Genomic DNA, 230,686 nt, shown 5'->3' with positions numbered 1-230,686 from the left:
TAGCGGTGCTTTTAAGAATAACTCATTTTCAGGTATAAAACGGATAATTCTAGCATTTAGTTTTATATATTCAATTGATTCATTTTGAAATGGCAGGGAAAACCATACAACTATCTCTTGACCTTGCTTCAATTTTGTAGATTTTGGAAGAAGGATCGCTGAGCCTCCAGCACTTATATCTGTTGTAACAGCAATTATAGGTTGAAATTCATCTTGCTTAGGATGAATTGCCACATCTACTGAAGTATCAACCCTTACAAATTCTCTCCTTTGAATCCGAATTAACATGTTGTCACCAGGATATGTAATAGAAATCATTGGAATGTTTTGCTTTACACGTCCAGTAACCTCTGTTTGAAAACGAAACGCATTATGATCCTTATTAACAAAAGAAGCGATAAGCTCTGTACCGAGCATCAAATAGGCCGAACGACCTGTAATTGCATTAATTGGATAATCGATATATAGTTGATTTCCTTTTCTTTCGACTAGCTTACACTTTAGTCTTTCGCCATTACCATCTGATGTTTCTAAATTTATGACATCCCCAATTTTAAGCACAAATATCACTCTTTCTGAATACACTCTCATTCTTATTAAAGCATGGACCATTCCGATGCGCAAGAGTACAAACTTCAGAAAATAGCTAAGTGTGTTAAAACGAAAGAGGATACCCTAAAAAATAAAACAATTAGGATATCCTTTAAAATATTCGCATTCTATTTTAATAATAATTCAGTATATACAACCTAATATTCTTATCAACTCAATTGAAAAAATAAAGAATATTTATTCAGATTTCACTTTGATTTTTTTAAAGTTCTTAAACTTCTTGGAAGATTGGTTCTGGATTTTTCAATTTCTCAATTTTTTCTTCCATACCGTTTTCTGCATCAATGAAAATTCGATATGTGTCAGCATTAATTGTTCCTAGGAACTCATAGCATAGTACTTCTTGCCCTAATTCATTTATTATTATGGCTAATCTATCTTGTTGTACTTCTAAACTTGGATTTAACCTTTTAGCAGCTTCTTCTTTAGAAATATTTGGTTTTGGTATTTCCCTTTTTTTATGTGCAGCTAAATAATCACGTGCAGAAAGACCTATGACCTGACCATCATCTAAAGCAACCTTCATTCGTATTGAATCTGGGTAGATTCTCACACCATCTACAATTGATACGAAAGAAAAGACCCCGATATTATCATACTGTGCGCTTTCAAATAGATCAAGATCTTCAAAACCATGATCATTTAAGAATTCTCTGGCATTATTAGAGGCTTCATTAAGACTAATAACATTTTCTTTAATATCGCGATTTTGCACTAAATAAACGGGATGCCCACCTTTTTTCGTTAAGTCCATATCGATATCCGTATTATTCTCTTTGTCGTGCATAGAAACACTATAGAAACCAAATGATGAGCCTTCGCCATTTTCTGTTACCTTCAAATCTGTCACTTTGTTTTGGACAAAGGTTTTTGCGATTTTTATTGCTGTTTCTTTACTTATTTCTTTCCCCTCTAACTTATCAAAACCTTCTCCTGTTTTATTCATTGACGTAAAACTTGCACCAAAATCAGACTCTGAATATGCCTCTACATTTTTTTCGACTGTTTTAAAACCATCAATGATTGTGTTATCTGCTTGCTTTTGTCCAGAAGCTAAAGCTAATTCAACATCCATCCAGCGTAAATTGTTTTCAATGACTAAGTGTTGAACATTTCGAAGTTCATTTTGAATATCTTCAGATTTCGTGTACATTGTCTTTAGCTTTTTATACTCTTCATCTGTTAACGGTTCTTTCTCTAAATCACGAACAGCTGCTCGATAAGTAAAATCACTTATTCCAGCTAAAAGTTCTTCAGTTTTATTAAAAGGCAATAATGTTAAAGGAAGTTGTCCTACATCCGACTGTGCTTCAGATGTTATTCTCCACACGTCTGCAAGTGCAGGTGATAAAGATTGTTTTGAATTCATAGCTAATGTTGCTCCAATACGATCATGCAATTGGTCCACTCGATATGTTAAATCATGAAAGGCTCGCTGATAATTATTCTCTGCTTGAATCAGCACTGCGTTTTTTTCTTGGTGTTCTTTGTACCCCCAATAACCGGAACCAATAACTGCAATTGATAAAATACCAATCAAGATTCCACGTATCATGCTTCATCACCCTTTCTATTCACAGAAAATATGCTTTCCAATCCGTTTAATTTGTGGTCTGCCCCAAATCCATGAACTAGTTGCTGTATCAGGGTTAAAATAATAAATGGCTCCTTCAGTTGGATCAAACCCATTAATTGCATCTAACACAGCCTTCTTAGCTTGTTCATTAGGTGTGAGCCAAATTTGCCCATCTGCGACTGCAGTAAAAGCTCGAGGCTCAAAGATAACACCTGCTACTGTATTAGGGAATGTAGCACTGTTAACACGATTTAAAATAACAGCTGCAACTGCTACCTGTCCGATGTACGGTTCACCCCTGGACTCCCCATATACCGCATTTGACATTAATTGAATATCATTTTGTGAATAACCACCTGGTAAATTAACTGCAGTTGACTCCTTTTGTTCTTTGTTTTGAGTTGCTTTATTTTGTGCTTCCTGATTCTGTTGTGCCTGTTGCTTTTGCTGTTCTTGCTGATTCTGTTGAGCTTGCTGTTTTTGTTGTTCTTGCTGATTCTGCTGAGCTTGCTGCTTTTGTTGTGCTTGCTGATTCTGCTGAGCTTGCTGCTTTTGTTGTGCTTGCTGATTCTGTTGAGCTTGCTGTTTTTGTTGTTCTTGCTGATTCTGTTGAGCTTGCTGTTTTTGTTGTTCTTGCTGATTCTGTTGAGCTTGCTGTTTTTGTTGTGCTTGCTGATTCTGTTGAGCTTGCTGTTTTTGTTGTTCTTGCTGTTTTTGCTGGGCTTGCTGATTCTGCTGGGCTTGCTGTTCAGTTGCTTGTGCTTTGTATTTTTGCTCACGCTGTTGTTTTCTTTGTTCTGCTAATTGTCTTGCCTTTTGTATCTGTTGTTCACTAGGCGCAGTCTGTTGAGCTAATGGGACCCCACCATAGTGTGTGAATTTTTTTCCTTCATTAATTTGTTTATAAACAAAATCTTTATAGAACTTGGTAGAATTTCTTAGCATATCCTTCGTTTTTTGACCAACTAGGCCATCAACTTCATCTAAACCAAACATATGCTGAAAATTTCGTACTGCCCAATACGTACTCCATCCATAAACTCCATCAATAGTTCCATGGTAATACCCGTTATATTGAAGTCTTGACTGCAATTCAATAACATCACTACCCGTTGCACCTCTTTGAATAGTTTGTTCTGAAAAAGCATGTGCCTCTGGGACATGTATTGAAAAAAATTGAAATGTGACGGATGTAAAAGTTACTACTGCTACCATCAACATTATGCGCATGTTTTTCATGTTGCTGCCTCCTCAAGTAGATGTAAATGCTTAAACGTATTTTTTGTAGTCTTTGGTATTTTATTCATACTAAATTATGTGACAACCAATTTAAACAATTCATGGCATTATGAACAATTAATACTTGATTTAGTTTTATGGATGAAAATCGGTTGGAAAGTTAATAAAATAACGACAAAAAAAGCTGCACTAGGGCAGCTTAGAATCAATTATCTTCACTCTTGCTTTTTTAGCTTTATGTAACGCGAACCACCATAGAAATAGCATAAACGGAAGCATGATATAGCGCCAATTCATATAGCTTAATAAAATAGAATCATACATAGAATGTAGTAAGATTGGGATTATGCAAGAAAACAAAATCCACTTTTTTCGATTATCACCAATTGAGAATTTACCTTTTCCTAAATAATAACCCATTAAGACACCAAATAAGGCGTGACTTGAAACAGGTAAAATTGCCCGACCAAAGGCGTACTCAACTCCATTCGCAAATAAATAGACGATATTTTCTAATGTAGCAAATCCTAGTGAGACAGATACACCATATACGATCCCATCATAATGTTCATTGAAATGGACGTGCTGATAGATTGTAAAGAACAAGATGAACCATTTAAAAAATTCTTCAAGAAATCCAACTGCAACAAACGTATATAGGATTTTAGATGGAAAAACTGATTCAGTCTCTAAAACATATTGAATAAACATAATTGGAAAAACAAGCAGTGCCCCGAAAATAAACGAACGTAGCACCATATAAATAGGCTCAGATTCGTATTGATCTTTCAAATAAAAATAGCATAATAAAGCAAGACCTGGGGCGATGCCCGCAGAAATAATCGCAATCATTCACAGGCCTCTTTTCTAAATGAAAATCTTTCGATTAAACTAGCATTAATTAACCTTAAATCAAATATATACATATCGAAATGATTTATGTATAAGTAATAATAAATAGGAATAAAAACGAATTTTCTATAGACGATTCACTTTTTTAATCGTATCATGTTATCGTAAAATTGAAAATGTCTAAACGTCATTTAAACAGAACAATTATTCTAGCACATACATGGAGGATTCAACGATGAAAAATATACTATTAATTCATACAGGCGGGACAATTTCTATGAAAGAAGATGAAAAGACTGGTGAAGTAAAGCCTGGTGAAAAAAATCCTCTCGTCGATCATATTAAAGAAGTTCCTGATATTAATATAATATCAACAGAGCTATTCCATTTACCATCACCACATATTACGCCAATTAACATGCTGCAAATTAAAAATTATATTGAAGAAAATAGAAAGAATCATAATCTCGATGGAGTTGTTATTACGCACGGCACAGATACACTAGAAGAAACTGCATTTTTTCTTGATGTGACATTATCATTACCTATTCCAATTGTTTTAACTGGAGCGATGAGATCAAGTAATGAATTAGGATCTGATGGGTTGTACAATCTTTTATCTTCATTAAAGGTTGCAATATCCGAAAACGCTAAGAATATGGGTGTTCTTGTCGTTATGAATGATGAAATACACACAGCAAAAAATGTAACAAAAACACACACTAGCAATGTTGCAACCTTTCAAAGTCCACAATACGGCCCAATTGGAATTGTAAATAAAGGTGGTGTGTTTTTCCACCACAAACCAGTAATCAACAAACCATTACATGTTGCTAATCTTGATAAAAACGTACTTTTACTTAAAGCTTTTGCTGGAATGGATGATTCTCTTTTCCATGCAATTGACCTGTTACAACTTGATGGGCTGGTTATTGAGGCATTAGGACAAGGAAATTTACCACCAATGCTCCTTCCTAGCTTGAAAAATTTATTAAATAAAGGTGTACCAATAGTTCTTGTATCCCGCTGCTTTAATGGTATTGTTCAAGATATTTACGGTTATGAAGGCGGAGGCAGACACCTGAGGGAACTCGGAATGATTTTTAGCAATGGTTTAAATGGTCAAAAGGCTAGACTAAAGCTGATGATCGCATTAGAAACAACAACTGATCGTAAAAAACTAGAAAAGATATTTTCGATATAAATCGTCGGTTAAAATGGTGAATATTGCAAAAGTGAGAGGTGCGCAACATGCATCTCTCACTTTTTCTCTTAGTTTCTTTGTTGAATTGCACTGTAGATAAGTTGACCATGAAAACGTCCATTTTCAATAAATATTTCGTTTGCATTATTTCCTGCTGCAATAACACCCGCAATAAAAATACCTTCAATATTAGTTTCCATCGTTTCAGAATTATAGGTTGGCCTACCAGTCTCTCGATCGATCGATACACCCATTTTTGTTAAAAACTGATGGTCGGGATGATAGCCTGTCATAGCAAAAACAAAATCATTTTTTATTTCTTTTGTTTGTCCATTGACTTGAAATTTTAATGAATGTTCACTTATTTCAGTAACATTCGCTTGAAATTCCATCGTAATCGTACCATTTCGAACAAGTGCTTCGAATTCTGGTAAAATCCACGGCTTAATACTAGGCGAATATTCATTTCCTCGATATAGCACAGTAACCCTTGCACCTGCTTTTACTAGCTCTAAAGCCGCATCAACACTTGAATTTTTCCCACCAATAACAACAACATCTTTATTAAAATAGGGATGTCCTTCTTTAAAATAATGAAATACCTTCGGTAAATCCTCACCAGGGATATTCATATAATTGGGATGGTCATAATAGCCTGTCGCAATTATGATATTTTTTGCTTCATAAACCTCTTTATCGGTATAAACGATAAAGTATTTACCCTTTTTTTCAACACTTTCGACGGTTTCAAACGAATGAATGCGAATCTCTTTTCTACGTACCACTTCCCGATAATAGGCTAATGCCTGGTTTCGAAATGGCTTTCGATTTTCTGTAATAAATGGGACATCTCCTATTTCAAGTTTCTCACTTGAACTAAAAAACGTTTGATGTGTAGGATAATTGTAAATAGCATTTACAATATTTCCTTTTTCAATCACTAGAGGCTTTTTCTCTGTTTGTTCTAAAGCGATCGCAGCAGATAGACCACAAGGGCCCCCACCGACAATTATAGTATCTTCCTTAATCACAATTCCCCACTCCTGTATTATTTATAATTATTTTAATTTTTATATATAATGAAACTCCTTAAGCTAAGAAATTACCTCTAAGTAAAATTTCCGATCCAATCAACAAAGTGCAAAAATCAACAGTGAGCTTAAATAGAGCCTACAAAAAAAATCTCCTATCAAACATGATAGGAGATTTTTCAATCTGTTGCAAATAGAAAACCTTAGATCCAGCCTCTGAATCTAGAAGCCTCTGCCATTTTTCTCACACCGACCATATAGGCAGCTAAGCGCATGTCAACTCTACGATTTTGGCTTGTATCATAAATATTATTAAACGATTTCACCATTACAGTTTCTAGCTTTTCTTCCACTTCTTCTTCAGTCCAATAGTAGCCCTGGTTATTTTGAACCCACTCAAAATAAGAAACTGTTACGCCACCAGCACTTGCTAAAACGTCTGGGACTAAAAGAATACCACGTTCAGAAAGGATTCTAGTCCCTTCCAATGTTGTTGGCCCATTTGCAGCCTCTACAACAATGCTTGCTCTAATATTCCCAGCATTTTCTTCAGTTATCTGATTCTCGATTGCTGCTGGTACAAGAATATCACAATCAAGTTCAAGTAATTCTTTATTTGTAATTGTATCATTAAACAGCTTTGTTACTGTACCAAAGCTATCACGACGATCAAGTAAATAATCAATATCTAAACCATTAGGATCATGTAGTCCACCATAAGCATCAGAAATCCCAACTATTTTCGCTCCAGCATCATGCATGAATTTCGAAAGGAAACTTCCAGCGTTACCAAAGCCTTGTACAACAACTCTCGCACCCTCAAGCTTTATACCCTTCTTCTTTGCTGCTTCACGAATACAGATTGTAACTCCTTTTGCCGTTGCAGATTCACGTCCATGTGAACCACCTAAGACTAAAGGCTTTCCAGTTATAAATCCAGGAGAGTTAAATTCATCAATTCGGCTGTATTCATCCATCATCCAAGCCATAATTTGAGAATTAGTAAAAACATCAGGAGCAGGAATATCTTTAGTCGGACCTACAATCTGACTAATCGCACGAACATAGCCACGACTTAATCTCTCTAGTTCTCTAAACGACATATCTCTTGGATCACAAACAATTCCACCCTTACCGCCACCATATGGAAGATCAACAATTCCACATTTCAAACTCATCCATATGGAAAGAGCTTTCACTTCTTTTTCTGTTACATTTGGATGAAATCTAATTCCACCTTTTGTTGGACCGACTGCATCATTATGTTGTGCACGATAGCCAGTAAAGATTTTGACTGAACCATCATCCATGCGAACGGGAATTTTTACTGTCATCAATCTAATTGGTTCTTTTAATAATTCGTATACTTCTTCAGGATACCCTAGTTTTTCAAGAGCATTATGTATCACCGTTTGTGTGGATTTCAACACATCAAGTTTATCATTTTTAGCACCGGTGTTTTTCTCGGCTACCATTTAAGCTAACCTCCTAAATCTTATCAGTAAATGAAAGAATGTCCACCTTTCAGACATTAGTATACACTTTAAAAATGTTTATGCAAAGAAGAAAAATCATAATTATAAGATTTTCATTTCATTGCGTAAACGATTTCAATATTAACTAGATTTACGTATGTAGATTTTGACCATTTAGTTTATTATAACTAGAATTCAGTAACTTATTATATCTTTTCCACACTACTTTAAAAACGAAAAAAACGACATATTTTTTTTTATATGTCGTTTTTTAATAGTTTGAAATAATTCACTAAGAAGCCTTTATCGACGCAATCCTTAAAGAGGATTTTTTTATTTTTGTTCTTTGCTCTTATTCCAAAAATGATAATAGATTTGTTGGATCGCATTATCTTCCATTATGATTTTACCGTATTCTTTTAATCTATGGACGGTTAAGGTCGAAGGACTTCCATATTCAGCTAATATCGAGACTAAGTCATCAAGTTCAATTTGCTGATCGTCACTTAAGAGTAAGTAATAACGTTCTTGAAAAAATATGATCATACCTTCAAAAACATTTTGCTGATATAGACAATTTGAAAGTTGAATGATATCTTCAAATGATTCATATTCATAGATAACGTCAAAGCTTTCATCTAATTTAACTTGCATTTCTATATAATCATCAGAAAAATCATCATCAATCTCGTCGTTTTCTTGACTATTTGTGACAATAACAACCATCCCTTGAGCATGAAGTGAATACACTTCGACAGCTATAGGTCCATGCGCCTCAAAGCCCAATTCCACGCTTGCTTCATTCATCATATCCCTAAATAATTGATGAACTTTTAAAGAGTCTTTCCAGAGATCTTCTTTCGTTAGTCCTCTGTCTTTCAAATCATCTGTTGTTAAGAAAATTTTTATCTTATCATAGTTCAGTCGCTCTAGCCGCATCCCATACCCTCCTGCCGTCAGAACGCTCTATATACAATCATAATATGATTTTTATATGAGATGGTTCTAATATTTTTTAACAGTTTACACTCTGTACATAATTAAGACAAGTTTAAAATCTTGATTTTAATGCCCTAATTTTTCCTTCAACCATTTTTCCCATTGTTGTTTACTTTGACCTAACAGATGTTTATCATACTGAGCATTCATTGTTTTACTAAAAGCTTTTCCGTATAAACCAATTTGTAATTGCTTATATTTTGAAGAAAGAGTTTCAACAAGATCCAAGGTTTTTTTCGCATTTCCGTCTGAATCACATGATAAAAACAGAAACCTTGGTTTGACTTTTTCTAGGACAATTTCGAAATCATCATCTACAAGACACGCTCCTATGTATATTACTTCAAATCCCATAATCCGCAAAAACACAGTAAAGGTTAGCAATCCTAGTTCATATGATTCTTCTGGACCACAGACAGCAACTACCTTAGGCAACAATCCAATTCCTGGTAGTGTATGCAAAATCATCCCGATGCGCGACCGTAAAAACGAAAAAGCAAATTGTTTTTGAGGAGTTGTTATGTTGCCTTCTCCTATTTGATCGTCAATTTTCACGAGTAATTCCCCTAGCATTTCGATAACAACTTTATCAACAGTATATAGACTAAAAGCCTTATTTAAACGTTCATTAGCTTGGTTTTCATCGAAATTCAGAAGTGATTGAAGGAGCTTGTCCATGAGTTCCACAGATAGATCTGCTTCCTCTACTCTAGTCCCAATCTCAATATCGTGATGTAATGGTGCTAGGCTATTCTCTAACAAATTGACAGCCTGACTTATCGTAAACCCTTTATTCACTTTATCAATTAACCATTTTAACGTACTAATGTGCTCTTCAGTATATAAACGATGACCTGACTCGTTTCGTTTAGGTGCGATCATTTTATAGCGCCGTTCCCATGCTCTTAGAGTACCCGCTTGGATACCGAGTAGAGTAGTAACAGCTTTTATATTATACTTGCCTTCTTGCTTAGACATAGTAAATCCCCCAAAAAGTGAAAACCCTTATAAAATTATATCGAATCCTTTACCACCTGTAAAATTAAGTCAAGCTATTGAATAGACCATGCTGTATGTAAGCATGGTCTATTCTATCATATCAATAAATTGTCCTATTCATTATGTAAACTAGTATGCTTTAATTGAATAAAATGTGCTTCAGCAGGAGCACCTAGTCTAAGTGGAATCCCTGATGTTCCGTATCCATTACTAATTAAAAGTGAAGCCTTTTTTAGATTGTGAAGTTTCCCCTTTTCATATAATCCTAAACCAAATATACGGATTTGACCACCATGTGTATGCCCACTTAAGATTAATGATATGCTGTCTGCTTTCTTTACCTTGTGATAAATATCTGGGTTATGACTAATTAATAGTCTAAAGTCATCTTCAGGTAAATGATCCAATGTTATATCAAGTCTATCTCTGTCCTCACTCATATCCTCTACTCCTAACAAAATCAGTTTTTCACCAGTGTTTGAAGTTATGGTGGCAGACGAATTATTTAGTATCGTAACACCATGTTTTGTTAAAAGGTATTCAAGCTTGTCTTTTCCTACTTCATAATCGTTATTGCCAAATACAAAATAAATTGGCGCAATCTTTTTTAATACATTTAAATTTTTCTCAACTTTCTGAAAAGGTACACCTGCTTCAGTTAAATCTCCACCTATCACAACAAGATTAATTGAATCCGGAACCATTTCTAACAATTTTTTAGAAATGGTTCTTCTATGAATATCAGAAATAAAGAATATCCTGAATGTGTCGAAACTTTTTGGGAATTCATCAAATAAAAGCGTATGTTTTGTTAAACGATTTTCCTTCGCTTTGAACAGCATGATTATAATTAATGCAAAAAGTATGAAACAAAAGACAAAAATGATTTTTATTAGCAAGGAAAACACCTCAGCATTCTGTATACAATAAAAGAGATAAATATTAATCATTGAATGATTGTAAAGATGGATTATAACATAAAATAACAGTGAACGAAAAAACCCTTCCATTCTACTTTATGAAAAGAAGGGGTAGGCTTATGAGTTGTAAAATCTGACTGTCTATCTGTCTATGAAGGTTATTTTTCTAACTTTTTTCTAGATACTTTTGAGCCATTTCATTTACTTTCATGAAACAAATTTATATCAAATTCATTCTTCATCATTGAAAAAACTTCATGGCGTTTTTCCCATTGTATAGGTTGTGGCCATAATTCTGTGCTTTTTCTTATTACTTCACATCTTAGATTATGATATTCCGTTTCAGCTTTTTCTTCTTTCTTTTTATAAAACTGCGCTGTTGCATACCCACCCACGATTAGTAAGACAACCAATATGTGATAAGTACCATCAAACAATGTATGAAATATCACCTCCAGTTGACCACCTGTAGGTTTGATAATAAATGCATATAAGTAGACAATAAATCCCATTAATAAGATAAAGGTGATGAATTGTGCCTGAAAGCATTTATTTTTATATGTTTCAAGCTTTTTTTTGCGCTCAACTAGATGATGAAGCATTTTCTTTGTTGGTTCGTCAGTATGACCATTCAGCAGTTGAATCCTCGTTTCTATATTAACCACTTCCTCTCATACAACGGTTCTTATTGTTACTACATTGTATGAAGTCGTCCACATATATATGAATAGGTTCCTTTTAAAAAAACTAACAAAGAATAGCTATTTTATAGGTATTTTCAAAATTTGCCCCTCATAAATATTATTTGCCTCTATCCCATTATATTGACGAATAATCTCTTCTCCTGAACGACTCTTATAATACTTAATCGCAATTTTAAAAAGAGTCTCATCGGCAGCAACTTTGTGTGTTTTTATTTCAGCATAGTCGGTCTCATCAGATTGAACGGTATCTGAATCATTTGTAGGTTTTTCCGTAGCACTATCTGTATTATCTTGATTTTTCTGGTTTGCGTAATCCTTTTCAGTTGAATCGGCCTCGGTAGCGCTAGTTGTTCCACTATCATTATCATTTAATTCATTTCCATCTACAGGCTCAGCTTCTACTTCCTCCTCAGATGAATCGCTATCCAATTCTATACCCACGCTATCCTGTTCCTCTTCTGATTCTTCTTCTCTAGCAATATAAACCGTTTCGTTCCCTGAGGAATTTTTGCTAGTTACAGACTGATCTCCATTGCTACCGAAGTATAAATAAATTGGTAGTGCGATTAAAACCAAAATGAAAAACACGGTTAGAATACTTATTAATGGATATTTCATTTTTGGATTTTTCTTTTTTTGCTTATCTTTATGAACTTCACCACGTGGTGGATAATCTCCATGTATTTCTTTATAATCATCAATCATTTTTTCACGTAAATATTCCGCTTGGTCAGGGCGTTTATCATATTCACTCATTTGTTTCTTTCACCCCTTTTGATAAATTGCAACCTAATTTGAATTGCAAACACTAAATCAATTAAAAAATGAGCAATAATTGTTGTATATAAAGTTTCAGTCATTTCATATACAATACCTAACAGAAAACTAATTGTAACGACCATTGTAAATAAGAGCCATTTTGACAAATAACGAAAATGCAAAATAGCAAATATTAGACTTGCAGTCCATATTCCAAAATGTGTTTGTAACACACCACGAAATAAGATTTCCTCAGAAATCGCAATTAACGCAGTCAAAACTAATATATGTGGAATAGATCTTTTTTCGAAAATTTTTTCATTAATACCACCATCATCAGTTAAACGAGATGGCGCTACTTTCATTATTATAAAATCTACAATGATAACAATTAATGCTAAACCTATGCCATATATGACAAATAAATAATTTTTGATTACCCACAAATCAAGAAATTGCTCAATCTGATCAAATAAAAAGAACCCTAATGCAATAGCAATGAAAAGTAGTAAAAATTGTGTAAAGTATAAATTTTGAACAATTTGTTTATCTGTTAGTTGTTTAATTAGTTCATTTTGCTTTTTCAACAAAAATTAATCACTCGCCTTACGAAAAATCATCTTTAATTCTTCTTCCCATTCCACTTCTAATACTTGATCTATACTCTCATCATTACCCTCATAGATCGTATAGTCAACTCCACAGCTGTCACAACAATTCCGGATATCAGGATTAGTATATTCCTCATTGAAATAAGCTAATAGCTTTTTCCTTCTACATCCCTCAGTTGAAAGCCAATTTGTCATCTTACGTAATTTCTCCTGTTTAATCATAATCCTGTTTTCAATCTCAGACCAAATGTGAGAAATAAGACTCTCCGGCTTGAGTTTCAGATTATTTAAACCCATTAAGTGATTTTCTATATATCGCCATTGAATTTCTGTTAATCCACACTGTTCATTTATCTTTTCGAAAGAGACTGGTTCATTATTATTTGCCTGCAAAAAATAAATCGTTCGATAAAGTTTATCATAAGTCGGAAATTCGGATTCCACCAATGATTTAGGTACTTCATAATCAGCATCTGTTAACATCGTAATTGCAAGACTTGGGGACCTATCTCTACCAGCTCTTCCAATCTCCTGCATATAAGATTCTAATTGAGCGGGGAAATGAAAATGAATAACATACCGGATATTTTGCTTATTAATTCCCATTCCAAATGCATTTGTACAGCATACAACTTTTAGTTGATCATACAAAAATTGCTGCTGAATGAGAATTCGCTGCTCTTGATCCATTCCACCATGATAATAACCAATACCATTTGCACCTGATTCAATAAGAATTTGGGCGAGTCGTTCTGCCCACAATCTACTTGAACAATAAATGACCCCAGGACCTTTTAATGAACGAACTAAATGAAGGATTCGAGTTATTTTTTCATCAATTGTTTTATGTTTTTCTACTGTTAACGCAATATTTGGACGATCAATTGAATAGATGAAAGCTTTATTTCCTGAACGAAATTGAAGAATTTTTTGGATGTCCTCCAGTACCTCACTTGTTCCTGTTGCTGTTAAAGCTAAGCAAGGAGGCTGCCCCAGTTTTTTTCTAATCTCCCCTAATTTAGAATAGTCTGGCCTGAAATCATGCCCCCACTGTGAGATACAATGGGCTTCATCTACAACGAACAATGAGATTTTCGCTTTCATTAATGCATTTTGTACATATTCATATTGAAGGATTTCTGGAGAAGCATAAATATATCGATATTTGTTAATAGATTGTAAATACATCTTCCTTTTATTAAAGGGAATCGTGCTATTTAATGCAATGACGCTCTTCTCGCCTCTTAGTTTAATTTGCTCAACTTGGTCCTCCATTAAAGATAACAAAGGTGAAACAATTAAAATTGGGCCATTTAACAGGTATCCAGGAAGCTGGTAACATAGTGACTTGCCTCCTCCAGTAGGAAGCATCGCTACAACATCCTTCCCATTTAAGACCGCTTCAATTATTTCCTTTTGCCCTGTTCGAAAATGTTCAAGATGAAAGTAAGATTTCAACACAATACCTAATTGCTGGTTCATTCGTTCCTCCCATTCATTGCAAAGACTAGTCTTATTTGAAAGTAACTGAATTGATGATTTAAATATTCTTTTACTTTTTTCAACTGATGTGTTTTAAGGACCTCAATTGCAGCAGTAATTCGTTTGATATCCTCTTTCGATAAATAAGGATCTGGGGTATAAGTATTATCATGTAGCGTGATTTCTACGATATGATCCTCTATCGTGCTCTCCTTTAGCCTACGAATAACTGCAATTTCCGATAGACTGATTCCTTGTAACATATAGGAGCGTGTTATTGCAGTTGAAGCAGTAAGCGTATTTTTTTGTTGCTTATCTTTAATGATCTCCTTTAATACTAAATGTTTATGGCCATATACTTGTTGCTGCTGAATAATCGAATGAACGATATTCCAAAATTGCAAGTAAATATATATAGGGTCATCTTTATGCTTTAACGCTATTTGCTCAAATGTTAGTCCTACTCTTTGACTTGAGGTTAGTCTTTGAATAAAAATTGTTGCTTCTTTGTTCGATTGTAAAAGAAGCAGTTGTTTTAATTCTTCGTACAATAAGTTTATAAGATCCGATTTTGAATTTTCTCTTAAAAATTTTTTAACCCATTGCAGATCCTCTTGATTTTTAGTTAATGGCAAGTAATGATTTCTTTCATACACACTATTAGATAAAACCTGTACAAGTAAAGAAAGTCTTCTCCAAAAAACCCGAGCAATATCCCCATATTCCCAACCATTTAAAGCAGATGGAATTGGCTTAACTTTTTGATTTTCAACCAAAATGAAATGACCTTTTTCAGTTAATGCATAATGCTGGCTTGTTAATAATTCAATTAGTCCAGCTTTCCATATTTGTTCACATGCATCATTTAACTGTTGCCGTGAAAGCCTAGGAAAAAGACTGAACATATGTGATAGGTTAAAAAGTTTGCCATCTTGAATTGTTTGTGAAGATTTTTTCCCATTAAGCAAATGATATATAGCGGAGAGAGATCTTTCTCCATTAAAATGTTTAACACAATTTAGCAGTACAAATTGAAAATAACCTTGTTTCATTATATCACCCTACAATGTTTGACAATATTCGAGCTACACTGTTTATTTTAACAAATTTTTGGACATTCGTTTACAAAATAAGCATATTTTATTGACTACTTTAGTTGTGAAAAGGATTATCAATAGAGTTTTTTATTGAAATGTCCAAAAAACAGATTTACAATACTAATTAGGAACATGATTAGCTGTTGATATAAGTGAAAAAGAATTTCTCAACTTTTAAGTTCTACCATATGATGATATGGTATTAATTATTTCAGGAGGTTTGTTTTAAATGGCAAAATATACTATCGTAGACAAAGACACTTGCATCGCATGTGGTGCTTGTGGCGCTGCAGCACCAGACATTTATGATTATGACGATGAAGGTATCGCATTTGTTACCTTAGACGATAACCAAGGTATTGTCGAAGTTCCAGAGGTACTTGAAGAGGATATGATGGATGCTTTTGAAGGCTGCCCAACCGATTCTATCAAGATCGCTGACGAAAAATTCGATGGTGACGCGTTAAAATTTGAATAGTAAATTAAAACCCTCTGCTAAGTTGCAGAGGGTTTTAGTTATACTTGCTTATAATTTATTATTAATTGGTTTGTTAACCAAGTTCTCATTTTCGACATTATAGCGATTATCAGCAGAGTGACTATTAATCCTTTTATAAGGTTGAATGGTAAAATTGCCGCAACAACTAGCTGTCTTGTCGCTTCTGAAGTCATCGCAGGCATATTTAAAAATAAAGTATATGCAGGCATGATGACAAAATAATTTAATATGCTCATAATAACCGTCATTAACAATGTACCAATTGCAAGCCCAACGAGTAGACCTTTCAGATTTTTAAATCGTCTAAACAGATACGCTGACGGTAAAATAAATAATGAGCCAGCCATAAAGTTTGATATTTCACCTACAGGAACACCTGTCGCACTTCCCTGAATGAGATAGTGAAGAATATTTTTTATGGCTTCTACCATTAGTCCTGCTGCTGGTCCAAAAACAATCGCTGCAATTAATGCAGGTACATCACTAAAATCAATCTGTAAAAAGCTTGGAAAACCCGGAAATGGGAAATCAAGCATCATGAGCAAGTATGCTATACTGCTTAGCATTCCTACTGTTACATGTTTTCTAACTTTACTTTGTTGCATCATTTTTCTCTCCTTTTCTGATCGCACTTGAAAAAGAGAAAGTTCTTAGACTACATAAAACAAGCCCCTGTATTATCATTGTCTTATAAAGAACAACAATAACATCAGGGGCAATTTCACAAGTCTAAATAAACGTTTAAAAAACATAAATTTTAAACGTTTGAACCTCCATCTTCTCTCATCCAGACTATACTGTCGGTTCTGGATTCACACCAGATCCTGCCCAATAATAAAGGCTCGCGGACTTTGAAAAATTATTTCCATCACCGCCGGTCGGGAATCTCACCCTGCCCCGAAGATTGATCATTTTATTTAGTTTTTAACTCTTTAGTAGTATATAACTTTAACCGAATTTTGTATAGAAATAAGTATTCTCTACTCTAGAACTCGGAGATAAGATACCACTAAGGATAAAAAATACGCTTTCGTACTTTAGTGCTTTAACGGATTTTTGACAAAATTGCCTTAATATGTTAAATTATCAGATATTTAAACTGTACTTTGGGGGGATTTTAATATGATCCATGTTCTAGTTTCAGACTCAATGAGTAGCGAAGGTTTACAACCATTATTAGATGCAGCACATATTAATGTAGTGCAAAAAAAGGTTGAAGAGGTTGATCATGAGCTCCACTTGTTTGATGCATTACTAGTTAGAAGTGCCACCAAGGTTACTGAAGAATTGTTTGAAAAGATGACAAATCTTAAAATTGTAGGTCGTGCTGGTGTTGGTGTTGATAACATCGATATTGAAGCAGCAACAAAACATGGTGTTGTTGTTATTAATGCACCAAATGGAAATACAATTTCAACAGCAGAGCACACTTTTGCGATGATGGCATCATTATTACGTCATATCCCTCAAGCAAATGTTACAGTTAAATCAAATGAATGGAATCGTTCTGCTTTTGTTGGTACAGAATTATACAGTAAGTCTTTAGGTATTATCGGGTTCGGAAGAATTGGTGGAGAAATAGCGAAGCGTGCTCGTGTATTTGGAATGAATATTCTCGTTTTCGATCCATTCCTTACGAAAGATCGGGCAGAAAAAATTGGTGTTAGTAACTGTACATTAGATGAGCTTTTAACAAATGCTGATATTATCACAGTCCATACACCACTTATAAAAGAAACACGAGGTATTCTCAACAAAGAAACAATTGCAAAAACAAAAAAAGGTGTATATTTATTGAACTGTGCTCGTGGTGGAATCATCGATGAGGCAGGATTGATACATCATCTAGAAAACGGTCATGTAGCTGGAGCTGCCTTGGACGTATTCGAAGTAGAGCCTCCAGTTAATAATAAGCTTCTTAAATTTGACAATGTTATCGTAACACCACACTTAGGTGCATCAACAAAAGAAGCTCAATTAAATGTTGCAGCCCAAGTAACTCAAGAGATATTAAATTTCTTAGATGGTAAACCAGTTACATCATCTATAAATTTACCAACTCTTACAAAAGAGCTTTTCGATAAAATTCAACCTTTTTATCACCTTGCTAAAAAGATGGGTAATATTGTTTCACAATGCATGAAGGTACCAGTACAAGAAGTTGCGATTCAATATGAAGGATCTGTAGCTGAACTTGAAACTTCATTCATTACGAAAGCTTTATTATCAGGATTTTTAGGTGCTAGGGTTGATATAACTGTAAATGAAGTTAATGCAGGTATGATTGCTAAAGAAAGAGGCATTTCGTTTAGTGAGAAAATCACCTCAAATAACTCAGGTTACGAAAATTTATTAGAAGTAAAAGTATTTGGAGACAATCAAAACTTTGTTCTAAGAGGTACTCATGTTCCACACTATGGGGAACGAATTGTCGGTATAAATGACTTTAATATTGATTTCTATCCAACAGGACATTTATTGTACATTCAACACCAAGATAAACCAGGTGTAATTGGACGCGTTGGTAAAGTGTTAGGTGATCATGAGGTTAACATTGCTACTATGCAGGTTGGTCGTAAAGAAAAAGGTGGCGAAGCAATCATGATGTTAGCTTTTGACCGACCTTTAGATGATACATTAACTAGTCAATTAGCAGCCTATGATGACATAGTTTCTGTAAAATCAATTGATTTGTAATAAGGATGTTTTGATGGCTGAATACAATAAAGTGGTTCGGTTCAGCCACTTTTATAATTATTCTCTTGTAATGTGGATGTCGATGCGACGTTATCCACATTACAAGAAATTCATGCTAAACATTAAGAAAACTGGAAGGTTTACATTTAGGATTTGTAAAAGTCAGTTTTTTTTATCATTCGTTTTTACTTATTAATAAAACTTGTTGAGGATGAAGGAGTTCATTGCTTAATCGATTTGCCTTTTTTATGGCTTCAGGATCCATACTGAACTCTTTGGCAATTGACTGAAGCGTGTCACCAGCTTTCACAACATAGCTTTTTTCATTGTTCAAATAGACTTTAAGCTCTTGTCCCGGGTAAATAACATCAGATTCTAACGTATTCCATTCCAGCAGTGATTTAATCGTTACCTTATAGTTTTGTGACAATCCCCATAGGGTGTCACCCTCTCTGACTGTTATCACCTTTTTTTGCTGATTTTTTTCTTGTTGTTCATTTAAAGACTTATCAATAGAAGTTGAATGAACCTTTGTTTGAACTGACTTCTGTTTTACTTCAGTCGAATCTTGAACTTTTTGGATTGACTCTTGATCAATGGTTTTGTGATCGTGTTCTGCATGAACAGTTGAATTTGACAAATCGAATACAAACAGAGGATCTAATGCATGTGATTTATCATAAGTCCATTCTCCTTCATGCAATTCAAAATGTAAATGTGTTCCTGTCGATACACCAGTATTACCGATAATGCCTAGAGTTTGCCCTCTTTTAACCATATCTCCTTCTTCAACCATTCTCGTACTTAAATGAGCATAAACAGTTTCGTAGCCTTCTGGATGTTCAACAAATACTACATGTCCATATGTATTGGAGTAATACGATTTTGTTACTTCACCATCAGATACTGAGACAATTTTTTCACCTTCAGGAGCAGCAATGTCAATTCCTTTATGGTTACCATTTCTCGTGCCAAATGTATCCGTAATTTCCCCTTCAACAGGTTGCACCCAGTTATCATCTAACTCATCTATGTATGATTGGGCATTCACTGGCTTACTTCCCATAAAGATCATTCCAATAAAAAGTCCAATCATGGTCATCACTATAATATGTCTTACTTTTACTAGCATTTTTCTCCCCCTACATTTTTTTGGATTTTTCGTAACGCTCCGTTTTAAATCCATCGACTAAATAAAATGGTTATTAAGTGAATTTACGAAGGATTTACAATACTTCACCAGCATGTACGAAAAACGCACTTAGTATGCTCAGGCTTGATGTGAAAGTTTCAAATGATAATATCCTATCCACTTTAATGATTGATCATTCGACACAAATAGCAAGTCTCATTTTGCTACACGGACATTGTATGTATGCTCGTCTAGAAACAGAACAACTGTAGTATATTGCATTTATTTCCTTAATATACATAAGTTGAACTTTTACTGTAAATAACCCGTATAATCGCTCAGAACTAAAGATAATTGCTTGTTAAAACAAAAAGAGACCCTAAAAAATGAGTCTCTAACTAATTACCTTCAATTGGATTTGGGGAATAAGGCACTTCTATTGGCTTAGTAACATCCATGACACCGACCTTATCAATATTGATCCCATTAAACTGAACAGTTTTATAACCAAATTCTTTAGCTGTTAATAAAATAGATTCAAACATAATTATCGTTGGTTCACTGTTTTCAAATTCAACACCTTGATTAAATTCGATTTCTAACATGTCACCATATTCATTTACCTTAATCGTTGTAATGTTATTCATTATTGTAGGTTTTAAACTACGCTCTTCTAGCCCTTTCTTCATCGCTTCGAAAGCACTATCAACTGAGTCATATGGATCTGGCGATGGGACAAGAAGCTTTAGAGTATCCTCGTCAAATTGATATAGGAAATATGCCTTTTTCGTTTCTTTCTTTACAACTAAATCTTTCTTATGACCTGTTTGACCGAATTCAATTCCTTCTTTTTCATTTGTATAAAGTTTTGCATTTTTATAATCTAGCCATCTAAAAGTTTCTATAATGGCATTTTGATATAACATATCATGACTAGATGATTTTACATTTGGTTCCCCATTATATTCAATGTTAATTTCCTCGGGATTATCTGTTTCCAATATATCTGTTTTACTTAATTCATACGAAATCGGACCAAGTTCATCTATATAAGTTTCTGGATTTACCTCTTCAATTTGTTCCAACTTTTCCTTCTTCTCATTCGCCTCTAAACTTATAGGTATAATATTTTGTGCTTGTGGATCAGTAAAACCAACTGTAATGATCTCTTCTGCATCATGTTCACTGGCCACAAATGTTTCCTTTTTATCCCTTTTTAAATGAGTATTAGCTAGTGTATTTTGCTCTTGATTACTTCCTTGTTTTGAATTTGCCTCAGCCATTTTATTATCGTTAGCAGAATCATTATCAATTGTTGCTGTTTCCTCTGATATTTTCGCTGTTGACATATCCATTGAACTTTCTTTATTTGTTGTGAAATTTTGAAAAATAAATGGAGAGATTAAAGCGAATATCAAAAGCGCTGCAACAGTAGCAACAGCAGGAGTAATCCAACTTCGTGACTTTTTATTAATCTGCCGTTTATATTGAATGCTTTGAAAGATGTCTTTAGCAGTTTGTTTATCTTTAACAGAGGGCAACTGCTTCAAAAGCTGTTCGAGTTGTTCTTCACTCCACTCTTGTCTTTTCAATAGAAAACCCCTCCTTTTCAGATATGCTTATCATTTGCTTTTGCAACTGTTTTATAGCACGATGTTGCGTTGTTTTTACTTTACTTACCGTCCAACCAAGAGCTTCCGCTGTTTCTGAAATGGATAGTTCTTGTAGATAACGTAAAATAAGTACAGAACGTTGGTCAATCGAGCATACGTCAAGTGCTTTGTATAACCATTTAACCTGTTCATTTTCCAAGGCAACCTCATCAGGTAACACTTGATCATCCTTTATCTGCTGTTTATCCCAATCAAATTTTTCTAAAATCCGCATGCGAATTGTTTTTTGTTTGCGAAACCAATCGATGGCAACATGTCTAGCAATTGAAAATAGCCATGTTTTTTCACTACTTCTTCCTTGGAATGTATCGTAAGCCTTTAAAACTCGAATATACACCTCTTGCACAAGGTCTTCAGCCTGTTCACGGTTTTTCACCATATAGAATAAAAACTGAAAAAGATCATGATGATATTTTTCATATATTCTCTGAAAGGTATCCTCCATGAATGCCCCTCCATTCTTTTATTTAGTCGTAAATAAATAGGAAAAGTTGCATAGATGTAATATGAAATGTATTTGAAACATTTATGTAATATTCGACATCAACTATATTTAACTTTAGCACACAAACTTGTAATCTCTAAGGTTATTTAAAAAAATTCACAAAAGATTTGGCTTTTGTTACTTCTTATCACTATATAAACCTAAAACAGAGTATTATATGTAAAAACAATCGAGTAGGAGGGGGTGACTAACCCCCGACCTCTCACACCACCGTACGTACCGTTCGGTATACGGCGGTTCAAATTAAGTGTGACGTAAAGTTTCGTATCGTTCAGATAGACTTTTGAGACCCTCTTTTCTCCAGAAAGAGTTATTGAGGGCACGGTGAAGGATTGGACTACTGGTTATTCGCCAGTAGCCCTTTCTGCTATTTCCCCATTCATATGCTTTGTGTTTATCAATTCCTAGTCCTATAAGTTTCCTTATCCTTGTTTTAGGAAGTTTCCACTGTTTCCAGTAACACAATCTCAGTCTTCTTCGAATCCAACTTTCCAAACCTTTAAAGATACTTGGAGTATCTGCCAATGCGTAATACCCACACCAACCCACTAAATACTGATTTAATTTCTTTATTCTTACATCCATTGGTATCGGTGATTTTCTTGACGTTATTTCCCTAACCTTCTGTTTAAATCTCTTGATGCTTTGTTTGGATATACGTATTTTCGGCTCTTTTCTGTTAGTAAAACTAAAGCCTAAGAATTTTCGGTTCCATGGTCGTTCTACGGCTGATTTCTCACGATTTACCTTTAAACTAAGCTTCTTTTCAATGAAAGACGTTACACCCGCCATTGTTCGTAAGCCAGCTTTCTTAGATTTCACGTAAATATTACAATCATCCGCATACCTCACGAATTTATGCCCTCTATTCTCTAATACTTTATCTAACAAATCTAGGATGATATTTGAAAGTAGTGGACTTAGCGGACCTCCTTGTGGAGTTCCCTCTGTATTTTGTGAGACCACGCCACCCATCATAATCCCGACATTGAGATATTTTCGAACAAGATTTAGTAGAACTTTATCGTCAATACGCTTTGACAGTAGCCCCATGAGTTTGTCATGGTTCACTTTATCGAAGAATTTCTCTAAGTCTATGTCGACTACCCACCTATAACCATCTTCGATGTATCCTTTCGCTTTCCGTACAGCGTCATGCCCTCGTCTTTGTGGACGAAACCCATAACTGTTTTCAGAAAATGTTGGGTCATAAATTGGGGTTAATGTTTGAGTAATCGCTTGTTGAATGAAACGGTCTATCACGGTTGGGATTCCTAGTAATCTAACTCCGCCGTTTGGTTTCGGGATTTCGACACGACGAACGGGTTGAGGTTCATAGGTTCCCTGTTGGAGAGACTTTCTCAATTCGTCCCAGTGCTCGACAATATACGAACGCAGGTTTTGGGTCGACATCTTGTCTACACCGTGACTACCTCCGTTACGTTCCACTCGTTTAAGAGCGTTCAGTAAGTTTTCTCGTGATAGAATTCGTTCCATTAACATTAAGATATATCCTCTCTACGTGAATGAGATGTTCTATTTGTGCCATTAGTAGCTCCACCCTCTTGAAGTCCCCTGTGTATTCACCACTTCTTCCTTCAAGTAAGTCTCGTAAGAGATTGTCTGTTTCTACACTACTTATGAACGCCTAGTTCTCATCCTTCCTAACTTGTTCAGTCCTTCCCTTTCATTCTCGAGTTTGAAAGGTACTATGACCTCTGCTGACTTCTGACTGTTCAGCTATCTATCACTAGATAGGTTGCCAAGAGTGCTTGGCTTATCAGTCAGACCTCCCCAGGTAAGAGTACAGTCTTTCACTCCATCTATCTGCTTCATTTACTCTATACCACCTTCGGCAGAAAGGACTTTGTTTTGTTAAGCAAACTCATCCAATGGTATCTAGCCTTATATGAAGTTCGTATTCCTCAGACCGGAGGTTTGCCGCTCGCTTCCTTCAGATTCTGCGTCACCACAGACACCCTTGCGTTAAGCTACTGCTACTTCTGCCTTCACAGTTCGGGACTTTCACCCTATAGACTGCACCCATGCTGGGCGCACTTAAAAAGCGACTCCTATTGTATTAGAGTCGCAGTGTTATTATTAAAACGGCATTTAACCCCTGCTAAGCAGGAACTAACGAGAATCATCGAAAGGCTCCTTATACTAATTGTCTTTTTTTGAAGGCTTGCTCTTAAATACAAGTGCACTTCTTTCGTATTCAACATCACTAATTCCTAAGCGAAAATTAATCACTCTTGCAATCGCAAAAAAGTAATCTGACAAACGATTTAAGTATTTTAAGACAATATCATTTATCTCCATTTCTTTTTGAAGTGTTACTGTACATCTTTCAGCACGGCGAGTAACAGTTCTTGCAAGGTGGATTACAGCAGCTGCCGGGCTGCCTCCAGGCAAAATAAACCGCTCTAATTCAGGGGCTTCTTTAACATAATGGTCAATTCTTTCTTCCAAAAAAGAAACCATTTCAGCGGTTGTTTTATATGGATATTTTTCTTTTACAACTGCTAAATCGCCCCCACAATCGAATAACTCATGTTGAATTTTTTCTAGCTCTTTGTAAATATCATCGAACAATGAGTCTGTAAGTAATGTCATCGCCTGTCCTACAAAGGAATTGGCCTCATCAATCGTTCCATATGCTTCTACACGTAAATCGTCTTTATCCACTCTTGCACCAATAAGGCTGGTTTTTCCGTTATCACCTGTTCTAGTATATAAATTCAACTTTTTTCACACTCCAATCTTCTTTCCTAGCTCAATATATATATCGTTTTTCCATTATGTATACAATTCGACTTACTATTTCAATTCACCTTTTATAGATGAATTAAAAATACGTTTGATATAAAAAAATAGCCTATTCCTACGAATAGGCTATTTAATTAAAAAGTTTGTCACACAATTTACGCATGCAAATTGTTTCTTATGAAACAAGATTGTTCGTCAATTTCAATCAGAATCTAGCTTTTTTCGTGGTAAAAAGATACTAAATGTCGTACCTTCTCCTATTTTACTATGAACTTGGATTTTCCCTTGATGTGCTTCCACAATATTCTTCGCAATAGCTAACCCAAGACCTGTTCCAGCTCTTCCTCTAGTTCTAGCTTTATCAGCTTTATAGAATCGTTCGAAGACAAACGGGAGATCTTCTTCAGGGATTCCACTACCTGAATCTTGAACTTTTAGTGAAATTCCATTTTCATTATTTGAAACAACGATAGAAACAGTGCCATTTTCAGAGGTGTGCCTTATGGCATTATCAATTAAATTTGTTAACACCTGCTCAATCTTGTCTGCGTCTAATACATAAATTGTTTCATCTAAATCAATATCTGCTTTTAAAGATATTATTTTCTCTTTTGCAAGGCCTTGAAACTTACGATTTATTTTATCGATAAAATTCGGTACAGAAATCTCCTCAAGATTTAGGGAGATATGCCCAGCTTCCATTCTAGCTAAATCTAATAAATCATTAACTAAACGACCCATTCGCAGAGATTCATCATGAATAACTTGTGCAATCTCTTTCTTCTCATCATCAGTGCTAGCAATATCATCAACGATTGCTTCACTATATCCTTGAAGCATTGATATTGGTGTTCGTAATTCATGACTCACATTCGCAATAAAGTCCTTACGGAGCTTGTCTAATCGACGTTCCTCTGTCATGTCTCTAAGCACTGCAACTGCTCCTCGAACATAGGATTGATTATATAATGGACTCATTAATATAACCCAGCTTCTTCCTTGAAGCGATATTTCTAGAACCTGTTCCTTTTCTGTATTAACTACAAGATGAAACAAATCATTTGCCTCTGGAGGAAGTTCTTCACTAGTTTGAATATTCATTCCTTGCTCATAATACCACGCCTGCAAGAATCGCTCTGCAGGGGGATTTGTGACTAATATTGTTCCGTTTATATTTAATGTAATAACTCCATCTGCCATACTACTTAATATATTTGATAAATGCTCCTTTTCTTGATTAAGTGCATTTATATGGAATTTTAATTGCCGCCCCATTTGATTAAAGGCAATACCAAGCTCTCCTATTTCATCATTAGACATTATTGGCACCTTCATATCAAACTTTCCTCTTGCAAGGTTTTGAGCAACCTCTTTCATTTTCCTTAAAGGATAGGTAATTCTCGTAGATAAAAAGAAAGCGAAAATTGTTGTTAAGATTATAGCGATACCCGCAGCTAAAATAATATATTTTGTTGTATATTTAGTAGTTTCGTGAACAGCTAACAGCGATTGCGAGATAAAAACAGCACCGTTATCATGTTCAGAAATTTTATAAGGTACGCCAACAATTAAGATTTCATCTTCACCGTTTGCTAATGGATTATTTGGATTAACTAGATTAGTTCGTTTGCTTATATTCTGGTCCTTAGTTAATACAGCAGCGAGATCTGGATCTTTTTCAATATCAGCAAATTCTAGAGCAGGTATTTCTTTATCTAGATTAGGTGAATTCCAATAGGTATCCCCGTCTTTTATAATCAGAATATGAGTTAATTCATCAGTTAATTCCCATGTAATTGATCTTGCAAGTTGTTGATCCTCATGACTTTCCATGATTGCAGATACTTTATTTGCAAGCTGAGCTAGTTCTTCTTCAGCCTCAGCAACATGATAATTTTCAATAAACTCGAGCATTAAAATTGTTAGAACAAATAAGACAAAGCAAACGAGTAATAAAATCGTTCCCCATAGCTTTCCTACAACACTTCTCCAAAGTATCATGCATTATTAACCTCAAATTTGTAGCCAACTCCCCAAACCGTTACAATCATTTTTGCAGCTTCAGGTGACACTTTGCTTAACTTTTCACGAAGACGTTTAACATGTGTATCAACTGTACGTAAGTCTCCGAAAAATTCATACTGCCATACTTCTTTTAAAAGCTTTTCACGGTCATACACTTTATCAGGTGTTTTAGCTAGAAAATATAATAGTTCATATTCCTTAGGGGTTAAACTCACCTCAGTTCCATCAGCGGTTACACGATGTGCATCATGATCAATAGAAAGATGTGGAAAAACGATAACATTTTTCGCTTTTGTATCCGTTTTTAAGTAAGAGGTCTGTGATGATCTTCTTAGCAAAGCCTTAACACGTAAAACAACTTCTCTTGGACTAAATGGTTTCACGATATAATCATCTGTTCCAACCTCAAAGCCTTGAACTCGATTCGCTTCTTCCCCTTTTGCTGTAAGCATGATTATCGGGGTTGCTTTTTTTTCTCGAAGTTGTTTACAAACTTCTATTCCGTCAATACCAGGCATCATTATATCTAACATAATAAGGTCATATTCGTTATTTAATCCCAGCTCTAATGCCTCATCACCATTTTCAGCTTCTTCAATTACATAATTTTCTCTTTCTAAATACATGCGTATAAGTCGACGGATTCGATCTTCATCATCAACAACTAGAATTCTTGCACTTTGATTATCTTCCATTTGAAGCCCTCCCTAGTATGTAGTACGTATAATGAAAAGCCTTCACTGCATTGGAGTGAAGGCTTTGATAGCAGCGTTGCAATTATTTTTATGCTACTTAGCACATTTAATTGACGATCTTACTATTATTTTAGGATTTCCTTTTCTTTATGCATAAGAATGCAAGCCTGCGATAACTAAATTAACAAAAATCAAATTAAACATAATGATTGCGAATCCTATAACTGCAAGCCATGCTGACTTCTCTCCATGCCAGCCTTTTGAGAGACGGAGATGTAAGTATGCAGCATAAAATAACCAAGTAATTAGTGCCCATACCTCTTTCGGGTCCCAACCCCAAAATCGGGTCCATGCGATTTGTGCCCAAATCATTGCAAAGATCAATGCACCTAGTGTAAATACAGGAAAACCAATTGTAACCGAACGATAGCCAATTTCATCGACGAGATCAAGATTAATATTTTTCGTAAATGGTTGAAGCAAAGCTGAGATTCGTTTACGAAATAATAGCCTAAATAAACCATATAAAAGGGTACCTACAATTGTTGACCATATAACAGTATTTACCTTGTTTGCAGAAAAAAGTGCTGGAAGCTCAACTAAAGGTGCAAATTTTCCTTCTGTCACCAATTCTCCTTCATGTGGACCTACTAAAGCCGGTAAATTAAATGTCATTACAGCTTCTTGATCATTTTTATCAATCCAATTAAATTCTGCTTCATATCCCAGTCCCTTAAATGTTGACGTAACAACGATAAACCCTATAGTTATAACTAGAATATACATGACAAATTCTAACCATCGCGTTTTACTCGTTGATTTTGTTTGATCAACAACAGTGACAAGGTGTATAATCCCTGCGATCGCACTGATTGCTAGAATTGCTTGACCTAATGCAGCTGTTGTTACGTGAATGTATAACCAGTGACTTTGTAATGATGGAATAAGTGGACTAATATCTGATGGAAACATGCTTCCATATGCAATAATTAAAATAACAATAGGTAAAGTAAACAGACCTAATACTGCAACTTTGTATATGAAAAATAGGATTATGAAAGCGAGGACAAGCATCATACCAAACGCTGTTGTAAACTCAAAGAGATTACTAACCGGCGCATGCCCAGATGCTATCCATCTTGTAATAAAATAGACTAATTGTGAAGCAAAACCTAAAATGGTTGTCCCTACTGCCAGTATAGTCCACTTACTCATTTTATCTAACTTGCTTCGTTTATCTCGGATTGAGCCACCAAATAGAAAGATGGCCACTAAATACAAAATAAACGCAATTTCTAAAAATGTACTACTTAATGATGCCACGTTTTCCCCTCCTTTTAGAAATGTGTATGTGCCATGACAGCCTCATAGGACAAGCATTGGAGCTAGTACAGAAAGCTAAGTCCAGAAGTTCTATTCATTAGTAATTATTTTTTTTCCATTTGATCTTTAGGGATTGTCAAAGAAGTACCATCTAAAATCAGTTTCAATTCCTGTGACAAACCGTACCAATTTTTATTTGTGTGACCAGCAATTAATAATTCATCATCACTACGTCTGATCCAAATTCGACGATGATTCCAATACATACCTTGAATAACACCAATCATAAAAATTGCCCCACCTAATGCTAAAAACCAAAGTGTTAAATCTTTTCTGACAGTTAATGCTGTTAAATTCTTTGTTTCAACACCTTGAAATTTCATCTTGTATTGATTATCTCCTGATGGCTCTATCGTCTGTTGAATTGCAACAAAACTTGTCTCGCCTTTAGGAGTTTCAGGTGTAATCATTTTGAAAACAAAAGCAGGATTATTTGGTATCCTTGTTTTTGTTGATGGAACACCTTCCTCATTAAAGAAAAAGTCTGGAAGATAAGTTGAAATTTCAACTTTATATCCATTTCCTAAATCGTAATTTGATTGAGGATCTAGAAGATCTACTGTAATTTCTCCAAAACTCTTTTCTGTTTCTTTATCTATTAAACTAAATGTCATTTTATTTAATTCATCTAGCTTATAATCTACTTGATAAAGTGAAAAAGAATTAAATTTAAGTGGTTCATTGACACGAATTTCTTCTTGCTTCACCTCTTCAAGATTAGGCTCTGCACCATGGACAATTTCACCTTTTCTTTCATATAAAACAACATTCGATTGGAAATTTTTAACAACACTTCCGTCTCCAACACGGGTAATTGCATCCGCGAAGACCTCATTTTCTTTGTCTTTCTCGTAAACTTCCATTATAAATTCTTTATTTTCTAGGTAGTATTTCCCTTCGGTTCCTGGTATGACTGCTGTCTCTCCTTCTCTAACCCAAAGCACTTCATCAACATACATTCCAGGTATAAAGCGAAGCATTGCCCCAAATAAGAATAATATTAATCCACAATGATTGACATAAGGACCCCATCTTGAAAAACGACCTTTTTCTGCTAATAAGTTTCCATTTTCTTCTCTAACATTGTAACGGCGAGATGTTAATCGTTCTTTAATGGTTTCAAGGTTTGTTTCATCAGTTTTAGTAGCACTAAACAACCTCTGGCGCTTCATAAACGATGCATGTCTAGTAACACCTTGCTTTTTCAATGCTCGATATAATGGTACAAAACGATCTAAGCTTGCAATAACGAGTGAAATTCCTAATGATGCAACTAAGATCATATACCACCATGAACCATATAAATTATGGAAACCTAAGTCATAATACAACTGACCTAGAACTCCATATTCATCTTTATAGAACTCACTTGCGGTCATTGTCGGAGGTATATACATTTCCTGTGGAAAAACTGTTCCTAGTGCAGAAGCAATTAAGAGCAATACAATGATCCATATTCCAACTTTAACAGATGAAAAGAAATTCCATATTTTATCTATAAATGTCTTTTTATAAGTTTGAGAACGTCTTGCAGATCCTTCATATTTCATATCCAATAGATGTTTAGGTTCTTTTTGCTCTTTATCACCTATCGTATTCCCACATGATTCACATATATGTGTTCCCTGCGGATTTGCATGACTACATTCACATTGTACCTTATTCATGCTGAAAACTCCCCATTTATGGTTTAATCTGTTCCATAAAATCCCTTACCATTCTCTCTGTCAATGAACCTGAAGTAATATGTACGACTTCACCCTCTGGGTTAATTAGAAACGTTGTTGGCAGAGGACCTACACCATAAGCATTTAACACTTGACGATCTTTATCCAAAATGACAGGGAATGACAAATCATGTTTGTCCACAAAGCTTTGAACCGCAACATTGGATTCAGCAATATTAACTGCTAAGACTTCAACACCTTGAGTTTTATAGTACTCATATTGATTATCCATATAAGGCATTTCTCGTTCACAAGGCTCACACCATGTTCCCCAAAAGTTTAAAAATACACCTTTACCCTTGTAATCTGAAAGCTGATGCTGTTTTCCCTCTAAATCAGTTAATACAAAATCGGGTGCTTCACTCCCAACCTTTACCTTCTCTTTGCTCACAATAAAATTTGAATATAATGTATATCCTAACGCACCAATTAATAAAATTAATATAATAGAGCGCATAAGTAAACGTTTCTTCTTCATTTACAAACTCCCCTACCCTTAAACATTCAGTGTCATTATAACATTATCCATATAGATGGTTTGCTGCAGTTTTTGAAGTTTATGTGAAAATTGTCTTACTTGTTGCCATGGAGAGCAAGAGCTCGAAGCTGTTTGACTTCATGTGGTGATAACTCTCTTGAATCACCTGTAGCAAGACCTTTTAAATCTAGAAATGCATATTGTTCTCTTTTTAACTTTTGGACAGGGTGACCAATCGCTTCTAGCATTCGTCTTACTTGACGATTACGACCTTCATGTATTTTCAGCTCAATAATACACGTCTGCTTTTTTTTGTCTACGGATAATACCTTTACTTTTGCAGGAGCCGTTTTTCCATCCTCAAGATGAACACCCTTTTCAAGTTGTCTTACCTTCTCACGAAGTGGGATGCCTTTAATTTTCGCAACATATGTTTTTTCAACCTCATAGCGTGGATGCATAAGAATATTGGCAAATTCACCATCGTTTGTTAGAAGTATCAGTCCGGATGTATCATAATCAAGTCTTCCAATTGGATAAATCCGCTGCTTTATATAAGGGAAAAAGTCCGTAACAACCTTTCTACTTTTATCATCTTTTGCAGCCGATATTACACCTGTAGGTTTATACAATAATAAATAAACAGGTTCCTCCCGTTCTAATGGTACTCCTTCAACCTCGACTCGATCTTGATCAGTCACTTTTATTCCGAGTTCCTTTACTACTTTTCCATTCACTTTTACTTTACCTTCTAATATTAACTGCTCTGCTTTTCTTCTAGATGCTACACCGGCATGAGCAATTACTTTTTGTAAGCGTTCCATCTTGTTCACCTCGTTAACATATTACTGCTTTCCAGTTTTTTTCACAAGTTTCGACAAGTTTAGTTAAAAAAAACAACATCAATTTACTATCATTTCACCTATTATCATTTTTTCGATATTAAACGTCAAATTGTGCTTTACCATCATACCACAATTCCTATTCTATGTTTAAATTACGTTTAACCGCTAGTTTTGTTATATGCATCATAAAGAGACTGACCTAAACGGGCCAGCCTCTTTCAATTTAGTATGAATTTCATCCTATGAAAACATCAATGTGACAATAACAATTGAAGCAATAATCCCCACAAGATCAGCTAATAAGCCTACCTTCAAAGCATCACCCATTTTTTTAATACCAACTGCACCGAAATACACGGTCAGTACATACAATGTTGTATCTGTACTACCTTGCATTGTTGCTGCTAGCATTCCGATAAATGAATCAGGTCCATATGTAGCAATTATATCGGAGGTTAGTCCTAAGGCAGCTGTCCCTGAGATTGGGCGAATAAAAGCTAAAGGTACTATTTCTGCCGGAATATTTAGAATATCTAATGCAGGCTTCATTATATTCATCAAAAATTCTAATGCACCTGAAGCACGGAAGATTGAGATAGCAACAAGCATCCCAACTAAATATGGAATGATTGAAAATGAAATAGTAATGCCCTCTTTTCCACCTTCCACAAAGGTTTCATACGTTGGTACCTTTTTTAAGGTACCGTATATAAGGATAAAGCCGATGATAACTGGTATAAACCATAATGATATTACCCCAATGATTCCCATGTTCTATTCACCCTTTTCTCTTTCTCCGATAGTAAAAGAATCGATCTATTAAAATAGCACCAATAGTTGAAAGGAATGTAGCTATTAATGTGGGTCCGACTATACTTGTTGGTGAGGAAGAACCATAGGTCATCATAATCGCAATCACTGTCGTTGGAATTAATGTTAAACTTGAAGTGTTTATTGCTAGGAACGTAATCATTGATCTACTAGCTTTATCTGAATTTCCATTTAAGACTTTTAATTGTTCCATTGCTTTAATTCCTAATGGTGTTGCGGCATTTCCTAAACCAAAAAGGTTGGCCATCATATTGGAGATCATATACCCCATTGCCGGATGTTCAGGTGGCACCTCTGGAAAAAGCCTAGATACAATTGGCTTAAATAAGTTACCTAGCTTTTCTAATAATCCTGCTTTTTCAGCAATCTTCATTAAACCTAGCCAAAATACTAATACACTAATTAACCCAAATGAAATCGTTATTGCTTCTTTTCCACCTTTAAAAACAGCTTCATTTACTTGCTCCATTGTTCCATTAAACATCGCAAAGACAATACCGATCACAGTTAAAAGAACCCATATGAGATTAACCATATTTATTTACTCCTGCTGCAGCAAAAAAAAGACTTTTAAACAGCTCCCAGAATGAACCTTTTGGCTTTTCAACTTGACCATTGTCAAAGTAAATTGGAACCTCTGCAATTTCATTTTTATCGAGCATAACAGACATTTCCCCTACAACATCAGGGACATCCTCAGGGTCTTTCCATTTCTTATTAGGTGTTATCAAGGAAAGATTAATTTTCACTTTTTGTAGTTCTTCAGCAGTTAAGGGATAAATGACATTTCTACTAATAAACACTCTTTCTTTATAAAAATCGTTGTCTAGTTTACCAAGTGTTCCCTGCCGTTTTATATTTACAAGTTCAAAATTGTTATAGGCATAGTTGTGAAGATTCATATGATCCTTCCAATCATTTGGATCATTTAAGGTAACAACAATGGTATTAAATCCATCCTTTGATGCTGTTGAGACAAGGGTTCGTTTCGCTCTTACTGTATAACCCGTCTTTCCTCCTGTGCTATATTCGTAAAGGCTAGTTAACAATTTATTTTTGTTATGCCATACTCTGTCCCATTTTTCATTAGGATTGGGGGCTCTATGGGTTTCAGTACTAGAAATCTTTTGATATGTTTCATTTTGCATAGCATATTGAGTTAATATAGCCATATCGTAAGCTGTGGAATAATGATTTTCATGATCGTCTAGTCCATGCGGATTTGCAAATTCCGTGTTTGTCATCCCAATTTCTTCAGCTTTTTGATTCATCATTACCACGAAGCCTTCAAGACTTCCTCCAACATGTTCGGCGATTGCTACTGCTGCATCATTTCCGGAACGTAGCATTAGTCCATATACTAAATCCTCTAATTTTATTTTTTCTCCCTTTTGCAAATAAATAGCGGATCCTTCAGCCTTAAGTGCATTTTCACTAACTTTTACCATTGTATCGAGCTTACCGGATTCAATTGCAAGAATTGCCGTCATAATCTTCGTAATACTTGCAATTCTCATCTTAGTGTGAGCATCTTTTTCATAGAGAACTCTACCAGATTCCTGATCAATTAATATCGCAGCTCTCGCACTCACACCTATTGCTTGTGACTGGTGCGGAAATAATGTTAGCAGCAAAAAAATGATGATAAAACCAGTTGTCACTTTCTTTATATGCAGCAAAGCTATCACGTCCTCTTACTTGTTTTGTACAAGTTTATGCACGTGGACAAAGCTTATGAATGGAAATTTCAAAATTGTGGCTGGACTCCTTTATCTAATACCTCTCTAACTACTTGAAAATCGTCTTCAAAGGCGGTGATTAAATCGGCTAATGAAGGAGGTGGTGTTTTTCTAAAAACAATCGCTTTTGTGCTTGAATAGGCACTACGACTATCTTCGTACCAAACATCATTCTTGGGGTGAAAATATCTTTCAATACATTGCTGATACACTTTAAAAAGTAGTTGGTTTGCCACATCTTCTTTAAAAGGCTGATTCCTTAAAATAGTAATACAGGCATCAAGTGCCTCCTCACAAAATACTACAAGCTTTCGAATGGATTTTAACAATTTTAAGAAGTAGTCCTTGTCGCCAGCTATTTCATTTTCTAAAGATGTGATTGTAGTAACATTCAAATAATTCGTTATTTTATCGACTACATTCTCCAAAAATACTACTACTCTCTTAAGTTCTGATTTTACACGTGTATTTTCCATCATACACACCCTTTTCGTCATATGTATAATCAATAAAAGCTAGGAGCAACTTCTCGAATAGTATATGCTTATTATTTTAAAAACTGAACATACGAAATAAGACTGACTCAGGTAATTTCACGCTTTTGCCTTTTTAGCAAGCATTGAACATTACCCCTAAGTCAGTCTTAGTTCATTATTTTAGTTCCTCTAATGTTTCATTAAATTTTTCAAAGAATAAGTCTGCTTCTTCCTGTTCATATTCTTCATTTTCTTTATCCGGAAGAGGTGGAAGCTCTTTTATTGATTTCAATCCGAAATATTCAAGGAATTCCTTTGTTGTACCATATAGTATGGCGCGACCTGTACCTTCTGCCCTACCAACCTCTTTTATTAGAATTTTTGCTACAAGGGTCTGGATTGGACGCTCTGTTTTCACTCCACGGATTTCTTCAATTTCAGTTCTTGTAATTGGTTGTCTATAGGCAACAATAGCTAAAGTTTCAAGCGCTGCTTGTGATAGTGAAGCATTTACAGGTGCTTCAACTAATCTTTTCAAATAAATTGCATGATCCTTTTTCGTAGTTAATTGGTATTGTCCTGCAACTACGACTAATTCTATTCCACGTTCATTTCCTTTATAACTTTGTGACAGCTCTTCTAATATATCAATGACTTCCTGTTCTTCTAGTTCTAAAACAACCGTAAACTGTTTTAAAGAAAGACCCTCATCACCTGAAGCAAATAAAAGAGCTTCTACAATAGCTTTCCACTCAATTAAACCTAAGGACATGAGCTACTCACTCCCCATAATATAAATATCTGCAAAATTATTTTCTTGTTCAATTAATATCGAATGTGATTTCATCAATTCTAATATTGCTAAAAACGTAACGACTAAATGATCTTTACTGTTGGATGGAAATAAATCCACAAATCGACGTCTCCCAGGACTTGATCGTAAATCATCTAAGATCTCTTCCATTCTTTTTTCAATTGGAATTTCTTGCCTAGCTATTTTTGTTTGGATTGGTTTTTGTATTTTCTTTCTTCTTAACATTTTTTGAAATGCACCAAGCATGTCATATAAAGAAACATTCAAAGAATCCATTTGATTTACTGGCAATGTGCCGTATTCACTTAAATCACTAGGTGGCTTAGTAAAGACCTGTGACCGGTCTTCTTCAAGAGTACGTAAGTCCTCAGCTGCTTCTTTATAAACACGATACTCAATTAACCTTCTCATTAACTCTTCCCGAGGATCTTCTTCTGGCTCTTCTCCATATTCATCCTCAAATAGCTCTTCATCTTGTTTTGGTAAAAGCATTCTACTTTTAATTGAAAGCAATGTAGCTGCCATAACTAAATATTCGGATGCAATATCAAGCTGCAACTCTTGCATTGTGTGAATGTAAAGCATGTATTGCTCTGTAATTTCTGAAACAGGAATATCATATATATCAATTTCTAAACGATTAATTAAATGTAGTAAAAGGTCTAATGGACCTTCAAAAGCATCAATCTTCACATGATATTGCAATTTTATATCCCACCATTCTTACAACTAGCCAACATATAGTATAGAGTAAAATTTAAGCATGTCCAATAATATTTAAGGTATTTTAACAAAAATATTCATAACTAGTTGTAAGAAAAATACCTAATAATTGGTCATTCGCCCATACATTTCAGCTCTTTCCTCATATATTACAAATGTAATAGCTAAACATTAAGGAGGAATTAAACATGGGTGAACATGGTTTTAACTATGGTGGAGGATTTGCGTTAATCGTTGTATTGTTTATTTTATTAATTATCGTTGGTGCTGCTTGGTTATACTAAAGAATGCAAGAGGCTGCTGAGTGTATCAGCAGTCTTTGTTTACTTTTATGATACAATTATATATATAGAATCACTGAAGGGATGAAACGAGTATGTATGACCGTGCCTTTATAGAATATCTCCTACACTTTCATTGTGAACGGGATTATTTTGAGTGCCATGAAGTGTTAGAAGAGCATTGGAAAGCTGATCCACCTAAGAACCGGAAAAAATACTGGGTTGGTCTTATTCAAATTGCTGTTGGCTTATATCATCAAAGGCGAGGGAATTTTTCCGGAGCATTGCGAATGATTTCAAATTCAATTCAGTTATTGGAGAATGATAGACAGGCAATTGAAAAGCTTGGATTACATAGTGAAGAGCTAATTAACGAATTAAAAAAGCGAAAAAACGAAATTCTAGATAAAAGAGGCTACTATAGCTTCAATTTACCAATCATCGATAAGGAATTGTTACACATGTGCAAAATGCAATGTAAAGACTCACATAAGGTATGGGGAAAAGATAGTGACTTATTGGATGAGTATTTAATTCATAAGCATAAAAAACGAAATCGATCTGCTGTTATTGAACAACGATTACAGCAGCTTGAAATACGAAAAAGGTCCAGAAACTCTAAATAATAGTTAAAGCCAGAGATCACAATAAATTGATCTCTGGCCTTTCACTAACAATCTAGGTCTTTATCAGCATTACACTTTTTAAAGAATGCCTCTGTTTCGTCATTAGGAACAACAGATTTGTTTTTGTATAGGTCTCTTACTGCATTTACCATACGTTTACCGATACCTTGTTGCCTATGGGAAGGATTCACTGAGATATGTTGAACTTCTACCAGGTCCTCACCTTTAAAAACAACTCCAATGGCACCAATAATATCCTCTTCTTGTTTCCATAGAAACAACTGCCAATCATCTGTCGTTTCATATTGCTTAATAGTTTGTTGTAATTGCTTAAGATCCTTTTCACCTGGCATAAATGACAAGAGACCCATTGCAATTTTTTCAAAACTTTTTTTATAACGTATTAACATAAATACCCCTCATTAACGAAATAGCTTCCTAAAAAGCGAAAGCATTAGTCAAGCGTCGATAAAAAATATAAGATACAAAAACGAAACATGATACCCTTTTATATTGCTGATGTTTGAATTTCAAGAAAACTACTTCTCAAAACATTATAAACAGTTTTTTATCGATTTTAAACACTTTTTGTAAAATTAATGTAGGGCTTTAAGTAAATTTGACATTTCAATAGCTGTAACGGCTGCTTCATATCCTTTGTTACCAGCCTTTGTGCCAGCTCTCTCTACTGCTTGCTCAATTGTTTCAGTTGTTAAAACACCAAATACTACTGGAACACCTGTTGATAAAGATGCTTTAGAGACACCTTTAGCTGCCTCATTACAAACATAATCATAATGAGTTGTTGCTCCACGAATAACTGTACCTAATGTAATAACAGCATCATAATTCCCTGTTTCAGCAAGTTTTTTTGCTATTAGAGGTAATTCAAAAGCACCGGGAACCCAAGCTACAGTTACATTTTCTTCTTCTACACCGTGCCTTCTTAACCCATCCTCTGCTCCACCTAACAGCTTAGACGTAATAAATTCATTGAAACGAGCAACTACGATCGCTACCTTTAATCCACTACCAATTAAATGACCTTCAAATGTTTTCATCTATAATTCCTCCTGATTTGTTTGTATTAAAAATGTAAATAATGTCCAAGTTTTTCATACTTTGTTCTTAAGTATTGTTCATTCTCTTCTCTTGCCGGCATTTCAATAGGTACTCGATCAACAACAGTTAAGTCGTATCCTTCAAGTCCTGCAATTTTCCTAGGATTATTCGTTAATAGGTTCATTTTTTCAATTCCTAAATCTTTTAGGATTTGAGCACCAATTCCATAATCTCGGAGATCAGGAGCAAAGCCTAGCTTTTCATTTGCTGCTACTGTATCATACCCTTGCTCTTGAAGCTTATACGCTCTCATTTTATTTAGTAAACCAATGCCCCTGCCTTCTTGGCGCATATACAATAATACACCTTTGCCCTCTTTCTCAATTTGTGCAAGTGCTGCGTGCAATTGTGGACCACAATCACATCGATATGAACTAAAAACATCACCTGTTAAGCACTCAGAATGCACTCTTACTAATGTGGGTACAGTTGTATCAATTTCACCTTTTACAAGTGCAACATGTTCTTTATCATCTAATGAGTTAGAATAACCTATGGCTTTAAATGATCCATATTCTGTTGGTAAATCAATTTCTATTTCTCTCTTAACTAATTTTTCGCTTCGATTACGGTATTGGATTAAATCCTTAATCGTAATGATTTTCAAATCTAGCTGTTCAGCAATTATTAGTAAATCAGGTACTCTCGCCATCGTACCATCTTCTTTAATGATTTCACAAATAACACCACCAGGCTTTGCACCGCAAAGAATGGATAAATCCACAGCTGCTTCAGTATGGCCTGCTCTCCGAAGTACTCCACCTTCCTTAGCCACTAATGGAAATGTATGACCTGGACGTTTAAAATCGGATGGATTTGTATCATCTGCTAGTAATGCTTTAACGGTGTCCGCACGTTCAAATGCACTGATTCCCGTTTTATTCGATTTATAATCAACACTAACAGTGAAGGCAGTACCATGTGGATCTGTGTTTTGATTAACCATCGGCGTTAGTTCTAATCTTTTAGCTTGTTGTTCAGTAATCGGAACGCAAACTAATCCTCTTCCGTGCTTAATCATAAAATTAATCGTTTCTGGTGTCACTCGATCTGCTAAGGAGACAAAATCCCCTTCATTTTCCCTATCTTCGTCATCAACAACTATAATAACCTTACCTTCTTTTAGATCATGAATGGCATCTTCTATTTTATGAAACATTGTCAAGCCTCCTTCATCTTTATCATTTCCAATCAATAATAAAGGTGTTTTCGTCCCTTAATAAAATCCATTATCTGCTAAAAATGATTTACTCAATGAAGAGTTCTTTGGATTTACCTGTTGGTTAATAAATTTTTTTATATACTTACCAATCATATCGCATTCAATATTAACAATGTCTCCAACAACTTTCGTACCGAGGATTGACTCTGTTAGCGTATGAGGAATAATTGAAATAACAACTTTATCTTTTTCCAGACCAAATATTGTTAAACTAATTCCATCAATTGTGATCGAACCTTTATGAATTAGAGTATCTGTTAACTCTTCTGCTACCTGTAATTCGTAATAAACAGCATTTGAAACACGTTGTTTTTTACTAATTTTAGCTATTCCATCAACATGCCCTGAAACAAAATGTCCTCCGAAACGACCGTTAGCAGCCATCGCTCTTTCCAAATTAACTTTGGAACCTTGCTTTAATTGGTTTAACGACGTGTCTTTTACAGTTTCAGGCATCACATCAACAGAAAAAGAAGCTGGACTGAAATCTGTAACTGTTAAACAAACTCCGTTAACGGAAATACTATCCCCCAAGGACATATCACCCATTATTTTTTTGGCTGCTATTGTAAAAACAATTGCGTCCTTAGAACCTTGAACGCTTGATATCGTACCAATTTCTTCAACAATTCCTGTAAACATTAAGTTCCCTCACTTTGCTGCATACTAATAGCTATTAATAAACATATAGACCTCCCCTTTGATAAAGATGTCCATATTTACGTTTACTCGAGAAAAGTACACGGCGCCAGTTATCGGTCAATAAGCATACGAAGGCATATGACTTAAGCTGACAGCGCCTGGAGCTAGACACGAAAACTAAGTACTAAAAACATATACTTTTTTATCGTTTTAAAAAAGCCCATAGTCAATAGACTAGGGCTTTTAATTTAAGAAATTGATATTTGAGTAAGTCAAATAAGAGTATTAAAAATTGATTTTTAAACAAATTTTAATACGCCGCAAAATCGCGCAATTCTTCTCCCATCCAGACTTTAACTGTCGGCTCTAGAGTTTCACTAGATCCACCGTTAATATATATTAACGGGTCACGGACTAAGAAGCTATTTTAGCTTCATCACCGCCGGTAGGGAATTCCACCCTGCCCCGAAGAATGTAAAACGAAATATGAAGTTATAATTTTATTTTATCCGTATAATGTGATATATGCAATCTTTTAGATATTTAAATAAAACAAAAAGCTGAAACTATTCTCAAATGAACAGTCGCAGCTTTTAAATTGTTCTTACTCTTCGTACACTTTTACTTCCTTCATAACATCGTTTGGCTTAATTTTATATACTGCTTCAAGATTTTCATTAACCTTACCAAAAACAGTATGAACTCCATTTAAATGGGGTTGTGGCTCATGAACGATGAAGAATTGGCTTCCACCAGTATCTTTACCTGCATGTGCCATTGATAAAGAACCTGCTTCATGCTTATGCGGGTTTCCTTGTGTTTCACACTTAATTGAATAACCAGGACCACCAGTACCTGTACCTTGTGGACAGCCGCCTTGTGCAACAAATCCAGGGATTACACGGTGAAATGTTAAACCATTGTAAAAACCTTCATTTGCTAATTTTTCAAAGTTAGCTACCGTACCAGGTGCTTCATTTGGAAATAATTCGATACCAAGTGTATCTCCATTTTCCATTGTAATTTGTGCTTTTTTCATATGTATGTAACCTCCAATAAGTTTAATACGTCTAATAGACATGAATACCTTTCTATTCTACTATAATCAAGGAGTGAACAGCAAATAAGAAACGCAAAAGGTGTCGTAACCTTCGACAGCATTTACCATTCTGGTGGTACTTGGAGCGAGAAACAAATATTTTACCAAATACGATATTGTTGATTAACTAGAAAAATGATACCCTTCATCTAAACGAAATAAAACCTAAAATAAAGGAATAAACTTCAAAATACTATTGACTTTTGAAAAAAAACACTATAATAGATTGTATTAAAGACACTTGCTTTACAAATAAAGGAGGATTCACCTTTGAAAAAGTATGTTTTAAGCTTAATTGCTGTATTACTATTTGCATTTCCATCACTAAGCCATGCGGATGCAGTGGTTGGTGACCTAATAATTACACTTGGGGAAAATTTAACTGAACAACAAAAACAAAATCTGCTAAAAGAAATGAACGCAACCGAACAGAATCAAATCATCACCGTTTCTAATAAAGAAGAACATAAATATTTAGGTGATTATATTCCTAAAGCAACAATAGGGACGAAAGCTATTTCTTCAACAAGTATAACAATTGAAAAAGAAGGTTCCGGACTTGAGGTAAGTACGAAAAATATTAACTGGGTAACTGATGAAATGTATTTAAATGCACTCATGACAGCTGGTGTTAAGGATGCAACAATCTATGTTACAGCTCCATTTGAAGTTTCAGGAACTGCTGCATTAACTGGATTAATAAAGGCCTACGAAATTTCTTCAGATGAAGCGATACCTGAGGATGTTAAGCAAGTAGCTAATGAGGAACTTGTCACAACAGCAAAGCTTGGTGATGAAGTTGGTGCTGAAAATGCCTCAGCCCTTATGGCAAAAATCAAAGACGAAATCGCAAAAAATGGCGTTCCTGAAACAGAAGCTGATCTTAGAACACTTATCGAAAATGCAGCCAAAGACCTCGGAATTACCTTATCAGAAGCAGATATTAACAGTCTAATTGAACTATTTAATAAAATGAAGGACATTAATATCGATTGGAATCAAGTTGGTCAGCAGCTTGATAAGGCTCAAGATAAAATATCAAACTTCCTGAACTCTGAGGAAGGTCAAACCTTCTTACAACAAGTGAAGGATTTCTTTATTGCCTTATGGAATGCGATTATTTCCATCTTTACTAATAATGAGCAATCCGCAATGAATTAATAGATATCTGAATATAACAGTAAGAGGAGCAACGTTTTTCCGTTGCTCCTCTTACTGTTATAAATTATATAAAAGCATTAATTCTATTTTCTTAATTTTGCGATACTTTTGATTTTAAAGGTAGATCATTCGCAATTAGATCTTCAAAGCTTTCCCTTTTTATTACAAGCTGTGATTCTCCATTTTCCACGAAAACAACTGCTGGTCGAGGAATTCTGTTATAATTATTCGCCATCGAATATCCATAAGCTCCTGTACAGAAAACAGCTAAGATATCCTCTGGTTTAACCTCTGGTAGTGGTAAATCCCAAATTAACATATCTCCGCTTTCACAGCATTTACCTGCAATTGATACTGGTCTATCATGTTTTTCAGCAACTCTATTCGCTAAAACTGCTTCATATTTTGCTTGATAAAGTGCAGGACGGATATTATCACTCATACCACCATCAATTGCAACGTATTCTCTAATATTAGGTACTGTTTTTTGTGAGCCTACTGTATAAAGCGTCGTACCTGCGTCTCCAACAAGTGAACGGCCTGGTTCGATCCAGATTTCAGGCATGTTTATTCCCATCTCATTCACCTGTTTTTTTACTGCTTCAACAATTTGTTCCACATAATAAGTTGCTGGTAGAGGCTCATCTTCCTCTGTATAACGAATCCCAAATCCTCCGCCTAAATTAACAACCTCTGGTGTAAAGGAGAATTTTTCTCTCCAGGTGTTAATTTTTTCAAAGACTCTCTCAGCCGCAAGAACAAATCCAGCCGTATCAAAAATTTGTGACCCGATATGGCAATGAATTCCTAATAAATGAATGCCTTCTGATTTCAAAACAGCTTCAATTGCTTGTTCGATTTGACCATTTAATAGTCCAAAACCGAATTTTGAATCTTCTTGACCTGTTGTTATATAATCATGTGTATGTGCTTCAACACCTGGAGTTACACGTAAAAGAACTGGTACTTGTTTACTATTACCCTTAGATAATTCTTCAAGCAGGGAAATTTCATAAAAATTATCTACAACGATACAACCTACTCCATGTTCTAAAGCCATTTTTAATTCTGCGCGACTCTTATTATTTCCATGTAAATGGATTCTCGATGCAGGAAAACCAGAAGTAATTGCCGTAAAAAGCTCCCCTCCAGACACAACATCCAATGATAAACCCAGTTCATCAATTAATTGGAACATTGCAATCGATGAAAAGGCTTTACTAGCATAAGCCACTTGTGCACTAACACCCATATTTTCAAAGGCCTTCTTAAAGCTATTAGCACGGTCTTTTATTAAAGCCACATCATAAATATAAAGAGGTGTACCATATTCTTTAGCTAATGTTATCGTATCGACTCCGCCTATTTCTAAATGTCCTTCTTCATTTATCTTGCTCGTACCATGTAAGAACAACTATTATCCCCTCTTTCTACTATATCTAGGCTAGTTAAGAAGCAATGTTCTTTATGACGCTTTAAACAAACTAAAAACACTAGTAGTCCCCCAACAGATCTTTAACAATCCCTATTGTGCGAAAAAAACAACATCCATTATTAATAAGCCGTCTATTGATCTTAAAAGGAAAAAGACAGTTAACACCAGCTGGTCATTAACTGTCTGTTACAAAAGATTCCTTAATAAATTAAACATACAATATCATAAAAGAGGGGTTCTTTCAATGTCGCTTTACCCTAATTTGATTGTTTTTTTACATTTTGAGGATGAACAATGCTTGGTCTAAGTTTTGCACCCGGTACAGATGTTCGAATAATGATTTGCCATAAGGCTTTTGCATTAAAAGGTAAAAAGGGCCATAAGTATGGAGTGTTAAGTGAACGAATGCTTGCTAGCAGTAAAACAAATAGTGTACAGCCTATTACAAAGCCTTCTAGCTTAAATAATGCAACAGCAACCAATAAAATCAAACGTGACATTTTATTTGCAACACTTAACTCATAACTAGGAGTTGCAAACGTTCCGATACCCGCAACTGCAACATATAAAATAACCTCTGGTACAAACAAACCAACATCAATAGCTATTTGTCCGATTAACGCTGCAGCGATTAAACCCATTGCAGTAGATAATGATGTTGGTGTGTGTATGGCAGCCATTCTTAGGAATTCCAGACCGAAGTCTGCGAGGAAAATTTGGACAACAATTGGAATATTCTTTTGATCAGTTGGACCAATAAATGCTATTTCATTTGGCAATAAGGAAGGCTCTAAAACAAATAGAAACCATAGTGGCAAAAGAAAGACAGACGAGATAATGCCTAAAAATCGAACCCATCTTAAAAATGTCCCTACTGCAGGGGCCTGGCGATATTCTTCCGCATGTTGAACATGATGAAACAATGTTGTTGGAGTAATGATAACACTTGGTGATGTATCAACAATAAGTATGACATGTCCTTCCAATAAATGATTTGCTGCAACATCTGGTCTCTCTGTATAACGTACTAATGGATAAGGGTTAAATCCCTGTCTCACTAAAAATTCCTCGATCGTTTTGTCTGCCATTGTAATTCCGTCTATTTTGATTGTTTCTAATTCCTTTTTAATTGTTTTTACTAGCCCAGGATCTGCAACATCTTCTATATAAGCAATACATAGATCGGTTTTAGATCGTTCTCCAATTCTCATCATTTCATATCTTAAACGCTCATCTCTAATTCTTCGTCTAATTAGCCCCGTATTTACAATGATATTTTCAACAAAGCCATCTCTTGCTCCTCGAACAATTTTTTCTGTATCAGGCTCTGCAGGCTGCCGTCCAGGATAACTCCTTACATCTACAACATAGCCGAAATCACTGCCTTCCATTAAAAATACAATTAAACCTGAAAGAACTTGATCAACAACTTCATCTAATGTTTTTATTTTTTGTACTGATTGGTTAACGATTCGATTCTCAAGGATTTCCTTAAATTTTGTATGATCTACCTCATTGTCACTAATGGATGTGACATTCTTTAAGATCTCAGTAATATAGCCTGTATCACATAGCCCGTTTAAAAAATACATATTGACTTGGTAATCTAAAATATATAGCTTTCTTATGCCTAAATCAAAACTAATATTTAATCCTACATTTTCTTTAAAGTACCGTTCATTTTCCGCAAGATTTCCTGATATTGGTTTCTTATCAGTTTTTGTTGTCATGATAGCCGCTCCTTTCTAAAATAAGTTTTACAGCTTTCATTGTGACTGGACAACCGTTTTTCACACTGTCCTTTCGCGCCATTTTGCCGATGTCACCTATTCCTACAATAATTGGAACATCAATCTCGTCTAGGCAATAAACAGTGTCACCACTTATCCTCCCAACCTCAAGATCCTTTAACCCACCTTTATCTACACCGTATTCTGTTAACTCACCGAAACGATCAATACTTACATCTACTTTTGCCCACTCGGTTTGATGTGTCTTTGATGCGACAGCAATCACACCAAGTACTTCAATATTTTGATGTCCGGCCACATATTTCAAGGCCGTTTCACCTGCTCCTTCACCTAATAATCCACAATCATCAAACATAACAAAAACAGGATCATTTTTAGCCTCGAGAATAAGCTGAACAATGTGTGGTCCACTCAAAGTTGTCGGATTTCCTTGAGTTCTAGATATTACTCTTCCACCTATTTCAGCTGCAACATATTCGATTGTTCTTGCTGCATACTCATCCCCATCTGTAACTAATATTACCTGTCTTTGTTTTGTCAATGTTTAATCCTATCCTTTCGGTTTAAAAATAAGGGCCATGATAAAAGCGAACAGTATCGCAGCTGATATCCCGGCTGAAGTTAATTCAAAGATCCCAATGCCAATTCCTATAAAACCATGTTCATGAGCTTGCTCCATTGCCCCATGAAGTAATGAATGTCCAAAGCTTGTGATTGGAACAGTTGCCCCTGCTCCTGCGAACTCAATTAACTTATCATAAAGACCAAATCCATCTAAAATCGCACCTGATACGACGAAAGTACTCATCACATGTGCAGGCGTGAACTTTACAATATCTAAAAGTAACTGCCCAACTACACAAATAGCACCTCCTACTATAAAAGCCAATAAGTACTCCATTAGCTATTCACACTCCCATCAGCTCTTTCAAAAACAACACCGTGTGCGATAGTAGGGATAGATTCTTTTTGTTGAATCATTGTCGGGCTTAATAATGCTCCTGTTGCCACTACAAAAACACGGTTTAGGTTTCCTTTTTCTAATTCATTAAATATATGACTATATGTTACAACAGCTGAACACCCACACCCACTGCCACCTGCAAATACCTTTTGATCGGGACGATAGACGATTAAACCACAATCATTGTGTTTGTCGTGAACATCATAGCCTTCATCTTTAAGCATTTCTTTAACAATTGGACTACCCACTCCAGACAAATCACCAGTTAAAAACATGTCATAATCATCCGGAGTCCTATTTAAATCTTTTAAATGCTGTGCAATTGTATCAGCTGCCGCAGGTGCCATCGCAGAACCCATATCAAACGGATTTTTGATACCAAGATCAGCTACTTTCCCAATTGTAGCTGATGTAATACGTATGTTGCTGACCTCTTTACTTATTAATACAGCACCAGAACCTGTTACAGTAAACGTTGCAGTATCTGGCTTTTGACCACCATATTCGGTTGGATTGCGAAATTGTCTTTCCGCAGTAGCATTATGACTACTTGTTGCTGCTAGCACATTACTAGCAAAGCCACCATCTATTAGGGCAGATCCAACTGCTACGGTTTCCATAGATGTTGAACATGCACCAAACATGCAAAGAAATGGGATATTTACATGTCTAGCAACATAATTTGCTGTTACATTTTGATTTAACAAATCTCCCGCTAAAAAAAGATCAATATCATCAGTGGTTTTATTCCCTTTCTTTAAACATTGTTCTATTGCTTGCTCCATTAATCGTCTTTCGGCAAGCTCCCAATTGTCTTCACCACAATGAAGTTCTTTATGCTTCACATCAAATAATTGGCCTAAGGGACCATCTGCTTCCTTAGGACCAACAGCGGTTCCACTTGATTGTACAAATAATGGATTTTCAAATTGCCAAGTTTGTTTACCAGTTAATTTCATAAGTGTCACCTCACCTTAAAATACAATCCCATAGAAATAACGAATAATACCTACAATGTACGCTGCTACAACCCCAAATACGATGACACTACCGGCTAGCTTAAACATATTGGTTGCAATACCTAAAACAATCCCTTCACTTCGATGCTCAATTGCAGCACTTGTCATGGAATTTGCAAAACCAGTAATAGGAACTGCAGATCCTGCACCCGCAAACTGTCCAAGTTTATCATAAACACCTATTCCAGTTAAAATGGCTGAGATTAGAATCAACGTTCCTGCAGTAGGATTGCCTGCATCCTTCTCAGAAAAATTTAATACATTAATGTAAAAATTTTGGATACCTTGACCAATCATACAAATAAACCCACCTATTAGAAATGCTTTTAAGCAGTTTAAAACGTAAGGTGTTTTTGGTTGATAGCTTTTAATCTGATTTTTATAGTCATCCTTCATTTTAGAGTTTGCCATGCTTCTACCTCCTTTAATGATTCACGAAATAGATCCAGTGGAAAAGGGAACCAATAATTTTCCCAAACACAATCGCCATTAACAGAATAACAATTTTATCTCCTAATCCAATCCGCTTTGCTAAGATCGGAAAAACATTTAATACCTCTGTTAAGGCGGCTGCTAACATTCCAATGAACATCCCACTAAAAAGTCCAATTGGAATAAGCCATAACTCTGACTGGAATAGTACTGTATCTCGTAAGCTCATCCAGCCTGTAATAACAGTTCCGAGAATAATCGCCCACTCATATACTTGGATAAAATGGTTTGTTTTTGTTAGCTGAGTTAGCCTTGGAATAATCCCGAGTACAGCTAAAAAAGCTACAAACCCAGTACCTACAACTAGCCCCCCTGACAAGCCAATAATAATTAAGATCACACTATTTACGATCATTATCAACGTTGTTCAAATTCTCCTTATTTTCATTCATTGCAACATATTTATCTAAATCTAGCTGATAATTAAAGATTTCAACTTCCAGGGGGCTTGGTTCCTCATTAATTTTTTTCTTAAATAAATGATTGAAAAACAAAACCATTCCTAATCCTAATCCAATTGAATATGGAATTTGCAGTAAGAGTGGTTGATCATTTGAATTCCCCGTTACAATTTTATGGATACGTTGATGAACTTGCTGCATACTTACATCCTCATGAAAGTTCATAATTGCAAGCCCCGAACCTATAAATAGTAGGATCCATACAGCAAGAAATAAGATTGGTGAAAGCTTCTTTTTTTCGTACACGATTTCAACGATTGTTTGTGAAGATCCAATTGTCTGGACATCAATAAGGTGGTCAAATTTATGTATTTCTTTTAAAACGTGCATGACGTCTATTACCACCATATTTTTATCACTCGGTTTAATTTTGTGAATAAATAGTTGTCTTAGTTTTTCCGTCAACCCCTTATCGCCGACGACGAGTGCGATTTTATCAATCGTAATGACATCGTTAGGATGGACTTGAATGCGATGACGAAGTCGAATATATACCGTCTTTTCCATCAAGATTCACTTCCTAATGATTTGGTTTATAAGCAAGGTTGGATACAGAACATTCTAACTAATAATAATTCCAATCAATTTTTAAAAACGGACGAATTTAGTATAGTAAATTATATTTTGTTACCTCATACAGAGCCCCACATTGCTTTAGATGTTCGTTTTTTACTGTCATAAATTCGTCTTATTAATTTTGTTCGTATATGTAGTATGCATTTGCTGATTTTTAATCATGCAAGCCTTAGCTGAAGTCCAATAATTACCATGGAAGGACAGCATTATTTTACTTTGATTTATATACGTTATAGTCGAATATTTGGTGTATTCCCATAAGGATTAAAACGACAAAAAAGCTGACCCAATAAGGCCAGCTTTTTTCTATTGATTCATTTTATCCTTCATTTGCTGTAAGATCTTCTTTTCAAGTCGTGATACTTGTACTTGAGATATTCCTAACCGCTCTGCAACTTCAGATTGTGTTTGGTCTTTATAATACCTTAAGTATACGATAAGTCTTTCTCGTTCATCGAGATCACGAATTGCATCTTTTAACACGATTTTATCGAACCATTTTGTTTCCGTATTATCAGCTATTTGATCGAGCAATGTAATCGGATCACCATCATTCTCGTAAACCGTCTCATGAATGGATGAAGGTGCTCTTACAGCTTCTTGAGCGAGAACCACATCTTCGGGAGAAATGTCTAAGTAGTTTGCGATTTCTGCTACAGTGGGAACCTTCCCCATTGTTTTCGAGAGTTCATCACGAGCACGTCGAATTTTATTGCCTAGTTCTTTTAATGATCGACTAACCTTTACTGTCCCATCATCTCGGATAAATCGCTGAATTTCTCCAATAATCATAGGTACTGCATAGGTTGAAAATCGCACATCATAAGATAAATCAAATTTATCGACAGATTTCAGTAAACCAATACTTCCAATTTGAAATAAATCATCAGGCTCATAACCGCGGTTCAAAAAGCGTTGAACAACTGACCAAACGAGACGCATATTTTTTTGAATAATTAAATCACGAGCCTCTTGGTCCCCTTCTTGACTGCGACGAATTAACTCCTTGACTTCATGGTCCTTTAACTGTGTCTTTGAATTATCGTTCTTGACCTCCACATCCATAGCAAGTCTCCCTTTAATTGCATAAAGCTTTACTTTTCGATAAGTGTTTTGTCAGCCTAACTGTTGTACCTCTTGTTTCTAACGACTCTACCTTAATTTCATCCATAAAATTCTCCATGATTGTAAAACCCATACCTGATCGTTCAAGTTCAGGCTTTGTTGTATAGAGAGGTTGTCTCGCTTCTTCAATGTCAGCAATCCCTATACCTTCATCACGAATTGTCATATGGATGACATCATCCTCTAATGTAACTGAAATGAACACAATACCATTTGGATCATTTTCATATCCATGAATGATCGCATTTGTCACTGCCTCAGAAACGACTGTTTTTATTTCCGTCAATTCATCCATTGTCGGATCAAGTTGTGCAATAAATGCTGCTACCGTGACCCTTGCAAAGGATTCATTTTGACTAAGTGCTGAAAATTGGAGGTTCATTTCATTTTTCATGATGCCACCCCCAATGTTTGCAGTGCTTTTTGCTCATCATCTTCTAAACGGATAATTTTAAATAACCCTGACATATCAAATAATCGTTTTACAGCAGGAGAAATTGCACACACAACCATCTCTCCACCTGAAGCTTTAATTTGTTTGTATCTTCCTAAAATCACACCCAAACCGGAGCTATCCATAAACGATAAATTTTCAAGATTTAACATAATATGCTTAATAGGATTCGTGGCTAACGTCTCTGTAACTTTTGCACGTAATTCTTCAGCTGCATGATGATCAAGCTCACCTGAAAGTCTTACACATAATACAGCTTCCTTCACATCAAGTTCAATCGCTAGACTCAAGGTTTTACCCCTCCTTAATTTCTGGATAAAGAGTCATTCTTGATTGAAACTTCATTTTCCTGCATGGTGACAAAACTAGTGGTTATTCGTCAACATTAGCTAGACTTTGTAAAATCCCCCATTACCCGTTTAAATAACTGCCACCAGCTCGCTTCTGAAATATCTTTTTCGGCTACTAATTTGCTTTCAGCCAGAATTTTGTCATCTTTCTTTAATTGAAGAGAACCTAGCTCATCACCTTTTTCAATAGGTGCTTTCACATCTTTTTTCATCACAATCTCTTGAGTCACATCATCCACATTTTCACCCTTTTTAGTAAGGACTGAAATTGGCTCAGATGTCATTAAGTTTGCTTCTTTTTCACTACCCTTGCTTACTTTCACCTTTGTTAAAACATGATCTTTTTCAAATAGAGGATGTGTTTGATACTGACTAAATGCATAATCTAGCATTTTTGTTACTTGTGCATTACGGTCTTTCGGTGTATCTGCTCCAAAAACAACTGCAATTACACGCATATTATCTTTTTTTGCAGTTGCCGTTAAGCAATACTTCGCTTCATTTGTAAACCCAGTTTTCACTCCATCAACACCTGGATAAAACTTAACAAGGCGATTCGTATTAACTAGCCAGAATTTCTTGTCAGTTCCTTCTCGTAAATAATCCTCATATTTACCGGTAAATTTCGTAATTTCTTCATACTTTAATAACTCTTTTGCCATTAAAGCCATGTCATGAGCCGAGCTATAATGGTCAGGCTCAGGCAAACCTGTCGGATTTTTAAAATGAGTGTTTTTCAATCCTAGCTCTTCTACTCTCTTGTTCATCATATTTACAAACTGTTCAGTAGAGCCTGCTATTTTTTCAGCCATTGCAACTGACGCATCATTTCCAGATCCAATCGCAATACCTTTTAACATTTGCTCGACAGTCATTTCTTCTCCGGCCTCTAAGAAAATCTGCGAACCGCCCATTGAAGCAGCATATTCACTTGTACGAACTTTTTCATCCCATTTAATTTGATTATTTTCGAGCGATTCCATAATTAATAGCATCGTCATTATTTTTGTCATACTTGCTGGAGGCAGCTTTTCATCACTATTTTTATCGTACAAAATCGTTCCCGTATCTCGTTCGATTAAAACAGCTGACTTCGCTTTATCTGCAAGTTCGACAGTTGTAGATTCTTTGGCAAATGCCACTGGTGTGACAGAAATAAGCATTGCTATAAGCGTAAAACAAGAAAGTATCCGTTTCATTTCATAAGCCCTCCATTCTTTATACATCCATTTTTTCCATTTGGAGGGAAATTATACTAGGGTGGAGGAAAGATTTTTTATAGGTAGTTATTCTATTGAAATGTGATAACGCTTATCACATGTGCTACCAGTAACCTTGAAATTTAAAGATGAAAGAATCTTATAGGAGGTTGTACGAGATGAGAATTGGTCTCTTCTTTTTGCCACTTTGGTGCATCTTCCCCTCTTAATTTTGCGCCACTTTTGCACTAGTTGCGTCTATTCTGGCTTTGATCACTTCTTTACTATTTGAGACTTTTTTTTGAAATTTGAACATTTCTTTTCTCTCTTTATTAACTTGTATTAAGTCCACACTTAAAAACCACAGCCCATTAGGCTGTGGTCAATTCAATAAATCCCTCTATTCCACCGTGGCATAAATCAATTTCGGTGCTTTTACCTCACTACTGGATATCGATATGCTACTATACAACTTGTTCATCACGTCATCTACATTTTCTTGGTTGCTGTGAATCGTAACAAGAGATTCACCTTTTTTAACAAAGTCACCAATTTTTTTATTTAATATTAAGCCAACTGCTAAATCAATTTGTGATTCTTTTGTTGCACGTCCTGCTCCGAGTAGCATGGCTGCAGTTCCAACTGAGTCAGCAATAATCTCAGAAACGTAGCCTTCTTGTTCTGCCTCTAGTTCAACGATAAACTTCGCTTGTGGTAGAGTATCTGGATGATCAACAACAGATCCATCTCCACCTTGCGCTTCTAAAAATATTTTCAGTGTTTTCAGTGCATCTCCGTTGCTCATGACTTCCACAAGCATTGATCGAGCTTCATCTAGTGTCTTTGCTTTTTCAGCTAAGAGGACCATGTAGCTTCCTAGTGTTAAACAAAGCTCTTCCAAGTCTGTTGGTCCTTTTCCACTTAAGGTATCAATTGCTTCTTTTACTTCTAGTGCATTGCCAATTGCGTATCCTAATGGCTGGCTCATATCAGAAATAACGGCCATTGTTCTCCGACCAACTAAATTTCCAATGTCAACCATTGCTTTGGCAAGTTCTTTTGAATCCTCTAGATCTTTCATGAACGCACCGGCGCCCGTTTTTACATCTAATACGATGGCATCTGCACCTGCTGCAATTTTTTTACTCATGATGGAGCTTGCAATGAGTGGAATGCTATTTACCGTTGCTGTAACATCACGTAATCCATATAGCTTTTTATCAGCTGGGGTAAGGTTCCCACTTTGACCGATTACAGCGATTTTGTTTTTATTCACTAGCTCAATAAATTGTTTATTTTCTATTTCTACGTGAAAGCCAGGTACGGATTCTAGTTTATCGATTGTACCGCCTGTATGACCTAAACCACGTCCTGACATTTTTGCAACGGGCACCCCGACTGCAGCTACTAATGGGCCTAATACAAGTGTTGTAGTATCACCAACTCCACCTGTACTGTGCTTATCCACTTTAATTCCTTGAATTTCACTTAAATCGATTGTGTCACCGGAATGGACCATGGCCATTGTTAGCTCTGCACGCTCATTGTCTGTCATACCTTGGAAATAAACAGCCATTGTAAAAGCACTCATTTGATAATCTGGAATATCACCAGAAGTATAAGCTTTAATGATATGATGGATTTCTTCTTTTGTTAATTCTTGGCCATCTCTTTTTTTCTCAATTAAATCAACCATTCTCATAGATAATCTCACCTTTATTTTTAGTTTGATGACTGGATCTTCTCTACGATACTTTTTACTAATTTTAAAAAGTTGACACGCACTTTATCCGTGGTTTCGATCACTTCGTCATGCGATAGAGGTTGATCTAAAATACCTGCAGCCATATTGGAAATACAGGATATACCTAATACATTTAGTCCTGCATGTCTAGCGATGATGACCTCTGGTACCGTTGACATACCGACTGCATCTCCTCCTAATGTACGAAGGGCGCGTACTTCTGCAGGAGTTTCATAGGATGGTCCAGTATTACCAACATATACTCCTTCTTGAAGCTTAATATTAAGCTCACTAGCAATATTTTTTGCCATATCTCGAAGCTTTCTATTGTAACTCTCTGACATATCTGGGAAACGAACTCCTATATTAGCGTCATTTGGCCCAATCAAAGGATTTGTCCCCATATTATTAATATGATCGGTGATTAACATTAAATCACCAGCTTCGAAGGACTCATTAATTCCCCCTGCTGCATTTGTGACGATTAATGTTTCAACTCCAAGCTCTTTCATCACTCGAACTGGTGCTGTTACTTTGTCTAAACTATATCCCTCATAAAAATGGAAGCGGCCTTGCATTGCAATTACTTTTGCTTCCTTAAGTGTTCCTATTACAAGTTGACCTGCGTGTCCTTCAACTGTTGATACTGGAAAATTCGGGATTTCATTGTATGGAATCTTTACAGGGTTTTCGATTTCATCTGCTAATACTCCTAAACCTGAGCCTAAAATCAGACCGATTTTTGGTGTATCCTCGTATTTCGATTTCACATAACTCGCAGCTTCTTTAATTGCATCGTAATTCATATGTATCCTCCTATTCTAAATCTGCTAAAAAACTTTTTCCGAATGCAGGCATTTTTACTGCAAAATTATCAGCAATGGTTGCCCCAATATCAGCAAACGTCTCTCTTATTTGCAGCTCTTTACCTATTTTTAAACGCGGACTATAAACCAGTAATGGAACATATTCTCTTGTATGATCTGTTCCGTGGTGAATAGGATCATTGCCATGGTCTGCTGTGATAATTAAAAGATCTTGTTCCGTTAATTTGTCAAGGACTTCTGTTAATCTTGCATCAAATTCTTCTAGCGCTTTACCGTATCCAGCGGGATCACGACGGTGACCATATAATGCATCAAAATCTACTAAGTTTACAAAACTAATACCAGTAAAATCTATGCCAACAGTATCATTTAGCTTATCCATGCCATCCATATTGGATTTTGTTCGTAATGATTTTGTGATTCCTTCACCATCATAAATATCAGAAATCTTCCCGATAGACAAAACATCATATCCACTATCTTTTAGCTCATTCATGACTGTCCGATCAAAAGGTTTTAAAGCATAGTCATGACGATTTGCAGTTCGTGTGAATTCCCCATGATTACCTAGGAATGGACGAGCAATGATACGTCCTACCATATATTTTTCATCTAATGTCATTTCACGTGCTAGTTCACATATTTTATATAGTTCATCTAGTGGAACAATTTCCTCATGTGCAGCAATTTGCAAGACTGAGTCTGCAGATGTATACACAATTAATGCCCCTGTATTTATATGCTCTTCGCCTAATTCATCTAATATTTCCGTTCCTGATGCAGGCTTATTACCAATAATTTTACGACCCGTTTTTTCTTCTAATTCGTTGATAAGATCTGGTGGGAAACCATCTGGAAAGACTCTGAAGGGTTGCTTTATATTAAGCCCCATAATCTCCCAATGCCCGGTCATTGTATCTTTGCCATTCGATGCTTCCTGCATTTTTGTATAAAAAGCTAGTGGCTGTTCTTGTTTTGGTATTCCGTTAATTTCACGAATATTACTTAGACCTAGCTTAGCCATATTAGGCATATTTAGCCCACCCATATGTTCTGCTATGTGTCCAAGCGTGTCTGAGCCAAGGTCGTTAAACTTGTCTGCATCTGGAGCTTCTCCAATGCCAACTGAATCCATCACAATTAAAAAAATTCGTTTATATGTATAATTTGCCATGCAAATCCTCCTTCTTTCATATTCTCTTAACTTACTGTTCCCTAATAACACTATATTCAATTCGAAAATGAGAACTTGTCGGAAGTCTGACAACTAAACCATGTCTCTATTATAAACCCCTTACATGAACATTGACAACTTTTAAGGAGTAAATTCAATTTTCTATTCTTTATTTTTTCAAAGCATTGATCTATTTCCTGCTTAACGATAAAAAAGCATCTCCACAAATGTGTGATGCCTCGTTAAGCCCTAGGATGAAATTGATTATAAACATCCTTTAATCTAGTTTTTGTTACATGTGTATAAATTTGAGTTGTTGAAATATCTGCATGCCCGAGCATTTCTTGAACAGCTCTTAAATCTGCACCGTTCTCAAGTAAATGTGTTGCAAAGGAATGTCTTAAAGTATGTGGTGTGAGCTCTTTATTCACATTTGCTTCTAGTGCTATTTTCTTTAGATTTTTCCAAAAGCCTTGCCTAGTAATTCGTTTTCCGTGATGATTGACGAAGAGAGCTTCAGTTGGCTGCTTTGCATTTAATAATTTTGGTCTTCCCTTTTCAATATAATTGGTAATGACCTCAGTTGCTGTTCGACCAATTGGAACAATTCGTTCTTTATTCCCTTTTCCATAACATCGAATAAATCCCATTGTTAAATGAACATCTGTTAGGTTAAGATTAATCATCTCGCTTACTCGAATTCCAGTGGCATATAAAAGCTCAAGCATTGCTTTATCTCGATAGCCAAACGGAGTTGTAAGCTTTGGTGTATCAAGCAGCATTTCCACCTCTTGTAAAGAGAGGATTTTAGGTAAATTCCGTTCTAATTGTGGAGACTCAATTAATACAGATGGATCCTGGTCTGCTTGCTTTTCTCTTAGCAAAAATTGATGAAGCGAGCGTATGGATGCTGTATGTCTCGCAATCGTTTTACTTGATTTCCCAGCTTCTTTTAAGGATTTTAAGAATTGAATAATATGAAGACGTGTGACATCATTAAATGTTTTAATTTGTTGATTTTCCGTTAAATGCTTTTGATAACTTTTTAAATCTCTTTCATAAGATACGATAGTGTTATTGGATAAACCTCGTTCTACTATTAAATAGTGGATAAAATCTTTTATTTGATCCTTCAAAATCGTCTACTCCCCATTGTCAATAAAGAACATTAATCTGTTAAACCAGCTTTCTTCCTCATTGTTAACCATGTTTGTTACTTTTAAGGCAGCTCCTTCTGGCTGATCATATCGATGTAATTCCTGATACTCTAAGTTCACCCAAATGATAGCATAATAGAATAAAATCGTAAATCCAGTGAATAAAATAAATACCTTTAACATATCTCTAACCGTCTTTAACCAGCGAATCATAAGGAACCTCCAACTCTATTCGGTGATTTACTCCGCCCAAAACGAAGATTGTCAATAAATTTCTTTTAGTCTATTTGATTTTGAAGGATCATACGTTAACGAGGAGTTTTTATTATCGTTTTGGAAATTATAAAATTTTTGTACTGTGGATAAGCGCTTTTACATCCAGCTCCAGCGCCTAGCCCCTCTAGGGTCTAGCCAATTTAGTATTGAAGGCAAAGAGCGCCTTCTATTCTAAATCGTCTTATTTGCCCTAGGCTGAACGAGGCGCTTGCGCTTTTGTACTGATTATTAGAAGATATGCCAAAAAGGACAAACTTTATACATCATTTTTATTTTTTTGTTAATCTTTAAACATGATTTTTCATGTACTAAATAAAGAGCTATTGCTGGATATAGAAGCAATTTTCCAAATTTCAATGTATTTAAAGTTTTGTAAACGACAAAAAAAGCCTAACTATGTATGTTAGACTCTGTTACTCATCATTATTAGGCTCTTGTTGTTCGTTTTCCGCCTTTTCCTGACATTTCACACATATTCCGTGAAATGTTAGGCGGTGATCTTTTATTTTAAAATTCCATTTACTTTCAACGATTTCTTCAACATCTTCTAGTAAATCTTCTTCAATTTCAGCTACAGAACCACATTCAATACATACTAAATGGTGGTGAAAATGTGCTGCTCCTTCTTTACGAAGATCGTATCTAGATACACCATCACCAAAGTTTATTTTATCGACAACTTTTAATTCAGTTAATAATTCCAAAGTACGATATACTGTTGCTAGTCCAATTTCGGGTGCTTTTTCTTTTACGAGAAGGTACACATCTTCAGCACTTAAGTGATCTTCTTCATTTTCTAGTAATACCCGAACAGTTGCTTCACGCTGCGGTGTTAGCTTATAGCTAGCAGAGTGCAGCTGCTTCTTGATCCGATCAATGCGGTTTTCCATAACTACTTTTCCTCCCTCGCCGCGTTCCCAAAACTATTATATATCATTTGGAAGGAAAGTGTCCAACTAAAATCATTACAATCTAATAAACATAATCTATATTAATTAATAATAATTATTATTTACTTACAAACTCTACTACATTTTTCATTAAAAATGGTGATGCGTAAGCTTCAAACCCAGATGCTACTATAGCAAGAACTCCAATAAATAAAAACACGGTTACATACCGCATAAATAAAGAGAATGGGGCCTCTAAATTACTTGTTTTCTTTACGAATAGCTGTCTGATGATCTTTAACGTAAAGGCAATTGCAACGGAACACATAATGATAAAGGCTGGGATAAGCAGCACATTTTGCGGTAGTACTGTAACAAATGAGAGTAAAAAGCCCTTTAATCCTAATTGATTCACTAAAAATCCGACTGTGAAACCAACGACCATACCTTTTATAAAAAGCATAACTAATATGACTGGTAGTCCAATGATTGAAATACCTAAGATCCACATTAAGCCTAAGTATTTTAAGTTATGAAAAAAACTTTGTTGGAACATATCTGTAGAACTTGCTACTTTCCCTTCAGCAACTTGTCCGAAAAATCGGTTTAAATAGTAGTATAAGTCTTCTTTTTGACTTAAGTTCATACTGTTTACAATAATCGCGCCAAAAATAACCCCCATTAGAAACAAAACAAACACAAACAGATATATTGAAGAATGCTCTTTAAGATGCTGCTTTATCATTGCACTGATTGGCAGTTGTCTACGCATATTATTTCCTCCCGTCATTCACTTACTAGAGTATATGAGAGGATCACTATTCTATGACTCAAAAAGTTGGTTTTCTTTTCTAGTTTTCTATTATATACTTTTATAAAAATGAAGAGGATGTGTAGAAATGAATCCTATTTTACTAGATTTCCCTTCTGAATTCACAACAAAACACCTACTCCTTCGCGCCCCTAAGTTTGGTGATGGCAAAGCAGTTAATTCGGCAATTCTTGCTTCGATTAACGAGTTAAAACAATGGCTACCTTTTGCACAGCAAGCTCCAACGCTTGAGGATACCGAAATAAACACTAGAGAAGCAATCGCAAAATTTATTTCACGCGAAGATTTGCGCTTTCTTATATTTGATCGATTTACTGATCAGTTTATCGGGAGTACTGGCCTACATAGAATAAATTGGGAGATACGTAGCTTTGAAATTGGTTACTGGATCGATTCAAGATTCAGTGGTAAAGGGTTCATGACAGAAGCTGTCCAAGGATTAATATATTTTGCTGAAACAGAACTTGCTGCTAAACGAATTGAAATTAGATGTGATTCAAATAATGTTAAAAGTCGAAATATACCTGAAAAATTAGGATTTACATTAGAGGGTACGTTTCATCATGACGCTCTGTCAGCAGATGGTACGTCACTGAGAGATACATCTGTGTTCGCTAAAATTATCTAAAGGAAATGAACTGATAGGGGGAAATACAAATAAGTACTTTTCCCCCATCTTCACTAAATTCCTGTAACCTTTCCATACGTTCCGCCACCGCCAGATGTCACTTGGAGGCGACCTTCTCTTCCAGCCACTATATACTCTACAATTTTTTCTGGTACTACCTTCTGAAGTTCATGCTTAGGTACTTCATGTAGTATGTTCATCTCGGTTCCGAACATGTCCTTCAATTTTTCTAATGTTTTCGGACCAATACCAGGAATAAATTGAAGTGGAACTTGATGAATATATGGAGGACGAATATTGGTATTTTCTATTGAACTTGCTAGTTCTTTGAGCCGTTTTGATACTCCTTTTACAAAACGAGTACTACCGCAGTTTTCACATTTTACTTGATCTGCTTCCGGCTTTATACCACATTTTTCACATGTTGTTTCATAATATTTTCCCAAATATGGATTTAAACCATAATTAGCTTCTACACCTCTACCATCTTCCCCAGCTAGTGCTTTTTTCAATTCTAAAAAGCTTGGTTCTTGCAAAACTAGTTTTTGGTATTCTCTCCCAATTTTCGGCAATGAATGAGCATCTGAATTGGTTAAGTACGTAAAGTTATGTAACTCAGCTATTTGGTCCGCCATCGTGGTATCAGAGCTTAATCCAAGTTCAACCGCATCAATTAGGCTTCCATCAAAAACCTCTTTCAATGAATACGTTACTCCACTTCCAAATAAGCTTTTGTGAGGTGTAAAAATATGAGCAGGTATAAATATCCCACCTAGGTTTTTAACAACCTTCTGTAATGTTTTTCCTTCTTCATAAATTCTTTGTGAACTTAACGTAATATTTGTTAATCGCGAAGAAAGCCATGTAGAAAACTCCTGCATTTTTTCAAGTGATGGCATAAAGGCCAATACATGGATCGGACCTTTGCAAGCATCATCATAAATTTCCAGCTCACTACCGAGAATTAAGGTTGTATTGTTAAAGCGAATGCCACCGTTTTCTAGCTCGACACAATCACCATTTTTAACAAGCTTAGTAAGCGTCAGTAATACTTCAGGTACATGAAAGTCAATGATTCCTACAATATCAATTCCTTTATGCTCACTAGCTTCGACTAATATATTTTCTAAGGTGAGCGTTCGTGAGGCTGTAATTTTCACTGGCTTTCCAGAAGTTGTTTGACCGATATGAATATGTAAATCAGCAAAATAACGATTCATGATGTTAACAAACCTCCTGTCGAGTGTTTACGCCAATTTAATACGAAGGTTAGACTAAGTTTTACTACTAGATTAACTATTAATTAAGTTCCTTGATATAAATTATCTATGTTACATCAGGCTATGCTGTAATTTAGCTTTCCTGTCCTTTTAGCGCTTGTTTAAGTTGTAAGTATTGAACGGCATAGGCTGTTTTTGCATCGTATATTCTTTTATTTTGAATCATTTCCGCTGCTTCCTCTAATGTCACTTCCATCACATCTAAAAATTCATCTTCATCTAGTTCTGCAGCTACTGTTAGCTTTTCCAAATTCTCTGCAATAAATAAATGAACAAGTTCATCAGCAAACCCAGGTGAGGTATAAAACGAGATTAATGGTTGTAGATTACCACATGTATAACCGGTTTCTTCCTCTAATTCTCTTTTAGCTGTAGATTCTGGTTGTTCTCCTTTTTCTAGCTTACCAGCTGGAATCTCAACTAATGTCCGTCCAAGCGGCTTACGAAATTGCTCAACCATTAAAATTTTATTTTCTGGTGTTATTGCTATAACAGCTACTGCCCCTGGATGCTTTACAATTTCGCGAGTACTTGTTTTACCATTTGGTAGTTCAACTTCTTCTACATATAAATCAATAATTCTCCCCTTGAATATTTCCTTTGAAGAGAGTGTCGTTTCTTTTAAATGATCCATTCGATCAGCTCCTGTTCTATAAGCATTTCTTCCTTCATACATTCTATCATATCTTATTGGAAGGCTCTGTTAAACTTGGTTGTTGATTTCCGCTGCAATCAACAAGGTGCCAAAATCAACAGTGAGCTTTAACAGGCCTATTGGAAAGGAATGGTTCTAAAAAACGTGAAAATCTATCTGCTGGACAAGGGTATTGTTCTTGTTGGGAAAGCGTGGGAGATTCGTACAAAATTGAAGGAGTATGGTCGTACGTATACAACTGTAAATGAATGGATTAGTGATGATAAAACAAGGAAACATTCAGGTTCAATTCAAAAAAAAATAGACTAAGTGTTTTGAGTTGCTTTTTCATATTCTTTATACTAACCTCGAATTAAAGATGGTTATTGAAAAGGAGTGATAAAGTGCGAAAAAGACAACTTGGCAAATCAGAATTATATATAAGTCAAGTAGGACTTGGCTGTATGTCACTTGGAACGGAAGAAAAGCATGCTCTCTCACTTATTGATGCAGCAATAGAACAAGGTATTAATTACTTTGATACAGCGGATTTATATGATTTTGGACGAAATGAAGAACTTGTCGGCAAAGCTATTAAACATCGCCGAAAGGACATTATTTTAGCAACAAAAGTAGGAAATCGTTGGAAGGATGACAAAACTGGCTGGAGCTGGGATCCTTCTAAGGCATATATAAAAGAAGCTGTAAAACAGAGCTTACTTCGTTTGCAAACTGATTATATTGACCTTTATCAGCTGCATGGGGGAACAATTGAAGATAATATTGATGAAACGATAGAAGCTTTTGAAGAATTAAAACTAGAAGGTGTTATTCGTTATTATGGTATTTCTTCCATTCGACCTAATGTGATTAAGGAGTATCTTAAAAAATCAAGTATCATCTCAATTATGATGCAATACAGCCTACTAGATCGACGTCCTGAGGAATGGTTTTCGCTCATGAAAGAAAATGGGGTGAGTGTAATTGCTCGTGGACCTCTTGCAAAAGGTCTTTTAACCGAAAAACCTCTATCATTAAAGCTCCTAGATAAAGGGTATCTTTCTTATTCAAAGGGAGAGCTGGAAAAACAACTAGTAGAACTTGAGAATGTAGACACCCACCATAGTATGACAGAGCTTGCTTTGCAATATTGCCTTTATCAGGATGCCATCGGCACAGTAATTCCTGGGGCAAGTAAGATACAGCAATTAATTGAAAATGCTACAGCGGGATCAGGTGTGCCACTAGATCCCCAAACATATGAAAAGCTACAACAACTAACGAAACTAGATAAATACGAACAACACCGTTAAAAAACGGGGCCGATTTGGCCCCGTTTTCTTGTCTCTCTATAATTATTTAAAATTCTTCCATGATAAGGAACTCTCGTCTAACAGTTCTTCAAAGCTTTTATTTTTTTCTCTTTGTTTTCGTTCTTCTAGTTTTTGGCGTTCAAGCGCTGCTTGTCTTTCCTCTTGTTCCTGTGTTAATCCTTTTTTCACTGCTTTCAACTGCTCTAATAAATTACTATTTAAATGATCTGAAACTGATACTGACTGATCATCCTTTTTCTTGCTTGGCTTTTTCATCCACTCGCCTCCTACATCCTTTTTCAATGTCACTTATAAACGCCCATTTAATTGAACGAAGTAAACAGAGCTTGGATTATCTCTACTTCAAAGTATAAAAAAGATTTTTAAAATTGAAAAGAGATTTACTAAAGGAAATTCATTACATTGCAATTGTATAAATACCAAGCAAGAGATTAGGTAATCCCAGTAAAAAGAACATCGCAGCTCTGTTCACTCTTTTTATTCGTTCTTCCTTTGTTTCATTTTGATATTGTATTCTTATGCGATCACTACTTACAAAAACTCCTACATACAATCCTGATGCTAAAAAGGAAACTAAACCAACACTTCCAGATAGCATGGTAATAATCGTTTTATCATTCGTCATATAACCAATTAGTCCTATTAAGCAAGCAAGCAATAATCCTAAGAGAAAGGCTTTCATTTAAACACCTCATTATTATATGGATACGCAAATACTGCTTGGCTGTTTCGATAATTGTATAATTTGTTCAATAAACACATATTTTATTTGATAGAAAGGAGCGATTTAACATGGCTAAGCAACGAGGACAAAAAGGCAAACCAAATGCTGATACTTCTAAAAAGATGATGGCTGCTGAAGAAGTAGCAAAAGCGATCCATCCTACAAAAAGACAGAATTCAGAGCAATGATTAATTAGACAGGCTTAATGCTTGTCTTTTTTATTTGCATGACTTTGTAAACATTGGAAGTGTGGTAGCTGTTCATGTAAAATAAGAATGAAGTAAAAGGTAAAGGAGTCAGCGTTATGAAAAAAATATTTATTGGATTGCTTATTATCCTTTCGTATATTTTTATCATTGGATTTTTCTTTACAAATAAAATGATGTATATCAAAAAGAAAACAGATGAAGAAATTATCAATCGTGATACTAAATACGGACTTTATAATCAAAAGGATTTTGATGCTCTTGAAAAGAAAGATGTCTCAATTCCCTCTCAGTTTGGTTACTCAATTAAAGGCACTCTTATTGAACCCCACAAGACGAATCGTTACATCATTATTTGTCACGGAGTTACAGTAAATCGCCTTAATTCAGTTAAGTATATGAATTTATTTTTGCAAAAGGGCTGGAATGTTTTGATTTATGACCATCGTAGGCATGGTGAAAGTGGTGGGAAAACAACAAGTTATGGTCATTATGAGAAATTTGATCTTCAATCTGTTGTTCAATGGTTAAAGACAGAACTTGGGGATTCAATTATTTTAGGGATACATGGTGAATCAATGGGTGCAGTTACGACGTTGCTTTATGCTGGAATGGTTGAAGACAGCGCAGATTTTTATATTGCCGACTGCCCTTTCTCAGAGCTTGAAGCACAGCTACTCTACAGACTTAAAGTAGAGTTCAAGGTACCAAGCCTTTTGATTATGCCAATTGCAAAGCCTTTTGTTCAGCTGCGTGATCGTTACTCTATTAAAGGTGTTTCACCACTTAATGCAATAGCAAATATAAAACGTCCTGTTTTATTGATTCATAGTAAGGAAGATGATTACATACCAGCTGAAATGACTAAACAACTTTACGAAAAAAAGACAGGGCTTAAAAAGCTTTATATTGCTGAAAAAGGCTCACATGCGATGTCGTATGCAGAAAACCGCGAGGAATATTCTAAAGTTATTGATGAGTTTTTTGCTGAGATTGGTTTATAAGTACAAAAGCGTAGGCGCCCGCTTAGCGACATATGAACTGGAGCACTCCGTATGAGATAAAGCGAGACTTCCATCAGTGGGCTATCTGATGGATAGCGAGACTTATCGGACTTTTACGGGCAGTTTAATCATATACTGCCCGTTAATGTGCGGCAAAGGAAACACGAATAGCGTAAGCGATTCGATGTTGACTTAGCGTATAAGGAGTGTGAAGTTCACTTCTGCTTTAGCGCTGGAGCTGGATGTCAAAGCGCCTATCCATAGTACAAGAATTTTTACCACTTCCTATACGAATACAAAAGCGTAAGCGCCCGCTTATTGAGAACTTATTAAGGCTACCACATTAATCAGGTGGTAGCCTTTTTTCATCCTAGCACATCAGAAATATGCTCCATATTTTTCTCCATCCATTGAATTGCTTCATCTATAGTCGGGAATTCTTGTGCTTCAAACGTCATTTCATCTTGAAGCAACCATACGTCCTTCGTATCGTCATGAGAGCCTCCGATTGACCAGTGAAGCAGACTATATGGGTGGTTATCATTTAAAAAAGATACCCACGTTTTATTTAACGCAACATTTTTTATTGATTTTAACCGATTCTTCACCTATTTCCCCTCACTTTACAAGTAAACTCATGCGTGGATTTAATATTTGTGAAGGGCTTTTTAGCATATAGCAATTAGCTGTTTTGTTATAGGATATTGTGAGCTCTTCATCTAAAAATACCATTTTTGTCTTTTCAACAAATAACGGTACTTCATTTGTTTCTAACTTTATGTCATCTGCATCCTGCTCTTTTACTAGCCATAATGCAGTGACACCACTCATCACACATCCGCAGCCTTCTGTATCATATTTTAATTTCAACACTCTATTTTTATTTTCTCGAAGTTTAGGTGTTAATTGCTCAATTGCTTCTTTTGTAAATGTTAGCTGCATGATATTCTCCTTCTCAATTTCTTTAATCCCATTTTAACATAGGTATCAAGTGTTCTCATCTTTTAGTGATGTTAATGCATTTTCTACTTTTTAAGTCTCTGTTCTACAGGTTTGTTGCTTCAAAGATAGATTAGATTCGCCAAGTAGAGGTTCGATCTTTGCGAAACTATCTTCGCATATTTTTAGCTACAGCGGATATAATTGAGAAGAAGATTACATATAGGATGGTGTTAGAAGTGTCTAACGTACAGATCAAAGTTATGGATAATGGTCCTTTGCGGATATCAGGCGAAGTAGAACTGATTGATGTTGATGGGAACAAATTTACGACAAAAGAGATTTTTTCTTTATGCCGCTGTGGACGTTCTTCGAAAATGCCATTTTGTGATGCGTCTCATAAAGGGAATTTTGATTCTTGTGTTCGTGCCGAAAAAGTCTTAGGTGAATAATTAAGAAAGTTAGGAGGATGAGATTGTATGTTTCATCCTTCTACTCGTTTTTCTGCTTATTTTTGCTTCACATCAACAATCGCTTTAAGTGATAGCTTTTGGCGGTGGCCACTTTGTTCATCGACAATTTGAAGCGTATGTTGAATTGGATCGATATAATGAACATAGCCCGTGCATGTGTGATGAAAATGATCTTGATAATATGTGAAAACTAGCTCAGCGTGCTCTTCCATTGCTAGGCAAATTGTTTCATTAAATTGTTCAAGCTGTTGCTCATCAAGCTCAGGCTTTTCTTGATAGGAATCAGCCTCTGACCAATCTCTTAGTAGCTTTACATGCTCAGGTAGCATCATTGATGTCCATTTTATATTTCCTCTGTCTCGTATCATGTCATTCACCATCCTCAACAATTATCCACTTTGGAATTCATTCGGATAGCCTAAGTGAAATAATGTATATGCAATCTCTTGATATCCAAGGTCATTTGGATGTATATCATCTCGTCTTGACAATAACTCACCTTGTCTCCCTTTAAAAACAGTGTAAATATCAGCAACGAAAATTGTTGAGCCATTACCAAGGCTATTTAAATGGCGATTAAATAACCGCACCCATTTATCTGCAAGTGGAATTTGTGGTAGCGGGTTATAAAGATTGAGAAGGTAAATCCTATAAGGCACACCACATTCTTTTTTCAGTTCATGTATTGTGCGCATGATTTTTACCATATTGCTATGGCATTCTTTTACTGATTGATTAAGCTCCGTTACATCACCTGTTTCAGCAAGATCCTTACTTGCATTGATTAAATCGTTTCCTCCGGCGGAAATAGTGATGATGTTGGCACGCTTAATTTTCTCGTGTAGATCTGGGCGTTCTACAATCGTAAGTACTGCACCTGTCTCAATGCCAGATTCTGCATATATATCAGCAACTACATGCTTGTTTAGCTCTTTTTCTGTCAGCCTGACATAACGTGCTACAAAACCAGGTGCTAAAAATGATGCACCTACTCCAACCGTTAGAGAATCTCCTAAAGCAACATATGTTAAACATTGCTGTTGTTTAACTGCCATGCTACGTCCTCCTAAGAAAAGCTCAGGGCGCCTTGTTCAGCCTTGGACAATAAGACGCAAGTGAATAGAAGACATTCTTTGTCTGCTATTCACCTGTGGCTTAGACCCAAGAGGGGCTAGGCGCTGGAGCTAGACACCAAAATAAAATCCTTATACACTATTCTTCATTGGAGTGAATCGTAGCTTTTCCATTTGAAATGGGCTTGTTATGCTTTATGTCCACCTACAAGTTTGGCACGATGCTTCGCTGTTCCGGCTGGAGTGTACGACACAGCACGTAAAATTGCATCTGAACCATATTTATGGCGAATTGAATCCATTACATAGCCAAGTGTTCGCTGCTTCGAACGATTTTGGCGAAACAAGTCAAGCTGCATCACGCAATCGTCTTCTATATTTGATAAAGTAATCGATATTTGCCGCACCGTTTTATTTGTGTAAAACTTGTCAAACAGCTGCAAACATATTTCATAAATATCCATTGTAATATTTGTCGGCTGATCAATTGTTTTAGATCGATGAAAACCACCGCCAAATTCATCACGGCTATAGCCAATTCCAAGACTAATCGTTCTTCCGACCTTATTGTGCTGCCGTGCTCTGCGGGCAACTTCCTCACTTATTTCTAAAATGACATGCTTAACTTCCTCGGGATCTGGGTAATCACGAAGCAAAATCTGACTTTTCCCAAAACTAATTTGTCCCTGCATGATCGGTGCCCCGACTGCTGATAAATCCACTCCCCATGCGTGATAGTATAGTTGGTTACCCATAACTCCAAATTTTTTCTCGAGAAGCTCAAGAGGGTAATTGGCTAGCTGTCCGACATTGAAAATCCCCATCCGATTTAATGTTTTTTGCACCTTTGAACCGATCCCCCACATTTTGCTTAACGGCTCAATCTTCCACAGCTTTTCCTTTACATCATCATACGTCCACTCTGCTATACCTGTTTTTTTCGCATCGATGTCTAAGCATACTTTTGAAAGAAGCATGTTAGGTCCAATGCCAATTGCACTAGGGAGACCAAACTCACACTTCATGTCATCACGAATTTTATCGGCAATCGTTTGGGCATCACCCCAAATATGCTCTACCCCATCCACTTCAATAAAGCTTTCGTCCACACTATAGGTATGAATTGCCTCCTTTGGCACATAGCGATGAAGTAATTTTGTTATTTCTGTTGACATCCGAATATAGGTACCCATCTTCGGATTAACAATTTTAATCCGCGGGTCCTTTGGAACTTCAAATAATCTCGCCCCCGTTTTAATGCCAAATTCCTTTTTCATTTGCGGAGAAGCTGCCAGTACAATACTCCCTTGGCGCTCAGTATCACCAACAACGACCAAATAACATGTTAGGGGATCTAAACCAAGTAAAACCGCAGCACAGCTTGCATAAAAGCTTTTCATATCAATACAAAGGATTTTTCGTTTTGGTAACTGACCGTAGTCTTCAATCATGACCGCTTCCTCCAAACGGAATATATGTTCGTATTTATTATATTCTTTATCTTAAGCGAATATACGTTCTATTTCAATGGAAGTTTTCACCATCAGGGGTGAAAATTTCGTCGAAAAAAGACAACGAAAAAAGTATACTAGCAATAGCGAGGTGGAAAATGGAGAACGAATTTTTATTAAAAATGCTCAAGAATAGCTTTTTACAATATGGCCGAGATCTTGATATAGATCCGCTTTCGAAAGATGATTCCTTACAACTAATTGAAAAGATTACAAACGAAAAAGATAAGGACACAGAGTGGTACGAGGTTGTGGAAGATGTTGTATACTCGTATTTAACAAACCAGGAATAAAGACAAAAGCGCTGGAGTTGGATGTGTTGGATGTCGAATGATTATCCAAGTACAGGAAATGTATGTACAGTAGGATTTATAAAGAAAAAGGTAAGCACCAAAAATATCAGTGCTTACCTTTTTCTATTTTACACACTCATTGGAAAGTAACCTGTCCTTTTTAAAGGAAGCATTTCCTTGTCAGCTTCCGCTAATTCAATAAAGTACCCATCGTCATCTAATGCAAAAACATGCTCTAATTGCTGTGCAGCCTCTCTCATCCTACCGAGAGCAACGAGAAAACAAGCGCGATTATAGAGACAGAACAGGTCATCTGGATTTAATTCAATTGCCTTATTAATTGCGGCTAAGGCTTGATCTGTCTGTCCTTGACGATGAAAAATTAGGCCAAGCTGATTGTAGTTGTCTTCATTATTTGGTTCTAATTCAATTGCTGCCTTACTCGCTTTCTCAGCGTCTAGAAACTTCTCCATTTGGAGGTATAATCTAGCAAGATTATAATAGCCCTTATCAATTGTAGGCTCAATCAATAAACAACGATGATACATCACTTCCGCTTCTAGTAGATCCTCTCGTTCAAATAAAACGTAAGCTAGTAAATTCATATATTCTGGATCCTCGTGTTCAGTTAAACAGAATTCAAGCAATTCTTTCGCCTTAGTCAAATAACGGTATTGCTTAGAGAGTTTCACATTTGCCATTTCTTCAACATATAAAGCCGCAAGACGATAGGCTATGTCGACATTTGCGTTATGAGAATATGCCTTCTCTAGCACCTTTACCGCATCACTTGAAAGATCAGCTTGAACGTAAAAATCGGCAAGCCACATCACAGCCCTAACATTTTTACGATCTAATTTAATTGCTGTCTCATAAAAACCAATGATAACCCCGGCATGAGCAGTTATCTTCGTAAAATTTGTTAACCTTTTAAAGAATCCCTTCAGTTCACTTAACTGTTCAGGGGAATTCCCTTCTTGAGAAGCCACTTTTTCATAAGCAGCAGCGGTAAACATAAAAGCAAGACTTCTTTCAGCCTTTTCAAGCTTTAACTTATTATAATAACTTTCTAGCTTTAAAACAGAGCGAGTATTGCCTGCAACCTCAACCAATAACTTGTAAAGATCACGGTCATCTACATGCTCTTCAATGAGTAATAATAAAGCAGCCTTAGCTTGCTTATTATTTCCTTGTTTCATCCAAAGTTTTGCTTGATGATACAAGAGCTGTGGCTGATGTGGGCTAGTTAATAACGCTTCATTTAAGTATTCTTCCTCTTTTTCAAGATCACCAAGCTTCCCATACACATACGCAATTGAATCAAGAATAAACACTTTATCGTGTTTCCTCATTAATCCATTTAGAAAGTCAAGAAGCTTTTCAAGATCTACTTTATGATCAATAACACCAACTAAATCTTCTACCTTTACCCCAAAAGGATTTGAATAAAAGGCTTTCAGTAAATAGTTCCTTTCACTAGCTCTATCCTCCAGGATAGAGGCAATGGAGGCAAGGTCTAATAACGCCTGTTCATGTGATGGATCAAGCGTAAGGACCTTTTGATAGTAGGTTTCTGCCTCTTTGTAGTCTTCAAACTTTAACGCAATTTCTCCTAATCGATAATATGGAACAGGATCTTTTTTAATCGTTAAGGCTTGTTCAAAAAATTGCTTAGCCTTCTGAAAAAGACCATTCCCCTTATACAAGCAGCCAATATAGTATATATAATAAAATGAATTTTCAGTCGTACTACTCGTAAATCGCTCTTCAAGAAACGCTATTCCTCGCCGGTAAAAAGCTGTATCCTCGATTGCTTCTACATACATCTCAATACAATCATCAAGATGATAGGAAGCATGCAAAATACCCTTTTCCATAAAATCTAGGGCAAGCTCAAAATAAGCAGTCTTATCCTCAACAAAAATTGCAGTGTCCCAAAGAAGCTGACCTCCATTAACTAAAAATTCACTATTCGTCTCAAAATCTCGTTCTCGCTCCTTCATAAACTCAAAAAGCTCAACATATTTTCCTTCAGATTTTAATACGCTACCTAACGAGAGCCAGGGAAATACATCACTTGAATTACTATCAATTGCACGCAAAAGATAGGTGCGAGCTTCTTCATAACGCTGGGCTCGTTCATATAAATCGCCTAGTTCATTAAGCAAAACGTTTGCATTTTTTGTATAGATGAGGCCATCAAGTAGCACCTTTTCAGCACGTTTTTCATCCTCATCAATGTGCTCATATATATTGGCCAATTCTCGATAGGGAAACGGTACGTCTCGTTCTAAAAAGATGGCAACCTGAAAACCTTTCATCGCAAAATGACTTCGCCCCAGCTCATGATCACAACGTGCTCGTTCATACCAAAAATACGCATCCTGCTTATTTGTTTTTAACAGTTTATGAAAAATGGCACGAGCGTCTTCAAATGCATTAGAGTCATGCAAAATGACAGCATAGTTAACGAGGGCAAACGTATCCTCTTCATTTATATCCAATGAAACCTTTGAGTGATAGAGAGCCGTCTCGTTATCACCTAAATAAGAAAAGGAGAGCGCTAAATACGACCAAATCATATGATCCTCAGGCTCATATTGTAACGCTTCCTTAAATGCTTCGATTGCTAACACATATTCATTTTGCTCATAATAAATCCTACCTTTTAAAAACCAATGGGTCGATTTATTACGTTTACTAAACTCTTTCTCAATATACAGTAGAGCCTGGGCAAGCTGTTTTGATTGACAATAGGCGTGGGCAATAATTAGCCTGCTATATTCATTGTTTGCTAGTTGCCGACTAACAGTAGCTATAGCCTTCTCTAGTATTTCTTGACTAACAAGCTTCGGTATATATCTTAACGTATAAGCAGCCACAAGTAATTGATCAAGATTTTTATTAACAAACTGTTCATCTACAGATGTAAGAGAATCATCTTCTAGTTCAGCAAGACTTAACATTTTACTTACAACCTCGTGCTGCTGTCTATCTAATGAATTGAATTTTGTGCGATCGGCACTTGGAACAATCGCTAAAGCTAGTACTTGATTATTTCCATATTCCTTCTTGAGGTCAGCATAGTGTATTTGATGATATTCTCTAAAATTAGGATCTTGTACGTGTAAAACACGTAAGTTGTCATCATAGCCAACAAGCACCTGAACATGTGATGACATTGGATAATCCACATTAAGTATAACGCCAACCTGCATGTCTATTAAGGAACTAAAGCAATCAACATCTCCGTAGAAAAATTGACAAGCATAGCCTTGTTCCTCAAGGTACTCAATTGCTTTAGAAAGTTTCGTTCCAGACACAGAAAAAATGGAATCGGCAATGACATCTTGATGAATAAAGTGGTTAAATTGACTCAATAGCATCTCTAAACTAGCAGGTACACAAAAATTGTATTTTTGAACCACTGGTTTATACGTTAGCATTTTCACAGTGAGATTCATCGTTCCACTAAATTCTTTAAATGAAGATTGTTTCGAAAGATGAGGATGCTCGGCTAAAAAACGAGTCAGCTTAGACAAGTCTTGCTCATAATAATAACTTTCAGCCATATAGTCCTCAAATAAACCTTTATAATCATTGTAAGGAGTCAGCTGATTAATCGCTGCAATCGCTATTCTCATTTGCGGCCATTGCTTCAATTGGTAAAAAAGGCGTACTTTTTCAACTAAAAGCTTCGGGTAATTTGGATGCAATGTTAATCCTTCTTCAAGTAAGGAATGTGCCTTTTTATACTGACCATAAATGCCATAATGTTGAATTAATAATGAATAGGCAAACACACCATCTCTTTTATCCAGCTTCCCCTGTTCGAGAAATTCGATCGCACGATCCCAATCACCTTTCTGCAAATAATAGTATCCCCACCGAGTATTCATAGGTGCTTTCGTTTTTTCCGCACACTTATCCATATACGTTTTTGCTTCTGCAAACCGCTGCATATTCATCAAGGTATCCGCTAACACAAAGAACAGCTTTTCTTCTTCTTCATCTGTCAGCTCAAGCTTTAAAAGCTCTTTTAAACTTTGTTCAGCTTCTATTAATTTATGTTCACTAACTAGCTCTTCACAATACCAAATCGTCATCATGGGTGTTTTTAAATGCTTGAAATTGGTCTTAACGAGAACAGTCGCTAATTTCCCCATAATTGCAGTATCAATAACTTTAAGATACTCCTTTAAGACACCCTCGTCAGCAAATGTATTCAACCACCTGCGAAATGAAGATAATGTTGCTGCTTTTTTTATTTGATTATATTCTTCTAAAAAAGTTGAAATAGCTTCTTCATACTGTGTTGATTGTATTAATTGATTGAAGGTTGTTGTTTTCATCATGTTCCCTCGCAAATAAAAATAAAAATCAGTGTTCAATTACTTTAAATATACTTTTTTTCACGAGGTTTGTAATCTTTTTTTTTGAGTTTTCTTAACGCTCTTATTTGACGTATAAAAGGCCCAGTGCCCACCGCACCGAGCCTAATATATAACTATTTCTTAAATAAAACCTTTCCGGCAATACGCTCAAACAACCTTGGCATCACTTGATAGAGAGTACTTCCTGCATTCATCCAACCAGGTAAATTGATTTCTCGTCTTGGCGTAAGCATAGAGTTTACGATAATTCGAGCTACCTTATTGGGATCAAGCATCCACCGCTCCACATTTTTCACATAATCACCTTGCTTATCGGCAATTGTGAAAAAGTTTGTTTTTATTGGACCAGGGTTTACCGATGTAACGTAAATATCGCTATCCTTAACCTCCATACGCAGGCTGTTTGTAAAACCTAACACAGCATACTTAGTTGCTGAATAGAGACTAGATTTAGGGGTTGCAAGCTTACCAGCTTGTGAAGCGATATTGATGATATGCCCTTTTTTCCTTGAGATCATTGCTGGCAGCACCATTTTTGTGCTAGCAACTAAACCGAAAACGTTCACTTCAAACATATTTTTCATTTCATCAAGTGAAGCATCAATCACATCATTAAAGACCCCAAACCCTGCATTATTGACAAGTATATCAATATGACCTATCTCCTGTTCAATCTTAGTGAATACTTGCTGAACAGAAGATAGGTCCTGGACATCTAGAATATAATAATGGCAGGAAACTCCATAATCTTTTTTAATACGTTCAGCTAGTTGAGCTAGCAAGTCTTTTCTTCTTGCCAGCAGGATAATATGAGCCCCATGCCTTGCACATTCAATCGCAATTTTTTCACCTATTCCACTTGATGCACCAGTTATTGCAACATAGCACCCTTGAATTCGTGTATTCATATTCGTCACCTCTAACATTCATTCGCAATAAATCTATGAGTTTTTAATGAAGTATCAACTTTAATTTGCTCCATTTCCAATAAATAGTCAAGCTGTCCAACTGTTTCTGATATCGTTAACATTAGCTGTTTATGATAAATAGTTGGGAATAGAGCTTGACAAACTTGAAAGACAGTCAATGGTTTTTCAACAAGAAAGCTTTGAACTAGTTGAGCACGCTCAGATTGCTTTTTTAACCGATAGACAATCAATTTATGTACCTCATCAATATTTTCTCCATGTCCTGGATAGACAAGTGAAATTGGTAGATCTAACAATCTTGAGATCGATTGATTTAACTGAAGTTGTGGTTTAGGTCGTTCACAAATATCCTTTGTCATTGAAGGCTCTAATAAAGGGTTTGGAGAGATATGCTTTAGTAGTAAATCCCCACCAATTAATATACCTGTACACTCCTCATATAAAGCGATATGACTTTGAGCATGACCAGGTGTTTCTAGTATGCTCCATCCAGCAAGACCGTTTATTTCCTCTCCTTCTCTTATAAAGGATTTAAGGTTCCTTTTACACGAAAAATCTAAAGTGTTTTTCAGCTGATTAATGTAAGGGAGGAATTTTTTATCTACCCCAAATTCAATAAACAACTTCTCAAAAAATGCCGCAAGCTCAACAATAAATTGTTCATCTTGTTTTAACCAAGGTGTGTTAAAGGGATGACCAATTACTGAAACTTCATCACTAAAATGATCTAACATTCCCACATGATCTGGATGGTGATGGGTAACCACGATTTGTTCAATGTCTTGAGGGGTATAGCCAATTTCTTTCAATTGATGTTGAAACGCTAGCCAAGCTTCTTCTGTTTTTGGACCCGCATCAACTAGTGTTAAACAATCTCCCTTAATGACATACACATTCACATCGCCAACAGGAAAAGGTGTTGGTAGCTCCAACTTAAATACTTCGTTTCCTTGTGTGATTTGTTTCATTTCCTTCGCCCCATTTATCCCATTCTTAACCGGCAGTAACCCCCTCCTAAAAATTCATATGAAGATAGGCGGGGGACAACTACCATAGATAAGTCCCACTATATTATTTTCGAATAAAGCTATTTTCACCCTATTGTTGAGAAATATCACGATCTATTATTATTGTATCTCGCCGTCTAACTTTTGTCATTATATTCAAATAATTCAGAGAACATTCTTCGTGAAAAAGCTTGACAAGTACCTGTCTACAACTGCATAATGAATAAAAATTTATGAGAACTCATAAAAGTGTAAACACATTATCGAACAACCTAACCGCATTTCTGCGATAAAGAGACAAAGCTTAAGAATGTCATTCCTAAGGTGGTACCGCGGAGCCATTCCTTCCTTTTTATAGGGACAGAGTGGCTTTTTATAATGTGCTTAAAAGAGGAGGAGTTCATTTGGAAAAAGTTGGATTTATCGGCGCAGGTTCAATGGCAGAAGCGATGATTGCAGGACTAATAAAAGGTGGCTTATTTCAACCAGAACAAATAATCGTAGCAAACCGCTCTAACAAAGAACGATTACAGGAACTAACAAAAAAGTATGGAATTGAAACAACACATAATAAGAAGAGAGTAGTTCAAGAAGCAAAAACCATTGTATTAGCGATGAAGCCAAAAGATATAAAGGCTGGCATAGATGGTATTCAAGACTATATTGATGGTCAGCTGATTGTTTCTGTTCTAGCTGGTATCTCGATTGAAACGATGACATCGCTACTTGGTAAACAAACAGCGATTATTCGCGCAATGCCTAACACATCTGCAGCAATTGCTAAATCAGCTACAGCCATTGCAGCTAGTGAAGACGTCACGATGGCTCAAATTAAGAAATGTCAGTCTTTATTTGAAGCGATTGGAATTTGCAAGCTTGTAGAAGAAAGTCATCTAGATGCTGTTACAGGACTTTCTGGTAGCGGACCAGCATATGTTTATTTCCTTGTTGAGGCGATGGAAAAAGCAGCAGTTGAAGTTGGTCTAGAACCTGATGTGGCAAGAGATCTTATTGTTCAAACATTACTTGGTGCATCTGAAATGATTGCAAGCTCAGATAAACACCCATCCCAATTAAGAAAAGAAGTAACTAGCCCAAACGGAACAACAGAAGCTGGTATTACCATTCTTCAACAAAAAGGCTTTGAAGAAGCCCTTATCTCATGTGTAAAACGAGCAACAGAGCGATCACATGAATTAAAAACAATGTTCTCTGAAGCACTAGTTACAACAGATAAATGAACAAAAGCTCAAGCGCCCGTTTAGCGACGAGAAACAAGAGCACTCCGTATGAGATAAAGCGAGACTTCCATCAGTGGGTTTCTGATGGATAGCGAGACTTATCGGACCTTTAGGGGCAGTTTTCATTTACTGCCCATTTAGGTGGGGTAAAGCGAGACTTCCATCAGTGGGTTTCTGATGGATAGCGAGACTTATCGGACCTTTAGGGGCAGTTTTCATTTACTGCCCATTTAGGTGGGGTAAAGCGAGACTTCCATCAGTGGGTTTGCTGATGGATAGCGAGACTTATCGGACTCTTAAGGGCAGTTATGTCAATTACTGCCCGTTAATGTGCGGCAAAGGAAACACGAAGAGCGACAGTGATTCGATGTTGACTTAGCGTATAAGGAGTGTGAAGTTCACTAGTCGCTGGGCGCTGGAGCTGGATGTCAAAGCGTTATCCACAGTAAAAGAATTTTATTATTTCCTAAGACGTGAAAAGGAGTGTAGATTTCAATTGAAACTTGCACTCCTTTTTCTATCAGAATTTATCACTTATTAAGAGGGTAATAGGAGAAACGATTACGCTCTTTGCTATTTATCCTAATCAAGTACCTTTTTTTAAATGCTAATAGGAAGGTATATATCAATAATCGTACCTTTACCAATTGTACTTGAAATATTCATCGTTCCACCATGAGTATGAATGATCTTTAATGTCGTCATCATTCCAAGTCCAGTCCCCTTTTCTTTTGTTGTATAAAAGGGTGTCCCTATTTTAGCAAGGAGCTCTTCAGATATACCACTTCCTTGATCCGCAAATTGAATAAAAATGGTTGTCGAAGTATGTTTCTTAGCCATGATAGTAATTTCGCCACCATCTGGCATTGCTTCAATTGAGTTTTTAATCAAGTTGATAAATACTTGTTTCAATTGACTTGCAATGCATTTGATCTGTGGCAAATCTTCTAGATGTACTTTTACTTCCACATTGTTCATTAGTGCTTGCGAGCTTAGTAGAGTTACAACATCATCAAGAATTTTCTCTACACGTTCATTATGAAAATGATGGGCTTGTGGTTTAGCTAAAACAAGCAATTCTCCTGTAATCATTTCTATTCTTGATAATTCATCAGACATGATATTTAAATACTCACTGTTTATCTGTTTCATTGATTTTTTATATAACTGTAAAAATCCCTTTATCGATGTAAGTGGATTTCTTATTTCATGTGCAATTGAGGCTGCAAGCTGTCCAACAGCAGACAACTTTTCAGATTCCAACAACATTTTTTCCGTTCTTTTTTCTTTTGAAATATCTTTAGCAATTCCGTATACACCTACAATTTCATTATGAACAATAATCGGCATATTTGTAACTTTTACAGCAATAGCTTGACCGTTTTTATGGAGGGCTATTGTTTCATAATGTTGTTTACTACCACTCGTTGCTTTAGAAAAATACTCCATTGTTTTCTCGATTTCTTCTGATGCTATTAAAGGAATGTATGACATTTGTAAAAATTCCTCAGCACTATACCCTAATAACTGTTCCGTTGCACGGTTAACACTAAGGTAATTGCCATCCAAATCTAAAGAATATACAGCATCAGGGTTATTTTCAAAAAGGGACTTATAATGTTGCTCTCTATGTGAGGAAAATTGCTTCTTGTCCGTGATATCTTGAAAATAAACCGAAAGACCATTCGGTGAAGGATATGCTCTTACTTCAAACCACGCTTTTAGAGGAAAAGAGTAGTGTTCGAAATTAACAGCAACTTGTTCATTAACCGCTTTATGAAATTGATGATAAAGCTGTAGATCAATTGTTTCTGGAAACTCATCCCATAAACAATTGCCAATAAATTGTTCTTTTTTACGAAGTAATAATCTAGTTGCCTCTTTGTTAACATAAGTAAACTTCCACTCTTTATCTAATGCGAAAAAAGCATCAGTAATCCGGTCTAATATTTCATATGGGCTTATCTCTTGAATATGCATGTTGTTAAACCTCACAAATATTTTTTCTAGTAATATAATATCATGTATTCAAAAATATAGAGATAGTAAACAATAATACCTCATACAAAAAGATCATTTTTACACAATATGGTAGATCATGGTAAAATAAATAAAAAATCTGAAAGGAGAAAATCCTTTGCGAACACGAAAATCGATTATTCAATCTACCCTTCCTCATCAATACCCATTTTTAATGGTAGACAACATTCTAGAGATTGTAGAAGGAAAGAGTGTAAAGGGAATTAAAAACATTTCAGCAAATGAATGGTACATAACTGACGATCATAAAGTTATGCCAAATGTCATGCTTGTAGAAGCACTTGCACAGCTTGGCGCCTTTGCAGCACTAGGTGAAGAGTGCAATATAGGATTTTTAACAGCAATTAAAGGTGCAGAATTTATTCACGAAGCATCGGTTGGTGATCAAATCTATCTGTATTATGAGATAAAAAGAATGAAGAAAGATTTTGTTCTTGGCAAAGGACATGCTGAGGTAAATGGGCAAATAATCGTAAAGGTCGATGAAATCTTAATCTATCAAGCTCGTTCTTCTTAAATTATTATTCTGTACTGAGTAGGTGAACTTGGTGAAACTAAATCTTGTAGAGCTACCTGATCATGAAAAGAAGATTTATGAGCAAATAAAGAAATTATCAAATCCAGAAAAACAAATGCTTTGGTTCCTTATTAAAAAGACAAATATTGAAGGAATTGCTCTTAACCCGAAGATTGAAAAAGAAATGATCTCACTTATAAAGCAAGAATTCATTGCCATAAATGAAATCTACAAAGGTGAGGGTTTCAGCTTTTTCATCTTACAAAAAGCCCCTTATCTTCTTCGACAGTTAAAAAAACTAGGTAATTAAAGCCTAAGCAATAGTCTTAAAACTATTGCTTAGGCTAAAAAATGAGACTACATTTAAAGTAGGATTCCTTAACTAATCAGCAAAGATCGTTTTAATTGATAAACTCAATAATTCTGGGAACATATCAAATGCGTATGGAATATGCAATCGTTCTGTCCACTTGTGAGGATCTCTCCCTATAGGTCCTATATTTAAAACTGGGATATTTAAGTTTTGAATTTCTCTTAATGGTAACTGAAAACCATTTCCATAAAGTGGCATATTGGCAGTTAATTGAGTAACTGATTGTCCTTTGTCTGTTAGCTGGACAAAACTTAAATCACATAAACCTGGAAAATAATTTTGTTGCTTTAATTCGATTTGATATTGCGCTTTCGCAAGAGAAATCACTTCTCCAATAGTTTTCTGGATAAGCAGATCTTCTTTAGAAGACACCGCTGGATAATAAGGTGGGCTGTAAAAGACAACAATCATTGGTGCGTATTCCTTACATAACCCTGCTAAATCTGCAGCAAGTTTCGCTGAAAAATCACGATCATCTTTATCACCACGATTAGCTGACAAATCATTTATCCTTCTTTCTATCTCTTTATCACCATATCTGCTTATCGCTTTTTGTAATAGTTCCTGAAAGGTAAATACATTTACCTTGAAATCAAGTGGAGCAAATGAGAGAAACTGGTTATAACGTTGAACACGTTCTTGATAAAAAGACTCTACATTTAGAGCTGCTTCTTTTGCAATTTGAACGAGCTTTTCGTGGAGTTCACTAAACGAACGGTCCATCATGAGTAAATTATACATTGACACAGATGTGTGAGGAATTTGTACAGAATACTCCGTCTTTAAATCTCGCATCATTAAGCTAGTTGGTGGCGGTGTTATTTCATCACCGACCTGTTCACAGAAAGAGTCGTTCAATTCCATTAAACGATTTATTTCCGAGAGTAATAAATTTGCATTAAGTCCTGAAAAAGGCTCCCCTACATGTGTTTCAATTCCATTACAGTAAAAGCCTGCGAGTACTTTCCCGATCGAGCCAGTGTAAATATAAAGGTTTTGATCGTTCGGGTATTTTGCAAACATAGGTTCAGAGTTTATACATGTTTTATAGGTCAAGCCAAAGCGTTGCTTTAACTCATTTAATACAGTTACTGCACATAACATGCCAGCTGAATTAACCTCTTCATCAGGAACCGTTACTAATAAAATATTACCCTTAAACTCACCGCTCATTGCCCTTTCAAGCATCGCTAACTGAACAGTTAGGCCTGCTTTCATATCCATTGTTCCTCTACCAAATAACCACTCACCACTGTCAAGATCATCACTTACAATTTTTGACAGTCTGGAACCTCTTGCTTTCAGCTCATTTGTCAGCTGTGCGGGACAAAAGGCTAAATGAGCTAAATCTCCATAGTCCTTGACGTCTACTACATCATAATGGCTTAACAAAACAATCGTTTCTTCTGTTTCACCTTGTTTTACCAAGGCGGTTACAAATGATCTTCCATCATCAACAGGATGAAGCTCCAGGAATTCGGGATGAGTTTGAAAATAATTTCTTTCCTTAAGCAGACCATAAATATGTTTACCTAAAGCGACCTCACCTTGCGAGCCTGTAATACTGGCATGCTCGACTAACTCAGTTATTAGCTTTACCAATTGATCCCTCGTTTGCCATTTCACCTGCATAGCAGATCACCTACCTAAAATAAAGTATCTTTTATTTATAAAAGATTCCGAGTATATTAAAGTTCTTCAAGTTAAGCAGAAGACATGACGAAAGTAAAAGGTACTAACATTTTAGTAATTGCTACTCTCTGCTTTTAGGAACTTCAACCAGCATAAAATCTTCAGCCAAGTAGGTTAACGGAAACAATGCTTGTGCTTCTTTTACTAGCTTAGTAAAATCGTCTTCTGATTGGTAGCGAGAGCTTATATGTGTTAGTATTAACTTTTTCGCATTAGACTGTTTAGCAATCATTGCAGCTTGTTTTGTTGTTGAATGAAAATAGTCATATGCAAGCTTTTCATCACCTTCAGAAAATGTTGCTTCATGAATAAGCAAATCGGCTTCATGAGCTAGCTCAATACTATCCCTAGTGTATCTTGTATCTCCAAGAATCGTTACAATTCTTCCTTTTAGCTTAGGACCTAAAAAATCATTACCATTAACTACCGTTCCATCCTCAAGTTCAACCTTTTGCCCTGCTTTGATTTTCTGATAAATAGGGCCAGGTTTGATCGATTGTTCTTTTAGTTTATTTACAAGCAATACGCCTGGTAAGTCTTTTTCAATAACACGATATCCATATGACGCTATTCCATGCTCTAGCTTTTTGACGACCACCTTAAATTGAGTATCTTCAAATACAGTACCGTTTTCTATTTCGACAAATTCTAATGGGTACGTAAGATGTGATTGACTTATAGCTAGTGCTGTTCTGACAAATTCCTCAACTCCCCTAGGTCCATAGATTGTTAAGATATCTTCTCCTCCTTGAAAGGAACGACTGCTAATCAACCCTGGTAAACCATAAATATGATCGCCATGCAGATGCGTAATAAAGATTTTTTCAATCCTTCTAGGTTTTATTGATGTATGTAAAATTTGGTGCTGTGTTGCTTCACCACAATCAAATAGCCAAACAGCTTGTCTTTCTTCTAACAATTGAAGGGCAATACTCGTAACATTTCGAGTTTTAGCTGGTATCCCTGCCCCTGTACCAAGAAACATGACATTCACTTACTTTTCCTCCTAAAAATCACTTTCTTTTAGAATACATGAATAAAGGTCTGAGTTAAACTACCACTGTTCGATGCGATTCTTCCATTCCTTTTAAACAAGAAAATTAAGAAATAACGTGGTTTTGTCGGAAAACGTAACATTTTGTAACAATTCGCTTGACCAATACATATATGATTGTCTAAAATAGACTGAATAATAAAAACATTTTAATAAGATCGAGTGCTTAAACACGATATTTTTCTTTAAATCGTTTATACTAGTACTTGTGGAACTATTATGTTTGATTTACCGTACATTTACCTTTAAAATTAAGTATTTGTATAGAGTATTTTCCAATCAGTGTTCATAAAATTTTCATATCCGTAAGCAATAGTAAGAAGGGTATGCTTTTCATATCACTGATGAATAAATAAATGTATTTTGACAAAGTGAGGTACGAATGTGATTACACAAGAACATCCTAAATCAGTTATCGTTATTTTTGGAGCAACTGGTGATTTAGCAAAACGAAAGTTGTTTCCCTCTATTTACCATCTAGTTCAAAACGAAAAAATCGGCAAAGAGTTTGCTGTTGTTGGAGTAGGAAGAAGACCTTGGACAAACGATGAGTTTCGCCACAATGTTTCAGATTCTATTCAAACTTCGATAAAGGAATCAAAAGATCTTGACGATTTCACATCTCATTTTCATTATCATCCATTTGATGTGACAAATCCTTCTTCCTATTTAGAGCTTAATGATTTATTAACTAAGCTTGATAGTACATATCAAACAGAAGGAAATCGTATATTCTATTTAGCCATGGCACCAGAATTCTTCGGAACAATTGCTAAAAATCTTAAAAAGGAAGGCTTAACGGCTACAAAAGGCTGGAGTCGACTTGTTATTGAAAAACCGTTTGGACATGATCTTCCGTCAGCTCAAACATTAAATCAAGAAATCCGAGAAGCTTTTAACGAAGACCAAATTTATCGTATTGACCATTATTTAGGAAAAGAAATGGTACAAAATATTGAGGTAATTCGTTTCGCTAACGCTCTTTTCGAACCATTATGGAACAATCGCTACATTTCTAACATTCAAGTAACATCAAGTGAAGTATTAGGTGTGGAGGACCGTGGGCGCTACTATGAAAATTCAGGTGCTTTACGAGACATGTTTCAAAATCATATGCTACAAATGGTCGCATTACTTGCAATGGAGCCACCGATCAAGCTTACTACTGATGAAGTAAGAAGTGAGAAAGTAAAGGTTCTACGTGCACTTCGAGCAGTTAGTGAAGATGAGGTATCTGACTATTTTGTTCGAGGACAATATGCGAGCGGTCAATTAGATAATAAACAATTAATTGGCTATACTGAGGAAAATAATGTAGATAAAAAATCCCAAACAGAAACATATGTTGCTGGGAAGTTGTTAATTGATAATTTCAGATGGGCTGGTGTTCCCTTCTACATTCGAACTGGTAAGCGCATGGCTGCCAAATCTACGCAAATCGTAGTTCAATTTAAAGATATTCCAATGAACCTATATTATAAAAAGGGTGAAAATGTTCCACCTAATCTACTCGTTATTAACATTCAACCTGATGAAGGAATTACACTTCAATTGAATGTGAAAAAAGATGGAGATGCTGGTGATTCTAAGCCAGTTAAATTGGACCTTTCAAACAATTTCCAAGACGGCATTAACACACCAGAAGCATACGAAAAGCTACTTTACGATTGTATGCGTGGAGATGCAACAAATTTCACTCATTGGGATGAAGTTTCATTATCATGGTCCTTTGTCGATCCAATTTCTGATGCATGGAAAAAAGGAAAAGCCGCACTTGCTGCTTACCCTTCAGGATCGATGGGTCCAAAAGAAAGTGACGAAATGCTTGAAGCGGACGGTAATCAATGGTGGCCAGTTAATTAATTATTAACATTTTTTTAATATGGACATTCTAAAAATCAATATCATGCATTTTTGTCTACTTAATACTTTTAGCCGGTTGGTCATCTTTAGGATCAACCGGCTTTTTCATGGAAATCATTGTTTAAAATTACCAGCTCTATTAAGCAAATTTTTATTGCACGCTAGTTTTTTTATATGTTAAGTTTCCCTTAAGGAGGGATTAACATGGTAATTTATGATCCAAAAAACATTTTGAGATGTATAAGTATCGGCAGTAGTATAGGCATTATTTTAGGGAGTATCTCAACACTCTTCACATAGCGTTCTAATTGCCGTTTTAAGACTTCAATTCAAATGACGTCTATTATACCTTAGTAAGGCATATTTGCTTTCCTTGACTAGATATAGGGCTATTAGAACATATCTAATGAACTTCATAACAGTTCATAAAATTGCACACAAAATAGTGGCATTAGAACAAATTATAAGATAAAGTTCCAATCTACTATTTTTGTGCATTCTTATAGTGCCACTTAAATATGAAAAATGTGCGAATTGGCTCGTCTATTTGCCTCATACGCAACATTATTAACAGCATAAGATAAAGTGTGCAAGTCGCAACCCTTGCAATCTCCTTATTTTATTTTGGGCTATTACTTTGGTAATGGCTCTTTTTCTTGCTAACGCCCGGCGTAAACGCCTGCATGAGTCTCACCTGTCCCGCTACTCTTAGCAGGAGTCTTTGCACTTACGCTCAAATCAACCTGAAATAGGATTTGTACTAAAAGCAACTCTCTTAGAAAAGAACCTTGTTTTTTGTCTAGAATCTTATGGTAGGATTTTACTGTACGTTAGGAATGGGATAAAGTTTAAAACCATTAAAAATAGGTAATATATACTATACAGCATTATAGAAGAGGTAATAAAAAGTCATAAGAAGGTGATTGGCATAATTAAAAATGAAGAAATGCTTATATTTATTAATGAGTTAGGTCTGCTAATTGATGAATATCAAAGATGCAAAAATACAGAGATTAAAGAGCAAATATATGACGATATATTACTTTTAAGTGATGTTATTAAACTTTAGGCTCTTAAACGTGGTCGGTGATTTCCGCTACAGGTGTTCACAGTGAGCTTTAACAGAGCAAAACTTTAACTTATTGGAGATTTTATATCCTTTTATTCGTCCCGAAAAACAGAAATGGACAAGAACCTTTGAAAGGTCCTCGTCCATTTTTAAATACTAACTAATATTATTTTTGCATCCACTCAGTATGGAAAATACCTTCTTTATCTACACGTTGGTATGTGTGAGCACCAAAGTAGTCACGTTGAGCTTGTAAAAGGTTAGCAGGTAATGTTTCAGTACGGTAGCTATCATAGTAAGATAGTGCTGATGAGAAGCATGGTACTGGAACACCGTTATTGATTGCTACAGTTAGGATTTGACGTAGAGCTCCTTGGTAGCTTTCAACAATTTCTTTGAAATATGAATCAAGTAGTAGATTTGCTAATTGTGGTTCCTTATCATATGCATCCTTGATTTTTTGTAGGAATGCAGCACGGATAATACATCCACCACGGAAGATCATTGCGATATCACCGTATTTCAAATCCCAGTTGTATTCTTCAGAAGCTGCTCTCATTTGCGCAAATCCTTGAGCATAAGAACAAATTTTACTCATGTATAAAGCTTTACGTACTGCTTCAATAAGCTCTTCTTTGTTACCTTCGAATGGTTTAGCAGCTGGACCTGAAAGAATTTTGCTTGCTTTTTGACGTTCTTCCTTCATTGCAGAAATGAAACGTGCGAATACTGATTCTGTAATGATTGGAAGTGGTACACCTAAATCAAGGGCACTTTTACTTGTCCATTTGCCTGTTCCTTTTTGACCGGCAGTATCTAAGATGACGTCAACTAATGGCTTACCAGTCTCATCGTCTTTTTTCGTAAAGATATCAGCAGTGATTTCAATTAGATAACTATCTAGTTCGCCTTTATTCCATTCAGCGAATACTTCATGTAGCTCATCAGCTGTTAAGCCTAATACATTTTTCATTAGGAAATACGCCTCAGAGATCAATTGCATATCGCCATATTCAATTCCGTTATGAACCATTTTCACATAGTGACCTGCTCCATCTGGACCAATGTAAGTACAGCATGGATCTCCCTCAACCTTTGCAGAAATAGCTTCTAAGATAGGTTGTACAAGATCAAATGCTTCCTTTTGACCACCAGGCATAATTGAAGGTCCTTTTAATGCTCCTTCTTCTCCACCTGATACACCAGTACCAATGAAATGGATTCCACTCTCAGCAAGGTCTTTGTTTCGACGTTGTGTATCTGTATATAATGTATTACCGCCGTCAATTAAAATATCACCTTTATCAAGATGTGGTAAAAGCTGTTCAATTGTTGCATCTGTTGGAACTCCTGCTTTAACCATTAATAAAATTTTACGTGGAGTTTCAAGTGATTGAACAAATTCTTCAATGCTGTATGTACCAACAACATTTTTTCCTTTTGCTTCTGCTAAAAATTCTTCTGTTTTTTCTGCTGAACGGTTAAAGACAGATACTGAAAATCCACGACTTTCAATATTTAACGCTAAGTTTTTCCCCATTACAGCCAAACCAATAACACCAATCTGTTGTTTCGACATTTGCTTACGTCCCTTCTAGTCCTTAGAGTATGTACAGGCAATAATCGGTTGCCTTCTTCCGACAAAATCTGCGGAATTGACACATAATTCGAATTATTTATTATGACTACAATTGAAAATACCATAAGTTTTAACTACATTTCAAGTGACATAACTCATGTAATCGCTTACTCTCTTAAAAAATCTTTATTAAAGCTCGTACCAGGTGATTGATCATCTTCTCGCTCGCCTTTTACACCTCGTTTAATGAATTGATTTCCATATTTTTGATTTATTTTATCAATCACTTTAAGCAACGGTTCATCCTTTGCATCATTTTCAAATGAGAATAGATCTAATTGTTTTAACGCACCCTCCTTTTCAACCAAATCTTGAGCAGTTATACCTAACAGTCGAATCGATTCTTCATTCCAATGGGTAAAAAAGAGCTGTTTTGCCATTGAAAAAATTTCATCTTCATCACCAATAGGATTCGCTAATTTTCTACTTCTAGTTATTGTTTTTAAATTCCCATATCGAATCGTGATAAAAATCTTACTAGCTAAAACCTCTTTGCGCTTCATTCGAACCCTGACAGAATGTGCTAGTTTTCGTAATACCTCATTTATTTCATTTTCATTTGTCGTATCTTTTGAAAGGGTCGTAGAATTTCCAATACTTTTGAAATCATAAATCGAATCAGGATCTACTTCTCTATTGTCTACTCCGTTCGCTCGTTGTTTTAAACGTTCACCATTGACTCCAAGCAATTGTTTAAGCTGGACAGGATCACCATGAGCTAGATCATATATTGACTCAATGCCAATTGAGTGTAGCTTTTCAGCAGTTTTATCTCCGATACCATGCATGTTACCTACTGGTAATGGCCACAGTTTTTCAGAAAGTTCTCTTTTTCTTAGCACCGTAATACCAAGTGGTTTTTTCATATTTGATGCCATTTTAGCTAAAAATTTATTTGGCGCTACCCCAATACTACAAGGTAGTAATAATTCTTCCAAAAGCCGATCCTGAATTAATGCCGGAATCTCTAATGGATTTGTACGTATAGATTGAGTAATATCCATATACCCTTCATCTATTGATACTGGTTCAACAAGGTCTGTAAATTCCCTAAGTAAGTCAAACATTGCACGAGATGCTTTGCGATAACGTTCAAAATTAGGCTTTTTGACGATTAGCTCAGGACATAGCTTACGAGCCTGCCATAGTGGCATCGTCGTCTTCACGCCTTTTGCACGTGCTTCATAGCTGCAAGTAACAATGATCCCTTTCCTCTCCTCTACATTACCAGCAATAGCTAGCGGCTTCCCCTGGAGAGAAGGATCATATGACATTTCAACTGATGCGTAAAAACTATTCATATCAACATGAAGAATTATTCGACCGCTTGCAGGACGTTCCATATAGCTCCACCACTCACTAAAAAGTTAATTTTTATTTTATCATGTAGGTTGAAAGCATGTTTTTATAACAACTAAAAAATCACCAATACAATTTATTGGTGACTTACCATTTCCTCTTTTACAATGGCAATACTTTCAAGACTTGATAAGAAAAGATTCGGATCAATTAACATTATCAAACGATCTTCAAGACTTGCAACAGCTGTGAAGTACTTTGTTGACTGAAACGCTCCAATACCAATCGTTTTTAATTGATTTTCATAAATATCTAAAATTTCTTTTGCTTCTTTTACAATAAGTGCTGCAGAGAGCTCTTCTGATTGCACAACGATTAGTTTAGCATTATCATCCCCGAATGTATCATCCTGATACAGAATACGATTCATGTCTAGAACAGGGATTAACTCTCCTCTTACTTTAACAACACCTTTCATGTAATAAGGCATATTAGGAATAACATTTATATTTTCAAGCTTTTCAATAGAAATCACGTGTTCGATCGGCAGCCCATATTCCTCATTACCAGCTCGAAATACGACGACTTTTGAAATGTCCATATAAATCTCCTCTCGGATCACATTCAATCCCTCATAATATAAGGTTTTCTATGACTATCATACTATGAAACAAAGTTAATGAAAAGAATATATCTCCCACTACATGATAATATCCTTAAAATAAAAAGAATATATCAACAATTCATTCTCCTATTGACGAATTTTGTCGAACTTGGTAAGATTCGATTTATTATTTTAAAATAATAACAACCTTGTATAAGTTCAAGAATATGGCTTGAACGTTTCTACCAGCTACCTTAAATGGCTTGTCTACAAGGATTAGAGATCATTTTTCCCTTTTCCTTACTGTAGATAACAACTTTGGCAGCTTTTGTTTAGCCAAAGTTTTTTTGTTTATACTTATTGCAGTAGGAGGAAAATCATCATGAAAAAGTTTTTTCAATTTGAAGAACGAGAAACTTCATATAAAAAAGAAACACTCGCTGGGATCACAACCTTCCTATCTATGGCCTATATTTTAGTAGTCAATCCCATCATATTAAGCCAGGCAGGAATGGACAAAGGAGCCCTTTTTACTGCAACTGCACTTTCAGCAATTGTCGGTTCTCTTTTAATAGGTCTACTTGCTAACTACCCAATCGGGATTGCTCCAAGTATGGGACTTAATTCATTTTTCACGTTTTCAGTTTGTATTGGAATGGGAATTGAATGGCAAATTGCCTTAACCGGTGTTTTTGTCGCCGGAATTATTTTTATGATTTTAAGTTTATTGAAAATTCGCGAAAAAATTATTAATGTCATCCCTCAGGATTTAAAGCACGCAATTGCTGCAGGGATTGGCTTTTTCATTGCGTTTATTGGTTTAAAGAATGCTGGGATTATCGTTTCAAATCCAGATACATTTGTTTCAATCGGAGAATTAGCTTCTCCAGTAACAGGGCTTGCTGTTGTTGGCTTTATTATTACATTAATGATGTTAGTAAGAGGAATAAATGGCGGGATTTTTTTAGGAATGGTTATTACGACAATTATCGGAATGATTGTTGGTTTGATTGAAGTACCTAATTCGATTGTTGGTAAAGTACCAAGCATTGAGCCTACATTTGGCGTTGTTTTCTCACACTTAGGTGAAATCTTTACACCTGAAATACTCGCGGTTATTTTCACCTTTTTATTTGTTGCATTTTTTGATACAGCTGGTGCACTTATAGCTGTTGCTAGTCAAGCTGGAATAATGAAAGACAACAAAATACCAAATGCAGGACGTGCATTACTAGCTGATTCTACTTCAGGAGTTGCTGGAGCAATATTTGGTACATCAACAACAGCATCCTTTGTAGAATCAACTGCTGGGATTGCTGTTGGTGGAAGAACAGGGTTCACTGCTATTATTATCTCGGTTTGCTTTACGATCGCACTTTTCTTTTCACCAATTTTGTCAGTTATCACACCTGAGGTGACGGCTCCTGCATTGATCATTGTTGGTGCTTTGATGGCTATGGAAATAAGCAAAATAAATTGGAGCAGATTAGAAATCGTTATTCCTTCGTTTGTCACAATTATTATGATGCCACTAACATCTAGTGTAGCAACTGGAATTGCACTAGGATTTATTTTATACCCCTGTGCAATGATTGCTCAAAAGCGCTTTAAAGAAGTTCATCCAATTATGTATGTGCTTAGTATCTTATTTGTTTTATATTTTATATTCGTTTAGACATCGTTGTTAAAGGTAAAAGAAGACATTATTTTCTTTTACCTTTTTTTGCATTTTACAGAAAATTAAGAGAAGGATCCCTACTATGAATCTCAATTTATACTGTCATCTCGAATTTATGAAACTTTTCATTATCGTATCCGTATTAAGATTATAAACTAATAACATGTTCAACTATGAAGGGAGACATTATGGGAAACATTTTATTATTTGCACTCATTGTTGGGTTAGCATCTGCACTTGTACTTATCCCCTTTACTAAAAGAAACAATGCCAGCAAAGAGGATAAAAAACCAATATCTGGAGCAGTAATTACATCATTAATTATTGCGATACCTTCTGTATTTGCATTCTATTACCTTAGTAACCTAGACATGAACCTTTCCTCCTTATGGCTGTTTTCTATCATCATAACTGCAGCTGGGGCTTTATTCGCTAGTGGGAAAGAAAGGATGATAAAAGGAGTACTTTTTGCAGGTAGCCTTATAATTGGAATTTACTTCCTTACAGCTGGCATTTTTAACGCTGATGAAAAGTTCAAACATGCAAAAATGGAAGAACAGGTTGAAATTAAAGCGTTTGATGAAAAGGAAACACCTGCAAGTGTTCCACCACAATTTGCACGAAATAAAATGAAAAAAGCATTCGGTCAAGTTCCAAATACGAGCTATTATGAGCTTGGGAATCTGCAAATCCAAAAAGTGAACGGAGAATTTGTCTATATTGCGCCTGTAGAATTTTCAGGGTTTTTCAAATGGTGGAATGGTGATGAAACACCTGGTTATTTCACATTAAGTGCAACTGATTCCTCAGCTAATCCAAAATTCATGAAAACAGAGATGGTTTATACTCCATCCTCCTATTTTAATAAAAAGATTGAAAGACATATCCGAATGAATTATCCTAAACATATTTTTTATGGAGATGTCCAGTTAGAAATTGATGATAACGGAAAGCCATATTACATTCGTTCATATGGCGAATTTGTATCAGCCCGCAATGGTTTTACAGTTAAAGGTGTAGTAGTTGTTGATCCTAAAAGTGGTAATACAAAGGATTATTCATTAAATGATGTGCCAGAATTTATTGATGGCTCAGTATCGCCTGAAGCTGTAAGCTTACAAAATAGTTATTTTGGAAATTACGTACATGGATTTTGGAATAGTAAATTTGGTAAATCAGATGTGAAACTCCCTTCTGATGAAGGAACTGAGGCAAATGTTAGTCCTATTTTTGATAAAAATGGAGACATGTATTATTTCACCGATTTCACTAGTCCAAAAGCTGGTGTTGACTCAATGCTAGGATATTCTCTTACCAATTCAAGAACTGGTCAAGCTACCTATTATACAGGTAACTTAGAAGAATCCTATATGGATTCACAGGGAGCCTTGCAAATTATCGAAAAGAAATTCATCGAAAAGAAATGGCATGGAGAAATGCCTGTACTCTATAACTTTTACGGAGAAGCTAGTTGGTTAACACCTGTATTAGATTCCAACGGTTTTCTACAAAATTACTTTATTGTATCTGCTGCAAATCCAGAAATATCAGTTTATGGAACTACCCCAAATCAGGCTTTAAAACAGTATAAGACAGCATTACAAAAAGGTGGCAGTACTGTAGATGGGAATTCCAAAGCAGAGGAAAAACAAGTAACTGGAACAGTTGTTAGAGTATACAAAGAAAAGTCTGGAGACTACACAATCATTTCGTTCCTTTTAGACAATCGTCAAAGCTATGTCATTTCTTCTGAAAATAACGCATTAGCAATTTACTTGCAAGTGGGAGATAAAGTAAACGTGAACTATTTGGAAACGGGGGAATCATTCCTACCTGTAAATACTATGGTGATTGAGGGATTGGAATAACGAATCAAAAAACACGCTGAACAACTCAATTTGAGTTTGAAGCGTGTTTTTTCTTTTTGGCTATTTTCGTAAACTTTATTGCTACTTAACAGAAATATCTTCACTTAATCATCCTCTGAAAACATATAATCTCTTTTCTTTAAAGATATATTTAAAACTAAGCCAATTCCGATCATACTAGCCAAAACTGAACTCCCTCCATAACTCATTAAGAGTAATGGTATCCCCGTAATTGGTAGTAAGCCCGTGACCATCCCTATATTTTGAAAAGTGTGAAATGTAAATAGAGCAACCATACCAATACAGATATAAAATTCAAAGATTTTGCTTCTAGCATACATAGCAATACCTAGCATTCGGTAAATGATTAAAAAATATAAGGCAACCACAAAAGCAGCACCTAAAAATCCAAATTCTTCAGCTACAATTGTAAAGATAAAATCAGAATGTGCTTCAGGTGTGTACACATTACTATTATGAAATCCTTTTCCATCCATCATTCCTGACCCAATCGCTAAGAGTGACTGTTTTAGCTGGTAACCAATCCCTTCGGCATGTTCAAATGGATTTAACCATGAATAAATTCGATTTAATTGATACGTACCAAAAATATTTAATAAAAATTCGGGATTATATAAGAAAATAAGCACAAGTGCACCTACTAATGAAACCAAAAGTAAAAATAATATTGAAATAATTCTCCAATTAATGCCTGATATAAAGATGACCGAAATCGTGATAACAAGCATAACTAATGAAGACCCAAAATCATTTTGTAGAAGGATTAGAATAATCGGTGCTAGTGAAACCGCAGCTATTTTTACTAACAGGAAAAGATCTTGTCCAATACTATCTATGTGAAATCGTTCATAGTGTTTTTGGGTAACGTTTGCTAACATCAAAATTAAAAATATTTTCATATATTCTGATGGTTGGATAGATCCTATTCCCGGAACAATAAACCACGATTTTGCCCCATTCCGATAAGGAGCAATCGACTCAGGTGCAACAAGTATTCCTATTAATAAAATAAGGCCAAATCCGTAAAAATAAGGTGTTACTTTACTTATTTGTTCAAAGTCAAATAAGAAGATAACAGATGCTACTAACAAACCTAATACAAACCAAATGATTTGCTTTAACATAAAATTTTCATCATATTGTGCATATTTTTGTGCACTAAAGATACTGATACAGCTAGAAACCATTAATAAAAATAAGAAAAATAGTAGAGAAGCATCAAAATAACTATATTTTTTTGTGGACAACTTTATCACCGTACTTCGATGTATTTAGGAGATAGTACTATAAAAAACTATATATCTATAATAGAATAACATTTCCACTAGGAAAAACATACAAAATATAACATATTTTTCTAAACTATAATGTTGTCACATTATAGGTATAAGAGAAATCCCTCTAACCCTCTACATATTAGACGCACAATTAACTAATTAGTTTTAATAAAAATAAATTTCAGCCTTTAACAACAGGAAAAAAACCAAAAAGAAGCAGATTAACGATCTGCTTCTTTTTGGTTTTTATTTACCAATAAACATTTGTGTCCAATGATGACCGTTTTGATCATAGCCAACACCTATGTGAGTAAAATCCTTACTTAAAATATTTTTACGGTGGCCTTCACTATTCATCCACGCTTGAACTACCTGTTCAGGTGTTTGTTGACCTTGAGCAATGTTTTCACCTGCCGTTTTATACGTAACACCAAAGTCTCTCATCATGTCAAAAGGAGAACCATAAGTTGGACTTGTATGAGAAAAATAATGATTTTGTCTCATATCCTCTGATTTCTTTTGAGCAACTCCACTTAATTTCGTATCACCTTTCAAGTCGGACAAACCGTTTTTACGTCTTTCAGCGTTTGTTAGCTCTATAACCTGTTGAACGGCTTGGCTCAACCCTTGTGTTGGTTGTTGAGTTTCAGGCTGTTTCTCAGCTGGTGCTTTAGCTTGCTGTTGTTGCTGTGTTGGTGCTTGTTGCTTTTGTTCTTGTGGTGCTTGAGCTTTTGGTTGCTGCTGTGTTGGCGCTTCTACTTGGTTTTGTTGTGTACGCTGTTGTGCTTGTGGTGCTTGTGGTGCTCTTTGCTCGGCTTGTTGCTTGAATTGGTTTATATATTGTTGAGCTTTTTGCTGTGCCTCTTCTGGGCTATTTGCTTGAATAGTCTTGAATCTTGCTTCTTGAACCGCGATTGCTCTTGTGTGTGGATATTTGTTACTAGAGACATCTGTCTTCGAACTCGAAAGATCCATACCATCAATATTGCCATTACGATCTGGAATAAAATCAAAATCAAAATCATTTTCAGTCACTGTATTTTGACGATCACGGTGAGCAGTTCTTAATTCATTTGCACCTTCGTTATATCTGGTACCAATGTCACGTGTAATTGGCCCATAGCTCCGACCGTTATAATTAACGTTATCAGAAACATCAACTGTTCCAGCTCGATTAACATCGGTAGTATCTAAAGCTTCGTTATTATTATTACACGCTACAAGTCCCGCAACTAGCGCACCTGTAACGAACATACTGAATTTTTTGTTTATCAATCAAAACGCCTCCTTTAAGTTTGATTACGTACCTTCTTATTTTCTTTGTTTTTGACAAAAGTATAGATGGTAATAATCAATAAAAATGGAGGAAAAAATCATTTTTAGTTATGATTGTATAAATGCTTCTATTTCCTTATTATGAACTGTTTATATAAAAAGATTCCACGAAGAAAAAGAAAGAACGCACGGAATACCCGTGCGTTCTTTCTTTTTCGTACTTATTTTGCAACTTCTTGAATCACTGCTAAAACAAGTTCTGCAGTTTTTTCTAATTCTTCTATTGGCATCTTTTCATTTGTTGTATGAATTTCTTCATAACCTACAGCCAAGTTTACAGTTGGAATACCATTACCAGCAATCACATTGGCATCACTTCCACCACCACTTGTTTGAAGCTCACTTTCGCGACCAATTCGTGCTGCTGCACGTTTTGCTACTTCAACTACATGATCCCCATCACCAAATTTAAAGCCAGGATACATGACTTCTACTTCCACTTCAGCACGACCACCCATCTCAGCTGCAACCTTTTCAAAGGCATCCTTCATTTTTTTCACTTGTTCTTCCATTTTTTCAGGAATTAATGAGCGTGCTTCTGCAAGAATATGTACTAAGTCACACACAATATTCGTTTGAGTGCCACCTTCAAAACGACCGATATTTGCTGTCGTTTCATGGTCAATTCTACCTAATGGCATTTTTGAAATCGCTTTTGCAGCAATTGTAATGGCAGAAACTCCTTTTTCAGGTGCAACACCTGCATGAGCTGTTTTACCATAGATCGTTGCTTTCACTTTAGCCTGTGTAGGAGCAGCAACAATTATCGTTCCAACTTTTCCATCACTATCCAATGCATAGCCGTATTTTGCTGTCATTAAAGCAGGATCCAATGCTTTAGCCCCAACTAAGCCTGATTCTTCTCCAGCAGTTATCACAAATTCAATTTTTCCATGCTGAATGTTTTGTTCCTTTAAAGTCTTAATCGCTTCTAACATCGCAGCTAAACCCGCTTTATCATCAGCACCAAGAATTGTTGTACCATCTGTAACAACATATCCATCTTTTATACTTGGTTTAATCCCATTCCCAGGTACGACAGTGTCCATATGTGATGTAAAATAGATTGTATCAACGTTCTCTTTAGTTGCCTCTAATGTACAAACTAAGTTACCTGCACCGTGACCAGTCACACCAGTTGTGTCATCTTCAATGACATGTAATCCAAGTTCTGTAAATTTACCCTTTAACAACTTTGCAATCTCTGCTTCATGCTTTGTTTCTGAATCTACCTGTACAAGCTCTAAAAACTCGTCTAGTAATCGTTGTTTATTAATCATTTCCTTACCTCCTAATATTAAAGGGGAATATTCCCATGTTTTTTCACTGGTCTTGTTTCTTTTTTTGTTCTTAGCATGTCAAGTGCCTGGATAAGCTTGATTCTTGTTTCTCTTGGGTCAATGACATCGTCAACCATTCCCTGACTAGCAGCAACATAAGGATTTGCAAATTTTTCACGATATTCTTCTATTTTGTCTTTTCTTATTTCCTCAGGGTTTTCACTCGTTTGGATTTCTTTAGAAAAAATAATATTTGCCGCTCCTTGTGGACCCATTACAGCAATTTCAGCATTTGGCCATGCATAAACAATGTCAGCACCTATTGATTTACTGTTTAATGCCACATACGCTCCACCATATGCCTTTCGTAAAATAACCGTAAGCTTTGGAACAGTAGCCTCAGAATAGGCATATAAGATTTTTGCACCATGGCGAATAATTCCCCCATGTTCTTGCTTTACTCCTGGGAAGAAACCTGTAACATCCTCAAATGTAATCAGTGGGATTTGAAATGAGTCACAAAAGCGGATAAATCTTGCCGCTTTATCGGATGAATTAATATCAAGACCCCCTGCCATATATTTTGGTTGATTACAGACAAGTCCGATTACCTCACCTTTTATTCTCGCTAGGCCGATTACGATATTTTTTGCAAAATCCTTTTGAACCTCTAGAAAAGAATCCTTATCAACAACCTGCTCAATCACAACACGCACATCATATGGTCGCACTGCATCAAAAGGAATTACTTCTGTTAAGTCTGGGCGGTATTCATCATGTTCTTCATACTGCAATATTGGCGGTTTTTCATCATTATTCTGCGGCAGATAACTTAAAAGTGCTCGAACTTGAAGCAAGACATCTTCTTCAGTTGAACCTGAGAAGTGTGCATTACCACTAATTGTATTATGTACATATGCTCCACCTAAATCCTCAGAGCTTATCTTTTCCCCAGTTACGGTTTCAATCACCTTAGGTCCAGTAATAAACATTTGACTAGATTTTTCCACCATGAACACAAAATCGGTAATTGCTGGTGAATAAACTGCACCACCTGCACAAGGACCTAGAATGACAGACAGCTGGGGAATAACACCAGAATAGATCGTATTGCGATAAAAGATTTGTCCGTAACCATCTAATGATACCACACCTTCTTGAATTCTCGCACCGCCTGAGTCATTTAGTCCAATAAACGGTGTCCCATTTTTTGCTGCTAAATCCATAACCGCAGCAATTTTTTTTGCATGCATTTCGCCAAGAGCACCGCCAAATACAGTAAAGTCCTGAGAAAATAAATAAATTGGTCTACCATTTACTTTCCCAAAGCCAGTTACAACACCATCTCCAGGTCCCTTTTTGTCTGTTAATCCAAAATCGTTACAACGATGCTCGATAAATGGATTTAACTCTACGAATGATCCTTCATCTACAAGTAGATTAATTCTCTCTCTAGCAGTTAGCTTTCCTTTTTCATGCTGCTTCGCAATTTTTTCATCCCCACCACCCAGCTCAATTTCACGCCTCTTTTCATATAGCTCATTAATTTTTTCATAAATATCAATCGTCATCATGATCACCTCGTTTTTCACATAGCTCAACTAATACATTATTTGCTGCTTTTGGATGTAAAAAAGCGATCTTTGCATTTGCCGCTCCTGCTCGAGGAATCTCATCGATAAGTGGAACTCCTTTTTCTTTAAGTTCTGCTATACGTGTTGTTATATCTGTTACTCCATATGCAATATGATGAATGCCTTCACCTCTTTTAGACAGAAATTTGGCAATTGCACTATCTTCTGACATCGGTTCCAATAATTCAATTTTTGTTTCTCCTGCGGATAAAAAAGTAACTCTCACTTGTTGTGATGGTATTTCTTCATAACCAAGTAATGTTAATTGTAAGGCATCTGTATAAAATGGTAATACAGCTTCAATCGAATGCACTGCTACCCCAATATGATCAATCTTTTTTATCATATAACATCCCTCCCACCTGCAATGTAAACGTTATCACGATATAATAAACTTCTCTCTTCCTGTGAGAAATCCCTGCTTTTTCTTCGAATTCCTTTCAAATTTTAACAAGTGTTAAGTGTTGTCCAAATGAACCATTCACGTTAAAATAATAGGATAAGGAGTGAAGAAATATGTCTCGTAAAACACAAAAAGTTGTCGTTTATTTAATGATTGGCGTCATGCTTGTTACTACATTGCTTGCTGGTGTATCGGTTTGGTTTTAATTTAAGGTCAAATCTTCAAAAAAGAATACGAAGAATGAATATTATAAACTTATGTATTTATTGAATAGGTTAGTATTAGCTTTGGAATTACAGCCCCAATTCAAAAAATAAAAATGAGTCTGATTCAAGAATCAGACTCATTTTTTCATTGCTCCATGTTTTATCGCTAACTCTTCAAATGTCTCATTAGAATTCAGAATTAATATCCTTGTGCCTAAAGGAATAACTTCAAAGAGGCTTTCAACATTTTTATTTTTCATTCTTACACATCCTTGTGTTACATAATGGCCAATTGAATCTTCATTATTAGTTCCATGAATTCCATATGTCCGGCCATCAGTTTCCTCTGCATCAAACCCGATCCATCTTGTGCCTAATGGATTTTTCGGATCGCCTCCAGTAATATCCTTTTTCCGATAATATGGATCAACAGCCTTTACAATAACTGTAAACTTACCTTCTGGTGTAAGATCATTCGACTTCCCTGTAGCAACTGGAAATATTTCTTGAATTTCATTTTGATTTATATAAGCTAATTCATTCGATTGCTTGTTAATAATAATAAATGGATCACCAACTATTGGATTTGGTCCTAGCGGCCAAATGGGTGATGTAATAATTGAAAGAAAAAGAAGCATTGTTTTCATCGTATCAACGTCCTTTTTCTTTTAATATAAACGAGTAACGCAAGAACAATACTATGTATTCATTCCTTTAAACTGACTTTTTATGATTAAATACCTTTCCATTTCTCCGACAAAATGCAGGAGAGCAGCTCTTACCTCAAATTCTTCCCGCGTTTGAGGTAATTCCATCTCTTCAAAAGATTGTTTTATTTCGAGTAATTGAACTAGAAATTTATGAGCTGTATTTCCAGGATGTATATTCATACGAAGATCATGAATAAACTCAGCAATCATCTTACTTTGTTCAACAGAATTTTGAACAGAAGTAACCAATGGAATCACTCGTTCAATAATTTCAAATTGTTTTTCTCTCATTTTAAAATAATGATAATATGTATTCTCATGGCGTAAAAAGTGATTTTCAACATCACGGAAAGCCATTGTTTTAGCCTCATTTAATAATTCAGCTGTCTTGATTAATTCATTACCATCCCATTTTCGATCATTATCAGTAAGGTACATTTCAATTTCTTGAAAAATTAATGCTAGATTTTCCTCAACTTGAAGTTGATAATTTTTTAGCTTTGATTCAACACTTGGCATATATAAATTCATGATGAGAGCTACACCAATACCAATAATGATTAACATAAACTCATTACCAATCAATTGGAGAGTGATGTTTTCAGCATTGTATAAATGAAAAATAATGACAGCACTTGTGACAATTCCTTCTGAAGCACGCACTAACACGGTTGTAGGGATAAAAACTAACAACATAATTCCAATAATAATTGGATGATAGGTGAGACCTTCAAAAAAGATGAATGAAAAAATGATCGCTATCGTACATGCAAGTAACCTTGCCCGAGAGCTTTTGAGAGATTTTTTCTTGGTCACTTTTATACATAAAATTGTTATAATTCCGGCAGAAATATAATTATCTAGCTGAAGATATTGTGCAAGCATTACAGCTATGGTTGTTCCAAGAGCTGTTTTTACAGTCCGATAACCAATCTTAAACATAAGAAATCTCCTCGATTTGAATTGTTAAAAATTTAAATTGTTTATATGAAAAATAGTTTACACTAAATATAGGTAAAATAGAAAAAAGATGATCAACAGACCACCTTTTTTCATGTATTTTATAGCATTTGTTCTAAAAATTCTTGTGCTCGCTTTGTTTTTGGTGCAGTAAAGAACTCACTTGGTGGAGCATCCTCAACTAGCTTTCCGCCATCAAGGAAAAGAACACGATCAGCAACCTCTTTAGCAAAGCCCATTTCATGTGTAACAATCGCCATTGTTATACCTGTTTGCGCCAAATCCTTCATTACTTCAAGTACTTCCTTTACCATTTCTGGATCTAGAGCTGAAGTAGGCTCATCAAACAAAATAACATCAGGATTCATTGCAAGAGCTCTTGCAATTGCGACTCGCTGTTTTTGTCCACCAGATAAACGATTTGGATATTCCGAAGCCTTTTCGAGGAGACCTACTTTGTTTAATAAGGTTTTCGCTTGTTCCTCTGCTTCCTGCTTTGTTAGCCCTTTTACGGTCATTGGTGCATATGTTAAATTATCGAGAACAGACTTATGTGGGAATAAATGGAAATGCTGAAACACCATTCCTACATTTTGACGAATCTTTGAAATATCGGTTTTTGGATTTGTGATTTCTTGATCATTAATCAACACTTTTCCATCTGTTGGTTTTTCAAGTAAATTTATACAACGTAAAAACGTAGACTTACCAGAACCAGATGGTCCAATAATTGCAATCACCTCACCAGAAGCAATCGTTGTTGAAATTCCTTTTAATACCTCTAACTTCCCATATGACTTATGCAAATTTTCAACTTTAATCACTGCGTCTCATTCTCCCTTCTATACCTTTACCAAGGAGTGTTAAAAACATTACTAATATATAGTAAATTAGACCTGCGAATAATAATGGAGCAAAGTAGTTATAAGAATCTGCTCCAACTTGATAAGCTCGTCTCATAATATCCTGTACGCCAATTACAGTTACGATCGCAGATTCTTTTGTTAAAGTAATAAACTCATTCATTAATGCAGGCATAATATTTTTAAATGCTTGAGGCATAATAATATCCTTCATCATCTTTGCATATGGGATACCTAATGCCATTGATGCTTCTTGTTGTCCTTTATCAATCGCATTTATTCCCGCACGAATGATTTCTGAAATATATGCACCTGAGTTTAACGTAAATGCTGCTACAGCTGCAGGATAAGGATCAATTGGAAAGCCTAGTATTTGAGGAAGTCCAAAATATATAATAAGTAATTGCAACACTAACGGTGTTCCTCTAAAAATCGATGTATATGCATCAGCAAACCACATTAAAGGTTTTATTCGACTAATTTTAAATAAAGCTAGAATGATTCCCCATGCAAAACCAAGTAATAAGGAAAGCACAACAATTTGTAATGTTACCCAAATCCCTTCCAAGATAAAGGGCAAGGATGGAATAATTGAGGTAAAGTTAATATCCATTCTACTGCCAAATCCTTTCAATCTAAATTAAGTACGTGCCTGTTCATAAAAAAGGGCTGACACTATAATTAGCTGTCAGTCCCATTGCATTTTTCAAAAGAAAAGTGGATCACTTATTCTTCGCCACCGAACCATTTTGAAACTAAATCTTCAAGTTCTCCATTTTCTTTCATTTCATTTAATGCTTCATTAAATTCTTCTGTATATTTACTATCCTTTTGGAAAGCAATTGCTGACCCTGCTTCATCTTCCGGTGCATTAAGAGTAAAGCCTGCTAAATCTTTGTCTTTTTCAATATAGCCATTAGCTACTAGATCTTCAATAATAGCTGCATCAATACGACCAGATTTTAATTCTTGAATTAAGTCTGAAATTTTATTGCGATTTTCAATTTTCAGGTCAACCTGTTCTGATATTTCTGTAGCTTTTTCTTCTTGGATCGAACCTAATTGAACACCAATTGTTTTTCCTTCAAGTTCTTCAAGGCTTTTTATTTCTTTATCCTTCAAAGAAATAATCATATGGTTTGCTGTGTAATAGATATCTGAAAAATCGACATTCTCTTCACGCTCTGGTGTTGGTGTCATGCCTGATAACACGATATCAATTTGTTTTGCTTGAAGAGCCGGGATTAAACTATTAAAATCCATATCCTGTACTTCAATTTCATAACCAGTTTTTTCTGCTAATGCATTTGCAAGATCAATATCAAAACCGATAATGTCACTACCTTTAGCTGTATCAATATATTCAAATGGTGGATAATCAGCTGAAGTTGCCATTTTTAACACTTTCTTATCTTCTGATTCAGACCCTGAAGTTGAACCCTTTCCATCATCTGTACTTGTCCCACAAGCTGCTAATAGGCCAACTACTAAAAGGCTTATAATAAACAATGATAATTTTTTCATAATAGTTTCCTCCTATAATTTATAAACCAACATTACTTTTTTAATAAGTGTATTTCCACTAATAATTATTCGATATTCTGTATTTTAACACAGGTTTATAATTATGCAATATTTATTCATAAAAATGTAATTATAAAAATATTTCGTCAATTTGTTTTTTTAAAATACTTTAATCATTGTTGCCCCACATAAAAAAGAGATAGACACAATGTGTGTCTACCTCTTTTTTACTGATTTTTACTTTCTCATTTTATACTTCTTCACAATACTCATCAAACGCAGCTTGAAGCTTTGCAACGACTGACATTGGATCATGACCTTCAATTTCATGACGTTCAACCATTGTCATTAACTTACCATCTTTAAGTAAAGCAAATGAAGGTGATGATGGTGGATATCCAGTAAACAATTCACGAGCTCGTGCTGTTGCTTCTTTATCCTGTCCTGCAAAAACAGTCACAAGATTATCTGGACGATTGTCATAATGTACAGCATGAGCTGCTGCTGGTCTTGCAATCCCACCAGCACATCCACAAACACTGTTCACCATTACTAGAGTCGTGCCTTTGCTATTTAATGTTTCATCTACTTCTTCTGGTGAAGTAAGTTCAGTATATCCAGCTGCAACAATTTCCTTGCGAGCTTGTTGCACGATATCATTCATAAATAAGTTAAAATCCATACTCAATGAAAACCTCTCCTTTTACACTCAATATATTTATTTTACCAAGCTTTCTATCAAATGAGCAAATAGATCGCTCAATTTTTATCTTTTACGAAAAGATCTAATAAATCTAGTGCACTTGCTGCAACACTTCTTTCACCGTTCATCACTGCTTTTTCAAAGCGAGTAAGCTGTTGACTCACCTTTGGATGTTGATAAAAATTCTGATAAAGCTCTTGTTTAAGCAGATCATGCAGCCAATTTCGTTGTTGATCACTTCTTCTTTTATGAAAGATATTGCATTTTTTCGTGTATGCCTCAAACTGTTGGATTAACTGCCATATGTCTTCAATCCCTGTTTCCTTTAACGCAGATGCTGTGACAGCTCTTGTTGTCCATCCAGATGTATACGGCTTTAGAAAGTGAAGAATCGTGTTATATTCATGCTTTGCTTTATTGGCTTTTGCAAGATTGTCACCATCAGCCTTATTGACAACAACTAAATCTGGTAATTCCATAATCCCTTTTTTCATCGTTTGCAGCTCATCCCCTGCACCTGTTAGAACTAGCAACATAAAAAAGTCTACCATATCACGGACAACAAATTCACCTTGCCCTACACCCATTGTCTCTACAAGAATGACATCATATCCAGCTGCTTCACATAAAGCAATAGTTTCTCTCGTCTTTCGATTTACTCCACCTAGATTTCCTCCTGAAGGGGAAGGTCTAATAAACGCAAGTGGGTTTCTAGATAATCTTTCCATTCTGGTTTTGTCGCCCATAATACTTCCCTTTGATACGTTACTGCTAGGATCAATAGCGAGTACAGCGACCCGGAAGCCGAGATGGCATAAATAAGTTCCCAATGAGTCAACGAAAGTACTTTTACCCGCACCTGGAACTCCTGTAATTCCAATTCTTATCGATCCTGAACTCTTTTTTAATAGTGCTTCGATAATTTGCTGAGCCTTTTCAAAATGTCTTTTCGCATTACTTTCTACTAGTGTTATTGCTTGAGCTAAAATAACTCTGTCACCTTTGATAATTCCATCAATATACTCGTTTGTAGCCATTTCATTGCTTTTTCGAATATATTTCGTCATTCTTCAATTTCCTCATAGCCCAATCTCTCAAGGATCTTATTTAATACCTTAGTTGCAGCAACAGGTATTACAGTTCCTGGCCCAAATATTTCCGCAGCTCCCTTTTCTTTTAGCTCATCGTAATCCTGATAAGGAATCACACCGCCAATAATGACAATTATATCTTCTCTCCCTAACTTTTTTAATTCATTTATAAGTTGGGGAAGAAGTGTTTTATGGCCAGCTGCTAATGAGCTCATTCCTACAACATGAACATCGTTTTCTACCGCTTGTACGGCAGTTTCAGCAGGTGTTTGGAAGAGTGGCCCGATATCTACATCAAAGCCCAAATCAGCAAATGCTGTTGCGATTACCTTGGCTCCTCGATCATGTCCGTCCTGGCCCATCTTTGCAATGAGAATTCTTGGACGTCTTCCCTCAAGCTCATAAAATTGATCTGTTTTCTCTCTCACCTTGGTTATTTCTTCTTCGTTTGAAAATTCCGAGCTATAAACTCCACTAATTGAACGAATCATTGCTTGATGGCGTTTACTAACCTTTTCAATTGCATATGAAATTTCACCAAGTGTTGCTCGCTGGCGTGCTGCTTCAACAGCTAGCTCTAAAAGATTTCCTTCACCATTGGCGGTTGCAGTCGTTATTTTTTGCAAGGCTTTATTCACAAGCTCATCATTTCGCTTTGCTTTTACTTCATTTATTCTTTGAATTTGCTTTTTTCTTACCTCTGTATTATCGATCGACAAAATATCAAGCGGGTCCTCTTTTTCAAGCTTAAATTTATTCACTCCAATTATTGTTTCTTTTCCTGAATCAATTTTCGCCTGCCTTCTCGCAGCCGCCTCCTCTATTTTCATTTTTGGAAGACCTGTTTCAATCGCTTTCGTCATACCACCAAGCTGTTCAATCTCAGCCATATGCTTTGTCGCGCGTTCAATGAGTGAATCTGTTAAGGATTCTACAAAGTAAGAGCCTCCCCATGGATCAATCACACCACAGATTCCGGTTTCATGCTGTAAATACAACTGTGTATTTCGAGCAATTCTCGCGGAAAAATCAGTTGGTAATGCGATCGCCTCATCTAATGCATTCGTATGGAGGGATTGGGTATGTCCCATTACCGCTGCATGTGCCTCGATACATGTTCGAACAACGTTATTAAAAGGATCCTGCTCAGTTAAACTCCATCCTGAAGTCTGAGAATGTGTTCGCAATGCAAGGGATTTTGGATTTTTAGGATTAAACTTCTTAACGATGGATGACCACATATAACGTGCTGCTCTCATCTTGGCTACTTCCATGAAATAATTCATCCCAATCGCCCAAAAAAACGATAACCGAGGTGCAAATTGATCAATATCAAGACCAGCCTTTAAGCCAGTTCGTATATACTCAAGACCATCTGACAATGTATAAGCGAGTTCAAGATCTGCTGGTGCTCCTGCTTCCTGCATGTGGTAGCCAGAGATACTTATACTATTAAACTTTGGCATATTTTTCGACGTATACTCAAAAATATCGCCAATAATTCTCATTGATGTTTCTGGCGGATAAATATATGTATTACGAACCATATATTCTTTTAAAATATCATTTTGAATCGTACCTGATAGCTTTTCCTTTGCTACTCCTTGCTCTTCTGCTGTTACGATATAAAATGCCATAATTGGCAAGACCGCACCATTCATTGTCATTGAAACCGACATTTCATCTAAAGGAATTCCATCAAATAATAGCTTCATATCTTGAATGGAGTCAATAGCCACTCCTGCCTTTCCAACATCTCCTTCTACCCGAGGATGATCAGAATCATAGCCGCGATGTGTTGCCAAATCAAAGGCAACGGATAGGCCCTTTTGTCCCATCTCTAAGTTTCTTTTGTAAAAGGCATTACTTTCTTCTGCACTTGAAAATCCAGCATACTGTCTAATTGTCCATGGCTTATTCACATACATTGTCGCATAAGGCCCACGTAAATAAGGATACGTCCCTGGAAATGTATCCAAATGCTCGATTTTTTCAAGGTCCGTTGAATCGTATTTATTTTTCACTCGTATTTGCTCATGTGTATTGAAAAATGATGGAGAAGGATCCTGAGATGCTGTCGGTTTTATAAGCTTTGCCTCAGTAATAGTTCGACGTTTCATCAATTTCCAACCCCCATTAAGTGATGAATAGTGACTAGGAATTTATACGCATTCATGTTTGTAGTGATAACACCATTTAACCCATACTCCGCCATTTTCTTCTCATGACCATTCCCGGTGATAAATAGATGAACTGATTTCTTTCCTTCCTTTATCTTACTAATAAGAGAAGAATCAATTTTATTATAACCCTCGTCATTTCCACAGAAGATAATCACATTACCATTAGGGTATGATGAAAACTGATCATATGAAACAACCTCTACCGTTATTCCGCCTGAAGCAAGTAAGCCTGTCACGAAGTCAAGTCGGGGCTTATAATCTTTTAATCTCCCAAAAACAATAACGTCAACTTTTAATTGTTGATGATTTTTTTTAACGTATGTTTCAGCAGCAATTCTTAACTGCTCAAAATGCTCTACAAGACGTCTATTTTTAATAGGAGTTATCTTTAGCTGTTCAAGTAGATTTTGTGTTTTTACAATTGGTACTTCCTTATTCTTATTAACAAAAATATACGCATTTTGAAATGTTGTAACTTGTTTGGTATCTGTGTGATGTTCATTTGCTTGTTTAATACCTTGTAACGTCGCTTCAACTTGATCGGAAAGGTTCGCAAATGCATTCGTCCCAATAATCGTTGTTTTACTCTTATTAACATCATCTACTCTTTTTTCAAATATTGCTTCAAGTTCTTTTTGGGGTTCACCCTCTTTTAATAGGTGGAGAAAGCCTCCTTTTTCATCGATCGCTTTTATTTCTTTCCAGGCTCGTTCTGCCAGCTCATTTGTTAACGTTTCTACATAATAAGATCCTCCTGCTGGATCGATGACACTAAAAAGTAAGTTTTCCTCTTTTAAAATAAATTGAGTATTTCTTGCAATTCTTTCTCCTAGTTCTCCTCTACTCGGCAAAACATAATCAAAAGGATAGATAGATAATTCATCGACACCTGCTACAGCTGCGGCAAAACCTTCAGTTGTTGTGCGTAAAAGATTTACATGAACATCATAACCTGTCTTATTAAATATCGAGGTTCTTGCATGAAGATACATTTTCTGTGATTCTTTGTTTCCTCCTAATGCATGTATAAGAGATGCCCATAATTGCTTTGCTGCTCGAAATTTAGCAATTTCCATAAAAAAATTAGACCCTATCGCAAAAGAAAAAGTTATGTTTTTAGCAATGATATCTATAGATATACCACGATTTAGCAGCTCATTTATCACATCAAGTGCATGTGAGAAGGTGTAGTTCAGCTCTTGAAGTGCATGGGCCCCTGCTTCATGATAAAGGTCACCTTTAATCAGTAAACAGCGTACTTCACACTCATGCATTTGACACCACTTTATCGTATCAGCAAGATAATCAAATTGTGTTTTAACAGACCTCATATCTTCTTCGCCATTAATTAAAATGCTTTCATACGGGTCAAAACTTAAAGTTCCTTTAAGGTTCTTTAGTTCATTTCTCTTTTTACGAGATTGAAGAAACAGAGGTATAAAACCAATGTCTTCTCCTACATCAAAAAGGAAGGAATCATTTAGCCAGTCGATGTGCAAAAAAGCAACATCTAAGTCCACAATTTTTTTTAGACACTGAACATTATCTAGATAAAATGAGCTCTGCCCCTTATTCTTAGCTTGTTTTATCATCTCACTCAACTCATGGCTATTTTCAGCTAAAATAACTTGACTAATATTCCAATCATTCGATTCGCGATGATCATGTATTATTGGCAGTTTCCTAGAATCATAATCCTCTTTTGCATATAATGGCTTTAGCTTAATACCTTCGTATGTAGTTGAGCTTAGACTTTCAAACATCTTTCCCCTTAATGCTTTTTCAGCCTCAGCTTTCCAATCGTTCCAATTCCCCTTTGTATGTATCATGCCTAGTTCCTCCCCATGAAGTGTTCCTATTCGAAAGTCCACCCTCTTGTTGAAAAATTCATGATCTACTACATTTACTAAACGATTCAGAATAAATAACTTTTGATAAGCGCTTACATTTATAAAAAATATAAAAGTTCTACAATTTTATTTTATTATAATTTTTCACCATCAGCAATGAAGTTCTAGCTAAAGATTCATTTGAAGAGAAAAGTAAACACAAAGGGTCAGACCCTCAAACCATATATAAAGCTTTACTTCAGTAAATGCTATATATGGAGTTGAATGTTCTGACCCTTATTAGTCTGTTTCATCTTACATTTTATTTTTTTAAAAGGCTCTTTTCTAATAGATTGTTTCTTTTAAAACGAAAACTATTTAAGGTTGATTGGAGCGGCAGTGCGAGACTCCTGCGGGAGTAGCGGGACAGGTGAGACCCCACAGGCGTTTACGCCGAGGAGGCTCACCGCCCGCCCCGCAGAAAGCGAGCATCTGCAGCGGAAATCAACCTCACCGCATACTTGGTAAATAGCAACAAAGTTTGCGAAAACAGCCTTTTTTAATAAATCGAAGTTGTTTCTTTAGATACATTTTCTAAAATTTCTTTCACACGTGCTAAGAACCGTCCACAAATTAATCCATCTATCACACGGTGATCAAGCGACATACATAAATTTACTATATCACGAACGGCTATCATTCCATTGTTCATGACAACAGGTCGTTTTACAATTGTTTCTACCTGTAAAATTGCCGCTTGAGGGTAATTAATGATTCCCATTGATTGCACAGACCCGAATGAACCTGTGTTATTTACAGTAAATGTGCCGCCTTGCATATCATCTGGTGTTAATTTTCCAGTTCGCACTTTGTTCGCTAATTCTGTAATCTCTCTAGCAATTCCTTTTATTGTTTTTTCATCAGCTGCTTTAATAACTGGTACAAACAAGGAATCTTCAGTTGCAACAGCAATAGAGAGATTAATATCCTTTTTCTGAATAATTTTTTCTCCAGCCCACATCGAATTAATTTGCGGGAATTCTTTTAATGCTTGTGCCACAGCTTTTACGAAAAAGGCAAAGAACGTTAAGTTGTAGCCCTCTTTTTTCTTAAATTCATCCTTTATGGAATTGCGATACTCAACAAGATTTGTTGCATCTACTTCAACCATCATCCAAGCATGTGGCGCTTCATGCTTACTTCGAACCATATTAGCTGCAATTGCTTTGCGAACTCCTGAAATAGGGATTTCTATGTCGCCTGGCACGGTTGATGCAGTAGTATGAGTGTGGGTTTGTTCGATTCCTGGTTGAAGAGTTGGCACAGCCGTTGGTTTAGGAGCATCATCTTGATTTGCAGCTCCAGTTTTAGGAATCGATCCACGTTCAATTAATTGTAAAAGGTCCTTTCTAGTAATCCTACCGCCAGCTCCTGAACCATTCACTTGTTCTAAGTCTATATCATTTTCCTGAGCTAAACGGAGCACAGCAGGAGAATAACGTTTTTTATTTGATTGAACCTCTTGTTTTTCAGTTTGTGCTTGCGCTTCAACTGGTTCAATAGATTCGCTATTCACCTCAACTGGAGTTTCTGAGACTACTTCTTCACCCTCTATTTCAATGGTGCAAATAATTTCTCCAACATCCAGTGTTGTACCTTCTTCAGCTATTATTTCTTTAATAACACCGCTAAAGGAAGATGGAACCTCGGCATTAACTTTATCTGTCATCACTTCTGCAAGTGGATCATATTTGTTTACCTTATCACCTACAGAAACGAGCCAGTTACTTATAGTACCTTCAGTTACGCTCTCACCTAACTGAGGCATTTTAATTTGTTTAATTGCCACTGTGAAACCTCCTTTGTTAAAGGCTATCTTGCATGCATCTATACAAGACCTATTTTGTAAGATGCTGATGACTTGTTAATGCCATCTCGATCTACTTTCGTAATAGTAAGTTGCTAACTTTATATTTTTTTCTAGAAAAGTTAAAATTCAGCAAGTTTACGCATTGCTTCCTCCACTTTATCTGGGTTAATCATAAAGAATTTTTCCATTGTAGGTGCGTACGGCATCGCTGGGGTATCAGGACCAGCTAATCTCATGATTGGAGCATCTAAATCAAACAAGCAATTTTCGGCAATAATAGCTGAAACCTCACTAATAACACTGCCTTCTTTATTGTCTTCTGTTATAAGAAGTACTTTACCGGTTTTCGATGCAGCTTCAATAATCGCCTCTTTGTCTAAAGGGTAGATTGTTCTTAAATCTAAAACATGTGTACTAATGCCATCATTAGCTAATCGTTCAGCAGCTTGTAGGGCAAAATGCACACATAGACCGTATGTAATTACTGTAATGTCTTCTCCGTCTCGTTTCACATCTGCTTTACCAATAGGCAGAACATAATCATCTACAGGTACCTCACCTTTGATTAAGCGATACGCTCGCTTATGCTCAAAAAATAATACAGGGTCATCATCACGAATGGCAGCTTTTAATAAACCTTTTGCATCATATGGTGTTGAAGGAATGACAATTTTCAAGCCAGGCTGATTAGCAAAAACAGCTTCTACTGATTGTGAATGATACAAAGCTCCATGAACACCACCACCAAAAGGGGCACGTATTGTTATTGGACAGCTCCAATCGTTGTTGGAACGATAACGAATTTTTGCTGCTTCTGAAACAATTTGATTTACTGCAGGCATAATAAAGTCAGCAAATTGCATTTCAGCAATCGGTCTCATTCCATACATTGCTGCACCTATTCCAACTCCGGCGATTGCAGATTCTGCAAGTGGTGTATCCATAACACGTTCTTCTCCAAATTTTTCATACAACCCTGCTGTCGCTTTAAACACTCCACCCTTTCTGCCAACATCTTCTCCAAGAACGAATACTTTTTCGTCGCGCTCCATCTCTTCATGCATTGCCATTGTAATGGCATCTATATATGAAATAACAGCCATCTTTCTTCCCCCTTACTCTGCATAAACGTATTTTAATGCATCTTCTGGATTTGCATACGGCGCCGCTTCTGCATAATCAGTAGCTTCATTTATGACGTCCATAATGCCATCTATCATCTCTTTTTCAATTTCCTCAGAAAGAACGCCAACTTCATTTAAATATCTAGAAAACTTAAGGACTGGATCATCTTTCTTTGCTTCTGCTACTTCATCCTGCTCCCGATAGCTACTATCATCATCATCACTTGAATGTGGTGTTAGTCGATACGAAATTGTTTCTATTAAGGTCGGACCCTCACCACGACGACCACGATCAGCAGCTTCTTTTACAACAGCATATACTTCAAGTGGATCATTTCCATCCACTGTTACGCCAGGCATACCATAGCCAATTGCACGGTCAGAAATTTTTTCACAAGCAACCTGTTTGTCATATGGAACCGAAATGGCATATTTGTTGTTTTCACACATTAAGATAACTGGTAATTTATGAACGGCAGCAAAATTAGCTCCTTCATGGAAGTCACCTTGGTTTGAAGAACCTTCTCCAAATGTTACAAATGTAACAAGATTCTTCTTCTGCATTTTACCTGCTAATGCTATACCAACAGCATGGGGTACTTGCGTAGTAACCGGTGATGAACCTGTAACAATTCGGTTTTTCTTTTGACCAAAGTGACCTGGCATTTGTCTTCCAGCTGAATTCGGATCCTCTGCCTTTGCAAATCCAGATAACATCAGTTCCTTTGCTGTCATGCCAAACGTTAAAACAACTCCCATATCACGATAATACGGAAGAACATAATCCTCATGACGATCTAAGGCAAATGCTGCACCGACCTGAGCTGCTTCTTGACCTTGACAAGAAATAACAAAAGGGATTTTCCCTGATCGATTTAATAGCCACATCCGCTCATCTATTTTTCTTGCCAATAGCATTGTTTCATACATATTTAACACATCTTTATCGGTTAGACCTAACGATTGGTGTCGGTTTTCTGTCATTTTATTACCTCCTAAATAAGAAATACGCAAGTGAAGTGCATTCATCAACCTCTAGCTTGTATAAAAGAACGTGCTCTTTTTTCAGAGTAGGCAACTAACTGATGCTTATTCAACACAAGATTTTCTTATTTTTTCATAAAATTAAAAATGAATTGCCTTTCCATAAACAGCAAGTGCAGCTTCGCCAATTGCTTCTGATAATGTTGGATGAGGATGAATCGTTTGAGAAACTTCCCAAGGGGTTGCATCCAATACTCTAGCAAGACCTGCTTCAGATATCATATCTGTAACATGTGGTCCAATCATATGAACACCTAGAAGATCATCTGTTTCTTCGTCCACCACAAGTTTGACAAATCCTTCTGTTTCACCAAATACAAGGGCTTTACCTATTGCTTTAAATGGAAACTTACCTATCTTTGTTTTAAAACCGTTTTCCTTTGCTTTATCCTCGGTGTACCCGACACTTGCTATCTCAGGTGAACTATAGATACATTTCGAGATCAGTGACTCATCAAGCGGGATAGGCTGAGCATTTGCAATATGTTCAACAGCAACAATACCTTCATGTGATGCAACATGTGCTAATTGTAAACCTCCAATGACATCACCAATCGCATAAATATGTGATTCTTTTGTTTGATAATATTGATTTGTGGCAATAAACCCTTTTTCAAGTTTTATATCGGTATTTTCAATACCAATACCTTCAACATTCGCTTGCCTTCCAACAGATATGAGAATCTTATCAGCTGTAAAGGATCTTTCTTCACCTTTATGCTCTGCTTTAATTGTGGCTAAATTTCCTTGTTCAAACGTTTCAGGTAATACCTTTGCACTGGTGACAATGGTAATTCCCCTTTTTGCCAGTAAACGCTCCATTTCTTTTGAAATCTCTTTGTCTTCTGTTGGTAAAATTCGATCAGAGTACTCTAAAACTGTTACACTCACACCGAAATCTACTAACATAGAAGCCCACTCAATCCCGATCACGCCTCCACCAACAATTATGATTGAATTTGGTAGACTATTTAAATCAAGGGCTTCTTCAGAAGTTAACACAATTTCTCCATCAATCTTAAGATCTTGAAGGCTTTTTGGTCTTGATCCAGTAGCGATGATTACATTTTTAGGAATGAGCATTTCATTTTCTTCCCCGTTATTCATTTCAACAGAAATTGTTCCAGGCATCGGTGAAAAAATAGATGGACCTAAAATACGCCCAATCCCCTCATACACATCGATTTTTCCTTTTTTCATAAGTTGTTGCACTCCATTATGGAGTTGCTCAATAATTCCTTGTTTTCGTTCTTGAACCTTTGAAAAGTTCAGCTTTACCTCAGATGTTTCTACACCGAATTCTTCACTCTTTTTTGCTGTAGCATAAACCTCTGCACTTCTTAGGAGTGCTTTACTTGGGATACATCCCTTATGCAAGCATGTTCCACCAAGCTTACTTTTTTCAACAACAGCTGTTTTAAGGCCAAGTTGTGTAGCACGTATCGCTGCAACATAACCGCCAGTTCCTCCACCGAGTATGACTAGATCATATTCTGTAGCCAAACTATCGCCTCCCTTTATCTAAAGTCTTTCGAAGTAACTCATTTATTTTTCATTAGTGACGCAAAAATGCCATAGCACTTTTTTTAGTAGGATATTGTTTTGCTTCTTCCTCATTTTTCAAAACACGTAAGGCACCCTCAGCAAGTGCTTGAAGCTCGTTTTCACCAGGAAACACAAGGACGTCTGCAATCCAATCGATATAAGCGGAAATCTCTTTTACAAATTTTTTACCATAGGCTAATCCACCTGTTAAGACAATAGCATCAACTTTTCCTTTTAATACAGCACTTGCAGATCCAATCTCTTTCCCAATTTGATAAGCCATTGCTGAATAAATGAGAGAGGCCTTTTCATCTCCAGCTTCAACCATTTTTTCTACCTTAACTGCATCATTCGTTCCTAAATAGCCAACAAGGCCACCTTTTCCTACTAACTGCTTCATCATTTCTTCGCGGAAAAACTCACCTGAATAACACATTGAAACAAGATCTCCTGCTGGTACTGTTCCAGCACGTTCCGGACTAAATGGACCATCTCCATGCAAGCCGTTATTAACATCAACTACTCTTCCACGCTTATGAACACCAACGGTAATTCCGCCTCCCATATGGGTAATGATCAAGTTCATTTCTTCATATCGCTTATTGAAATCTGACGCAACACGCCGGGCTACCGCTTTTTGATTTAACGCATGGAAGATACTTCTTCTTTCGATTGTAGGCACTCCAGAAACTTTTGCAATCTCTTCCATCTCATCAACGACAACTGGGTCAACAATATATGCAGGAATATTTAGTCCATTTGCAATTTCATAGGCAATGATCCCACCTAAATTAGATGCGTGTTGACCAGCAAAACCATTCCTTAAATCTTCTAGCATTTGGTCATTGACTATATAGGTTCCGCCTTCAATGGGCCGGAGCAGGCCGCCACGACCACAAACTGCATTCAGTTTCGAAATGTTGATCCCTTCTTCATCAAGCGTTTCTAAAATGGCTTGCTTCCGAAATTCATATTGATCAATGATGTTAGGATACGTATTAAGTTTATCTAAATCATGTCTAAGTGTTTTCTCAAAAATAGATATTTCGCTATCAAAAACCCCAATTTTCGTTGATGTGGAACCAGGGTTAAGGACAAGGATACGATATTGATTCACCTGCAACGTTTAAACCTCCGTCATCTAAAAAATTGATCACTGTTGTATATTATGGAAGCCTTTAGCTTATGTAAATTGAAACTGGAGTTAGAAGGTCTACTAATCTAACTCCGCGTTTAATTATTTATGGTCGACGACTTAAAATATGATGTCCATTTTGCAAAAATTGACTGCGAGAATTTCTCATTCTTTCAATACGTTCTTCCGCAAGACGATCCGCTGCTTGATAGGTTGGAATACCGTCACGTTTAGCTATTTCGATTACTCGGGCGATATTGTTATATATTCCTTCAACCTTTTTTAGCGCACGTTCACTATTATAGCCATATAATTCATCTGCTACGTTAATAACACCACCAGCATTAATGACATAATCAGGAGCATAGACAATTCCCATTTCATGGATTAAATCTCCATGCTTAGTATCTTTTAATTGATTATTCGCAGCTCCTGCAATCACCTTAGCTTTTATTTGAGGAATCGTAACATCATTTATTGTTGCACCAAGAGCACATGGTGCATAAACATCACATTCCACACTATAAATATCATTTGGTTCAACTGCTTTTGCATTAAAATCCTCAACAGCACGTCGTACTGCTTCTTTGTTTATATCGGTTACAACTAAGTGTGCACCTTCTTCATGCAAATGTTTACACAGGTTGTAAGCTACATTCCCAACCCCTTGTACAGCAACAACCTTACCCTCTAGTGAATCTGTTCCAAAGGCTTCCATAACCGCAGCCTTCATCCCGCGATAAACACCATAAGCCGTTACAGGAGATGGGTTACCAGAAGAGCCAAAAGCAGGGGAGATGCCTGTTACATAATCTGTTTCTTCATGAATTAAATCCATGTCTGCAACAGTTGTTCCTACATCTTCAGCTGTAATATATCGACCATTTAAGCCTTGAATATAACGGCCAAATGCACGGAACATCTCTTCATTTTTATCCTTACGCGGATCACCAATAATAACTGTTTTACCCCCACCCAGGTTTAAACCGGCAGCAGCATTTTTATAAGTCATCCCTCGAGCTAAACGAAGAGCATCTTCAATTGCTTCTTCCTCTGATTCATAAGTCCACATTCGTGTACCACCTAGAGCAGGTCCTAGTGTCGTATCATGGATGGCGATAATTGCCTTTAGTCCCGATTGTTTATCCTGACAAAATACCAATTGCTCATAATCGTAATGCTCCATATATTTGAAAATTTCCATGAAGTCGTTTCCTCCTAAATGTTATACTTATCAGATGAACAAATCGCTAATGCTAAAGAATAGAGCTTACTTTCAGAAGAGTCCGATCGACTTGTTAATACAATTGGTGCTTTCGCTCCAGCAATAACCGCCCCAACACTAGCTTTTGCAAAATAAATCAGAGATTTATACAAAACATTTCCTACATCTATAGTAGGTACTAGCAATATATCTGCTTGTCCGGCAATGTCACTATCAATCCCTTTATGTTTCGCCGCCTCTAATGAAATTGCATTATCCAGAGCTAAAGGTCCATCAATGAGACAATCCTTTATTTGCCCTCTCTTATTCATTAATGTTAATGAAGCTGCATCAATGGTTGCCTGCATAGCAGGATTTATTATCTCAACTGCAGCAAGTGCAGCAACTTTAGGCTTATCGATCCCAATTGCTCTTGCAATATTAACTGCATTCACAACAATTTGCTCCTTTTGCTGCAAATCAGGCTCAAGATTCATGGCAGCATCTGTGACAATTGTGAACTTTGAAAATCCAGGGACTTCAAAAATGGCGACATGTGATAAAATCCTTCCTGTTCTAAGACCATACTCCTTGTTTAATACAGCCTTTAAAAGAGTTGCAGTCGGAACGTTCCCCTTCATTAGCACTGAAGCTTCATTCTGATGAACGGCTCTTACAGCAAGTTCTGTCGCTTGTTCTTTTGTTCTCGCTTGGATAATTTGAACATGATCTTTCCCAATACCTTTTGCAATCAATAAATCCTCTATTTCTTCCTTTTTTCCAAACAATAAAAAATGAGCAAGATTACGTTTTATCGCTTCAGATACAGCTTCAATTACCTCTTCATCTTCTGCTGAAGCCACCGCAACAATTTTTCCATTTATTTTAGCTGCTTCGTCCAGCAGATTTTCTAGCTTCATTTCATTTCATATCCTTCCAAGTTGTATTCATCTGTTCTTATCAACTAAAAAGCAAAAAGTGTGCCAAAATAAAAATGATCTATGATATTTCTTTAAAGTATTCTCTATAAAAATGTTCACAATGCTTAAATTTCCGTATCATTAATACATTCTCTGCTGTGACAAATGATGTTTTTCTTAAAGATAATTTAAATGCCAAATTTAGAAGGATTTACTTTACAAAAAGAAAAAGCACAATTATTCTTCTTTATCATATAACGAACATGCACTATTTTGCAAACCATGAACTTTATTGCATGCTATTATTTGCAAGGTTATATTTTTCCATTTTATAATATAAACTTCTTAACGATATTCCTAAAGCTTTTGCTGTTTTTGTACGATTATACTCATGGACTTCTAATGAGCGTTTGATAACCTCTGCCTCAACACGTTCTACAGCATCAGCTAATGTCTCCTCATTATTATGGACAAAAGCGCTATTTTCTTGTGCTTTACTTTCCTTTGTCGGCAACTGAAGCATCGGAATATGTTTCCCTTCAATCTCAATTTCGTGGTGTTCCATGAAAATAATTGTTCTTCCTAATACATTTTCAAGTTCTCTTACATTACCTGGCCAGTCATGTTGGGTTAAAATATTAATTGCTTGTCCTGTTACAGAAACGATATTCCTCCCATAATCCTGATTTAATTTACTAATTAACCTTTGGCACAGAGCAGGAATATCTTCTTTTCGATCTCTTAGTGGTGGTATAGAAATAGGATATCGATTTAGGCGGTAATATAAATCCTCACGAAATACGCCTTCTGACATTGCTTTTTCAATATTTAAATTAGTTGCAGCAATTACCCTTACATTTACCGGAACAGGTTTTGTTCCACCAACCTTGACGATTTCATTTTCCTGTAATACACGAAGAAGCTTTGCCTGCATATTTGCTGATAATTCTCCTATCTCATCTAAAAAAATACTACCATTATTTGCTTCCTCAAAAAAACCTCTTTTTCCTCCACGCTTCGCACCTGAAAAAGCTCCTTCTTCATATCCGAAAAGTTCACTTTCAAGGAGACTTTCAGCAATAGCAGCACAATTTACCCGAATAAATTTGTTATATTTTCGATCACTTGCATTATGTATAGCATGTGCAAATAGCTCCTTACCTGTCCCAGATTCACCCCGTAAGAGCACAGTTGCAGGAGTTTTCGCACCAAGCTTTGCCTGTTCAATCGCCATTTTCATTTCATCACTTATACCAATTATGTCCTCAAACGAGTATTTCGCTTCTAGCGTTCGAATAATTTGTCTTGCCCGACTTAACTCTGTAGTCAGCTTTTGAATTTCTGACATATCTTGAATAACCCCAACACTACCTTTTAACTTTCCATTTACAATGACAGGAGCAACATTTACAATGACGTCTCTTTTTGCAGGACCAACTTTCATTCTGACGCCTCGAACTGCACGTCTTGTTTGTAGTACCTTCATATGCATGCTTTCACCTTCAGAGATATCTGCTGTTGCTGGTTTTCCTAGAACTTGCTCCTCAGATAACCCTGTCATTTTAGTATATGCCCGATTAATAAGGATTCCATGACCTTCTTCATCCACTACTGATATTGCTTCCTCTGATGATTGGATGATTGCTTCAAGCATCACTTGGATCTCCTTTAAGTTCGTAACCTCTTCTGCCAAGTTAACAATTTCTGTTATATCTTTAAAAAGGGCTAGTGCTCCTAGTAGATTCCCCGCTTCATCAATCATAGGAATTCTAGTCGTAATGATTTTAAGTCCATTATCAAGAACTTGCTCCTGATTCGTTTCAACCTCACGAGTTTTAAGCGTCCTTGCCAACTTACTCGAAGGAATTATCTCATTTACCTTGTGCCCCATTGCCTTTTCACGGGGAAATCCTGTTATTTCCTCCGCAGTTTTATTAAATAAGATAATTTTTTCATCTATATCAATCACGATCATGCCATCATTTGTAGAATTAAAGATGGTTTGCTGTTTATAGGTCTCCTCTTTAAGTCTTGCGATTAACAATTCTTTTTCTTCAACTAGTTCAGAAATAAGATGTGCTACTGCACCTGGAATAATAACCATATCTGGATGCTTTTCCAGTTGTAAAAGCTCCATGACCTTAATGTTACCTGTTGCTTCAATAACAATGTTAATATTTTTTTGCTTAACAGTCTTCCAATGCCTGCTTGTTTCAATACCAAGACTTCTAGCTAGTTCCATCCCTGGAGCATGTTCATTTTTATCAATCATTGCAGCAACTTCCACAATATTCGTTTCGACAATTCTTTTCAACAGAGCTGTTCCATCCTTACCAGCCCCAACTATCATAACTCGTTGCATAAACCTATCCCCTTTATGTCACTATTAAGAAAAGCAGAATCGCTTTGGTCAGGTTAATAAAAAACTATGTTTTAAAAAATGGTCTTTTTGATTATTTATATAAGAGTAATACCTAATAAATCATTTTTATAAAACTTGCAAAAATTTGCACACTTATATCATATCGTAAAGGATAACACTTGACAAACAACCGTGAGAAACAGACAATAAAGCGAGACTTCCATTAATGGATAGCGAGACTTATCAGATCTTTACGGGCAGTTATCCCTCACCTTTTTACATTTCTTCTCTTGAACATGAGTCTGGGATTTTACTATCCGTTAAGAATGGGATAATTTCAGAGAATATGAAAGGACTTTATCTTTTATGATTAGAATACTTGCACTTGTCATTATGGTCATTCCAGGTTTTTTAGCAGCATTTGGTATTAAGCTCATGCGTGACATGACGTTTGGAATCCTTCAACCTCCTATACCATATTTATGGCTGCAGTTTTTATTAGGACTTTTCTTGTTTTTAGGTGGGCTTAGCTTTGTGGCAGGTTTTATCTTTTATAGAGATCGAAAACGAAATAAGGTACAGAAGAGATTCGCTAAGAGGTAGAGAAGAGATCTTATTATAAATTATTTATGATGAAAAAGAGTGAGGCAGTTGCACACTCTTTTTCTCATTAAAAATGTGTTGGAATTCAATCGCCTTTAAGTTTTAGCTCTACAGCAGTTTCTGGAAAATCAGTAAAAAACCCTGTGCATTTTTCATTTATCAACCGCTGCATCAATTGCGTATCATTTATGGTAAATGGTCTTACGCTAATTCCGTGGCTTTTAGATTGCGAAATTACCTCCCCTTTGGCTGCATGATAATGGGGATGCAACCCTTTCGCACCAATACTCTCCGCATACTTCCAAGGCATATATAATCCTTCCATATAAAGGATGGCTGTTTCAATTTCAGATGAGATCTCCTTACAGGTTACTAAACTATAATGATTAAAAGAAGAGATAATTACTCGCTTTTGAAGGCTATGTTTGTAAATAAGCTTAATTGTTTTTTCTTCTATTTTTGGATAATCAATGATTCCATTTTTCAATTCAATATTTACAATGAATTCTCTTTGCTGTTTTGCCCATTCCAACACTTCGTTAAGCGTTGGAATAAATGAGCCACCTTTATATTGTGTAAACTTATAGCTCGCATCTAATCGAGAAATTTCCTCAAAGGTTAATTCTTTTACAAATCCCGTGCCGTTTGTCGTTCGATCAACTGTTTCATCATGGATCACAACTAGTTCACCATCTTTTGTCATTTGAACATCCAATTCAATCCCATCAGCTTTTGCAGCCTTGGCAGCTTTGAATGATAGCATTGTATTTTCGGGATAACCACCTGCAGCACCTCTATGACCAAAAATTAATGTCATCTTGTTTGCACCTTCATTTCGTGTAAAATAGTTAGTAGGAGGGAATACTTATGAGACCATTACAAATATCAGCAGATACAGCACAGAAACTAGCTACATCACTAAATGTTCCGCTTGAGCAGATAATGCACATGCCACAACATATACTGATTGCTAAGCTTACCGAACTAAATAGCAAAGAAAATACTGACAAGAAAGACTGATTACTAGTCTTTCTTTTTAATTTTAGACTATTGTGGTATCTTTCTTCTAGGTGGTCACCATTATCAAATTATTTAATTTATTCATCTATATTCTACTCCTTTTGATGCCTTTCCTTTATTTCACATAAATTTCAATCAATTTTTATACAATATTGGTACCAGGTATTATTTTTAGGTGTTATTATTAGGTTATAAAGCAAAAGAGGTGACTAATCAATGATTTCAAAAGCTCGTATTACTGCCATTGGATCATATGTACCGGATTTAATCGTAACAAACAGTGATCTTGAAAAAATGGTTGATACAAATGATGAATGGATTTTGAGGCGAACTGGAATAAAGGAAAGAAGATTTGCAGCAGAAACTGAATATACTAGTGATGTAAGTATTAAGGCAATCGAAAACTTAGTAGAACGCTACCAAAAAGATATAAGAGACGTCGATATGATTATTGTGTGCACACTATCTCCTGACTACCAAACCCCTAGTGTAGCCTCATATATTCAAGGAAGATTGGGGCTAAAACAAGCTGGAGCCATTGATATAAATGCTGCATGCGCAGGGTTTACGTATGGCTTACATTTAGCAAATGGACTTATTACAGCTGAACTCCATAAAAAAATCCTCGTGGTAGGCGCTGAAACTTTATCAAAAATAACTGATTTTACTGACCGAACAACTTGTATATTATTCGGAGACGGTGCTGGAGCTGTTCTTGTCGAGTATGACGAAAGAGGAAGCTTTCTCTCGTCACACGTAGTTTCAGAAGGTGAAAAGGCAATAAGTTTATATGGAACCTATTTATCTGACAAAATGTTTGGAACGGAGCTACAGAATAAACGACAGCTCGTACAAAATGGGCGTGAGGTATACAAATGGGCTGTTACAACTGTTCCTAACGGCATGAAAACTGTTGTAGAAAAAGCTAATTTTTCTTTGCAGGATGTTGATTGGTTTATTCCGCACAGTGCTAACCTAAGAATGATTGAATCGATCTGTGTGAAAAGCCAATTTTCTATTGAAAAGACACTGACAAGTCTAGTCCATTTTGGTAATACATCTGCTGCCTCAATCCCTTTAGCCTTAGATAATGGAATTAAAGACGGCAGAGTGAAAGAAGGAGATCACCTATTACTTTATGGATTTGGAGGAGGTCTTTCCCAATCAGGTCAACTTGTTCGATGGGGATAAGGTATTATACTCCCCCTCCTCATCCTCTTTGTTATTTTCGAAAATAGGTACTGCACTCGTAATCATTGAACATTATAAAGAGAGGGACTTTAATTAAGTCTCTCTTTTTCTTGATTAATTTTCTCCTATTTATATTTCCTTTAAAAATTAAAAAACACTTCGAACAATTAAGTAATCACCTGTTAATCGATTACTTAATTTTACTTAAAAACCTATTGTTTTATTTCCTTTTGCTTGCTACAATTTATTAGGTACTGTTTATTTAATTACTTTGCTATAGCTACATTTTATTGTAAGGGTTTACAGTGAAGTTTGTACATGGCTAGAACAAACAGGTAATAAAGTAACCAATTAATTGAGGTGGAGAAAATTGACGATTAAGGTAAACGTGGAAACACTGGAATTCCACATATTTAATGAAAATGTAAGCTATATTTTTCGAGTATTAGAAAAAAGCAATCAATTAGAACATCTTTATTATGGAAAAAAGATTAGACATCGTGATTCATTCAAACATTTACTAGAACGTGAAATTCGCCCTTCATGTAATATGTTCGAAGATGACCATACTTCAACACTTGAGCATATTAAGCAAGAATATCCAAGTTATGGGACAACAGATTATCGCTCACCAGCCCACATGATCACCAATAAAATCGGTAGTCATATAACCAATTATCAGTACCAAAGCTATGAAATAATTGCTGGGAAGCCAACGCTTCACCAATTGCCAGCAACATATGTAGAGGATGAAAATGAAGCAAATACGTTAGAAATTACATTATGGGATGAAGTTTTAAAAAGTAAAGTAATTCTGAGCTACACAATCTATAAAAATAGAAATGTCATTTGCCGTAACACTCGTTTTGTAAATGAAGGAAATGATTCTTTTTATATTAACAATGCTATGAGTGCTAGTGTTGATCTTCCTGATGACCAATTTGAAATGGTGCATTTAAATGGTGCTTGGGCACGTGAAGCACATGTAGATTCTCAAAAATTATTTAAAGGCATTCAATCGGTATATAGCACGAGAGGCGCAAGTAGCCATGCACATAATCCCTTCTTAGCTTTAAAACGTTTGGATGCAACTGAGCATACTGGTGAGGTCTATGGCTTTAGCTTAGTATATAGCGGCAACTTTTTGGCACAGGTTGAAGTAGATACCTATAGTGTTAGTCGAGTACTAATAGGAATTAACCCATTTCAATTCAAGTGGAAGTTAAACCCTAACGAAACCTTCCAAACACCAGAATGTGTTATGGTTTATTCAGATCAAGGTTTAAATGGAATGAGTCAAACGTATCATGAATTATTTAGAGAGCGCTTAGTACGAGGTTATTGGCGAGATAAAGTTCGCCCTATTTTGATTAATAACTGGGAAGCAACTTACTTTGATTTCAATGAAGAGAAAATTGTAGATATAGCCTCAACTGCAAATAATTTAGGAATTGAGCTTTTTGTATTGGATGATGGTTGGTTTGGTGAACGGCATGATGACACAAGTTCATTGGGTGATTGGTTTGAAAATAAAGACAAACTGCCAAATGGAATTAAAGGGTTATCTGAAAAAATAGAGGCTTTAGGTATGAAGTTTGGCCTTTGGTTTGAACCAGAAATGGTTTCAAAAGGAACAAAATTATTTGAAGAACATCCGGATTGGATCATTTCAACACCAGAACGCCGCGCATCACATGGACGAAATCAATTCGTTCTAGATTTCTCAAGGGCTGAAGTGGTTAACCATATCTTCACCTTGATGGATAACATTATTAATGATTCTAAGATTTCTTATATCAAATGGGACATGAATCGATATATTACAGAAGCCTATTCGACTAGCTTAAAGTCAGATCAGCAAGGTGAATTGTTCCATCGTTATATTCTGGGCGTTTATGAACTCTATGAACGATTAATTGCGAAATACCCTGAAATTTTATTCGAATCATGTGCTGGTGGTGGTGCTCGCTTTGATCCAGGCTTATTGTATTATGCACCTCAAGCCTGGGCTAGTGATAACACAGATGCGGTTGAACGCTTAAAAATCCAATACGGAACATCAATGGTCTATCCGTTAAGCGCAATTGGCAGCCACATATCCGCTATTCCAAATCATCAAGTAGGACGAATGACTTCAATTGATACACGAGCTAATGTTGCATATTTCGGGACATTTGGTTATGAACTTGATATAACGAAATTAAGTGATGAAGAAAAAGCAAAGGTACAGGAACAGGTTGCATTTTTCAAAGAAAAGCGGAGCTTAGTTCGCAGCGGAGATTTTCACCGTTTACTAAGTCCATTCGAGTCAAATGAAGTCTCCTGGATGGTCGTTTCTAAAGATAAAACCGAAGCACTTGTTGGTTATTATAAAGTTCTAGCAAAACCTAATGATAAATATTATCGCCTAAAGCTAAAAGGTTTAGATTCTGACAAGTTATATGCAATTGAAGGAATCAAATCAACCCATTACGGTGATGAGTTAATGAATCTCGGTATTGTTCTAGGCGAAGATTACACAGATCGTGCTTCAGAATTTTGGTCCAGAGAACATCCACATGATTATGCTTCAAAGTTATTTGTGCTAAAAGAAGTAAATTGATCTTTATTGTCTGTCATACTTTAAAAGTACCAGTGATTATTTCACTGGTTTTCTTCAATTAACCGCACTAAGAAAAACCTTCCAACTTTAAGTTATAACGTAATATATTAACTTTTCCCTCATATAGTTTAAGATAACGATATGGACAAGGGGAATGCTTTAAAATGAAAAAGTTTGCTGTTTTACTTTTTTCAAGTATTTGTATCGGAATAGGTGTTAACATGTTCATACTGCCTATTCATCTAATAAATGGCGGCATTTTCGGAATAAGTTTACTTATTAAGTACATATGGGGAATTAAGATCGGACACATAATGATTTTGATAAATACCCCTATTTACCTTCTATCCCTTCTATACGATAAAACTTATTTTATTAATGCGATTCTTGGATTGATCTTTACCTCAACTATCATTGATTTGCTTTCACCACTCAACGGCTTGCTACAACTTCCTATCATAACAAGTGCCATACTAGGTGGATTAATAATTGGAATCGGTGTTGGATTCATGCTAAGATCACATATCAGCCCAGGTGGGATCGATTTATTAGCACTTTTAATTTCGAAATCAAAAGCGATTAATCCAGGAATCGTTATATTCATTATCGATTCATTAATCATAATTGCAGGAATTATTGTATTACAAGACTTTAAATTAATATACTCATTTATAACGATTTCTTGTGTTGGACTTTGTGTTGGCCTCCTTAATACATTTAAGTCAATGAACTTTTATGTGCGATAATAATTTTGAAAGTAGAAATCCTTTTCTTTTAAGCGCCATACTATAAGTATTGAAACGATGAGAAACCACCGATGATCAATATCAGTGGTTTCTTTTTTAGTATTAGTAACGAGCAATGCTATGTAATAATACAACAACATTTCCTTTTGAACTATAGAGGAATTTAGGTAAAGCAAATCCAATAACTACAACTTAAAGTAACTTTCTCAGAATCATTCACCCATTTTTTCGGTTTCTGTTTCTAAATTCCTCATTTTTATCTCTTCTTCCGTTTTAACACTTTGGTCAATTTCTTCACCAAAAACTTGAGTCCAATCATTTTCCGGGTCAAACTTACCCTCTTCTAATTCGTATTCATTTAAGTAAACATTCAAATTGTAAAGAGTTCTATAAATTTGATAAACATTTTTTTGAGTATCTAAAAGACTTGAAGTTTGATTGATTCTTACTAACACATTAATCAAATTTTGAGAAGTTGGATCATTTATATTCTCTGGTAAAAGTTCATCTATTTCTTTTGCTCTTTGACCCAATTCATTTTTAACTTTATTGGAAACCCAACCATCTGGATATTTTCCATCTGGTCCATTTTTTCTAGAATTTCTAAAATAACTTCCATTAACAATTGAATCAAAATATTCAAATTGGTTCTTCACCAATGCTTTAAGCTTGAGATTATATTCTTTTTCTTCTGTTTCCTCTTTTTCATCAAGTTTTGGTTCAGCGACAACTTCGATTTCATTTTCAGTAATTTCATTTTCACTTGGGTCTTCTTGTTCTTTTGATGGCAAAGCAAAATAAACAAATAACACAACAATTAATATAAATATAACGAAGATTAGTCCTAATTTTTTAATATTTTTCAATTTAGTCTTCCTTTCTAAATCTCTATTTATAGTAACATTCTACCAATTAAATTTAAATAGTGATTTTATATGTAAAATAAAAAGACCAACGAATAATTTTTGATCTGTACCCTTAAAAATAGACAGTTTATAAAAAGACCTTTATGCACTTAATAGGTGGCTTCGGTATTGTTCCGGGGCCATCTTTTTTAATCCCCATTGATATCGGTAAGTATTATAGTAGACCATATAATCTTCAATTACCCCTTTTAATTCTGTGAGTGTTTGACATGAAGAAGCATCAATCTCATCTTTTAAATGGCCAAAGAATGATTCTATTGGTGCGTTATCCCAACAGTTTCCTTTACGAGACATAGATTGAATAAACCCAAGTTTCTTAACTTTTTTTCGATATTCTGGATTTGTATAGTGAAATCCTTGATCAGAATGGAGTATGGCTTCTGGGTGGACGTTCCCGTCCAAGGCATTAATTAAGTTATCAAGTGTTCGATAAACAAGTCGCATTTCTAATGTTGTCGAGAGATAGTAGGCCAAAATTTCACGTGTTGAACCGTCTTTAACACATGACAAATATACAGGTGTGCCATTTTCTAAATAAAGATAGATGATGTCAGTAAGTAACACTTTACCAGGCTCACTATGTACGAAATTTCGATTCAGGATATTTGGACAAGTCCGGTGTTCTTGTGTTGCCTGAGCCATTCGTTTGTAAGGGTTTGACCTTCTAATTTTTGACTTTAGGTTAAACTTATTCATAATACGATAGATTTTCTTGAGATTCATCACAGTGAAATAGTCATTTTCTAGAACCATTCTTATATCTCGTCCACCTGATTTACCATTCTTTTCATCGAAGACTTGTTTTATAAGTTTATAATCCTGTACATCCTTACGTTCTCTATCGATACGCTTGGGTTCAGCCTTAAGCCAGGCATAGTAACTTTTGCGTTTTACTGTAGCTAATTCACAAAGATAAGATACCATTCTAACTAGACCATATCTACGAATTGTGGCCTCAATTAGTTGGAACTTTTCTGATAATGTTAATTTTGTTTCTTCGCCTTCCTCTCTAGTTCTTCTAACTTTTTTAAGAAGTCGTTCTCCATCTCTAAGAAGGCAATACGTGCCTCTGCTTTTTTTAGTTTATCTTCTACTGTAAGATCCTTCGAAGATGGGCGTCCAGTGCTTCCTTTACCACGAAGCTCATTCTTAAAACCTTCCTCACCATACTTTTCATAAGTTTTTCTCCAACGCTTTAAACATTGTTGAGGCTTTTTAGATCCAATTATGTCTAGATCAAATCCATATTCAATGAAAATATCCGTTGGCCCTTTGCCATTTTTGTATTCCTTAATGGCAGCAATTTTAAATTCAGGTTTATAAGAGATCGACCGATCTGATACATGATTGACATTTGGATTGTTCTCCAGTTGTTGACGTTGAAATTCATTAAAAATAATTTTACTCATATTAGTTCCCCGTTCTCTCTATTTGTTTTGATTAACGGTTCTTCTATGATAAAACATAAAAAATCCCGAAAAATGGACTTTTTTATAAGTGTCCATTTTTCGGGATACAGATCAGACTCGAAGTTGCTTCGTTTTTTATACAGTGTAGTAAGTTGAATTTATTTTAGCTCCATCATCAAACATATCAACCATTTTAATTTTCCTTTGATCTCTACGATTCAAAACTTTTAATACTTCAATTTCTTTATAATTAAGTCGTCTGGAAATCTCCCTAAAATTTAATGGTTTTGTATCACTTTTTAATAAATTAAAAATCTCTTTTTCCATAATTTATTCCCCCTAAAACTTTATAGAAGGAATATAGCATGAATACCTTAATAGGTATAGTTACATGTAATCAGACTTACTGCGGAATTTTATCCAAAACTGTTATTAATCTAATTTACGGATTTAAATTATTTGAAGTGTCACCATCTGGATTACTTCTAATGTAGGGTTCTATATAAGAACCACCACGAAAGTGTCCTTCAACTTCATGTATACCAGGATTATTGTAATCTCCCGGTCCCCCTTCTACATCTGTACAATTACTCTGTCCATTTTCCATAACTATGCAATCTGGCTCAGGGTTGAATATTAAGTCAAAAAATGCTCCTCCAATACCAATAATAAAGAATAAAATTCCACCCATTATGATAAAGAAACATCCATATCCGGAAGCTTTCTCCATTACATCTTTATTATTTGTAAAGAGGCTTACAGTTGATTGGATTGATCCAGGAATAAAAAAAAGACAGACTATGCCAACTATAGTGTTGAAGATACCTCTATCATCAACGTTTAGATTCCATTTAAAGTTACCAAAGTATAAAAGAACTAAAAGTAAGCCTAACAAAAACAAGCTAAAAGCATTACCCATACTTTCATCATTTAATCCACTTTTTCTTAGTAATAGTAGACCTAAAAGAGCAATAATACATGCTATTAACAGAAATACCATTTTCAAACTTCCTCTATTCATAGTTAATATTTACTATGAATATTTTATATTATATGTTTGAAATTTAACAGTTTTTTTCTGCATTGCCCTTCTTATCTTTGATTTCACAAATGTACTCTTTTAACCGATATTAAAAATTACATCTTGTTGTAGAAGATACAGAGCATTTATAGTAGCAAATACCATATCTACTTTTCCTGCTGTTTTTACACTAATTTTCTTATTTATGTACTTATTAAAATTGGTGTCTTCAGTCAATCTACAGTTAGTAAAATTGTTTTCGTAAATTAGATTGTTATAGTATGAAAATTTCTGTTCTAAGATTAACTCTTTAACCCATTTAATTGTAGGATGAAGAACACTGCTATGCTGCTTAACTTCAATGGTTGTTAAATCATAATCTCGTTCCCACTTTTGAGCTGAGTTTCTTAGATTTCTCATGTCATAACCAATTTTTTAAAAAATATCTTTATCAAAGTACGGGGGGACTAAATTTTATTTTCCTGTTCATAAATAATATTAAATAATTCTTCCCTACTTATCTCTCCACGTTCTGCCATTGAGTGATGGTATGTACACACTGATATAAGGTTGCTGTCATCTAATCGTTTACTATAGTCCTCAACAAGAGGTACGACGTGATGTACTTGTATGTTAGTATAGTTGTACCTCTGCTGTGTGTTATACAGTTCCCTTAAGCATACCTGACACATGTGTCTATCCCTATCTCTTATGTACTTACGTTTGTTCTGCCATGCTTTAGTCCACCTAAACTTATCGGCCTTTGATATTACCTTCTGCTTGTTAGGCTTCTTATCACATACATACTTCCTATCGTGAATATCACCACAATAGACACATGATTTAAGCATTACCTGTCAAACCCTGTTCATGTTCATTATACCTTTCTTCCAACTTATCTAATTTCCGATTCACTCCATCTATTTGTTTTTGCATCTTATACATTTCCCACTTGAATTGTAACTTATCATTCATACGTATAGACTCTTCAATACTCTTCTGTGCTGCCTCTATACCATTAGAAATGTCACCGGTTTTATCATACTCAAGCATTTAATCATCTCCGTTTCATCTAAATTTAAGCAAAATAAAAGCTCTCAAATTAATGAGAGCTTTTAAAGATTTTCATCATTTTCAAGCAAAGTTTTTGATAACTGATCTGCTAGGCTTGAACAATGGTTATGCATTTCAGTCATATCGGAATCTACTTTCCTGCTATTATAACGGCCTAATACTATATGATCATCTGACCAATATTCTTCGATATAGTTTTTAAACGTAGCCCAAACAGAATCAATTAAAAACTGCTCACTCTCGTCAAAATACTTCCCTAAAAATTCGTCACTAAATTCATGACTTAAAGGCTCCTCCAACAATACCTTATAGCTAAATTGGTTAGTAGACTCTAATGTGTATCGTAATTTAACTGCTTTTTTCCACATTTCAGTCCTATAACGCTCTTTAAGTCTCTGGTGCTCTTGCCTTTGCTCATTGGAAATTGCAACAGCAAGTTCATGATTAGCTTCAGCCAGTTTATTTGTCTGCTGCGTAGCTTTCCACAACAACCAACTAAAAACACCTGTAACAATAATACCAATCCCTGTAACAACAACGCCTAAAAATGTAATAAATAAATCAGTTGTATCTTTAAGTCCAATTTCTTTAAGATAAAATAATAGTAAGTCTAACATTGCAATCTCCTTATTGAATGATCAATAAAAGGATACCATATTTTTCAACTAATAAAATAAAAGCTCTCAAATTAATGAGAGCTTTGTTGTTAAACTATATGTTTATTAAATATACGATTTAAATAAATTTGTTCAATTTCTTCAAACTGCTCTTCTTTACTTCTTTGATTTTTAGTTAGGATTAACATAATCTCCATTAATGTTTCTTTAACTTTCTCTAGAGACATTTCTTCATTAAATACTCTTTCAGATTTACTTTGAGCACTCATTATGAATCCCTCCTTTGAATAACAATTCGATACGATCATTGAGGAATCCTTCTGCTAAAGCAACTATATTTCTGTTAAATTAATACATTAATAAAACGAGTCGCTTTTTTGAATAGGGAGAATCGAGGCAAAATAAAAGCAGTCCTCGATGAAGGACTGCTTTATTATTTTTTATTTATACTATCAATAATGCTTTGCATTTCTTTTTGATTTCGGCTTGTGAATTCTCGAATATTTTTCAGTGGGTCAACTGGATTATTTTTGACATATTCCAAGAATAAACCACTAATTTCCTTCATTTTTTCTTCATCGTCAAGAATGGATGTTGTCTTTATTTTCTTATTTAAGATGTCAATTAGATCTTTTCTTTCCTCTAATGATAATTGATTACCTGAATTCAACCATTCTTTGACCAATTTATACATTCCCCATGGTTGTAAGCTTATTTTATCGCCTGTTCCCATCTCGTTTCCAATATCAACCTTACCATTGTCCTGAACACTATACCAAGGTGACTTACTGGTATTATAATTACTCATATCTTCCTTGTTCCAAGTCATTTCCAACATTTCCTCATCAAATATTGTTACAATCAAACATTCAACAAGTTATGTCAAAAGTCCTTTATTCCCACAAATAATTTACAATAAATTCAAATTTTCCTAAACTTAATTTATTATAATTGGCCTATAAACCAAAAGGAGTGAGTATAATGAAACGGGAATATAAAAAGCAAGGGTATCATTTATTTAAACGCATCATGTATTTAACTCTTGAGCAATATAATCGTCACCATCACATATATGGGAAGAATTCCAAACAAGCTAAAAATTCAATGAAACAGTTGCAAATTTTGATGGATCTACGTGATGAACATATAGAATCATACAAACGAGAAAGACACCCTAAAAATGAGTGTCTCAATCAGCTATTGTGTTAGTGGGATCTGTTTCTATTTCTTCATCTGTTGATTCAACTTCATCTGTTATTTCTTTATCTGTATCAGTTGGAATATCTTCATCAACATTATTACAAGCAGTAAACAAAAGAACTAACATCACTAATAACACAATTTTTAACCACTTCAAAATATCACCCTCAATGATTTATAGGTACAATATTTAAAATGGTCAAATTAATTAATTCATAAACACTAAAAGTCACTCAATGTCTAACTTATGTTACGACTAACGAGTGACTTTTTCTAATTATGTATTAAATTCACAAATTAATTTTTCAACATCTTCTTTATTATGTGATCCTTTATAAAATACGTTACCCGACTCAAGAGCAAGAAATTTAATTACATTAATTATTTCCTTAATAATCCATTGTTCACTCTTTGTTATACCTAAAGCTTTTGGTTTGAAGTGAGCAAATTCATTTCTGTAATGAATCATTTTTTTTATAGCTTGATTTTGCATATCTGTCATTTTTAAGACTTTGCTATCCAGTCTTTGAGTCATTATGCCCTCATCCTGACAATAGTCTAGAATATCCCAAATTGATAATAATTGACTTGCATTGTAATCGACAACTTGATCTAAAATTGATTCATTTTCTACTACAAATCCCATTTGTTCATAATATTTAACCGTTTCTTTTTTCTTTTTTTCAAATTTTGCCTTTCCTAATTTCATTTCAAGAACTCTTTCAATAGTAATCCCTTTAACAGCACAAACTCCAAAACCATATAAAGCACCGTGCAACGAAATCATAAGCCATTTAAAACAATACTTATCTTTTCTATTTTTATAATAAAATGCTGCTTTTTCTAAATAATCAATTGAATTATCTAATTCATCTGTATGTAATATAAATTCATCTCTCACTTAAACCACCTCATTACCACTTTAAGACAATGAGATGATTCAGTAAATATATTTTTATTTCCTTAATGGATTACATTCTGATTGAGAAGTTTTTTAAGCATCTCAAATTTAGTTTGAAGACTAGATTCATTTAACATACCTGCTGAAAAGCCAGTATCAAATCCAGCTAAAGCAATTCTAATGGACTTGTCTGAAATGCCAATATCTCTCAATGATTGTTCATAACACTTTTTTGCATCATCTCTGAAGTTCAATAACGTCACCCCTCATCTAATTTAATGATATCAAGGTGATGTTTATTGAGCTATGTATACAAGGCTATTTTCATTCAAAATGTGCTTTATATCTATATGTTATTGGTTCTTATTCTTTTATGTAATGTTCTAAAATAACCATCAATGTACTCATACGTTTCTTTGGTGTCTCCAGCAACCATAAAAATTTCTTCTTCTGCTGCTTCCATATCCCCTTCAAATAATTCCATTATGTAATCTTGTTTAAGTAAAGTTTCAACTATATCCTCTACAGCTACAGACATTTCATTATGTATAAATTCAATTACACCATTATTTTGTATATTGTATTTAATCATTCTGTTGCTTCTCTGTATGTATTTGAAAGTATGATGTTCTGCACCGATCTAGCCGATACACCTAGTTCAATTCCTTTTTGGCGATACCACTCTATTTTTGCACATGTACGATTCTTAAACTCTTCTCTAAGATGTTTATCAATATCCAAAGACAATCTGACTTTATTCCAATTTCTGTCTCTTGAGTTCTGCTTATTTTGTTGGTCTGTAACCAATCTTAAATTTTCTAATTTATTATTACGTGGATTCTTATTGATATGATCGATCTGTAAGCCTTGTGACAACCAGTAATCCTTTGTTACACCCATTGCGGAACTGAGTACAATTTCATACTTGTACATGGGAACTGGTTTACCTCCATTATCAGGAATCAGACGTGTCATTAAATATTGTCCATTATCCCCTGTGCCTTTACAGAACTCACTATCAAGCAACCACTTGCAACTAACTTTAGAATAAACTCTTCCTGTAGGTGTATGGCAAAGGTATTGCGAAAACCCAGAAACAGGTGTCATTTCACCTTTTAATAGTTCAAATTTTTCATTCATCTATATTTCCACTCCTAATAATTTAATTTGAGTGCAAACAAAAAAGACACCTTCAACCATTGGAGAAATGGCGGTGCCTCTCTTTTTACATCAGCTAATTATTGAAATGTGTGTCTCACGACATGACGTTTAAACTCCAATAGTTACCTAATTCACCCTCTCCCAAATGGATCAGGTAACTATTGCAAATTAAACAAAAAAAGACACCAACAAATTAATGTCATTGTCAATTAAAGGAGAATAATTAATAATAAAAATTCGATAATTATTAATCTATAACTATAACTATCACCAGTGAGGTCGGTTAGACCTCACATATAGTAACAGTTGCACTAAAACTTTTCTTATCTTCCTTAACAGGTGTAGTAACAGTATTAAATATCACTTTCCATCCGTTCATTCCCATACTAATACCACTTTTAGCAATATAATCAGGGGCAATACTACAAAGCATATCGTCACCACTATAAATATTTGCATATCCTTTATCAGGTACAGTCTTTAAAGTGAATGATTTACCAATTAAATTATTTGTAATTTCCTTAGCTTTTTTATTTCTAGAAAGAATTCTCACCTTTTTATTCTTTACCGGTTCAATTTTATTTTCGTCTTGCTTCTCATACCAGTAATGACATAAGTATTCAGAATGCTCATTTTCAACATCTAAAATAGCATAATTTCTACCCATCGTAGATAAGACAGTATATTTACCATTCACTAAATCAGTTCTTATTACAATCGGATTATCTAGGAAACTTGTTTCTTTCCTGTTTACCTCAACTTGTTTAATAGTCATTTTATTATCTTTTACTTCAGCAATGCCTGCAATATTTTCCTTTGTATTAATACGTCCTAAATCATATAATACCGTTCTAAGATCTAACTTATTTTCAAGAGCATTATATCTCATACCTTCATAACAAACATCCCAGGCAAAGTCATAATTATCTTCTTGTCTATATGTTAATTCAACAACAGCAGTTGCTAAAATACTAAGATTAGGCTCAACTTGATGGCATAATAAACGATATTTCTTTTTAATTAGTGAGTATTTAGCTCGAATAATATCTCTTTCTTCTGGATCTTGTTTCATTTTAGCTTTATTTTCAAAATCCCTAACTTCATTATTTACAACTCTTCTTTCCACTTTGTAATCCTTATACAAAGGCCTTAATTTATCAATCACTTCATTAATGTAATTAAAATATGGTAATTGATTTCTATATTGGAAAATCTCTAATGGATTAATAATTGATTGATAATAATCAAGGTCAATATCCTTTAAGTATAAATCATCAATCTTATCCTTTTGTTTCTCAATCCATCTAACATACTGATTTAATGGTGAATCTGTATCACTACTAAATTCATCTCGTTTACCACCATATACCCAATACATATAATAAGGTTTCTTCATTCTCTTCCCATGATTTGAATAGGAAAAGCAATATTAACGGCCTCACCAGTTTTAGCTGCATCAATTAACATCATTTGATATATCTTATTTACACTAACTACTAAATCAGCTTTCATGTATTCACCATAGGATAAAGCTAAATCTTGAAATTTCGTATTCCAGTTAGTTAAAAGGATTTTCAATTAGGATAGACTTATTTTTAAAGTCAATGTTATCCGGACGTAAGTCACAAGACTCTCCTGCGCGTATGCCAGTATCCAAAATTAATCTTGTTTAAACCCATGACCTATAAGAATGAAAAACAGTAAGGTCAAAAGTATTTAAAACTTTTCTAATCTCAACATCAAGCAATGCTTTTTGCTTTCTTTTTGGCTTAATATTTTCAATATTTGCTACAGGATTTATCTTAATTTCCCTTTCAGATTCTAAAAAATTGAAGAAAACTTTGATATTTCTTAAATAATTAGCTACCGTAGTGTCACTAATAGGCTTATTAAAGTCATGTCTATGATCAGGATGATTAATTTTCTTTGATTTCTCACTTGAAACGACTGTATATTTACCTCTTTCACGTCAATATTTAACATACTGTCGAATATTGACCAGACTTAACTTTGTTAATATCAGTGATTTTAATTTCCTTTTCCAAATAAATTAGGAAAAGTTTTAAAGTCTGTTCATAACTAGATAATGTTTTTCTTGATAAATTCTTTGAATCACAGTAAAGCATAAAGTTATCTAAATGATATTCAATCTTAGACAAAACAAAAGGCCTCCCTAATTATTGGATTAACCCAATAAACAGGAAGACCTTATATTAACAGGTATATACTTTAAAATTAGTTGGTCACTAAACTGTATTCGTTGGTCACTTGTGTCAGTGTTCCAACATTTATGAAGTGTCCTCATCCCTTGGTACGACTGACTTAGCTAGCTTTATGCTCTAAACGCAACTTATCAGCGACCATTGCGATAAACTCTGAATTCGTCGGTTTTGCTTTTGTCATACTTACCGTATACCCGAATAAAGAGGAAATCGATTCAATGTTTCCACGGCTCCATGCCACTTCAATTGCATGACGAATAGCCCTTTCAACACGTGAAGCAGTTGTGTTGTATTTTTTTGCGATGTCTGGATATAACACCTTTGTTATTGAGCCTAATAATTCGATATCGTTGTAAACCATAGAGATTGCTTCACGTAAATATAGATATCCTTTAATATGTGCTGGTACGCCAATTTCATGGATAATACTTGTGATGCTTGCATCAAGGTTTTTACCCTTACCATGAGATTCATTGGATGATCTAATCGAAGAACTAGCTCGTTTAATAAGTGGTGCAGCGTTTCCACTGACTTGGCGGATATGACTGGCTAACCCTTCCATATCGAATGGTTTTAAAATAAAGTATGCAGCACCAAGATCCACAGCTTTTTTCGTAACGTCCTCTTGTCCAAAAGCTGTCAGCATGATGACATTTGGCTGTGGACGATCCATTTGTCTTAACTTTTCTAATACGCCTAAGCCGTCTAAATGTGGCATAATAATATCTAATACTAAAACATCAGGTTCCTTATCTTTTAACATATCTATACATTCTTGGCCATTATACGCTACGCCAAGAACCTCAATATCATCTTGACTTGAAAGGTATTCCTCTAATAAACCTACAAGTTCACGGTTATCATCAACTATACAAACTTTAATTTTTTTCAAAAATCTTCCTCCTCAGTCTCGTTTTGCCATTATGTCTTATATCTATACACGATTATACCTAACAATTTCGACAATGTGGGTGTAAATCCTTTATTTTTATAAAAAAACTTTATAAATCGGAGATTATCTTAATCTCTCTTCAATTTGCTCCCTTTTTCGACTAAATATGCCATTTGACTTTTAGAGACTAAGGTAGTTTTGTCGAAAAATCTTTCCATTTCTATTTTACATAATTCCTCATGAAAATAAAAGCAGAAAATAAAAAAACTGCCAAGAAAGAAAATTTTCCTTGACAGCCTTTTCATTAACTTACTTTCTGTTTTTGTTTTGAATAAATGTCAATGCCTGCTTCATTTAACATCCATTCAATGTGAACACCGTACCCACTTGTTGGATCATTTACAAAAACATGTGTTACTGCACCGATTACTTTTCCATTTTGGATAATTGGGCTACCACTCATACCTTGAACGATCCCACCCGTTTTATCTAATAGTTTTTCATCAGTAATTTTGATGACCATCCCTTTGGTAGCCGGGAATTTTTGTGGTACTGAGCTAACAACCTCTACTTCAAACTCTTCAACTTTATCATTGTTAACAACAGTTAGAATTTTTGCCGGACCTTCTTTTACTTCATTCGAAAGTGCAATTGGCAATGCTTCATCATTTACACCATTGCTAATATCTTGATTAAGCTCTCCGAAAATCCCAAACGGGCTGTTTCGGGTAATGTTTCCGATTACTTCACGGTCTCCTGAGAATCGTGCAAGTTTTTCTCCTGGATTTCCGTTACTTCCTTTTTCAATGGAAGTGACTGTCGATCGAACAATTTGTCCATCTTCTACAACAATTGGTTTTTTAGTATCCATGTCAGATATAACATGTCCCAATGCACCATATTTTTTTGACTTTGGATCATAAAAAGTCATCGTTCCAATTCCTGCAGCAGAATCACGAATATACAAGCCAATTCGAAATGATCGATCGTTTTCATCCTTTAATGGATATAGCTTTGTTTTTACTTCTGTTTCTTCTCTTGTAAGAACTAAATCAAGAGGTTCACCGGTTTTTCCTGCATTTTGGATAAAAGGGGTTACATCACTCATTTGTTCAATTTTCGTTCCATTGATGTTTGTAATGATATCTCCGACCTGTACACCAGCAATTTCTCCTGGTGATTTTTTACCTTCAGGTGTATTTATTTGGTGATGTCCAACCACCAATACGCCAAGAGTATTCAGTTTTACACCAATCGATTGTCCTCCAGGGATCACCTTAAAATCAGGAAGGACGTTCACACCAATCTTTTTTACTGGAAAGCCAGCTAGGTCAAAAACAACTGCTCCTTCACCCGCTTTTTTCCCATGTACATCAAGTGTCTTACCATCACTATTTTTTTGAACTGTAAATGCTTCTTCTGCGTCTTGAGTAGCATTTACAGGAATCGAACTTTGCACGCTCACATGTTGTGACTCAAATACCGACATATTATTAGGTAGTTTCACGTATTCCTTTACTTCTTTTACAAATCCTAAACTCATGAGTGAAACAAGGAGAATTACACCAACTATTTTTCTGATTTTATCTGTCTGCAATAACTTTCACTCTCCTCGCTCCTAACACACACCAAAACTATATATGGCTACAGTTTTAATTTAGCCTTTTGAGCTCACATTTATAACTTGAATATCTAGAAAATTGAAGGTTTTATTGTAAGTTTTAAGCATAATTGAATAATTTCGGTTCAAGACTAACATATACAAATAAAAAGCTACCTTAATTGGCAGCTTTTTATGTTAACCTTTTGATGTATGTGCAAGTGCTAGGAGTTCTTTTGCATGTTCCTTTGATAGCTCAGTAACTTCAACACCAGCTATCATGCGACCTATTTCTTTAATTTTTTCCTCTTCAGCAAGCGGCTTAACACTTGTTTTTGTCCGGCCTGTATTCGTTTCTTTTGCTATATATAAATGAGTGTCAGCCATTGCCGCAACTTGTGGTAAGTGTGTTATACATAAAACCTGAGATCCGTTTGAAACACGGTAGATTTTTTCGGCGATCGCTTGTGCGACACGTCCACTAACACCTGTATCAACCTCATCAAAAATAATTGAGGTAATTCCTTGGTGCTGCGAGAATATGCTTTTCATTGCAAGCATTATCCTTGAAAGCTCACCACCAGAAGCGGTTTTACTAAGCTGCTTTAATGGTTCACCAGGATTGGTTGACAAATAGAATTCCACTTCATCAATACCTGCAGGAGAATATTTCAGATCATTTGTTGAAGTTCTTTTTTTAGCAAAGTTTACATCAAAGGTTGTTTTTTCCATATAAAGCTCTTTTAACTCACGATGTATTTCATCAATCAACACTTTTGCAAAATTTTTACGAATGCTCGTCACATTATTTGCTTCAATCGTTAGATCTTGAAGGACAGAATCAAGCTCCTTTTGCAGCTTATGTAAATGACTGTCACGATTTTTGATCGTATCAATTTCGTCTTCAATTTTAGCAGAATAAGTTAATATTTCCTCAACGGATTGCCCATATTTTCGTTTTAAATGATTTATTTCATTTAAGCGACTTTCTACAAAATTTAAGCGCTCTGGATCAAACTCAAGTGCTTCTAATTCATTCCGAACTTGATATGAAAGATCCTCAAGTAGATAATATGCATTTGAAATTGTTTCAGAGAGCTCCTTCAAGGTAGAATTTATCGAACCAACATCTTCTAGATTACTCATTGCATGTCCGACCCAATCTAGTCCTTTGTGCTCACCATGTAGTGAATTGTAGCTATTTTGCAATGATTCATAAATTTTTTCATAGTTAGAAATCTGAGTTTTTTCTTCCTGTAGAAGTTCATCTTCCTTTGGTTGTAAATTTGCACTTTCAATTTCCTCTAACTGAAATTGAAGGAGGTCAAGTCGATGTGCCATCTCTTGCTCATTTTCCGAAAGTTGGGTGATTTTTTTCCGGAGTAAGTCAAAGCTTTTATAAATTTCTACATATTCTCCAAGTGCTTGCTTTACTTTTTTTCCACCATATTGGTCAAGCAGTGTTAAATGATTCTCTTCATTCATGAGCTCCTGATTGTCATGCTGTCCATGAATATCAACTAGATACTGTCCTATCTCCCTTAAGATTGCAATAGTAACAAGCTTTCCATTGATCCGACATATACTTTTTCCTGAAGATGATAAATCCCGTCTTAAAACAATCATGCCGTCGCTCACATCAATGCCAAATTCGTCACATTTCGTGTAGACAGGGTGTTTTTCATCATCTAAAAGGAACAACCCTTCAAGCTCTGCTCGTTTCTCTCCGTACCGAACAAATTCAGAAGATCCTCTAGCCCCAGCTAATAAATGAATTGCGTCAATAATGATTGATTTACCTGCACCAGTTTCTCCTGTTAACACTGTTAGTCCTTTTTCAAAAGAAACAGTTAACGACTCAATTATGGCAAAGTTTTTTATAGATAATTCCGCTAACAAACAAAATCACACCTCTTGTTTAATTTGGCTTATTTCGCATGTTTTTTCTAACTTTAAAGCATGTCCAAAAATCGTTCTGATATTGAATCAGTATCTTGTGAAGTTCTACATATAATTAAGATCGTATCATCTCCACATATCGTACCTAAAACCTCATCCCAATCAAGATTATCAATTAGAGCACCAATTGCATTTGCGTTTCCAGGTAGAGTCTTCATAACAAGCATATGGCCTGCTGAGTCAATTTTAACAAAGGCATCCATTAAAGCACGTTTTAACTTTTGTAATGGATTAAAGCGCTGATCGGCAGGCAAGCTGTATTTATAGCGTCCATCCATCATTGGAACTTTTACTAAATGAAGCTCTTTAATATCACGGGATACTGTTGCTTGTGTTACATTAAAGCCCATTCCTTTTAATAAATCAACTAATTCATCTTGTGTTTCAATATCATTGTTTGATATTATTTCACGAATTTTTATATGTCTCTGTCCTTTATTCATTAAAGCACCCCTTTTTGCAATGATGCATTTTTATACATTTTCTGCATGTTTATACCTTACATCTTATATTAAAACCCTTAAAAAGTACAGTTTTAATAAAAATCATTTAGATTAAACTGCATAAAACAATGATTATCGGGGCTATTTTGTCTTATAATGATAAAAACTAATAATTCATAAGTTGCATGAATATCCAGATAATTTAGAAAAACCAAAGAGGATAGCAAGCTGTATTCTCCATCAAGAAAAAAACAGGATAATAGCAATTGCTATTTTTCCTGCTTTTCTTTGAGTTTATTCTCTTTTAGTTTTGCATGTGCTTCTTCAACAACATCACTAGCAGGAATACCAAAATGATTTGTTCCTTCCTCTTTCAATCCTTCGAAGCGAAGATGTAAAAGGAACTCGATGTTTCCATCTCCACCTGTGATCGGTGAGTATGATAAGTTATAAATATCATACCCCTCTTTTAGGGCAAAGCTGACCATGTCATTTAGAACAAGCTCATGAACATTTGGATCGCGAACAATTCCTTTTTTTCCAACTAGCTCTCTTCCTGCTTCAAATTGCGGCTTTACTAAAGCCACAATATCGCTATGTGAAACTAAAATTGTTTTTAATACAGGTAAAATAAGCTTTAACGAAATAAAGGACACATCAATCGATGCAAATTCTGGTAACCCTTTTTCAAAATCAGCTGCTGTAGAATAGCGGAAGTTTGTCCGCTCCATAACGACTACACGCTCATCTTGACGTAGCTTCCATGCTAATTGATTGTAGCCTACATCTACCGCATATGAGAGCTTAGCACCATTTTGGAGAGCACAATCTGTAAAACCACCTGTAGAAGAACCAATATCAATCATAATTTTATCTCGTACATGTAGATCAAAATCTTTCATTGCTTTTTCAAGCTTTAAGCCTCCACGACTTACGTAAGGAAGAGTATTCCCCTTTATCGTTAGTACAAGGTCACGGGAAACCTTTTCTCCTGGCTTCTCTAAACGTTCTTCATTTCCATATACAATTCCTGCCATAATCGCACGCTTCGCTTTTTCCCTTGTTTCAAACAAACCGTTTTCAACCAGTAAAATATCTAGTCTTTCCTTTTTACTGCTCATGATCTAAGTACCTTTTTCTCTTTTTCAGGCATCATTGCTTTAAGTTGGATAATAACATTTTCTGTTGTCATACCGATCTCTTCGAGTAATTTAGAAACACTACCATGTTCTATAAACTGATCTGGTATACCTATACGGGAAATCTTTGATTCGTAATAGTTATTTTCTTGGGCAAACTCTAAAACAGCACTTCCAAATCCACCTTGTAGAACAGCTTCTTCTATGGTTAATACAGGAATATGTTCAGCAAAGATATCATGAAGCATGCTTTCATCTAAAGGTTTGATAAAACGTGCATTAACAACACGAATCGATTTACCTTGTTTCGCTAAGGTTTCAGCAGCCTCAATTGCCATTTCAATTGTCGTGCCAAAGGTAAGAATAACAGCATCTCTACCTTCTCTAAGAACTTCCCACGATCCAATCGGGATTTCTTTAAGCTCTTCATCCATTTTCACACCGATTCCATTTCCACGTGCATAGCGTAGCGCGATAGGTCCATCATTATATTTCAAAGCTGTATTAACAAGATGTTGGCCTTCATTTTCATCTTTTGCCATCATAAGTACCATGTTTGGCAAATGTCGTAAAAATGCAATATCAAAAACGCCTTGATGGGTTTCTCCATCGGCACCAACTAGTCCAGATCTGTCAATTCCAATAAATACGTTTAAATTTTGGCGGCAAATATCATGAACAACTTGATCATATGCTCGTTGTAAAAATGTTGAATAGATTGCTAAAAACGGCTTCATGTTTTGGGTAGCAAGTCCAGCTGCCATTGTGGTAGCATGCTGTTCAGCAATTCCAACGTCAAACATTCGGTCCGGGAATTCTTGCGCAAAAGCTTCTAACTTAGATCCAACCGGCATTGCTGGTGTCACAGCGACAATTCGCTCATCCTCACGAGCAAGCTTAAGTACTGTATCACTTACAAGCTTACTCCAAGCTGGTCCAACAACTTTTGGTTTTAAGAAATCACCAGTCTCAATTTTGTAAGGTCCAGTGCCATGCCATGTACCAATTGTATCTGTTTCTGCCGGTTTATACCCTTTTCCTTTCTTCGTGATCACATGAAGAAGAACTGGTCCTGAGGTTTTTTTAGCATATTGAAGATTTTCAAATAAATCTTCATAATTATGTCCGTCAATTGGTCCTAAATAAGTAAAACCTAATTCTTCAAAAAACACACCTGAGACTAGCATATATTTAAAACTATCTTTCACTCGTTCAGCTGTTGACGCAAGTTTCCCGCCTACAGCTGGAATTTTCTTCAATAAATACTCAAGCTCATCTTTAACCCACTGATATTTTCCGGCTGTTCTTAGTCTGCCAAGAACATTGTGAAGCGCACCAACGTTAGGGGCAATCGACATTTCATTGTCATTTAGAACAACGATAATATCCTTTTGCTCATGCCCGATATGATTTAGGGCCTCGAGAGCCATGCCGCCAGTTAGTGCTCCATCACCGATTATGGGAATTATATGTTCATTTGTTTTCTTTAAATCTCTTGCAATGACCATACCCATTGCGGCGGATAATGATGTTGAACTATGACCTGTCTCCCACACATCATGTTCACTTTCATTGCGTTTCGGAAAACCACATAGGCCTTTGTATTGACGCAAAGTATCAAATTCATTCGCTCTTCCAGTTAATATTTTATGAACATAGGATTGATGTCCTACATCCCAAATAAATTTATCTTTAGGACTGTCAAAAACTTTGTGAAGGGCAACTGTTAGCTCAACAACACCTAAGTTTGGACCAATATGTCCACCAGTTTCTGATAGCTTTTCAATTAAAAATTGCCTAATTTCCGCACTAAGTTTTTCAAGGTCGTTATTCGATAGCTTTTTTAAAAAGCTTGGGTCTTTAATGGATAGAAGATCCAAATGGATCACTCACTTTCGGGTTCAGTTTGATTCTATATTCGTGTTTGTATATAATTTGTTCTTATACCTTAGTCTTATCTTTATATTTTAACGTAAACTTCTTTTATTTGAAAACAATTTAAGATTTAATCTTAGCATCTAATACTTCCCTTATTAAAAGGACAAATATGTGCAAGCAAAAACTTACCATAAAATAGCTTTAATTACAATATTTTATGTCCATCACTGCATGTAGTGGTTCTGAAAAATCGAGTAAATAGGACAAAAAACCGCTACCTATTGGAAACGGTTTTAGTAAAATCCTTCACACTTAATTTCGTCATGATTAATGATCCCTATTTGCTATTAAATCACACATTTGTACAAGTAAATTTGAATGAACAGATAAACTATTTAAAATCGTCTTTGCGTGGTCAATGTGATCATTAAGTTTTTCTTTTGCACCTTGCATCGTTAGAATGGAGGGATATGTTGTCTTCTCATTCGTCGTATCAGATCCCACAGGCTTCCCAATAACGTCTTCGTTCCCTTCAATATCTAAAATATCGTCACGAATTTGAAATGCAATACCAAGATGATAAGCATACTTACGTAGTTTTTCGATATCCTCTTCAGGGGCTCTCGCCAAAATCGCACCTGAAATGATGCTAAATCCGAGGAGTTTAGCTGTCTTGTTTTCATGGATGTACTGAAGTTCTTCAAGGGTTAAATTTTTTGCTTCCCCTTCCATATCAGCAACCTGTCCACCAACCATGCCTTCTGCACCAGCTGCTTTTACTAGTTCTGAAACAACGCGAAGCTTGTTTTCCGATGAAGGATAAGGATCATTTACAATTAGAGAAAAGCTTTGTGTTAAAAGTCCATCACCTGCTAAAACGGCCATTGCTTCGCCAAAAACTTTATGGTTTGTCGGCTTTCCACGTCTTAAGTCATCATCATCCATGCACGGAAGGTCATCATGAATAAGTGAATAGGTGTGAATCATTTCAACCGCACAAGCTGTAGCTATACCTAATTTTTCAGTTTGTTTGTATGTATGAAGCAATGCTAAAACAAGAATTGGACGCAAGCGTTTCCCGCCTGCTTCTAATGAATATTGCATTGCGTCTTTTAATGTTTTTGGTGCTTGAAGCTTTTCAATATACTCAGGCATTGCTTTTTCAATGATTTGTTTACGTGAAACTAAAAAGTCGTTAAGCTGTATGGTCACGCTTTTTCTTCCTCCTGCAGCTCAAATGGCTTTAATTCCCCATCTTCACGTAAAATAAAATCCATTTGTTTTTCTACATGCTGTAGCTTATCATGACAAAGCTTTGAAAGTTCCATACCCTTTTGAAAGTATTCAATGGCCTTTTCAAGTGGTACATCTCCTTCCTCAAGCTTCCCAACGATTTCCTCTAACTGTTGCATGGCATGTTCAAAGGATACTTCCTTAGCTTTTTGCTCTTCCTTACTCATGAACGGATCTCTCCTCTATTCCCTGTACTTTACAGTCTAGTTGTCCATCTTTAAGTTGTACTTTTACCATCTGTCCTGCCTCAATTTGATTAATACTTTTAACAAGTTCTTTTTCATGATAAACAAGGCTATAGCCCCTGTCCATAACTCTTAGCGGACTTAATGCATTTAGTTTAGCAATTGTTTCATTAAATTGCGAATGTTTATAGGCTAGTACAGAACTCATTTCTCGATTAAGCTTTTTAAACAATAATTGATACGCTTCCATTGAACGTTTCACTTGACCCTTTGGATGTACATTTGCTAGTCGATTTTTCACATGTGTGAAGGAGTCTTTTTTATGAATGATGGCCCGTTGTCCTTCTTTATTAAGGCGTTCAACAATTAAATCTAATTGTTGCTCCTTTTGTAAATAAAGCTGTTTTGGATATTTAAAGGCATAGGATGTTTGATAATGGTTTAACCGGTCTTTATTTGAGGTTATTTTCTCCCGCATGGTTCTTTTAAGCCTATTTTTACGTTCTAATAAGCGATCCATTAATTCGGAAAAATGAGGTACAGCTAGTTCGGCAGCACCTGTTGGTGTAGGAGCTCGTAAATCGGCTACAAAATCAGCAATTGTATAATCTGTTTCATGTCCTACAGCAGAGATAATTGGTATTTGTGATGCGAAAATTTCTCTTGCTACGATTTCTTCATTAAACGCCCATAGTTCTTCAATTGAGCCTCCACCTCGACCAACAATTAAAACATCTAATATATTTAGCTGATTCGCTTGTTTTATTGCTTTCGCTACAGAAGCACCTGCCTGAACTCCTTGTACAAGAGCTGGTATTAAAATAACCTTTGCAAGTGGGTAACGACGATTGATCGTTGTTAAAATATCACGAATCGCAGCACCTGTAGGTGAAGTTATGACCCCAACTTGATCCGGATATTTTGGTATTGGCTTTTTGTGAACTGGATCAAAAAGACCTTCTTTTTGCAGAGTTTTTTTCAGCTCCTCGTAAGCTAAATACAGACTACCGATACCATCTGGCTGCATTTCCTTCACATAAACCTGATAGCCACCACTTTGTTCATAAACCGAGATTTCGCCACGGATAAGAACCTTCATACCATTTTCCGGTTTAAACTTTAGGGATTTATTGGCACCGGCGAACATGACGGCTTGAATTCTTGCCTTTTCATCCTTCAATGTAAAATACATATGACCACGACTATGTAAATTGAAATTTGAGATCTCACCCTTTATCCAAATATCGGTTAAATGAGGATCAACATCAAATTTACGTTTTATGTATTTCGTTAAGGCTGTAACTGTTACATATTTTACTTCACTCATAGTACAACCTCCTTTACTAAACTAATAACTTTAAAATGACTGAATAGGGACGGAGTAATACAGATCGTTTCTCCGTCCCGCTTTTAAGTATGTTTTATTTAGTACTTAGAAATTGTTTCGCAGATTGAACTGTATTATGAGCTAGCATCGTAATAGTCATCGGACCTACTCCACCTGGAACTGGTGTTAAGTAGCTTGCAACTTCCTTCGCTTCATCAAAAACAACATCACCACATAATTTACCAGTTTCAAGTCTGTTAACACCTACATCAATGACAACAGCTCCTGGTTTAATGTCCTCGCCTTTAATAAAATTAGCGCGGCCAACAGCAGCTACCAAAATGTCTGCTTCTTTCGTAAAAGCTGATAAATCCTTCGTTTTTGAATGACAGTAAGTAACTGTTGCATGTTCGTTTAAAAGAAGTTGTCCAACTGGTTTTCCGACAATATTACTTCTTCCAACAACAACCACATTCTTCCCAGTCATTTCTACGCCAACTGACTTAATCATTTCAACAATTCCAGCTGGTGTACAAGGTAAAAATGTTTCTTGACCTGTCATCATACGACCAATATTAATCGGATGGAAGCCATCAACATCTTTTAAGGGTGAAATTTTTTCAACAACAGCCGTTTCGTTAATATGTGCAGGAAGTGGCAGTTGAACTAATATCCCATGGTATTCATCATTATTGTTGTAGTGCTCAATTACATCAAGCAATTCTTTTTCTGTAAAAGATTCAGGGAAATTTTCTAATTTAAAGCCAACACCGATTTCCTCAGATGCCTTTTGTTTCCCTCTAATATAGGAAAGTGAAGCAGGGTTGTCCCCTACTAAAATAACGACTAGCTTTGGTAATAAGCCTTTTGCTTTAATTTGTTCCACTTCTTTTGCTAATTCACTTCGTTTTGTTTTTGATAATTCTTTTCCATCAATAATCGTTGCAGTCATTTCTAATTCCTCCTCAAACTTTGCATTACCTCTTTACAGGCCTTTTTTGATTTTAGAAAGGACACCATTGACGAATTTACTAGAATGATCATCCCCAAACGCTTTTGCTAGTTCCACTGCTTCATCTAATGTTACATTTGCAGGAACTTCCTCATATTTTAGCTCATAAGCAGCCATACGTAAGATCGTTTTATCGATATTCGCTAAGCGATCAATTGTCCAATTAACTAGGTGAGGCGTAATTAACTCGTCTAGCTCCTTTTCGTGTTCGATTGTTCCGAAAACAAGACTGTTCATAAATTGATCTGGAGTCTCCTCGTCTAGTACATGCTCAATTGCTTCATTTGGTTCTATATTACTAACATTCACTTGAAATAGCGCCTGTAGTGCCTTTTCTCTTGCTGTTCTTCGTTTCATTCTTTACTTGCTCCTTTAATGTTTAAAAGTCGAATGTCATAAAGTGATCATACCATATCCAACTGTCAGATTCATGCCGAAAATCGATTGTTTTTATGTATTTCCGAATGAAAAGGCTTTATTTTTATAAAACATTCGTGGTTTATTTTATTTCTATAATAACAATATAACCAGTCGCCTGAAAATCTATAAACACTTTCAAAACAAAAGAAAACCAAAGGGGCCAACCCTCTGGTTTTGCTCTTGATCAAAGATTAATTCAAATTACATTTCTTGATCAACTTCAACTTCTTGTGTACGTGATTCGAATTGAATTCCCACAACATGTATGTTTACTTCATTAACTTCTAAAGCTGTCATGTTCAGTAAAGCTTGACGGATGTTATCCTGAATTTTTTGTGCCACAGTAGGAATAGATACACCAAAAATCATGACACAATAAACTTCGATAACGATGCCTTCTTCAGTAAGTTCAACTTTTACACCCTTACCGTGATTTTTCTTACCCAATCGCTCAACTACTCCTGCTGCAAAGTTTCCACGCATTGACGCAACACCTTCTATTTCTGATGCTGCAATACCTGCAATGACTTCTATTACTTCTGGAGCAATCTCTACTTTGCCTAAACCGTTATAATCTTGATTCATTTCTAAAACGTTATTAGTATCTTTCAAGGGTCAGCACCTCCGAATAAATTTACGAATCCATGACCTTATACATTTCTAAAAATTTCGTGTTAAAATCACCTGATACAAATTTTTCATGTTCAAGAAGTCGCATATGAAATGGAATTGTTGTAGAAATTCCTTCTATAACAAATTCACTTAATGCACGCTTCATTCGAGCAATTGCTTCATCTCTTGTCGCACCATACGTTATCAACTTTGCTATCATTGAATCATAGTATGGTGGAATTGAGTATCCTGGATATACCGCTGAATCTACTCTAACACCTAGACCACCAGGGGGCAAGTACATCTCAATTTTACCTGGAGATGGCATAAAGTTCTTTTCTGGATTTTCGGCATTAATTCGGCATTCGATTGCCCAGCCATTAAATGTAACCTCATCTTGAGTCACAGGTAATTTTTCTCCTGAAGCAACTTTGATTTGCTCTTTAATTAAGTCGATTCCAGTTACCATTTCTGTTACCGGATGCTCTACTTGGATACGTGTATTCATTTCCATAAAGTAAAACTTTTTATTAATATGATCAAAAATAAATTCAACCGTTCCCGCACCTGTATAAGCTACTGCCGCTGCTGCTTTAACTGCGGCATCACCCATTTGTGCACGAATTGTTTCATCGAGCGCAGGTGATGGCGTTTCTTCGATGAGTTTTTGCAGTCTACGTTGAATGGAACAGTCACGTTCACCTAGATGAATAACATTTCCATGTGAATCAGCTAACACTTGAATTTCAACATGGCGGAAATCCTCAATGTATTTCTCAATATAAACGCCTGGGTTACCAAATGCAGTAGCTGCCTCTTGTTGGGTAATTTCAATCCCTTTTACTAGTGCTTGCTCATCTACAGCAACGCGGATACCTTTTCCACCACCACCAGCAGTTGCTTTTATTATAACAGGATATCCCATATCGTTTGCCAGCATTTTTGCTTCTTCGATGTTTTCGATAATTCCTTTAGAACCTGGAACTATTGGGACACCTGCTTTACGCATTGTTTCTCTTGCAACATCCTTTGTGCCCATTTTTGAAATGGCTTCTGCACTTGGTCCGACAAAGATAATATTGCATTCTTTACAAAGCTCTGCAAAATCTGCATTTTCTGCTAAGAAACCATAGCCTGGATGAATTGCTTCGCTTCCAGTTAATTTTGCGACACTAATTATGTTTGTAAAATTTAAATAGCTATCTTTTGAAGCAGTTGGACCGATACAATACGCTTCATCTGCAAGCTGTACATGTAATGCTTCACGATCTGCTTCAGAAAAAACAGCAACTGTTTCGATATCTAATTCCTTACATGCTCGGATAATTCGAACAGCAATTTCTCCTCGATTGGCGATTAGTAATTTCTTTATCATCATTTTGGCTCCTTACTCAGGCTTAACAAGGAATAAAGGTTGACCATACTCGACAAGCTGTCCATTTTGAACGAGTATTTCGACGATCTCACCCTTCACTTCTGCTTCAATTTCATTGAAGAGTTTCATTGCTTCTACAATACAAACGACTGATTCTTTTGTAACCTTTGATCCAACTTCTACGTAATTGCCAGCTTCAGGTGAAGAAGCAGCATAAAACGTACCTACCATTGGAGACGTAATCTTATGTAAATGAGATGTATCAGCTGTAGGTGCTTCAACAGTATCCTGTTTTGGAGCTTCAACAACTGGTGCTTGTGCTTGTACTGGTTGTGCTTGTACTGACTCAAGCGTAGGGGAAGTGGCTACAGTACGTACTACTGTTTCGACTTCAGGTAATTGCTTTTTCATTTTTATTTTTGAACCTTCGTGCTCAAATGAAAATTCATTAATTGATGAGTGATCGATTAATTTAATAATTTCTCTGATTTCTTGTATTTTTAGCATGCTTAGGCACCCCTTTAATCATATGATCATTTACGTAAAAACATGATCTACTAATTTATAGTCTAGTACTAAAACTTAGTCCCATAATATTATCTTACGATACATCACTGAAGAAATTCAACAACAATTGTACCCATTTCCTCAGGTTTCTACTGATTTTCATAAGTGTTTTTGATTGTTTTCCTTTTTATTCAGCTTTGCTAGTCGTATTTTACATTCTATCTTATAGTTTACCATCTTGTCATTCATGTACCTAATTAGTTAATATGAAAAATAGTATTAGCTTTAATTTCTTTTAAAATGAAGTCCCTGTTAAACTTGGTTGTTGATGTACGCTTAGGCGTTCGCTTTCCGCGATTTGTCCGGGAGCATCACGTATCCGTTACAATCAACAGTGAGCATTAACTACAGCCAAAATAAAAAAAGTCAATCCGATTAATAATCAGATTGACCTCTTCATATATTTAAAGCTTAATTATTGTTCAAATGTAACGACCACGTTCTCCATATTTTCCATTTCATCTCTTACAAGCACCATAATCTTGTTAGCAGCAGATTTGTCATGCTCTTTTGATGCTTTTACTGTAATTTTTACATTGTTTCCTTCTGCACGAACAAGTGCATCATCATAGCCTTGTGATTTAATAAGCGTCTCAAGAACTGTTTCCTTATGTGCAGCTTCGTCTAATGCTTCCATTTCGTCATACGCCTCGTTCTTTTCTTCAGGAGTTGTATCATTACTTGCAACGATTGTATCTAATTGACCCTTTCTTTTGCTGCGCTGATCTTCTAATTCCATACGTAATTCTGCAAATAATTCATCGCTAGTCACACTAGAAATTACAGTTCCATCCTCAAGCTCTTCTGTTTGTACTTCTCCTTCTTCAGCGTTGGCTCCAGTTTCATCCTGAGACTCTCCTTTTTCAGAGTCTTTGCCGTCTTTACCTTCTTCAGCTGGCTGTTTTTCTTCTTCTGTTGCAGGCTGTTTCTCTTCTTCTTGTGCAGGCTGTTTCTCTTCTTCTTGTGCAGGCTGTTTCTCTTCTTCTTGTGCAGGCTGTTCTTCTTCAGCTGCTGGCTGTTTTTCCTCCGCTAGCTCATTAACATCTGCAGTATTTTCACTTACCTCTTGATTCTCTTCTGTCATGACTATATTGCTAGTTCCACCGTCTGGAGATGTTACATAATAAACGGATAATACCACCACTAAACTTAACATTGTTAATAACCAAACCGTTTGTTTTTTCAACATCATCTATTCATCCTCCTTCATTTTTTTCGACTCCACAGCTACACGATGACTAGGTACACCTAATGCACGTGTTACCGCGTCTATAATTGTTTGCTTTATATGAATGTTGTCAGCACCTTGAGCGACAATTAAGACTCCACGAACCTCGGGTTTTTTTACTTGCACGACAATCGGAACCTCTTTTTCGCCTTCTTGAATGATGACAACTTGTTCATCTATTGATTGGTCTTCCACTTCTCTTTTGCCGCCTTCACGGTCGGTTTCTGTAGTAACCTGGCTCCCAGTTACCCTGTTTTTTTCAACTATCTTTTGTGAAGTTGAATCAACATTCACTACAACTGAAACATTTCCTACACCAGATATTGTTTCTAGTACTTCTTTTAATTGGTTTTCATATTCGGCTTCATAGTCAGAGATGGAGCCAGTACTATCTCCCTTTGTTTGCTTAAACACTTCAGTACTTTCATCAGTAGCTGTAGAAGTAGTTGGTAAAGCGTTATTCTTATTTTCATCAGTAGTAAAAAGATTGCTAATAAGCATGAACGCTATCCCTAATACGAAAACAAGAATAAAATATTGAAATTTTGATGGTTTCTTAGAATTTGACTGGCCAAGTAAGGACTTTAGCTTTTGGATGAAGCTTTCTTTATTGCTCATCTAATGACTCCTCCCCCCCTTCCAATTCGAGTGTGATTTTTTCTTCTTCTACTTCCCAAATTTTTGCTAAATACGCGGTAATCTCTTCTGAATTTAGCTGTGCTTCTGGATCGTCTTTTGGAAGTTCTTTTGTGGTGTCAATCGATATTGATTGGACAGCTTCAACTGCTTCTTGACCTGCTACTTCCTCAGCTTCATTTTGTTGTAAGACTACACGGATATGCTGGAGATCATTCTGAGAGTTTATGTCGTCTACTTGTTCAGATTCGGAAAGAAGGATTGTTTCAATCGTTAAGTCATAGTTTTGCACCAGCTCCTCTTTTGCCATCGTTTTCATTTGGACAGCCATTTGTTCTAAAATATATGCACGTTGTGAAGCTTGTATTTCTTTTTTCTGAAATTCTATTAAATTTTTTACCTCATTTTCTTCTGATGGTGCTACAGACTGGAATTCTGAGAGGATTACATTCATATCTGTGTTGAATAATTTAAAGATTGGATTGATTATGACAATTATTAATAATAGGCTAATAACCATTTTTGCATATTTCTGCATTGATGAATTTGGTAATAATAAATCAATAACCACAGCTAGTAGAATAAATACGATAATATTAGTAATCCATTCTGTTAAAAATGACAAAGTAGATTCCCCCCCTCCTCATTAAAGTCCGAATAATCCTGCTTTACCGCATCATAATTGTCAGATTACCAGCGGCAATTATCACAGTTAAGCTTAAAAAAAACATAAGAGAGACAATTGCCAATGCTGCAAATATATAGATAACACTTTTACTAATAATATCTAAACACGCGATAACCGGACCTCCACCTAGAGGCTGTAGGATCGACGCGGCGAATTTATAAATAAACGCTAGCGATAACACTTTAATTGCGGGAAATGCAGCAATTAACAACAAGATCGCTACACCGATCACTCCAACTGTATTCTTCAATAAAATCGATGCACTAATGACCGTATCTGTCGCATCCGTAAACATTCTTCCTAAAACAGGGATGAAATTTCCGGTAATAAACTTTGCCGTTCGAATTGTGATCCCATCTGTAACAGCTGCAGAAGCACCTTGAACAGATATAACACCAAGGAATATAGTTAAAAACGATGCAAGCAGGCCAATGCTTATATTTCTAAGTAATCCTGCAAGCTGTGTCACTTTGTATTGATCTGTCAATGTACTCACGATATTCAATAAGGCCGAGAGAAACAGTAGCGGTAATACAATATTTTGGATCAACAATCCACTTGTATTCATTAAAAAGATAATAACCGGATGAAAAAAGGCTGCTGAAGCTAGTCCACCTGAAGATGCCATTAAAGCTAATAAGAGGGGAATTAACGCAAGGATGAAATTAGTCATAGATTGAATGGCATTATTTGTATATTGAATAGCGACATGAAAGCTATTTAGAGCGATTATGATCAACACCATATATACGAGAGCGTAGGCAACCTTACTTACTGCGCTTTGATTAAATGCATTTTGTAATAACTGCAACAACATGCTGAAAACAGTTAACAAGATTAATGTACCAAGTAATTTCCCATTCGCTAGTAGCTCATGAAATAAAAATTTCAGAAACGCCTTCATCCATTCTTGAAAGGAAAGTTCCTTTTCCCCACTTAAAAATTGCAGCAAACTACCTTTCTGACTTTCCGGTAAAAAACCACCATATTCTGTCATCACTTCATCCCAATAGTTTTTAATATCATTAATTTCGAGCTTTTCTACCTGCTCATCGACAATCATATTTGCATTAGGAGTATCAGGTTCTTCAGTCTGCTGAGGTGTCTCAGAGGCTTGTACATTTATTGGGATTGCTAGAAAGAGTGAAATAAGAATAAGAGCTAGAAACGTTCGCATTTACACACCCCCAAACTTTATACAAATTTCCTATCACACTATTACGTACCTGGAATCATTCCAAGAACTGTTTCAATAATGACCGTTAAAATCGGGATTGCCATCGTTAGGATAAGAATCTTCCCGCCTAGTTCAATCTTAGATGCGATTGCACCTTGTCCAGCATCCTTTGTTATTTGCGCACCAAACTCTGCTATATAAGCAATTCCAATTATTTTTAAAATCGTTTCAACATATATGAGATTAACGTTCGCATGTATCGCAATTCGTTCAACCATTCGAATAATTTCATATACCTGATCGATTAAAAATAAAAAAATAACACAACCAACAAATACGACAAGCATAAAGGCGAAGGTGGGCTTTTGCTCTTTTACGATTAGGGCAAGAAAGGTTGCGATCAGCCCTAGACCTACAATTTGAATAATTTCGATGAGAAGCCCCCCTTACCCTTGGAAAAGAAAGACCGATTTTATCTTTTTAAATAGATCATCTACAATTGATGCAACCATAAATAAAATATAAATAAAGCCAATGAGTGTTACCCATTGTGCATATTCTTTTTTTCCCATTTGATCTAAAATTGTGTGAAGGAATGCAACGACGATTCCTATCCCGGCAATTTGAAAGATTGTGTTAATATCTACGCCCACCTGCGACGACTCCCTTCCACTTCTACATCAATAAAATGACTAAAAGTAAACCAGCTAGTACCCCTAGACTTTTCATCATACGTTCATAACGATTTTGCCGATCAATTGCATCTAGTTCTTCTCTCTCTAAGTGCGAAAGCGTTAACTTTATATGTTTTTGCTGTGAGATTCTATCATGTTGACCAAGTGTTTCACCAAACTGTTTTAACACTTCATATTCACCTTGTTTAAAGGCTGTGAGACTCCAAACATCTTGAAGACTTTCCTCCCAAGCACCCTTAACACTCGTATGACCTTTTTCTAGCTTTTTTGCAAATTGCTCGAAAAAGATTGATAAGGGTTTCGGTAATTGCTTTGAAATATGTTGAGCTGCAACAATTAACGATGTATGTCCATACATAATCTCAGCTTCTAATGATTGCAGTGCTACCTTAAGCTGTCTAAGCTGCCTTGTTCTTTCACTTAAATGTTTTGCAGCTTCGAAGCCAGCCCAGGTTGTTGCAAGAATTATGAGTAACGCACCCATCCACTTGATCATTTGATCCCACTTCTTTCCATTTGTAAATACTCACCATGTTGATTAAGGATTTGTTGAACAGTTCCAGGTCCATCTTTTCTAGATAATTCCATATATCGATCAAATACATTTGCTTGCAATAACATCTTTAATGTAGGGCGATTGGTTAGCTCACTAGCTCGATACCCATGAACAGTAACAAATAACTGTACACCTGCATGAACGGCTTCCATCACTGCTTCTGCATCTTCCTTCGTACCAATTTCATCCACAATTAATACATCAGGACTCATTGAACGAATCATCATCATCATGCCTTCCGCTTTAGGACAAGCATCGAGAACATCAATTCGTTCACCAAGCTGATGCTGTGGAACCCCCTTCACACAACCTGCAATTTCTGATCGCTCATCAACAATTCCTACCTTTTTTGATTCGATCTGCTTAAAGCCACTGCTTATTACTCTCGCAAAATCTCTAAGTAATGTTGTTTTACCTGTTTGTGGCGGACCAATAATTAACGTATTCAACCACTTTCCAGCATATAAATATGGAATATAATTCTCTGCAATACCTATCTTTTCTCTAGCTATCCTGATATTAAATGAAGTAACATCACGAATCGCCTTAACTCGTCCATTTTCCGTAATAACTCTTCCAGAAAGACCAACGCGATGCCCTCCACGAACTGTTATATAGCCCTTCTTTAATTCTTCTTCTAATGTATAAATCGAATAGTGACTTAGCTCATTTAGTAGATTAATTGAGTCTTCATATGTCGTTACATATGATAGAAAAACAGGTTTCCCCATTATGATGACTTCGACCCGTTTCATCACACGAATGCGGATTTCCTCAATTCGCCCCAAACTTGCAGGATGTAGTTTCCCTATCTGGTTACTGATCGATTCCGGAAGCATCTCAATTATTTCCTTCACACCGCTTCCTCCTATTAGCCAATTGTTACTTTCAATGTATGCATGCTTGACCACATTCATGACTTAATTGTCCTGATGATTTTTGCCTTTCTAAACTTCTTCTTTCTACTTATAAATTCCAAATAAAATAAAAAACACACCAAGACCAATAAACAGCAATTTCGCATAGGATAATTGATCAGCAATATGGAAGATACCAATCGTCATCGTAACTATAAAAATTACTGGACCCACGATTGCTAAGAGTGAATTGATTGTGACGGCCTTTTTTACATCATTGAAAACCAACATTAAAATAGCTGCTGTTAATTCGATTGAGGCAGACAAAAAGCGTAAGCCTGCCATTGTTAAAACAGTTGAATCAATATGAGAAAAAAATCGTTTCATGTTGTCCTCCTAAAGTACAGTTTGTACACCATATGCTAAAGGTAGGTATTTTAGACAAGGAAGGTTTATAATAAAAAGAAAAAATGCTTATTGGTTAAGGGGTGTAAACGCTGTTAATTTTTTCTAAACTATCATCTCTTTTACCAGCAATAAGCGAACAGATTCGTACAGATAAAAGTACGATTGTAAGAGATTACTCTGTCCAAACAATTTGTAACTTTGCAGAGATTGGTGAACCTGAAGCACTTGCTGCATTTCCAATATTAAAAGAAGCACTTTCCTTATGGGAAGGGAAACATCGTGGGCGAATTTTAACTGGATTATTAAATGTTTGCAAGCATGCTCCGACATGTATTCTTGAAATTAGAGGAATTGCTGAGGAATACGTTGAGGATAATAGAAGTGGTGTTAAAAAAGCAGCTAAAGTTTTAATGAAGGCGATTATTAAGGAATCGTGTAGATTTTTCTTAATGCATGCAAAAAAGAGGTGCATTAGAGCACCTCTTTTACAGGACATTATATATTACGCACGTGAAACGTAAGAAGCTTCAGTCGTATTAATGATTAGACGATCGCCTTCGTTAATGAAGAATGGAACTTGAACGGATAAACCAGTTTCTAAGATCGCTGGCTTCGTACCACCTGAAGCAGTATCACCTTTGATACCTGGTTCTGTTTCAGTAACCTCTAACTCAACTGTATTTGGTAATTCCACACCTAAAGTTTCTGTACCAAACATCATAATTTGAATTTCCATATTTTCTTTTAAGAATTTTAATTCATATTCTATTTGAGTTGATGGTAATTCGATTTGATCATATGTTTCTGTATCCATGAATGCGTGCTGATCTCCATTTGCATAAAGATATTGCATTCTACGTGTTTCAATTTGAGCCTTCGCAACTTTTTCGCCAGCTCGGAACGTTTTCTCTTGAACAGCTCCTGTGCGAAGATTACGTAATTTAGAACGGACAAATGCTGCACCTTTACCAGGTTTTACGTGTTGGAAATCCATTACACGCCAAATGCCGTTATCAACCTCAATTGTTAGTCCTGTACGAAAATCGTTAACTGAAATCATGAAAAAAGTCCTCCTAAATAACTTAAATAAGGGATTTTAGAACGTGGGACCTCTTTTGGCCTCATTGGTTCTAAAAAATAGTGTCTATTCTTATATGTAAAGAACATGTATTCCCTATTACAAAATAATAAGATCTTTTGGTGAATGAGACAGTGACTCATTTCCGGATTTGGTGACAACTGTATCATCTTCAATTCTTACTCCACCAAGACCTGCTACATAAATACCGGGTTCGACTGTAACAACCATACCTGGTTCAAGAACTGTGTCAGATCTAAGTGATAAGGCAGGTCCTTCGTGTACTTCCATTCCCAATCCATGACCTGTAGAATGTCCGAAATACTCACCATACCCTTGCTCACTAATATAATCACGTGTAAGAGCATCAGCCTCTTTACCTGTCATGCCTGGTTTTATTCCATTCATGCCACGTAACTGAGCTTCAAGAACAGTCGAATAAATTTTCTTCAACTCTTCACTCGGTTCCCCAACAGCAAATGTTCTTGTGATGTCTGAACAATATCCTTTGTAGTATGCACCAAAATCAAGCGTAACAAAATCACCTTTTTCAATTTCTTTGTCACTAGCTACCCCATGCGGTAATGCAGAACGATAACCTGAAGCAACAATAATATCAAAAGATGAAGATACAGCACCATTTTTTCTCATAAAAAATTCAAGTTCATTCGCAACTTCAATTTCTTTTAAGCCTGGTTTCACATACGTTAAAATATGCTTATAGGCTGCGTCAGCAATATCTGTAGCTTCCTTTAATATCTTAATCTCTGCAGGAGACTTAATCAAGCGTAACTTTTCTACTGCACCTGATACTGGTACAAATTCGGCTCCTGTTAAAGACTTATTATAGAAAGAATAAGCTTGATATGTAAGGTGGTCTTGTTCAAAGCCTAGCTTTTTAATCCCTAATTTGGAAACGATTGATGCAACTTCCTCATGTATAGGTCCTTTATGCTGGACAATCTCATAGCCTTCGACTTCTTTTGCTGCTTGCTCAGTATAACGGAAATCTGTAATGAAAACAGCCTTATTCTCAGAAATAACGGCAACACCAGCAGTGCCAGTAAATCCAGTCATGTATCTGCGATTGAATTCACTCGTAATTAAAAGTCCATCAATAGATAATTCCTGAAATCGGTTGCGGATTTTTTCTAATTTCATCGTTGGATTCCCCCTACTCTCTCCTTTAATGCGAGCATTGCTAGCTCATAACCTTTAAAACCAAGTCCGATGATTTGACCGATTGTGACTGGAGCAGTTACAGATGTGTGGCGAAATTCTTCTCTTGCATGAACATTTGAAATATGAACTTCAATAACCGGGAATGATACACTTGCAATAGCATCACGGATCGCGTAGCTATAATGTGTAAAAGCTCCAGGGTTCAATACAATCCCATCAAATTGATCCGCGGCTTCATGGATGGCATCAATGATATCACCTTCATGATTTGATTGAAAACAAGTGACTTCAATTTGTTCAACTTCTCCAAACGCTAACAAATCCATTTCTAAATCAGTTAATGTTTTGGACCCATAAATAGCAGGCTCGCGTAAGCCAAGTCTATTCAGGTTTGGTCCATTTATCACTAAAAACTTCATGAATTCTTGCACCTCATTTCATAGTAAAAAAGCGAAACCATCATCATCTTACTATTTAATTGCCCTGTTAAACTTGGTTGTTGATTTCCGCTGAGGGCGTTCGTCCCAATCAACAAAGTGCCAACCAACAGTGAGCTTTAAAAGAGCCTATAAAAAAAGAATGTTCAGCTAATGAACATTCTATCATAACTAATCGCTTTCATACTATGTTTTCCTTAAGCAAATGAGGGCGGAATCTCACTAATTCATGCTTATAAACATTCTAAGACTAGTTTCTCAGCAATAACTATTTATATAGGTTTCATGATAATACCGCTATATAATAATGATCGCGTAATAATAGCTTAGATTAACCTTTATCCATTAGACGGTAACTCACGTTTTTCATCTAATTCTCATTGTTCGTATTTAATTCATTGTGATCAAAGGAAATCGAGTAGCCAACAAAAACTCCGTACAAAATATAAAGGCATGCTGTTGTCACAATCGTGGCGCGCGATAACTCAAAAACAGTTTTAAGATTTGGAAATATAGGGTTTAATATAAAAAAAACAAGACCCCATAATGCAACTCCATATAAAATTCCAATCCACATTGACTTGAATCGTTTTAAAATAGCATAATAAGCCAAAGCAACACCAATCGATAGTAACCCTATTAAAACAATACTAATAAATTCTCCAAGCGTACCATTTTTCCAATCTCCTAACGCAATCGGTTGGAGGATAAGATTGGGACTAACTTCTGTAAAATTCAATAGTGAAGATAAGTATGCTAAAAAACTCCAAAATACACCACCGATAAAACCTGTTGAGATAACTTTGCCAAGTTGCGAAACTGGTTTTTCTCTTTTGTTCTGCTCTAAATTCGGATTATCTTTATCCTGTTTTTGTTCATCATTTTGATTTTTTTTATCTGCCATCTATCTACACCTCCATTATTACTATGTCCATTTTTTTAAAAGACATGTTTTTTACCAAGTTTTTTATGAGAATGAAAATTACATGTCTAGTAAGTGAAAGCATGGGTATAATGTAAATAAGGGTATGATTTCCAGCCGGATTTTCTTTAGAAAACACGATATTATAAAAAATTGTGAATAAATGTCTTATTTATATGCGCTATTCTAAAATATCACTCTAGAGGTTTCCTAATAAATTCTGTATTATAGAAGTAATAGCTAAACACAGTAGTGATTGTTGTTTACTTAAGTGATAAACAGAATAGATAGGTTGGTGTCTCATGTCAATTCAAAAAAAGCCTGCATATGGTGGGCAAGCTGTTATTGAGGGTGTAATGTTCGGTGGCAAGCACCATTATGTAACTGCAATTCGAAGAAATGATCAATCGATTGATTATTTTCATTTACCAAGAAAAAGTCAACCCGTTTTATCAAAATTAAAAAAGATCCCATTTTTACGAGGGATAATCGCCATTATTGAGGCTAGTGCTAATGGCTCTAAACATTTAAATTTTGCAACTGAACGCTTTGAAGTTGATCCTGAGGATGACGAAAAGGTGTTAGAAGAAAAAAAGAAGTCCGATTCCAAACTAGCGATGTGGCTCGGTATCGCAGCAGTTGGTGTTATTTCCTTTTTCTTCGGAAAAGTAATCTTTACACTTCTTCCCGTGTTCTTAGCAGCGTTTATGAAACCACTTGTTCCATCTGATTTTGGGCAAATTCTTATAGAAGGCGCTTTCAAACTATTGTTATTACTAGCATATATATATGCTATAGCCTTTACACCATTGATTAAACGTGTGTTCCAATATCACGGAGCTGAACATAAAGTTATCAATGCCTATGAAAACAACTTACCACTAACTGTTGAAAACGTACAAAGCAGCTCTCGTTTACATTACAGATGTGGAAGCAGTTTCATCCTATTTACCGTTATTGTAGGTGTTTTCGTGTACACACTTGTACCATAAGATCCTTTATGGTTACGAGTTGTAAATCGCTTAGCACTCATACCAGTGGTCCGTGATCATTTGAGGTATTCAAATAACAAATAAACTTCGTGATGTTCCAGTATTACGGTTTTTAGGTTACCCAGGACTTTGGCTACAGCTATTAACAACAAAAGAACCAACAGATGATCAAGTTGAAGTAGCCATCGCAAGCTTTAATGAGCTAATGCGAAAAGAAACAGAGACAGCATTAGCTGAACAAATTGTTTAATTTAGTCTTATGAAGGAAACGGAGACTTAAAAACTTCATATTATTTTTGTATCTTGATTGGTATCTTTTCTCGGAGGTGGTTTTATGAATCGTCGTGGGGTGAATGGATTCGTCTTTGCAATTATTTTATTAGGTGCAGTTGGACTAATAACAACTTTAGTTTCTAATCCGTTGTGGCTTTTAAAACAAATCGCGATTTATGCTGCTATAGGTTTTGGAATATATCTGATCTATCGTCTTTTTATGAGAAAGAGAATGGGCAAGGAAAATACTTCCTATGCCAAAGCGGCAAAGCAATCAAAAAGACGTTTCGATGATCGAAGTACTCGTGGTTCAAATGTCAGAAACATAACACATGCTAAAAAGTCAACAAAAACCTCTGCAATTAAAAAGAAAAAACAACCATCACATTTAACAGTGATTGAAGGAAAAAAAGGCAAAAAGAAAAACCGAGCGTTTTTCTAAAACGTCCAGCTCTTAAGAAACTCGTTCGTTCGACTTCGTCCTAGCTCAATTAGAGCTAGTTTTTTTTCTTCATTTAAATCCAACTCAGTTGAAACAATTTGATCTACAGGCAGAAAAACAATATCCTTTTCATGCCTACTGGAGATATGTCTACTATCATGAGCATCCTTCATTGTTTCAAATAAAGCACCATACATGTCAATCGCATTTTGAATCTTTCTTTTAGGCCGTTCTTTATCATTTGAGCTTAGCTTAATACCAAGGACCGGCCTTTTCTTATACGGTTTCTTACTTTGATAAAATAACCAAATCGGAAAATTACTTAGCACACCCCCATCTACAACAATATTACTACCTGTTAATGTTGCTAATCGTACTGGTTCGAAAAAATAAGGTAAGCTACAACTCATCCGTACTGCTCTTGCAACAGAAAACGATTCTGGATTTATTCCGTATTGATGAAGATCATCAGGTAATACGATCAGCCTTCCATTTGTTAAATCAGAAGCAATAATCCGTAATGAACCTGCTGGAATATCTGCAAACGTGGAAATCCCCTTATTTTTCAACTTCGCTAAAAGCCATTCTTCTAGCTTAGCCCCTTTATATAATCCAAGATTCCAATATAATGAAATCCATTTTGTAAGAGAAAACGGAAAAAAGCTTCTTCGTTCATCTAAAAACATTTTCAAGTCAACTTCATCCATCATCTCTAAGATTTCGTCAGCTGTATACCCGGCTATAATAAACGCAGAGATAATAGAACCAGCACTCGTTCCTGCTAAGCGCTTAAATTTAAAACCGTTTTGTTCGATCGCTTGATAGGCCCCGATAAGAGCAAAACCTTTAATCCCACCACCTGATAATACACCATCAATCAACATTGTCTCCCCTCCTTAACCTCCTACTATAAAGAAGAAATCATTGTAAAGTGTACGTAACTAACTGCCCGTAAAGATCCGATAAGTTTCGCTACCATTCAGTCGGATGAACCGCCCCACTGAATAGTCTCACTTACTTTATAGTGTAAGATCAAAAAAGGGAAAATAGACCATTCAAGTGATAAGCTGAGAATTGTGAGAATGAACAAAAACCCCTGAATAGTGAGTGCTTGATTCAGGGGACAATCCATATTTTTTCATCCTATCATTTTTATTGTTTCATTTTTGGATCTAATACATCACGTAGTCCATCGCCCATTAGATTAAACCCTAAAACGGTTAACATGATGGCAAGACCGGGAAAGAAAAGAGTCCATGGTGCTTGAACCAAATATTGCTTTGAGTCAGCTAACATTTTTCCCCATTCAGGAGTTGGTGCTTGAGCTCCTAAACCAAGGAAGCCAAGTGCAGCTGCTTCAATTATTGCTGTTGCAATAGCAAGTGTACCTTGAACAATGATTGGTGTCATACTATTAGGAAGGATATGTCGAAATAATATTCTAGTGTCCTTCATGCCAACTGCTTTTGCCGCCATGATATATTCCTCCTGTTTGACACTAAGAACTTTTGACCTGACAAGACGTCCAAAGTTTGGAATATTTATTATCGCAATCGCAATTAGTGCATTTTGTAAGGATGGGCCTAAAATCGCTACTACCGCAATTGCTAGTAGTATACTTGGGAATGCTAGCATAATATCAAAGATTCGTGAAATTAATGTGTCTACCCATTTCCCATAGTAGCCAGCAACAATCCCCAAAATTGTCCCAATAACTGCTGAGGCTAACACTGAAAAAAAGCCGACCCATATAGAAATTCTCGCACCGTATACAATCCGTGAAAAGATATCTCTCCCGAAGTCATCTGTTCCAAACCAATGCTCACCTGATGGCGCAAGTAATCGATTGGATAGCTCTTGTTCTTTGAAGCCATATGGAGCAATGAGAGGTGCGATTGCGGCGAGAATAATAAAAAAGATCACAATCCCTAGTCCAACAACCGCTAATTTATTTTTACAAAAAGATCGCCATGCCTCTTTCCATGGTGCTGGTAGCTCCTCATTTCCATTTTGTGATGCTATTTTAGATGTATTTCTTGCAAGTTCAGCCACGTTTTATCCCCCCTTGCTATTTACTATTGATGATATTTTATTCGCGGATCGACAACTGCATATAACAAATCTATTATTAAGTTAATAACGACAAATATAGTAGCAATGACTAATATCCCTGATTGAATAACAGGATAATCCCGATACCCAATAGCATCATAAAGATATCGGCCAATACCTGGCCATCCAAAAATCGTTTCAGTTAAAATGGCTCCCCCTAATAAAAGACCTGTTTGTAGACCAATAACTGTTAAGACCGGGATAATAGCATTTTTCAAGGAATGCTTGTATACAACCCAAAACATCCTTACGCCTTTTGCTCTAGCTGTACGAATATAGTCTGATTTCATAACCTCCAACATTGTAGAGCGTGTCATTCTCGCGATAATGGCCATCGGTATAGTTGCTAAGGCAAAGCTAGGTAGGATGAGATGTTGGACCACTTGTCCAAATTGATCTATTCTACCTTGCAGCAAGGTATCGATTAAATATATATTGGTTATCGCCGTTATTGGGTCCCTGACATCCTCTCTCCCTGTAGTAGGTAACCAGCCTAATTCGATCGAAAACGCCCATTGCTCCATTAACCCAAGCCAAAAAATTGGCATTGAGACACCAACTAACGCTAGGATCATAGCAAGGTAATCAAACCATGAATTTGAAAACCAGGCACTAATAATTCCAGCATTTACTCCAATAAAAATCGCAATTATCATCGCTACTAATGTTAATTCAATGGTTGCTGCTAAATATGGCCAGATTTCTTCATTAATTGGTCCTCTCGTTCTTAATGATGTTCCTAAATCTCCTGAAAAGAGGCCTTTCATATAATCAACGTATTGCATATGCCATGGTCGATCTAATCCTAATTCACTTGTTAATGTAGCAATGGCCTCCTTTGTCGCCTTTTGTCCTAGAATCACTTGTGCCGGATCACCAGGAATTGCATGAATGATTGCAAAAACAACGAGTGTCATTCCAAACAAAACGGGTATTAACGAAAAAACGCGTCGAACAGAATATGAGAACATCGACTCACCTCTTTATCAGAAACTTCACTTTTCCTTATTAGTTAACAAAAGAGGAGGCTTTTGCCCCCTATCTACAAAACTACTTAAATTCAACCTTTGTTAAAGCTTCAGAGCCAGTTGGATGTGGGAAATAGTTTATTATGTCACTAGCTCCTGCTAATAGCGGTGTTGAGTGGACCAAAGGAACCCATGGTGCATCTTCATGAATAATTTCTTGAGATTTCTTGTACAATTCATTTCGAGTTTCTTGATCTGTTTCTGTTTGAGCCTTGATGAGCACTTCGTGTAGCTCGTCATTGCTATAATGAGAATAGTTATTACTTCCAATGCTATCTTTATCTAGCAACGTATATAGGAAGTTATCGGGGTCACCATTATCACCAGTCCACCCTAACATGTATGCATCAAATTCACCTTTTGCTGCCTTATCTAAATATGTCGCCCAATCGACAGATTGAATTTCGGCTTTAACACCAATTTCAGCAAATGAAGCTTGAATTACTTCAGCTACCTTCATTCCTTCAGGCATATAAGGACGAGCAACAGGCATTGCCCATAAATCCATTTCAAAGCCATCCGGATATCCTGCTTCAGTTAACAATTGTTTCGCTTTCTCTAGATCAAATGGATAATCCTCAATACCATCGTTATAGCCTTCAATAGATGGAGGCAGCGGATTTTTGGCAACTTCTGCTTTACCACCATAAAAAGCGTCAATGATTGCTTGTTTATCAACGGCATGATTCAATGCTTGACGAACAAGTTTATTATCAAATGGTGGACGATTAGTTGTAAATCCTAAATAACCAACATTCATTGACGGACGCTCGATTAATTGCAGTTTATCATTCCCTGTTACCATTTCTTCATCAGAGTTATTAACACCATCCATTAAGTCAATTTCACCATTCACTAAAGCGTTAAGACGTGCAGTATTCTCTGGAATAACGCGGAAAATAACTTGATTTAATTTTGGATAATCTTTCAACCAATAATTTTCATTCTTTTCAAGGACAATACGATCATTTTGTTTCCATTCAACAAATTTAAATGGACCTGTACCAACTGGATTTTCTCTAAACTTATCCCCATGCTTTTCAACAGCAGCAGGACTTGCGATTCCAAATGGGGACATTGCTAAATTTTTCAAAAACGGAGCTTGCGGTCTGTTAAGCACAAACTGCACAGTATATTCATCCACTGCCTTTACTTCATCAATGACATGGCCTTCTTCACCTTTAAAACCACCAAACATGGTGTAATAAGGAAAATCGTCAGCATTACTATTCATCCAACGGTTAAAGTTAAAGACAACTGCTTCAGCATTAAAGACAGTCCCATCATGAAATTCCACATCTTGGCGCAGCTTAAGTGTGTAAGTAAGAGCATCCTTAGAAACTTCCCATTCTTCAGCAAGACCTGGATGTAACGTCGTATCTTGCTCCCCATACTCAAGCAGGGTTTCAAAAATATTTTCAGTCACCTTGAATGTTTCACCTTCAGTCGTCGTTATTGGATCTAGGGATGTTGAATCCCCACCACGTCCAAATACAAGTGTGTCTTTCTTTGTTCCGCTTTCTGATGGTTTTTCTTCAGTATTAGCTTCTTGATTCGAGTTACTGCAACCTACTAGTAGTAAACTAAACGCCAAAAATGAAACGAGTAACAGCTTTAATGTCTTCTTCGTCATTAGCATATGTACCCCCGTTTGTTATTTTTTATCATAATTGCTGCAGGTCACCTATTGTATAAATGACATGCAACATAATGACCATCTAAACTGCGATATTCTGGTTTAGTCGTTTTACAGATATCCATACATACTGAACATCTAGTATGAAATGCACATCCAGAAGGTGGGTTTGAAGGACTTGGAAGTTCACCAGAGATTTGAATAGCTTCACTTTTATAATCAGGATCAGGTATCTGCACTGCAGAGAGGAGAGCTTTCGTGTATGGATGCTTTGGATCATCATAAAGAACTTCACTATTTGCTAACTCTATTAATCTCCCTAAATACATCACACCGACACGATCACTAATATGTCTTACAACACCAAGATCGTGTGCAATAAAGATGTAGGTAAGTCGGAATTCTTTTTGAATATCCTTCATTAAATTAAGAACTTGTGCTTGAATAGATACATCAAGTGCAGACACAGGCTCATCTGCAATAATCAATTTCGGCTTTGTCATCAATGCTTTTGCAATCCCTATTCGTTGACGCTGACCTCCACTGAATTGGTGTGGATATCGTCTTGCATGATCACTACTTAACCCTACGATTTCTAACATTTCTTGTACTCTTTTTTTCCGATCATCCTTTGAGCCAATTCGATGCACGATGAGAGGTTCCTCAAGTATTTTTTCAATGGAATGTCGAGGGTTTAACGAAGCATATGGATCCTGAAAAACCATTTGAATATCTCGCCGCGTCTTCCTTAATTCTGTTTTAGACATCCTTGTAATCTCTTTATCTTCGAAACGAATCTTGCCATCACTTGCTTCAAGTAAGCGCATAAGTAGACGGCCAGTTGTTGACTTACCACATCCACTTTCACCAACAATTCCTAACGTCTCACCCTTGTTTACGAAGAATGACACATCATCCACTGCTTTTACTTCACCTTTTTTTCCTCCAAAAATACCTCCTGTAATTGGAAAGTATTTCTTCAATCCATTAACCTCCAGAAGTAACTCTGACATGATGATTAGCCTCCTCTTCATCTCTATGCAAGAAGCATCGAACTACATGGTTAGGATCATCCATTTTGTATAATTGCGGAGATGCTTCATAGCATTGACTTTCTGCTACATCACATCTTTCAGCAAACCTACAACCTTTCATTACACTTCCAGGTCTTGGTATATTTCCAGGAATACTATATAAGCGATCTTTCTTCGCTCGTAAATCGGGTACTGACTTTAAGAGGCCTATTGTGTAGGGATGCTTAGGTTCTTTTAAAATTGTGCGCACATCACCTTGTTCAACGATTTGCCCCGAATACATAACTAGCACCCGTTCACAAATATCCGCTACAACTCCCAAATCATGTGTAATAAGAATAATCGAGGTGTTCATTTTCTTATTTAACTCTTTCATTAGCGACAATATTTGTGCTTGAATTGTTACATCAAGCGCTGTTGTCGGCTCGTCCGCAATTAAAACTTGAGGATTACACGCCATTGCCATCGCGATCATAACCCTCTGTCTCATACCGCCAGAAAGTTGATGAGGATGCTCGTTAATTATTTCGCTAGCCCTGGGTATTCCAACTAATGTAAGCAATTCAACTGTCCTTGCTTTCAGTTCTTTCTTTGTAAGAGTGGTATGTAATCGGAGCGCTTCAATTAATTGATTACCGATTGAAAATAGAGGATTTAGTGAAGTCATAGGTTCTTGAAAGATCATCGAGATTTGATTGCCCCGTATCTTCCTCATTTCTCTTTCCTTTAACTTCGTCAAGTCCTTCCCATCAAATTCAATCACACCATTTACAATTTTTCCTGGGGGACATGGGATTAATCCCATTGTCGATAATGAGGTAACACTTTTACCACTTCCAGATTCTCCGACAATCCCCAATATCTCTCCTTCCATTAATTCGAAGCTAACCCCATCTACTGCAGGTATTAATCTTTTATCAGAAAGAAAGGAAACTTTTAAATCTTTTACTTGAAGAATCGGTTTCTCCTTCATCTTTTCACCTGCCTATTTTAGTTTTTTTGAAAAATTTAAAACTATCAAAGTATAATGAATGCAAGTATGGACAATTATGACATACAACTTATTTCCTCATTGCTAAAATTTGTCGGAGGAGCAAAATAACTTTTCGACAACTTTATAAATCCTTTTATTACTTTAAAGTAAGCTAACTTTAAAGCGTCGTATCAGTGGAGCGAGTAAATTACATTTCAATAAGCACAAAAAAAGACCTTATGGTGATTCACTCCTTAAAATTTTTTCAAAATAATATACAGGATAGTAAAAACGATATATTTCAGGTTGGTATTATTTACCTACAATTTAATCTACTATAGGTAATTATTGGGATTATTTTCATCAATATAATAAAAGGCTAGAGGAAATGCTCTTTGATTTCCTAATAAAAATACCCCATTAAGTAGATCTACCTACTTAATGGGGTATTTTTAATTGTTCGTATGTTATTGCTCTTCATTATTTTTTTGGATGCTACGCAATGTGTCCACTCTTTGCTCATTTTCTTCAAAGTATTGAACAAGATCACCAATACGATCGATGGCATTCCAGCTTAAATGATGCTCAATTCCTTCAACATCATTGTATATTTTATCTTCGTCTACTCCGATAATTTTTAAAAATTGCTCAAGTAGGTCATGACGATAGACAAGTCTTTTCCCGGTCTTTTTCCCTTTATTCGTTAAAACAAGTCCACGATATTTTTCGTAAATTAAATATTCATCTTTATCTAATTTTTGAACCATCTTTGTGACTGAGGAGGGATGAACAGCCAAAGCTTCAGCAATGTCTGAAACACGCGCATATCCTTTGTCTTCTATAAGTAAATATATTTGTTCTATATAATCTTCCATGCTTGGTGTTGGCATGCGGTCCCCTCCAAAATTGCCGATCTTTTCAAAGGCTATTTTTTCACTGTTACTGTTATTGTTTTTTTGCGTACCTTTTAAAACGAAATCATTTCAATTTTACATGAGAATTTCGTGCTTTACAAGGGATATGAAAGGCAAGCTTACTGCAATAGAATCTCGTGACATGAAAAAGGATCTGGCATAAACCAGACCCCATTTCTAAAAAGTAATTTTTATAGTCCGCATTTCAGCTGTGCGCCACAGCTAGTGCATGTGTTACAGCCCCCAAGGTCTTCTACCGTACCTTCACGACAAACCGGACATGTATTACCTACTTCATTTCCGATTGTTACATTTGTAGAACGTAGGTCGTTAATTGTATCAACTAGAACGACTTTGCTCTTTTCTTTCGTTTCGACTTCTTCAGTTTCATCAAATGTGTTATCTTCAGCTTTCAACGTTAATACTTGGGTGTCACGACTTCCATCGACATATACAGTACCACCTTTGGCACCGCCTTTATATAAACGCTCGTAAACTTTTTCAACTTGGTCTACTGAATAACCTTTTGGTGCATTAACAGTTTTACTAATTGAACTATCAATCCAGCGTTGGATAACACATTGTACATCAGCATGTGCCTCTGGTGCTAATTCCATCGCAGATACAAACCATGCTGGCAGGTTGTTAGGATCGGCTTCTGGATGATTATCTAAATATTCTTGAACGATATCAGCTTTAACTTCAATAAATTTCCCAAGACGTCCACTACGGAAGTATGAGAATGAGAAGTATGGCTCGAGCCCTGTTGATACGCCAACCATTGTCCCTGTGGATCCAGTAGGAGCAACCGTTAAGAGATGTGAGTTACGAATACCGTATTCCTTAACACCATCTAAAATATCAGCAGGCATCTTACTCATAAAGCCTGTTTGTGTAAATGCTTCACGAAGGCGAGTTGTTTCTGCTGTTTCTTCACCTTCCAAGAAAGGAAAACTACCCTTTTCTTTGGCTAATTCAATTGAAGCACGGTAAGCAGTTGTCGCAATTGTTTCAAATACTTTGTCAACTAGTACATTACCTTCTTCAGAACCATATTCAGTTTCACAGTAAATAAGAAGATCATGTAAGCCCATTACACCAAGTCCAACACGACGTTCACCAAGTGCTTGGTGTTTATTTTCTGGTAAGAAGTAAGGTGTTGCATCAATTACGTTATCCTGCATTCTTACACCGACTTCAACTGTTTTTATTAGTTTTTCGAAGTCAACCGTTTTTGTTTCTTTGTTTGCCATTTCTGCTAGGTTAACTGCTGCTAAGTTACAAACAGAGTATGGCGCGAGTGGCTGTTCCAGTTTTGTTATCGTAAAGGCTTTTTATCCTCTACTTCTTACAGTTGAATTCCTGTAAGTTCAGCATATCTTTTCATCACACACATCTTTCATAAACTTAATCAGTTCTTATAAGTTCATTAAGCGTATGATGTTGCGGCCTCGTGGACGGATTATATTCTGCTATGCAGGTTCACCGTCTATGCGTTGCCCCTGACTAAACTTTTACATTCAGCCTTCGGTTCGGATTCCCATCTCAGGGTTCCCGCTTTATTCCGCAATTTTTAACGTGAGGCAAACTAAGCTACTCTACCACACGGGTTTGTTGCAACAACCTGTTGACCGTATGCTTTTGCATTTGTCATGTCGTTTGCGTTATCAATGAAGAAAATACCTGGCTCTGCAGAATACGTAGCACAAATATTAACTAAGTTCCAAAGCTCCTTAGCTTTGATCTTACGGTACGTGCGAACCTTGTAGCCTTGTCTCTCCCACTCACGTACATCGCCAACTTTATACCAGTTTTCGTTGTAAGCTTTCATGTTTTCTTCGTTATAGCCTTCAACATCTGGAAAACGTAATTCATAGTCAGCATCATTTTCAACCGCATCCATAAAGTCTTTTGTTAATGTAACTGAAATATTTGCTCCTGTTAGGAACTCAGAATTATGAACACTATATGTGCCGCCAGTGCGAAGCTTTATCTCTGCATCTTTAATAATTTTCTCACTAAATCCACCAGATCCAGGAATTTGCTTATAATTGATAATTCCTTGGTACATATCAATTTCTTGTTGTGTTAATGGAGTGAACTTTAATTTATCTTGAGCGTATTTTTTAATCGCTTCGTCGTTTGTGTTTTCAATCAAGTATCTTAAAATACGTGGATTTTGCATTTTCGAAATGATGAATTCGATGATGTCTGGATGCCAATCAGCTAGCATGATCATTTGGGCTCCCCTGCGACTTCCACCTTGTTCAACAAGATGAGTCAATTTCGCAATATCATCTAACCAAGATACAGATCCAGAAGATTTTCCATTAACTCCACGAGCTAGCGTGTTTCTTGGACGTAATGTTGAACCATTCGTTCCAACACCGCCGCCACGGCTCATGATCTCCATAACCTGTTTACGATGTTCTGAAATACCTTCGCGTGAATCTTTAACAAATGGCATTACATAGCAGTTAAAGTAGGTTACATCTGTTCCTGCACCCGCTCCGTATAATACACGTCCAGCAGGAATAAAGTTTAGATTCACTAGTTCCTGATAGAACTTCTCGAACCATTCATTACGTTTTTCTTCAGTTGTTTCTACCGATGCTAATCCCGTTGCATTACGTTTTGCAATTTGTTCGTAAAAGATTTCAAGTGGTTTTTCAATGACGTCTAACGAGCGTTTTACAATACCTGTTTCAACTTCCTCAGGTTTGTCTAAAGAATGACGATATTCCTCGTCAATAAGTACGCTTGCTGATTTAGCTTGCCAATCAATATCTTTAATGTAACCAAGTCCTCTTGCTGGGAACTTAGGATCCTCTTTTATAGTCAGTACAACAAAGTCCCCTTCAGAAAGTGTAATTTTCTCCGTATCCTTAAACGTATAACGATCAAGCATAACAAGTCTAGAAACACCCTTATGAGTTAACTTCATATCTTTTGTAACTGGATGAACCTGTGGAAATGCAGCGATATCCTTGTTGAGCTTTTCCACATTTATGCTCATCTTTTGCTCAGTACCAACAGTCATTGTAACAACTCCTCTATCTATCTCTCTATTAAATGTTCTGATTAAATTTATCATATCCCACCACATTATTCAATATATAGTGTCTGTTTTTTTACATACAATACTACATATAGTTTCCAGGTCAACATCCTATCAATTTGTCAAATCAATAACTTATTAAAAAGCAAAGGAAAATTGAGTTTGAATAAGTTTTCGAACTAAAAAGGATGTTTTTTGAAGGATTTTGTCACTTGCATGATGAATCTTGTCGTAAAATGCTGATAAATTAAGGTTCCCCTATGTTTTTGTCGAAAAAATTACTTTTCGTCAAAATTCTACAGGTCTGACCTTCTTATACAGTAAATATCTATTATAGAAGATATAATAAAATTTAGCATCTGTTATATTCTTTTTCCTCTATTCAAAAAGACGCATCCGTTAAGATTGCGCCCTCTTATCTAATAGTATTCTTTACCTTTTAAAATTCCATTCTTCACTTTCATACTTCTCTTTTGCTATCTTCTCAACATATTCAAGTTCTTCTTTATTTAAATCATAAGGTTCTAATTCAATATTTAAGCCTTTTTCAAAACCTTCTTTAAATGCTTTTTTCGCTTCATTAATCGTCACTGGTTCAACACGAAGCGTATTTGTTGCTACTGCTTTATTTTTGAATGCACGCTGCATTCTTTCTTTTACTTTGTCATTCGAATAGTTAAATAAGTCAAACAACATATCTTCATCCAGATCTAACAGAATCGATCCATGCTGCAAAATCACGCCTTTTTGACGAGTTTGGGCACTTCCAGCCACTTTACGCCCTTCCACTACTAGCTCATACCAAGAAGGAGCATCAAAGCAAACAGCTGAACGCGGTGATTTCAACCCTTGCTTTTCCTCTTCAGTACGTGGAATTGCAAAATACGCATCTAGCCCAAGGTTTTTAAAACCTTCTAAAATCCCTTCAGAGATCACTCGGTATGCCTCTGTTACTGTCTTTGGCATTTCTGGGTGCTCCTCAGAAACGATAACACTGTATGTTAACTCTTTGTCATGTAGTACACCTCGTCCACCTGTAGGTCTTCTAACAAATCCGAGTCCATATTTTTTTACAGCATCTAAATTTATCTCTTTTTCAACCTTTTGAAAGTATCCAATCGAAAGTGTTGCAGGATCCCAGCCGTAAAATCTAATCGTAGGGGGAATCTTCCCTTCACTATGCCATTCTAATAATGCTTCATCCAAAGCCATATTAAAAGATGGTGAGCAGTTGCCAGAATCAATATATCGCCAAACTTCTTTCGTCATATGTAACCCTTCTTTGTATATGAATTTTACTATTTTAGTCTAGCAGAACTTTAGAGAGTTGAAAATAATATTGCATGTAATCTAATGACATTTAAGACAAGCTCTTATATAATAAGAATGGTCTACATTAGAGTTCATTTGAGCTTACAAACAAGAATAACATATATAAAAGGGGTCGAGCACTTTGACAACAACTTGGTTACTTATTATTTTATTAGCAGCGATTATTGGTTACTCTGCTTTTACTTTTTTCTATCAACGTAAGATTATGAAACATTTATCAGAAGAAGAATTCCGTGCTGGCTATCGTAAAGCACAATTAATTGATGTTCGTGAGCCTAACGAATTTGAAGGCGGTCATATTTTAGGTGCAAGAAACATTCCACTTTCACAATTACGTCAGCGTCATAAAGAAATCCGTACAGACCAACCCGTTTACTTCTACTGCCAAAACACAGTTCGCAGTGGCCGTGCAGCACAAATGCTAAAAAGAAAAGGCTACAGTAATTTACATTGTTTAAAAGGCGGCTTTAAAGGCTGGACAGGAAAAGTTAAAAAAAAGAAATAGCTTAACAACTAAATACAAACAAACCCGAAGCAGACGCAAATCATTCATTCTTATGACTTTCATAAGCTGTGAAAAAGTCTGCTTCTTTTTTTGAGTTTTGAAATCTAAAAGGAAAATGGATGATTTGAGAATAGAAATAGGTTTACTAACATAACGATAGTCAGAATTAAAAATATTTTAAAGTAATAATGTCGCTTTTCAGATATAAAGAGGTCTAAAAGGTAAAGAACAATTAATCAAAATTTTTTTCATCTATATTGGAGGAGTATTAAGTGTTCATTGCAATACTATTTTTTCTACTAATGTCTTTTTTCTTATCAGGAAGTGAGACAGCTTTAACCGCCGTCAATAAAATGAAATTAAAAACGAGAGCAGATAACAATGATAAAAAGTCTCAAGCTCTACTAAAACTTGTGTCTAAACCAGATGAATTAATTACAAGCATCCTGATTGGGAATAACATTGCAAACATCATGTTGCCAACTCTCGTAACGATTATCGCGATTGAATATGGATTTAATGTAGGTTTAGCTACTGGGATCTTAACAGTTGTACTAATTATTTTTGCGGAAGTTTTACCAAAATCGATTGCAGCATCTTTTGCAGACAAAATCGCCTACATCGTTTTTCCAGTCATTAGGGTCATCCTTTTCATTTTCAAACCGTTAACATTTCTATTATCGAGATTCACACGTCTTGTCGTAAAAATGTTATCGAAAGATGGAAAAGTATCTGTCTCTATATCTAGAGAAGAATTAATAACAATGGTCAATATCGCTACTTCCGAGGGTACGTTGCAAAATGAGGAAACTCGATTAATTAAAGGTGCTATTGATTTTTATGATCTAGATGTCCGAGATGCATTAAAAACACCTAGAACGGAAATTCAAGGTATTCCCACTGAAGCGACTTTTGAGGAATCACGTGAAATTGTTTTAAATGGAAGTCATACCCGCTACCCAGTCTACAAGGAAAATATGGATCACATTGTTGGTGTATTACATTCAAAGTCTTTACTTACATGGTCATTAGAACCATCTAAAAAACTAGAAGACTTTATTGATAATGACCCTCTCTTTGTTTTTGAATTTCATTCAATAGAAAAGGTCTTTAAATTAATGCTTAAAAAAAGAAGACATTTAGCCATTGTTTTGGATGAGTATGGCGGCACAAAGGGTATCATTAGTCATGAAGATATTATCGAAGCCATGATTGGACAAGATATTAATGATGAAACAGATGAAGATGAGGAAGTTTTGATTGATGAATTAACAAATTCCCATGTTATTTGTAACGGTAAACTAGCGCTGAGACGCTTAAACGAGGCTTTCAAAACGAAAATACCTGAAGATGAGGACATTCTTACCGGATTTCTACTAAAAGAATTGGGACGTTTTCCAAATGAGGGTGAAACGTATGAATACCATCACCTACATTTCGATATTCAAAAAGTTGAAGAAAACAAGCTAAAAAAAATAAAGATAACGAAAAAAACTGCAGCTGGTGAGGAATAAAGAGGATGACTCAAAACCAAAGGGTCAGACCCCACTAATACAAATATATAGCCCTTAATGGAAATGAAAGTGCTATATATTGGTATTGTTGTGTGGGGTCAGACCCTTTCCGAGTCATCCTCTTTTATTTTGCAAAGCCCATTATTTGCTTAATCATAGCTAAGCCAGATCTTTGTTCATGTTTAATACGTTCTTGCCGGTTTTGATGCTGCTTAATAAATGCTAAGAAGCGCTCCTCACGTTCATCAGTTTGTTTCAGGACAAGCTCACGTTCTCTACGAACTTCTTCCTTATATAATTCACGCTCGATTTCCGACGTATCAGATAAAGCTGTAATCATTTCTTGAACATCAGAAAATTCAATGCGCGCAACCTCAGTTTGCAGCTTTGACGTTTCTGCAATTTGTTGATTTACAGAGTGAATAACGTTTTCCTCTAACTGCTTTAAGCGATCATTTAATTTTAAAACATCTTGAACTTCCATTGATTCAATAAATGAAGTAATCTTCGAAAGAGATTCTTTAATGTCTGTAACTGCTTCTTCATCTACTTGTGATTTCATTTTAGGTTCAGTTCCATTTTGATTTTGCAATAACTGCTTAATTGTCTGCACATCCATATGGCTATCTTTCAACGATTTAATTTTCCGAAATAATTCAATGTTTTCAGCAGTAAGTAGTCTTGCGTTTTTCTCATCTCTTTCAATTTTAATAAACTCCGAAAATTCTTCTTCCCAATTTTTTAAAATAAACGCTTTTTCACCAACAAGAGCAGCCGCCTTTGATATTGTTATATATTTTGTTGCCAATCTATCCACCAGCCTTTTTGTATTTTTCTTAAACTAGTAATTCTTCAAAGGCACTATGAAATTCCTTCACATCGACAAAGGTTCTAAAAACTAGTCATGAATTTTAAGTTTCCTCTGCTTTTCGGCAAAGAAGCATAAAAAAACTGACCTACTGTAAAGAAAAATCCTTACAGCAAATCAGTTTTTTCGACTTTATCGTTGATATCTTAAGATTGGTTTTCTAGCAGCAGTTGTTTCATCTAAACGTTTTACAACTGTTGTATGTGGTGCTTCTTGCACGATTTCAGGTGTTTCTTCTACTTCTCTCGCAATTTGTATCATCGCATCAATGAAGGAATCAAGAGTTTCTTTTGATTCTGTTTCTGTAGGCTCAATCATAATGCACTCTTCAACGTTTAATGGGAAATAAATGGTTGGCGGATGATAGCCAAAGTCCAACAAACGCTTAGCAATGTCTAGCGTACGAACACCAAGCTTCTTTTGACGTTTTCCTGATAATACGAATTCATGTTTACAATGCTGATCAAATGGTAAATCATAATATGGTGCTAGGCGTCGCATCATATAATTTGCATTTAACACAGCGAATTCAGTTACATTCTTTAGTCCATCAGGTCCCATTGTACGAATATACGTATAAGCACGTACATTAATACCAAAGTTTCCATAGTAAGGTTTAACGCGACCAATTGATTGTGGGCGATTATAATCAAAATGATAGCCTTCTTCATTCTTTACGAGCACAGGCTTTGGCAAATATGGAATGAGATCTGCCTTCACTCCAACCGGACCTGATCCTGGTCCGCCACCACCATGTGGCCCAGTAAATGTTTTATGAAGGTTAAGGTGAACAACATCAAAGCCCATGTCCCCTGGTCTTGCTTTACTTAAAACAGCATTTAAGTTAGCTCCATCATAATAAAGCTTTCCACCTGCATCATGGACAATTTGTGCCATTTCTAAAATATGCGCTTCAAATAATCCAAGCGTATTCGGGTTTGTAAGCATTAATGCTGCAGTATGTTCGTCAACAACTCGCTTTAAATCCTCTAAATCAACTAACCCATTTTCATCAGATTTAACCGTAATTGTTTCGAAGCCAGCAACAGTCGCAGATGCTGGATTTGTTCCATGTGCAGAGTCAGGTACGATTACTTTTGTTCGCTTCGAATCGTTATTCGCCTCATGATACGCACGAATCATCATTAACCCTGTCCATTCCCCATGAGCACCAGCTGCAGGTTGTAGGGTAACCTCGTCCATACCTGTGATTTCTTTTAAATGCTCCTGTAAATCAAATAATAATTCCATCGCACCTTGTACAGTCTCTTCTTCCTGTAATGGATGAAGATGTGCAAGGCCAGCGATACGTGCTACATTTTCATTGATTTTTGGATTGTACTTCATCGTACAAGAACCTAATGGGTAAAACCCAGAGTCAACACCATGATTACGTTTTGACAAGGCGGTATAATGTCTCATAATATCTAATTCAGAAACCTCTGGAAGCTCTGCCTCTTCACCTCGTATATAATCAGAAGGAATCAGTTCTGCTAATGACAATTCCTCAACTTCAAGCTCAGGTAAGCTATACCCAACACGGCCTTGTTTGCTAAGTTCAAAAATTAATGCTTGATCCTGTTGATTATTCATTGCCATCCCCCAATTCCTTTACAAGTGTGTCAATCTCTTCTTTTGTACGTAGCTCGGTAACTGCGATAAGCATATGGTTTTCAAGCTCAGGAGCCACCCTTCCAAGATCAAAACCACCAATTATTCCTTTTTCTAGAAGCTGTTTATTCACTTCACGAACAGGTTTTGTTAGCTTCACAACAAATTCATTAAAAATTGGTTGTGAAAACGGAACATTCAGTCCTGCTTTTACACACGCATTTTTCGCGTAATTTGCTTTTTGGATATTTTGAATCGCCATCTCTTTTACTCCTTGCTTACCAAGAGCAGTCATTGCAACAGACGCTGCAAGTGCATTTAACGCTTGGTTTGAGCAAATATTAGATGTCGCTTTATCACGACGGATATGCTGTTCACGAGCTTGTAGGGTTAAAACAAATCCGCGTTTCCCATTTTCATCAGTTGTTTGACCAACAAGACGACCTGGCACTTTTCTTAAAAGCTTATTCGTTACAGCAAAATACCCACAATGTGGTCCGCCAAATGCTGTTGGAATTCCAAATGGTTGCGCATCACCTGCAACAATATCAGCACCTAATGCTCCAGGAGGTGTTAATGCGCCTAATGCTAATGGATTCGAAGACACAACAAACATGCTTTTACCAGTATGTGCGATCGGCTCAATCTCTTTTAAAGGCTCGATAGACCCAAAGAAGTTAGGATATTGAACAAGAACTGCTGCAACATCTTCATTCATTTCTAGTTTAAGTGCTTCAAGATCTGTTACACCGTCTTTCACTGGTACTTCAACAACTTCGATGTATTGACCTTTCGCATACGTTTTAATAACATCACGAGATTCTGGATTAACAGCCTTTGAAACAAGGATTTTCTTCTTTTTCGTTTGACCTGCGGCTAGCATCGCAGCTTCCGCTAAAGCTGTTCCACCATCATACATAGAAGAGTTTGCAACATCCATTCCAGTCAACTCACAAATCATCGTTTGAAACTCAAAAATCGCCTGGAGTTCACCTTGAGAAATCTCTGGTTGATAAGGTGTGTAAGCTGTGTAAAACTCAGAGCGAGAAATCACATGATCAACAATGACAGGCATGTAATGATCATAAACACCTGCACCTAAAAATGATGCATGACTACGTAAATCTTTATTTTTTGCAGCTAATTGGGAAAGCTCCTTTAATAGCTCGGTTTCAGATTTCGCTTTTTTTATGTTGTATTCTCCCTGAAAACGAACACTTTCTGGAATATCTTGAAACAATTCATCAACTGATGGTACACCGATTGCTTGCAGCATTTCCTGCTTATCTTGTTCTGTCATTGGTAAATATCGATGATTCATTGCTTGTGATCCCCTCTCGTAGTTGGATGTTTTTTATTATAGGCTGACTCGCCAAACTTTGTTGCTATTTACCAAGTATTGCGGTGTGGTTGATTTCCGCTCCAGTTGCTCGCTTTCCGCGGGGCGGGCGGTGAGCCTCCTCGGCGTTAGCGCCTGTATGAGTCTCATCTGTCCCGCTACTCCCGCTGGAGTCTCGCACTTTCTCTCCAATCAACCTGAAACAGTTTTCGTTTAAAAGCAACAACCTCTTAGAAACGAGCGTTATTATTTCTTCGGTCGCTTATAAAAAGGTGTAGCGACAACTTTAGCTTTTAATCTCTTTTTACGAATTTGGACCTCTACCTCGGTTCCTAACGCAGTAAACTCTGCTTTTAGTAAAGCCAATCCAATATTTTTCTTTAATGTTGGTGATTGAGTACCTGTTGTGACAACACCAATTTGCTCTCCATTAGCAAATACCTCATACCCATGGCGAGGAATTCCTTTATCGATTAATTCAATCCCTACTAATTTTCTTGCAGGTCCATTTTCCTTTTGTTTTTTCAACACTGCTTTCCCATTGAAATCTGCTTCTTTGTTCGGTTTAACAGCAAAGCCAATCCCAGCTTCGATTGGTGTTATATCCTTTGAAAGCTCTTGCCCATACAATGGAAGAATGGCTTCAAAACGCAAAGTATCACGTGCACCTAATCCACAAGGTAAAACACCATCTTCTTTTCCAGCTTCTAAAATTTTCTCCCAAAGAACAATCGCATCTTCTGCAGCACAATAAATTTCAAAGCCATCCTCACCAGTGTATCCAGTTCTTGAAAGTAAACTGTTAACACCTGCTACCTTTACACCATCTTGAAATTTAAAAAATTTAATTTCTGTTAAATCTGTATCAGTTAGTTTTTGGAGAACTTGTTGGGCAATTGGCCCTTGAAGTGCAAGGAGCGCAACTTCATTTGAGATGTTTTTTATCGTTACATCACCGTTTATATTCGCAGTAAGCCAATCGATATCTTTATCGATATTTGATGCATTAATGACAAGTAAATAGTCGTTGTCAGCTTTTTTATAAATTAGGAGATCATCAACAGTTCCGCCATCTTCATAACACATTGCCGTATATTGAGCACCACCAGTTTTTAAAAGGGAAACATCATTTGTTGCAATCTTTTGTAAAAATGCAAGACTGTCAGCTCCACGAACCTCTACCTCACCCATATGTGAAACATCAAACAGACCAGCCTTTGTACGGACCGCCTCATGCTCTTCTTTAATAGAAGAAAATTGAACGGGTAAATCCCAACCACCAAAATCAATCGTTTTTGCACCGTAGTTTTTATACACTTCAAATAATGGTGTTCTCTTTAACTCTGCCATTTGGATAAGCTCCCCCTCTATGTTTGGTAACTTCTCAGATTTCTTTTAAATAGGCTGACCCGCCAAACTTTGTTGCTTTTAAAATAGTATTGGGTTGGTTGATTGCAGCGAGAGGATGCTCGCTTTCCGTGGGGCGGGCGATGAGCCTCCTCAGCGCGAAGCGCCTGCGGGGTCTCATCTGTCTCGCTACTCCCACAGGAGTCTCGCATATCCGTTCCAATCAACCTAATCAGTTTTGTTCAAAAACAACAATCTTTTAGAAAAGAGCCTTTAAATAAAAGGATCAAAAAAAGGACATGGAACTCCTACAAAATTAGTAGAAGTCCCTGTCCTTTTTACCTGAAAGTTTACCTTATGTAAAATTGATAAGCAGTGTTTTTAACTAATGATCTAAACTAGATCTAGTAAAAAACAATCCGCCCTCATAAGGCTTTCCCCTTTGGTAGTTTGCTGCATGAGCGCAAACACTCTCCAGAGCCGCGTCAAATAAGAGTCTTTTTGCCTGAGAGATTCACAGTTGTTTGCTCCTTCGGCGCTATATACATATAGTCTCTCCCCTTATTCTCATCCGCACATATTTTGTTTTCAAATTGGTTATACTTTGTAAAACAGTTATGATCGACATTTAGAACAAACAAAAGCGCAAGCGCCTTGATCAGCGACGTATGAACTGGAGCACTCCGTATGAGATAAAGGAAACACGAAGAGCGATAGCGATTCGATGTTGACTTATCATAAGGAGGAGTGTGAAGTTCACTAGGCGCTAGGCGCTGGAGCTGGATGTCAAAGCGCTTATACCTAGTACAAGAATTTTCATCTAAAAAAAAGATAAAACATATATGCTTACTATAATGAAAGAAAAGCATATTTTGAACTTTCTTACATTATCATCCTACCATGAGGGTATCGTTTCGGCAATCACTTTTTTACTTAACAATTAAGTTTTTTTATCTATTATTGTTCGTGTTTTAGAAAATGAAAACACTTTATTATAAAGATACCCTGCTTTTATACCTAAATGATGAACATTTCAATGCAGCTTAGTTTACGAAAGGACTGTCATAACTATGAATGTAAAGACAAACTTTGATTCATCCTGGCAGGAAGGATTTTTTGAAAGGCTTGAAAGTGATGGACCTTGGTCAAACTGGGAATTATTTAAACTCAGCTATGAAGTTCAGCAGCATACAGCTGTTCCTTCATTTGAAGGCTTACAAGCCCCTAATCACCTTCCACATTTCACCCCGCTGCCTCATCAATTAGAGGTTGCGCAAAGAGTGGTAGAAAAAATGAATGGAAAAGCCATTTTAGCCGATGAAGTTGGTTTAGGTAAAACGATTGAAGCAGGACTAATTTTAAAAGAATATATGATTCGTGGTCTTGTAAAAAAGGTATTAATCTTAGTTCCTGCATCACTTGTTTCCCAATGGGCTCGAGAGCTAACTGAAAAATTTTTCATTCCAGCTGTTGAGCAAAAGAAAAGCTATGTATGGGAATCATGTGATGTTGTTGTATCCTCAATTGATACAGCAAAACGCAGCCCACACCGTGAAATAGTCTATGAACAATCCTACGATCTTGTGATCATTGATGAAGCTCACAAGCTTAAAAATAATAAAACCAAAAACTATGAATTTGTCCAAAATTTAAAGAAAAAATATTGTTTATTGTTAACTGCAACACCTGTCCAAAACAGAGTTGAGGAAATTTTCAACCTCGTGTCCCTACTAAAGCCAGGGCACCTTGGGAATGAGGCATACTTTACAGAGGTTTTTTCAGCAAAAGAACGTTCATTAGAGGATCATGAACATTTACGAGAGTTAATAAATAAGGTCATGATTCGAAATCGCCGTGGTGACACTGGAATCGATTGGCCAAAACGCCATGTTGAAACCGTGCCAATCGACTTTTCAGAAACAGAACAACATCTATATGACACGATTTCAGCATTAAAAACTTCCACTCAATATGCTGCAAATACATTTTCAATCATGACACTTCAACGTGAAGCATGCAGCAGTCGCGAAGCTGTTTATATGACATTAAAGAAAATGCTAGATCGCCCAGAGGAAGAAGAAGCCGTTCTACCTAATAACGTAATTAAAGACATTATGATGGCGATCGATGGTGTCACACAAAATACAAAGGCTCTAAAGGTTGTTGAGCTCATTAAAAACATTAACGACAAAGTAATCATTTTTACGGAATACAGAGCTACTCAATTTTATCTACAATGGTTTTTACAGCAAAACGGCATTACTTCTGTTCCCTTCCGTGGCGGCTTTAAACGTGGAAAAAAAGACTGGATGAAGGAACTCTTCAAAAATCGAGTGCAAGTTCTTATTGCAACAGAAGCTGGCGGTGAAGGGATCAATCTTCAATTCTGTCACAACATCATCAATTACGACTTACCTTGGAATCCAATGAGACTTGAGCAACGAATCGGCCGGATCCATCGTCTAGGACAAGAGCATGATGTCCATATTTACAATATGGCAACAAGAAACACAATGGAAGAACATATCCTAAAGCTTTTATACGAAAAAATACATTTGTTTGAAAAAGTCATTGGTGAACTAGATGAGATTTTAACAAGATTAGAAATTAAAAATTTCGAAGAGCACATCCAAGACATTATGTACAATTCGAAAAGTGACGGCGAAATGAAAATCAAGATGGAAAACTTAACCTCAATCCTTGATTATGCTCAGCATTCTCAAGAGCAAAGAAAGGCTGCTAGTGGAAATCAATAGTAATCTTCAGCTTCGAAAAGTATAAGCCACTAAAGGAATATCTAATCCTTTAGTGGCTAGACACAAATACTTAGTACAAAAAATATTTTTTAATTAATATGCTAGTTTGAAAGGTGGAAACATCATGCAGCAGGAAAAAATTCATAGCTATTTAGAAAGCTTCTTCAAGGCAAATTCCTGTGACATCATTGATAATGAACCAGGCTATATGACCGTCCAATTAACAATCAACATGGATAAGGAGTTAATGAATCGGCCTTTTTATTGGCATTATCTAGAAAAAACAAATGGAGTTCCAAACCCAATGAAACTAACATTAATAACAGATCAACAAAAAGCTCCTGGTGATCTAAAGGGTGAGGTCATGCATTTTGGCGCCCCACGCCTACATCAAATCTTTCAATCAACTACACGTCTAGGGAGCTACATTCGCTTATTTGAAAAAGTCACCTCTCCAGGTGGGAGCATTCCTTTACACCCATGGCTTTGCGCCAATTTCATGGTATCTTATCAATGTGATATGAAAAAAGATCAGCTACACTCAATCGGTCTGCATCTCGTAAGTGGAACCTTGGTAGAAAACTTTCAAGAAAAGTTAGAAAAACTCGAACTCACACCAAAAATACCTGATCTATGCTTTAATATGACTCCACTAATCAAACCGCAAAGCGGACTAAAACGAATTGAACAGTTTATTGAACAAAGCATTAGCAGACAAGATCATTCATGGGCAGACTCTGCAAGGCAACGATGGAATGAAGACCTAAAGCTTCTAGATCACTTTTATGAAGACTTAGACGAAAAGCCTGACTGCTACCATTTAGAGAAGGAAGCTTTGCGCGAGCTTTATGAACCACAAATTAATGTATCAGTGCAAAATGGCGGTATATTTTATTTAACCCCTCAAGCAATCTTTAAATAGGTTACCGTTGAACAAGCAATTGGTAGGTACAATTGCTTGTTTTTTGTCTCCTTTTATGATTTTTGCAAAAAAGAATTATAATTCGACAAAAATCAATTTTTATATTTTTAACTTTTCTTAAAGTTTTCTTAAAGTTTAAATAAAGATGTGCTAAAAATACTTGTTTAAACCCAGTTAAATAGGCATTTACACCCATTTAACATTACATTAATATTACATTTACCATTTTCAGATAAATTTTTATCTCTCGACATAGTTCTGCACACTTCCTTTAAATTCCTTTTTATAATAAGAGTAGATATATTGATAGATACATAAAAAGGACTTTTGTATCAATTCCCAATATCAAATAATGACAATTATTCAGTCAAAGGGCAAACCTATTGAAAAATAGGGACGCAAAGTCACAGGTCTAACGTTCTTACTATGATGGCTGGACTGCCTGAAATACAGGCAAGTATTTTAGGAGGGTATAAGTTGAATATTGAAATCATTGATCGTATTACAAAGGAAAGCCATCTTGACCGCGAATGGGTAGAGATGATTTTAGAGGCACTTGAAGTGGGTATTAGTGTAGAGGAAATAAAAGAATTTTTAGTTGAAAAGGGAAGCCCTGTAAAATGAATAAAATAGGGCTTTGTAAATTTTTTGATAAGATGTTCTTCATATAAAACAAAACCTTCTTTATATGTTATACTATTGCTAACAAGGAAGGTGATCTTTGACGTGATTGGTCCACGAATTAAAAAATATAGAACTCAAAAAAATTTATCTTTATCTGAACTAGCTGAAAGAGCAGGAGTTGCAAAATCCTACCTAAGTTCGATTGAACGCAATCTCCAGTCAAATCCTTCTGTACAATTTTTAGAAAAAGTTTCATCCGTTCTAGGCGTTTCCGTTAACACCCTTCTCGATGAACAAAGTGAAACAAACCCACAGGAACTTGACAACGAATGGACAAAGCTCGTTCAAGACGCCATGAAATCAGGTGTCTCCAAAGATCAATTTCGCGAGTTTTTGGAATTTAATAAATGGAAGCTACAGAATGATAATGATAAATGAGGGCATGGTTGGTGATATTTGATCGCCGATGATGCTCTTTTTGTTTTGTTCGTTTTATTGAATACCACCTCCCTACCCTATTTCTATTTATAAATATGTCAATTGTCAAAATTCCTATTTCTATGTCGAAACTTTCCCCTTTTCATATTAACTTATACGCTTTATAATGTTATAGAGAACAAAATAGTACGAATATACTATAGTTGGTGATTTTTTTTACTCCGTTTGTTCTTTATAAAGAAGTAAACGGAGGAGGTGAGAACATGACAGGTAAGATTAATGAGAATCGTCCGATGGTTTTGGAGCATCAGGCGATTCGGTTTGAGACTGCGCAAAGTTGGAATCCGGGTAGAGGAAATCTAAACCATCCTGGAACAGGGAATGATGGTGTAAATTGGCCACCGAACAATCCGAATCCTACACCAGGTGGTGCTGGTGCCCCTGGACAGGGAAATGGGAAAGGGAATGGCTAATACTTGAAATTTTCTATAATAATTGTTGGGGTCAATTATAAGTTGGCCTCTTTATTTAATAAGGAGCATTATTAGGATGTATAAAAAACAGATAAGAATAGGTGAACATCTAATATTACTTACTAGTGATTCTTGTACTGTAATGCATTTGTTTAATCTAAACTTTAATTTAGTAGAAGAAATAAATTCTAAAGCAGATCTCTCTATACATATTATAGATGGTTTTGGAATACCCTTTGTTGATTATTACGTCGCTACTTATAAAACAAGTGACCAAATTTCCTTTAAAAGAGCAGATTACTTAATTAGTGTCGACCTAAATTATACTAACGCAACGATTTCTGTACATAACGATTTAGCGCTAAAACACGCCTTGATGAATCTATATAGTTCTTTCATCGTTCATCACAATTGGGGGATATTATTACACTCTTCATGCGTACTTGAAAATAGTGGAGCACATATCTTTTCAGGTCAATCTGGTGCTGGTAAATCTACTGCTGCTAAATTGTCTTTTCCTAGGGAGCTTTTATCTGATGAAGCAACCATCATAAAAATCACTCCTAATGAAATAAACATTTTTGACTCTCCATTTAGAAGTGAACTTGAAGGAAAACATCTATCTTGTTCTTATACTCTAGAAAGCATTCAACTACTACATCAGTCGTTAAATAATAAACGTATCAAATTATCAAAATCAACTGGACTATTACAGCTCATGGATAAAGTGTTTTACTGGACCAATAGTCCTGATGAAACAAAAAGAATATTTCATTTGTTAAATAAGTTAGTGAATCAGGTCCCTGTCTATGACCTCCACTTTCAAAAAAACAACAGCTTTTGGGAGATGATCTCTTAATGAAACAATATATCAAAAAAAGTGAATATGAAACAGTTCATCTTGATAATGAGTGGATTATTATGAATACAGACAATTTTACTGTTACAAAATTAAATGCTCTTGGAGGATTTTGTTGGACACTGCTCGAACATCCACAATCAATTGGCTCACTAAGTCAATCAATATTACAAAAATACGATTTGCAAAATGAATCTCTACTAACAGATATTGAAGAGTTTTTAGGAGAACTCATAGAATATGGATTGGTGCACCATGCAGTTTAATAAAGATACTGTCGATCTTCTAATAAGAACGATGCAAAAATATGGATGGATGGATCTACCTTCTTATGGAACAAGTATGTATCCATTTATTCAAAAGGGAAACATCTGCCGATTTGTTGAGTTTAATGAAAAAACAGTAAAAAAAGGTGATATCCTACTCTATCATTCTTCATCAGGTCAACTCATCGCTCACCGATTTTTAAGAGAAAAAAAAGTAATTGGTCAACTTAAATATGAGCTTAAAGGTGATACAAATCTTTGTTCAGATGAACTAATCAGTCAAGATCAAATCATTGGCAAACTAGTTACAATTAATAAACAAAAAAAGAAAGTGTACTTAACTGATTTATCAGCTATTTTATGGGGTTACATAATTGTATCTGTTCCTTACATCTCAAAGGTATTAAAAAGCTACCTTTCATTTAAGGAATCTATTAAGACGCGATATGGAGTTTCAATATGATTGCACACAAAATAGGTTCAGCAATAAAAGAGTTCAACCTTAAAGGTATACAAAAAACTTTTCAATTGCTAGGACCTTATATCCTTAAAAGTTGGAAATCTTATTCTGGACTTATCGTTATTTTATTTGTAGAAATCTTTCTAACGATTGGATTTGCTTGGTTCTTTGGTACGATCACAGATGCTGCAGTCCAAGGTCAATTTAATAAACTAAAATCACTTATTCCAATCATTTTATCACTAATTACGATTAGCCTATTCGTAACCTATTTCAATACCTACTTACAATCCTATGTTACTAGCAAGATTAAAAGAGATTTAAAGGAACATGTGCTTAAACAAATCTTGTTATTACCAACAGAAAAACGATCAAAAATACGCTCAGGTGACCTTTTAACTCACTTTACTAATGATATCAATTGTATTGATGGCGTCATTGGAAGCAATCTCATCTATCTTATCCAGCTGCCATTAATCTCAATGGCTGTTTTTTTCTATATGCTCCAAATTAATTGGCAATTATCCGTTCTTAGTCTTCTAATTATTCCTATTGCAATAGTCGTTGGTGGTGTATTCGGAATATTAATTAGAAATAACAGTAGAACAATCTACAATAAAATTGGGGATATTAATAGCAACTTAAGTGAGACGTTCCAAGGTCTCTCAGTTATACGTTCGTTTCTTCTTGAGGGATTTTTTGCAAAGATATTCGCTAGTCAAAATCATGAGTTCTTCCATTTAGAGATGAAGAACGCGAAGCTACGCGGTACCTTTTATGTTGCTGGAGGAGCAATATCATCTATTGCCTATATCATTAGCCTTTGTCTTGGTGCCTTTTTCGTATCAACCGGACAAATCACAGTTGGCTCTTTACTAACCTTTGTCACCCTAATGCAGCACCTCATTAATCCATTAACAGGACTAGCAGGATTATGGGGAAGCTTCCAAAGTTCAGCTTCTGCCGTAGAAAGAATTTCAAAGGTGTTAGATGTTGAACCTGAGGTTATAGATTTTCCGACCTATACGAAGAATAGTAGTCAACCTAAATCAATCAAATTTAAAAATGTTACTTTTTCCTACGATCCAGAAACAGAAATACTTAAACAAATAAACTTAGATATTCCAACTGGTAAAATAGTTGCCTTTGTGGGGCCGAGCGGTGCAGGAAAAACAACTTTATTTAATTTAATACAAGGATTATATCAACCTCAATCCGGTCAGGTTTTATTGAATGGTATGTTGATTAACGAGCTCTCCCCCTCCACTTTAAGAAGTTCTTTTTCCTACGTTGCCCAAGAAACCTTCTTATTTAGTGGAACGATTAAAGACAATCTTTTATTAGCTCGTCCTGACATAACGGAATTAGAAATGATAAATGCTACGATTCATGCAAACATTCATGAATTCATCTTAACTCTCCCTGATCAATATGATACCGAAATTGGAGAACGCGGAGTTCGATTATCTGGTGGACAAAAGCAGCGGTTGAGTATTGCCAGGGCAATATTAAAGGATGCACCAATTCTATTGCTTGATGAAGCGACTTCTGCGTTGGACAGCGAGTCAGAATTTCAGGTTAAGATAGCGTTGGATCGACTGATGAAAAATAGGACTACACTTGTAATAGCTCATCGTTTATCTACGATTCAACATGCAGATTTGATTTTTGTAATGGATGAAGGGAGAATTGTTCAACAAGGGAACCATCAAGAGCTTATGTCACAAGATGGACTTTATAGAAAACTTACTCAAACACAGTTTTTAAATAATCAAAGTAAGAATTTACATTTATCAGTAGTTTCCAAATAAAAAGGGGAAGAAAAAATGTTAATAAACTTTCTACAATCCTTATATGATCACAACTCTTCACTTCCAAGTGAAGCTGGTGATTATGAAAGATTAATTGATGACATCGAATACTTTTCAATATCTCCTCAAGTTTATTTTCACTTAAAACAACAAGATCGACTAGAACTTACTCCCCCTTTCTTTCAAAATCGACTGAAGAATACGTTTAATCAAGTTCTAATACAAAATCTCTTTATTAAGAATCAAACAGAAAAGATTCTGTCTATTTTGGATGAATTAGGTATTCCAGCCATCCCTTTAAAAGGTGTGTTGTTTGCAGAAAAATACTTTGGCCATATAGCTGCAAGATCAACCTCAGATATTGACCTATTAATAAAGCCGCATGATCTAGACCGTGTAACAGAGTGTGTGAAGGAATTGGGATATATAATGGAAGAAGAAGGTGCTCCAGGTCATTTTCATTGTAGTTTGAGTAAGGAATTACCTGGTTCACCAGTTCCGCTTGTTGTTGAGATTCATTGGAATATTTTGAAGGAAAATACGGGTGAGTTTTCTATTAAAGAATTTTGGGAACAGTCAACTCCTTTTAAACACTATGAAAATGTCAAACAACTATCTGATGATCATACGTTTTACATGATTTGTCTTCATGCTTGGAGACATAATTTAGATTCTATGAAGCATTTCTTAGATATCACTCAGATGATTTATGTAATGGGTAACCAAATAGACTATGTTAATTTATTTAATGAGGCTACTGGACATAAAACCTTAAATCGAATGAAACGAACGTTATCAATTGTTTATCGAACCTTTCCTCATGTAAATGAAATTCAAAAACTCCCATTTCACCAGCAAAAAGGTTTGTACTGGCAATATGAAGCGATAAGAGATTCTAGCTTTAGGAATGTGAAAGTGTATGTAGATTATTTTGATTATTTATTTTTTAGTTTTGATACCGTTAAACATCGATTGATTGCAATTAATGAATGGCTCCGACCGTCAGAGTATCACTTATCGATAGAGCTAAAGTCAGAGAAAGGAACTAATTTTAAAGACTATTTAATCTTATATCATAAAAGATGGTTTGGATTTTTAAAATCTGTCTTCCTTCATAAATGATTAGAAGGAAGAGTTTTCAAAAGGTATTAATATTAACTTTTTAGGATAGACGCATTTTATGTTTTTAATATTGGTGAAATATCAAAAACTTTAACAAAGGCATATAATCTATCATTTTTTCTTTAATGTCAGAACATTAATTTCAGGGGTGTTAAATAATCGAAACTTTAAAAATGACACTGTTTTACTGCTTCCTAGTCCAGCACTAACATATTGCTTCGTTTTTTTGTACTCCCATAATCCCTTTACTCGATTTTGTGGAGGGAAAAGACCACTGCGTTTGTAGTATGGTTCTGGGACAAAAAGGGCGCCTATAAAAGGCAGTCTTATTTGTCCACCGTGGTAATGGCCAGCCATGATTAGGTCATAGTCTCTAAATTTACGATTTGGATCACTTTTCAATTGGTCGATTTTAGCATCGACGACTGGGTAATGATTTAAAGCGATTATTACATCTGAATCAATAGCTGAATCTAGCTTTGACATTTCTGCTAGTAATTGATTTTGATGCTGTGCGTATAATGAAGAATTAGCTTTTGTTGGTATGGCAGCTCTTTTTTGTGGATCCAACGTAGATAATTCAAAATCAATAATTTGTATGTTGAAAGATCCTTCTTCAACTGTATAAATCGACTCGAGAAGCTTTACACCTCTTGCTTCCATCCCCTCTATAAATTCATGCTTTTTCAAGTCTTTATTACCATCAACCACATAACTACTTGGGTCCGAATTTCCTGGAACATATAATGCATGATCTTTTTTGTTAATACCGTCTATCAATGAATAAAAAGGCTGATAATTACTACTACTACCACTAATTAACATATCTCCAGTAAATACAATTGTATCGTAATCAATGGAATTAATTTCCTTAATTAGTTTTACTTGATTTTCACCAAATACTTTTTCGTGTAGATCTGTTATTTGTACAATTTTAAAACCATCTAAATCATCTGGTAAATTTTCAATCAATATTTCTTGATTTACTACTTTTATTCGATTATTGTCCCAAAGAGTATATATCAATAGGACCACAATCATTAACACAATCGATAACAATACCCTTCCTCCTGCTTTATTCATTGACATCTCCCCTGAATTCTATTTAAAAACTACATACTTAATAAAGCTCGAACAGAAAACACTCACCTATTTTATAGTGAGTGTTATAAACTTGCTTCCATTTGATTACTTAATAAATGGCCAAACACACTTCTTTTATCTTTTGCAAGCTGGCCAAATTCTCCTTTTTGAATAATTGAACCCTGATCCAATACAACTACTTGATCTGCATTTCGTATCGTTGATAAGCGGTGTGCAATAACTACAATTGTCATTCTTCCCTTTAGCCTATCTATCGCTTGTTGGATTTTTGCTTCATTTTCTGTGTCTAATGCACTTGTGGCTTCATCAAGCACAAGTATTGAAGGGTTACGCAAAATTGCTCGTGCCAGAACAATTCGCTGCCTTTCTCCTCCAGAAAGTCGGATTCCTCTATCTCCAATAAGAGTATCTAGACCTTGTGGGAGGTTTCTGACAAACTCAGCGGCAGATGAAAAGTCCAAAGCTTCCCATATTTGTTCTTCAGTTGTATCTGGTACAACTAATTTCAGATTCTCCCTTATACTAGCGTTAAAGAGAAAAGGATCTTGTGGAACATAACTAATTGCCCTACGCAAAGAGAATAGATTTTCATTTGTTAAAGGTACTCCATCAAGTAATACTTGCCCTTTTTCCGGTTGGTTTAGACCCATTAATAAATCAATTAAGGTGCTTTTTCCGGCCCCAGATCGACCAACAAAGGCGGTCATTTTATTAGCAGGTATCACGATATTAATATCCTCTAGAGCATATGAGGCTGAACCATTTTGATGATAACGGAAGAACACATTTCTGCATTCAATTTCCTGAGTAATTTGAATTTGCTTTAACTCATGATTTTCTTTAAGAGTAAATTCTTTTGCACTTTTACATTCGTCTTGCAAAGCCTTTACAGCTTTAAATGAAGGGAGTGTTGTGGCAATTTGCTCCAGCGAACTTTGGATACCAGCAACTCTCGGCCATAATCTTGAAAAAATGATGATGATTAGCATCAATTGACCAGCTTGAGCATTGAACATATTTACGGCAATAAAAATAAACGTAGCAATTAATACTGCCGAAGCAATTTTATAGTACATTTGTGAAGTAGTTTTCATCTTGGTATATTCAATTTGTTCATCCTGCATTCCTTTGGTGATCGTACGAAACCAATCCATTCTTGACTTTTCTAAAGTATTACTCTTTATATCTTTAATTCCGTTAATTTGATCGGTTACACCTGCAAGATAATCTTTTCCTAATGTATAATTTCTCTTCCCCAGCGCAAGAGATCTTTTTAGAAATTTACGATTAAAAAAAATAAGAACTGAACCACATAGCAAAACGAAAATCGTTATATTCGGCGAAAGAAAAAGGGCAAAACCAATTTGAATGAATGTAAAAATAAGTGAAGACATAAATTGCAAAAATGAGTGTGTCCCTCCACTCGAGCGAGCAATTTCTGTTGTTAATAAATTAGTAAGATCCGATTTTCGATGTTTTATGAAAAAATTCCAATTTGCATGTAACAAAGATTCATACGTTTCCACTTGTAAGTGACGGAAAAAGCCATTTTGAATTTTTGTATTTTGAATTGTTATATGGCGTTGTAATAAATTTTGTCCAATAACTATTAAAACAAAAATTGCTAGAATGACAGGTAAACCTAATGTACTTGGAATGTCTTGCAAAAATGTAAACATTTCAGAAATTGGTATCTCACCCGCATCTAGCTTCACAATCCCACTCATACTAATCATAGGAATTAATAATAAAATGCCAATGCCATCTAACAAACTAATAAACATCATTGCTAGTAAATTTATGTAAAGGATTTTCCCTGCATACGAGTGGATCTGCTTTAAAAAGTAAATTACATGAGTCAAGATTAGTTCCCCCTAGGGTAATGCATGCTTCCTCGTCCTCCTCCAAGCCCAAATAAAAAGACGTAAAGGGAAGTATAAAAAGTGCAACTGTTTTGGCAATGGCAAAGCCTCTGCATCCTCAGGATATGGATGTAAAAAACTTAAAACAAACAATAGCTTTTGTCTGGCAGACATTAATGAAATTAAATGACGTGTATGATACCGAGATACATCTTCAGGAATGGGATCTGTATGTAAATTAACCATTCGTTCAAGATAAAATATCGCCTCTTGTGCCAAACCCCAAGAACGCTTATTTTCTAATAAAGGCTTCAAAGCATTAGATATCTTTGAATTTAAAAGCTCTGTAGTTAAAACTAGAGCCTGTGCCCCTACATTGTGAAAATGATAGGTTTTTAATAACTTGTTCGTCGTTCCCCAATCAATGTCTTGTTCTGTCAATTGGTGAATATCTAACAACCAACGAAGTCTTGACCAACCATGACGTGCACCATGTGAAACGAGGAATAAGAATAGGTCTTCTTTCCCAAGCAAATAAACGGGATAGGTTGTGAGTTTACTTCTCCTTTTTCGCTTCCACAATTCTTCGAAACTAGGTTCAGCGCCTGGACCTGGATTTAATCTCCAATGAATCTCAAGTTTCATTCGTTTTTGAGGATGGAAATATGTAACATGATGATGTCTCCATTTCCAATCATTCAGCACCGTTTTAATATAATCATCTTTTTCATAACCTAGTTTTACTAAGATTGCTTCTGCATTCTCAATTTCTTCAATTGGAATCAGAAAATCCAAATCACTAGATGTGCGCAGAGAAATATCACCATATAAGTCATGAGCAATCACAGGTCCCTTTAAGAAAAGTAGACGTATTTTATCCTCAGTGAAAATTTTACTTATTTGCTCCATTTCTGCACTTAATTGCAGCATGTTGAATGTATTGCGTTTATAATCTAATGATAGTTTTTGAATAACAAATGAAGGAATTAGATTTTCACTGATTCCTTTAAATGTAGAATGCAGCACAGGATACACACGGTGATGTTTTGCTTGCTCTATAAATAGATTCCAATCAATGTCAGCAAATAGCTCTGATTTATTTGCTTCAATAAATTCATGATTGTTTCTCTTAAGTAGCTCAAGGATTAACCTTAATTCCCTAGGTACATTTGCTAGATCAAGATTGAATTGATTAACCATTGCTTGTTCCTCCAATTTTCTTAGCAAATTTCCCTACTACAGTAAACTTCTCCATACCTTCAGATCCTGTTATATAATAAGGACCACTACGCAACCAAGCATGTGCTAATAATTCACCTGACTCATCTCTGGCCGTTCCTAAATAAAGGGTGCTTTCAATTTGACGTTTTTCTAACATTTTCATTGCCGCAAATGCTTTAACAAGACATTGACTTTCCCAAAAGGTATATCGACTCATAATATGAATAGCTTGAGAGACACTAGATAAAACCTTTTTATTCGAATCAGATGGATCAAAAGTCGTTTCTTCCATGTGCTGACCTAAAGTAGGAGCCACTTTTGAAAAAGGGATACTTTTAAGATATCGACCTAGCCCTAAATAGAAAAAAGATTCGACTAGAAGTATCTTAGTTTTCAAATCCATTGATATAAAAATCCTTAGCTTATTCAAGATCTCACTATCCCTTTCTAGAAAAAATAAACTAGCAATCTATCATGTTGTTGCTTCTTCTACCATAATCAAATTTTCATCATTTAATAATTTTAAAAATGACATGACCTGTTCTTCACATTCACTTTGATTCACATCATATTGTGTAGTTAAAGTATTAACCAAATGATTGATTGAAGTTGGTTTTTTAATTAGATCCCATATATCTCCACCTATGTCACCTAAATTGTAATACTTGCCATTTTGAATATTTAACATTACCTTTTCCCCATCCATATCACTTACTATATTACCTTCTTCTTGGCTAACGATATGAGTTAATGAAATTCGTTGAGTTTTATCCATATACTTTTTCCTCCTTATTTAATGTTTTTAAAATTAATTCTGTTAAATCATATGCAGTAAATCGACTTGTCGGACGACGCAAATGGTATATATCAATATGCTCACACATTTTTGCAGTTGTATTAAAATGCCATTCCATTAAGCCTGAAGGTTCAATGAAGAAATTTCGGTATGTATTACAAAATAATATGTGTAATCGATTTAAGTTTTCAACAGGATTGAATTCTATCTCATCATTATTTGTTTTGACTAATTCTATGACACCTGCAAGTGGCAATGGTCTAGAAGCAAATTGGTTTATTACTGGAATCGCAAATTTGGTTTCTCTATTGAAGATTGGTCGAAATTGATTAGATTCCATTGCAAATTGATTTAAGCTTTCTAACCATAATTTTTGTTGTGGATAAGCAGGTGTTACTATTGGGATACCTTTTTTATTAATAGTTACCGGTATGACATCATCACTAATGAGTTGATACCCTAACTTTAGGAATGCAGAAGCAAGTGTTGATTTGCCTGCACCTGAATCTCCTACAATAGCATAAGCTTTACCGTTTATTTCTATTGCACTACCGTGTAATGGGAGGATTTTTCTTTGCATTAATATTGCTCCCATACAGGTCCCCAGTAGATAAAGCCGAATTTGATCTTCGTTTGCATTGTTGTAAGGGGAAAAAGTAATCTTTTCTCCATTTTCAACCAGATATATTGCTACATTAGGTACATCGAACAGACAATAGTTTTCTCTTACTACAAAATATCTCTTTGGATCTCCTAATAAAGACCACTGTTCAGTAAGATCAGATTTTTCAACCAAAATATCTGGATCAAAACTTATGCTTTGCTCTTTTTCTAATTCTGGTAATAATATACTGCTTAAAACCTTTAAGCCAAACGCTTTATAAACAATTTTATTTTTACAAGTAATCATCTAGCAATTTTCCCCTTTAATATATTTTCATTTAACTATTCTTTATAGATAAAGCAGTAATTTATCTAGTATACGAATCAGGTATCAATGTCCACACCCACTAAATTGCTTGATGCAACTATCCTTAAACTTTTTCATGTGTATGATCCCTTTCTTTCTAATTTCTTTTAACTAAGATTTGTTCGTCCTAAAATCATTTTTGGGAAACATAAATAAACCTGAGCTATATTAATTTTTGATTGAAATTACGAAGAAATTAACATGGTGGAGGTCCTGTATACTTTATTGTAATTATTGACTGACTTCTAATATGTTCTTGAATTGATATTTACTGTTGGTATCTACTTGAAACTTTAATTAACCACATTCAGATGACTTTATATTCAATATCTTAGGAAGCACCTCTTCACATTGGTGGAAATTATGTAGTATTTCTCATTACCAAATGAAGAGGTGCCTTAATGTTTATTTTTTATAAGAAAAAAATTTAATTGTTAAATGATTAAAGCTATTACTTTTTTACTTAAGATCCATGATGTACTCCGGTTTGACCTTCTTCTCCAAGAGCTGCATTATAGCCTTCATCATATTTACCCCAATTTGCACTTGCCATTGTTTGATCAATATTTAGTACTTCTAATACTGGATTTTTCCATTCCTTTTTCATGTTATCACCTCCTTTCAAGTATGATTTTTAATAAATCGATTAATTATTAAACTTCGCATTAATATTTGATATTCTGGATCAAATGCAAATTCATTGCTTGGTCCTTTTTTTACTTTTGAAATGGCTGATTTAAGGATAGGCATATTTAAGACTTCTGCCAGCAATGAATCTCTACTTATTCCTTCTAGTTCTGATATAAAGGAATCCCAATAAGGCATCATTCGATGGACACAATCTGCACCTTGAACTCCTCGAATTCCTTGATTTAGACGTACCTTATCTGGAAGAAGCCCTTCAGTTGATCTCCTGATTAACGCTCTATCTAACCCATTTTGTACGTATTGTCCTTCTGGAATAGATAAACAAAAACGAATTACCCTTAGATCATTTGTTGGATCACGCTTCCATAATCCGAAATTCAAAGATAGCTTAGCTCCTAACGTACCAGTTGTGTTCCAAGGAAAAACTTCTTTAAAATGAGATCTCCTAGCTTCGAAAAGATTACTTGATTGAGAACTTGATATATTCATTCCATGTTCTTGTAGCTTTTCTAAAACTAAGGTCTTCTTTGCTAATTCAGGATTTATTAACACCGGAAACTCATCCTGGTTATATAATGAGTTTGTTTGATTTATTGATGGGAATGCTATTTTCGCAATCACCGGTAGTAAGCGTAATCTGCTGCCACCAACATTTTTACTATATTTATTTAATTCATTGATAAGCCGAATCCATTTTATTTTTTTCAATAAAATAGAATAATAGTGCATCGCTGGTCCCCATGAAATACTTAGGTTTCCTCTACCACCATTCAGTAAAATCCCTATTCCATGCTGATGTGCAGTCTCAAAAATACCTTTAATCCAGTTGGAATTAGCAAAGAACTTGTAAGGCATTTCCATTGTTTTAAGCCAATCATCGACTTCATTTAAAGGGTTAATTCCATCAAAATCCAAATAGAAATCCTTAATATTACCTACATGCTTCACTGTAGATTGTATGAACGGTCTCTCATCTGCAAGTAAGTACTTAGGCGTCCAATCTTCAAAATCCCTGGGTGGTACATAGCTATATGTATGTAATGTTTTATTCTCACTTAGTAAAGTTCTGGCAGCAAAGCTTACTACTGAACCGGAATCTAATCCCCCACTCAAATGAGCTCCTACATTACGATTAGTCCTTAGGCGGGAGTCTACTGCAGTTTTAAATACATCACGAAAGGCTTCTACATATTCTTGATCTGATTTTAGAACTATCCTCTCCTCAGGGGTTATTGCCCAGTATCTAGATAGCTTCACTTTCCCATTTGTTATTTTAATAGCATGAGAGGGAGGGAGTTGTTCTATTTGTTTATATACCGTAATAGAGGTATCAACAGTATCATTCATCCCTGGTATTGCTAAAAACTCGGCCATCCATTGTTCATTTAATGTTTTCTCAATATATGGCAAGGATAGTAAAGGCTGTATTGTTGTACAAAAAGCAATTTGATGATTATTCTTGCAATAATAGAGAGTTCGACTACCTGAGAAGTCCCTGGCACCAAAAAGATGTTGATTTCCTTCATCCCATATAAAAAATACGAAATCACCGACCAAATACTTTGGTGAGTCTTCTCCCCATTTTTGATAAGACATCAATATTAACTCACTATCTGTTATTGATTTTCTTTTATTAATAGAAACTTGTAACCTTTCAAACAATTCATCTCGATTATCAATAATTGCATCTGCTGTTATTGCTATTTTTCTTTCTTCATCATAAAAAGGCAACTTTTCCCCAACTGATTCAGGTGTAATCCATTGGACGTGACATCCTAGAAAAACCGCTTCTTTTTGCCATGTTTGTACATCATCGGCAGGAAATTTTTCAAGTGATTTCATGATATTTCTGCTATGTTCATATAAAACAGGTTCCTGATTAAAGTTAAATATACCAGCTATTGCACTCATTTTTTTCCTCCCGAAATGTCCGTTCAAACATTTATTACAGTTGATTTCTATAAATATTCATACCCCTTTTTTGTTCTAGAAGGTTATTAATTGTTGAAAAATTAATTGTATGATCTACAACGAATGCCTTCTCTTCTTTAAGATCATATCCACAATAAGGGCATTGCCAGTGGTCCTTTTTTGTACTACTATATGAATGATTTAGACACCGCGTACAAATTTTTCTGAACACTTTGTTAACCCCGCTTAATACTTTAATTACGATTAAAATATACAGATTTATGAGATTTCTATAACCTAAGTAATTAGAGATATTTTATAACCGTACACATTTAGTTTTTATGTAATATAAAATAATAACTAGTTATTCTCAATAAAGAACAACAGAACATATTTGAACTTAAATTCAGCAAAGTAACCCTATATACAGAACAATACTATAACTTTATAAAGAACACAATAGTAAACTTGTATAAATCAAATCCCTTTATATTTTAAGTAAAGCAATAATAACATTAGTTTTAAGTATATCTACACTCCACAATTAAAAATAAAAAAAAAATTACATTAAAGTTAATTTTAAATTTCGATCAAGAATTTTCTCTTTTTCATAACCATTTGGATTATTTAGTTGCCAACGCCAAGAATCCTTACACATATCATCAAGCCCTTTTTTTGCGCTCCAATTTAATTCGCTATTCGCTTTCGATGCATTTGCATAGCTAATACCTATATCGCCTGGTCTTCGATCAATGATTTCATATGGAATCTCACGTCCTGATGCTTTTTCAAACGCTTTTATCATTTCTATTACACTATATCCATTTCCAGTACCTAGGTTATAAGCATTTATTCCTTGTGATTCCATTACTCGTTCCAGAGCTTTTATATGTCCTACTGCTAAATCAACAATATGAATATAATCCCTGATTCCTGTCCCATCGTTTGTTTGATAATCATTTCCATAAACATTCAAGTATGGAAGTTTCCCAACAGCGACTTGACTAATATATGGTACAAGATTATTCGGAATTCCATTAGGGTCCTCCCCAATCATTCCACTAGAATGAGCTCCAACCGGATTAAAATATCGCAGTAATGCAATACTCCAATTATTTTTCGCAACATAAACGTCACTTAAAATTTCTTCTATCATTAACTTTGTTCGCCCATAGGGATTTGTAGCCCCTACTGGTAATTCCTCGTGAAGAGGTACACATTGTTGCATACCATAAACAGTTGCAGAAGAACTAAACACCATTTTATGCACACCGAACATTTCCATTACTTCACATAATATCAACGTTCCTGTAATGTTGTTATGGTAATAATGTAAAGGAATAGATACAGACTCTCCTACTGCCTTTAGTCCAGCAAAATGGATAACAGCATCGATCTTGTTTTCTTTAAAGATTGTTATTAAATCATCTTTGCTAAGTAGATCACATTGATAAAATTTAAAGTCTTTACCTGTAATTTCCTTTACTCGGTTTATTGCTTCTAATTTACTGTTCGAGAGATTATCTAATACGATAATCTCGTAATCAGCATTAAGTAGTTCTACACATGTGTGTGATCCAATGTATCCTGCGCCACCTGTAACAAGAATTGGCATGAATATTACCTCCTGATATAAAAGACAGTAGATTTTATATAAAAGTGAGTTTATTCTTAATAAAGAACAAAATAACATAAATTTTCATTTCTACAATAGATATAAGATTTTAATATTAGTAGTTTTATTCTTATAATCTTGAGTTTAAGTCAAAAATTTTTAATTAAAACTTATTTAGGTTCTTTATAAAGAACATACTTTAATAATACAATTATTTTTATTACACTTCAACAAATAAATATCTATTTATACAAATAAAAAATCTTGACAAATTGAATATTAAAATTATAAATAATGCTTTCTTCCAAGCTGCAATCTTTTAAACTTATAAATTCAGACAACCTTTAATGGCCAATTTGATGAATTTTATCGGGCATTTTTTTCATTTTTTAATATGTCCAACCCTACGTTTTCTACAAACATATGATGTATAGTATAAAAGAAGGATATTTATTCACTTAAAGACAATAAAAATATTAAATTTTTCTAATTTTAAGAAAGGAAGTGTTTTACACGGTGTACCCAAAGGTAAACATAAAATGGAGTTCAATGAGGAAGGTGGAAAAATGGTTCTAGTAATAATGGATTATTTTGAAGGTACTTCTAATATTACAAAGACGTATCAAAATGATATGATGGGCTTTAAAATTACAAATGACCATAATTCTACTGACCTTACTTTTAAAATCCATGGCATCACGATTTCTGTTAAACCAAAGGAAACCTTCAATGGAAATTTCACACCATTTAGATCAATTACTATTAACACCTCTGTCCCTTATCGAGCTATTGTGTCAGCACCCTTTAATGGCACTAATCCCGACACCATGCCTCCAGAAGCAGTGACTGATTTATCCGCTAGCAACGTTACACCTACCTCTTTAACTTTATCATGGACAGCCTCCCCTTCTAGTGACATAGCAGATTATGATATTTATCAAAATGGCGCTTTTCTATTATCATTGAATAGTACGAGTATGGAGGTGACAGATTTAACTCCGTTAACAGAGTATACATTTCGTGTTGTAGCTAGAGATACAGCTGGGAATGAATCAAGCGGAACCGATGTAATTATTACTACTGCAGATGAAGATACGACCCCTCCAACATTAACAATAACCTCCGGCGGAACCTTTACTGATACCCAAACTGTCACCATATCAACAGATGAAACCGCAACGATCTATTATACTATAGATGGAAATGATCCCACTACCTCAAGCCTAGTCTATTCAGCACCTTTAACCTTAACTGAAACTACTAGTATAAAGGCCTTTGCAAAAGATACAGCTGGAAACGAAAGTAATATTCAATCAGTGACCTATACGAAAATCGGGATTATTAATGATGGGCTAATCTTACACTATGACTTTACCAATAATGCCGGATCAACCTCGAATACAATTACCGATAAAGTGAACAATGTTAAAGCCACTTTGGTTGGAGTTGCTCATGATGGCGCAACTGATGGGTATGTGGGTAATAAAGGATTATTATTGCAAGTACAAGATTATGTACAGGTTCCTACAAATACAAGTCCATTAAATCAATTAATCGATTTAAATGGTGGTTTAACGATTCAAATGATTAGTTATGATACGAATGGCTCTCACTGGAGAACAGAGGATGGAAAGTTTACTTCCGCTAATGCTGGTTCGTTCACAAAATACAAAAAAACTGATAACAGTGAAGGAACTAGAAGTATAGATTCCTTTTGGTTTACCGATAGCTCTGGATACAAGCAAAGTTACCAAGAGTGGATAAATCCGGTCGGATCTAATGCAGTTAATGTATTTACACTACGAATAAATGAAAATAACACAGGGAGCATTTTTATTAATGATGCTATTAACACAAATGGACGTATTCCAGTTCCACAAGACTTTGTATCCTATAATAATTCTATGGCAGTATCACCACTTCAATTAAGACGAAATTTTGTAGGACATAACACGGCTCCTGAAACATTAGTTGCTTTTGTCATTTACAATCGTGAACTTACAGACAATGAGGTAAGAAACAATTATCACTTTTTTCGAAATAAAGAGTCGCTAGAAGGAATCTCGGTGAATCCATCTAATGTGCAATTAAATCCCGGGGAAAGTCAACTTCTTTTCGTTCAAGGGTTACCAGATCGATATACAGAGCTATTAAGCATCACATTTCAAAGTGGCAATGAGGGATATGTAACAGTAGATAATAATGGAATACTAACTGGGGTATCTGACGGGGAGACAAATGTTTCAGTTACTGCTACTTATGATGACCAAATCTTCACAGAATACGTAATTGTAAAGGTAGGGGGACGGGTTGTTTCTCCCCCTTCTTCAACAAGAACCATAGTAGGGATGTCAATTAATCGAAAAACTCATACTCTTAATGTTGGAGAAAATTTCGTTGTCATGGCTACGGCTTTATCCAGTGAGCTTCTATATGATGTTTTTCATGATAATATTGTCCATTGGGAAAGCTCTGATCCTAGTGTAGCCAATGTACAATATGGAGTAGTTGAGGGCGTTTCCCCAGGAACTGCGACACTTACTGCTTATGATGCAACAAGAACCTATTCTGAGAGTTTCGATATAACCATTGTTAATAAGATTGAACCTCCTTTGACAGAAGCAGAAATCTATTATGTTGATGTAAATAAATATTCTATGAAATTAGATAATACAGATTCTACTAATACAACAAATGGCATTCAAAATGCTTTAGATCACGCCGCTACTAATGGTTATAAGAAAATTGTTTTCCCACAAGGCACATATTTAATAAGTCCTGCCGTAAGAACTATTTATCCACCACCTAATATAATTATTGATTTTAGAAATTCTATTCTCAATATTGAACCTAGCGTATTAACTGCTACTGGCTACAAAATGTTCTATTTTACTAATGTAGTTAACACAAAATTAATAAGAGCACATGTATATGGAGAACGAGATTTAACAACGATTCAAAATTCCGTGGAAGGTTGTATAAGCGTTCTAATTGATGATTGTAAGAACACGGGATTAGAATTCTGTACTTTTAGTAAATCACCAGGGTTTAATGTGATTACTGGAACGCTCAGAAATAGAAATATGGGGAAAACCACTCAAAGTATTTCTGTTAGTAGATTTAATTTTGAACCAGGAAATCTAGACGTAAATGGAAATATTGATAATAGTAAGACCACTAATTATTACAGATACAATCAATACATGGATGTTTCAGGCTTAGGAGAATACTATTTGCTAGGATATACTCAAGGTTATCATGGATATCCTTACTTAAGATCAAGATTATATTCTATTCATTTTTATGACCAAAACTTTAACCATATCGACTCACAAATGTATAATTTACAGTACTATAATTATTCGAAACCTCCCAATTCTAAATACGCCAAAATTGTCATTTACCAAGAAGCTTCCCCATTATCAGGAGATAATGACTTTAATGGTGCTGTTGCTTTTATAAGAACAATGGGCATGCCAAGAAACTGTTTCATCAAAAATTGTACTTTTAAAGATAACTTTAGTACAGGTCTTGCTATGTGTGGTGGTCAAGGCTGGATTATTGAAGATAATACATTTTCTAATAATGGCGGACGAATGCCAGGCTGTGACATCGACTGGGAAGATGGATGGGAGCACATGGTTGGGGATGTTTTAAAAAACAATTCCTTTAACTCTAGATTGGGTGTCATTTTGAGCGCAGGTGGCAGTTTAGCTGTATTCAATAATACTTTTAATCAGTCAACGATGACAGTATGGAGCAGAACTCAGAACTTCAGAATATGCAATAATGTATTTAATGGAAAAGGTTCTTTAATTAATGACTTCAAAGCACAAGGTGATTCTGTATTAGCAAGAAATATTTTTACTAATGCTGCGACTTACTCTACAGGTATTCTTCATACTGGTGCTGATTATAAAGTTCATGATATTTCTAATACGATTATTCAATAGATATAAAATAAGTAATGCTAAAGTGGTGTTTCATCAGTAAAACGCCATTTAAGCATTACTTCTTAAATACGAATATTTGAGTCAGCTGACTAACCTTAAACAAGTAATTAGAAGGGTAGGTAGGTTCCAATTTTGAAACCCTTTCTCTATTTGTTGATGATATTTTAGACTAGTCATCAGACAGCTCCTTTGGTGAATTGCTTGGGTGAGAGCTTTCACTTTAACTAAAAGATGGCGTTCTGTCTTTTTTTATTTGATTAATGTATGGTATTTATAGGAAGTAAATTTACTCATAACGAGTCTTATTAAGGATGCCCATTTTTAGTATCCATTTACAAAAAAGTAAAAAAGACAAGAGTTTGAAAAATCAACTAACAACACCCCAACTCTATTCCAAAAAATTCAAATTATTGAATCCCGATATTAATTTTGTCCTGTGGCTCTAAATAATTCCAATTTTTGAAATAGCATTCATTAGTATTTTTTTAGGTTTTCTTTTCTTACTCCATGTATAACCAATATTATAAAAATATTCTACATCTTTATTTTCTATTGCTTCCAAATATTCTTTTGTAAAATATTTAATTACACCTTCATTAGATAGACATTCAATAATACATTCATTAGTAAGATATTCACTTATAGTTTCTTTAATTATTATATTATTTAAATTACTATTAAATAAATTATACATTGAACTCCTAAGCATATTTAAAAGCATTATGGAAATGCCGTTATATTCTCTTTTTCTAGTTTCTGAATAGTAATTTTCAATAACTTCTTTTTGTATCATATATCCATTTACTACATCTGGAAAAAAATAAGGCATATACTTACTTGTAAATCCTCCTAACCGATAATAGTAGAGTGGATCGATAATGATTTTTAAACTATTTATTTTTAGAAGCATGTCAAGGTTATAAAATAGATCATCACCTAAGAATTGTATCGTGTTCAAATACTTTCCACTACTTAAGAGCACTTCTTTTTTATAAAGTTTGCCACATAAACTAGGTGGAAATGGATGTCCATGTAAATAAGCAGTAGCAATATCCTTTTTTATCTCCTCTTTTTCATATACTTTATCTTCTTTAAAATACCAACTTTCATTCTTATCTTTTATTAATGCACCTTTTCCTAATACCCGATACATATTACAAACGACTATATCCACATTATGGTTTACTATTTCTTTATACATTTTTTGTATCATCTGTATATTAATCCAGTCATCAGCATCAACAAACATAATAAACTTAGAAGTTGCTGCCTCAATTCCTTTTCTTCTTGTTACGATACTTCCTTCATTTTTTTTATCAATTACAATAATTCTTTTATCTTGTTTTTCATATTTATTGCATATATCCAAACTATTATCAATAGATCCATCATTTACTAAAATTAATTCAAAATCCTTAAATGTTTGGTTAAGAATTGATTTTATACATTTTTCAAGATATTTTTCTGCATTATAAATTGGGACCACTACGCTAACTTTACTCACTATATTGATCCTCCGCTCCTCTTAAAAATGTTCCGTTTTATTTTAAGTGTTCATAATTGATAATTTCACTAAAAGTTTTCATATTCTTGGATGAATAACTTCTTCAAAAGTTTAGATTATAGATAGTTTAGATGCTGTACTAACAAGTACTCTTCTAAGTTTTTTCTTTTTATACATACTTTCTCCTAACTCAAATAGATAGAGAATATTTTTGTCTTTTATGGCATTCAAATAATCCTTTTGAAAATATTTTTCAGAACCTTTATTAGTCAAACATTCTATTACTTTATCATTTGATACATATTCTCTAATTAATTCTTTAATTCCACCCTCAGTTAGCTCACCATTAAACAAATTATACAAACATGTTTTAAATGTATTCAGTAACATTATACTAATCCCATCGTACTGTTCTTGATATGTATTTTGGTAATATTCATCAATAACCTCTTTTTGTATCAGATATCCATTAACCATATCCTCAAATAAATATGGCATATATTTGCTTGTAAATCCACCTACCCTATAATAATATAAAGCTCTGTCAATAACCTTAACCTTATTAGATTTTATCAATATTTCCATATTATAATAAAGATCCTCTCCTAAAAAACGGATCCTATCTAAGTATTTACCACTCTTTAAAAGTAACTCTTTTTTGTACATTTTTGCGCAAAGTGAAGGCGGGAATGGATGACCCCAAAAATAAGCAGTTACTAATTCACTTTTTATTTCTTCTTCGTTATAAATTTTTTCTTTATTAAAATATCTACTATTATTCTTTTTCTTAAATATTTTGCCATTACCCAAAATTTTATACATATTACAAACCGTTATATCTACACTACCTTCAATCGAATCATCGTAAAGTATTTCAATTGTTTTACTATCAATCCAATCATCAGCGTCAACAAACATAACATACTCAGAGTTTGATGCCTCTACTCCTTTTCTTCTGGTTGCGATACTTCCTTCATTTTGTTTGTCAATGACAATAATTCTTTTATCTTTTTTTTGAAATTTCTTGCATATATTTAAACTATTATCTATAGAACCATCGTTTACTAAAATTAATTCAAAATCCTTAAATGTTTGGTTAAGAATAGACTTTATACATTTATTTAGTTTCTTTCCCGCGTTATAAATTGGCACTACTACACTAACTTTGCTCATGAATAATACCTCTCTTTTTAAATATTCACCTTTATTTTTTAAAAAAAGGGTGACAATTTTAATAGGTTAAACTGATTCAACATCAGGTATATTTGCTAAACCTTTTGATTCACTTCTATAAAAAAACACAGCAAATTAAAAAATCCTAGTGTGAAATCGTCATAAAAATTAGAACATTAGATAGATCTTAAATTACTTTTTGATAAATTACCTAGAATAATTTTTCTCCTGATAAGAAACTTTGGATTGTCAACACTAAACTAGACAACTTTTTAAGGTGTTCAAATTTATATTGAATTGGACTCGTGTTGCTAAGAGTTCCATGAATCCTAATATGATTGTACCAATGGATATAATTCATTAATTCCAGTTCTAAAACTTCTAAACTATCAAAATAGCGGTCTTTGACAAACTCCGTCTTAAAGACTTTAAAGGTAGCCTCTGCGACCTCATTATGTAAAGACAGCCTTTCAAGCTTATTGACCGTTTGATATTAAATGTCTAAAGCTTCATCAATTAACTTGTTTTTGAACTCATTTCCTCGGTCAGAATGGAAGAGATTGATTCGTTCCAAATTGCCGTGAATGGAAGATAATGCTCGATAGACTAATTGTGCATCTTTGTTTGGTCCAGCACTGAAACCAATAATTTCTCGATTAAAGAGATTAACAAATAAACATACGTAATTCCATTTTTGATTGACTCTAACGTATGTCAAGTCCCTTACGATAACTGCTTTTTAAATTCATCTTGATCAAACTCTCGATTTAACTCATTATGGATTGCCGATTCATTAAATTTATCTTTATGTGGCTTGCATTGAGCTACCGTATACAAGGATACTAATCCCTGCTCATTAATAATCCTTCCGATACGAAATCTAGATCGATCAATGTCTTCTTTAACTCTACTTTGATTTTTCGAGTACCGTAATTCTGACGGCTGGAACGGAAGATTTCAATAATTTTAGAAGTGAGTACATCTTCAGATGATCTTTCTTTTGCCTCATAACAATAGGTGCTTCTTAGTAATTGCAGGACTTTGCACATTGCAGATATCGAGTATTTGTGTTGATTGTTTTTGATCACACTTACTTTCGTCCTAGTATCAGCGCAGCTTTCTTTAAAATGTCGTTCTCCATTTGTAGCTGTTTTAGTTTCTTTCCGAGCTCGGCCAGTTCTGACACTTCTGGTTTCCGATTATCAGATTCTTTGAAAGAACTGGAGGTTTTATATTAGCTTATCCACTTATCTAAAGACGATGGGTTCAGACTGAGTACTCTGAATTAGATCTTTCCTCGGTTTGCCATTCATATATAGCTGTACCATTTGTTCTTTGAATTCTTGTGTAAATGTTCTTCGCTCTCTTTTGGTCATTGTAGATTCTCCTCGTTTTTATTAATTGAAGTCTACTTGAAACCTATCCACTATTTCCCAATGGAAATACCTCAAATACAATATTTTAAAAAGCTTTCATGCACTTTTTTGATTCAGTTTAGACCTATTTGTCAATTTTGCTACTAAAGTCCTTACAACTCCAAACAAGTATTTAAACTCATCTGTTTTACAAAAAACACCTATATAAATTAAATTAGGCACAATTAGACAAATAAAACCAATTAGTATTAAATTGAAAAAATTATCTGCTACAATAAAACTACTGATCAAACTTGTAAGTAAGTAAGTTCCTATCCCAATAACAACGTAAAAAGCATATTTTATAAAATAATTTAAAACAGGCTTTTGGAACACTTTTTTATACACTAGATAAGGTGTCGTCCAGAACGGAATAGCCAGCGCACTTATAAGAGTTCCAATAAAAACACCCGCTATACCGACATATTGCACTAATAAAATTGAAATAATAAGATTTATAGCAGCCTGAATTAAAGGAACGAACCGATCTTCATGAAATATCCCGGACGTAGTTTTTACTGTGGATATAGAATTTCGCATTCCTCTTTCATAAAAAATAATCATTAATATGATCATTACACTTTTACTCAAAATAAACTCTGATCCTATCCATAACTTAATAAATGGTTCAATGGTGATTAATAACAAAATGGTAGAAAGGGAATATAACCAAAAATTAAGAAGCATATAAACCTTATAAACACTATAAACTTTATCAATTCTTTCATTTGCCACCAAATTACCAACACTATGATATATATTGTTAAATATTTGATTTATAAATGTCCTACAAATTTCAATCAACATATTGTAATTTGAATATAATCCTACTGCTGTTACACTGACAAATGAAGAAATTAATATATTATCAGTACCAAACACCAAATAATTCCCAATATTTTGTAAAACAATAGCTTTAACATTCTTAGTAATATTACTTTTTGTGCCACTATCCAATTTTGCTGTTATTTTATTTCGTAGAAATGGATACATTTTATTAACTATAATTGTTAGTATAATGGTTGTAATAATTGTTATAATACAATCTATTATTAGATATAAAATGTAATTCCCTGTATAATTCAAGATTCCTATTTTAAGACTAGTAGTTACAATTGCTGATACAGAATATATTCCTGTAACAATGTAACCTTTTTGGCAAACATTTAAAAATGAATTTTTATGTACATATAGATAGGGTAATACTGTATTGATTAAAAAGATGCTATAAATTAAATGAATATTTTCAACACTTGAATCCTTAATGAAAAATTCAAGAAAAGGCATTATAGATAATCCTAACAATAATACAATTAATGCTATTACCATGTATGCATTTCGATAAAACTTCATTAGCACATTAATTTTCAATTGATCATTTTCCGCTACCGGCTTATAAAGGCTGTACATGATACTGGCCCCTATTCCTGCCTCCGCCAATGTCAACATAGCTAAAATATTTGTAAGCAGTCCGTTTATTCCTAAGTATTCAATACCTAAACTGTTAATGAACACTGTTCTTGAAATAAAACTAAGTGATGTAATAATAATCTGACTTCCAATACCTGCAGAAATATTAAGGATAGAATTTTTTACTCTCATTAGAGTCCCTCATAAAATATTTATTTAATTATAGTTTTAATAAATTGTAATTTATTCCACAAACCCAATCTCATTTTTTAATTCATTATACTTCTCTCTTGCTAACCTCTGAAATATTTCCTCCAATGGTATATGTTCTATTATTGATTTTAGTAGTATTATCATTGAATTTTTTATTTTGAGAAACTTCATATTGATCTATAGTCGTTATAACTCTAGCAGGGTTACCATCAACAACACTTTTTGGTGGTATAGGCTTTGTCACAATACTACTAGCTGCCACTATGGAATTTTCACCAATAGTAACTCCAAGCATAATTAAAGCTCTTGCACCTATAAATACATTGTCTTCTATGGTAATACTACCAATCTTAGTGTAATTATTTATCATTTTTGTACTTGCATCGTTAGCAAATAAATATGCTTGTGGTGCAATGGTTACATTATTACTTATCTTTATTAACCAACAGTGAGAGTAATCACATATAACACCGGATTGAATAGAGCAGTTATCACCTATTTTCATTCCCATCTTAATATAGTCTTCTAACCATATCTCTTCTAAGAAATATCTTTCTAAATCTAGCTCTAATAAAATTAAATATCTTTTTTGTTACCATGCCAATTCACGCTACCTTAGAATTATTAAATAAGTTTATAATTCTTATACAAAAACCTTGAGTAAAAGGCAAAATATTAAACAACATGGAATATACACCTATATCTTTCGTATCACCTTGAGAAAAATCCACAGCTCCATTCCTTCGTGTTACATTCATTAAATAACTTATAGCTTTTTCCGAACTGGATAAACAATCTTTTGAAATTCCATCTATTTTTGCTGCATTTAACAAAAACCAACCTAAAGTAGCTGTTGTAGATGAATCTGGTCTTGATTCATTTCTTGTTACAGTCCAGTTCCAACTTCCATTTTCTTGCTGAAAGCTTATCGCAGCTGCAGCAAATTTTTTGACACTTTCTTCTAAAACTAATTTATAATTATTTTTGTTAGGAAGTTCCTTCCATGAATCTATGAGTCCAATAGCATACCATCCTAGACCTCGTCCCCAACCATACAATCCAAGTGGTGCCTTATTTTCCAATCTATAAGCATGGCTCGGTATAAACTGTTTTTCTAACATTCCGTATTGTTCATACTCCCTAATTTGCTTTACTGCTAAATCAATACAATTACTTTTCTTATATCTAACCCCATAAGCAACTAAAAAAGGACATATAAAACCTATGGTATCTACATATCTGTAGCTTTGCATAGACTTTCTATATCCTACTGTCCCATCTTCACCTATTTGCTCTTTAATCATTTCCCAAGTATAATCAAATGCATTTCTATATTTATCTGTATCTATGAAATCCAGCTTCATGACTGCATAAGCTAGTATAGCACCATCTACATGCTTAGGTTTATTTAACCATTGTCCATTTTGATCAAATTTTGATTTCAAAAACTTTTTTATTTCTTTTTGTACTTCTTCGTCATCTTTATTTTTTAAAGACTCTGTTAAACCTAATAATAAAGCAGCTTCTTGCCAGTGCTGTATTGCGTTTTTTGTATAATTTCCTTTTAGCATATCTATAACAACTAATCTTGTATTATCAGTTACCTTAATCTTTGGTGTATTATTTAACCATTTTACACCCTTATTGGTGATTGACTTATTCCACAAATTCTTATCAATATGTCTTCCGATATGAATCCGACTTACCCAGTCATTAAATATAGGTACGACATCAATCAAAATAATTACTACTATTAAAAAGAAAAATATTAAACCTAATACCTGAATGAACAATCATTTGCACCTCTTATCTACACTGCTTTCATTAATTCATATAATTTTTGTATTTCTGACTCAGTTCCTAAACTTTCTTTTGTTAAGTTTTCTATCAAGTTACTTCTTAATTCTTTATCATTATTCAACTTTATAATTCCTTCAAATATTGATTGAGAATTCATGTCTACAATTAATCCATTCTCTTCATTTCGAATTTGATCTTTAGCTGTACTAAAATTTGTTACAACTATTGGCTTATGAAGTATTTTCGCCTCGTCTATTGCTATGGATTTCCCTTCAAATCTTGAAGGTTGCACATATATATCAGCTTCTCTTATATATGGATAAGGATTTTCTTTAATTCCCAAGAGAATAAATATTTCTTGGAGGTCATATTCTTTTATCAACTGCTCTAATTTAGATTTATCTTCTCCTTCTCCAATAACATACCACTTTACATCATATCCACTTTCAATTAATTTTTTACACGCTTCTATGGCCATTTCAAATCCTTTTTGATGATTCAATCTTCCAACAGAAACTAGCTTAATTCCTTTATTACTAAAATCAATGGTTTCTAAAGACATGTTATCTATCACATTAGGAGATACAATATTAAACATAACTTCTACCTTTTGCTTATACATTGGAAATCTTTGTTTTAAAACGTTAGCACATTCTTCAGATACTGTAACAATACTATTTAATTTATCGAAATATATAATGTCAATATTAGGATCCATCCCCAACTTGTCATAATCATTATGTATAAACCCTATTTTTTTATTTGCATTTACCTTATCTATACAAAAATAAACTGGATTCTTTTCAAGATATCCAATAGCTGCATCATACTTCTTATTTATACTTTTCAAAGATTTCGACAAATACTTCCACACTCTTTGCTCACATCTAGCTCGATTTTTTTCACTCTTAAATATAAAACCTGCACATAGTCTTGAAAAAACTAAATCAATTCTTCCCCTTTTTAAGTAATCAAATAGGGCTTCTACTATCGACATATCAAAATATTTATACTCAAAAGGTTCTTCCAATAAATTTACTTGATCAGGAATTTTACTAAAGAATAAACCTTCGTGTTTAAATAAAAATAAATCTACATCGTAAATAGTGTAATCTATTGTTTCTAATAAAGAAATTAGTGCTTTTTCAGCTCCACCACTGGTCAAATTATTCATTACAAATAAGATATTTTTTTTCATACACATATCACCTCACTTAATAAAAAAGATTATATAGTTTATCTATTTCTTCCTCAGTTCCTAAATTCATCTGAGATAGGTTAAAAATTAATTCTTCTCTCAAAGTTTGATCATTTATGAGCATTTCAATTCCCTTTACAACACAATCAGCATCCATATCTACAATTATTCCATCTATTCTGTCATTTATTTGGTCTTTTGCAGTACTAAAATTAGTAACAACAATTGGTTTGTTCATTATTTTTGCTTCATCAATAGCAATAGATTTCCCTTCAAACCTGGATGTCTGTGCATATATATCAACTTGCTTTATATACGGATATGGATTAGATTTTAACCCTAATAATATAAAATTCTCTTCTAAATTATATCTTTCAATTAAATTAGTTAATTTTTCTCTTTCTTCTCCATCTCCTATAACGTACCATTTTAATTTATATCCTTTTTCTATTAATTTTTTGCAGGACTCTATTGCTAATTCAAAACCTTTTTGATAATGTAATCTACCTATAGAAAGTATGACAATCTCATCATCTTTTTTTTCATATAAATCAGTGATTACCTGTTTAGCCATTTCATTAATCAGCTTTGGTGATACAATATTATAAATAACATCCACTTTATCTTTTTCATTTGGAAATCTTTTTTTTAGTATAGTCGAACATTCTTCTGATACAGTCACTATATTGTTAAGTTTTCTAAAATACACATTATCAATGCTTGGGTCCATACCTAATTTATCGTAATCTATATGAACCCACCCTATTTTTTGAGAAGCCTCAACTTTATCTACACAAAAATATGTAGATGTTTTTTCTAAGAATCCTATAGCAACATCATATTTCTTTTCTATTACATTTAAAGATTTGGAAAGATATTTCCAATTCTTCTGTTCTCTTACTGAAATATTTTCGAAATTTCTATTAATACTAAACAATATTCTATTATAAGCTAATGTTATTTTGCCTTTTAGTAAAAGCTTTATTATAGATTTAATTAAAGGTAAGGAAAATAGATTATATGATTTAGGTAAAGAAAGAATTTGTACTTCTTTTGGTACAAATTCCATAAATATGCCATTATGATTTAACAAGAATAAATCTACATTATATAATTCGTAATCTATTTGTGATAATAAATTAACTAAACTTTTTTCTCCGCCCCCTGCAGATAGGCTAGGCATAATAAATAATAAATTTTTTTTCATAATATACCTCATTCTACCTAACTAGTTCATGTAAATATTCTACTGATTTATATGACATTCTTCTTATCTTAGGTATAGATTGTTGAAGTTTTTGTCTTAATCCCTCTTCTTCTGCTATCATTTCATCGAATGCATTCTTTAATTTTTTACTATTTGAGATTTCTTCTATTCCTAACACTAATTTTTCTTCCCCAAAAAGATCTCTTGCTATTCCTTTGGATTTCACACTATATCCTAACACCATCGTTGGAACATAATTTGAGTAAGCAGCAATCGTCGCATGTGTTCTTGCACCGATAAAAAATCTCATTCTCGCAATATATCCTTTATATTGTATTGCGTTTAAATGATCTGGTAAAATAATGACTCTACCAGTATTCTTAAATTCTTCGTAAAATTTATAGAGAACTTCATAATCATTATTACCTTCATCTATAACATGAGGTGTGAGAGCAATCGTCATATCGGTAGTATTTAATATATGATTTATTAGGTCTCTTACAGCAGTTTTGGAATTTTTGTTTCGATTCCAGACAAGAGGACTAAAATTTAAACCTACTGTATTCCCGACTTGCCAACCTTCAGGTAATTCTAACTCTTCTTTTTCCATCGTAAATGCAGGATCAGCACATAGTTTAACATTATTAAGTCCTTTGCTTTTCAACATTTTATATGTAATGGTTTCACGAGCCAAAATTAAATCAAATAGTTTCAGATCCTCCAACTTTCTTTCAGACATATCTTCTTCTCCGATAGAACATCCCCATAATACTAATCTCTTTCCTTTTGACTTAACCCTTCTGTCAATCTCGTACCATCCAGGCTGCTCCCCGTAGCAATAATTATCCCCACCTATTGATAAATAAACATCCATATCATCTATATGCTTTATTATATTATGGTGAATTTTACCAAACGAATATGATTCATCATTAAAAAACTTTACTTTAAGTGATGATATCCACCAATCATACGAATACTTTTTTATGATGCTATTAGAACCATCAAGTATTCCATCTAATTTAGTGATTTTTTTATCCGTTTCTGGCCTTCCAGAAGCTAAATATACCTCTGCTTCTTTTACTTTTTCTTTGATAATATCCGTAGATGAACGAACGATAGCCTCACAACCTCTATTAAGACTACCATCATGTGCAAACATCATGATCTTCATACTTATCCTCCATTAATGCTTATTTCTAAACCTACTATATGCAGTAACAAAATACAGCCCGGCAGTGGATTTTCTTTTTATTAGGTTCAATACTAACTTTTCATATCTCCCTAGAGTGCTATTCAATTCGTTATAACATATAAGCAATGCTTTTCTTACATCATTATTACTTACCATATTTTTTATATATCTAAATCTTTGGCGAAAACTTAGCTCTTTCGATGGTGTAAAATAAACATATATATAAGACATGACGCTCTTTATTAGCTTTAAAGACTTTAGATGATGTATTTTTTCTTTCTTAAGTAACTCTTTATAAATAGCTGGCAGTTTCATATTGTACACTTCTATTGCCCTATTAAAATAATCTTTTTCTGCTATATTTCTTGTTGCGCTTCCCTCTACTTCTCTATAAAAATATCCCGTATAATCTATGTACTTCAGAGTATTTGCAAAGCTAAAAAAGCGCATATTAAACAGGCCATCTTCTCCTAGAGGAACCTTTTCTGGAAACTTTAGATTATTTTCTCTTATGACTTTATTTTTATAAATCTTGTTACATCCTGTATTTAAATTATCTTCTTTAAGAAAATATGGTAATATTTCTTGATTAATATAATCATTATTTAAAGTTACTTCAATTGGAAATGGGTAATTTGTGATTATCTTATGTCCTTCTATTTCACTTTCAAAATTTGAAATAATTACATCAAAATCACTTTGTTTTGCTGATGTATAAAGTTTTTCATACATTTTTTTATCAATATAATCATCAGAATCAACAAACCCGATATATTCACCGTTAGCGACACGTAAGCCTACATTTCTGGCTATACTTACACCCTGATTTTCTTGATTTATAAGTTTTATTCGCTCATCTAACTTTTGATAGCCTTCAATAATTCGCTGACTATCATCTTTCGAACCATCATTTATAAATATGAATTCACACTCTTGTAGGGTCTGGTTTAGAAGTGAATCGATGCACTGAGTAATATAATTTTCTGCATTATAAACGGGTATGATGACACTTACTTTTAAACTCATATATATCAATCCTTACCTGACACATCTCTTTTTTATTGTTGAAAATAGATCATTAAAGTAAAGTTACCTATATAATCTTATACAATTTATTAAGTTCAAAACTATTACTATAATTTGTATTACTGCAATTATTTATTAATTTTTGTCTCATATCAAAGTTGTTATATAGTTTTTCAACCCCACTCACTATACCTTCAATTGATAATTCTGTAATATAACCGTCAAATCCATCTTTCACCTGACTTTTGGCAGTTGTATATTTAGTAATCATAACTGGTTTCGATAGTATTTGAGCTTCCCCCACTGTTACAGCTTTCCCCTCATACCTAGATGGCTGTATATATATATCTGCTTCCTTAATAAATGGATATGGATTTGTTTTCTTCCCCAATAAGATAAAGCTATCATCTAATTTAGATTCTTTTATGAGACCTTTGATCATAGATTCATCTCCTCCATAACCCACTACATACCAAGCAATATCATGATACCCTTTTTCTTTTAAAACTTTTAAAGCTTTTACAGCATTATCAATTCCCTTGGCATGTGATAGTCGCGCAACTGTCAAAATTTTAAATCTATTATCCTTGATCATTGGGTTATCAACTTTTCGATTAGCCATTTCTCTAATGAATTCTGGTGATGTTATATTTTCGATTACAATAACCTTATTTTTTAATTCACCATATTTATTCAAAAATGAAGTTTTGCACGCCTCAGATACAGCTACTATATAATCAAATTTCCGCCACATTTTTAAGTCCAGTTGTATATCTGTTTCAACAGTTGAAAAATCTGTATGAATCCACGCAATTTTTTTCTTTGCACTAACCTTTTCGGCTACAAAATAATGTGGCCACAAATAGCTAATCGCAACATCGTATTGTATATTCACTTCAGGCAGAAACGGTAATGCACACTTCCACATTAGCTGCATTTGATAATAACCTGGTTCTTCAAATTTTTTTACTTTTCCTAAAATACCTGCATTTATCTTAGAAAAAACTCTCGATAGCCCTATACTATACTGTTTATCTTTTAGGATTTCCCCTATTGATTTTCTAAATGTTGCGTATTGTGGAACTTCACCTAATAAATTTACTTTATCAGAAACTAATTCCAAAAAATCACCTTGATGCTTATATAACATTAAATCCACAACGTAGTTTTTATAATCGAAGTTTTCAAGCATGCTAATGAGACTTCTTTCTACTCCTCCAACTTCCATATCAAAAGAGGCTATCAATATATTTTTCATTTGTATCTCCTAAACTTTTGAAACTATTTTTCTAATTTTAGCAATATTATCTCCACCTATTACTTTAGCTGCAATTGTTTTTACATTACTTTTAAATCTAGCCTTTGGCGGTAACCAGCTTTTATAGAAGTGATGCATTGCATACGTATTTCCAGTAATACACTTCCTACAGTTTATATAATCATATGGAGAGAAGTATGTTTGAGGGTAAAATGTCCCTATATCTTCTAATTCTTGATATTTTCCATTCATTTTTAAGCCTTTGTTTTTTAGTATCTCGGATACAATAGCTACATTAGTTAAATCATCGTAACTTCCATCCTCTTTGATAAAATTCTTTTCTTTATATGAATCTAAAAATAATTTTATTAATTTATTGCCATTCTCTGTACCTATCGTACTAGTAGCAATATAATTTTCTTGCTCAAATCCCCAAAATGACTCATGATGCAAAAAATCATCAAATGGTTTAAATACCTCCACATCAGTATCTAGGTAGATCCCCCCAAATTTATATAAAACATATACTCTTGCATAATCACTCACGAAAGCAAACTTCTCAGATTCATAAGCCTCTTTCACATAAATATTGATGTTAATATTAAAATTATCTTCATTCCATTCTTTAATTTCATAACCAGATAAATGCTTTTTCCAGCTTGCTATACATTCATTTACAATATCAGGTTTTTCTTTTCCTCCGAACCAACAGTAATGAATAATTTTAGGGATTTTATTAGTATTTATAGTCATTATCTTCTCAATCTCCCTTCAATAGGAACCTATAAATAAAGCTCAAACTATACTCTTATTTTTAATAATTCTTTAACGCATTTTATGACTCTCATTTGATCTTCTTCTGTAATATTTGATCCTGAAGGAAGGCACAGCCCTGTATTGAACAAACGTTCTGACACATTAGTATTTTCACTATGAGAATAGTATTTAACTCCTTTAAATAATGGTTGCATATGAAGGGGTTTCCAAACAGGACGTGCTTCTATATTTTCTTCAGACAAGGTATTTAATATAGACTCTATTGTAGTTTCAGCTACTTTCTCATCGATGGTTAATGCCGTAAGCCAACGATTAGATTCCGTCTGTCTTAATTCTGGCATAAATTTAACACCAGGTATGGAACCCAACTTTTGATTGTATCGATCAAATAGTAACCTTCTAGCTTTTACTCTATCTTCCAATACCTCTAATTGAGCCCTACCAATACCCGCAAGTATATTGCTCATTCGATAATTAAAACCAATTGTACTATGTTGGTAGTGGAGAGCTTGATCCTTTGCTTGGGTAGCTAAAAACCTTGCTTTCTTTAAAGCTTCAATATCATTAGATACAAGCATACCTCCACTAGAAGTTGTGATGATTTTATTCCCATTAAATGAAAAAACACCGAACATGCCAAATGTTCCACTCGCTTTACCTTTATAAGTAGAGCCTAGAGATTCGGCTGCATCCTCAATTATCGGTACATCATATTGGTTACATAAAGAAACGATTTCATCCATTTTTGCACTTTGGCCGTATAAATTAACAACTATTACTGCTTTAGGCATCCTACCATCAATAAATGCTTCTTTAAATGCCATCTCAAGAGCTTGTGGTGACATGTTCCATGTTTCAGGCTCTGAATCAATGAATACTGGTTCAGCTCCCTGATAAAGTATAGGATTCGCACTCGCTACAAAAGTCAGAGAAGAACAAAATACTTTATCTCCCTTTTTTACATCTAATAAAGAAAGAGCCAGATGAATTGCTGCAGTACCTGAACTAACGGCAACAGCTTCACTGACTCCTACATAATTTGCTATTTCTTTTTCAAAAGCATCAACATTTGGCCCTAATGGTGCGATCCAATTTGTTTCAAACGCTTCATTAATATAGTTCAACTCATTTCCACTCATGTGTGGGGAAGAAAGGAAAATTCTTTTTTGTTGACCTTTTTGCATCATAATTACACACCTCCTACTTGATTTATGATTTGGCTGGGATACCTACAGCAGTTGTATTTGCTGGAATTGAGTTTATGACAGTTGCTCCAGCTCCTATAATCGACCAATCCCCTATCTTTACATTTGGAATAAGAGTAGCACCTGCTCCTATATGTACACCTTCACCTAACTGAACACTTCCTGCTAAAGTTGCATTTGGAGATACATGAGCAAAATTGCTTACACTATTGTCATGTTCGATAATTGAACCTGTATTAACGATGACATGATCCCCAATAACGGCATCTGCATTTATAACAGTATTTGCCATTATTACAGTTCCCTTTCCAATCCTAGCACTCGGACTAACAATAGATGAGGGATGAATACTAGTAGTATAAAAAAACTCTCTAAGATTAAGTTTCTCAACAATCTTTTTTCTTGTTTGATTATTTCCAATTGCTACAACAAATTTAATATCATCATATTTATCTAAAAGAAACTGAAATGCCGATATTGGACCGTAAAACATTTCATCTATAATTAAATAATCCTCAAATTTGTCATCTAAATAACCAACTATATGAGAATTTTCATTAAATAGAATAATATCTTTAACTACTTTACTATGACCACCTTGACCTATAATAACAATGTTCATCTTTTACCCTCTCTTATGTTAGAACCTTTAAACTTCTCCACAGTCGCATAACCTGGCTGATTTATACCTTGTGACTTAAAAACCTTGTAAACAGTTAAAAAAAGAATTTTTATATCTAGTAAAAATGTCCGGTTATTTACATACCAGACATCTAATTTAAACTTTTCTTCCCAAGAAATAGTATTGCGACCATTTATTTGTGCCCAGCCAGTTATACCAGGTTTTACCAGATGGCGTTTTGCCTGTTCTTTTGTATATAGTTGTAAATAGTCCATTAATAACGGCCTCGGACCAACTAAACTAATATCACCTTTTATTACATTTATTAGTTGTGGAAACTCATCAAAACTAGATTTTCTTAAAAACTTACCAAATGAAGTTAATCTGATTTCATCGGGTAACAATTCACCATCTTCATTTTTTTCATCTGTCATTGATCTAAATTTATAAAAATAAAAAGGCTTACTATGTAAGCCAGGACGTTGTTGTTTAAAAAAGATTGGTGATCCTAATTTTAGTCTTATAAGTATTGCTATTGAGAGCATAATTGGGGAAAGCAAGATTAATATTATTACCGAAACAACTAAATCAAAAATTCGTTTCATTTTTCCCCCTCTTTCACTTAGTCTTGTACAACATAAACTGCAGTTTAATTTCTTCAATTAGTTCTAAAACACTAATATTTTCTGTTTCTTGACCTTTTTTATAAACATTCTCTAGAATTTCTTGTAAATTTTGCTCAGTTAACTTTTCATAAAAATTCATATTATTACCTCTTAAAAATTAATATAATCGCTGCGGTAATACATACCTAACGAAATTACTTGTTCATAGTAAAAATACATTAAGTAACAAACTAATAAACCATAATATACAAACTTTCTGTTATTCTCTTTAAATAAATAGATAATCCATGATATTAAGATTAAGTTGTATAAACTGAAATAAATATTAAATCTTGCAAATATCCAGTTTTGAGTAGCTATTATCATAAAAATTAAACTAATAATAGATAAATTAACAATTATATCGCTTTTAGGCCACATTTCTCTTAATTTTTTACGTCCTAAAAAGGCAATGATAACTGGAACTGCTTCAACTAGTGCCCTAATATTGTTAGCACCACCTTCATCAAACGTACTATAGTTACTGTATTGTGTATCTTCTAAAGATGCAAAGAGCATCTCAGAAAACTGATTGAACCCCATTACAATAAATATCGCTAGCGCAAATAATAAAAATGTAACCTTTGTCCAAGCCTCTCTTCGCACGATAAAGTATATAGGAATTAGTATCAATGCACTTTGATGAATCGTCGAAGCAAGGATGACAATTAGAGAGTATTTTTTAAAGTCACCATTTAGTATATATTTTGTTGCTATAAAAATTATCGAAGCAGCTAAAAATTGTCTTATTCCATTCATAGAGACAGTAAATATACCTGCAGTGATATAAACATAGAAACTTAATTCAATCATTCTTGAGTACTTATATAAAGTAATGCCAATTAAAAGATTTGTTATTAGAGCAGTTATAAAAATAAGAAGTTGTGGATCCTCTGATATAGTTTGTAAGAGCATTTGTAAAATGCCAAATCCAGGATCTTTATTTGTAACGACATATTCCCATGTAAAATCACTTTCTGTGTAAGAATGCATATAAAAATAAGTGTCTCCAATATTATTCCGAAGCCCCGAAACAAGCACTAACGATGAAATAGCTAAAAAAACAAACAATTTATTCGGCGATACAAAGTTTGATCCTAAAGAAAGGGGTTTAGAAATAAATCTAGCAAATAAAGTAAACATGTATACCAACGTGAGATTTATCCAAAATATTGTCATTATTTATATCCCTTTCAAAACAATCTAACCACTTTTCAGCACTGTTGCTTTATTAGTTCTTGTTATGTAGAAATAAAGTAAAATCCCAAATGGTGTAGCTAATAAAGTAGTTAAAAATTTAGGTGATTCTAGTAAAAATTTATTGTTGCCTATCATTAAGCTACTAGAAACATAATGCATCGATTCTCTAAGTCTTTCTTTAAACGTTGGTGCATGTTCAATCGCAACTTTTCTAAAAAAGGCAAACCCCTTCGGATTTTTCTTATACTGATTTATGATATTCATACTAGAACCATCTGGTAAATACTCCACATAACAAAGTATCTCATTCATCACAAGTAATGGACATTGTTGATCTATGAGGATGTATTTATAGCTTAAAGGACAGTATTTCTCTCCTGGGAAAATTGGATAAGGTGGTGTGTTTTTTGTTAATTCTGTTCTGTATACTAATTTTTTATCACCTTTAACCTTATGCTTACCGTAAAGATGTGAGAGTGTAGATTCATTCAAATAGTCTGGCATATTTGTACCTATAATCTGCCCATTTGGTGTTGCGTCTAGTGCTACAATTCCTGCATGTTTGTCACTACCATGTTTTTCCCATAACTGAACAATCTTTTCAACAGCATCATCAGCCATATAGTCGTCTGAATCAATACAGACATTTAACTCAGTATCAACTAATACATAAGCGGCATTGTGTGCTCCATGCATTCCTTGGTTTTCCTGATAATGATATCGGATAGGTACAGCATTTTCAGCTATCCAATTTTTTATAAGGCCTTTTGTGTTATCAGTTGAACCATCATCGATAATTAACCAGACAAAATCTTTACTCGTTTGTCTTTTTAAGCTTTCGTAACAAAGGTGTAAAGTGTAAGCACGATTGTATGTAGGAGTAAATACCGTTAAAGTCGGAGCCATACTTTACACCTCCACCGTATTCATGGAATTTTCAAGATAAAATTTTGTCAACCATTCAGCCATATTTGTCGTATCAAATCCATTTGAGCGTAACATTGTTGATGTATCAGCATGTTCAGTAGTAGAATTTATTATTTTATCAACCCATTTATCAATTGGTTCCTTGAGACTTATGTATTGAATTCTACCGGTAATATCAGTTTCATTCGTTATTGAATCAGAAATAATACAATTTAACCCAGCAGCTTGTGCTTCAACTAAGACAACTGGTAGTCCTTCGAAAAGTGAAGGAAAAAGAAAGATATCCATTGCTTGCATTAAATTTGCGATGTCAGATCTTACACCTAAGAACTTTACTTTAGTGAATAAACCTAGTTTTTCTACTTTTTTTTCAACCTCTTGGCGTAGATGACCTTCGCCTACTAATACGAGAATGGTATTAGGGTTATTATCATTAACAGCCTTGAAAATATCGATAAGGAATTCATGATTCTTCTGTTTATTAAATCTACCAATATGGCCTATAACCATTTGATCTCCAATGTCTAATTCTTTTCGAATTGTTTCTCTTACCTGTTCATCGTACTTAAACTCATTTACGTTAACCGCATTGTTAAGTACTGTAATCTCTTTTTGGTCTCCAAATAACCATTTTCCTGCGTTTTTTGAGCAAGCAAAGTACTGATTTGGATTTTCTTTCATAGCAAGTCTTGCATACAATCTGAATGGTAATTTCAAATCAATTCCCAAGTCGCTTAAATGGCTATGTGCAATTCTACATGGAACTCCATATCGTTTAGCTGCCCTTAAAACGAAGCTACTATTTTCGTTATTATGAGAATGTACGACTTTATACTCATTGTATTTTGCAAAAAAATCATTTAACAAATTAAAATATTTTCGGTAATTACCAGGACGAATCTGAGGCATTCGATAAATTTTACCTCCAAGGCTTTCTATCTCATCATCATAATGACCTCTTTCTACACGATGTACCATAAAATCAAATTGAATCTTTGTTGTGTCTAATTGCCGATAGTAATTCATCAGCATTGTTTCAAGACCGCCACGATTCATAATTGTAACTACCTGTAAAACTCTTATCGGTTTCAGAAAAAACCCTCCTATCTAACCGTTTTTCTCAGCACTTCAATAGAAATTAGCATCATGTAAAGTCCGAAAGCTAATCGATTTTTGGCAAAGAAAAAAAACGTTTTCCAAATAACTGAACAATGTTTCAAATCAAATTGCTCTAGAGAACGTTTTATACGTTTATTATTTAGAACTACTTTTATATCGTTAATTTGTTTAACAAATGAGTGGTTATTGCCTTTAGATATTGTATTTAAACCTAAACCTAAAGTATTTAAACTAATTCGATTGTTCAACGCTATCTGATACTCTTCTCCTAATTGCTTTTCATTAAGAAAACTTTCCATTCGACTATAAAGCTTTCCAAATTGGATAACTAAATTTGGGTTGTGTTTCGATGTAATTGATGCTGTATTAGCTCGCCAGTAGTGATAATAAGATTTGTTAAGAAAGACAAAGCTTTTTGCATAGTAGCTTGCATGGATGTTAAAAAGTGTATCTTCGTTACTACCAATTTCACTGAGATCAATAAATTGTATGGTATTCTTATTTATGAGCTCAGCTCGATACAGTTTAGACCAAACTGTTCCCCATGCATCAAGGAGTTCAGGAGTTGCAACTTCCTCATTTATAGGTCCTACTAAACGCCGCATAATGTTTTTTTGAACATCGTCATTGTAGTAGTTACTTCGATCAGGTAATTCAAACGATTTTTCTTTTGAGTGTGTTTCAAATTCACGAATATAAGTACACATAACGATATCGATATGATCCTCTTCAGCAACCTTTAGCATATCTTTGTACATCTGAGGTTCAATCCAATCATCTGGATCGACAAAGCCTATATATTCTCCCTTTGCCTGACTTAACCCATCATTTCTAGCTGAAGAAACACCGTTATTTTGTTTTTCAAAAATAACAATCCGGTGATCCTTCTCTGCATATTCCTGAAGTATTTTCATGCTTGAATCTGTAGACCCATCATTAATTGCAATAATTTCGAAATCCTTTAAATCTTGTGTTAGTAAACTATCAAAACATCTAGCTAAATAATTTTCTACATTATATATAGGCACGATTATACTTATCTTTGGTTTCATCCATATCCCTCAACATATACCTAGAATAAATACTGTGTAATTCTTTACTAACACTTATTAAGTCAAATTGTTTAACCATTCTTAAACTACTATTTCCTAAAGTTTCACATAATTCATTAGAGGTTCCTAAATCCACTATTCTATTGGAAAATAATTCAATATTTGCAGTATCAACGATAAAACCATTTTCTTGGCTTTTAACTAACTCAGAGTGTCCCCGATTCTCCGTTGCTACTACAGGCAACCCACATGCCATTGCTTCCATTATATTCACAGGCAATCCTTCACGAAGACTTGAAGCAACTGCCACATCACATATAGGCAAAATTGTCTTTATATCGTTCCTATATCCAAGGAAATCTATCATACTTTCGATATCTAGCTCTGAAGCAAGTTTTTTACATTCTTCTAAGAGAATTCCTTCTCCAGCCAGAAGAAGCTTAGCATTTGGAACGCGATCCTTTATTAATGCTATTGCCTTTATTAAAAATTGCTGGTTCTTATTTTGATTAAACTCAGCCGCGTAAAAAAGCAAGAAATCATCATCTTTATATCCTAGTATTTCTCTACGTTCACGCTTAAATTCTTCATCTATAGGTTTAAATCGTTCAGTATCTACTCCAACACCATGAACGTGTTCAATCTCTCTTGCCATAAAACGATGTGAGGTTGCAAGATTGTAATCCTCTTCGTTTATCGTAATCAGGCAATCAGTATACCTGGCAAGTACCTTCTCAATCGAATAATAAAGAAGCCAATTCATAATCGGAGCTCCCTTACAAAAATGAAAACCATGTGCTGTGTAAAGCACCTTTGTTCCATTTTTTCGGGATTGCTTGGCTGCTAGCCTTGTAAGTACACCTCCCATTGGTGTATGACAATGAATGATTTTGTAGTCATTTTCGTTAATAATTAATTTTAACTCTCGATAAGCTGCTAAATTCTTAATGTGAAAGGGGGAGCGCTGAATCGGTATATTATATTTCCTGTCAACATATGGAAGCTCAATTTCTCCACTTGCAGCAATATGAACCTCCCATCCTTTCTCTTTGAACCATTTCAAAATCGGGAGGTGAAATGCTTTGAAATGATAGTCAACTGTTGCACAGAATAACACTTTATTTGGCATGGATTTTCACCCTTTTTTGAAGTAAGAAAAAAACACCCGATATTAAATGGTGTTAAATTTCAGTCACTTCTTTTTCAATTACTTTATTCAAAAACTCTAGCAAGTCGTACTTTAAGTCCTCACGTTGTAAGGCAAGCTCAATTGTTGTTTGAATAAAGCCCATTTTCTCGCCAACATCATAGCGTTTGCCTTCAAAGTTATAAGCATAAATCGCTTCTAACTCGTTTAATGCAGCGATAGCATCTGTTAACTGAATTTCACCACCAGCACCTGGCTTTTGTTCAGCTAGCAAGTCGAAGATTTTTGGACTTAAAATATAACGTCCCATTATTGCTAGATTTGAAGGTGCTTCCTCTTGCTTTGGTTTTTCAACTAGATTGCTAACATTATAAAAACGCTCGCCTATTTCAAATCCATCTACAATGCCATAACGTGATACTTCTTCATCTTTCACATGCTGAACACCGATAATAGAAGCATTGTAGCGTTCATATTGCTCAATCATTTGCTTTAAGCATGGCTTCTCTGCTCTTACGATATCGTCTCCAAGTAAGACTGCAAAGGGTTCGTTGCCGATAAACTTACGCGCACACCATATTGCGTGACCTAATCCACGTGGTTCTTTTTGACGAATATAGTGGATATCAACTAGTTTTGACGCCTTTTGAACCTCGTTTAGCAGCTCAATCTTTCCTTTTTCCATTAATGTATGCTCTAGCTCAAACGAGTGATCAAAGTGATCCTCAATTGCGCGTTTTCCTTTTCCCGTTACAATAATGATATCTTCAATCCCTGATTCAACTGCTTCTTCGATAATGTATTGGATTGTTGGTTTATCAACGATCGGCAGCATTTCTTTTGGCATTGCTTTGGTTGCTGGTAAAAATCTTGTTCCTAATCCCGCTGCAGGGATGATGGCTTTTCTTACTTTCACCGACGACACTCTCCTCTATTAAACTGAGACTAATTTTTTCTGGTAAGGTACTCGTTCATTTGCTAGATCTAGTAATGTTTTTCTTAAATGATCTCGTTCTAAAGTCTTAAAGTTTTTAATAATATATTCAATTTCTTCTATATATAAATTAGATGTTTTACCAATGTAGATTTTTGGATAGATTTGTTCTTCATGAACCTCTTCTTTCTTTAAAAGCTCTTCGAAAAGCTTTTCGCCAGGTCTAATTCCAGAAAATTCAATCCCAATTTCATCAATATTATTTCCTGATAGTTTAATAAGGTTTTTAGCCAGATCGACGATTCTGACTGGGTCTCCCATATCAAGAACAAAGATTTCTCCGCCCTTTGCTAAAGCCCCGGCTTGAATAACTAGTCTTGAAGCTTCCGGGATTGTCATAAAGTATCGGACCATATCTGGATGTGTTACTGTAACCGGTCCGCCATTTTGGATTTGTCTCTTAAATAATGGGATGACACTGCCTCTACTTCCTAGGACATTCCCAAATCGAACTGCGACAAATCTTGTTGCACTCATTTGATCAAAGTGCTGAATAAGCATTTCAGCCAATCTCTTTGTCGAGCCCATGACACTTGTAGGATTTACGGCTTTATCTGTTGAGATCATCACGAATGTTTCAACACCATGAATACTTGAAGCCTGAGCAATATTTTTTGTACCAATGATATTGTTTTTTACTGCTTCTTCTGGGCTTCGCTCCATAAGTGGAACATGTTTATGTGCTGCTGCATGATACACAACATTCGGCTGATAGATAGTCATTACATTCAACAGTTTGTCATAATCCTGTAAATCAGCAATTTCAGTTATGATATCGATCTTAGTATCCTTGAAAGATTCCTTCATTTCCATTTCAATCGAATAAATACTGTTTTCACCATGTCCTAGCAACACCAGTGTTTTTGGGTTGAATTTTGAGATTTGCCTACAAATTTCTGATCCGATTGAACCACCAGCTCCTGTAACAAGTACAACTTTGTCTGTGACATATTCACAAATACTCGTCATATCAAGCTCGATTGCTTCCCGACCAAGAAGATCTTCAACTTGTACGTCACGAAATTGATTTACTGAGACTTTTCCAGTCATTAGGTCCTCAAGCATTGGAATCATTTGTGTTTTTGCAGTTGTTTTTGCACATTCTTTAAAGATTTGATTGAGCTGCTTTTTACTTAAAGAAGGAATTGCAATAACGATGTTTGCGATATTTAACTTTTTCGTTATCTGTTCAATTTGCTCGACTCCGCCCATAACTGGTATCCCAAGAATATCTAGCTTCTGTTTGTTTACATTATCATCGATAAATGCAACAGGTAGTAATTCACCATCATGATTATTTATTAGCTGTCTTGCTACCATCGTTCCGGCTGATCCTGCTCCTACGATAAGAGTTCGTTCCTTATTTATTGTCTGTTTTAAATACGTATCTCGGTAAATTCTCCAAAAGAAACGTGAGCCGCCGATCAGTAATAAATGTATCATCCATGTAATGGCCAGAATTCTGTAATCAACCTGGTTTTGTACAAGTTGC

Annotated in this window: 226 protein-coding genes, 4 pseudogenes and 5 riboswitches (2 of these 235 running past the window's edge); of the genes and pseudogenes, 41 read left to right on the top strand and 189 right to left on the bottom strand. The window is 35.2% G+C overall.

Annotated features, from left to right (window positions below; translation table 11 throughout):
- From WCV66_RS13280 to prsW, 4 genes are all read right to left on the bottom strand, one after another.
- A protein-coding gene (locus tag WCV66_RS13280) for a flagellar brake protein (protein WP_338789302.1) crosses the window boundary here: on the bottom strand, window positions 1-561 show its 5' portion. Its footprint begins 99 nt before the window's first position; only the first 561 of its 660 coding nucleotides appear in the window; the start codon lies at window positions 559-561; its stop codon lies beyond the left edge, outside the window.
- A 262-nt stretch (window positions 562-823) separates the two neighbouring features.
- A complete protein-coding gene (gene ypeB / locus WCV66_RS13275; protein WP_338789301.1) occupies window positions 824-2,167 on the bottom strand; it encodes a germination protein YpeB in 1,344 nt (447 codons plus the stop codon).
- 15 nt (window positions 2,168-2,182) lie between these two features.
- Window positions 2,183-3,403 (bottom strand): spore cortex-lytic enzyme, encoded by a 1,221-nt coding sequence (sleB, locus tag WCV66_RS13270; protein ID WP_413789667.1) that lies wholly within the window; start codon window positions 3,401-3,403, stop codon window positions 2,183-2,185.
- A gap of 213 nt (window positions 3,404-3,616) precedes the next feature.
- Window positions 3,617-4,279 (bottom strand): glutamic-type intramembrane protease PrsW, encoded by a 663-nt coding sequence (gene prsW / locus WCV66_RS13265; protein ID WP_338789299.1) that lies wholly within the window; start codon window positions 4,277-4,279, stop codon window positions 3,617-3,619.
- 235 nt (window positions 4,280-4,514) lie between these two features.
- On the opposite strand from prsW, the gene WCV66_RS13260 reads away from it, so the two are divergent.
- Window positions 4,515-5,483 carry an asparaginase gene (locus WCV66_RS13260; RefSeq protein ID WP_066329994.1) on the top strand — a complete coding sequence of 323 codons (969 nt, stop codon included), beginning with the start codon at window positions 4,515-4,517 and terminating at the stop codon, window positions 5,481-5,483.
- A 68-nt stretch (window positions 5,484-5,551) separates the two neighbouring features.
- Here the strand turns inward: WCV66_RS13260 and WCV66_RS13255 are convergent, their stop codons facing one another.
- From WCV66_RS13255 to WCV66_RS13210, 10 genes are all read right to left on the bottom strand, one after another.
- Window positions 5,552-6,514 carry a YpdA family putative bacillithiol disulfide reductase gene (locus WCV66_RS13255; RefSeq protein ID WP_066329999.1) on the bottom strand — a complete coding sequence of 321 codons (963 nt, stop codon included), beginning with the start codon at window positions 6,512-6,514 and terminating at the stop codon, window positions 5,552-5,554.
- A 203-nt stretch (window positions 6,515-6,717) separates the two neighbouring features.
- Window positions 6,718-7,989, bottom strand: coding sequence for a Glu/Leu/Phe/Val family dehydrogenase (locus WCV66_RS13250; RefSeq protein ID WP_066330001.1), 1,272 nt, complete (start codon window positions 7,987-7,989; stop codon window positions 6,718-6,720).
- Window positions 7,990-8,322: 333 nt separating this feature from the next.
- Window positions 8,323-8,928, bottom strand: a complete 606-nt coding sequence (locus tag WCV66_RS13245) for a genetic competence negative regulator (RefSeq protein WP_066330003.1) — start codon at window positions 8,926-8,928, stop codon at window positions 8,323-8,325.
- A 126-nt stretch (window positions 8,929-9,054) separates the two neighbouring features.
- Complete coding sequence (locus WCV66_RS13240) at window positions 9,055-9,966, bottom strand: MerR family transcriptional regulator (RefSeq protein ID WP_338789298.1); 912 nt, start codon at window positions 9,964-9,966, stop codon at window positions 9,055-9,057.
- A gap of 134 nt (window positions 9,967-10,100) precedes the next feature.
- Window positions 10,101-10,829 carry a metallophosphoesterase gene (locus WCV66_RS13235; protein ID WP_338789448.1) on the bottom strand — a complete coding sequence of 243 codons (729 nt, stop codon included), beginning with the start codon at window positions 10,827-10,829 and terminating at the stop codon, window positions 10,101-10,103.
- Between the two features lie 275 nt (window positions 10,830-11,104).
- Window positions 11,105-11,572, bottom strand: coding sequence for a DUF2663 family protein (locus WCV66_RS13230; protein ID WP_185653537.1), 468 nt, complete (start codon window positions 11,570-11,572; stop codon window positions 11,105-11,107).
- A gap of 96 nt (window positions 11,573-11,668) precedes the next feature.
- The gene (locus WCV66_RS13225; protein WP_338789297.1) at window positions 11,669-12,367 is read right to left on the bottom strand and encodes a LysM peptidoglycan-binding domain-containing protein; all 699 of its coding nucleotides are present in this window, start codon (window positions 12,365-12,367) and stop codon (window positions 11,669-11,671) included.
- Window positions 12,364-12,960, bottom strand: coding sequence for a type II CAAX endopeptidase family protein (locus WCV66_RS13220; protein ID WP_338789296.1), 597 nt, complete (start codon window positions 12,958-12,960; stop codon window positions 12,364-12,366). The genes WCV66_RS13225 and WCV66_RS13220 overlap by 4 nt, the downstream gene beginning before the upstream one ends.
- Before the next feature lie 3 nt (window positions 12,961-12,963).
- A complete protein-coding gene (locus WCV66_RS13215; RefSeq protein ID WP_185653538.1) occupies window positions 12,964-14,463 on the bottom strand; it encodes a RecQ family ATP-dependent DNA helicase in 1,500 nt (499 codons plus the stop codon).
- Window positions 14,460-15,515 (bottom strand): helix-turn-helix domain-containing protein, encoded by a 1,056-nt coding sequence (locus WCV66_RS13210; RefSeq protein ID WP_338789295.1) that lies wholly within the window; start codon window positions 15,513-15,515, stop codon window positions 14,460-14,462. Before WCV66_RS13210 ends, WCV66_RS13215 begins: the two co-directional genes overlap by 4 nt.
- A 274-nt stretch (window positions 15,516-15,789) precedes the next feature.
- Here WCV66_RS13210 and WCV66_RS13205 point away from each other — a divergent pair, with 274 nt between their 5' ends.
- Entirely contained in the window at window positions 15,790-16,038 is a 249-nt protein-coding gene (locus WCV66_RS13205) for a ferredoxin (RefSeq protein WP_066330021.1), read from the top strand.
- 38 nt (window positions 16,039-16,076) lie between these two features.
- Here WCV66_RS13205 and WCV66_RS13200 read toward each other — a convergent pair whose 3' ends face one another.
- Entirely contained in the window at window positions 16,077-16,667 is a 591-nt protein-coding gene (locus WCV66_RS13200) for an ECF transporter S component (protein ID WP_338789294.1), read from the bottom strand.
- Window positions 16,668-16,830: 163 nt separating this feature from the next.
- A riboswitch (FMN riboswitch) is annotated at window positions 16,831-16,968 on the bottom strand.
- 213 nt (window positions 16,969-17,181) lie between these two features.
- Here WCV66_RS13200 and serA point away from each other — a divergent pair.
- Window positions 17,182-18,756, top strand: coding sequence for a phosphoglycerate dehydrogenase (gene serA, locus WCV66_RS13195; RefSeq protein ID WP_338789293.1), 1,575 nt, complete (start codon window positions 17,182-17,184; stop codon window positions 18,754-18,756).
- 175 nt (window positions 18,757-18,931) lie between these two features.
- Here the strand turns inward: serA and WCV66_RS13190 are convergent, their stop codons facing one another.
- On the bottom strand, window positions 18,932-19,888 hold the full coding sequence (locus tag WCV66_RS13190; RefSeq protein WP_338789292.1) for a peptidoglycan DD-metalloendopeptidase family protein: 957 nt from the start codon (window positions 19,886-19,888) through the stop codon (window positions 18,932-18,934).
- Between the two features lie 77 nt (window positions 19,889-19,965).
- On the opposite strand from WCV66_RS13190, the gene WCV66_RS13185 reads away from it, so the two are divergent.
- Complete coding sequence (locus WCV66_RS13185; RefSeq protein ID WP_338789291.1) at window positions 19,966-20,160, top strand: hypothetical protein; 195 nt, start codon at window positions 19,966-19,968, stop codon at window positions 20,158-20,160.
- Window positions 20,161-20,286: 126 nt separating this feature from the next.
- Here the strand turns inward: WCV66_RS13185 and WCV66_RS13180 are convergent, their stop codons facing one another.
- From WCV66_RS13180 to WCV66_RS13105, 16 genes are all read right to left on the bottom strand, one after another.
- Window positions 20,287-21,480 carry a hypothetical protein gene (locus WCV66_RS13180; protein ID WP_338789290.1) on the bottom strand — a complete coding sequence of 398 codons (1,194 nt, stop codon included), beginning with the start codon at window positions 21,478-21,480 and terminating at the stop codon, window positions 20,287-20,289.
- Window positions 21,458-22,006 carry an RNA polymerase sigma factor SigX gene (gene sigX, locus WCV66_RS13175; protein WP_338789288.1) on the bottom strand — a complete coding sequence of 183 codons (549 nt, stop codon included), beginning with the start codon at window positions 22,004-22,006 and terminating at the stop codon, window positions 21,458-21,460. Before sigX ends, WCV66_RS13180 begins: the two co-directional genes overlap by 23 nt.
- Window positions 22,007-22,309: 303 nt before the next feature.
- A complete protein-coding gene (ltrA, locus tag WCV66_RS13170; RefSeq protein WP_338786043.1) occupies window positions 22,310-23,569 on the bottom strand; it encodes a group II intron reverse transcriptase/maturase in 1,260 nt (419 codons plus the stop codon).
- Window positions 23,570-24,229: 660 nt separating this feature from the next.
- The gene (locus tag WCV66_RS13165; RefSeq protein ID WP_066330031.1) at window positions 24,230-24,811 is read right to left on the bottom strand and encodes a cob(I)yrinic acid a,c-diamide adenosyltransferase; all 582 of its coding nucleotides are present in this window, start codon (window positions 24,809-24,811) and stop codon (window positions 24,230-24,232) included.
- A 225-nt stretch (window positions 24,812-25,036) separates the two neighbouring features.
- Entirely contained in the window at window positions 25,037-26,836 is a 1,800-nt protein-coding gene (locus WCV66_RS13160) for an ATP-binding protein (protein WP_066330037.1), read from the bottom strand.
- Window positions 26,833-27,555, bottom strand: coding sequence for a response regulator transcription factor (locus tag WCV66_RS13155; RefSeq protein ID WP_066330039.1), 723 nt, complete (start codon window positions 27,553-27,555; stop codon window positions 26,833-26,835). The genes WCV66_RS13160 and WCV66_RS13155 overlap by 4 nt, the downstream gene beginning before the upstream one ends.
- 147 nt (window positions 27,556-27,702) lie before the next feature.
- Complete coding sequence (gene ccsB, locus WCV66_RS13150) at window positions 27,703-28,878, bottom strand: c-type cytochrome biogenesis protein CcsB (RefSeq protein WP_066330041.1); 1,176 nt, start codon at window positions 28,876-28,878, stop codon at window positions 27,703-27,705.
- Window positions 28,879-28,982: 104 nt separating this feature from the next.
- Complete coding sequence (locus WCV66_RS13145) at window positions 28,983-30,605, bottom strand: cytochrome c biogenesis protein ResB (RefSeq protein WP_338789287.1); 1,623 nt, start codon at window positions 30,603-30,605, stop codon at window positions 28,983-28,985.
- 16 nt (window positions 30,606-30,621) lie between these two features.
- Window positions 30,622-31,143: a thiol-disulfide oxidoreductase ResA gene (resA, locus tag WCV66_RS13140; RefSeq protein WP_338789286.1), complete on the bottom strand. Its 522-nt coding sequence runs from the start codon at window positions 31,141-31,143 to the stop codon at window positions 30,622-30,624.
- A 95-nt stretch (window positions 31,144-31,238) separates the two neighbouring features.
- Complete coding sequence (gene rluB, locus WCV66_RS13135) at window positions 31,239-31,967, bottom strand: 23S rRNA pseudouridine(2605) synthase RluB (protein WP_338789285.1); 729 nt, start codon at window positions 31,965-31,967, stop codon at window positions 31,239-31,241.
- A gap of 261 nt (window positions 31,968-32,228) precedes the next feature.
- Window positions 32,229-32,759, bottom strand: coding sequence for a spore maturation protein (locus WCV66_RS13130; RefSeq protein ID WP_338789284.1), 531 nt, complete (start codon window positions 32,757-32,759; stop codon window positions 32,229-32,231).
- A 7-nt stretch (window positions 32,760-32,766) separates the two neighbouring features.
- Window positions 32,767-33,354 carry a nucleoside recognition domain-containing protein gene (locus WCV66_RS13125; RefSeq protein ID WP_338789283.1) on the bottom strand — a complete coding sequence of 196 codons (588 nt, stop codon included), beginning with the start codon at window positions 33,352-33,354 and terminating at the stop codon, window positions 32,767-32,769.
- Window positions 33,347-34,498: a D-alanyl-D-alanine carboxypeptidase family protein gene (locus WCV66_RS13120; protein ID WP_413789647.1), complete on the bottom strand. Its 1,152-nt coding sequence runs from the start codon at window positions 34,496-34,498 to the stop codon at window positions 33,347-33,349. Before WCV66_RS13120 ends, WCV66_RS13125 begins: the two co-directional genes overlap by 8 nt.
- A gap of 68 nt (window positions 34,499-34,566) precedes the next feature.
- Window positions 34,567-35,034, bottom strand: coding sequence for a DUF3907 family protein (locus WCV66_RS13115; RefSeq protein ID WP_338789281.1), 468 nt, complete (start codon window positions 35,032-35,034; stop codon window positions 34,567-34,569).
- A 175-nt stretch (window positions 35,035-35,209) separates the two neighbouring features.
- On the bottom strand, window positions 35,210-35,806 hold the full coding sequence (gene scpB, locus WCV66_RS13110) for an SMC-Scp complex subunit ScpB (protein WP_338789280.1): 597 nt from the start codon (window positions 35,804-35,806) through the stop codon (window positions 35,210-35,212).
- 3 nt (window positions 35,807-35,809) lie between these two features.
- Window positions 35,810-36,553 (bottom strand): segregation/condensation protein A, encoded by a 744-nt coding sequence (locus WCV66_RS13105; protein WP_338789279.1) that lies wholly within the window; start codon window positions 36,551-36,553, stop codon window positions 35,810-35,812.
- Window positions 36,554-36,759: 206 nt separating this feature from the next.
- On the opposite strand from WCV66_RS13105, the gene WCV66_RS13100 reads away from it, so the two are divergent.
- The gene (locus tag WCV66_RS13100; protein WP_136351138.1) at window positions 36,760-36,855 is read left to right on the top strand and encodes a YjcZ family sporulation protein; all 96 of its coding nucleotides are present in this window, start codon (window positions 36,760-36,762) and stop codon (window positions 36,853-36,855) included.
- Between the two features lie 92 nt (window positions 36,856-36,947).
- Window positions 36,948-37,478: a DUF309 domain-containing protein gene (locus tag WCV66_RS13095; protein WP_338789278.1), complete on the top strand. Its 531-nt coding sequence runs from the start codon at window positions 36,948-36,950 to the stop codon at window positions 37,476-37,478.
- Window positions 37,479-37,522: 44 nt separating this feature from the next.
- Here the strand turns inward: WCV66_RS13095 and WCV66_RS13090 are convergent, their stop codons facing one another.
- The 5 genes from WCV66_RS13090 to WCV66_RS13070 form a co-directional block, all read right to left on the bottom strand.
- On the bottom strand, window positions 37,523-37,888 hold the full coding sequence (locus tag WCV66_RS13090; protein WP_066330076.1) for a GNAT family N-acetyltransferase: 366 nt from the start codon (window positions 37,886-37,888) through the stop codon (window positions 37,523-37,525).
- Window positions 37,889-38,074: 186 nt separating this feature from the next.
- On the bottom strand, window positions 38,075-38,539 hold the full coding sequence (gene ribE / locus WCV66_RS13085) for a 6,7-dimethyl-8-ribityllumazine synthase (RefSeq protein ID WP_066330078.1): 465 nt from the start codon (window positions 38,537-38,539) through the stop codon (window positions 38,075-38,077).
- 26 nt (window positions 38,540-38,565) lie between these two features.
- Window positions 38,566-39,759, bottom strand: coding sequence for a bifunctional 3,4-dihydroxy-2-butanone-4-phosphate synthase/GTP cyclohydrolase II (locus tag WCV66_RS13080; protein WP_066330085.1), 1,194 nt, complete (start codon window positions 39,757-39,759; stop codon window positions 38,566-38,568).
- A gap of 57 nt (window positions 39,760-39,816) precedes the next feature.
- Window positions 39,817-40,464, bottom strand: coding sequence for a riboflavin synthase (ribE, locus tag WCV66_RS13075; protein WP_338789277.1), 648 nt, complete (start codon window positions 40,462-40,464; stop codon window positions 39,817-39,819).
- Window positions 40,465-40,794: 330 nt separating this feature from the next.
- A riboswitch (FMN riboswitch) is annotated at window positions 40,795-40,941 on the bottom strand.
- 127 nt (window positions 40,942-41,068) lie between these two features.
- Window positions 41,069-41,503: a peptidylprolyl isomerase gene (locus tag WCV66_RS13070; RefSeq protein WP_066330089.1), complete on the bottom strand. Its 435-nt coding sequence runs from the start codon at window positions 41,501-41,503 to the stop codon at window positions 41,069-41,071.
- Between the two features lie 330 nt (window positions 41,504-41,833).
- Here WCV66_RS13070 and WCV66_RS13065 point away from each other — a divergent pair, with 330 nt between their 5' ends.
- Window positions 41,834-42,724 carry a DUF1002 domain-containing protein gene (locus WCV66_RS13065; protein WP_338789275.1) on the top strand — a complete coding sequence of 297 codons (891 nt, stop codon included), beginning with the start codon at window positions 41,834-41,836 and terminating at the stop codon, window positions 42,722-42,724.
- A gap of 91 nt (window positions 42,725-42,815) precedes the next feature.
- Here the strand turns inward: WCV66_RS13065 and lysA are convergent, their stop codons facing one another.
- The 19 genes from lysA to spoIIM all read right to left on the bottom strand — a co-directional run bounded on the left by lysA (window position 42,816) and on the right by spoIIM (window position 59,390).
- Entirely contained in the window at window positions 42,816-44,138 is a 1,323-nt protein-coding gene (gene lysA, locus WCV66_RS13060; RefSeq protein WP_338789274.1) for a diaminopimelate decarboxylase, read from the bottom strand.
- A gap of 278 nt (window positions 44,139-44,416) precedes the next feature.
- The gene (locus tag WCV66_RS13055) at window positions 44,417-45,889 is read right to left on the bottom strand and encodes a spore germination protein (RefSeq protein ID WP_338789273.1); all 1,473 of its coding nucleotides are present in this window, start codon (window positions 45,887-45,889) and stop codon (window positions 44,417-44,419) included.
- Window positions 45,873-46,451: a stage V sporulation protein AE gene (locus WCV66_RS13050; protein ID WP_066330106.1), complete on the bottom strand. Its 579-nt coding sequence runs from the start codon at window positions 46,449-46,451 to the stop codon at window positions 45,873-45,875. Before WCV66_RS13050 ends, WCV66_RS13055 begins: the two co-directional genes overlap by 17 nt.
- Before the next feature lie 9 nt (window positions 46,452-46,460).
- Entirely contained in the window at window positions 46,461-46,811 is a 351-nt protein-coding gene (gene spoVAE / locus WCV66_RS13045) for a stage V sporulation protein AE (protein ID WP_066330112.1), read from the bottom strand.
- Window positions 46,811-47,833 carry a stage V sporulation protein AD gene (gene spoVAD, locus WCV66_RS13040; protein ID WP_066330115.1) on the bottom strand — a complete coding sequence of 341 codons (1,023 nt, stop codon included), beginning with the start codon at window positions 47,831-47,833 and terminating at the stop codon, window positions 46,811-46,813. The genes spoVAE and spoVAD overlap by 1 nt, the downstream gene beginning before the upstream one ends.
- A gap of 15 nt (window positions 47,834-47,848) precedes the next feature.
- Window positions 47,849-48,304, bottom strand: coding sequence for a stage V sporulation protein AC (spoVAC, locus tag WCV66_RS13035; RefSeq protein WP_066330118.1), 456 nt, complete (start codon window positions 48,302-48,304; stop codon window positions 47,849-47,851).
- A 13-nt stretch (window positions 48,305-48,317) separates the two neighbouring features.
- Window positions 48,318-48,740: a stage V sporulation protein AB gene (locus tag WCV66_RS13030; RefSeq protein WP_066330254.1), complete on the bottom strand. Its 423-nt coding sequence runs from the start codon at window positions 48,738-48,740 to the stop codon at window positions 48,318-48,320.
- Window positions 48,727-49,353 carry a stage V sporulation protein AA gene (locus tag WCV66_RS13025; protein ID WP_066330120.1) on the bottom strand — a complete coding sequence of 209 codons (627 nt, stop codon included), beginning with the start codon at window positions 49,351-49,353 and terminating at the stop codon, window positions 48,727-48,729. The genes WCV66_RS13030 and WCV66_RS13025 overlap by 14 nt, the downstream gene beginning before the upstream one ends.
- A 375-nt stretch (window positions 49,354-49,728) precedes the next feature.
- Window positions 49,729-50,487, bottom strand: a complete 759-nt coding sequence (gene sigF, locus WCV66_RS13020) for an RNA polymerase sporulation sigma factor SigF (protein WP_066330125.1) — start codon at window positions 50,485-50,487, stop codon at window positions 49,729-49,731.
- A gap of 13 nt (window positions 50,488-50,500) precedes the next feature.
- The gene (gene spoIIAB / locus WCV66_RS13015) at window positions 50,501-50,941 is read right to left on the bottom strand and encodes an anti-sigma F factor (protein WP_066330128.1); all 441 of its coding nucleotides are present in this window, start codon (window positions 50,939-50,941) and stop codon (window positions 50,501-50,503) included.
- On the bottom strand, window positions 50,938-51,291 hold the full coding sequence (gene spoIIAA, locus WCV66_RS13010; protein WP_066330129.1) for an anti-sigma F factor antagonist: 354 nt from the start codon (window positions 51,289-51,291) through the stop codon (window positions 50,938-50,940). The genes spoIIAB and spoIIAA overlap by 4 nt, the downstream gene beginning before the upstream one ends.
- A 95-nt stretch (window positions 51,292-51,386) precedes the next feature.
- A complete protein-coding gene (locus tag WCV66_RS13005; protein WP_338789272.1) occupies window positions 51,387-52,550 on the bottom strand; it encodes a D-alanyl-D-alanine carboxypeptidase family protein in 1,164 nt (387 codons plus the stop codon).
- 400 nt (window positions 52,551-52,950) lie between these two features.
- Window positions 52,951-54,252, bottom strand: coding sequence for a pyrimidine-nucleoside phosphorylase (locus WCV66_RS13000; RefSeq protein WP_338789271.1), 1,302 nt, complete (start codon window positions 54,250-54,252; stop codon window positions 52,951-52,953).
- A gap of 20 nt (window positions 54,253-54,272) precedes the next feature.
- Window positions 54,273-55,100, bottom strand: a complete 828-nt coding sequence (locus tag WCV66_RS12995) for a purine-nucleoside phosphorylase (protein WP_338789270.1) — start codon at window positions 55,098-55,100, stop codon at window positions 54,273-54,275.
- A gap of 10 nt (window positions 55,101-55,110) precedes the next feature.
- Window positions 55,111-56,295 carry a phosphopentomutase gene (gene deoB / locus WCV66_RS12990; protein ID WP_338789269.1) on the bottom strand — a complete coding sequence of 395 codons (1,185 nt, stop codon included), beginning with the start codon at window positions 56,293-56,295 and terminating at the stop codon, window positions 55,111-55,113.
- Between the two features lie 242 nt (window positions 56,296-56,537).
- Window positions 56,538-57,431, bottom strand: a complete 894-nt coding sequence (gene xerD, locus WCV66_RS12985; RefSeq protein ID WP_338789268.1) for a site-specific tyrosine recombinase XerD — start codon at window positions 57,429-57,431, stop codon at window positions 56,538-56,540.
- 6 nt (window positions 57,432-57,437) lie between these two features.
- Window positions 57,438-57,665, bottom strand: a complete 228-nt coding sequence (locus tag WCV66_RS12980) for a YqzK family protein (RefSeq protein WP_066330136.1) — start codon at window positions 57,663-57,665, stop codon at window positions 57,438-57,440.
- Window positions 57,666-58,141: 476 nt separating this feature from the next.
- Window positions 58,142-58,618 (bottom strand): Fur family transcriptional regulator, encoded by a 477-nt coding sequence (locus WCV66_RS12975; protein WP_338789266.1) that lies wholly within the window; start codon window positions 58,616-58,618, stop codon window positions 58,142-58,144.
- A 118-nt stretch (window positions 58,619-58,736) separates the two neighbouring features.
- Window positions 58,737-59,390, bottom strand: coding sequence for a stage II sporulation protein M (spoIIM, locus tag WCV66_RS12970; protein ID WP_066330140.1), 654 nt, complete (start codon window positions 59,388-59,390; stop codon window positions 58,737-58,739).
- A 127-nt stretch (window positions 59,391-59,517) separates the two neighbouring features.
- Here spoIIM and WCV66_RS12965 point away from each other — a divergent pair, with 127 nt between their 5' ends.
- A complete protein-coding gene (locus tag WCV66_RS12965; protein ID WP_066330141.1) occupies window positions 59,518-60,078 on the top strand; it encodes a GNAT family N-acetyltransferase in 561 nt (186 codons plus the stop codon).
- Window positions 60,079-60,131: 53 nt separating this feature from the next.
- On the opposite strand, the gene WCV66_RS12960 is transcribed toward WCV66_RS12965, so the two are convergent.
- Together WCV66_RS12960 and WCV66_RS12955 are read right to left on the bottom strand one after the other, a co-directional pair.
- Complete coding sequence (locus WCV66_RS12960) at window positions 60,132-61,298, bottom strand: endonuclease Q family protein (protein WP_338789265.1); 1,167 nt, start codon at window positions 61,296-61,298, stop codon at window positions 60,132-60,134.
- Between the two features lie 133 nt (window positions 61,299-61,431).
- Window positions 61,432-61,992 (bottom strand): NUDIX hydrolase, encoded by a 561-nt coding sequence (locus WCV66_RS12955; RefSeq protein ID WP_066330256.1) that lies wholly within the window; start codon window positions 61,990-61,992, stop codon window positions 61,432-61,434.
- Window positions 61,993-62,157: 165 nt separating this feature from the next.
- Here WCV66_RS12955 and mciZ point away from each other — a divergent pair, with 165 nt between their 5' ends.
- A complete protein-coding gene (gene mciZ / locus WCV66_RS12950) occupies window positions 62,158-62,322 on the top strand; it encodes a Z-ring formation inhibitor MciZ (protein ID WP_338789264.1) in 165 nt (54 codons plus the stop codon).
- Between the two features lie 74 nt (window positions 62,323-62,396).
- Complete coding sequence (locus WCV66_RS12945; protein ID WP_338789263.1) at window positions 62,397-63,305, top strand: aldo/keto reductase; 909 nt, start codon at window positions 62,397-62,399, stop codon at window positions 63,303-63,305.
- Window positions 63,306-63,347: 42 nt separating this feature from the next.
- Here WCV66_RS12945 and WCV66_RS12940 read toward each other — a convergent pair whose 3' ends face one another.
- Together WCV66_RS12940 and WCV66_RS12935 are read right to left on the bottom strand one after the other, a co-directional pair.
- A complete protein-coding gene (locus WCV66_RS12940; protein ID WP_066330149.1) occupies window positions 63,348-63,581 on the bottom strand; it encodes a YqkE family protein in 234 nt (77 codons plus the stop codon).
- A 142-nt stretch (window positions 63,582-63,723) separates the two neighbouring features.
- Entirely contained in the window at window positions 63,724-64,008 is a 285-nt protein-coding gene (locus WCV66_RS12935; RefSeq protein ID WP_066330150.1) for a DUF5316 family protein, read from the bottom strand.
- A 346-nt stretch (window positions 64,009-64,354) separates the two neighbouring features.
- On the opposite strand from WCV66_RS12935, the gene WCV66_RS12930 reads away from it, so the two are divergent.
- Window positions 64,355-65,260: an alpha/beta hydrolase gene (locus WCV66_RS12930; RefSeq protein WP_338789261.1), complete on the top strand. Its 906-nt coding sequence runs from the start codon at window positions 64,355-64,357 to the stop codon at window positions 65,258-65,260.
- Window positions 65,261-65,625: 365 nt separating this feature from the next.
- Here the strand turns inward: WCV66_RS12930 and WCV66_RS12925 are convergent, their stop codons facing one another.
- Both WCV66_RS12925 and WCV66_RS12920 read right to left on the bottom strand, forming a co-directional pair.
- Complete coding sequence (locus WCV66_RS12925) at window positions 65,626-65,868, bottom strand: DUF2552 family protein (protein ID WP_066330155.1); 243 nt, start codon at window positions 65,866-65,868, stop codon at window positions 65,626-65,628.
- Window positions 65,869-65,878: 10 nt separating this feature from the next.
- Complete coding sequence (locus WCV66_RS12920; RefSeq protein WP_066330157.1) at window positions 65,879-66,202, bottom strand: iron-sulfur cluster biosynthesis family protein; 324 nt, start codon at window positions 66,200-66,202, stop codon at window positions 65,879-65,881.
- Window positions 66,203-66,438: 236 nt separating this feature from the next.
- Between WCV66_RS12920 and WCV66_RS12915 the strand changes: the two genes are divergently transcribed.
- Entirely contained in the window at window positions 66,439-66,651 is a 213-nt protein-coding gene (locus tag WCV66_RS12915) for a CDGSH iron-sulfur domain-containing protein (RefSeq protein WP_066330258.1), read from the top strand.
- A gap of 56 nt (window positions 66,652-66,707) precedes the next feature.
- On the opposite strand, the gene WCV66_RS12910 is transcribed toward WCV66_RS12915, so the two are convergent.
- The 3 genes from WCV66_RS12910 to WCV66_RS12900 form a co-directional block, all read right to left on the bottom strand.
- The gene (locus WCV66_RS12910) at window positions 66,708-67,040 is read right to left on the bottom strand and encodes a YolD-like family protein (protein WP_338789256.1); all 333 of its coding nucleotides are present in this window, start codon (window positions 67,038-67,040) and stop codon (window positions 66,708-66,710) included.
- A gap of 21 nt (window positions 67,041-67,061) precedes the next feature.
- A complete protein-coding gene (locus WCV66_RS12905; RefSeq protein ID WP_185653545.1) occupies window positions 67,062-67,727 on the bottom strand; it encodes a GDSL-type esterase/lipase family protein in 666 nt (221 codons plus the stop codon).
- Between the two features lie 206 nt (window positions 67,728-67,933).
- Window positions 67,934-69,196: a DNA polymerase thumb domain-containing protein gene (locus WCV66_RS12900; RefSeq protein WP_338789254.1), complete on the bottom strand. Its 1,263-nt coding sequence runs from the start codon at window positions 69,194-69,196 to the stop codon at window positions 67,934-67,936.
- Window positions 69,197-69,354: 158 nt separating this feature from the next.
- On the opposite strand from WCV66_RS12900, the gene WCV66_RS12895 reads away from it, so the two are divergent.
- Entirely contained in the window at window positions 69,355-69,549 is a 195-nt protein-coding gene (locus WCV66_RS12895) for a YqzH family protein (RefSeq protein ID WP_066330260.1), read from the top strand.
- A gap of 128 nt (window positions 69,550-69,677) precedes the next feature.
- On the opposite strand, the gene WCV66_RS12890 is transcribed toward WCV66_RS12895, so the two are convergent.
- The 3 genes from WCV66_RS12890 to WCV66_RS12880 all read right to left on the bottom strand — a co-directional run bounded on the left by WCV66_RS12890 (window position 69,678) and on the right by WCV66_RS12880 (window position 75,840).
- Window positions 69,678-73,901: a tetratricopeptide repeat protein gene (locus WCV66_RS12890; RefSeq protein ID WP_338789250.1), complete on the bottom strand. Its 4,224-nt coding sequence runs from the start codon at window positions 73,899-73,901 to the stop codon at window positions 69,678-69,680.
- A 155-nt stretch (window positions 73,902-74,056) separates the two neighbouring features.
- Window positions 74,057-74,851: an SDR family NAD(P)-dependent oxidoreductase gene (locus WCV66_RS12885; RefSeq protein WP_066330186.1), complete on the bottom strand. Its 795-nt coding sequence runs from the start codon at window positions 74,849-74,851 to the stop codon at window positions 74,057-74,059.
- An 11-nt stretch (window positions 74,852-74,862) separates the two neighbouring features.
- Window positions 74,863-75,840 (bottom strand): MBL fold metallo-hydrolase, encoded by a 978-nt coding sequence (locus WCV66_RS12880; protein ID WP_338789248.1) that lies wholly within the window; start codon window positions 75,838-75,840, stop codon window positions 74,863-74,865.
- A gap of 476 nt (window positions 75,841-76,316) precedes the next feature.
- On the opposite strand from WCV66_RS12880, the gene proC reads away from it, so the two are divergent.
- Window positions 76,317-77,120, top strand: coding sequence for a pyrroline-5-carboxylate reductase (gene proC, locus WCV66_RS12875; RefSeq protein ID WP_066330261.1), 804 nt, complete (start codon window positions 76,317-76,319; stop codon window positions 77,118-77,120).
- A 600-nt stretch (window positions 77,121-77,720) separates the two neighbouring features.
- On the opposite strand, the gene WCV66_RS12870 is transcribed toward proC, so the two are convergent.
- Entirely contained in the window at window positions 77,721-79,100 is a 1,380-nt protein-coding gene (locus WCV66_RS12870) for a PAS domain S-box protein (RefSeq protein WP_338789246.1), read from the bottom strand.
- A 157-nt stretch (window positions 79,101-79,257) separates the two neighbouring features.
- Here WCV66_RS12870 and WCV66_RS12865 point away from each other — a divergent pair, with 157 nt between their 5' ends.
- Together WCV66_RS12865 and WCV66_RS12860 are read left to right on the top strand one after the other, a co-directional pair.
- Window positions 79,258-79,677, top strand: coding sequence for a 3-hydroxyacyl-ACP dehydratase FabZ family protein (locus tag WCV66_RS12865; RefSeq protein ID WP_232329006.1), 420 nt, complete (start codon window positions 79,258-79,260; stop codon window positions 79,675-79,677).
- A 31-nt stretch (window positions 79,678-79,708) separates the two neighbouring features.
- Window positions 79,709-79,987 carry a hypothetical protein gene (locus tag WCV66_RS12860; protein ID WP_338789242.1) on the top strand — a complete coding sequence of 93 codons (279 nt, stop codon included), beginning with the start codon at window positions 79,709-79,711 and terminating at the stop codon, window positions 79,985-79,987.
- Window positions 79,988-80,059: 72 nt separating this feature from the next.
- On the opposite strand, the gene WCV66_RS12855 is transcribed toward WCV66_RS12860, so the two are convergent.
- On the bottom strand, window positions 80,060-81,676 hold the full coding sequence (locus WCV66_RS12855) for a M20/M25/M40 family metallo-hydrolase (RefSeq protein ID WP_338789446.1): 1,617 nt from the start codon (window positions 81,674-81,676) through the stop codon (window positions 80,060-80,062).
- 127 nt (window positions 81,677-81,803) lie between these two features.
- The gene (gene rnz / locus WCV66_RS12850) at window positions 81,804-82,736 is read right to left on the bottom strand and encodes a ribonuclease Z (protein WP_066330203.1); all 933 of its coding nucleotides are present in this window, start codon (window positions 82,734-82,736) and stop codon (window positions 81,804-81,806) included.
- 447 nt (window positions 82,737-83,183) lie between these two features.
- Here rnz and zwf point away from each other — a divergent pair, with 447 nt between their 5' ends.
- Window positions 83,184-84,659: a glucose-6-phosphate dehydrogenase gene (gene zwf / locus WCV66_RS12845; RefSeq protein ID WP_396652661.1), complete on the top strand. Its 1,476-nt coding sequence runs from the start codon at window positions 83,184-83,186 to the stop codon at window positions 84,657-84,659.
- Between the two features lie 1,235 nt (window positions 84,660-85,894).
- On the opposite strand, the gene gndA is transcribed toward zwf, so the two are convergent.
- The 3 genes from gndA to WCV66_RS12830 form a co-directional block, all read right to left on the bottom strand.
- Window positions 85,895-87,307 (bottom strand): NADP-dependent phosphogluconate dehydrogenase, encoded by a 1,413-nt coding sequence (gene gndA, locus WCV66_RS12840; protein WP_066330207.1) that lies wholly within the window; start codon window positions 87,305-87,307, stop codon window positions 85,895-85,897.
- Between the two features lie 167 nt (window positions 87,308-87,474).
- Window positions 87,475-88,710, bottom strand: coding sequence for a DNA polymerase IV (locus WCV66_RS12835; RefSeq protein WP_338789241.1), 1,236 nt, complete (start codon window positions 88,708-88,710; stop codon window positions 87,475-87,477).
- 92 nt (window positions 88,711-88,802) lie between these two features.
- The gene (locus WCV66_RS12830) at window positions 88,803-89,267 is read right to left on the bottom strand and encodes a chemotaxis protein CheW (RefSeq protein ID WP_338789239.1); all 465 of its coding nucleotides are present in this window, start codon (window positions 89,265-89,267) and stop codon (window positions 88,803-88,805) included.
- Between the two features lie 192 nt (window positions 89,268-89,459).
- Window positions 89,460-89,560: riboswitch (purine riboswitch) on the top strand.
- A 92-nt stretch (window positions 89,561-89,652) separates the two neighbouring features.
- Between WCV66_RS12830 and WCV66_RS12825 the strand changes: the two genes are divergently transcribed.
- Both WCV66_RS12825 and WCV66_RS12820 read left to right on the top strand, forming a co-directional pair.
- Window positions 89,653-90,945, top strand: a complete 1,293-nt coding sequence (locus tag WCV66_RS12825) for an NCS2 family permease (protein WP_185653547.1) — start codon at window positions 89,653-89,655, stop codon at window positions 90,943-90,945.
- 191 nt (window positions 90,946-91,136) lie between these two features.
- The gene (locus tag WCV66_RS12820; protein WP_338789237.1) at window positions 91,137-92,816 is read left to right on the top strand and encodes a hypothetical protein; all 1,680 of its coding nucleotides are present in this window, start codon (window positions 91,137-91,139) and stop codon (window positions 92,814-92,816) included.
- 104 nt (window positions 92,817-92,920) lie between these two features.
- On the opposite strand, the gene WCV66_RS12815 is transcribed toward WCV66_RS12820, so the two are convergent.
- The 5 genes from WCV66_RS12815 to mce all read right to left on the bottom strand — a co-directional run bounded on the left by WCV66_RS12815 (window position 92,921) and on the right by mce (window position 98,709).
- Window positions 92,921-94,084 (bottom strand): FtsW/RodA/SpoVE family cell cycle protein, encoded by a 1,164-nt coding sequence (locus WCV66_RS12815; protein ID WP_338789235.1) that lies wholly within the window; start codon window positions 94,082-94,084, stop codon window positions 92,921-92,923.
- A gap of 276 nt (window positions 94,085-94,360) precedes the next feature.
- Window positions 94,361-95,389: a CAP domain-containing protein gene (locus WCV66_RS12810; protein ID WP_338789233.1), complete on the bottom strand. Its 1,029-nt coding sequence runs from the start codon at window positions 95,387-95,389 to the stop codon at window positions 94,361-94,363.
- A gap of 221 nt (window positions 95,390-95,610) precedes the next feature.
- Window positions 95,611-96,729, bottom strand: a complete 1,119-nt coding sequence (locus WCV66_RS12805) for a tripeptidase T (RefSeq protein ID WP_338789231.1) — start codon at window positions 96,727-96,729, stop codon at window positions 95,611-95,613.
- A gap of 17 nt (window positions 96,730-96,746) precedes the next feature.
- Window positions 96,747-98,294, bottom strand: a complete 1,548-nt coding sequence (locus WCV66_RS12800) for an acyl-CoA carboxylase subunit beta (protein ID WP_066330264.1) — start codon at window positions 98,292-98,294, stop codon at window positions 96,747-96,749.
- Window positions 98,290-98,709 (bottom strand): methylmalonyl-CoA epimerase, encoded by a 420-nt coding sequence (gene mce, locus WCV66_RS12795; RefSeq protein WP_338789230.1) that lies wholly within the window; start codon window positions 98,707-98,709, stop codon window positions 98,290-98,292. Before mce ends, WCV66_RS12800 begins: the two co-directional genes overlap by 5 nt.
- 170 nt (window positions 98,710-98,879) lie before the next feature.
- Here mce and prli42 point away from each other — a divergent pair, with 170 nt between their 5' ends.
- A complete protein-coding gene (gene prli42, locus WCV66_RS12790) occupies window positions 98,880-98,972 on the top strand; it encodes a stressosome-associated protein Prli42 (RefSeq protein ID WP_157094347.1) in 93 nt (30 codons plus the stop codon).
- Between the two features lie 137 nt (window positions 98,973-99,109).
- Here the strand turns inward: prli42 and WCV66_RS12785 are convergent, their stop codons facing one another.
- The 17 genes from WCV66_RS12785 to WCV66_RS12705 all read right to left on the bottom strand — a co-directional run bounded on the left by WCV66_RS12785 (window position 99,110) and on the right by WCV66_RS12705 (window position 120,039).
- Window positions 99,110-99,619: a L,D-transpeptidase gene (locus WCV66_RS12785; RefSeq protein WP_066330226.1), complete on the bottom strand. Its 510-nt coding sequence runs from the start codon at window positions 99,617-99,619 to the stop codon at window positions 99,110-99,112.
- A gap of 51 nt (window positions 99,620-99,670) precedes the next feature.
- The gene (locus tag WCV66_RS12780) at window positions 99,671-100,624 is read right to left on the bottom strand and encodes an aromatic acid exporter family protein (RefSeq protein WP_338789228.1); all 954 of its coding nucleotides are present in this window, start codon (window positions 100,622-100,624) and stop codon (window positions 99,671-99,673) included.
- 119 nt (window positions 100,625-100,743) lie between these two features.
- Window positions 100,744-101,466, bottom strand: a complete 723-nt coding sequence (locus WCV66_RS12775) for an amino acid ABC transporter ATP-binding protein (RefSeq protein ID WP_338789226.1) — start codon at window positions 101,464-101,466, stop codon at window positions 100,744-100,746.
- Window positions 101,459-102,118 (bottom strand): amino acid ABC transporter permease, encoded by a 660-nt coding sequence (locus tag WCV66_RS12770; RefSeq protein WP_066330232.1) that lies wholly within the window; start codon window positions 102,116-102,118, stop codon window positions 101,459-101,461. The genes WCV66_RS12775 and WCV66_RS12770 overlap by 8 nt, the downstream gene beginning before the upstream one ends.
- Window positions 102,119-102,231: 113 nt before the next feature.
- Window positions 102,232-103,029, bottom strand: a complete 798-nt coding sequence (locus tag WCV66_RS12765; protein ID WP_066330233.1) for a transporter substrate-binding domain-containing protein — start codon at window positions 103,027-103,029, stop codon at window positions 102,232-102,234.
- A 250-nt stretch (window positions 103,030-103,279) separates the two neighbouring features.
- Complete coding sequence (locus WCV66_RS12760; protein WP_066330234.1) at window positions 103,280-103,717, bottom strand: BrxA/BrxB family bacilliredoxin; 438 nt, start codon at window positions 103,715-103,717, stop codon at window positions 103,280-103,282.
- Window positions 103,718-103,788: 71 nt separating this feature from the next.
- A complete protein-coding gene (meaB, locus tag WCV66_RS12755; RefSeq protein ID WP_338789219.1) occupies window positions 103,789-104,799 on the bottom strand; it encodes a methylmalonyl Co-A mutase-associated GTPase MeaB in 1,011 nt (336 codons plus the stop codon).
- Window positions 104,796-106,943, bottom strand: coding sequence for a methylmalonyl-CoA mutase (gene scpA, locus WCV66_RS12750; protein WP_338789217.1), 2,148 nt, complete (start codon window positions 106,941-106,943; stop codon window positions 104,796-104,798). The genes meaB and scpA overlap by 4 nt, the downstream gene beginning before the upstream one ends.
- A complete protein-coding gene (locus WCV66_RS12745; RefSeq protein WP_338789215.1) occupies window positions 106,943-108,835 on the bottom strand; it encodes a methylmalonyl-CoA mutase family protein in 1,893 nt (630 codons plus the stop codon). The genes scpA and WCV66_RS12745 overlap by 1 nt, the downstream gene beginning before the upstream one ends.
- Window positions 108,836-109,394: 559 nt before the next feature.
- The gene (locus WCV66_RS12740) at window positions 109,395-110,684 is read right to left on the bottom strand and encodes a dihydrolipoamide acetyltransferase family protein (RefSeq protein WP_338789213.1); all 1,290 of its coding nucleotides are present in this window, start codon (window positions 110,682-110,684) and stop codon (window positions 109,395-109,397) included.
- A gap of 140 nt (window positions 110,685-110,824) precedes the next feature.
- Window positions 110,825-111,808 carry an alpha-ketoacid dehydrogenase subunit beta gene (locus WCV66_RS12735; RefSeq protein ID WP_066330238.1) on the bottom strand — a complete coding sequence of 328 codons (984 nt, stop codon included), beginning with the start codon at window positions 111,806-111,808 and terminating at the stop codon, window positions 110,825-110,827.
- Window positions 111,809-111,820: 12 nt separating this feature from the next.
- Window positions 111,821-112,813 carry a thiamine pyrophosphate-dependent dehydrogenase E1 component subunit alpha gene (locus tag WCV66_RS12730; protein ID WP_338789211.1) on the bottom strand — a complete coding sequence of 331 codons (993 nt, stop codon included), beginning with the start codon at window positions 112,811-112,813 and terminating at the stop codon, window positions 111,821-111,823.
- A 141-nt stretch (window positions 112,814-112,954) separates the two neighbouring features.
- Window positions 112,955-114,376 (bottom strand): dihydrolipoyl dehydrogenase, encoded by a 1,422-nt coding sequence (lpdA, locus tag WCV66_RS12725; RefSeq protein WP_338789209.1) that lies wholly within the window; start codon window positions 114,374-114,376, stop codon window positions 112,955-112,957.
- Between the two features lie 52 nt (window positions 114,377-114,428).
- Complete coding sequence (gene buk / locus WCV66_RS12720) at window positions 114,429-115,541, bottom strand: butyrate kinase (protein WP_338789207.1); 1,113 nt, start codon at window positions 115,539-115,541, stop codon at window positions 114,429-114,431.
- 118 nt (window positions 115,542-115,659) lie between these two features.
- Window positions 115,660-116,757 carry a branched-chain amino acid dehydrogenase gene (gene bcd / locus WCV66_RS12715; RefSeq protein ID WP_338789206.1) on the bottom strand — a complete coding sequence of 366 codons (1,098 nt, stop codon included), beginning with the start codon at window positions 116,755-116,757 and terminating at the stop codon, window positions 115,660-115,662.
- A 14-nt stretch (window positions 116,758-116,771) separates the two neighbouring features.
- The gene (gene yqiS / locus WCV66_RS12710; protein WP_338789205.1) at window positions 116,772-117,677 is read right to left on the bottom strand and encodes a phosphate butyryltransferase; all 906 of its coding nucleotides are present in this window, start codon (window positions 117,675-117,677) and stop codon (window positions 116,772-116,774) included.
- 289 nt (window positions 117,678-117,966) lie between these two features.
- Window positions 117,967-120,039 (bottom strand): sigma 54-interacting transcriptional regulator, encoded by a 2,073-nt coding sequence (locus WCV66_RS12705; protein WP_338789204.1) that lies wholly within the window; start codon window positions 120,037-120,039, stop codon window positions 117,967-117,969.
- A gap of 366 nt (window positions 120,040-120,405) precedes the next feature.
- Between WCV66_RS12705 and WCV66_RS12700 the strand changes: the two genes are divergently transcribed.
- Window positions 120,406-120,642 carry a DUF2627 domain-containing protein gene (locus tag WCV66_RS12700; RefSeq protein WP_066330245.1) on the top strand — a complete coding sequence of 79 codons (237 nt, stop codon included), beginning with the start codon at window positions 120,406-120,408 and terminating at the stop codon, window positions 120,640-120,642.
- Between the two features lie 85 nt (window positions 120,643-120,727).
- Here the strand turns inward: WCV66_RS12700 and WCV66_RS12695 are convergent, their stop codons facing one another.
- On the bottom strand, window positions 120,728-121,459 hold the full coding sequence (locus tag WCV66_RS12695; RefSeq protein WP_338789202.1) for a glycerophosphodiester phosphodiesterase: 732 nt from the start codon (window positions 121,457-121,459) through the stop codon (window positions 120,728-120,730).
- A gap of 50 nt (window positions 121,460-121,509) precedes the next feature.
- Here WCV66_RS12695 and WCV66_RS12690 point away from each other — a divergent pair, with 50 nt between their 5' ends.
- From WCV66_RS12690 to WCV66_RS12675, 4 genes are all read left to right on the top strand, one after another.
- Window positions 121,510-121,662 carry a YycC family protein gene (locus tag WCV66_RS12690; RefSeq protein ID WP_185653556.1) on the top strand — a complete coding sequence of 51 codons (153 nt, stop codon included), beginning with the start codon at window positions 121,510-121,512 and terminating at the stop codon, window positions 121,660-121,662.
- A gap of 216 nt (window positions 121,663-121,878) precedes the next feature.
- Window positions 121,879-122,853 carry a ketoacyl-ACP synthase III gene (locus WCV66_RS12685; RefSeq protein WP_066330248.1) on the top strand — a complete coding sequence of 325 codons (975 nt, stop codon included), beginning with the start codon at window positions 121,879-121,881 and terminating at the stop codon, window positions 122,851-122,853.
- Window positions 122,854-123,223: 370 nt separating this feature from the next.
- Entirely contained in the window at window positions 123,224-125,455 is a 2,232-nt protein-coding gene (locus WCV66_RS12680) for an alpha-galactosidase (protein WP_338789199.1), read from the top strand.
- Between the two features lie 164 nt (window positions 125,456-125,619).
- A complete protein-coding gene (locus tag WCV66_RS12675) occupies window positions 125,620-126,201 on the top strand; it encodes a YitT family protein (protein WP_338789197.1) in 582 nt (193 codons plus the stop codon).
- Between the two features lie 212 nt (window positions 126,202-126,413).
- On the opposite strand, the gene WCV66_RS12670 is transcribed toward WCV66_RS12675, so the two are convergent.
- From WCV66_RS12670 to WCV66_RS12625, 10 genes are all read right to left on the bottom strand, one after another.
- Complete coding sequence (locus WCV66_RS12670; protein WP_338789195.1) at window positions 126,414-127,067, bottom strand: hypothetical protein; 654 nt, start codon at window positions 127,065-127,067, stop codon at window positions 126,414-126,416.
- A 141-nt stretch (window positions 127,068-127,208) separates the two neighbouring features.
- A protein-coding gene (locus WCV66_RS12665) for an IS3 family transposase (protein WP_338789194.1) occupies window positions 127,209-128,536 on the bottom strand; the annotation gives its coding sequence in 2 pieces (ribosomal slippage) (window positions 127,209-128,167 and window positions 128,167-128,536; 1,329 coding nt in all).
- Between the two features lie 135 nt (window positions 128,537-128,671).
- Window positions 128,672-128,863 carry a hypothetical protein gene (locus WCV66_RS12660; protein ID WP_338789193.1) on the bottom strand — a complete coding sequence of 64 codons (192 nt, stop codon included), beginning with the start codon at window positions 128,861-128,863 and terminating at the stop codon, window positions 128,672-128,674.
- Window positions 128,864-128,978: 115 nt separating this feature from the next.
- The gene (locus WCV66_RS12655) at window positions 128,979-129,536 is read right to left on the bottom strand and encodes a hypothetical protein (RefSeq protein ID WP_066335455.1); all 558 of its coding nucleotides are present in this window, start codon (window positions 129,534-129,536) and stop codon (window positions 128,979-128,981) included.
- A gap of 120 nt (window positions 129,537-129,656) precedes the next feature.
- Window positions 129,657-129,977: a terminase TerL endonuclease subunit gene (locus WCV66_RS12650; RefSeq protein ID WP_338789192.1), complete on the bottom strand. Its 321-nt coding sequence runs from the start codon at window positions 129,975-129,977 to the stop codon at window positions 129,657-129,659.
- Window positions 129,978-130,024: 47 nt separating this feature from the next.
- Window positions 130,025-130,249 carry an HNH endonuclease gene (locus WCV66_RS12645; protein ID WP_338789191.1) on the bottom strand — a complete coding sequence of 75 codons (225 nt, stop codon included), beginning with the start codon at window positions 130,247-130,249 and terminating at the stop codon, window positions 130,025-130,027.
- Between the two features lie 151 nt (window positions 130,250-130,400).
- Window positions 130,401-130,610: a hypothetical protein gene (locus WCV66_RS12640; RefSeq protein ID WP_338789190.1), complete on the bottom strand. Its 210-nt coding sequence runs from the start codon at window positions 130,608-130,610 to the stop codon at window positions 130,401-130,403.
- 62 nt (window positions 130,611-130,672) lie between these two features.
- Window positions 130,673-131,248, bottom strand: coding sequence for a hypothetical protein (locus tag WCV66_RS12635; RefSeq protein ID WP_338789189.1), 576 nt, complete (start codon window positions 131,246-131,248; stop codon window positions 130,673-130,675).
- An 89-nt stretch (window positions 131,249-131,337) separates the two neighbouring features.
- Window positions 131,338-131,517 (bottom strand): hypothetical protein, encoded by a 180-nt coding sequence (locus tag WCV66_RS12630; RefSeq protein WP_338789186.1) that lies wholly within the window; start codon window positions 131,515-131,517, stop codon window positions 131,338-131,340.
- 164 nt (window positions 131,518-131,681) lie between these two features.
- The gene (locus WCV66_RS12625) at window positions 131,682-132,077 is read right to left on the bottom strand and encodes a hypothetical protein (RefSeq protein WP_338789185.1); all 396 of its coding nucleotides are present in this window, start codon (window positions 132,075-132,077) and stop codon (window positions 131,682-131,684) included.
- Window positions 132,078-132,229: 152 nt separating this feature from the next.
- Here WCV66_RS12625 and WCV66_RS12620 point away from each other — a divergent pair, with 152 nt between their 5' ends.
- Window positions 132,230-132,457, top strand: a complete 228-nt coding sequence (locus WCV66_RS12620; RefSeq protein WP_338789184.1) for a hypothetical protein — start codon at window positions 132,230-132,232, stop codon at window positions 132,455-132,457.
- Here WCV66_RS12620 and WCV66_RS12615 read toward each other — a convergent pair.
- From WCV66_RS12615 to WCV66_RS12440, 36 genes are all read right to left on the bottom strand, one after another.
- Window positions 132,438-132,605: a hypothetical protein gene (locus WCV66_RS12615; protein ID WP_157094435.1), complete on the bottom strand. Its 168-nt coding sequence runs from the start codon at window positions 132,603-132,605 to the stop codon at window positions 132,438-132,440. The two genes, WCV66_RS12620 and WCV66_RS12615, sit on opposite strands and share 20 nt — an antisense overlap.
- Window positions 132,606-132,725: 120 nt before the next feature.
- The gene (locus tag WCV66_RS12610; RefSeq protein WP_338789183.1) at window positions 132,726-133,349 is read right to left on the bottom strand and encodes a hypothetical protein; all 624 of its coding nucleotides are present in this window, start codon (window positions 133,347-133,349) and stop codon (window positions 132,726-132,728) included.
- Window positions 133,350-133,411: 62 nt separating this feature from the next.
- Window positions 133,412-133,603 (bottom strand): hypothetical protein, encoded by a 192-nt coding sequence (locus tag WCV66_RS12605; protein ID WP_338789182.1) that lies wholly within the window; start codon window positions 133,601-133,603, stop codon window positions 133,412-133,414.
- A gap of 92 nt (window positions 133,604-133,695) precedes the next feature.
- The gene (locus WCV66_RS12600; RefSeq protein ID WP_338789180.1) at window positions 133,696-133,941 is read right to left on the bottom strand and encodes a hypothetical protein; all 246 of its coding nucleotides are present in this window, start codon (window positions 133,939-133,941) and stop codon (window positions 133,696-133,698) included.
- Complete coding sequence (locus tag WCV66_RS12595; RefSeq protein ID WP_338789178.1) at window positions 133,938-134,489, bottom strand: HNH endonuclease; 552 nt, start codon at window positions 134,487-134,489, stop codon at window positions 133,938-133,940. Before WCV66_RS12595 ends, WCV66_RS12600 begins: the two co-directional genes overlap by 4 nt.
- 304 nt (window positions 134,490-134,793) lie before the next feature.
- The gene (locus WCV66_RS12590; RefSeq protein ID WP_338789177.1) at window positions 134,794-135,906 is read right to left on the bottom strand and encodes a hypothetical protein; all 1,113 of its coding nucleotides are present in this window, start codon (window positions 135,904-135,906) and stop codon (window positions 134,794-134,796) included.
- Window positions 135,903-136,088, bottom strand: a complete 186-nt coding sequence (locus tag WCV66_RS12585) for a hypothetical protein (RefSeq protein ID WP_338789175.1) — start codon at window positions 136,086-136,088, stop codon at window positions 135,903-135,905. The genes WCV66_RS12590 and WCV66_RS12585 overlap by 4 nt, the downstream gene beginning before the upstream one ends.
- Before the next feature lie 398 nt (window positions 136,089-136,486).
- Window positions 136,487-136,636 (bottom strand): site-specific integrase, encoded by a 150-nt coding sequence (locus WCV66_RS12580; protein ID WP_232329056.1) that lies wholly within the window; start codon window positions 136,634-136,636, stop codon window positions 136,487-136,489.
- A 196-nt stretch (window positions 136,637-136,832) separates the two neighbouring features.
- Window positions 136,833-137,624 carry a sporulation transcription factor Spo0A gene (spo0A, locus tag WCV66_RS12575; protein WP_066335384.1) on the bottom strand — a complete coding sequence of 264 codons (792 nt, stop codon included), beginning with the start codon at window positions 137,622-137,624 and terminating at the stop codon, window positions 136,833-136,835.
- Between the two features lie 304 nt (window positions 137,625-137,928).
- The gene (gene spoIVB, locus WCV66_RS12570; RefSeq protein ID WP_066335539.1) at window positions 137,929-139,167 is read right to left on the bottom strand and encodes a SpoIVB peptidase; all 1,239 of its coding nucleotides are present in this window, start codon (window positions 139,165-139,167) and stop codon (window positions 137,929-137,931) included.
- 255 nt (window positions 139,168-139,422) lie between these two features.
- Window positions 139,423-141,123 carry a DNA repair protein RecN gene (gene recN / locus WCV66_RS12565; RefSeq protein WP_066335380.1) on the bottom strand — a complete coding sequence of 567 codons (1,701 nt, stop codon included), beginning with the start codon at window positions 141,121-141,123 and terminating at the stop codon, window positions 139,423-139,425.
- Window positions 141,124-141,176: 53 nt separating this feature from the next.
- Window positions 141,177-141,626, bottom strand: a complete 450-nt coding sequence (ahrC, locus tag WCV66_RS12560; RefSeq protein WP_066335377.1) for a transcriptional regulator AhrC/ArgR — start codon at window positions 141,624-141,626, stop codon at window positions 141,177-141,179.
- 269 nt (window positions 141,627-141,895) lie between these two features.
- Window positions 141,896-142,747 carry a TlyA family RNA methyltransferase gene (locus tag WCV66_RS12555; protein ID WP_338789173.1) on the bottom strand — a complete coding sequence of 284 codons (852 nt, stop codon included), beginning with the start codon at window positions 142,745-142,747 and terminating at the stop codon, window positions 141,896-141,898.
- The gene (gene dxs / locus WCV66_RS12550; RefSeq protein WP_338789171.1) at window positions 142,744-144,645 is read right to left on the bottom strand and encodes a 1-deoxy-D-xylulose-5-phosphate synthase; all 1,902 of its coding nucleotides are present in this window, start codon (window positions 144,643-144,645) and stop codon (window positions 142,744-142,746) included. Before dxs ends, WCV66_RS12555 begins: the two co-directional genes overlap by 4 nt.
- 325 nt (window positions 144,646-144,970) lie before the next feature.
- Complete coding sequence (locus WCV66_RS12545; RefSeq protein WP_338789170.1) at window positions 144,971-145,855, bottom strand: polyprenyl synthetase family protein; 885 nt, start codon at window positions 145,853-145,855, stop codon at window positions 144,971-144,973.
- Window positions 145,852-146,103, bottom strand: a complete 252-nt coding sequence (locus WCV66_RS12540) for an exodeoxyribonuclease VII small subunit (RefSeq protein WP_066335363.1) — start codon at window positions 146,101-146,103, stop codon at window positions 145,852-145,854. The genes WCV66_RS12545 and WCV66_RS12540 overlap by 4 nt, the downstream gene beginning before the upstream one ends.
- Window positions 146,096-147,448 carry an exodeoxyribonuclease VII large subunit gene (gene xseA, locus WCV66_RS12535; protein WP_338789169.1) on the bottom strand — a complete coding sequence of 451 codons (1,353 nt, stop codon included), beginning with the start codon at window positions 147,446-147,448 and terminating at the stop codon, window positions 146,096-146,098. The genes WCV66_RS12540 and xseA overlap by 8 nt, the downstream gene beginning before the upstream one ends.
- Window positions 147,449-147,542: 94 nt before the next feature.
- The gene (gene folD, locus WCV66_RS12530; protein ID WP_066335349.1) at window positions 147,543-148,400 is read right to left on the bottom strand and encodes a bifunctional methylenetetrahydrofolate dehydrogenase/methenyltetrahydrofolate cyclohydrolase FolD; all 858 of its coding nucleotides are present in this window, start codon (window positions 148,398-148,400) and stop codon (window positions 147,543-147,545) included.
- Window positions 148,401-148,433: 33 nt separating this feature from the next.
- Window positions 148,434-148,817, bottom strand: a complete 384-nt coding sequence (gene nusB, locus WCV66_RS12525) for a transcription antitermination factor NusB (protein ID WP_066335344.1) — start codon at window positions 148,815-148,817, stop codon at window positions 148,434-148,436.
- A 264-nt stretch (window positions 148,818-149,081) separates the two neighbouring features.
- Window positions 149,082-149,465: an Asp23/Gls24 family envelope stress response protein gene (locus WCV66_RS12520; RefSeq protein ID WP_066335536.1), complete on the bottom strand. Its 384-nt coding sequence runs from the start codon at window positions 149,463-149,465 to the stop codon at window positions 149,082-149,084.
- A gap of 49 nt (window positions 149,466-149,514) precedes the next feature.
- Window positions 149,515-150,867 (bottom strand): acetyl-CoA carboxylase biotin carboxylase subunit, encoded by a 1,353-nt coding sequence (gene accC, locus WCV66_RS12515; RefSeq protein WP_066335339.1) that lies wholly within the window; start codon window positions 150,865-150,867, stop codon window positions 149,515-149,517.
- A gap of 12 nt (window positions 150,868-150,879) precedes the next feature.
- Window positions 150,880-151,374 (bottom strand): acetyl-CoA carboxylase biotin carboxyl carrier protein, encoded by a 495-nt coding sequence (gene accB, locus WCV66_RS12510; protein ID WP_338789168.1) that lies wholly within the window; start codon window positions 151,372-151,374, stop codon window positions 150,880-150,882.
- Between the two features lie 475 nt (window positions 151,375-151,849).
- On the bottom strand, window positions 151,850-152,623 hold the full coding sequence (locus WCV66_RS12505) for a SpoIIIAH-like family protein (protein WP_338789444.1): 774 nt from the start codon (window positions 152,621-152,623) through the stop codon (window positions 151,850-151,852).
- Between the two features lie 3 nt (window positions 152,624-152,626).
- Window positions 152,627-153,280: a stage III sporulation protein AG gene (gene spoIIIAG / locus WCV66_RS12500; RefSeq protein ID WP_338789167.1), complete on the bottom strand. Its 654-nt coding sequence runs from the start codon at window positions 153,278-153,280 to the stop codon at window positions 152,627-152,629.
- The gene (spoIIIAF, locus tag WCV66_RS12495) at window positions 153,270-153,923 is read right to left on the bottom strand and encodes a stage III sporulation protein AF (protein WP_338789165.1); all 654 of its coding nucleotides are present in this window, start codon (window positions 153,921-153,923) and stop codon (window positions 153,270-153,272) included. Before spoIIIAF ends, spoIIIAG begins: the two co-directional genes overlap by 11 nt.
- Window positions 153,924-153,966: 43 nt before the next feature.
- The gene (gene spoIIIAE, locus WCV66_RS12490) at window positions 153,967-155,163 is read right to left on the bottom strand and encodes a stage III sporulation protein AE (RefSeq protein ID WP_066335323.1); all 1,197 of its coding nucleotides are present in this window, start codon (window positions 155,161-155,163) and stop codon (window positions 153,967-153,969) included.
- Window positions 155,164-155,204: 41 nt separating this feature from the next.
- Window positions 155,205-155,597, bottom strand: coding sequence for a stage III sporulation protein AD (gene spoIIIAD / locus WCV66_RS12485; RefSeq protein ID WP_232329055.1), 393 nt, complete (start codon window positions 155,595-155,597; stop codon window positions 155,205-155,207).
- Window positions 155,598-155,609: 12 nt separating this feature from the next.
- Window positions 155,610-155,816 (bottom strand): stage III sporulation protein AC, encoded by a 207-nt coding sequence (gene spoIIIAC / locus WCV66_RS12480; RefSeq protein ID WP_026558844.1) that lies wholly within the window; start codon window positions 155,814-155,816, stop codon window positions 155,610-155,612.
- A gap of 22 nt (window positions 155,817-155,838) precedes the next feature.
- Window positions 155,839-156,354 carry a stage III sporulation protein SpoIIIAB gene (gene spoIIIAB, locus WCV66_RS12475; RefSeq protein ID WP_338789160.1) on the bottom strand — a complete coding sequence of 172 codons (516 nt, stop codon included), beginning with the start codon at window positions 156,352-156,354 and terminating at the stop codon, window positions 155,839-155,841.
- Window positions 156,351-157,271 (bottom strand): stage III sporulation protein AA, encoded by a 921-nt coding sequence (spoIIIAA, locus tag WCV66_RS12470; RefSeq protein ID WP_338789158.1) that lies wholly within the window; start codon window positions 157,269-157,271, stop codon window positions 156,351-156,353. The genes spoIIIAB and spoIIIAA overlap by 4 nt, the downstream gene beginning before the upstream one ends.
- Window positions 157,272-157,376: 105 nt before the next feature.
- On the bottom strand, window positions 157,377-157,658 hold the full coding sequence (locus WCV66_RS12465; protein WP_066335303.1) for a YqhV family protein: 282 nt from the start codon (window positions 157,656-157,658) through the stop codon (window positions 157,377-157,379).
- Between the two features lie 193 nt (window positions 157,659-157,851).
- On the bottom strand, window positions 157,852-158,151 hold the full coding sequence (locus WCV66_RS12460) for a hypothetical protein (protein WP_338789156.1): 300 nt from the start codon (window positions 158,149-158,151) through the stop codon (window positions 157,852-157,854).
- Window positions 158,152-158,181: 30 nt separating this feature from the next.
- Window positions 158,182-158,739 carry an elongation factor P gene (gene efp, locus WCV66_RS12455; protein ID WP_066335294.1) on the bottom strand — a complete coding sequence of 186 codons (558 nt, stop codon included), beginning with the start codon at window positions 158,737-158,739 and terminating at the stop codon, window positions 158,182-158,184.
- A 117-nt stretch (window positions 158,740-158,856) separates the two neighbouring features.
- Entirely contained in the window at window positions 158,857-159,918 is a 1,062-nt protein-coding gene (locus tag WCV66_RS12450; RefSeq protein ID WP_338789155.1) for a Xaa-Pro peptidase family protein, read from the bottom strand.
- Window positions 159,915-160,358, bottom strand: coding sequence for a type II 3-dehydroquinate dehydratase (gene aroQ / locus WCV66_RS12445; protein ID WP_338789154.1), 444 nt, complete (start codon window positions 160,356-160,358; stop codon window positions 159,915-159,917). The genes WCV66_RS12450 and aroQ overlap by 4 nt, the downstream gene beginning before the upstream one ends.
- Before the next feature lie 388 nt (window positions 160,359-160,746).
- Window positions 160,747-161,280 (bottom strand): YqhR family membrane protein, encoded by a 534-nt coding sequence (locus WCV66_RS12440; protein ID WP_066335279.1) that lies wholly within the window; start codon window positions 161,278-161,280, stop codon window positions 160,747-160,749.
- 320 nt (window positions 161,281-161,600) lie between these two features.
- Here WCV66_RS12440 and WCV66_RS12435 point away from each other — a divergent pair.
- Window positions 161,601-162,540: pseudogene (locus tag WCV66_RS12435) on the top strand (DUF1385 domain-containing protein).
- Between the two features lie 84 nt (window positions 162,541-162,624).
- On the top strand, window positions 162,625-163,005 hold the full coding sequence (locus WCV66_RS12430; RefSeq protein ID WP_066335268.1) for an SA1362 family protein: 381 nt from the start codon (window positions 162,625-162,627) through the stop codon (window positions 163,003-163,005).
- On the opposite strand, the gene WCV66_RS12425 is transcribed toward WCV66_RS12430, so the two are convergent.
- The 10 genes and pseudogenes from WCV66_RS12425 to WCV66_RS12380 form a co-directional block, all read right to left on the bottom strand.
- Window positions 163,002-163,889 carry a patatin-like phospholipase family protein gene (locus WCV66_RS12425; RefSeq protein WP_338789152.1) on the bottom strand — a complete coding sequence of 296 codons (888 nt, stop codon included), beginning with the start codon at window positions 163,887-163,889 and terminating at the stop codon, window positions 163,002-163,004. The genes WCV66_RS12430 and WCV66_RS12425 overlap by 4 nt on opposite strands.
- Window positions 163,890-164,157: 268 nt before the next feature.
- The gene (gene nikC, locus WCV66_RS12420) at window positions 164,158-165,057 is read right to left on the bottom strand and encodes a nickel transporter permease (RefSeq protein ID WP_413789646.1); all 900 of its coding nucleotides are present in this window, start codon (window positions 165,055-165,057) and stop codon (window positions 164,158-164,160) included.
- A gap of 23 nt (window positions 165,058-165,080) precedes the next feature.
- Window positions 165,081-166,088, bottom strand: a complete 1,008-nt coding sequence (locus WCV66_RS12415; protein ID WP_338789151.1) for an ABC transporter permease — start codon at window positions 166,086-166,088, stop codon at window positions 165,081-165,083.
- A 79-nt stretch (window positions 166,089-166,167) separates the two neighbouring features.
- Window positions 166,168-167,778 (bottom strand): ABC transporter substrate-binding protein, encoded by a 1,611-nt coding sequence (locus tag WCV66_RS12410; RefSeq protein ID WP_338789150.1) that lies wholly within the window; start codon window positions 167,776-167,778, stop codon window positions 166,168-166,170.
- Window positions 167,779-167,825: 47 nt separating this feature from the next.
- Window positions 167,826-168,794, bottom strand: a complete 969-nt coding sequence (locus WCV66_RS12405) for a dipeptide ABC transporter ATP-binding protein (RefSeq protein WP_338789149.1) — start codon at window positions 168,792-168,794, stop codon at window positions 167,826-167,828.
- Window positions 168,769-169,788, bottom strand: coding sequence for an ABC transporter ATP-binding protein (locus WCV66_RS12400; RefSeq protein ID WP_338789148.1), 1,020 nt, complete (start codon window positions 169,786-169,788; stop codon window positions 168,769-168,771). Before WCV66_RS12400 ends, WCV66_RS12405 begins: the two co-directional genes overlap by 26 nt.
- A 467-nt stretch (window positions 169,789-170,255) precedes the next feature.
- On the bottom strand, window positions 170,256-170,678 hold the full coding sequence (gene mntR / locus WCV66_RS12395; RefSeq protein ID WP_066335240.1) for a transcriptional regulator MntR: 423 nt from the start codon (window positions 170,676-170,678) through the stop codon (window positions 170,256-170,258).
- 215 nt (window positions 170,679-170,893) lie between these two features.
- A pseudogene (locus WCV66_RS12390) lies at window positions 170,894-172,012 on the bottom strand (hypothetical protein); the annotation flags it as partial.
- Window positions 172,013-172,302: 290 nt separating this feature from the next.
- Window positions 172,303-173,742 (bottom strand): annotated as a pseudogene (locus WCV66_RS12385) (vitamin B12-dependent ribonucleotide reductase); the annotation flags it as partial.
- A gap of 450 nt (window positions 173,743-174,192) precedes the next feature.
- Entirely contained in the window at window positions 174,193-175,029 is an 837-nt protein-coding gene (locus WCV66_RS12380; RefSeq protein ID WP_066335237.1) for a biotin/lipoate A/B protein ligase family protein, read from the bottom strand.
- Between the two features lie 184 nt (window positions 175,030-175,213).
- On the opposite strand from WCV66_RS12380, the gene WCV66_RS12375 reads away from it, so the two are divergent.
- Both WCV66_RS12375 and WCV66_RS12370 read left to right on the top strand, forming a co-directional pair.
- A complete protein-coding gene (locus WCV66_RS12375; protein WP_066335229.1) occupies window positions 175,214-175,597 on the top strand; it encodes a rhodanese-like domain-containing protein in 384 nt (127 codons plus the stop codon).
- Window positions 175,598-175,869: 272 nt separating this feature from the next.
- Window positions 175,870-177,111, top strand: a complete 1,242-nt coding sequence (locus WCV66_RS12370) for a CNNM domain-containing protein (protein ID WP_338789146.1) — start codon at window positions 175,870-175,872, stop codon at window positions 177,109-177,111.
- A gap of 124 nt (window positions 177,112-177,235) precedes the next feature.
- Here the strand turns inward: WCV66_RS12370 and WCV66_RS12365 are convergent, their stop codons facing one another.
- From WCV66_RS12365 to gcvT, 4 genes are all read right to left on the bottom strand, one after another.
- Window positions 177,236-177,919, bottom strand: coding sequence for a MerR family transcriptional regulator (locus tag WCV66_RS12365; protein WP_185653577.1), 684 nt, complete (start codon window positions 177,917-177,919; stop codon window positions 177,236-177,238).
- Window positions 177,920-178,111: 192 nt separating this feature from the next.
- Window positions 178,112-179,572 (bottom strand): aminomethyl-transferring glycine dehydrogenase subunit GcvPB, encoded by a 1,461-nt coding sequence (gene gcvPB, locus WCV66_RS12360; RefSeq protein ID WP_338789145.1) that lies wholly within the window; start codon window positions 179,570-179,572, stop codon window positions 178,112-178,114.
- Entirely contained in the window at window positions 179,565-180,911 is a 1,347-nt protein-coding gene (gene gcvPA, locus WCV66_RS12355; RefSeq protein WP_338789144.1) for an aminomethyl-transferring glycine dehydrogenase subunit GcvPA, read from the bottom strand. The genes gcvPB and gcvPA overlap by 8 nt, the downstream gene beginning before the upstream one ends.
- A gap of 264 nt (window positions 180,912-181,175) precedes the next feature.
- Window positions 181,176-182,279 carry a glycine cleavage system aminomethyltransferase GcvT gene (gene gcvT, locus WCV66_RS12350; RefSeq protein WP_338789143.1) on the bottom strand — a complete coding sequence of 368 codons (1,104 nt, stop codon included), beginning with the start codon at window positions 182,277-182,279 and terminating at the stop codon, window positions 181,176-181,178.
- Window positions 182,280-182,759: 480 nt separating this feature from the next.
- Window positions 182,760-182,847: riboswitch (glycine riboswitch) on the bottom strand.
- A 499-nt stretch (window positions 182,848-183,346) separates the two neighbouring features.
- On the opposite strand from gcvT, the gene WCV66_RS12345 reads away from it, so the two are divergent.
- The 10 genes from WCV66_RS12345 to WCV66_RS12300 all read left to right on the top strand — a co-directional run bounded on the left by WCV66_RS12345 (window position 183,347) and on the right by WCV66_RS12300 (window position 192,007).
- Window positions 183,347-185,032, top strand: a complete 1,686-nt coding sequence (locus tag WCV66_RS12345) for a DEAD/DEAH box helicase (RefSeq protein WP_338789142.1) — start codon at window positions 183,347-183,349, stop codon at window positions 185,030-185,032.
- A 124-nt stretch (window positions 185,033-185,156) separates the two neighbouring features.
- The gene (locus WCV66_RS12340) at window positions 185,157-185,954 is read left to right on the top strand and encodes a YqhG family protein (protein WP_338789141.1); all 798 of its coding nucleotides are present in this window, start codon (window positions 185,157-185,159) and stop codon (window positions 185,952-185,954) included.
- A 363-nt stretch (window positions 185,955-186,317) separates the two neighbouring features.
- Window positions 186,318-186,400: riboswitch (cyclic di-GMP riboswitch) on the top strand.
- A 31-nt stretch (window positions 186,401-186,431) separates the two neighbouring features.
- On the top strand, window positions 186,432-186,578 hold the full coding sequence (locus WCV66_RS12335; protein ID WP_232329052.1) for an anti-repressor SinI family protein: 147 nt from the start codon (window positions 186,432-186,434) through the stop codon (window positions 186,576-186,578).
- A gap of 102 nt (window positions 186,579-186,680) precedes the next feature.
- A complete protein-coding gene (locus WCV66_RS12330) occupies window positions 186,681-187,016 on the top strand; it encodes a helix-turn-helix domain-containing protein (protein ID WP_066335209.1) in 336 nt (111 codons plus the stop codon).
- Window positions 187,017-187,279: 263 nt separating this feature from the next.
- Entirely contained in the window at window positions 187,280-187,489 is a 210-nt protein-coding gene (locus WCV66_RS12325; protein ID WP_338789140.1) for a hypothetical protein, read from the top strand.
- A 76-nt stretch (window positions 187,490-187,565) separates the two neighbouring features.
- Window positions 187,566-188,348, top strand: coding sequence for a hypothetical protein (locus WCV66_RS12320; protein ID WP_338789139.1), 783 nt, complete (start codon window positions 187,566-187,568; stop codon window positions 188,346-188,348).
- Window positions 188,348-188,614 carry a PqqD family protein gene (locus WCV66_RS12315; protein WP_338789137.1) on the top strand — a complete coding sequence of 89 codons (267 nt, stop codon included), beginning with the start codon at window positions 188,348-188,350 and terminating at the stop codon, window positions 188,612-188,614. Before WCV66_RS12320 ends, WCV66_RS12315 begins: the two co-directional genes overlap by 1 nt.
- A complete protein-coding gene (locus WCV66_RS12310; RefSeq protein WP_338789136.1) occupies window positions 188,589-189,077 on the top strand; it encodes a signal peptidase I in 489 nt (162 codons plus the stop codon). Before WCV66_RS12315 ends, WCV66_RS12310 begins: the two co-directional genes overlap by 26 nt.
- The gene (locus tag WCV66_RS12305) at window positions 189,074-190,885 is read left to right on the top strand and encodes an ABC transporter ATP-binding protein (RefSeq protein ID WP_338789134.1); all 1,812 of its coding nucleotides are present in this window, start codon (window positions 189,074-189,076) and stop codon (window positions 190,883-190,885) included. The genes WCV66_RS12310 and WCV66_RS12305 overlap by 4 nt, the downstream gene beginning before the upstream one ends.
- A gap of 15 nt (window positions 190,886-190,900) precedes the next feature.
- A complete protein-coding gene (locus WCV66_RS12300) occupies window positions 190,901-192,007 on the top strand; it encodes a nucleotidyltransferase family protein (protein ID WP_338789133.1) in 1,107 nt (368 codons plus the stop codon).
- Between the two features lie 111 nt (window positions 192,008-192,118).
- Here WCV66_RS12300 and WCV66_RS12295 read toward each other — a convergent pair whose 3' ends face one another.
- The 9 genes from WCV66_RS12295 to galE all read right to left on the bottom strand — a co-directional run bounded on the left by WCV66_RS12295 (window position 192,119) and on the right by galE (window position 202,134).
- Window positions 192,119-193,090, bottom strand: coding sequence for a metallophosphoesterase (locus WCV66_RS12295; protein WP_338789132.1), 972 nt, complete (start codon window positions 193,088-193,090; stop codon window positions 192,119-192,121).
- Window positions 193,091-193,173: 83 nt separating this feature from the next.
- Entirely contained in the window at window positions 193,174-194,973 is a 1,800-nt protein-coding gene (locus tag WCV66_RS12290; protein WP_338789131.1) for an ABC transporter ATP-binding protein, read from the bottom strand.
- 12 nt (window positions 194,974-194,985) lie between these two features.
- On the bottom strand, window positions 194,986-196,173 hold the full coding sequence (locus WCV66_RS12285) for a nucleotidyltransferase family protein (protein WP_338789130.1): 1,188 nt from the start codon (window positions 196,171-196,173) through the stop codon (window positions 194,986-194,988).
- The gene (locus WCV66_RS12280) at window positions 196,166-196,597 is read right to left on the bottom strand and encodes a lasso peptide biosynthesis B2 protein (protein ID WP_338789129.1); all 432 of its coding nucleotides are present in this window, start codon (window positions 196,595-196,597) and stop codon (window positions 196,166-196,168) included. The genes WCV66_RS12285 and WCV66_RS12280 overlap by 8 nt, the downstream gene beginning before the upstream one ends.
- A 69-nt stretch (window positions 196,598-196,666) precedes the next feature.
- Window positions 196,667-196,969 carry a lasso peptide biosynthesis PqqD family chaperone gene (locus WCV66_RS12275; RefSeq protein WP_338789127.1) on the bottom strand — a complete coding sequence of 101 codons (303 nt, stop codon included), beginning with the start codon at window positions 196,967-196,969 and terminating at the stop codon, window positions 196,667-196,669.
- Window positions 196,962-197,900, bottom strand: a complete 939-nt coding sequence (locus tag WCV66_RS12270; protein WP_338789125.1) for an aldolase — start codon at window positions 197,898-197,900, stop codon at window positions 196,962-196,964. Before WCV66_RS12270 ends, WCV66_RS12275 begins: the two co-directional genes overlap by 8 nt.
- A gap of 523 nt (window positions 197,901-198,423) precedes the next feature.
- The gene (locus WCV66_RS12265) at window positions 198,424-198,567 is read right to left on the bottom strand and encodes a paeninodin family lasso peptide (RefSeq protein ID WP_207978359.1); all 144 of its coding nucleotides are present in this window, start codon (window positions 198,565-198,567) and stop codon (window positions 198,424-198,426) included.
- A gap of 14 nt (window positions 198,568-198,581) precedes the next feature.
- Window positions 198,582-200,519, bottom strand: coding sequence for a lasso peptide isopeptide bond-forming cyclase (locus tag WCV66_RS12260; protein WP_338789124.1), 1,938 nt, complete (start codon window positions 200,517-200,519; stop codon window positions 198,582-198,584).
- 562 nt (window positions 200,520-201,081) lie between these two features.
- Entirely contained in the window at window positions 201,082-202,134 is a 1,053-nt protein-coding gene (gene galE / locus WCV66_RS12255) for a UDP-glucose 4-epimerase GalE (RefSeq protein WP_338789122.1), read from the bottom strand.
- Between the two features lie 566 nt (window positions 202,135-202,700).
- Here galE and WCV66_RS12250 point away from each other — a divergent pair.
- Window positions 202,701-206,087, top strand: a complete 3,387-nt coding sequence (locus WCV66_RS12250) for a chitobiase/beta-hexosaminidase C-terminal domain-containing protein (protein WP_338789121.1) — start codon at window positions 202,701-202,703, stop codon at window positions 206,085-206,087.
- Between the two features lie 442 nt (window positions 206,088-206,529).
- Here WCV66_RS12250 and WCV66_RS12245 read toward each other — a convergent pair whose 3' ends face one another.
- From WCV66_RS12245 to WCV66_RS12135, 23 genes and pseudogenes are all read right to left on the bottom strand, one after another.
- Entirely contained in the window at window positions 206,530-207,591 is a 1,062-nt protein-coding gene (locus WCV66_RS12245) for a glycosyltransferase family 2 protein (protein ID WP_338789120.1), read from the bottom strand.
- A 111-nt stretch (window positions 207,592-207,702) separates the two neighbouring features.
- The gene (locus WCV66_RS12240; RefSeq protein ID WP_338789119.1) at window positions 207,703-208,764 is read right to left on the bottom strand and encodes a glycosyltransferase family 2 protein; all 1,062 of its coding nucleotides are present in this window, start codon (window positions 208,762-208,764) and stop codon (window positions 207,703-207,705) included.
- 211 nt (window positions 208,765-208,975) lie between these two features.
- Window positions 208,976-210,140, bottom strand: a pseudogene (locus WCV66_RS12235) (IS3 family transposase).
- 96 nt (window positions 210,141-210,236) lie between these two features.
- Complete coding sequence (locus WCV66_RS12230; RefSeq protein ID WP_338789118.1) at window positions 210,237-211,781, bottom strand: lipopolysaccharide biosynthesis protein; 1,545 nt, start codon at window positions 211,779-211,781, stop codon at window positions 210,237-210,239.
- Window positions 211,782-211,866: 85 nt separating this feature from the next.
- Window positions 211,867-212,313, bottom strand: coding sequence for an acyltransferase (locus WCV66_RS12225; RefSeq protein ID WP_338789117.1), 447 nt, complete (start codon window positions 212,311-212,313; stop codon window positions 211,867-211,869).
- Window positions 212,314-212,407: 94 nt separating this feature from the next.
- Window positions 212,408-213,595 (bottom strand): glycoside hydrolase family 88 protein, encoded by a 1,188-nt coding sequence (locus WCV66_RS12220; protein WP_338789116.1) that lies wholly within the window; start codon window positions 213,593-213,595, stop codon window positions 212,408-212,410.
- Between the two features lie 17 nt (window positions 213,596-213,612).
- Window positions 213,613-214,800 (bottom strand): glycosyltransferase, encoded by a 1,188-nt coding sequence (locus WCV66_RS12215; RefSeq protein WP_338789115.1) that lies wholly within the window; start codon window positions 214,798-214,800, stop codon window positions 213,613-213,615.
- A 16-nt stretch (window positions 214,801-214,816) separates the two neighbouring features.
- Complete coding sequence (locus WCV66_RS12210) at window positions 214,817-216,007, bottom strand: glycosyltransferase (protein WP_338789114.1); 1,191 nt, start codon at window positions 216,005-216,007, stop codon at window positions 214,817-214,819.
- Window positions 216,008-216,020: 13 nt separating this feature from the next.
- Window positions 216,021-217,181 (bottom strand): polysaccharide pyruvyl transferase family protein, encoded by a 1,161-nt coding sequence (locus WCV66_RS12205; protein WP_338789113.1) that lies wholly within the window; start codon window positions 217,179-217,181, stop codon window positions 216,021-216,023.
- Window positions 217,182-217,193: 12 nt separating this feature from the next.
- Window positions 217,194-218,228 (bottom strand): glycosyltransferase, encoded by a 1,035-nt coding sequence (locus tag WCV66_RS12200; RefSeq protein WP_338789112.1) that lies wholly within the window; start codon window positions 218,226-218,228, stop codon window positions 217,194-217,196.
- 67 nt (window positions 218,229-218,295) lie between these two features.
- A complete protein-coding gene (locus tag WCV66_RS12195; RefSeq protein ID WP_338789111.1) occupies window positions 218,296-219,486 on the bottom strand; it encodes a glycosyltransferase in 1,191 nt (396 codons plus the stop codon).
- Between the two features lie 9 nt (window positions 219,487-219,495).
- Window positions 219,496-220,239 (bottom strand): glycosyltransferase family 32 protein, encoded by a 744-nt coding sequence (locus WCV66_RS12190; protein ID WP_338789110.1) that lies wholly within the window; start codon window positions 220,237-220,239, stop codon window positions 219,496-219,498.
- A gap of 47 nt (window positions 220,240-220,286) precedes the next feature.
- Window positions 220,287-221,450 carry a DegT/DnrJ/EryC1/StrS family aminotransferase gene (locus tag WCV66_RS12185; RefSeq protein ID WP_338789109.1) on the bottom strand — a complete coding sequence of 388 codons (1,164 nt, stop codon included), beginning with the start codon at window positions 221,448-221,450 and terminating at the stop codon, window positions 220,287-220,289.
- A 22-nt stretch (window positions 221,451-221,472) separates the two neighbouring features.
- Complete coding sequence (locus WCV66_RS12180; RefSeq protein WP_338789108.1) at window positions 221,473-222,090, bottom strand: acetyltransferase; 618 nt, start codon at window positions 222,088-222,090, stop codon at window positions 221,473-221,475.
- The gene (locus WCV66_RS12175) at window positions 222,087-222,695 is read right to left on the bottom strand and encodes a sugar transferase (RefSeq protein WP_338789107.1); all 609 of its coding nucleotides are present in this window, start codon (window positions 222,693-222,695) and stop codon (window positions 222,087-222,089) included. The genes WCV66_RS12180 and WCV66_RS12175 overlap by 4 nt, the downstream gene beginning before the upstream one ends.
- A 13-nt stretch (window positions 222,696-222,708) precedes the next feature.
- The gene (locus WCV66_RS12170) at window positions 222,709-222,855 is read right to left on the bottom strand and encodes a hypothetical protein (RefSeq protein ID WP_338789106.1); all 147 of its coding nucleotides are present in this window, start codon (window positions 222,853-222,855) and stop codon (window positions 222,709-222,711) included.
- 11 nt (window positions 222,856-222,866) lie between these two features.
- Entirely contained in the window at window positions 222,867-223,934 is a 1,068-nt protein-coding gene (locus tag WCV66_RS12165; RefSeq protein ID WP_338789105.1) for an EpsG family protein, read from the bottom strand.
- A gap of 24 nt (window positions 223,935-223,958) precedes the next feature.
- Window positions 223,959-224,861, bottom strand: coding sequence for a glycosyltransferase family A protein (locus WCV66_RS12160; RefSeq protein WP_338789104.1), 903 nt, complete (start codon window positions 224,859-224,861; stop codon window positions 223,959-223,961).
- 3 nt (window positions 224,862-224,864) lie between these two features.
- Window positions 224,865-225,938 carry a glycosyltransferase family 1 protein gene (locus tag WCV66_RS12155; RefSeq protein ID WP_338789103.1) on the bottom strand — a complete coding sequence of 358 codons (1,074 nt, stop codon included), beginning with the start codon at window positions 225,936-225,938 and terminating at the stop codon, window positions 224,865-224,867.
- A gap of 47 nt (window positions 225,939-225,985) precedes the next feature.
- Window positions 225,986-227,053 carry a glycosyltransferase gene (locus WCV66_RS12150; protein ID WP_338789102.1) on the bottom strand — a complete coding sequence of 356 codons (1,068 nt, stop codon included), beginning with the start codon at window positions 227,051-227,053 and terminating at the stop codon, window positions 225,986-225,988.
- Window positions 227,016-228,182 carry a glycosyltransferase family 4 protein gene (locus tag WCV66_RS12145; RefSeq protein ID WP_338789100.1) on the bottom strand — a complete coding sequence of 389 codons (1,167 nt, stop codon included), beginning with the start codon at window positions 228,180-228,182 and terminating at the stop codon, window positions 227,016-227,018. The genes WCV66_RS12150 and WCV66_RS12145 overlap by 38 nt, the downstream gene beginning before the upstream one ends.
- A 52-nt stretch (window positions 228,183-228,234) precedes the next feature.
- Window positions 228,235-229,116, bottom strand: a complete 882-nt coding sequence (gene galU / locus WCV66_RS12140) for a UTP--glucose-1-phosphate uridylyltransferase GalU (RefSeq protein ID WP_338789099.1) — start codon at window positions 229,114-229,116, stop codon at window positions 228,235-228,237.
- Window positions 229,117-229,134: 18 nt separating this feature from the next.
- Window positions 229,135-230,686, bottom strand: partial view of a polysaccharide biosynthesis protein gene (locus tag WCV66_RS12135; protein WP_066335063.1) — the 3' portion only. 272 nt of this gene lie beyond the right edge of the window; only the last 1,552 of its 1,824 coding nucleotides appear in the window; its start codon lies off the right edge, out of view; its stop codon occupies window positions 229,135-229,137.

This window comes from Metabacillus rhizosphaerae (genome assembly GCF_037201795.1).
Lineage (GTDB): Bacteria > Bacillota > Bacilli > Bacillales > Bacillaceae > Metabacillus > Metabacillus rhizosphaerae.
The sequence above is the reverse complement of the archived record's forward strand: the minus strand, read 5'-3'. Positions and strand labels throughout refer to the sequence as shown.

Excerpts from the sequence above, each read along its gene's own strand:
- WCV66_RS12900 (WP_338789254.1), bottom strand. The coding sequence starts at position 69,196 with ATGATTGAAGACTACGGTCAGTTACCAAAACGAAAAATCCTTTGTATT.
- WCV66_RS12175 (WP_338789107.1), bottom strand. The coding sequence starts at position 222,695 with ATGAAACGAATTTTTGATTTAGTTGTTTCGGTAATAATATTAATCTTG.
- WCV66_RS12165 (WP_338789105.1), bottom strand. The coding sequence starts at position 223,934 with ATGACAATATTTTGGATAAATCTCACGTTGGTATACATGTTTACTTTA.
- WCV66_RS12590 (WP_338789177.1), bottom strand. The coding sequence starts at position 135,906 with ATGAAGAAACCTTATTATATGTATTGGGTATATGGTGGTAAACGAGAT.
- WCV66_RS12265 (WP_207978359.1), bottom strand. The coding sequence starts at position 198,567 with ATGAAAAAGGAATGGAAAAATCCAGTATTAGAAGTACTAAATATTGAT.
- WCV66_RS12415 (WP_338789151.1), bottom strand. The coding sequence starts at position 166,088 with ATGTTCTCATATTCTGTTCGACGCGTTTTTTCGTTAATACCCGTTTTG.
- sigX (WP_338789288.1), bottom strand. The coding sequence starts at position 22,006 with ATGGAGGATACCTTTCAGAGAATATATGAAAAATATCATCATGATCTT.
- WCV66_RS12340 (WP_338789141.1), top strand. The coding sequence starts at position 185,157 with ATGCAGCAGGAAAAAATTCATAGCTATTTAGAAAGCTTCTTCAAGGCA.
- WCV66_RS12675 (WP_338789197.1), top strand. The coding sequence starts at position 125,620 with ATGAAAAAGTTTGCTGTTTTACTTTTTTCAAGTATTTGTATCGGAATA.
- galE (WP_338789122.1), bottom strand. The coding sequence starts at position 202,134 with ATGCCAATTCTTGTTACAGGTGGCGCAGGATACATTGGATCACACACA.
- WCV66_RS12225 (WP_338789117.1), bottom strand. The coding sequence starts at position 212,313 with ATGGGAATGAAAATAGGTGATAACTGCTCTATTCAATCCGGTGTTATA.
- WCV66_RS12635 (WP_338789189.1), bottom strand. The coding sequence starts at position 131,248 with ATGTTAGACTTACTATTATTTTATCTTAAAGAAATTGGACTTAAAGAT.
- WCV66_RS12150 (WP_338789102.1), bottom strand. The coding sequence starts at position 227,053 with ATGAAACCAAAGATAAGTATAATCGTGCCTATATATAATGTAGAAAAT.
- WCV66_RS12460 (WP_338789156.1), bottom strand. The coding sequence starts at position 158,151 with ATGCACCTCTTTTTTGCATGCATTAAGAAAAATCTACACGATTCCTTA.
- proC (WP_066330261.1), top strand. The coding sequence starts at position 76,317 with ATGGCAGAAGCGATGATTGCAGGACTAATAAAAGGTGGCTTATTTCAA.
- WCV66_RS13245 (WP_066330003.1), bottom strand. The coding sequence starts at position 8,928 with ATGCGGCTAGAGCGACTGAACTATGATAAGATAAAAATTTTCTTAACA.
- WCV66_RS12745 (WP_338789215.1), bottom strand. The coding sequence starts at position 108,835 with ATGATACATACAAAGGGGAATTGGAACGATTGGAAAGCTGAGGCTGAA.
- WCV66_RS13055 (WP_338789273.1), bottom strand. The coding sequence starts at position 45,889 with ATGACAACAAAAACTGATAAGAAACCAATATCAGGAAATCTTGCGGAA.
- WCV66_RS12310 (WP_338789136.1), top strand. The coding sequence starts at position 188,589 with ATGGATTGGTGCACCATGCAGTTTAATAAAGATACTGTCGATCTTCTA.
- WCV66_RS12770 (WP_066330232.1), bottom strand. The coding sequence starts at position 102,118 with ATGGATATTAACTTTACCTCAATTATTCCATCCTTGCCCTTTATCTTG.
- WCV66_RS13025 (WP_066330120.1), bottom strand. The coding sequence starts at position 49,353 with ATGGAAAAGACGGTATATATTCGACTTCGTCATCGCATTCAAGTCCAT.
- WCV66_RS12785 (WP_066330226.1), bottom strand. The coding sequence starts at position 99,619 with ATGAAAACAATGCTTCTTTTTCTTTCAATTATTACATCACCCATTTGG.
- WCV66_RS12690 (WP_185653556.1), top strand. The coding sequence starts at position 121,510 with ATGAGACCATTACAAATATCAGCAGATACAGCACAGAAACTAGCTACA.
- spoVAC (WP_066330118.1), bottom strand. The coding sequence starts at position 48,304 with ATGGCAAACTCTAAAATGAAGGATGACTATAAAAATCAGATTAAAAGC.
- WCV66_RS12320 (WP_338789139.1), top strand. The coding sequence starts at position 187,566 with ATGTATAAAAAACAGATAAGAATAGGTGAACATCTAATATTACTTACT.
- serA (WP_338789293.1), top strand. The coding sequence starts at position 17,182 with ATGATCCATGTTCTAGTTTCAGACTCAATGAGTAGCGAAGGTTTACAA.
- WCV66_RS13200 (WP_338789294.1), bottom strand. The coding sequence starts at position 16,667 with ATGATGCAACAAAGTAAAGTTAGAAAACATGTAACAGTAGGAATGCTA.
- WCV66_RS13250 (WP_066330001.1), bottom strand. The coding sequence starts at position 7,989 with ATGGTAGCCGAGAAAAACACCGGTGCTAAAAATGATAAACTTGATGTG.
- meaB (WP_338789219.1), bottom strand. The coding sequence starts at position 104,799 with ATGACGAAATATATTCGAAAAAGCAATGAAATGGCTACAAACGAGTAT.
- efp (WP_066335294.1), bottom strand. The coding sequence starts at position 158,739 with ATGATTTCAGTTAACGATTTTCGTACAGGACTAACAATTGAGGTTGAT.
- WCV66_RS12600 (WP_338789180.1), bottom strand. The coding sequence starts at position 133,941 with ATGATTAAATACAATATACAAAATAATGGTGTAATTGAATTTATACAT.
- WCV66_RS12285 (WP_338789130.1), bottom strand. The coding sequence starts at position 196,173 with ATGGTTAATCAATTCAATCTTGATCTAGCAAATGTACCTAGGGAATTA.
- WCV66_RS12880 (WP_338789248.1), bottom strand. The coding sequence starts at position 75,840 with ATGAAACAAATCACACAAGGAAACGAAGTATTTAAGTTGGAGCTACCA.
- WCV66_RS12210 (WP_338789114.1), bottom strand. The coding sequence starts at position 216,007 with ATGAAAAAAAATTTATTATTTATTATGCCTAGCCTATCTGCAGGGGGC.
- WCV66_RS12620 (WP_338789184.1), top strand. The coding sequence starts at position 132,230 with ATGAAACGGGAATATAAAAAGCAAGGGTATCATTTATTTAAACGCATC.
- WCV66_RS12870 (WP_338789246.1), bottom strand. The coding sequence starts at position 79,100 with ATGCATATTCAAGAGATAAGCCCATATGAAATATTAGACCGGATTACT.
- WCV66_RS12890 (WP_338789250.1), bottom strand. The coding sequence starts at position 73,901 with ATGAAAACAACAACCTTCAATCAATTAATACAATCAACACAGTATGAA.
- WCV66_RS12655 (WP_066335455.1), bottom strand. The coding sequence starts at position 129,536 with ATGGTATTTCTGTTAATAGCATGTATTATTGCTCTTTTAGGTCTACTA.
- WCV66_RS13005 (WP_338789272.1), bottom strand. The coding sequence starts at position 52,550 with ATGAAACGGATACTTTCTTGTTTTACGCTTATAGCAATGCTTATTTCT.
- WCV66_RS12200 (WP_338789112.1), bottom strand. The coding sequence starts at position 218,228 with ATGAGTTTAAAAGTAAGTGTCATCATACCCGTTTATAATGCAGAAAAT.
- WCV66_RS13000 (WP_338789271.1), bottom strand. The coding sequence starts at position 54,252 with ATGAGAATGGTTGATTTAATTGAGAAAAAAAGAGATGGCCAAGAATTA.
- bcd (WP_338789206.1), bottom strand. The coding sequence starts at position 116,757 with ATGGAAATTTTCAAATATATGGAGCATTACGATTATGAGCAATTGGTA.
- sleB (WP_413789667.1), bottom strand. The coding sequence starts at position 3,403 with ATGGTAGCAGTAGTAACTTTTACATCCGTCACATTTCAATTTTTTTCA.
- mntR (WP_066335240.1), bottom strand. The coding sequence starts at position 170,678 with ATGCCAACACCAAGCATGGAAGATTATATAGAACAAATATATTTACTT.
- WCV66_RS13095 (WP_338789278.1), top strand. The coding sequence starts at position 36,948 with ATGTATGACCGTGCCTTTATAGAATATCTCCTACACTTTCATTGTGAA.
- WCV66_RS13160 (WP_066330037.1), bottom strand. The coding sequence starts at position 26,836 with ATGATACTTTGGAGAAGTGTTGTAGGAAAGCTATGGGGAACGATTTTA.
- WCV66_RS12230 (WP_338789118.1), bottom strand. The coding sequence starts at position 211,781 with ATGAGAGTAAAAAATTCTATCCTTAATATTTCTGCAGGTATTGGAAGT.
- WCV66_RS12440 (WP_066335279.1), bottom strand. The coding sequence starts at position 161,280 with ATGGCAGATAAAAAAAATCAAAATGATGAACAAAAACAGGATAAAGAT.
- scpB (WP_338789280.1), bottom strand. The coding sequence starts at position 35,806 with ATGTCCTTAGGTTTAATTGAGTGGAAAGCTATTGTAGAAGCTCTTTTA.
- WCV66_RS12685 (WP_066330248.1), top strand. The coding sequence starts at position 121,879 with ATGATTTCAAAAGCTCGTATTACTGCCATTGGATCATATGTACCGGAT.
- WCV66_RS12905 (WP_185653545.1), bottom strand. The coding sequence starts at position 67,727 with ATGGCAGTTAAACAACAGCAATGTTTAACATATGTTGCTTTAGGAGAT.
- WCV66_RS12735 (WP_066330238.1), bottom strand. The coding sequence starts at position 111,808 with ATGGCTGTTATTTCATATATAGATGCCATTACAATGGCAATGCATGAA.
- WCV66_RS12180 (WP_338789108.1), bottom strand. The coding sequence starts at position 222,090 with ATGAACATTGTTATTATAGGTCAAGGTGGTCATAGTAAAGTAGTTAAA.
- WCV66_RS13145 (WP_338789287.1), bottom strand. The coding sequence starts at position 30,605 with ATGAATAAGGTACAATGTGAATGTAGTCATGCAAATCCGCAGGGAACA.
- sigF (WP_066330125.1), bottom strand. The coding sequence starts at position 50,487 with ATGGATGTGGAGGTCAAGAACGATAATTCAAAGACACAGTTAAAGGAC.
- WCV66_RS12995 (WP_338789270.1), bottom strand. The coding sequence starts at position 55,100 with ATGAATTACGATGCAATTAAAGAAGCTGCGAGTTATGTGAAATCGAAA.
- WCV66_RS12805 (WP_338789231.1), bottom strand. The coding sequence starts at position 96,729 with ATGATTAATAAACAACGATTACTAGACGAGTTTTTAGAGCTTGTACAG.
- WCV66_RS12830 (WP_338789239.1), bottom strand. The coding sequence starts at position 89,267 with ATGGACATTTCAAAAGTCGTCGTATTTCGAGCTGGTAATGAGGAATAT.
- spoIIIAG (WP_338789167.1), bottom strand. The coding sequence starts at position 153,280 with ATGAGCAATAAAGAAAGCTTCATCCAAAAGCTAAAGTCCTTACTTGGC.
- WCV66_RS13240 (WP_338789298.1), bottom strand. The coding sequence starts at position 9,966 with ATGTCTAAGCAAGAAGGCAAGTATAATATAAAAGCTGTTACTACTCTA.
- WCV66_RS12315 (WP_338789137.1), top strand. The coding sequence starts at position 188,348 with ATGAAACAATATATCAAAAAAAGTGAATATGAAACAGTTCATCTTGAT.
- WCV66_RS12660 (WP_338789193.1), bottom strand. The coding sequence starts at position 128,863 with ATGGAAAAAGAGATTTTTAATTTATTAAAAAGTGATACAAAACCATTA.
- WCV66_RS12400 (WP_338789148.1), bottom strand. The coding sequence starts at position 169,788 with ATGAAGGAGAAACCGATTCTTCAAGTAAAAGATTTAAAAGTTTCCTTT.
- WCV66_RS13130 (WP_338789284.1), bottom strand. The coding sequence starts at position 32,759 with ATGGGAATCATTGGGGTAATATCATTATGGTTTATACCAGTTATCATC.
- spoVAD (WP_066330115.1), bottom strand. The coding sequence starts at position 47,833 with ATGAAATTAACTGGTAAACAAACTTGGCAATTTGAAAATCCATTATTT.
- WCV66_RS12280 (WP_338789129.1), bottom strand. The coding sequence starts at position 196,597 with ATGGATTTGAAAACTAAGATACTTCTAGTCGAATCTTTTTTCTATTTA.
- WCV66_RS12935 (WP_066330150.1), bottom strand. The coding sequence starts at position 64,008 with ATGAAAGCCTTTCTCTTAGGATTATTGCTTGCTTGCTTAATAGGACTA.
- WCV66_RS13215 (WP_185653538.1), bottom strand. The coding sequence starts at position 14,463 with ATGAACCAGCAATTAGGTATTGTGTTGAAATCTTACTTTCATCTTGAA.
- spoIIIAE (WP_066335323.1), bottom strand. The coding sequence starts at position 155,163 with ATGCGAACGTTTCTAGCTCTTATTCTTATTTCACTCTTTCTAGCAATC.
- WCV66_RS12250 (WP_338789121.1), top strand. The coding sequence starts at position 202,701 with ATGGTTCTAGTAATAATGGATTATTTTGAAGGTACTTCTAATATTACA.
- WCV66_RS13235 (WP_338789448.1), bottom strand. The coding sequence starts at position 10,829 with ATGCTGTTCAAAGCGAAGGAAAATCGTTTAACAAAACATACGCTTTTA.
- WCV66_RS12270 (WP_338789125.1), bottom strand. The coding sequence starts at position 197,900 with ATGATTACTTGTAAAAATAAAATTGTTTATAAAGCGTTTGGCTTAAAG.
- WCV66_RS12960 (WP_338789265.1), bottom strand. The coding sequence starts at position 61,298 with ATGAATCGTTATTTTGCTGATTTACATATTCATATCGGTCAAACAACT.
- ypeB (WP_338789301.1), bottom strand. The coding sequence starts at position 2,167 with ATGATACGTGGAATCTTGATTGGTATTTTATCAATTGCAGTTATTGGT.
- WCV66_RS12705 (WP_338789204.1), bottom strand. The coding sequence starts at position 120,039 with ATGCAACGAGTTATGATAGTTGGGGCTGGTAAGGATGGAACAGCTCTG.
- WCV66_RS12955 (WP_066330256.1), bottom strand. The coding sequence starts at position 61,992 with ATGGATCATTTAAAAGAAACGACACTCTCTTCAAAGGAAATATTCAAG.
- folD (WP_066335349.1), bottom strand. The coding sequence starts at position 148,400 with ATGACTGCAACGATTATTGATGGAAAAGAATTATCAAAAACAAAACGA.
- WCV66_RS12450 (WP_338789155.1), bottom strand. The coding sequence starts at position 159,918 with ATGAAATTAGAAAAAATCCGCAACCGATTTCAGGAATTATCTATTGAT.
- WCV66_RS12835 (WP_338789241.1), bottom strand. The coding sequence starts at position 88,710 with ATGGAACGTCCTGCAAGCGGTCGAATAATTCTTCATGTTGATATGAAT.
- WCV66_RS12410 (WP_338789150.1), bottom strand. The coding sequence starts at position 167,778 with ATGACGAAGAAGACATTAAAGCTGTTACTCGTTTCATTTTTGGCGTTT.
- resA (WP_338789286.1), bottom strand. The coding sequence starts at position 31,143 with ATGAAGAAGAAACGTTTACTTATGCGCTCTATTATATTAATTTTATTA.
- WCV66_RS12695 (WP_338789202.1), bottom strand. The coding sequence starts at position 121,459 with ATGACATTAATTTTTGGTCATAGAGGTGCTGCAGGTGGTTATCCCGAA.
- WCV66_RS12640 (WP_338789190.1), bottom strand. The coding sequence starts at position 130,610 with ATGCTTGAGTATGATAAAACCGGTGACATTTCTAATGGTATAGAGGCA.
- rluB (WP_338789285.1), bottom strand. The coding sequence starts at position 31,967 with ATGGAACGCTTACAAAAAGTAATTGCTCATGCCGGTGTAGCATCTAGA.
- WCV66_RS12920 (WP_066330157.1), bottom strand. The coding sequence starts at position 66,202 with ATGCAGCTAACATTTACAAAAGAAGCAATTGAGCAATTAACACCTAAA.
- WCV66_RS13155 (WP_066330039.1), bottom strand. The coding sequence starts at position 27,555 with ATGGAAGATAATCAAAGTGCAAGAATTCTAGTTGTTGATGATGAAGAT.
- WCV66_RS12215 (WP_338789115.1), bottom strand. The coding sequence starts at position 214,800 with ATGAAAAAAAATATCTTATTTGTAATGAATAATTTGACCAGTGGTGGA.
- gcvT (WP_338789143.1), bottom strand. The coding sequence starts at position 182,279 with ATGGCAGAGTTAAAGAGAACACCATTATTTGAAGTGTATAAAAACTAC.
- yqiS (WP_338789205.1), bottom strand. The coding sequence starts at position 117,677 with ATGAAGCTAGAAAATCTGCTGGACGAAGCAGCTAAAATAAATGGAAAA.
- WCV66_RS12305 (WP_338789134.1), top strand. The coding sequence starts at position 189,074 with ATGATTGCACACAAAATAGGTTCAGCAATAAAAGAGTTCAACCTTAAA.
- prsW (WP_338789299.1), bottom strand. The coding sequence starts at position 4,279 with ATGATTGCGATTATTTCTGCGGGCATCGCCCCAGGTCTTGCTTTATTA.
- WCV66_RS13190 (WP_338789292.1), bottom strand. The coding sequence starts at position 19,888 with ATGCTAGTAAAAGTAAGACATATTATAGTGATGACCATGATTGGACTT.
- WCV66_RS12155 (WP_338789103.1), bottom strand. The coding sequence starts at position 225,938 with ATGAATCGTGGCGGTCTTGAAACAATGCTGATGAATTACTATCGGCAA.
- spoIVB (WP_066335539.1), bottom strand. The coding sequence starts at position 139,167 with ATGAGTTTAGGATTTGTAAAAGAAGTAAAGGAATACGTGAAACTACCT.
- WCV66_RS12765 (WP_066330233.1), bottom strand. The coding sequence starts at position 103,029 with ATGAAAAAATTATCATTGTTTATTATAAGCCTTTTAGTAGTTGGCCTA.
- WCV66_RS12380 (WP_066335237.1), bottom strand. The coding sequence starts at position 175,029 with ATGACGAAAGAAGTTTGGCGATATATTGATTCTGGCAACTGCTCACCA.
- mce (WP_338789230.1), bottom strand. The coding sequence starts at position 98,709 with ATGATAAAAAAGATTGATCATATTGGGGTAGCAGTGCATTCGATTGAA.
- WCV66_RS13205 (WP_066330021.1), top strand. The coding sequence starts at position 15,790 with ATGGCAAAATATACTATCGTAGACAAAGACACTTGCATCGCATGTGGT.
- WCV66_RS12940 (WP_066330149.1), bottom strand. The coding sequence starts at position 63,581 with ATGAAAAAGCCAAGCAAGAAAAAGGATGATCAGTCAGTATCAGTTTCA.
- gcvPA (WP_338789144.1), bottom strand. The coding sequence starts at position 180,911 with ATGAATCATCGATATTTACCAATGACAGAACAAGATAAGCAGGAAATG.
- gcvPB (WP_338789145.1), bottom strand. The coding sequence starts at position 179,572 with ATGAATAATCAACAGGATCAAGCATTAATTTTTGAACTTAGCAAACAA.
- WCV66_RS12780 (WP_338789228.1), bottom strand. The coding sequence starts at position 100,624 with ATGTTTAAGATTGGTTATCGGACTGTAAAAACAGCTCTTGGAACAACC.
- WCV66_RS12185 (WP_338789109.1), bottom strand. The coding sequence starts at position 221,450 with ATGATGCAAAAAGGTCAACAAAAAAGAATTTTCCTTTCTTCCCCACAC.
- WCV66_RS13210 (WP_338789295.1), bottom strand. The coding sequence starts at position 15,515 with ATGAAACAAGGTTATTTTCAATTTGTACTGCTAAATTGTGTTAAACAT.
- WCV66_RS12885 (WP_066330186.1), bottom strand. The coding sequence starts at position 74,851 with ATGAATACACGAATTCAAGGGTGCTATGTTGCAATAACTGGTGCATCA.
- nusB (WP_066335344.1), bottom strand. The coding sequence starts at position 148,817 with ATGAAACGAAGAACAGCAAGAGAAAAGGCACTACAGGCGCTATTTCAA.
- deoB (WP_338789269.1), bottom strand. The coding sequence starts at position 56,295 with ATGGCAAATTATACATATAAACGAATTTTTTTAATTGTGATGGATTCA.
- WCV66_RS12190 (WP_338789110.1), bottom strand. The coding sequence starts at position 220,239 with ATGACTATAAATACTAATAAAATCCCTAAAATTATTCATTACTGTTGG.
- spoIIM (WP_066330140.1), bottom strand. The coding sequence starts at position 59,390 with ATGCGTAGACAACTGCCAATCAGTGCAATGATAAAGCAGCATCTTAAA.
- ltrA (WP_338786043.1), bottom strand. The coding sequence starts at position 23,569 with ATGTTAATGGAACGAATTCTATCACGAGAAAACTTACTGAACGCTCTT.
- gndA (WP_066330207.1), bottom strand. The coding sequence starts at position 87,307 with ATGTCGAAACAACAGATTGGTGTTATTGGTTTGGCTGTAATGGGGAAA.
- WCV66_RS12160 (WP_338789104.1), bottom strand. The coding sequence starts at position 224,861 with ATGGCTCCGACTTTAACGGTATTTACTCCTACATACAATCGTGCTTAC.
- scpA (WP_338789217.1), bottom strand. The coding sequence starts at position 106,943 with ATGAAACGTCGAACTATTACTGAGGCAAAGCTTATAAAACCGACAGCA.
- WCV66_RS12300 (WP_338789133.1), top strand. The coding sequence starts at position 190,901 with ATGTTAATAAACTTTCTACAATCCTTATATGATCACAACTCTTCACTT.
- WCV66_RS12465 (WP_066335303.1), bottom strand. The coding sequence starts at position 157,658 with ATGAAACGATTTTTTTCTCATATTGATTCAACTGTTTTAACAATGGCA.
- WCV66_RS12170 (WP_338789106.1), bottom strand. The coding sequence starts at position 222,855 with ATGAATTTTTATGAAAAGTTAACTGAGCAAAATTTACAAGAAATTCTA.
- WCV66_RS12520 (WP_066335536.1), bottom strand. The coding sequence starts at position 149,465 with ATGAATCAAGATTATAACGGTTTAGGCAAAGTAGAGATTGCTCCAGAA.
- spoVAE (WP_066330112.1), bottom strand. The coding sequence starts at position 46,811 with ATGGAGTACTTATTGGCTTTTATAGTAGGAGGTGCTATTTGTGTAGTT.
- ribE (WP_066330078.1), bottom strand. The coding sequence starts at position 38,539 with ATGAAAACATTTGAAGGTCATTTAATTGGTAGTGGATTAAAGGTAGCG.
- WCV66_RS13070 (WP_066330089.1), bottom strand. The coding sequence starts at position 41,503 with ATGAAAAAAGCACAAATTACAATGGAAAATGGAGATACACTTGGTATC.
- WCV66_RS12205 (WP_338789113.1), bottom strand. The coding sequence starts at position 217,181 with ATGAAGATCATGATGTTTGCACATGATGGTAGTCTTAATAGAGGTTGT.
- WCV66_RS12275 (WP_338789127.1), bottom strand. The coding sequence starts at position 196,969 with ATGGATAAAACTCAACGAATTTCATTAACTCATATCGTTAGCCAAGAA.
- WCV66_RS13080 (WP_066330085.1), bottom strand. The coding sequence starts at position 39,759 with ATGTTTCATAAAATAGAAGATGCCATTCATGATCTAAAAGAAGGTAAG.
- WCV66_RS13225 (WP_338789297.1), bottom strand. The coding sequence starts at position 12,367 with ATGAGTGAATATGATAAACGCCCTGACCAAGCGGAATATTTACGTGAA.
- WCV66_RS12425 (WP_338789152.1), bottom strand. The coding sequence starts at position 163,889 with ATGTTGATTGATGGTGTATTATCAGGTGGTGGGATTAAAGGTTTTGCT.
- WCV66_RS12700 (WP_066330245.1), top strand. The coding sequence starts at position 120,406 with ATGATTAGAATACTTGCACTTGTCATTATGGTCATTCCAGGTTTTTTA.
- ahrC (WP_066335377.1), bottom strand. The coding sequence starts at position 141,626 with ATGAATAAAGGACAGAGACATATAAAAATTCGTGAAATAATATCAAAC.
- WCV66_RS12295 (WP_338789132.1), bottom strand. The coding sequence starts at position 193,090 with ATGAATAAAGCAGGAGGAAGGGTATTGTTATCGATTGTGTTAATGATT.
- ribE (WP_338789277.1), bottom strand. The coding sequence starts at position 40,464 with ATGTTTACAGGAATTGTTGAAGAAATTGGTACGATATCAAGCGTTCAA.
- WCV66_RS12895 (WP_066330260.1), top strand. The coding sequence starts at position 69,355 with ATGGAGAACGAATTTTTATTAAAAATGCTCAAGAATAGCTTTTTACAA.
- WCV66_RS12345 (WP_338789142.1), top strand. The coding sequence starts at position 183,347 with ATGAATGTAAAGACAAACTTTGATTCATCCTGGCAGGAAGGATTTTTT.
- WCV66_RS12195 (WP_338789111.1), bottom strand. The coding sequence starts at position 219,486 with ATGAAAAATATATTGATAGCCTCTTTTGATATGGAAGTTGGAGGAGTA.
- WCV66_RS12555 (WP_338789173.1), bottom strand. The coding sequence starts at position 142,747 with ATGAGCAGTAAAAAGGAAAGACTAGATATTTTACTGGTTGAAAACGGT.
- WCV66_RS12730 (WP_338789211.1), bottom strand. The coding sequence starts at position 112,813 with ATGACAGAAAACCGACACCAATCGTTAGGTCTAACCGATAAAGATGTG.
- accC (WP_066335339.1), bottom strand. The coding sequence starts at position 150,867 with ATGATAAAGAAATTACTAATCGCCAATCGAGGAGAAATTGCTGTTCGA.
- WCV66_RS12630 (WP_338789186.1), bottom strand. The coding sequence starts at position 131,517 with ATGAGTGCTCAAAGTAAATCTGAAAGAGTATTTAATGAAGAAATGTCT.
- WCV66_RS12645 (WP_338789191.1), bottom strand. The coding sequence starts at position 130,249 with ATGTGTCAGGTATGCTTAAGGGAACTGTATAACACACAGCAGAGGTAC.
- aroQ (WP_338789154.1), bottom strand. The coding sequence starts at position 160,358 with ATGAAGTTTTTAGTGATAAATGGACCAAACCTGAATAGACTTGGCTTA.
- WCV66_RS12505 (WP_338789444.1), bottom strand. The coding sequence starts at position 152,623 with ATGTTGAAAAAACAAACGGTTTGGTTATTAACAATGTTAAGTTTAGTG.
- WCV66_RS12580 (WP_232329056.1), bottom strand. The coding sequence starts at position 136,636 with ATGCTTTACTGTGATTCAAAGAATTTATCAAGAAAAACATTATCTAGT.
- WCV66_RS12145 (WP_338789100.1), bottom strand. The coding sequence starts at position 228,182 with ATGCCAAATAAAGTGTTATTCTGTGCAACAGTTGACTATCATTTCAAA.
- WCV66_RS12825 (WP_185653547.1), top strand. The coding sequence starts at position 89,653 with ATGAAAAAGTTTTTTCAATTTGAAGAACGAGAAACTTCATATAAAAAA.
- WCV66_RS12325 (WP_338789140.1), top strand. The coding sequence starts at position 187,280 with ATGACAGGTAAGATTAATGAGAATCGTCCGATGGTTTTGGAGCATCAG.
- WCV66_RS12910 (WP_338789256.1), bottom strand. The coding sequence starts at position 67,040 with ATGATACGAGACAGAGGAAATATAAAATGGACATCAATGATGCTACCT.
- WCV66_RS12650 (WP_338789192.1), bottom strand. The coding sequence starts at position 129,977 with ATGAGAAATCTAAGAAACTCAGCTCAAAAGTGGGAACGAGATTATGAT.
- spoIIAB (WP_066330128.1), bottom strand. The coding sequence starts at position 50,941 with ATGAAAAATGAAATGAACCTCCAATTTTCAGCACTTAGTCAAAATGAA.
- spoIIIAB (WP_338789160.1), bottom strand. The coding sequence starts at position 156,354 with ATGATCAAGTGGATGGGTGCGTTACTCATAATTCTTGCAACAACCTGG.
- WCV66_RS12240 (WP_338789119.1), bottom strand. The coding sequence starts at position 208,764 with ATGAGCAAAGTTAGTGTAGTAGTGCCAATTTATAACGCGGGAAAGAAA.
- WCV66_RS13090 (WP_066330076.1), bottom strand. The coding sequence starts at position 37,888 with ATGTTAATACGTTATAAAAAAAGTTTTGAAAAAATTGCAATGGGTCTC.
- WCV66_RS13100 (WP_136351138.1), top strand. The coding sequence starts at position 36,760 with ATGGGTGAACATGGTTTTAACTATGGTGGAGGATTTGCGTTAATCGTT.
- WCV66_RS12405 (WP_338789149.1), bottom strand. The coding sequence starts at position 168,794 with ATGTCAGAGTTACTTCTGGAGGTTAATGGATTGAAGAAATACTTTCCA.
- xseA (WP_338789169.1), bottom strand. The coding sequence starts at position 147,448 with ATGAGTGAAGTAAAATATGTAACAGTTACAGCCTTAACGAAATACATA.
- WCV66_RS13030 (WP_066330254.1), bottom strand. The coding sequence starts at position 48,740 with ATGATCGTAAATAGTGTGATCTTAATTATTATTGGCTTGTCAGGGGGG.
- WCV66_RS12260 (WP_338789124.1), bottom strand. The coding sequence starts at position 200,519 with ATGAGTGCAATAGCTGGTATATTTAACTTTAATCAGGAACCTGTTTTA.
- WCV66_RS12595 (WP_338789178.1), bottom strand. The coding sequence starts at position 134,489 with ATGAATGAAAAATTTGAACTATTAAAAGGTGAAATGACACCTGTTTCT.
- WCV66_RS12820 (WP_338789237.1), top strand. The coding sequence starts at position 91,137 with ATGGGAAACATTTTATTATTTGCACTCATTGTTGGGTTAGCATCTGCA.
- prli42 (WP_157094347.1), top strand. The coding sequence starts at position 98,880 with ATGTCTCGTAAAACACAAAAAGTTGTCGTTTATTTAATGATTGGCGTC.
- WCV66_RS12540 (WP_066335363.1), bottom strand. The coding sequence starts at position 146,103 with ATGAGTAAGGAAGAGCAAAAAGCTAAGGAAGTATCCTTTGAACATGCC.
- WCV66_RS12430 (WP_066335268.1), top strand. The coding sequence starts at position 162,625 with ATGAATCGTCGTGGGGTGAATGGATTCGTCTTTGCAATTATTTTATTA.
- WCV66_RS12625 (WP_338789185.1), bottom strand. The coding sequence starts at position 132,077 with ATGACTTGGAACAAGGAAGATATGAGTAATTATAATACCAGTAAGTCA.
- accB (WP_338789168.1), bottom strand. The coding sequence starts at position 151,374 with ATGCTAAAAATACAAGAAATCAGAGAAATTATTAAATTAATCGATCAC.
- WCV66_RS12975 (WP_338789266.1), bottom strand. The coding sequence starts at position 58,618 with ATGGAAAACCGCATTGATCGGATCAAGAAGCAGCTGCACTCTGCTAGC.
- WCV66_RS12965 (WP_066330141.1), top strand. The coding sequence starts at position 59,518 with ATGAATCCTATTTTACTAGATTTCCCTTCTGAATTCACAACAAAACAC.
- WCV66_RS13125 (WP_338789283.1), bottom strand. The coding sequence starts at position 33,354 with ATGGTTAATCTCATATGGGTTCTTTTAACTGTGATCGGTATTGTCTTT.
- WCV66_RS12930 (WP_338789261.1), top strand. The coding sequence starts at position 64,355 with ATGAAAAAAATATTTATTGGATTGCTTATTATCCTTTCGTATATTTTT.
- WCV66_RS13115 (WP_338789281.1), bottom strand. The coding sequence starts at position 35,034 with ATGGAAAATACACGTGTAAAATCAGAACTTAAGAGAGTAGTAGTATTT.
- WCV66_RS12980 (WP_066330136.1), bottom strand. The coding sequence starts at position 57,665 with ATGATTCGCTGGTTAAAGACGGTTAGAGATATGTTAAAGGTATTTATT.
- WCV66_RS13260 (WP_066329994.1), top strand. The coding sequence starts at position 4,515 with ATGAAAAATATACTATTAATTCATACAGGCGGGACAATTTCTATGAAA.